Below are 230,686 nucleotides of genomic sequence, written 5' to 3'. Positions count from 1 at the left end.
AGTTTCGACCCGGCGCTCAACAATCTCAGGATGAACATCGCGTTGGACGACGATGGCAAATCCTTCTGGGTGCTGCGGTTAAAAGTACGCGAGCGCATTGTTGCTGATGGCATCACCGATGAAACATTTGATGCCAGTAATGTCGGCGGCTACCTGAAAGCGGGAGAGGTCAACACGCTGCTGGACGATCCGGATGCGCTGTTTGTAGATATGCGCAATCACTATGAGTATGAAGTCGGCCATTTTGATAACGCGCTGGAGATCCCGGCGGATACCTTCCGCGATCAGCTGCCCATGGCAGTAGAGATGCTTCAGGACAATAAAGACAAAAAAATAGTGATGTATTGCACCGGCGGTATTCGTTGTGAAAAAGCCAGCGCCTGGATGCGTCACAACGGTTTTGAAAACGTCTATCACATTGAAGGGGGCATTATTGAATATGCCCGGCGTGCGCGGGAACAGGGTTTGCCGGTGCGTTTTAAGGGCAAAAACTTTGTTTTCGATGAAAGAATGGGAGAGCGTATCTCCGAAGATGTGATTGCCCACTGCCATCAGTGTGGTGCTCCCTGTGACACGCACGTTAACTGTAAAAATGATGGCTGCCATCTGCTGTTTATTCAGTGCGCGACCTGTGCAGAAAAATACCATCACTGCTGTAGCCCAATCTGTATGGAGGAACTGGCGCTCTCTCCGGAAGAACAGCGGGCAAGACGTGCCGGGCGTGAGAATGGCAATAAAATCTTTAATAAGTCGCGCGGTCTGCTGAATATGACGCTGAATATCCCGTCAGAGAAGTAGCCTTTGCGGCCTGATGAAGCAGAACAAGCCCGCCAGCCACTCGCTGGCGGGCTGTTTATTACTGGCGGAGTCCTTCAACAGAAATCATCAGCTGAACCTGTTGTGATGCCGGACCCAGATCGGTGGTGATATTAAAATCCTTCAGTTTCAGAGTGGTGTCTGCGGTGAAACCGGCACGATAACCCCCCCATGGATCCTTACCTTCACCCATCTTTTTAGCTGCCAGCGTCACCGGTTTTGTGACGCCATTCAGCGTCAGGTTGCCGGTAATTGCCAGCCCGTCACCCTCTTTTTTCACTGACGTTGACACAAAGGTCGCCTGCGGGAATTTTGATACGTTCAGAAATTCCGCGCTGCGCAGATGTTTGTCACGTTCAGCATGGTTGGTATCCACACTGGCGGTTTTGATAGTGACATTGACTTTATCTTTCGCCGGATCGGCTTCATCGAAAGTGAAGCTACCGTCGAAGTCTTTAAACGTCCCGTACAGCCAGCTGTAGCCCAGGTGCTGAATGCGGAACTGCACAAAAGCATGTTGCCCCTGCTTGTCAATCTTATAGTCGGCGGCATGTGCGGCACCCATGCTCAGCATCAGCGTGGTGGTCAGGGCTAACAGGTTTTTTTTGATCATCTTTCCTTCCTTTTGCAGAGGTTAGTCGGGTGATTTACCCAGCATCCGTTTCAGCGTGCTGTCCCGGTCGATAAAGTGGTGCTTGAGCGCAGCCAGCGCATGCAGCACGGAGAGGATCACCACGCTCCAGGCCAGCCACAGGTGGATTTCTCCCGCCAGATCGGCCTGCTCACCGAGCCCTTCAAGCGTCGCAGGCACGGAAAACAGACCAAAGACTTCAACGGGTTGACCATCGGCAGTGGAGATGAGATAGCCGCTAATGAAGATGGCAAACAGGATGCCGTAAAGCAGCAGGTGAACCGCAACGGCACTGATGCGGGTTGCAGTAGAATAGCTGGCAAGGGGTTTCGGCGGCGGGGAAATAAAGCGCCAGATAACCCTTGCCACCATCACCGTAAACAGGGTAGGGCCGATACTTTTATGCAGCTCGGGAGCCGGGTGATACCAGCTGTCATAATAGCCGAGAGTGACCATCCACAGGCCGAGGGCAAACATGCCGTAAACAGCGAGTGCCACCAGCCAGTGCAGCAGCACACTAATATGACCAAAACGGGTTGGGGTATTTTTCCACTGCATCAGGGGGATCCTGTTAGCAATTTTTGCCCAGACTGAACGCGCTGAAACATAAAATCAACAAATAAATACCATCACTAAATAAATTTGTTATTTTTTTCAAAAAAACTGAAATAAACACGGCTTGCTGTGCATTTAATTCGTTGTAGGGTGACTTTAGCCTACAAATCCTTTCATCATATCATTGCGACGGAACGATCCTGACGGGATTGATTCCTTCGGTTTATTTGACCTTCTTTTATCTGTGTTAAGCAGGTGGTCGTGTTTTACTCATCATAATCAATGCTAACAAAGCAGGAATGCTTGACAGTTGACAGCCGGTAATGCCAGAAAACTGGTGCTCAAAACTCGCCTGCACCGGGGTGACGTCAGAAGCTTTGGCTGCTGAAGATTGCAGCGAAGGTCTTTCAGTTTCTGCTGGCTCAAAACCAGCACAGTGATGCATCAGCATTAAACTTTACCTGCGTGGAAGAGGGGAAGCGCTGCCCGGCAACCGGTCATTTCTGCTAATTGATGGCTGCTCAGCCAACGCTGTCGAACAGCATTACCGCAAAGGCAGAAGGACATCAGAGATTCGCCATTATCCGGGCCCGGATTAATCGGTAATAACAAAAAGGCGGGCTAATTCATCCGGGAAAACGGCGCAAATTACGCCGTCTTTATTCTTTTAAAACCGTGCAAGTGAAAAGGGAGATAAATCAAATTCCGTCGGTTTACCCTGCGCGAAATTAGCAGCAATTTCGCCGAGTACCGTGGCAAATTTAAAACCGTGACCGCTGAGCCCACTTATTAACAGCCGGTCAGAAGAATCGGAAAATGTATCAATAATAAAGTCTTCATCAGGCGAATTATCATAGGTGCAGGATTCGCCATGCAGGCAAACGCCGCATCCGGGCAGGAACTGGCGCAAAAATGAAAACAGTTCACTGCCATCTTCCGCCCGGCTACCGAAAGAGGTGCGCTGCTGTGGTGTGCTGATCGGTTGACCGCCGTCGTGCTTACCAATTTTAATCGCGTTATTTTCCGCCGGGAAGCCATAGTAATGGCCGTCTGCTGTTTCAACGGTAAACGCCGGAAAACGGTTATTTTCACTGTAGCGTCCGTCAGCCTGATGCCATGCAAACACTTTTCTCACCGGCGTGATCGGTAACTGTGGCAGCAAGGTTTTTACCCAGGTACCGGCGCTCAGCAGCAATTTGCGACCGTGAAATGTTCCCTCAGCGGTATGCACCAGCTGAAGCCCGTCACGTTCTTCAAATCCATCGACCGCGCAGTTAAACAGCTGAGCACAGCCTGCTTCTCTTGCAAGGCGGATTAAATGGCGCACGGCCGCTTCCGATTTAAGGTAGCCAGAACTCGCCTCAAAAACCCCAATATAGTCCTCAGGCACAGCAAGTTGCGGCCAGCGGCGGCGAATATCTTCACCACGCAGGGTTTCAACCGGCAGGGAAAAAGCCGCCGCGCTTTGCAGGACACCGGCAATAAAATCAGACGATTCGGGCGCGAGGTTAATCACGCCGCAGCGCTGCATAATACGTTCCCCGCAGGCCGCCTCCAGCTCATCCCACAGTTGCTGAGCCCGCAACAGCATGGGGACATAGCGAACACCTTCGCCATAAGCATGGCGGATCAGGCGTGATTCCCCGTGGTGGCTGCCCTCGCGATGGGGAGGATGCGCCCGGTCAATCATCAGCACTTTCAGGCCTGCCCGGCGAGCGTACCAGCCCGCAGCTGCACCGACCGAACCACTGCCTGCCACGATTAAGTCATACACCATCTGGAGCAGATTCCTTTATTCAATGCTTAAAGCAGGGAGGATAGCAAAATGCGGCCATAATGAAAAAGGCACTCCGGAGAGTGCCTTGCGGAAAACAATCTGAAAATCAGTGCTTACGGTAATCGCGGTCCTAGTAACCGGTCGCTTCAATCTTGGCAATACCAGCTTCAAGAATGGAGATAAACTGCCGGGCGACATCAGTGGTCAGCCAGTAGGTCTGACCGACCTCGGCCTCATCAGTCTGCTGCTCGTCACTGGAGAGCGAATGAAGACGGATCATCATGGCATCATAGCTGTCGACGGTACTGATATCCCATCCGATGAGGGGATGTGTCTGGATAACATCTTTGTTTCTGTCCATTGTAACCCCCTTTATAACTCGTATTAGTAATGACGACGTCAATGAGGTTCGATGCGGCCTTTTTTTACAGAGCAAAGTAATTATAACAGGATTTTAAATTCGCGCAGCTGCGAAATTTTTATCGCCGGGAGTGAACTTTTAATTACTGTTTATTTAATTCTCAGCCGATAATAATCGTCCGTACAAAAACAGAAAATACGCCTTCAGTATAGTCTGAATATTATTTCTGAGGTGACAATTTATCCGCTTATCATCCCTGCACGATGTACGGGAGTGATGCCAGGGATAATGGCTGAAAGAAAGACCAGGGAATCTGCGCGGGAATAAAATAAATGGCGGTAAAGAGTCGCCTCACAGAGCATCATTTTTAATTGCATTTGAAAGGTTACCGAAGAGTAGAATCTGGCGGGTGGTAGTGGAAAGCATGGTGATATGGCAAAGAGAGAATGTGCCTGAAACCTTTTTGCAAGAGAGATTTTAATGAAAGGGCTGTAAAAAAGCCGGATGGCGAAATCCGGCAAACAACGGAAAAAAATGGGCAGTGCCGATTAATCGTGAGTAAACCAGTCGTCTGCGCTTTCCCAGGTTTCCTGCAAAATTTCCGTCACGCGACCTTTCACCTCATGACTGCCACCCATTACCGTCAGGTTGTTGGCTCCCGCATAGCGCACCGAGACGCTGTGAACAGATTCAGGAAACTGCTGGTTAATTCGTTTACCCAGCTCGGCGCTGAGTGCCTCGATGGCACCCGCTGGCAGCGGGGTGGTTTTTGCTACAGTGACTTCAACACGCATAAAAGCCTCCGGATAAGATACTGTAAATATATACAGTTAAATCATCCGAAGCAATCTCTCTGGCAAAAAAATCAGCGCGCCACACGCCAGTTCAGTGTCTCTCCTGCCAGAAACGGCACCAGCGTATCGTCACCCAGCTGGACGCTCTCCGGTACGGTCCAGGGTTCGCGCACTAACCGAACCGTGCCCTCATTGAGCGGCAGGCCGTAAAAACGCGGACCGTTTTCGGAACAGAAGGCTTCAAAAAAGCGCAGGGCATCCATCTCTTCAAACACCGTGGCGTAGGCTGGCAGCGAAGACGGCGCATTGAACACCCCGGCACAACCACAGCTGGCTTCCTTGCGATGGCGCAGATGGGGGGCGGTGTCAGTGCCAAGAAAGAAGCGATCGTTACCGCTGGCGACCACTTCGCGCAGCGCCTGCTGATGGGTGTTGCGTTTCAGGACCGGTAAACAGTAAAGATGCGGACGTACGCCGCCAACCAGCATATGGTTGCGGTTAAACATCAGATGTTGTGGCGTGATGGTCGCAGCAATAAAGCGATTACCTTCCCGCACATAGTCGGCGGCCTCTTTGGTGGTGATGTGTTCGAACACCACTTTCAGCTCCGGATACTGCCTGCGCAGTGGCTCCATGACCGTGTCGATAAAGCGGGCTTCCCGGTCAAAAATATCAATATGTGCCTCGGTCACTTCGCCGTGAATTAACAGCGGCATACCGATTTTCTGCATGCGATCCAGCACCGTGGCGATACTGCTAATGTCAGTCACCCCGTGACTGGAATTGGTGGTGGCATGGGCCGGGTAGAGTTTGGCGGCGGTGAATACGCCGCGGCTGAAACCGTCTTCTATTTCATCTGCATTCAGCGAGTCGGTCAGATAACAGGCCATCAGCGGCGTGAAATTATGTCCGGCGGGTACGGCGGCAAGGATACGCTCACGATAGGCTTCCGCCGCCGCCACGCTGGTAACGGGCGGAACCAGGTTAGGCATCACGATCGCCCGGCCGGAAACCTCGCTGGTAAAAGGCAGCACGGTTTGTAACATTTCATCGTCACGCAGATGAATGTGCCAGTCGTCAGGGCGACGGATCAGAAGTTCCTGGGGTTTTGCAGTCATAACAGGCTCCGGCAGAAGTGAGATCGGTATGGCGAATTTGGCCGGGGTCCAAGCATAAGCAGAAAGGCGTCGGTTTGCACCTGCTTTGTTGATATGCAGACTAAAAATGCCGGGGAGCGTTCTCTGTCCGCCAGCGAACAGAGAACGAAAGATTAATCAGTGAAAGGGATAATCAGCTTGCCCGGCTGCACTTCCAGACCTTTGGCGAAGCGTTTTGCCAGCGATTCGGTTTTGCTGCGGTCGGCGCTGAGCACATAAGCCGGTTTCTGATTGAAGTAATCTTTCAGCGACTGGTTGAGATAAGGCGTCAGGGTTTTCAGCATCCCCTGCATTTTTTCAGGTTGCACCTGCACATCCACCAGTTGCAGATCCTGCAAATAAATCGCCCCCTGTTCCTTGTTAAACACCGGCTGCGCCTTCATGGTCAGCGTCATCGTCGCTTCCTGCGGCCCAAACAGCGAACTGATATTCACTTTTGCATGACCGGTCAGCGTCACTTTGTTGGGCTCCTCGCGGCCAATCTGACTGCTCAGGTCACTCAGCACGATGTGCGCATCCACCAGTCCGGCGACACCAAGCTGTTTTTCATAATTATTGTGCTTTTGCAGCGCCTGATTGATTTCCTGTTCACTGATGGTGTACTGCGTCAGTTGGTTGCAGCCGCTGAGTAGTCCCACCAACAGCAGGGCGCTCAGCCCGGCAAAAAATTTTTTCATCATAATCCTCATCATGTTATGCGGTCAGTAACCCTCCTGACCGGAGATGACAGCTTGCCCGACATTGCGGTCAGAGTCACCAGGATTACTGCTCAGAGTCAGGCCGTATACCCGTTATCGGGCACCAGGGCGTCGCGCAGTATCCGGAGGGAAAGCCAGCTGCGGTCACGCCACAGGATTATTTTACGGGTAACAGCGGGGATGTTTATAATCATTAAGGGAAATCAGACGTGGTGGCTGGATAAGGTCAGGTCTGCGCGACACTGCGCATGGGGATTTCTGCCGTTTTCAATGATTACCTAAAGGATTGAGGAGAGAAGATGTTTGGCTATCGTTCTGCTGTCCCGAAAGTCCGCCTGACAACTGACCGGCTGGTGGTTCGTCTGGTTCATGAGCGCGATGCGTGGCGTCTGGCTGATTACTATGCCGGTAATCGTGCCTTTCTCAAACCCTGGGAGCCCATTCGCGACGACAGCCACAGTTATCCTTCCGGCTGGCAGGCGCGTCTGGGATTAATCTCCGAAATGCACAAACAGGGCAATGCTTACTATTTTGCGGTGATGGATCCTGATGAAACGGAGATCCGTGGCGTGGCGAATTTCAGCAACGTGGTCAGAGGCTCATTTCACGCCTGCTACCTTGGCTACTCTCTGGCGGAGAAGTGGCAGGGGCAGGGGATGATGTTTGAGGCGTTGCAGTCGGCTATTCGTTATATGCAGCGCCAGCAGCGCATCCACCGCATCATGGCTAACTACATGCCACACAACCATCGCAGCGGTAACCTGCTGGCCCGGCTTGGCTTTGAAAAAGAGGGCTATGCCCGGGATTATTTACTGATTGATGGTCAGTGGCAGGATCACGTGCTGACCGCACTGACCACCAAAGAGTGGCAACCCGACCGACGTGGACAATCATCCTGATGAAAATCGTACTTTCCGCCCTGGAGGCGAGGGTGGTGGGCTGCCTGCTGGAAAAGCAGGTTATCACCCCGGAGCAGTATCCGATGTCGCTGAATGCGGTCGTCACCGCCTGCAACCAGAAATCCAACCGTGAACCGGTAATGAGCCTGAGCGACGCAACGGTGCAGGACACGCTGGATATGCTGATAAAAAAACATCTGGTCACCGCCCTGAGCGGCTCAGGCAGCCGGGTGGTGAAATATGAACACCGTTTCTGTAACACGGCTTTTGGCCAGTTAACGCTGAGTCCGGGGGAATCCGCGCTGGTGACCACGCTGCTTTTACGTGGTGCGCAGACGCCGGGCGAGCTGCGGATTCGCAGCGGCAGACTGCATGAGTTTGCTGATGTAAGCCAGGTGGAACAGCTACTGGCGACGCTGGCCTCGCGCGATGACGGTCCATTTGTGGTGCAACTGGCGCGCGAGCCGGGTAAACGCGAAAGCCGCTATATGCATCTGTTCAGCGGCGCAGTGGAACAAACGGTGGACGAAAGCCCTGCCGATACCGATGAAACGCTTGCCGATCGGGTCAGCGCGCTGGAGCACGAGGTGGCGCAACTAAAACAACAGCTGGCAGATTTGTCAGCAAAAATCTGACTGCTGGTTTACCGCGTAAAGGAGAATGAGATGGGCAGGTTGAGAACGGGAGTCGTCGGGCTGGGTGCCATCGCACAGAAGGCCTGGCTGCCGGTGGTGACCCGGACAGAGGGCTGGCAGATGTCGGGGGCGTTTTCGCCGGACCAGCAAAAAGCCGCCAGAATTTGCGACAGCTATCGCATCCCGCTTTTTTCCTCGCTGGAACAACTGGCCGCCGCCAGTGATGCGGTATTTGTCCACACCTCCACCGCCAGCCATTTTGCCGTGGTAAAACAGCTGCTGCTGGCGGGCGTCGATGTCTGCGTCGATAAACCGCTGGCGGAAAGCCTCGAGCAGGCGGAACAGTTGGTGGAACTGGCGCGGCGCAAGGGGCGCAAACTGATGGTGGCGTTCAACCGCCGTTTCGCGCCACGCTACCTGCAACTGAAGGCGGAGCTGCATGAGCTGGCCTCACTGCGCATGGAGAAACATCGCTGTGACAGCGTGGGCCCACAGGATCTCTTTTTTACCTTACTGGATGACTATCTGCACGTCGTGGACACCGCGCTGTGGCTCGGTGGCGGCGCGTCTGACTTGCAAAGTGGCAGCCTGCTAACCACCGATGCAGGTGAAATGCTCTACGCCGAGCACCATTTCCGTCACGGCGACAGCCTGATAACCACCAGTATGCACCGCCGGGCAGGCAGCCAGGGAGAAACCGTGCGGGCGGTGGCCGATGGCAGCCTGTGGCAGGTCGATGAAATGCGTGATTTTCAGCAGGAGACGGCAGGGCAGTTGATTATCGACCCGCCGCCCGCCTGGCAAACTACCCTGCAACAACGTGGATTTGCCGGTGTGGTGCGGCATTTTATCGACTGCGCTGCCAATCAGACCGAGCCGCAAACGTCCGGCGAACAGGCGCTGATGGCACAGCGCGTGGTGGAAAAACTCTGGCGCGACAGCCGGGGTGAATAACGCTGTAACAATCGGCTGTGGTTATTTCCTTGCATATCAGTAGACTGTGCCCCTTGCGCCTTTGTGAGAAGGGGCAACGAACCCTAAAACTGCACCTATGTTGTCGTAACAATCAGGAAACGCATGAACCTGTTGAAATCACTGGCAGCGGTCAGCTCAATGACCCTGTTTTCTCGCGTGCTGGGATTTGCCCGCGACGCCATTGTGGCGAGAGTTTTTGGCGCAGGGATGGCAACGGATGCCTTCTTTGTGGCGTTCAAACTGCCTAACCTGCTGCGTCGCATCTTTGCTGAAGGGGCATTTTCTCAGGCGTTTGTCCCCATCCTCGCGGAATACAAAAGCAAGCAGGGAGAGGAGGCCACGCGAATATTTGTCTCCTATGTCGCCGGATTACTGACGCTGGCCCTGGCGGTGATCACCCTCGCCGGGATGTTTGCTGCGCCCTGGGTGATTCTGGTTACCGCGCCAGGATTTGCCGACACGGCGGACAAATTTGCGCTGACCTCCTCGTTGCTGCGGGTGACCTTTCCTTATATTCTGCTGATCTCGCTGGCGTCTCTGGCCGGCGCGATCCTCAATACCTGGAACCGTTTCTCGGTGCCCGCTTTTGCGCCGACGCTGCTTAACGTCAGCATGATCGGTTTTGCCCTGTTTGCCGCACCGCACTTTCATCCCCCGGTGATGGCGCTGGCGTGGGCGGTGGTGGCTGGTGGCGTATTGCAACTGGGTTATCAGTTACCGCATCTGAAAAAAATTGGCATGTTAGTGCTGCCGCGCATCAATCTGAAGGATGCAGGCGTATGGCGGGTGATGCGGCAGATGGGACCGGCGATTCTTGGCGTGTCGGTTAGCCAGATCTCACTGATTATCAATACGATTTTTGCCTCCTTTCTGGTTTCCGGCTCGGTGTCCTGGATGTATTACGCCGACCGTCTGATGGAGTTTCCTTCCGGCGTACTGGGCGTGGCGCTGGGCACCATCCTGTTGCCGTCACTGGCGAAAAGCTTCGCCAGCGGCAATCATGCGGAGTACAACCGCCTGATGGACTGGGGGTTGCGCCTCAGTTTCCTGCTGGCGCTGCCCAGTGCCGTGGCGCTGGGTATTCTGGCGAAACCGCTGACCGTCTCCCTGTTTCAGTACGGCAAATTTACCGCCTTTGATGCATCGATGACGCAACGTGCGCTGGTGGCTTACTCGGTTGGGCTGATGGGACTGATTGTGGTAAAAATTCTCGCGCCTGGCTTCTATTCCCGTCAGAACATTAAAACACCGGTCAAAATCGCCCTTTTTACGCTGCTGATGACGCAGCTGATGAACCTGAGCTTTATCGGGCCGCTGAAACATGCCGGGCTGTCGCTGTCGATTGGTCTGGCGGCCTGTCTTAACGCCCTGATGCTGTACTGGCAGCTGCGCAGGCAAAAGATCTACCAGCCAGAGCCTGGCTGGTTCAGTTTCCTGTCACGCCTGATTATTGCCGTGTTGGTGATGGCGGCGGTGCTGGTGGGATTGATGTGGATAATGCCTGACTGGGCAGAGGGCAATATGCTGTGGCGGTTGACTCGCCTGGCGGCGGTCTGTGCAGCGGGTGGGGCTGCCTATTTTGCTGTGCTGGCGCTGCTGGGATTCCGCCTGCGCGATTTCGCCCGCACCACGGTGCTGTAATGGCAATCAGCCCGGCAATCTTGTATTGCAGGGCAAGCTCAGCGGCCGGTAACAGCGTACCGGTCGGGGGAATAAAAGGGCGGCGTCAGACCTTACGGCTGATAAAGGCGCTTGAGGTAGCCTGACCGTCCGGGCCATAAAATTTCTGCGTCTGATGCGGACGCAATACCTGCAACGCCTGGTCAGTAAAGCTGATTTGGTGATTCAGTAACAGCCCATTGTGCAGATTGGTGTCACGCAGCTTCATGGTCTGCTCCTGAATGGCAGCCCAGCGACGCGACAGTTCGCTGTGTCGGCTGTAAGGCGCATGGAAGCCAGCGTCTTTTTCAGCGTCGCGGCGCATCTGCTCAAGAAAGTTGAGCGTTGCCAGCAGGGAGTTTTTATCTTCGGTAATGCGTTGCAGTAAGCTGCTGTTGATCTGGCCGCCTGAGAGCTGTTGCTGCTCTGATGTCATTACGTCGGCCAGACTTGCCAGCACTTCCAGCATCTTATCAAGGGCGGTCAGCAGCTTATTCATTTACTCAGTTACCTTCCAGAGAATCTTTCGCCTGCTGAATCAGGGCATCAGCGATTTTGCCGGTGTCCATTTTCAGTTCGCCATTACGAATAGCGGTTTTCAGCTGTTCCACGCGCGCGGTGTTAATATCCTGCGAACTGGATTTAGTCAGCTGTGACTGGGCACCACTCAGCACAACCTGAGAAGCGGTGGTGGTGGCAGTCGCTTTGCTCTCAACCTGACGTGTTTTCGGTGCAGAGGTGTCGGCGGTATCACGGCTCTGAACGGTACTGGCTGGATTCAATGGTTGAGTTCTGTCAATGCTCATATCTGACTCCTGTAAGCTCAGGCAAATTGTCACCTGGAAAATAAGTATATTGCGTCTGTTATTTATTCTATCGGCAGAACTAAGGCTATCTTTAGCCCTTTATAGCGTTATAAGAATATTCCCATCCGCAGCCACTTTTCCGCTGACAATCTGCCCTGAATTCATGCGCACCCGTACCGGCTGTGTCGAGGTCGCATTATTCATCGCCCGACCCTCGCTGGAGATATTAAACCCTTCCCCGCTGGCGATGACCGTCACGTTTTGTCCCGCCTTCACCCGCCACGGCTGGCGAACCATCATCAGGGTTACCGGCTGGCCCGGTACGATATCCCGCAGCGTCACCGCATCGGTCACTTCAGCGGCCGTCATCACCGTGCGGGCGGGCAGGGTATCCAGACGACCGCGCTGGACCTTCAGATCGGCAGCGGCGATCGCTGAACCGCGTGCAACCTGACGGGCTGCGACGATGTAGTTGCCGGTCACCTGCACTTCAATCTGCAAATAGCGGCGGTTCTGCCCACAGTTGGCGGCGACGCTCATGTTGCCCCACATGCGGCTGTTGCCGGGCAGGGAAAATTGCGGCGTGTCGCAGGCAGGCCACTGCGTCTGAGGGGTTTTCACCACCACCACCAGGGTATCGGCATTCTGGCCGCTTTCTCCATACCGCATTTTAAAAAACTGATTCAACTGATCCGTCAGTGAAGTGGCACTGGCCGACAGCGTGACCAGGCTCAGCAGCCCGGAAATCAGCAAAGTAAACCCACGCATCGTCTTCTTCCCCCCTTTATCAGATGGCATCGATTCTACTCGTGAGTCTGCCTGGTCAAGGCGCAAATTAGCGACGCTTTTTAGCGCTATTCCGTCGATAGCAGTTTGCCTCCCGCGATTATGCTGTCAGCTCTGAATGCTCACTATGCGGAGGAAGCATGCTCGACAAACTCGACGCCGCACTGCGGTTTAATACCGAAGCGTTGAACCTGCGCGCCCAACGGCAGGAGGTTCTTGCGTCCAACATCGCCAACGCGGACACCCCCGGCTATCAGGCACGCGATATCGATTTCGCCAGCCAGCTGAACAAGGTGATGGAGCAGGGGCGCGCGCAGGGTTCGGGCCTGCAACTGGCGGTGACATCCGATCGCCACATTCCGGCGGAGTCCAGCCAGGCAGCGTCGATGGACCTGATGTACCGGGTTCCTGACCAGCCGTCTGCTGACGGCAACACCGTCGATATGGACCGCGAACGTACCCAGTTTGCGGATAACAGCCTGAAATACCAGACCGATCTGACCGTCATCAGCGGCCAGATCAAGAGCATGATGTCCGTGCTACAGGGGCAATAATTTATGGCACTGATGAGTATTTTTGATATTGCCGGTTCAGCAATGAACGCCCAGTCACAGCGTCTGAACGTGGCGGCCAGTAACCTGGCCAACGCCGACAGCGTGACCGGACCTGACGGACAGCCTTACGTGGCAAAGCAGGTGGTTTTCCAGACCGCTGCTGAGTCAGGTTCTGCTACCGGCGGTGTCCGTGTGGCGCAGGTGGTGGACGATCCGACCCCGGCAAAACTGGTCTACGAACCAGGCAACCCGATGGCCGATGCCAAAGGTTACGTGAAGATGCCTAACGTCGATGTGGTCAGTGAAACGGTGAACACCATGTCCGCTTCACGCAGCTACCAGGCCAACGTCGAGGTGTTGAACACCGTTAAACAAATGATGATGAAAACCCTGACGATGGGTCAATAAGGAGCTGCCTGATGAGTATTGCAGTAGGCGTTAATGAATCCACAGACAACACGGCGATTACCACCACGTCGTCGACCACCGACACCACGGCGGCCGACCTGCAAAGTAACTTCCTGACCCTGCTGGTCACGCAGTTAAAGAACCAGGACCCGACGAATCCGATGGATAACAGCCAGTTAACCACCCAGCTGGCGCAGATCAATACCCTCAGCGGTATTGAAAAACTGAACACCACGCTGGGATCGATCTCCGGTCAGATCAACAGCAGCCAGACGCTACAGGCATCCACGCTGGTGGGGCACGGGGTGATGGTTGATGGCTCGCAGGTGCTGGTTGGCACCAGCAGCGGCAGCACCTCCACCACGCCGTTTGGCGTCAGCCTGGAGCAGGCGTCCACCAGCACCACGGCCACTATCAGTGACTCGTCCGGCAAGGTGGTGCAGACCATCAATCTGGGCGCGCTCAGTGCGGGTGTTCACACGTTCTCCTGGGATGGTTCTGAGGCTGACGGCACCACGGCCACCGATGGAAAATACAGCGTAGCGATCAGCGCCAGCAACGCCAGCGGACAGCTGGTGGCGCAGCCACTGAACTATGCACTGGTTAACGGGGTAACTAACGACACCAGCGGTGCCGTTCTGGACCTCGGCACGATGGGAACCACCACCGTCGCGAATGTTCGTCAGATTATATAAATAACCCCTTTTCAGGAGACTACACATGGCATTTTCCCAGGCAGTGAGTGGCTTAAACGCCGCCGCCAGCAACCTTGACGTTATCGGCAACAACATCGCCAACTCGGCGACCGTTGGTTTTAAATCTGCCAGCGTCTCTTTCGCCGATATGTTCGCCGACTCGAAAGTGGGTCTGGGAACCAAAGTGGCGGCGGTGACGCAGGATTTCAGTGACGGAACCACCACCTCTACCAGCCGTGGCCTTGACGTGGCGATCAGCCAGTCCGGCTTTTTCCGCCTGGCTGACACCAGCGGTGCGGTTTACTACAGCCGTAACGGCCAGTTCACGCTGGATTCAGACCGTAATATCGTTAACTCCGATGGTCTGAAACTGACCGGCTACCCGGCAACCGGTACGCCGCCAACCGTGCAGACCGGTGCGAACCCGGTGGCGCTGAGCATCCCAACCACCGCGATGCCGGCAAAAGCCACCACCACTGCGGCGATCACCGCTAACCTGAACTCAACGGATACCGTGCCAACCACCACGCCGTTTGATTCAACCAATACCGCGACCTACAACAGCAAAGCGTCCATGACCACCTATGACTCGCTGGGTAACGCGCACACGATCAACCTGTACTTTGTCAAAGGTGCCACCGACAGCACCACCGACCCGACTAACCCGACCACTACCTGGAACGTGCAGGCTGTGGACTCGAGCACCGGTGCCAGTGCGGGCAGCTGGGATATGACCTTTAACAGCAGCGGTCAGCTGACCTCCACCGCTACCCAGACGATCAGCATGGCCACGCTGAACGGTTCTTCTCCGAGCACCTTCGCGCTGGATCTGACCGGCAGTCAGCAGCAGAACACCGGCACCGATACCTTCGGCAACCCAACGCAGAACGGTTACAAGCCAGGCGACCTGACCAGCTACCAGATCAATGACGACGGCACCGTGGTCGGCAACTACTCCAACGAACAGACCCAGACGCTGGGACAGATTGCGCTGGCTAACTTTGCCAACCCGGAAGGGCTGAAATCTGAAGGTAACAACGTCTGGTCAGCCACCGCCTCTTCCGGACAGGCGCTGGTCGGTCTGGCGGGCACCGGTAACCTCGGCACCCTGACGGCAGGCGCGGTGGAGTCTTCCAACGTTGACCTGAGTAAAGAGCTGGTGAACATGATCGTGGCGCAGCGTAACTATCAGTCTAACGCCCAGACCATCAAAACCCAGGACCAGATCCTCAACACCCTGGTCAACCTGCGTTAACCTGGCTAACAGGGGAGTCAAATGGATCACGCGATATATACCGCAATGGGGGCTGCCAGTCAGACCCTCGATCAGCAGGCAGTGACGGCAAGCAACCTTGCCAACGCCTCCACGCCGGGTTTCCGTGCGCAGCTTAATGCGCTGCGTGCGGTGCCGGTGGAAGGGCTGTCGCTGCCCACCCGCACGCTGGTGACGGCGTCCACCCCTGGTGCCGATATGACGCCCGGGGCAATGGACTATACCGAGCGCCCACTGGATGTCGCCGTTCGTCAGGATGGCTGGCTGGCAGTGCAGGCGGCAGATGGCACAGAGGCCTATACCCGCAACGGTAACATGGAACTCAACCCGGCCGGACAGCTCACCATCCAGGGCAACCTGGTGATGGGCGACGGCGGGCCGATTGCCGTGCCGCAAGGGGCGCAGGTGACCATCGCGGCTGACGGTTCGATTACCGCGTTGAATGCAGGCGACGCCCCTAATGCCACAGTTCAGTTGGGTCGTCTGAAACTGGTGAAAGCCACCGGTTCAGAAGTGACGCGCGGTGATGACGGCTTGTTCCGTCTCACCGCCAGCGCCCAGGCGCAGCGTGGTGCCGTGTTGCAAAACGATCCCACCGTTCAGGTTATGCCTGGCGTGCTGGAGGGAAGCAACGTCAATTCAACGCAAACCATGGTTGACATGATTGCAAACTCACGCCGCTTTGAGATGCAGATGAAAGTGATCTCCAGCGTCGATGACAATGAACAACGCGCTAACCAGCTGCTGTCAATGAGCTGAGGACAGAGGAAAACCCAATGATTCGCTCTTTATGGATTGCCAAAACCGGTCTTGACGCCCAGCAAACTAATATGGACGTCATCTCCAACAACCTGGCTAACGTCAGCACCAACGGCTTTAAACGCCAGCGTGCCGTATTTGAAGATTTGATGTACCAGACCATTCGTCAGCCCGGCGCGCAGTCGTCCGAGCAGACCACTTTACCCTCCGGGATGCAGTTAGGTACGGGTACGCGTCCGGTAGCTACGGAACGTCTGCACACCCAGGGCAACCTGAACAAAACCGACTCCTCAAAAGACGTGGCGATCAGCGGCCAGGGTTATTTTCAGGTGCAGATGCCTGATGGCACCACCGCTTACACCCGTGACGGTTCATTTCAGACTGACCAGAACGGTCAGCTGGTCACTAATGCTGGCTTCCCGGTGCAGCCGGCCATCACTATCCCGGCTAACGCCCTGAGCATGACCATCGGTCGTGACGGTGTGGTCAGCGTTACCCAGCAGGGCCAGACCGCTGCGGTTCAGGTTGGTCAGCTGACGCTAAGCACCTTTATTAACGATGCCGGTCTGGAAAGCATGGGTGAAAACCTTTACCAGGAAACCCAGGCCTCCGGTGCACCGACCGACAGCACGCCGGGTAACAACGGCGCGGGGCTGCTCTATCAGGGCTATGTTGAAACCTCTAACGTTAACGTGGCGGAAGAGCTGGTCAGTATGATCCAGACCCAGCGTGCCTACGAGATCAACAGTAAGGCAATCAGCACCTCCGATCAGATGCTGGCGAAATTAACTCAGCTGTAACAGTAAAAGCCGGGTTCGCCCGGCGCTAATGACAAGAACTTTTTTATTAAGGTCGTGATTCCATGGCGCAGCAAATCTCAATGCCTGGACGTTTGTTGGTAGCCACGTTGCTCCTGACGCTTAACGGTTGTGCTTTAGTTCCCCGTAAACCGTTGGTCGAAGGATCGACAACGGCCGAACCGCTGCCTGCGTCACCGCAGGTGGTTAACGGTTCCATTTTTCAGGGCATCATGCCGATGAACTAAGGCTATCAGCCGCTGTTTGAAGACAGACGCCCACGCAATATTGGCGATACGCTGACCATTACCCTCCAGGAAAACGTCAGCGCCAGTAAAAGTTCTACCGCGTCGGCCGGACGCGATGGCAGCGCCACGGCGGGCCTGACGGCGGTCCCCAGCGCGATGGCTGGTCTGCTGGGTGGCGACAAAGCCACCGTTGACGGCAGCGGCAAGAATACTTTTGCAGGTAAGGGTGGCGCGACGGCGAATAACACCTTTACCGGCACCATCACCGTTACCGTGAATCAGGTTCTGCCCAACGGCAACCTGAAAGTGGTCGGTGAAAAACAGATTGAGATTAACCAGGGCACCGAATTCATCCGCTTTTCGGGCGTGGTCAACCCACGCACTATCAGCGGCAGCAACAGCGTGATTTCGACCCAGGTGGCGGATGCCCGCATTGAATACATCGGCAACGGTTATATCAATGAGGCACAGACGATGGGCTGGCTGCAACGGTTCTTCCTGAACCTGTCACCATTCTGAGAGGCGATAATGCGTAGACTTCTTCAACTCACCCTGCTGCTGCTGGCGACCGTCAGCTCACTGGCCTGGGCCGATCGCATCCGCGATTTGACCACCGTGGGTGGCGTGCGGGATAACTCCCTGATCGGTTACGGGCTGGTGGTGGGACTGGACGGCTCCGGTGACCAGACCACCCAGACGCCGTTTACCACCCAGAGTCTGAACAACATGCTGTCACAACTGGGGATCACCGTCCCCAGCGGCACCAATATGCAGCTGAAAAACGTTGCGGCAGTGATGGTCACCGCCAAACTGCCGGCGTTTGGCCGTCAGGGCCAGGTGATTGACGTGGTGGTCTCCTCCATGGGTAATGCCAAAAGCCTGCGCGGCGGAACGCTGCTGATGACGCCTTTAAAAGGGGTTGATAATCAGGTCTACGCGCTGGCGCAGGGCAACATTCTGGTGGGGGGCGCGGGTGCGTCAGCCGGTGGCAGCAGCGTGACCGTTAATCAGGTAAACGGCGGACGGATCACCGGTGGTGCCACCATCGAGCGTGAACTGGCCAGTAATTTTGGTACTTCCAACGTCATCAACCTGTTCCTTAATGAAGAAGACTTCAGCATGGCGCAGCGCATTGCTGATGCGATCAACGCCCGCTATGGCTCGGCGCAGGCGCTGGATGGCCGTACCGTACAGGTGCGGGTTTCTGCCAACGGCACCTCTCAGGTGCGGTTACTGGCGGAGATTCAGGACATTGACGTCTCGGTTCCGCTTCAGGATGCCAAAGTCATTATCAACTCGCGTACCGGCTCGGTGGTGATGAATCGCGAAGTGATGCTCAGCAGCTGTGCCATCGCGCAGGGTAACCTGTCGGTCACCGTTAATCAGTCACAGAACGTCAGTCAGCCCAATACGCCGTTTGGCGGCGGGCAGACGGTGGTAACCCCGCAAACCCAGATCGATATGCGTCAGAGCGGCGGCTCGCTGCAAAGCGTTAATGCCAGCGCCAACCTGAACAGCGTGGTGCGTGCCCTGAATGCGCTGGGGGCATCGCCTATCGACCTGATGTCCATTTTACAGGCGATGCAGAGTGCAGGCTGTCTGCACGCCAAACTGGAAATAATCTGATGGGTGATTCTCAATCTCTGATGAGTGCGGCTTACGACAGCCGCTCACTGAACAACCTGAAACGTCAGGCCAGCAGCGACCCGAAAGCACACGCAAGGGAAGTAGCAAAGCAGGTGGAAGGGATGTTTGTACAGATGATGTTAAAAAGCATGCGTGACGCGCTGCCGCAGGATGGCCTGCTCAGCACCGAGCAAACGCGCCTGTATACCTCAATGTACGATCAGCAGATTGGGCAGCAGATTGCCGCGAAAGGACTCGGACTGGCCGACATGATGGTCAAACAGATGGAACAGGCCACCACGCCCGATGAAAAAGCGGGCACCGTGCCGATGCTGCTGGATAAGAACTTTATTAATACTCTGCCGCCGCTGGCGATGGAGCAGCTGGTACGCAAAGCGGTGCCACGCCTGCCGGCTGCTGATACCCCGCTCAGCGGTGACAGCAGCGATTTTATTGCGCAGCTGTCGCAACCTGCGCAGCAGGCCAGTGCGGAAAGCGGTATCCCGCACCACCTGATCCTCGCCCAGGCGGCGCTGGAATCAGGCTGGGGACAGCGGCAGATCCGCACCGCAGATGGCAAGCCAAGCTACAACATTTTTGGTATCAAAGCCTCCGGCAACTGGCAGGGGAAAACCACCGAAATCACCACCACCGAATATGAAAACGGCGTGGCGAAAAAAGTGAAGGCCACCTTCCGCGTTTACGACTCTTATTTCGACGCGCTGAACGACTACGTCAGACTGATTGGTAACAACCCTCGTTACGCGGCGGTCACCACGGCGTCAACGCCGGAGCAGGGCGCAAAAGCCTTACAGGCGGCCGGTTATGCCACCGATCCTAACTACGCGCACAAACTGGTGGGGATGATCCAACAGTTCAAATCCATGGGCGAGAAAGTGGTGAAAGCCTATAGCCAGGATATTGGCGATTTGTTCTGATTAAACGATGTGCTGAGACGCCCATTTTTTCGGTTTTTTCGCTCAAGTTTATCGCGTCTGAACCGATAACGATAAGAGGCCGGATTTGTGTTAAAGCAGACCGGCACCGATTTTAATGCCGGCCCGTGCTGTCAGGGTAAAAAAGGAACCGACATGTCTAACTTAATCAATACCGCGTTAAGCGGGATAAACGCCGCCTCGGCAGCGTTGAATACCACCAGTAACAACATCAGTAACTACAGCGTTGCCGGCTATTCACGTCAGACCACGGTCCTTGCCCAGGCCAACAGCACGCTGAGCGGAACCAATTACTACGGTAACGGGGTGTCGGTAGCCAGCGTCAACCGTGAATATGATGCGTTTATTACCAACCAGCTGCGCGCGGCGAGCACCAGTTCCAGCGCACTGACCACGCAGTATTCACAGCTGTCAAACATCGACGATATGTTCTCCAGCTCCACCAACACCCTGTCGACCAACATGCAGGACTTCTTCGCCTCGCTGCAAACGCTGGTCAGTAATGCCGATGACTCCTCATCGCGTCAGGCGGTACTGGGCAAAGCGGATGGGCTGGTCAACCAGTTCCAGGTGACAGATACCTATCTGAAAAATCTCGACAGCAGCCTGAACACCTCAATCAGTTCGACGGTGGACCAGGTTAACGGCTATGCCAAACAGATTGCCAACATCAACCAACAGATCACCAAGCTGAAGGGCGCGGGTGACGGCAGTGCGCCTAATGCACTGCTCGATCAGCGCGATCAGCTGGTCAGTAAACTTAACGATCTGGTCGGCGTTACCGTCAGTCAGCAGGATGGTGGCAGCTACAACGTCAGCATTGGTAACGGTATCAGCCTGGTGCAGGGCGACAGCTATAACCAGCTGGCGGCGGTGGCCTCCAGCGCCGATCCGACCCGCACCACCATCGCGACGGTGGATGCTTCTACCGGTGCTAAAACTGAAATTCCGGAAAAACTGATCACCACCGGTTCTCTTGGGGGGCTGCTGGCCTTCCGGACCGATCTGGACAACACCCGCAACCAACTGGGGCAACTGGCATTAGGCCTGGCCAGCAGCTTTAACACCCAGCACGAGGCAGGTTACGACAGCAACGGTGATGCCGGTGAGGCCTTCTTCAATTATGGCAGCCCGTCGGTTACCACCAACACCAGCAACAAAGGCACCGCGTCGATGACGGCGACGGTTACCGATGCCAGTGCGGTGCAGGCTTCCAACTACAAAGTGAGTTATGACGGCACCAACTGGAACGTCACCCGCCTGTCGGATAACGCGTCCGTAACGGCCACCTCTGGCACCGACAGCTCCGGCAATGCCACCCTGAGTTTTGATGGATTACAGCTGACGCTGGGTGGTACGCCAGCCAGCAAAGACAGCTTCCTGGTGAAGCCGGTTGCTGATGTGATCAGCAATATGAGCGTAAATATTACCGATGAAGCTAAACTTGCTGCCGCCGGTGCCGATGATGGTGTCAGTGACAACACCAACGCCCAGTCACTGCTGAATCTACAGACCAAAAAAGTGATTACCGGTAACAGCACCCTGACGCAGGCTTATGCCAGCATGGTGGCGGATATTGGTAACAAAACCAGCACGCTGGAAACCACCAGCACCACGCAGACCAACGTGGTGACGCAGCTGACCAATCAGCAGCAATCTGTTTCCGGCGTAAACCTGGATGAAGAATACGGTAACCTGACCCGCTATCAGCAGTACTACACTGCCAATGCCCAGGTGATCCAGACCGCCAGCACGATCTTTAACGCACTGATCACTGCGGTCAGCTAAGGATAAGGAGTTAACTATGCGTCTCAGTACTTCGATGATCTACGATCAGCAGATGCGGGGTATCTCAACCTCCCAGGCCAGCTGGCTGAAAGTGGGTGAGCAGCTGTCATCTGGCAAGCGTGTGGTCAACCCGTCTGACGATCCGGTTGCTGCCGCGCAGGCGGTGGTGTTGTCACAGGCTCAGGCCCAGACCAGCCAGTACAAAACTGCCCGTGGCTTTGCCACCACCAGCATTTCGGAAGAAGAGAACAACCTGCAACATGTCACCAGTACCATCCAGGATGCGCAGACCATCGTGGTTGCCGCCGCTAACGGCACGCTTTCTGATGATGACCGCGCCTCTTACGCGTCGCAGCTGACCGGTCTGCGTGACCAGTTGCTCAACCTTGCCAACTCGACCGATGGCAACGGACGCTATCTGTTTGCCGGTTACAAGACCAATACCGCGCCTTTTACCCAGGATTCCAGCGGCAATGTCACCTACACCGGCGGCACCACCGCCATCACCCAGCAGGTGGATTCCAGCCGCACCATGGTGACCAGCCACACCGGCGATCAGGTGTTTATGGCCCTGACCAGCAATGCCAAAGCCGAACCCGATGGCAGCGCCAGTGAAGCGAATATCTTCACCACGCTGAATACGGCAATTAACGCGCTGAACACGCCGATTGCCAGCGCTGACGATGCTGCGGTGCAGGCTTCGTCCGATGCGCTGGACAAGACTAACCGTGGCCTGAGCAACTCGCTGAACAACGTGCTGAAAGTGCGTTCAGAACTGGGAACGCAGCTGAATGAGCTGAGCAATCTGGATGCAAAAGGGGACTCCACGCTGGTCAATCAGACCACGCAGATGAGTAACCTGGTGGATGTCGATTACACCAGCGCTATCTCCTCTTACACCATGCAGCAGACGGCGCTTCAGGCGTCGTACAAGGTGTTCACTGACATGTCATCCATGTCACTGTTTAAACTGAACGCCTGATCATTTTTGTTTTTGAACGTGCTTAAACCGGGTACGTTTAGTTTCCCCGTCACCAGCCTAACCTGCTGTTGACGGGTTTTTTTTGGGCTGTTTTCAGCCGGTGTCGACGCTTGCGAGAAAAACGGGGGCGAGGCGGTAAGAGTCCGTGAAAGGAATATCTTTGACAGAGGTGACTATTTACCAATGCTGATAAATTTCTGGTTTTTAAATCCGTTTTATTTTATGAAAAAAAGGCGGTGAATGCATATTGGTTGTAATTGATGTGTTATTAACATGCCAAAGTAAAATATAAATAACTTTGTTTTTTTCAACGTAATTGTTATCGAAATGATTGGTTTTTTATTTTCAGTCATTGCCAGTCTGACGTTAAATGTTTCATGAGAATCATTTTTCATCCGGTTTATTGATTAAAAAAATGGACCTGTCAGGAATGTTTTTTATTTTTCATCTTTTGTGTTGTTTTATTAATATCTGGTATTACGATTGTTAAAATTATCAGTATTATTATTTAAAGGATTAGCCCGGAGTCAGTTTTTATTACCTGATAGCATCAGCGTCACTGTTTTCTTGTTCTTTTAGAAGACTTCCCATCACCATCCGAAGATTCTTTTCACACTCCTTCAGGCAGTAAACATAGGTTTTCAGTTCCGGGAAAGAGCGGTCAATACTGTAGTTAAAATCGGTGTTAAGACAGTGTTTATTTTTATAAAACGACACCATTGATTCGCTGATCAGACCGACTGCATCGCCGCTACTAATCAGAAAAAGATAGTTATCAATATCATCAACGATAATCACCTGGGCTGCGGGGCAGGCGGTGAGGATCTTCATGTGGGCCGTTTTAATGTAGTGTTCATGGAAGCCGTTACGGGGAATGATAATCGGGATTTTTTTCATATCGCTGATTTGGTAACGTTCAATCCCCTTTGCCAGCAAATAACATACCGGCTCACTGTAGAACTCCATCGAACTTAGCCCATTTTCGGTTATCTCCCGGTGAGAAATAACCGCCTGAATTTCACCTGAGAGCAGGGATTCCAGCGAGTTTGTCGCATCACTGGAACAGTAAGAAACCGACTCTGTTTTCTTCCTTTTTTTTATTAATATGTTGAACAAAAAATGATTCAGATTCTCGACTCCAATCATCAGACTCCTTTTAAGGTTCAGGCTGTTGGTTTTCTGGGAAAAGCTGGGTTCGATTTCAGATATTTTCATGTAGTGAGGCATTATCTTTTCATACAGCTCGAGACCCTTTTTCGTCAGGGTAAAATCATGGTCGGTGCGTGAAAATAGTTTATATCCCAGTTCGTCTTCGAAGAGCTTTATTCTTCTTGATATTGGTGATGAGGTGACAAAAAGAATTTCGGACGCTTTTTTGAGCGATTTTTCTTTCGCCAGAACAATAAAGCATTTCAGATTAGATGAAACAAACATACTGCCTCCTGGTGGGGGTATTTAGCGTCAACTTAAATCAGTTGAAATATAACACACTACAGAATTGTCTGAACGGGATTAATCCTAAGATTTTCTGATATTTATCAGTGTTTTCATCATGATACTATTTTTTAAATGACATTTTTAATTTTTAAACTTGTGCGTTTTTTATCATCTGCATAAGCTGCGCGAAGATTCCAGTGGTGACAACATGAGTTAACAGTACCAGAGATTAAAATAGTATGAAACAGGAGATGAAATCTGAGGCGGTATATTTTATTTTTCATTGAGGTATGTTCTCTTATTTATTTTTTTATGGTGGGTAAAAATAAATATTTTTATCTGTAACCCTGGGATATGGAATAATTCTGAGCAGCCTCGCACTGTGATTAACCCTTTTCATCTTAACACGATGGTCAGTAACATTTCGGCCCAGATGAAATGGCTAATTTCCCCCCGACTGAAAGCAGGGTGAACAATCATCTTAAGATGAACGGCGCAGTTGCACAGTGAAAGAAAAAGAATAAAAAAGAACCAATGCAAAATACAGATAAGGTTTTTTCAGGTGTTATAACTTCATCAGTCCATGATTGTCTTCTCCTCATTGCAGATAAAAAGATCGTCTGATTTTAAGGCCTGCCAGGCACCAGAGATAAATGGGCCGGGGTTATTTACTCTTCTTTTAACCGGCCTGCGCCAGTCATATTTTGATTTGCCATTTAAATATTTTTCACGCATGTAATTTGTCTGTTAAAACTCACAGCCTTCTTCTTAACAACAGCCCTGAGCTGTTTTTTATCCACAAATAAAAATCTCTTTATGCTTATTTTAATGAGCTTAATTTGATTGTCTCATTTTGAATTGATATTCATGACGATACCCTCATGTCTCCTGTTTATATTAAATCCCGATAATGATCATCTGTTTCAGTCAGTTACCAAAAAATCATTTCATTACGGCAATTATTGAAATTGAATGTGTCCTTTGTATGGTTAGTATTAATTGCATAAGAGTTTTCAGGAAGAAATTATTTTTCTGAGAAAAGTAAACAACATCGTGAAATTCACGATGTTTCTGGTTAATTCAATACTACAAGCGGAGTGGTTATGTCTGAGAGAGGAAATTCACTACAGAGTGGTGATAATAAAATTGTATTGGGTTTCTGGCACAACTGGCCATCAACAGGTGGTCAGGAATACAGAATGGGCAGCTTTACCGAAATGACCCTGTCTGAAATTCCCGTGCAGTACAATGTGATTGCCGTGTCTTTTATGAAAGTGCTGGATGTTGGCGATCGTATTCCGGACTTCAAACCCTATAAAGGGTCTGAGGCTGAATTCCGTCATCAGATTGATCTGGTCCATGCCCAGGGGCGTAAAGTGCTTATTTCTCTGGGGGGCGCAGATGCGCATATTGAACTGAGTCATGATGATGAAGACGCACTGGTAGAGCGTATTATTGCGCTTACTAATCAGTATGATTTCGACGGGCTGGATATTGACCTCGAACAGGCGGCGATCACTGCAGCTGATAACCAGACGGTTATTCCTGCTGCGTTAAGAAAAGTAAAAGATCATTTTTGGCAGCAGGGAAAATACTTCACCATCAGCATGGCTCCGGAGTTTCCCTATCTGACTCAGGGGGGGCATTACAGTCCCTATATTAAAAACCTGGAAGGTTATTACGATTATGTCGCGCCACAATATTATAATCAGGGCGGCGATGGACTATGGATCGATGGTGTCGGCTGGCTGGCACAAAATAATGATGCGCAGAAAGCGGATTTCCTGTTTTACCTGACTGAAAGCCTGGTCACCGGCACCCGCAATTTTATTAAAATCCCGCACGATAAATTTATTATCGGTCTGCCGACCAATAATGATGCGGCGGCGACAGGCTATGTGGTCGATCCGCAGGATGTGTACAGTGCGCTCGACCGTCTGGACGCGGCCGGTTTGCCGATTCGTGGCCTGATGACCTGGTCCGTCAACTGGGATGCGGGCGTGACTGCGCAGGGACAACCTTACAACTGGGAGTTTATCAACCGTTACGGTTATCTTGCTGGTGACGGCACTGTACCGCAACCCTCTCCACAGCCGGATCCGGCACCACAGCCAGAACCTTCGCCACAGCCGGATCCGGCACCAGAGCCAGAACCGTCGCCACAGCCGGACGAACTGCCGCAATGGCGAGCCGGTGTCCGCTACAATGATAACGATCGGGTCAGCTGGCAATCACAGAATTACCTCTGTGTCATGCAGCACGATTCCAATCTGTTCTGGTCGCCTGACGTGGCGCATTCACTCTGGCAGCCTGCATTGCGAACCGCTCTGCGTCCAGGCGCTGTAGCGGATGCCTTCACCCAAAGCGGCACGCCCGCATTGCGTCATGGTCATATCGCCACACCGGCATCCCGCGCCTGGTTTGCATGGCGCAAAGGCCAGCTGAATGCCGGACAGCTTAATCAGCGTGAAGCAGGTAAATTCTTCCCGCAAACTGCCCGTGGCCTGGCCGATGTGGTTGCGCCAACCGATTCCACCAATGCACTGCCGCCGCCTGATGGCAGAATTGCCAGTGCCAATCAGGGCGATGGCCTGTTCCTTGATGAACCAGGCACACACTGGGAAAAACATACCGTGTCCTCCGCCTCGCTGTTGCAGTTTACCTGGACCTATACCGCTCCGCACTCCACCCGACGCTGGAACTATTTCATCACCCGGGAAGACTGGGATCCGCAACTGCCGCTGAGTCGTGCCCAGTTTGAAGAGACGCCATTCTTCAAAGTGGAGTTTACTGAACAGCCATTCTGGAGCTATGGTTCCCTGCTGCGTCCATCCGGTCCAAGTGTACACGAGGTTCCTCTGCCGGTGCGCAGTGGCTACCACGTTCTGCTGGCAGTCTGGGAAGTGGCGGACACCGGTAATGCCTTCTATCAGGTTATCGACCTCGATTTTGTCGGCGGTGAAAATCCGGGTGATACAGGCCCTGTTTCCCCGGCGGGTCTGCATGCCAGCCATGTCACCAGTGATTCGGTATCCCTGGCCTGGAATGCGTCAGTCACGGCGGGAGCCTCTTACCGCCTTTATCGCAATAACACCCTGATCTACAGTGGTTCATCGCTGTCGTTCACCGACAGCGGGCTGGAGGAAAATACCGCTTACACCTATGCGGTCAGCGCGGTCAATCGGGCCGGGGTGGAATCAGCTCGGAGTCAGGAAATGATTATCAGCACCCTTGCTGCGGCTGTGCCGGGCACCACGCCGCCAACGGCACCTTCTCACCTGCACAGTATGGCGGAGACCGTCACCAGCATTTCGCTGATGTGGGGCGCGTCCGATGCCAGCAATCCGTTACAGCACTATCTGATTTACCGTGAAGGTTATGAAATCGCTCGTGTACCTGCATCGCAACTGCGTTATACCGATGTCGGCCTGTCAGCGGAAACCACGTACCGTTACTTTGTCGCCGCGCTGGATTCACGGGATCTGCTCTCTGTACCCAGTAATGTTCTGTCGGTCACCACCAGCAGTGCTGGCGGCAGTGACAGCGGGGGAGACAGCGGCGGTGGTGACAGTGGTCTCTATCCGCAGTGGACGCTGGGCACATTCTATGCCACGGGGGCGAATGTCAGCCACGCAGGTAAAAACTGGCGTTGTCTGCAAGCGCATACCGCCTGGGTACAGGACTGGGCACCTGGTGAAGCACCCGCACTCTGGGCAGAAATTCGCTAAGCCTGAATGGAGATAGTGAAACTGGCCAGAGGGAGCTGGTCAGTTTCAGAGCCTGGCCCATCAGGATTGTTTTACCTGCCATTCTCAATCCGGGCAGTGCCCGAAATCCTCACGTACGAGCTGTACGCTCCGGTTTCTGCGCGCTGCCCTTGTCCGGACTGGCTGCGACAATAACGCCTGGTGGGACCTCTTAATATCTTTTATTTCGCCATAACAGCAAGAAGCTGTCCCGGCAGAGGTAACTGTTGCGGATTATTCAGAATGTCATTCATTTCCCGCTACCGGAGGCGAATGCCAGACTCTGTCTGACCGGATATTCAGATACGCTGACGGCACAGTTTTTTATTATTTCTGACCAGAAATTGGGTTGAATTAATCAGAGGTGCCAATGGTTTCCCTCTATGACACTATTTTGCAGCATTGCTCAATATGGGCGGTGGCTTATTTACCGACGCTGTTCTCGGCATTATCTGCGCTTTGTATCGCCTTTTTTATGGGGGTATATGACCGCAGAAAACCCTAGGAAATTATGGCCGGTCCTTTTGTCTGCGCCATATTTACCCTGGCTATTTCGGGGTCGCTGGAATATCTCGGTCTGCCTGATAACGCGGTAAATCTGGTCGGCGGCATTATCGGTTTTATTGGTGTGGATAAATTACGTTACCTCGTCGAAGGGAAATTATTTAATCGCTTTGGAGTGACAAAAAATGAAAATCAGTGATAACGGTATTGCCTTTATTAAAAAGGAAGAGGGAGAGAAACTGCACGCCTATCTTGATGTGGCGGGTATTCCGACCATTGGCGTCGGTCATACCGGTGAGGTAAATGGCATGCCGATTGCCCGAAATACCCATATCACCGCAGAAAAATCGACCGAGCTGCTGAAAAAAGATTTAGCGACGGCGGAAAGAGCGATTGAAAAGAATATCACCGCGCTACTGTCTCAGAATCAATATGATGCACTGTGCAGCCTTATTTTTAATATCGGTGCAGGTGCCTTTGCCGGTTCATCAGTGAAAAGAAAACTTAACGCCTGGGATTATCAGGGAGCGGCAGACGCTTTTCTGTTGTGGAAGCGAGCAGGTAAAGCGCTGGATATCTTGCTGCCGCGCCGCGAAAGAGAGCGCCAGCTGTTTCTCTCCTGAAAAGGCGTGTCAGATAAGCAGAAGAAAAAAGAATAATAAGAAGATAATCCGGAGGCCGTAGCGCTTCCGTTACCAGTCCCGTCGCCGACGGGTTTTTTTTTATCTGGCAATACGCGGTACTCCCGGAAATTCATCACGCTGTCATGCGCCATTAACCTGGCTGTCATCTTTTCCCTTGATACTGTTAGTTGCAATCACCACGCGATTACCGCGTTGTCACATTGTTCAGACCACGAAGGGGTAAGCGATGCTGAACAAATCTGCACATCCACACCCGGTTTACCGGGAGGCCACTCCGCAATCATGGCGTTGCCCACTGTCTGCGCCGGTGCGTCTCAGCCAGCATCTGCCTGAGCAGGGCAGTCATCCCGACGGTGAGAAGCTGCTGGCGGTACTGCGTCCCTGTAACCCGGAAGTGGCCACCGCCCTGGGGCTGGTCGAGGGTGCCACCGTGATCCACCTGCGTATGCTGCGCCGGATCGAGGGCGTACCGGTGTCGGTAATAAACCACTATCTGACCGATGCCAGCGGCTGGCCGCTTTTGCAGCAGTTCAGCGGCGGATCGCTGCATCAGTTTATGCAGCAGGAAATGGGGATGGTGTTGAATCATGACCAGACCCGAATTGCAGTGCGCCGTGCGCAGGCCAAAGAAAGCAGGTTGCTGGAGGTGTCGCTCCATTCGCCGCTGCTGTGCGTGCGGACCGTGAATCGCTGCGCCAGCGGTGCAACGCTGGCGGAATATTCGGTCAGCCTGACGCGCGCCGATATGATTGAACTGACGGTAGAAAACTGAATGGTGCGACTGAAAGCAGGAACCCACAAATGACCTTACTTGCCTGTTTTAACCATCTGGCGGTGGATCGGGAGGATGCCCGCCGACGTATCCGTAAAGCTGTCAATGAACCTGGCGTGGTGGTTTCTTTGCCTGCGCAATCGGGGTGGGGCGATGCCTCTGCGGCGGCAACCACGCTGCTGATGACGTTGCCGCAGCGCGAAACGCCGATCTGGCTGGACAGCAGCCTGCACAGCGAGGCACTGCTTAACAATCTGCATTTACACACCGAGGCTTCGGTGTCCGCTGATAAAAGGGTGCCGTATGCGCTGCTACATACCGAATCAGACATCGCTCCCGACGGCTTTTGCCATCAGCTATCGGCAGAAAAACGCACCACCCTGATTATCGAAGTCGCGGCGCTGAGTGGCGGTCTGACCCTGCGGCTCAGAGGGCCGTCGCTGAGGGAAACGCGTGCGGTGGCTCCCCGGCTGTCGGAAACGGTGCTGCATTATCTGCGTCAGCGTCCACAGGGTATGGCTCAGCGAGTGGATCTGATCTTCACCTGCAAAGAGAAAATGATGGCCCTGCCATCCACCACCGATGTGCAGGTTTGCTGAAGCTGCGCCTACAGGGCCTGCTTTCAGCCAGCGTCCCCCGCTGGCGGTGTTGAGCGGGGGAAGGGCATCAACAGACAGTTACCCGTGCGGCGGGATGCTTATCCCAGCGCCGTTTCCCACCACAATCTGTTCAGCGCATAGTCGCGATTATCGGGATTGGGCGCTTTCTCCCACGGCTTATCAATGATGTAGTGAATATTCTTCACCTTCGCCATATCCCAGATGGCCGCATGCTGGAACGGCAGAGTTTTCAGCGCATTGTAAATCCAGGGCAGCGGTTGCCAGCGCTGATGATAGAAATCGTTGAGGAAATCCTGCTCGGCAAACAGATAGCGCGATAAATCATCCAGCGAGCGAAGATGCTGCATCATATCCTCAAACACCTGCTGGTCTGGTTTCACCACCAGCAGGCCGCCGTTAAGGTAGTTTTCCACTTCGTCGGGTTGCTCGGTGTGTTCCACGCCCCGACAGTAGCTGTAAAAACAGTTCTCGGGCCGCCAGCTTTTGGGATAGCTGGCAATTTTGCCAGGGTTGCAACGGCAGGCGTGGCAGGCGGCGATCCAGCCCTCCGGCAGCGTCAGTTCAAACAGCTCATCCATGTTACGGGTGACCAGCATATCCGCATCAAGAAAAACAATGCGTTCAAACTCGGTCATCCGCCAGATGTTCAGTTTGGTCCACACCTCAGAGAAGCGTTCGCTGGCGTAGTGAGTGTGCTGGCTATCATCCGCCGCCAGCGTGGTCACTTCACGCAGCAGGCAGCCGGCACGGACCAGCATCTGACGGCTGGCGGCATCGATATTGCGGGTGACCAGCACTACCAGCGGCCAGGCCGTGTTGGCCTTTTGTAGCGATTTATGCAGCGCCTTCACCCCGTTAAGGTAATCAGGCTCGGTAAGCAGGGTAGCCCATGCTTTCATTCATTTTCTCCTTATTATCAGTCGAGCAGTCTGGCGGTAAATGTGTTGGCAAATTTATGCTGTGGGTCCAGCGCTTCGCGTATTTCGCAAAACGCCTGCCATTGTGGATAGAGCGCAGGCCAGTCGTACAGCGTATCATCGAAATATTTTCCCCAGTGAGGCCTGCCGCCGACCGCTGCCAGCACTTTTTCCACCGCCTTCAGAAACGCCACGCCTTCTTCTGAAAGCGAGCCGTCCTCGGCGTAATAGACCACAAAACCAAAAAAACAGGTCTCCTGCTGATACGCCGGGCTGAGCCAGCTGGCCGACGGGCCGGTACAGCGCAGGATAATCGGATAGTGCATATGCGGCTGCGTTTCGCTGTGCCACTGTTTGATCTCTGCAATCACCTGCGGGACGTGCGCCAGCGGGATACCTATCTCCACGTTGATTTGCGGCGTGGCAATGCCCCGACAGAACACCTGATAAATATCCCCGGTCACGTCTGAGAAATCTTTAAAACGGGTGACGGTGCGAAACGGTTTTCCCTGATCATCAACGATCTGCGTGTCGTTGCGCATATTATCCAGCGTCTGATCCACCGTGTCATTCATCGCGTCGCTGGTCTGCTGCTGTTTTACCAGATCGTCGTTATTATCGTGATACTCTTCGGTTTCCTCGCGATCTGCCCGGCGGGCATTCCAGACATGCACCTGATTTTCATCAGGAAACCACCAGACTTTACTCAGGGCATAATCCTGGTTCCACGCCAGCAGATCCTGGCCCAGGGTGTCAGCGTGGGCGGCACTTTTAAAGCAGGTATAGACCGCTAACGGCTGGATGCGTAGGGTCACCTGGGTGATCACGCCAAGACACCCCAGACCCAGCTGCACCGCCGCGAAGGCCGGGTGCTGACGATCAAACTCCTGAATGCTGCCATCAGCCATCACCATCCGCAGGCTGAGAAGCTCATCGGCCAGCGAGCTCTGCTTTAACCCCTGGCCGTGCGTGCCGGTGGACAGGGCCCCCGCCAGCGTCTGGACGGCGATCACCCCCGGTGAGGCGGATAACATTCTGTCCATTTCCGTCAGCGTCTGGTACACCTCCTCCAGCGGGGTGCCTGCGGCAAAGGTGGCGCTGGTATCGGTGGATGACAACAGGCCGCGCAGCTGGCAGAGATCGATCAGCATATCCTCCTCCGCCGCCAGCTTCAGCATTCTGCCTGAAGACATCCGGCTGCCCATCACGCGGATCTTTCCTTTGCTGCTGCGAACCAGCTCCTGTAATTCCTGCTCGGTGGCGGGGGTGCGCACCGTGCTCTTGTCGGCCAGCAGGGTATTCTGCGCCCAGTTCCACAGCCCGGCTTCGCTGCCGTCCAGTTGAGGCTCGCGAAGGGGATAACCGTTCTTTTCGGATGACATGAGTAGCTCCAGATTCAGGGCGAAACAGCAGGATGGTATTGGATGGCAGAACAGCATTCTCCGGCTCTGACCGTTCAAGCGTAGCTGAATTACCCCGGAATGACAGAGCTCAGGCCTGCGGCGGGATGTTGACGGATTTCAGAGCGGACGCAGGTAGCGCAGGGTGGCTTCCACCACCAGTAGGCGGTTGCGGGTAATGCTTTGCTGCTCTGTTTCATCATTGCCGAACAGCGTGTGGAACGTATAGCGGTTAGCCACGTTGTGGGTGCAGATGCTGCTGATCAGGCGATGGACGTCCACCGTGGCCACCTCCGGATTGAACACGCCCGCCGCTTTCCCGCGTGACAGAATGCTGTCCAGCACGTCAAGCGCGCTCTGATTCAGCGTCTTTATGCGCGTTGACTGGCTGATAAAACGGCCCCGCATCAGGTTTTCGCTGCACACCAGCCGCAGGAAATCAGGATGGGAAATATGGTAATCGAAGCTGGCTTCCGCCAGCCGCACCATCGCCTCTTCCGGGGGAAACTGTTGCAGATTCAGCCCCGTTTCATGCTGGCGTATCGCCAGATAAACCTGCTCCAGCACCTCGACGTAGAGATTCTCTTTGTTGTTGAAATGGTAAACCACCATGCGTTTGGTGGTACCGGCCTGCTGCGCAATCTGCTCCATGCGTGCGCCCTCCAAGCCGAACCCGGCAAAGGCGCTCAGTGCCGAGGCGAGGATGCGTTTTTTCAGTCCTTGCGGATCATTTTTTCTTTTTTCAGTAGCAGACATAGCAGGTCAGTCAGTCCGTGGTGGTGAAAATGTTCAGCGGGATAAACAGCGCCAAGACTACCACAGATACAGGCGGGTGATGTGCAGGTCAGCGGTCAAAAAAAGCGTGGGTGCCGTCGATCACGCTGCGATGATGCTGTTTGATTTGCTCATCCAGTTGCGTCCTGTCCGGCAACGGCTGGCCGCGCACCACCGCTTCACAGGTGAAGCAAAACAGCAGAATAGCCCGACTACACAGATGTGCCGCATCACTGTAGCTCTCCAGTGAGATAAAATAAGCGGCGTCACTGGCACCACGCTGCTGACAGCTGTCCCAAACGGCCATCAGCGCCCGCCAGACCTCCGTTGCCTCACCCAGCAGGGCGGTTCTGCTGAGGGAAAAAGCCACGATTTCCGCCATGCGCACAAACAGCGGCTGACGGCTGGCGGAGGTGAACAAAATTTCCAGGGTCTTCTGCCACTGCGTCAGGGTGGTGGAAAACAGGGCGTTTTGCAACTGTTCCGGGCTGGCGTGTTGCCAGGGAAATGCGGCAATCAGCCCGCTGAACTGCTGTTGCCAGGCATTACAGGCCGCCTCATCCTCGCAGGGCACCGGCGGCAGCTGCTGCGCCAGCTGTTCAAACCGTTGCAGTTCACGCTGACGCTTCTGCACCGGCCCTTTAATCAGCCGGGCCTTACGCTGTTGCAGACTGTGTAGCGCATCGAGATCGTGGCAGGTCGCCATGGCGATTTCACCGGCCAGCAGCGCTTTATTGATGATCTGGATGCGCTCTGTCGAGGTGACAACTGAACGCTCGGCCAGCAATTCATTTCGGCGGTTAAGGTAAGCCGCAGCAGGACACAGAAAGTGGCTCATCAGCATTCTCATGGTCAGAAAGGCAACGGCGGCGGTTGCCTGTGTAGAGCAGGGAGTATGACACAAGATCGGCCGGTACAACCGGGCCGCGTTGCTTTTCAGCCGAATGCCAGATGGCTTTAGCCGCCAGGCAGATAAAGTTTGCACAAGTTGATATTTCCCTCTGTGCGCGGCACGCGGTTAAATTCTTTTCAGACCCGCTAACCGCAAGGAAAATACCATGCGAACCTTTGCCCTTCTGGCCGCCGCGAGAAAATGGCTGACCGCGCTGCGTCCAACATTTTCTCTTACCCTGCCTGCCGATCAACCGGCTGACAGCGCCCGGTTGAGTGAATCGCTGTTACCAACTGGCCTGTATGGCTTTGAAACCGGCTACCTGCTGGCGAGAGCGCGGTATGAGAAATAGCCGTCACCCTCACCGCATCCGTTATTGTTACTGGAATGAGTTATGCGCTCTAAAGCCCGTTCGCGTTCTGACTGAACGGGCCACGGCGCTCAGGCCTCGTTCAGCGGCCATGCGTCACACTCTGTGCCGTTGACCCACAGACGGCGGTGTTCCTGATGCGGCAGGGTGATATGCAGTTTTTTCCAGCCGGGCTGAAAGTGGCCTTCAGTCGTGATGGTCAGTCGGATAGCGCGGTCGTCACACGTCATCCGCCAGTTCAGCCACAGGGCATTGCCCTGTTGATAGCCCCAGGATTCACCGTCATCCTCAAACAACAGGCCCTCAGCGCTGCCCACGCCTTTTAACGGGAACAGCTTCAGCTCCCGCTGATTATCTTCCGCCACATTCACCGCCCGCAGATGCTGACTGAGCGGCAGGCCCGCGCCTGCGCGCACCAGCAGCGGCAGTTTTTCCAGCGGGGCGGCCAGCGTGACCCACTGCCCGCCGCTGTACCACTCGCCGCTGTAAAAATCGTACCAGCCGGTGAGATTATCCGGCAGCCACAGCGACCGCTGACGCTGGCCCGATTCCACCACGCTTGCCACCAGCAGGTCGCGCCCCAGCATAAACTCATCGCCTTCCACAAAGGTCTGCGCATCATTTTCATGGTCGAGAAAGGTGGGGCGCAGCATCGGCTCATCATCGGCATGGGCCTGCCACAGCAGGGTATAAAGGTAAGGCAGCAGGCGATAGCGCAGTTCGATGGCGTCACGAATGGCGGGGGTCACCGCCGGATACATCCAGGGTTCGTTCACCGTCTGGTCATCATTCCAGGAGTGAATGGTAAAGCGGGGATGCATCACGCCATTCTGTACCCAGCGCACAAAGAGTTCGGCGTCCGGCTTGTCCCCGGCAAAGCCGCCAACATCGTGACCAAGGTTATACAGACCGGAAAGGCTCATACCCAGCCCCATGCGGATGTTATACCGCAGGGTCTGCCAGCTGGTGCGGTTATCCCCGCTCCAGGTCTGCACATAGCGCTGCATCCCGGCGCAGCCGGAGCGTGATATCAGAAAAGGGCGTTTCTCCGGCGCGAAACGCTGCTGCGCTTCCATTGAGGCGCGCATCATCAGCAACGGCATCACCGGGCGGATATCCTTTATCGCCAGGCTGCAGCCAAAGCCGTGACAGCGCGCCTCGCCATCCCACACTTCATATTCGTTGTTGTCGTTCCAGGTTGAATCTATGCCCATCTCCAGCAGCTGGCGGGTTACCCCCTGTTGCCACCAGGTAATGGTGGCGGGGTTGGTAAAGTCGAGGTGTGAGCCTTCATCGTCCCAGAATGCGGAGCGCTCAGGCTGGTCGCTTTCAGAGTCGCGGATAAACAGACCCTGCGCGGCAACGGCCTGGTACTGGGGGTGATCCTGCAACAGACAGGGCTTGATGTTGGCGGCCAGATGCAGCCCGGCGGCATGGAAGGCGGCGCTCATCTGCTGCGGCTGCGGCACTTTTTCCCGGTTCCAGTTAAATACGTAACGCTTGTTATTGATTGAGGTGTAGCCGGAGGAGAGCTGGAACGAATCACAGGGGATCGCCTGTTCGCGACAAAGCCGGATAAAGTTCATCAGCTGCTGCTGCGCGTCGGGCGCGTCGGTGTAGTGCATGGTTGAGCCGCTGTAACCAAGGCTCCATTTCGGGCCGAACAGCGTTTTACCGGTGAGACGAACAAAGGCTTTGGTGACATCCAGCACCCGGCTGCCGGTGAACAGGTAGTAATCGATATCGCCACTCTCCGCCTGCCAGCGGCGATAGGGTTGATGATAGTTATCAAGCTCGTTGCCCAGGTCCAGCTGGGTGTTGCTCAGATTATCGTAATAGAGGCCGAAGCTGATGTTGTCGCGCCGCGTCAGGGTAAAAGGAATATGTTTATACAGCGGGTCGGTGGTGGCGGCGTTGTAGCCCATTGCATCCAGATTACGCATCTCATACCGCCTGCCATTACGTTGCAAATCACCGGCTTTCTCCCCCAGCCCGTAGTAGCGTTCGTCGGGCTGGCGGCGCAGATAGTGGGCGACCCCATCCCCGTGGGCATTCAGCAGATAGGCGCTTGTGGTCCGGCCGCCGGTGAGAAACTGCCATTCGCCGTGCGGATCAAGGTAGTGCCACTCCAGCCACAGCGGCTGATGCACCGTCACCCGTAACTGACGGGTGGTCAGCACCAGGCTGTCAGCCTGTTCGCTGACGGTAAAAGCGGGCAGGCTGAATCCCGCCAGGCTCTCGCGTGAACGTCCCTCCCAGGGCACTTCGCCCTGCGGGGCAATGCTCCAGCTGCGGTCGGGATTAAATTCGCCCTGACGTTTTACCGCCACCCGGATCAGGTTTTCTTCCAGCACATACAGGCAGAGATGATGCCTGCCATCAACGATTAACTGAAGGTGGTGCGCATCCGACTGCGCCAGGGTCCAGTGTTTAAGGGTTTTCATGGTCAGTCTCACTCTCAGGCGCGCGTGGCGCGGCGTTCAGCAATAAAGGCGATCAGGAACAGGGCACCGATCAGATCGAAAAATCCCATCGCCACAAACAGCGGATTGAATCCAATCCGGTCGGCGGTGACCCCGATAATCAGCGAGAAGATAAAGCTGGAGATCCACGCAAACGAACCGCGCATTCCGTTGACCGTTGCCATCTGCCCTTTTTCAAACGACTCCACCACCAGCGCGCTGAGCATGCAGGAGATAATCTGGTGCCCAAAGCCGCCAATGGAGATCAGCACAATCGCTATATAGGGATTACGGGTGGTGGCGACCAGCGCCAGCGACAGCATCAGAAAAGCGCCGGTAACAGAGCTGGCAACAATGGAGTTAACCCGGGTGCAGCCAAAAAAACGCAGGTAGATGCGCGTCAGATAGCCGCTGACCACGCTGCCCAAATCGGCAGCCAGAAAGGGCAGCCAGGCAAACATGGCGATCTGCTTCAGATCCATTCCCATCTCTTTCGCCAGGTAGAGCGGCACCCAGAAGCTGAGCACGCCCCACGCCGGTTCGGCCATAAAGGCTGGCAGGGCGATGCCGTAGAAACGTTTGTTTTTACACACGGTTTTCAGCGCGGTGAAAAAGGGCAGTTTCACCGCAGGCGGTTCATTATCCTGCCGGATATAGGCCAGCTCTTCTCCGCTGAGGTTGGGATGCTTTTCAGGCGAGTGGTAGAACAGCGCCCAGGCCACCACCCAGCATAGCCCCAGGATGCCGGTGAACAGAAAGGCGCCCTGCCAGCCAAACGAGCCGTGGGCAAAATAGATGATTGGCGGTGCCAGCATCGCCCCCATAGAGAAGCCAACCCCGGCCCAACCGGCAGAGACCGGTCGCTCCTTTTTCGGAAACCACTCTCCCAGCGTTTTGGCATTCGCCGGGGTGGCGGCCGCCTCCGCGCCGCCCATAAAAAAGCGCAGCAGCAGATGCAGCCAGTTACTGGCTCCGGCATGAAACAGGCAGGCCAGCGCCCAGACCGTAGCGCAGATTAAAAAGCCTGCCTTCAGGCCGATGACATCAATCAGCCATCCACACAGCGGCTGAAACAGGGTATAGGCCAGCTGGAAAGCGCCGACGATCCAGGAATATTGTTCAGTGGTGATACCGAGGCTGGTTTTCAGCTCCGGCGCGAGGATGCCCAGCGAATTGCGAGTAATGTAGTTGACGGTGACGCCGGTCAGAAACAGCACCAGCACCCACCAGCGCAGATTGCGGATAATGCGCTTACTTTTTATTGCGGTCCCTGTCAGTACAGTGCGGTTCATATTGTTCTCCACGTTGAGTCGGCTGTGGTGCGAAAAAACAATAAGAAGGCGGCGGCATACTGCGCGGCTGCATTGATAACGGCTGTTTTTGTTTCGCGAAACCGAGTGAAACACAGCCGGCATCACCGGTCGCCATACAGAGGGCTTAATTGTGATTTGGTTAACCAATTTTATCTTTATGGGGCGATCGCGGTCACAAAACGGGCAGGTCCAGGCAGCATCAGGCGCTAAAATGCCGATTATGCTTAGTGTGATGCAAACTGGTTGACCTGTGTTCAGGCCGCCTGGCCGATGCAGCAAACGCTTAAATCATCCCGGAGGAGAGAAAATGGAACAAACATGGCGCTGGTATGGCCCGAACGATCCCGTCTCGCTGGCCGATGCCAGACAGGCGGGCGCGACCGGCATTGTCACTGCTCTGCACCATATCCCGAATGGCGAAGTGTGGAGCGTGGCAGAGATCCGCAAAAGGCAGGCCATCATTGAACAGGCGGGGCTGGTCTGGTCGGTAGTGGAGAGTGTCCCGGTTCATGAGGAGATCAAAACCCGCAGCGGACAGGTTGACCAGTGGATCGCCAGTTACTGCCAGACGCTGCGCAATCTGGCCGCGTGTGGCATCCGCACCGTCTGCTATAACTTTATGCCGGTGTTGGACTGGACGCGCACCGATCTCGCCTGGCCGCTGCCGAACGGGGCGAAAGCGCTGCGTTTTGATCAGATTGAATTTGCCGCCTTCGACCTGCATATTCTCCGGCGTCCCGGTGCCGCCGCTGATTATCAGCCGCACGAGGTGGAGCAGGCCGCCGCCTGTTTTGCCGCCATGAGCGAGGATGCCAGGGCGCGCCTGACACGCAACATTATCGCCGGCTTGCCTGGATCGGAAGAGGGCTACACCCTGGCGAAGTTCCGCGCCCAGCTGGCGCGTTATCAGCACATCGACAAGGCCCGCCTGCGGGAGAATTTTGCCCATTTCCTGCGGGAGATAATCCCGGTGGCCGAACAGGTCGGCGTGCGTATGGCGGTGCATCCGGACGATCCACCCCGACCTGTACTGGGCCTGCCGCGCATTGTCTCTGACGTCGATGACATGCAGTGGATGGTGGAGACGGTCAGCAGCCCGGCCAATGGGTTCACCTTCTGTACCGGTTCTTACGGGGTGCGCGCCGATAACGACCTGCCTGCAATGCTCCGACGTTTTGCCGAACGCGTCTGGTTTATTCATCTGCGCGCCACCCGACGGGAAGAAAACCCCAACAGCTTTCATGAGGCGGAGCACCTGGGCGGCGATGTGGATATGGTGGCGGTGATTAAGGCGATTGCGACAGAGGAACAGCGCCGTAAAAGTCTCGGCGAGCCGGATGCCATCCCGATGCGTCCCGATCACGGTCATCAGATGCTGGACGACCTGCACAAACAGACCAATCCGGGTTATTCTGCGATTGGCCGCCTGAAAGGGCTGGCTGAAATTCGCGGCGTCGAACTGGCCGTTCGCCGTACGTTGTCCACTAACGGAGCCTGAGATGATCCCCGACACGTCTGCATCACGTCCTTATCAGCAGGTGGCTACCCGACTGCGCGAAATGATCCTCCGGGGGGCGACCGCCGTTGGCGATCGCCTGCCCGCCGAGCGGGAGATTGCCGGGCAGCTTCAGGTGACGCGCACGCTGGTGCGTGAAGCGTTGATCATGCTGGAAATTGAGGGGCTGATTGAGGTGCGACGCGGGGCCGGAATTTATGTTGTCGCCATGCCCGCGCCCGGCCAGCGCCAGGCGGCAGGCGGTCAGGCACCACAGCAGGAGAGCGCCGGTCCGTTTGAACTGTTGCAGGCGCGACAGCTGCTGGAGAGCAACATTGCCGAATTTGCTGCCCAGCAGGTGACGCCTGCTGATATCAGCAAAATGCGCCAGGCGCTGCTGCTGGAGGAGCAGGAGCTGGCGACCGACAGCCTGGACGACACGGAAAAGGGCGACCGGCTGTTTCATCTGGCCATTGCCGAAGCCACTCACAACAGCCTGCTGGTGGAGCTGTTCAGGCAGTCATGGCAGTGGCGGGTGAATAACCCGATGTGGGCGCAGCTGCATCGCCATCTCGACAGTTCCCACTACCGGCAGGCGTGGCTGGAGGATCACCGGCGCATCCTCGCGGCGCTGATAAAAAAAGATCCCCGCGCCGCGAAATGCGCCATGTGGCAGCATCTTGAAAACGTCAAACAGCGACTGCTGGAGTTTTCCGATGTCGATGACCTTAACTTTGATGGCTATCTGTTTGCCTCATGGCCACTGGGCGAAGGCAGTGAATGAGCGGGCCAGCCGCTCAGGGCGATGCTGCTCTGCCGTCGTGCACACCGGCGGGCCGTTTTTACTCTCCCGCCGTGCAGTCAGGCCGCCTGTTCCTGTGGGATGTGGATATCGACGCTGATCCTCTCCCCGTTGTGGTCAAACACCATGCAGTGATGCGGCCAGAAAGAGGGGCGTAATTTCTGATAAGGACGGAAATGCACATCACCCGGCAGCAGCATTTTAAAACCGTCATGGCCGTGGCTCTGACCAAACAGACAGGTGTTGTTGCCCAGACGCTCCACCACTTCGCAGTGGAAATCAAGCTGTAACGGCGCGTCGCCGCCCATCTGCAACTGCTCCGGCCGGATGCCCAGCGTCACCTTGTCTCCGGGCTGCAATGGCCGCTGCGGCACCGGCAATGTCAGCAACCGTTCCCCTTCGTTAATGCTGACCACCAGTCCGTCGTTCCCGTACTGGACGACGCTCGCGGGCAAAAAATTCATCTTCGGCGAGCCGATAAACCCGGCCACAAAGCGGTTCACCGGGTTGTAATAGAGCGCCATCGGTGCGCCGACCTGTTCCACCCGGCCGTCATTCATTACCACAATTTTATCCGCCAGCGTCATCGCTTCGACCTGATCGTGGGTGACATATACCATGGTGGTTTTCAGTTCCTGATGCAGCCTGGCGATATGCAGGCGCATCTCCACGCGCAGTTCCGCATCAAGGTTCGACAGCGGCTCATCAAACATGAACACCCGTGGATTGCGCACGATAGCCCGGCCAATCGCCACACGCTGTCGCTGACCGCCGGAGAGCTCTATAGGTTTACGCTCCAGCAGATGGGAGTGTTGCAGCGTTTTCGCCACCCTCTCCACCAGACGGGCAATTTCCGCTCTGGCCATGCCGTTGACCTTCAGCCCGTAGCCGATGTTTTCCGCCACGCTCATATGCGGGTAGAGCGCATAAGACTGGAACACCATCGCCACGCCACGATGTGCCGGGGCGACATCATTGACGGGCCGATCGTCAATCAGGATCTGGCCGTCACTGACTTCCTCCAGTCCGGCAATCAAACGGAGCAGGGTGGATTTGCCGCAGCCCGACGGGCCTACAAACACGGTGAATTCGCCTGCCTCAATATCCAGAACAATATTTTTCAGCGTTTCTGTTTTGCCAAAGCGCTTGATGACATTTCTCAGTCTGATGCTGGACATGTAAATCCTCATCGCAAATCGGGTGGATGAACAATAAATGTATTACGTATAACAAATGAATGTTTTTGCCGGCAACCCTTATCCGGCCTGAGCTGACTATAGCGCTGCGATGAAACCTGCCCTAACGGCGATTTTGATTTATGTAACAGCGATCACACATTGATGAGAACGGGCTGGAGATAACTCGGGCTGGCGCGTAGCGTATGACATTAACAGGGTTGACTGTCTCCTCCTTTACAGGCCGCTTAATAAGCAAGTTGTGATGTTAAAAGCCGGGAAGGATATCGGATGCCGAAAGAAAAATGTAATACGCTCACATGAGGCCGATAATGAAAAGTAAAACAAGCATCACGCTGCTGCTGTCAGCACTGCTCCTGAATCAGACGGTTTACGCGGCTCAGCAGCTGACCGTCTGGGAGGATATTAAGAAGTCGGACGGCATTAAGACGGCGGTAGCGGATTTCAGCCGGCAGTTTAATGTCGAGGTGAAAGTGCAGGAGATGCCTTTCACCCAGCAGATTGAGAAGCTGCGGCTGGATGGCCCGGCCGGGATTGGTCCCGATGTGCTGGTTATCCCTAATGACCAGTTGGGGAGCGCGGTGGTGCAGGGACTGCTGGCCCCTTTAAAAGTCGATGCGGCAGCGCAGGCGGCGTATACGCCTGCGGCGATGGCGGCGTTCACCGAGGGAAAGGTGGTATACGGCATTCCGAAAGCGGTGGAAACCCTGGTGCTGATATACAACAAAGATCTGCTACCTGCTCCGCTCAGCACGCTGGAGGAGTATCGCGTCTTCTCAAAAAAACAGCGCGAAGCGAAGCAGTACGGCCTGCTGGCCAAGTTTGACCAGCTCTATTACAGCTGGGGAGTGATGGCACCGATGGGGGGCTATCTGTTTGCTAAACAGAGTTCCGGGGCGCTGAACACCAAAGATATCGGCCTGAACACGCCGGGCAGCGTCGCCGCCGTGACCCTGCTGAAAAGCTTCTTCAGTGAGGGGCTGCTCCCGGGGGGCATTCTGGGTGACAGCGGGTTGAATGCGATTGACTCGCTGTTTACCGAAAAGAAAGCGGCGGCGGTGATCAATGGCCCGTGGGCATTTCAGCCTTATCAGGCTGCCGGTATTAACTATGGCGTTGCGCCATTGCCGATGCTGCCGGATGGCAAGCCGATGAGCTCGTTTCTCGGCGTGAAAGGTTATGTGGTGTCGACCTGGAGCAAAGACCAGGCGCTGGCCCAGCAGTTTATCCAGTTTATTAACCAGCCGCAGTACGTCAAAACGCGCTATCAGCAGACCCAGGAGATCCCGCCGGTAGTGGCGCTGATGAACGATCCTGTGATTAAAAATGATGAAAAAGCCAATGCCGTGGCGGTGCAGGCTGCGCGGGCGGTGGCGATGCCTGGCGTGCCGGAAATGCAGGAAGTGTGGGGACCGGCCAACGCGGCGCTGGAACTGAGCGTCTCCGGCAAGCAGCCGCCAAAAGCGGCGCTGGATGCCGCCGTTAAGCAGATTTCCATGCAGATCGACGCAATGCAGGCCAGCAATCAGTAACCGGGCCGCAACCTGAGCCGCCAGAATAAGGATAATGATGTGATTATTTCTCCCAGTGAAAAGCTGACGCTGACCCCGCGTTCACGTCGCCATGCCATAACCGGCGCGCTGCTGGCACTATTGCCGGGATGTGGTCAGTTTTATCATCGGCAGTGGCTGAAAGGCGGCTGTTTTCTGCTGCTGCTCAGCAGTTTTGCCGGGGTGTTCCGCCAGGTGCTGCCACAGGGATTATGGGGGCTGTACACCCTGGGGGAGCAGCTACCACGGGATAACTCCATCTTTCTGCTGGCGGAAGGGATTCTCAGCCTGTTGATTGTGGCTTTTGGCCTGGCGCTCTGGCTGCTGTCGCTGCGCGATGCCTGGCTGAACGGCGCAAAGCGGGATGCGGGACAGCCGCTCAACAGCGTCCGTAAGCAGTATCAGCTGTTGTTGCGCGATGGCTTTCCGTATCTGATGATTACGCCGGGATTTATCCTGCTGGTGTTTGTGGTGGTGTTTCCCATTCTGTTCGGCTTCGCCATTGCCTTTACCAACTACAACCTTTATCACTCGCCACCGGCCAGGCTGGTGGACTGGGTGGGTGCTAAAAACTTTATCAATATTTTCAGCCTCTCTGTCTGGCGCTCCACCTTTGTTGACGTGTTGCAGTGGACGGTGGTGTGGACGCTGCTGGCTACCACCCTGCAATGTACGGTTGGCGTGCTGCTGGCGATTCTGGTCAATCAGAAGGACCTGCGCTTTAAACCCCTTATCCGCACCATTTTTATTCTGCCGTGGGCGGTGCCGGGATTTGTCACCATCCTGGTGTTTACCGGCATGTTTAACGACACCTTCGGGGTGATTAACAACACCATTCTCGACTTCTTTGGCATTGCGCCAAAAGCGTGGCTGACGGACCCTTTCTGGACCAAAACCGCGCTGATTATGATGCAGACCTGGCTGGGCTTTCCGTTTGTGTTTGCCATGACCACCGGGGTGTTGCAGGCCATTCCGGACGATCTCTATGAGGCGGCGATCATGGACGGCGCAAGCGCCTGGACCCGGCTGAAAACCATCACCCTGCCGCTGGTACTGTATGCCATCGCGCCGATCATCATCACCCAGTACACCTTCAACTTTAATAATTTCAATATCATATATCTGTTTAACAACGGCGGCCCGGCGGTGGCAGGCTCCAGCGCGGGCGGCACGGATATCCTGGTTTCGTGGATCTACAAGCTGACCATGTCATCGTCGCAGTATGCCATCGCCGCCAGCATCACCATTCTGCTGTCGATCTTCGTGGTGGGCCTGGCGCTGTGGCAGTTCCGCGCCACCCGCGCATTTAAACAAGATGAGATGGCGTAAGGAGCACTCATGGCAAAGTCGGTCAGTATTAAACGCGAAAAATGGTTGCGCCTGTCGCTCAGTTGGCTGCTGGTGGGGCTGGTTTCGCTGATTATCATCTATCCGCTGGTGTGGACGGTGGGCGCGTCACTGAATGCGGGAAACAGCCTGCTCAGCAGTTCCGTGATCCCGGAAAACCCCTCGCTGCAACACTATCGCGACCTGTTCAACGGCAGCGTGCCTTACATGACCTGGTACTGGAATTCACTGAAAATCAGCGTGCTGACCATGCTGCTGACCCTCGCCAGCGTCAGTTGCACCGCTTATGCCTTTTCGCGTTTTCGTTTTAAGGGGCGGCAGAATGGTCTGATGCTGTTTCTGCTGTTGCAGATGATCCCGCAATTTTCAGCGCTGATCGCCATCTTCGTGCTGTCGCAACTGCTTGGACTGATTAACAGCCATCTGGCGCTGGTGCTGATTTATGTTGGCGGGATGATCCCGATGAACACCTATCTGATGAAAGGCTATCTTGATGCCATTCCGAAAGATCTGGATGAATCGGCGCGTATGGATGGCGCGGGCAATTTTCGCATCTTTATTGAAATCATTATGCCGCTGTCAAAGCCGATCCTCGCGGTGGTGGCGCTGTTTTCTTTTACCGGCCCGCTGGGGGATTTCATTCTCTCCAGCACCATTCTGCGCACGCCGGAGCAGTTCACCCTGCCGATTGGCCTGTATAACCTGGTGGCGCAGAAAATGGGTGCCAGCTACACCACCTATGCGGCGGGCGCGGTGCTGATTGCGCTGCCGGTGGCGCTGCTCTATCTGGCATTGCAAAAATACTTCGTCTCCGGCCTGACCTCAGGCAGTACTAAGGGATAAACATGTTACCAAAATCGTTACTACTCGCCCTGGCGCTGGCCTGGGCGGCACCGCTGCCTGCGGCAAATTCACCGGTTATTGCCTCTGCTGCACCCTGGCCAGCGGGCTTTATCAGAGGGGCGGATATCTCCACGCTGGCGGAACTGGAGAAGCAGGGGGCGAAATTCTATAACGCCGACAACCAGTTACAGGATCCCATCGCCATTATGAAAGCCAACGGGATTAACACCATCCGGCTGCGGCTGTGGGTCGATCCTTATGATGACAGCGGCTAGGCTTACGGCGGCGGGACGGACGATCTGCCCACCGTGCTGGCGCTGGCTAAGCGGGTGAAGGCCGCCCGGATGAAGCTGTTGCTGGATCTGCATTACAGCGATTTCTGGACCGATCCCGGCAAGCAGTACAAACCCAAAGCCTGGGAAAAACTGAGTTTTGTCCAGCTACAGCAGCAGGTCCACGATTACACCCGCGACACTATCGCCCGTTTTAAGGCTGATGGGGTGATGCCGGATATTGTGCAGATCGGCAATGAACTGAACGGCGGCATGCTGTGGCCCGACGGCAAAAGCTGGGGGCAGAACGGCGGCGAGTTCGACCGGCTGGCGCTGCTGCTGAAAGCGGCCATCAGCGGCCTGCGTGAAAACCTCAGCGATCCACATCAGGTAGCCGTGATGCTACATCTGGCGGAAGGCACCAAAAATGAGACCTTCCGCTGGTGGTTCGATGAAATAACCCGACGTCAGGTGCCGTTCGATGTCATCGGCCTGTCGATGTACACCTACAGGAACGGTCCGATTAGCGCCTTGCAGGCCAATATGAACGACATCAGCCAGCGCTACGGCAAAGATGTGATGGTGGTGGAGGCGGCTTACGCATACACCCTGGAAAACTGTGACGCAGCCGAGAACAGCTTCCAGGCCAAAGAGGAGAAAGCGGGCGGTTATCCGGCCAGCGTGGCCGGGCAGGCGGCGTATCTGCACGATCTGATTAAAGCGGTGCAGGCGGTGCCAAATCAGCGTGGTAAGGGGGTGGTGTACTGGGAGCCTGCGTGGATCCCGGCGACCGGCAACAGCTGGGCAACGCCTGCCGGAATGAAATACATCCATGACCAATGGAAACAGGGCAATGCCCGTGAAAACCAAGCGCTGTTTGACTGCCAGGGCAAAGCCTTGCCTTCACTGAAAGTATTCAATTAACCGGCTGGCACAGAGCCAGATGCTGCTGATTTTAAAGAGGAAGTGTGATGACTAAATTTCCACCGCTGATACCGGGGGTCAATACCCTGCTGCATGGTGCGGACTATAACCCTGAACAATGGGCGCACCTGCCGGGTATTGTCGATGATGACATGGCGATGATGAAACAGGCCCACTGTAATGTGATGTCGGTTGGCATCTTCAGCTGGTCAACGCTGGAGCCGGAAGAGGGACGTTACGATTTTGCCTGGCTGGACGTGCTGCTGGACAACCTGCATGAAAATGGTATTGCGGTGTTTCTCGCCACCCCCAGCGGCGCTCGCCCCGCCTGGATGTCACAGAAATATCCGCAGGTTCTTCGTGTCGGGCGGGATCGTGTGGCGGCACTGCATGGTGGGCGTCACAATCATTGCCTGACCTCGCCGGTTTATCGTCAGAAAGTGCAGGCAATCAACCGCCAGCTGGCGGCGCGTTACAGCCATCATCCGGCGGTGATTGGCTGGCATATTTCTAATGAATACGGCGGTGAATGTCATTGTGATGGCTGTCAGCAGGCATTTCGGGTCTGGTTGCAACGTCGCTATCAGACCCTGGATAACCTTAATCAGGCCTGGTGGAGTACCTTCTGGAGCCACACCTACAGCGACTGGTCACAGATTGTTTCGCCTGCGCCGCAGGGTGAAGTCTCCATTCACGGCCTGAATCTGGACTGGCGGCGCTTTACCACCGACCAGGTGACGGACTTCTGCCGTGAGGAGATAGCGCCGCTGAAGGCCGTCAATCCCCAGCTGCCCGCCACCACCAATTTTATGGAGTATTTCTACGATTACGACTACTGGAAGCTGGCGCAGCCGCTCGATTTTATCTCCTGGGACAGCTACCCGATGTGGCACAACCAGCAGGATGAAACCACGCTGGCCTGCTACACCGCCATGTATCACGACCTGATGCGCACCCTGAAACAGGGCAGGCCTTTTGTGCTGATGGAGTCAACGCCGGGTGCCACCAACTGGCAGCCAACCAGCAAGCTGAAAAAACCGGGGATGCATATTCTCTCTTCGTTGCAGGCCGTCGCCCACGGCGCGGACGCGGTGCAGTATTTTCAGTGGCGAAAAAGTCGTGGTTCGGTAGAGAAGTTTCACGGCGCGGTGGTGGACCACGTCGGACACCTGGATACGCGCACCGGGCGTGAAGTGACTGAGCTGGGCCGGATGCTGGCGGCGATGACGCCGGTGACCGGCAGCCGCATTGAGGCGAAGGTGGCGATTATTTTTGACTGGGAAAGCCGCTGGGCGATGGATAATGCGCAGGGCCCCCGCAACATCGGCCTGCACTATGAGCGCACGGTTAATGAACATTATCGTGCCTTCTGGGAGCACGGCGTGGCGGTGGATATCATTAATGCCGACGTTGACTTTAGCGGTTACAGTCTGGTGATCGCGCCGATGCTGTATATGGTTCGCGAGGGGTTTGCCGCGCGGGTGGCCGCGCATCTGCATCAGGGCGGCCATTTTGTTGCCACCTACTGGAGCGGCATCGTTAATGAGAGCGACCTCTGCCACCTTGGTGGTTTTCCCGGTCCACTGCGTCCACTGCTGGGCATCTGGGCGGAGGAGATAGACAGCCTGACCGATGAGCAGTTTAACCGCGTCAGCGCAGTTGACGGCAACAGTCTGGGGCTGAAGGGGACGTACCAGGCACGCGAACTCTGTGAGCATATTCATCTGGAAGGGGCAACCGCACTGGCGCTGTATCAGGATGATTTTTATACCGGAATGCCGGCGGTGTCGGTTAATCAGGTGGGGCAGGGACGCGCCTGGTATATCGCCTCCCGCAACTGCCTGGCGTTTCATCGTGATTTTTACGCTGCGCTGATTGAACAGCTGGCGCTTCCGCGTGCGCTGGCCGCCGATTTGCCGTCTGGCGTCACCGCCCAGCGGCGAAGTGATGGCGAGCAGGCATTTATTTTCCTGCAAAATTTCAGCGGCCAGCCTTGCAGTGTGACGCTGCCTGAGGGGCACAGCGACCTGATTACCGGCGAAGTGCTCAGCGGCGAGCTGCCGCTTTCCCCCTGGGGCTGCCGGGTACTCTCCACGCCACTGTCCTTTACCTGAAGCATACGGCTGCCCCGCAGATGACAGCCTGCGGGTACGGCGATGGCAGCGGATGCTCCCGAACGCCGGGGGCCTCTGGCTCATATCCACTCTGGCAGGCATATGCCTGCTTTTTTTATCCGTTGGAGGAGAGAAGTATGGTGAGTCTGAAGTCGTTCAGGCATTACATCGACCAACCGGCAGCGACAGTGTCCTCTGCTGACGAAGAGTTACTGGACCAGCTGCTGTGCTGTTTTGGCGGACGCGATAACATTCAGCGGGTGGATGCCTGTCTGACTCGTCTGAGGGTGACGGTAAAATCTCTGGCGCTGGTGGACTCAGACGGTCTGCAACAGGCCGGCGCCATTGGGGTGGTGATTCTGGGTCAGGAGGTACATGCAATTTTTGGTCTGGCGTCGGATAGCCTGCGGCAGTTACTGGAGGCGCGGTTCTTTCAGGGCAACAAAAAAGGATAACCGGTAACGGTTATCCTTAAGCGTGTGGCGACAACAGGGTCAGACCTGCAGTGGAGGCCTGCTGCTTACCACCAGGCCTCCACCTGCACCCCGAAGTTCCAGGTATCGTTGCTGGTGTTGTCCTGGAAACTGTGGCCGTTTTCAGAATCGTTAAGATAAGAGGCGAAAACTCTCAGCTCCGGGCGGGACATAAATTCCGGACCGGCTGCCAGACCCAGCGCCAGGGTATATTTCTGCCCCGCCTGCTTGTAGTCGCTGCCATCCCTGTTTTCATCCTTCTGCCAGAAACTGCCCACCTCGCCAATCCCCCTGACATAGTTGGTGAACTGATACTGCGCGCGTCCCACCAGAGAGAGTAAGGTACTCTTTGCCGTCTCTGCGGTGACATCATCTGCTGAACCCCAGGTAAAGACCTGATTAAATGACAGCTTGTCAGTGACCGGCAACAGGCCGGTATTGATTACGCGGTAACCGGTGGCGCTGGTGGTGTCATGCCACATGTCATACCAGCCGCCACCCTGCGAGATCATATTCTGTGCCAGCCCTTTATCGGCATACTGCAACACCAGTTTCTGGTAACCTCCCCACATATCCTGACTGATTTCACCGGTGAGCATCACGCCATTGTCGGCATCATACAGCCCGCCATACTCTTTCTGCTGCCGGGTGGGATTCGGCATGGCATAGTCAATGCCAAACTCGGTCCAGGCACCGTTCCAGGGTTTCCATCCGGCATAGCGCAGATCGAGGTAGTTGATATTGACGTCGTTATCGCCATTCACCCGATAATCCAGATCGTTGGCATCACCGCGAATCCACGCCAGCGAGACGGCACCAGGACCCAGGGTATAGTTTTCAATACCGGCACCCGAACCAGAAATATTCCAGTATTTGGTATCGATAATGTGCAGGTCATGGCGCTGGTAATAACGTTTACCCCCCCAGATCACTGCGTTTTTATCACCGGGCACCAGCCCTTTAATCTGGAGATTCAGCTGACGCAGACCGAACTGCGCATCATCGCCGAAGGTGGTTTCATTATCGTTAGAGCCATCGGAGAACATGCTGACCATGGTATCCACGTAGAAGCTGACATCATCTTTTTTGTAAACTTCGCTGCCCAGCTCCACTTCGCCATAGGTGTCAGCTTCATTGCCGAGACGACCCAGTTTATTTTTTTGCCACTCTTCCATGCCACCATCACGCGATACCCCAACCCCGCCGCGCAGATAGCCGTGGAAGTCGATGTTATCAATGGCAGCATACAGGGCGGGTGAGGTCAGTGCTGTGGCAAGCGCCACAGCGGCAGTGCGTAGCCTGGTGTTCATACTCTCTCCTGAAATTTGTAATACGTTCACATAACGGAAGTAGTAAACGGCTTGCTGTTGTGGGCTGGCAATCGAATTGTCAAAGCTTTGTGATTTAGTGCAAATAAATCAGCCATAATTGTAACGATTGGTGATAGCGATCACCGTTCATGAAATGTGAACGTCTTACTTTTTTCCATGTTATAGTGCGATTTTATCTGCCTGAGCGGGTTTGCTTCAGCGCTGTGATACAATTTTGCCAACTGATAACAGGGACACGAGTGATGAAATCAAAAAGTGCCACCCTGGAAGATGTCGCCCGCCATGCGGGGGTGTCATACCAGACGGTTTCCAGAGTGTTAAACAAGTCGGCGAAAGTTTCGCAGGCGACGCGGCACAAGGTGGAAGAGGCGATTGAAGCCTTACGCTATGTGCCAAACCGACTGGCTCAGCAACTGGTGGGCAAGCAGAGCACCACGCTGGGACTGGTCACCACCTCGCTGGCATTACATGCGCCTTCACAGGTGGCTGCGGCGATTAAGCATTACGCCAATGCAGCCAGCTATCAGGTGCTGATTGCGATGATTGGTGAGAACGTCAAACAAAGTTTGCAGGATTCACTTAATGAACTGAAATCGCAACTGGTGGACAAGGTGATCATTAACGTGCCGCTGGAGAGTGAGGATGCTGAGCGCATCGTGGAAGAAAACCAGGACATTTTGTGTCTGTTCCTTGATGTGGACCCTTACAGCTCGGTGTTTAACGTTTCGTTTAATCCCGCTGATGGCACCCGTGCCAGCGTGAAATATCTCTGGGAGCAGGGGCACCGTGAGTTTGTTCTGTTGGCCGGACCAGAAGGCTCAGTTTCTGCCCGTCTGCGTCTGAAAAGCTGGCTGGAGACGCTGGAGAGTTACCGCCTGCAGCCGGTCAATATTTGTCATGGCAACTGGGATGCTCAGAGTGGTTACAGTGGCGCATTGCAGCTGCTGCGTGAAACGCCCAACTTCACGGCACTGTTGGTGGGTAACGATCAGATGGCATTAGGGGTATTGAGCGCGTTTCATCAGCAGGGGGTGGCCGTACCGGGGCAAATCTCGGTAATCGGTTACGATGATACTTATGAGAGCGCGTTTTTTTATCCTGCACTGACCACCGTCTCGCTCGATCTTAATTTGCAGGGCAAAGAGGCGGTTGAGCGTATTCTGCGCGCAGATGAGCAGGAGACGGGACACTCATCATCAATCCTGCCCGCCCGGCTGGTGGTAAGGAATTCCACGGCAGCACTGGGGGAGCAACGTCTGGATTTAAGCCAGATTGCCGAACAGCTACGTTTGCTTGCCGGACGGCTGGGGTGACGTAACGTCATCTCTTTAATGTCGCTGGCTGTAAATTTCGTCAGATGAAAAGTCAGCAGCACTTAACAGGAGAGGGGAGCCAGCACAGGAATATCGTGGCTTGCTGCCTGAATAATTCATCCACCAGATTGATTCTGCGCAGTTTTTGCGGCTCAGGCCGCATGACGGTGAACCAGTTTCACGTCGTTCTTTTAACTCTATGATGCTCATCCATTTTCCCGGCAAAGGGACATGCCCCTCGCGATTTCTCACGTCATAATCCTGATTATAGCTTTACACCTGTATAGCTTGTGATCTATATTATTAAGGAGAATTTGGGTGGGCGATTAAAACAACGGATACCTTTGATAACTGGTTCTCGTCACTGAATGACAGCGATCGGGCCTGTGTACTGGCTACCCTGATTGTTTTAAGTGAGAAGGGAGCCGGCTTATCAAGACCTTACGCTGACACGCTACATGGTTCGCGGTTCAGCAACATGAAAGAGTTGCGTATTCAAAGCCGTGGCGACCCGATACGCGCGTTTTTCTCTTTTGACCCAAACCGCCGGGGCATCCTGCAGTGTGCCGGTAATAAGGTGGGTAATGAAAAACGTTTCTACCGTGAGATGATTCCGCTTGCTGAGAGAGAATTTACTCACTGGCTTAACATGTTAAACAACAAGGAGTAGCGCGATGGGCAGAACCCTGGAACAGCTTATTGCCGATGAAAAACCGGAAGTCGTCGCTGACGCTCAGACGACAGCCACGGAGATTCTGCTTAATATTCACCTCGCCGAGCTGCGCGAGAAAGTGCAAAAAACGCAGGTTGAAATGGCGCAGTCGCTGGGGATCAGGCAGCCCACCGTTGCTGCGATGGAAAAACCCGGTCGCGACCTGAAACTTTCCACCCTGAAACGTTACGTTGAGGCGGCGGGAGGACGATTGCGTGTGGATGTTGAACTGCCTGATGGTTCTCATTTCGGCTTTGCGCTGTGAGTGTTGCCAGCATCAGGTGAGATATTACCCTTCCCTGATTACAGGGAATATTGCTGTCGCAAAAAGCAAAAAACCAGATGTCTGAGGACATCTGGTTTCTCTAAATCTGGCTCCTCTGACTGGACTCGAACCAGTGACATACGGATTAACAGTCCGCCGTTCTACCGACTGAACTACAGAGGAATTGTTTCAACGGAGCGCATGTTATCTGCCACTCCTGACATTGTCAAAGGCGTTATGCAGCTTTCAGCAGCGTTTGCTGGCAAAAACAGCAATTTGCTGATTTTCTCCGCCCTTCGAATAAAATAACGGCGCTGGAGTGGGTTAACGGGTGGCAGCATCTGCATCATTTCCCAAACCCAAACCCAAACCCAAACCCAAACCCAAACCCAAACCCAAACCCAAATCTGAACCTGAACCTGAACTCAAATCCGCCTGGCAGGTGTGTTTCGCTTTACCTGCGCCTCCATACCAGCCAGATTTTTCTGCCACTCTCCAGCTGTTATTACTCGAAGGCGCTCGCTAAGGAGCGGGTCCATCCCTCAGCGGCATTGCCATTTTTCCACCACTGTAACAACTTTTAACCTCTACATGCAGTCCGGATACCCGCTGGTAACGGTTACACGCACATCCTGACAACATTTTTTGCACCATCATGGTGCGTAACCGGGCAGTGACCATTACGCGAAGAGATGAATAATTATGATTAATCTGCATCAGGTAATCAGATTCTCTTATTTAACCGCCTGTTAGCCATAAGTACGGCCTTATCAGAACTTATTGAGAAAAATCTGGCACAGGCTTTGCAATTCTCATCCGGCACCAGAATCAAAACTTAATTTTTACCGCCAGTGACAATGGCATTCAGGGATCCGTGACGGAGGCAAAATGAATTTAAGACGGCTCAAATATTTCGTGAAAACCGTCGATATCGGCAGCCTGACGCAGGCAGCAGAAGTGCTGCACATTGCGCAACCTGCACTCAGTCAACAGGTGGCGACGCTTGAAAATGAGCTGGACCAGCAGTTGCTGATCCGCACCAAGCGCGGCGTCACGCCGACCGAAGCGGGCAAAATCCTCTATTCACATGCCCGCACCATTTTACGTCAGTGTGAACAGGCACATGCAGCTGTAGCCCACGCGGGTCAGTCACTGAACGGTCAGGTTTCCATCGGACTGGCTCCGGGCACGGCGGCATCTTCCCTGACCATGCCGTTACTGCAAACCGTGCGTGAGCAGTTTCCTGATATCCTCGTCTATCTGCATGAAAACAGCGGCGCTTCATTAAACGAAAAAGTGATGAATGGCCAGCTTGATATGGCGGTGTTATACGATCGCGCGCCGACTGCCGGTATCACCAGTCTGCCGCTGATGAAAGAGGAACTTTATCTGGTTGGTGCCAGTGACTGCCCCGGACAGAGTATCGATCTGGCGGAGGTGGCGCAGATGAATCTGTTCCTGCCGCGTGATTACAGCGCGGTGCGCAAACGGGTCGACGAAGCGTTCTCACTGCGCCGTCTGAGCGCGCGCATTATTGGCGAAATTGAATCCATCGCCACGCTGACCGCGGCCGTCGGCAGTGGCATGGGGGTAACGGTACTGCCGGAATCTGCCGCCCGTGCGCTTGTCAATTCCACGCATGCCTGGATGGCGCGTATCAACAGTCCGACGTTAAATCTGCCGCTGTCACTGAACGTTTCTGCTCGTCTGCCGTTGTCACCCTCGGCGCAGGCGGTAAAAAATATTCTGCTGTCGTTGCTGAATCGACCGGCTGTCGAAGATCGTGAGCTGATGCTGGTCAGTTAACCTCTGCTGGCGGGCGCGCAGGGCGCGCCGGTTTTCATATCACTAAAAAGCATATAAAACCTCTTTTTATTATTTGTTGCTATGGTTTCCCATCCTTAACATGATGAGAACAGACATTTAACAGAGAGAGGGATAAGCGTGAATTTTCAACAGCTTAAAATCATTCGTGAAGCCGCACGCTGTGATTTTAACCTCACCGATGTGGCTAATACCCTGTTTACCTCTCAGTCAGGCGTCAGCCGCCATATCCGCGATCTGGAAGATGAGCTGGGCGTGGAAATTTTCATTCGTCGGGGCAAAAGACTGCTGGGCATGACCGAGCCGGGTAAAGCCCTGCTGACCATTGCCGAACGTATCCTTGATGAGGCGGGTAAGGTACGCCGCCTGGCAGATGTCTTTACCAATGAATCCAGCGGCGTGCTGACTATCGCCACCACCCACACTCAGGCCCGATACAGTCTGCCAAAAGTGATTAAGGCTTTTCGTGCCCTTTACCCCAATGTGCGGCTGGAGCTGAATCAGGGCTCCCCGCAGGAGATCGTTTCCATGCTGCTGGCAGGGGAAGCGGATATCGGCATTGCCAGTGAACAGGTGGTAAATGTGCCCTCGCTGGCGGCGTTTCCCTGGTTCAGCTGGCATCATGCCCTGCTGGTGCCGAAGGGCCACCCGCTGGAGGCAGAACAACCGGTTACCCTGACGGCGCTCAGCCGCTATCCGCTCATCACCTACCGCCAGGGGATCACCGGGCGTTCGCGGGTGGACCGCGCTTTCCATGCGGCAGGCCTGACGCCGGATGTGGTGCTGAGTGCACAGGACAGCGACGTGGTAAAAACCTACGTGGCACTGGATCTGGGAGTGGGGATCCTCGCCGATCAGGCCTGCCAGCTGAATGAACACGATGAGCTGACCCGGCTGGAAGCCAGACACCTGTTTGAATCCAATACCGTGTGGCTGGGACTGAAACGCGGGCAGTTGCAGCGCAACTATGTCTGGCAGTTTCTGGAGTTGTGTAATGCCAATCTGTCGCTGGAGGAGATCAAGCGTCAGGCGCTGTCGCTGGAAACAGAGGCAGAACGACCGGTGATCGACTTCCAGATTTAGCGAGGGCAGCACGACTCTTTTCCGCCAGGCTCGCCACAGCATAAAATTTTGCTCAGCGGCAAAAAGCCGCAAGGGCATGTTGCTGTGTTCCGCCATAACGCAGCATCCACCGTGACGCTCAGGTTACAGTGAACATCACCACCGCAAGGAGATGTTATGTTCACCCAACCTTTAAACGATCCGCAGTTACTGCGTCAGCAGGCCTGCTTTGGCGGACGCTGGCAGGCCGCTATCAGCGGCGAAACGCTGCCGGTGACCAATCCCTCCACGGGCGAAACGCTGGCGACTATTCCGGCGCTGGGCGAGGAAGAAACCCTTGCAGCCATCGCCTGTGCTGACGCGGTGCGTCCGGCCTGGGGCAAAACCCCGGAAGCGGAACGTGCCAGGCTGCTGGAGAAGTGGCATCAGCTGATTCTGGATAACGCTGACGATCTGGCGACCATCATGACCGCCGAGCAGGGCAAGCCGCTGGCTGAGGCCAGAGGCGAAGTGCTCTACGGTGCCAGTTTTGTAAAATGGTTTGCCGAAGAGGCCCGGCGTATCTACGGCGAAATCATTCCTGCGCCCACCCGCGACCGGCGTATTCTGGTGTTGAAACAGCCGGTTGGCGTGGCGGCCGCCATTACTCCGTGGAATTTCCCGATTGCAATGATCACCCGTAAAGTGGCACCTGCGCTGGCGGCGGGCTGCCCGATTATCGTCAAACCTTCCGAACTGACGCCACTCAGCGCGCTGGCCCTGATGGTGCTGGCAGAAAGGGCAGGCTTTCCGGCCGGTGTCATCCAGGTGCTGACCGGTCTGCCGCAGGCGATTGGCGAAACGCTGACCGCCAGCCGCACGGTGCGAAAAATCTCTTTTACCGGCTCCACGCGGGTCGGGCAACTGCTGATGCAGCAGAGCGCTGAGAGCATCAAACGTCTCAGCCTGGAACTGGGCGGCAATGCGCCGTTGATCGTCTTTGATGATGCGGACATTGAAATTGCCATCAGCGGGGTGATGGTCAGTAAATTCCGCAATGCCGGGCAGACCTGTGTCTGCGCCAACCGCATTCTGGTGCAGCGCAATATCTATCCTCGCTTCGTCGAAAAGCTGCTGGCAGAGGTGGCGAAGCTGAAAGTGGGCGATGGATTTGTCGCAGGCAACACCCTGGGACCGCTAATCAATCAGGCGGCGGTCAGGAAAGTGAATGCCCATATTGATGATGCCCTGAGTCAGGGGGCAGAACTGCTGGCCGGTGGCGTTCACCAGGGCGAAGGCACCTTTGTGCGACCGACGGTGTTAGGCGGGGTGACGTCCGCCATGCGTATCGCCGGTGAAGAAACCTTTGGCCCGGTGGCCCCGCTGTTCATTTTTGACAGCGAAGAGGAAGCCATCGCCCTGGCTAACGACACGGTATACGGTCTGGGTGCCTACTTCTTTACCGAAGATGGACGTCGGGCGTGGCGGGTGGCCGAGGCGCTGGAGTTTGGTATGGTTGGTCATAATACCGGGGCCATCTCGCTGGAGGTGGCCCCCTTTGGGGGCATAAAAATGTCCGGCGTGGGACGGGAAGGGTCACACCACGGTATTGATGAATACCTCGAAATTAAAGCCTTTCATTCAGGCAGTCTCAGTTAAGGCTATGGTCAGATAACGCCGGTTTTCTCCGTGCTAACCGGCGTTTTTTTACTGCCTGTTTTACCCCCTCTCCGTCAGACGTTTATTTCTGGTTGCACATCCTCCTTTCTCGCCAGGCTTTCTGCTTTAGTGTTTTTCTCCCCGTCATGCCAAAGATAATTAACGCTTTCTTTTCACTTGCAACGTAGCGTGCTGCATTCATCCGGCGTTATCAATTATTTACTGGCACAGCTTAATAACGACATTAAAACTTCATCGCCACGTGATGGGGTTTATTTTTTCGCGGACAGGAAACAATTAAAACCGCCTGTTCAGGAAAAATTAATTTAATTCCATAGCTGAAATAAATACCCGGACATTCTCTGCAATGGTGCAGGTTAATACGCCGACGCCCTGTGCTGGTGCGTTTATAAATTCATTTAAATCATTAATTTAGCTTTACGGTTTATCCGTTAAATTTGTTGTGAAATTACGGCATAAAATTTTTTTCGCGCCGGTTTTATGCATTTTAATTTTTTTACTCTCTGGCATGCTTTCTGCATCTGATTAATAAACGCCGCAGATGAAACAGGAAAAAATGATTAACCGTCAGCCTGATTAACTGACAGAAGACATTATTTTTCCGGCACGAACCAGACAAGGGGAAGCCATGTTAAGTTTCGATCCCGATAGCGTCATTCTGCCAGAGGGCCACTTTATTGCCGGGCAGCTACGTAACTCCCACAGCCAGGGTTTTGCCGTCAGGCGACCGTCCGATGGCCGGGTTGCGGGGGAACTTCCCGAAGCCGGTGCCAGTGAGGTGGACGAGGCCGTGTCTGTTGCTGACCGGGCGGCAAAAGAGAGTGGCTGGGCCAGTTGTCCTCCGCGCCAGCGTGGCGCGATCCTTCAGCGCTGGGCCGACCTTGTCGAAAGCGACAGCCAGCTGCCGCAGCTGGAAGCGCTGGCTTCCACCCGGCCAATCTATGACGTGGTCAATCATGAAATTCCCTTTACGGCACAGGCGATTCGCTTTTACGCCGAATGCGCGGACAAATACAGCGGCGATCTTTTTCCCACCCGGGATGCCAGCCTGGGGATGCTGGTTCCGGAACCTTACGGTGTGGTGGGTGCCATTACACCGTGGAATTTTCCGCTGTCGATGGCGTCGTGGAAATGTGGCCCGGCGCTGGCCGCAGGCAATGCCGTGGTGTTGAAACCGTCCGAGCTGACGCCTTATTCCACCGTCCGTCTTGCGGAACTCGCGGTGCAGGCCGGGCTGCCCGCCGGGGTACTGAATATTGTTCAGGGTAGCGGTGCAGTGACCGGGAGCGCACTGGTGGCGCACCCGCTGGTGCGCAAAGTCTCCTTTACCGGCTCGACGGCAACCGGCGCACGCATCATGAGCGATGCGGCACATCACGGTATGAAGCCGGTTACCCTGGAGCTGGGTGGTAAAAGCCCGCAGCTGGTGTTTGACGATGCGGGCGATATCAGCGAGGTCGCCGGACGAATTCTGCGCGGCTTTACCGCTAACGGCGGCCAGGCCTGCGTTGCCGGAACCCGCCTGCTGGTGCAGCGGGGTATCGCAGACGCGCTGATTAACGAACTTATCCGGCTTTGTCAGGGTTTTCGACCTGGCCTCACCTGGGATGAGCACAGCCGCTATGCACCGGTGATCGACAGCCGTCAGGCGGACAAAATCCGCCAGCTGGTGGTGGCGACGCGGCAGCAGGGTGCAACCGTGCTGGTGGGGGGGGACCCTTTGCCGATACCGGAGAGGGCTGGTTCTGGCAGCCGACGCTGATCGCCGATGTATCGCCAGAGAGTCCGGCGGTGCAGGAGGAGATTTTTGGGCCGGTGCTGACCGTGCAGATTTTTGATGAAGAAGAGGAGGCTCTGGCACTGGCGGCGCATTCCACCTACGGATTATGTGCCGGAGTGCATACCCAAAGTCTCGATCGAGCTTTGCGCGCCATGCGCGGCATTGCCGCCGGAACGGTATGGATCAACCGCTATGGCCGCTCCGGCGATTTTATTATTCCCACCGGTGGCTTTCACGGCTCCGGCATTGGCAAAGATCTTGGCCGCCAGGCTTTCGAAGCCTGCCGCCGCTACAAAAGCGTACTGATCGACTTCTGAAACTTCACCCACTCCTGAAACTGAAGAGGATGCGTCATGGCTGTGTTTAAACCGAAATTTATTACCTTCGACTGTTACGGCACGCTGATTAACTTTGATATGTCGGGTGCGGCCGCCAGCCGCTTTGCAGACCGTATTTCGCCGCAACAGATGCCTGCCTTTACCGAGGACTTCTCACGTTTTCGTATGGATGAAGTACTGGGCGCATTCAAACTTTATCCACTGGTGGTGGCGGGTGCGCTGTACCGCATCTGCAACAAATGGCGGGTGGAGTGCACCGACGAGGATTGCGCCGCGATTATGACCGCCTGCGCCAGCTGGGGACCGCATCCGGACGTTCCGGCCGGTCTGGCTAAAGTGGCGAAGGAATTTCCGCTGGTGCTGCTGACCAACTCCACCGATGAGCTGATTAAAAATCACATCCCCCGGCTGGGTGCGCCGATCCACATGACCATCACCGCAGAAGAGGTGGGGGCCTACAAGCCGCAGATGAAAGGCTTTGAGGTGATGCTCAACAAACTTAACTGCGCGCCCGACGAGATCCTGCACGTCTCCAGCAGCATGCGCTATGACCTGATGACGGCGCACGATCTGGGGATCACCCACAAAGTGTTTGTTAACCGGGGACATGGTCCGGGGAATCCTTACTACGGCTACAGCGAAGTGCAGGATATCGGCGGTCTTCCGGCGGTGGTGGGGCTGTAATCCGGCACAGGAGCAGGGTGATGAAACTGGAATCTTTCTGGCAGGCAACCGCGCCTGAATTTGACGGTGCACAGCAGGGCGAACTGCCCGCCACCGCCGATGTGGTGGTGATCGGCGCGGGGTTTACCGGCATCTCTGCCGCCCTGTCGCTGGCCCGCAGCGGACTGAGCGTGGTGGTGCTGGAGGCGGAAGGCGTGATGAGTCAGGCTTCTGCACGCAATGGCGGTCACTGCAATACCGGCGTGTCGCAGAACTTTGCCTCACTGGTGGCGTCAGCAGGCGCTGAGCAGGCCAGCCGCTATTACCGCGCCTTTGCCGACGCGGTGGATTATGTAGAGCGTCTGATCGGTGAGGAGCAGATCGACTGCGACTTCCTGCGTTGCGGCAAAATCAAACTGGCCAGTAAGGCGTCACATTTTGCCGGATTACAGGCGACCCATGATGCTTTGCGCCGTTATGTCGATCAGGATGTCACCCTGCTGAGTGCCGATGAGGTCAGGCAGGAGGTGGATTCCGATGCCTTTCACGGTGGTCTGATCCAGCATCGTGGCGGCCAGATGCATATGGGTAAATTCGGCATCGGCCTGGCCCGGGCGGCGGCCCGCAGCGGCGCGGCGATTTTTGAGCACACGCCGGTCACCCGCCTGCAACGGGTGAAAGGCTGGCAGCATCGGGTGGGCACAGCAAAAGGGGAGATCCTCGCTGAAAAAGTGCTGATGGCGACCGGTTGCTCGAACATCGGCCCGTTTGAGTGGTTTCAGCGGCGCATCATTCCGGTGGGCAGCTTTATTGTGGTCACTGAGCCTTTGCCCGCGCAACAGCTGAAAGCGCTGCTGCCCAATAACCGCACCTGCGTCACCTCAATGAATATCGGCAACTATTTTCGCACCACCGCTGACCACCGGCTGGTGTTCGGCGGCCGTGCGCGCTTTGCCATCAGCAATCCCACTTCTGACGCCCGCAGCGGCAAAATTCTGCAAGCCAGCCTGCGACGCATCTTCCCGACGCTGGCCGGCACGAAGATGGATTACTGCTGGGGCGGTCTGGTGGACATGAGTGCCGACCGTCTGCCCCATGCCGGTGAGCATGACGGGGTTTTTTACTCGCTGGGTTACAGCGGGCACGGCACCCAGATGTCGGTGTGGATGGGGCAGGTGATGGCAAATCTGGTGGCAGAAAAAAGCTGCGAGAATCCGTGGCAGCGCGACAGCTGGCCTGCTGTTCCCGGTTATTTTGGTAAACCGTGGTTTTTGCCCGTTGCGGGACTGTATTACAAGGCCAGGGACTGGCTCTCCTGAGTCGTTAACGTTCCATTTTGAGGGTGTGCAGATGAGTAAATTTCGTAAAGAATTCAGCCATGTTACCCCGTCTTTAAGCCAGGCGATTAATGATGTCTCCCTTTCCCGGCGTGGGATGATCAAACTGCTGTCGGCAGGAGCGGTGATGAGCACGGGCCTGGTGGGCTTTCCGTCGCTGGGCTTCGCGGCAGAGACGCCGGTGAAGGGCGGTAAAATGCGGGCTGCGGTAGCCAATGCCTCCGCTACCGATACCCTCGATCCGGCGAAAGGCAGCAACAGCGCCGATTACTGCCGCCAGTTTATGTTTTACAGCGGCCTGACCGAGCTGGATAAAGATCTGAGCGTCCAACCCGCGCTGGCGGAATCCATATCCAGCAGTGACGGCATCAACTGGCAGATCAAGCTGCGCCCGGGAGTGAGCTTTCATAACGGTAAGCCGCTGACCGCAGACGATGTGGTCTGGTCACTCAGCCGCCATAAAGATCCGGCAGTGGCGTCCACCGCCATCACCCAGGCGAAACAGTTCAGCAGCATTACCGCCGTCAGTCCGACCGAAGTGAAACTGGTGCTGTCGCTGGCGAACTTCGATATTCCCGCCGTGCTGGCGACCAGCCCGTTTTTGATCGTTGCGCAGGGCACCAAAGATTTCAGTAAGGCAATCGGCACCGGTCCCTTTGTCTGCCAGAGCTTTATCCCCGGCGTCAGCACCGTCGGCACCAAAAATCCGCATTACTGGAAACCGGGGCTGCCGCATCTTGATCAGGTGGAGCTGCTTGGCGTCACCGACCAGGCCGCGAGGGTCAATGCGCTGATGTCGGGCGATTTACATATGGTCGCCACCCTCAGCGCCAGCGACGTTAAACGTCTGCGCCAGTCCGGCCAGTTTGGCGTGCTGGAGAGTAAATCCGGTATGTACAGCAATCTGATTGTGCGCACCGACATCAAACCCGGCAGCAACGAAGATTTTGTGCTGGGCATGAAGTACCTGCAACCGCGTGAAATTATCGTTAAAACGGTGATGCAGGGCTTTGGCGAGGTCGCCAATGATATCCCGGTGCCGCCGTGGCATCCGATGTACAACAAAGATATCCCGCAGCGGCCCCTCGACGTGGAAAAAGCGAAATACCACTTCAAAAAGGCCGGCATGACCGGCGCGACGGCGGAAATTATCACCACCCAGAATATTGAGGGTTCGGTGGAAGGCGGCCAGTTGATCCAGCAGCTGGGGCGCTCGGCGGGCATCAATTTCAAGGTGCGCCGCGTGCCGTATGATGGCTACTGGTCAACCCACTGGACCAAAGATCCGATTGGCTATGGTTCCATCAATCCGCGTCCGACGGTCGATCTGCTGCTGTCACAGTTTTATCTCTCCGATGCGCCCAACAATGAGTCAGGCTGGAAGAATGCGCAGTTCGACCAGCTGGTGGTCGCCGCGCGCGGTGAGCGCGACCAGGCAAAACGTAAACAGATGTACGGGGACATGCAACAGTTGTTCTACGACCACTGCGGCACGCTGATTCCGACCTTTATCAGCTCACTGGACGGCTACAGCAGCAAAGTCAAAGGCGTGGAAGCCTGGCCATCGGGGATGATGATGGGCTTCCGCTTTCATGAGTTTGCCTGGCTTACGTCCTGAGTAGGAGACGCACGATGAACCGGTTCATGCTGTTACTGATTCTCCGGCGCTGTGGGGCCGGTATCCTGACGCTGCTGATTGTGTCGGCGGTGGTGTTCTTTATCACCAGTATGTTGCCGGGCGATGCGGCGCAGATGGTGCTGGGACAGAGCGCCACGCCGGAAACGGTGGCCGCGCTGCGCCAGCAGCTGGGGCTGGGTCAACCGCTGATCGTGCGCTATCTCAGCTGGCTCGCTGGCATCCTGCGCGGCGACTTTGGCACCTCGTTTGCCAGCCATTTGCCGGTGGCGCAACTGGTGGCACAGCGGATGCCTGCCACCTTTGAACTGGCGGCGATTACCACGCTGGTTTCGGTGCCGCTGGCTTTGGTGATTGGTCTGAGTGCGGCAATGAAGCGCGGTTCGCTGTTTGACCGGGCGCTGATGATGACCACCATGGCGGTGGTGGCAGTACCGGAATTTCTGGTGGCAACCATCGCGGTGATTGTCTTCGCGGTCAAATTACACTGGGTGCCGGCCATGTCACTGGGCACCCCGGCCCCCGATGTGCTCAGCTATCTGAAAACCTACGCGCTGCCGGTGCTGACCCTGTGCTGTGTGCTGGTGGCCCAGATGGCGCGCATGACCCGATCGGCGCTGATTAACCAGATGGACAGCCCGTATCTGGAAATGACCCTGCTGAAGGGGGTACCGCCGCTGCGGGCGGTACTGCGCCACGCGCTGCCTAATGCGGTCGGACCCATCGCCAATGCCATTTCACTGAGCCTCGCTTACCTTTTTGGCGGGGTGATCATTATCGAAAGTATCTTCAGCTATCCCGGACTGGCAAGCCAGCTGGTGGACGCGGTCAGCAACCGCGACCTGCCGGTGGTGCAGCTCTGCGTGATGCTGTTTGCCGGGTGCTATCTGCTGCTGTTGCTGGCGGCAGACATCCTCACCATTGCATTTAATCCTCGGTGGAGGGGCTGATGAATCTGATGACCTTACCCTGGCGTTTTTTTCTGTCGCTGAGCGTCAGCGGCAGAGCGGGCCTTGTTATTACCCTGCTGTGGATAGTGCTGGCGGTAACGGGACAGTGGCTGGCTCCGCATAACCTGGATGATATCGGCGGCGGTCCGTTACTGAGCGGCTTCAGCCGCGAATTCTGGTTCGGCACTGACTATCTGGGGCGTGATATGTTCAGCCGCATTCTGTATGGCGCACGTTACTCCATTGGTCTGGCGCTGGGCGCGGCGCTGCTGGCAAGCTGTACCGGTATCGTGCTGGCGCTGCTGGCTGCGGTAACCGGGCGCTGGCTGGAGGAGATCCTGGGCCGTATCAATGACGCGATGCTGGTGCTGCCGGGAAAAATCCTCGCGCTGATGATCGTGGCGGTATTCGGATCGTCGCTGCCGATGCTGGTGGTAACGGCGGTCTTCACCTACTGGCCGGGAGCGTATCGTATCGCCTGGGCTATGGCCTCCAGCCTGCGCTCGATGGATTATGTGCGCGCCTCGCGGCTGCGCGGAGAAAGCCGTCTTTATATTGCCCTGCATGACATTCTGCCCAATATGCTGCACCCGATGCTGACCGATTTTGGCCTGCGCTTTGTCTATATCGTCCTGTTGTTAAGCGGGCTGAGCTTCCTTGGCCTGGGCGTACAGCCGCCCTATGCCGACTGGGGGACGCTGGTACGGGAAAATCTACAGGGGCTGTTCGATGGGGCGCCCGCCGTGCTGATGCCCGCGCTGGCGATTGCCAGTCTGACCATCGGGGCCAATCTGTTTATCGACAGCCTGCAATCCATGCGACCGCTCAGCCCGGTGAAGGAGGGAGTATGAACGTGATGCCACACAGCGCCCGCCCGTTAGTGGCGGTGGAGAATCTGCGGGTGATTGCCCATGCCGACGATGGCCGTGAGATCCCGCTGGTCAGCGATATCCGTTTTACCGTGCAGAAAGGGGAAGTGCTGGCGCTGATTGGGGAATCCGGCTCGGGCAAGACCACCATCGCGCTGGCGCTGATGGGTTATGCACGTCACGGCTGCCGGATTGCCGCCGGACAGATTCACGTGGCCGGCACGGATGTCACCTCGCTCAGCGCAAAACAGCTGTGCCAGTTTCGCGGCAACAAGGTGGCCTATATCGCCCAGAGTGCCGCCGCCTCGTTTAATCCGGCGATCAGGCTGATGAAACAGGTCACTGAACCGGTGCTCATCCACGGCGTGATGACGCGGGCTGCTGCCGAGAAAAAAGCCGTACAGCTGTTTCGCGAGCTGGCTCTGCCGGACCCGGAGAACATTGGTCAACGCTTTCCGCATCAGGTTTCGGGCGGGCAGTTGCAGCGGCTGATGACCGCGATGGCGCTGATGAGCGATCCTGACGTGGTGATCCTCGATGAACCGACCACCGCGCTGGATGTCACCACCCAGGTGGAAGTGCTGAAGACCTTTCGCCGGGTAGTGCGCCAGCGCGGGATGACCGCAATTTATGTCAGCCACGATCTGGCGGTGGTAGCGCAAATGGCCGACCGCATTCTGGTGTTGCTGAAAGGGGCGATTGCCGAGTACGGCACCACTGAACAGCTGCTGCGCGCGCCTCAGGCGCAGTACAGTCATCTGCTGCTGGAAGCGGCAAAGCAACAGGTTCGACCCACGCCCTGGCAGATGCCGGACAGCCGGGAACAACCGTTGCTGGAGGTGCGGGATGTTTTTGCCGGTTATGGCGCGGTCAACCGTCAGGGGCAGCCCGCCATTCCCATCCTGCACGATATCAACTTCCGCCTGTTTCGCGGCCAGGCGTTGGGTATTATTGGCGAGTCCGGCTCGGGGAAAACCACGCTGGCGCATGCTATCGCTGGCATGAACGTGCCGTCTTCCGGCCATATTCTGTTCAACGGCCACTATATTGCCGGGGATATGCAGCAGCGCTCAGCGGATGAGCTGCGCCGCATTCAGTACGTTTTTCAGATGGCCGATACCGCGCTCAATCCGGCGCACAGCGTTGCCGCTATCCTCAGTCGGCCACTGAAACTGTTTCACGGGCTGCGGGGGGCGGCGCTGGAGAAACGGCTGGCCGGGTTACTGGATCTGGTGCGGCTGCCGCACAGCGTGCTGCGACGGCGTCCGTGGTCGCTGTCGGGTGGACAGAAACAGCGTGTTAATCTGGCGCGCGCGCTGGCGGCCGAACCGGATTTAATCCTGTGCGATGAGGTGACCTCAGCGCTGGATACGGTGGTGGCAGCTGCGGTACTGGATTTGATCACCGAACTGCGTCGTGAGCTGGGGCTGTCGGTGATTTTTATCAGCCATGACCTCCATGCGGTGCGCTCGGTATGTGATGAAATTCTGGTGGTGAAGAATGGCCGCAGAGTGACACAGGTGGCGCGCGCCGATTACGATAAACCCTCTGGTGAGCTTTACTACGAACGGCTGAAGCGGGCCGTACCAGAGTTACGCCAGGGCTGGCTGGATGAACATGAAGCCAGCGATATTGCGCTGTAATGCACAGTTTTTTTCTCTGCTGACTGGCAGGGACAGGAGTTAACAATACGATGCCGTCATTGATTCGATACGTTCAGGACAGCCACTATTTCCCGCCGGAAGTGGATGTGGTGGTAATTGGTGCGGGGATTGTCGGGGCCGCCACGGCTTATGAGCTGGCCCGCCAGGGCGTCAGCGTGGTGCTGATTGAAAAGGGGCTGGTGGGCGCGGAACAGTCCAGCCGCAACTGGGGCTGGTGTCGTCAACAGAACCGTGACGAGCGCGAGCTGCCGCTGGTGATCCATGCCCTGCAACGCTGGGGAGAGCTGAATCAGGAAACAGGTGAAGAGCTGGGATTTCGCCGCAGCGGGCTGGTGTATGCCACCGGCAATCAGAGCGAAATCGATGCCTGGGATAACTGGGGAAAGATGGCAAAAAGCTACGGCGTGCGCAGCGATATTCTTACTGCTGAGCAGGCGAAAGCCATGACGCCCGGCAGCACCAGCAGATGGCTGGGGGGCGTCTCTTCACCGAGCGATGGTCATGCGGAACCTTCGCTGGCGGCACCCGGGCTGGCGATAGCGGCACAGCGGCTGGATGCGCTGGTCTTTCAACAGTGTGCGGTGCGCGGGCTGGATATCTCGGCCGGTCGGGTGAGCGGTGTGATAACCGAACGCGGGACGATCAAAACCCGCCAGGTTGTCTGCGCTGCCGGGGCCTGGACGTCGCTGTTCTGCCGTCGTCACGGTGTGGATTTGCCGCTCGGCAACGTCACCGGCACCGCGTTTCGCACCACCGTAGTGGAACAGGCGATTGCCATGCCGCTGTATACGCCAACTTTTGCCTGTCGTCCGCAGATGGATGGCAGCTATACGGTTTCCATCTCCGGGCGAGGCCGCCTGACGCCGGGCGCACAAAGTTTGCGCTATGCCCGCCAGTTCTGGCCCACCTTTAAAGCACGCCGTAAATACCTGACGCTGTCGCCGGGCATCGCCCCCTTCCTGCGCGGGCCGGAATCCTTCTGCCGCTGGCAGTTTGACCGCCGCTCGCCGTTCGAAGAGGTGCGCATTCTTGACCCGGACGCGGATATGGCAATGGTACAGGAAGCCATTGAGGCGATGTGTAAAGAGTATCCGGCGCTGCGGGGCATTCGCGCTGAACAGGCGTGGGGCGGCGTGATTGACAGTACGCCGGATGCGATACCGGTGATTTCCCCCGTTGCCCGGCTGCCCGGCCTGATTATCTCCGCAGGCTACAGTGGACACGGCTTCGGTATTGGTCCGGCTGCGGGGCGTCTCGCGGCTGACCTGGTGACCGGCGCGACCCCGATTGTTGATCCCGCGCCATACCGTTATTCGCGGCTGGTTGACGGCTCTGGCCTTGATGTGCCGGGTATGATGTAAGGAGAAAAAATGAAGGTCCCGATGCAGAAAATGAACGAGCAACATCTGGCGCAGGCGGCAGAGCTGACCCGCAGGCTGCAGTGGCCCCACCGTCCTGAAGACTGGCAACAGGCGCTGTCGCTGGGCGAGGGGCGGGTGGCCGAAGTGGATGGCCGCGTGGCGGGCACCATCCTCTGGTGGCGCTGGGGAGAGGCGTATGCCTCGCTGGGACTGGTGATTGTGGCGGACGACATGCAGGGAAAAGGCATTGGCCGCCAGCTGATGCAGACGGCACTGGAGGCGCTGGAAGGCTGCAACGTGCGGCTCCATGCCACGGAAATGGGCAAGGGGCTGTACGAAAAGCTGGGATTTGTCGCCACCGGCTGGGTTGAACAGCATCAGTGTCGTGAACTGCCACCGGTTACGGCCATCGCTCCCGCTGAGGGTGAAGTGCTGCGTACGGCGAGCTGTGACGATATCGCAACGCTGACTGCCCTTGAGCGGCAGGCACACGGTCAGCATCGCCCTGCGCTGATTGCCAGCCTGTTTGACACTGCGCAACGTTTTCTGTTGCTGGAAAAAGCCGGGCGTGTCGTTGGCTTTGCCTGCCTGCGGCGTTTCGGACATGGTCAGGCGATTGGTCCGGTGATTGCGCAGAATGCGCAGCAGGCGAAAGTGCTGGTCATTCAGCTGCTGAGCGGGCATGGCGGTCAGTTTGTGCGCATCGATACCGACAGTCACAGCGGTCTCGGCGACTGGCTGAACAGCGTGGGAATCCCGGAAGTGGACCGTCCCACCACCATGATCTGCGGCGTACCCTGGCAGCCTGATGGCGCACTCTCATTTGGCTTAATGACGCAGGCGATGGCCTGATGACGCTGCTGTATAAATCCAGCGCCGAACGCGGCCAACGCTGGGCTGCCTTACTGGCCGAATGGGCACCGGAGATCGCTTTCCGTCAGTGGCCGGATATCGGCGATCCCCTGCTGGTGGAATATCTGGTGGCCTGGCAACCGCCGGACAATCTGATGCAACAGTTTCCCAATTTGCGGGTGCTTTTCTCAGTAGGTGCCGGAGCCGATCAGTTCGATTACCACCGTCTGCCGCCTGAACTCCCGGTAGTCAGAATGATCGAACCGGGACTGACTCAGGGAATGGTGGAATATATCACCTGGAGCGTGCTGGGGCTGCACCGGGGAATGCCGCGCTATCTGCAACAGCAGCGCCAGCAATGCTGGCTGGAGCAGCCCACTAAACCGGCCTCGCGGTGTCGGGTTGGGGTGATGGGCGTGGGTGAACTGGGGGAAGCCGTGCTGCAACCCCTGGTGCAGTTTGGCTATGACTGCGCGGGCTGGAGCCGTACGCCTAAGCAACTGCCAGGCGTGCGCAGCTTCGCCGGAGAGGAGCAGCTGGCTTCTTTTCTGGCGCGGAGCGATATCCTGATCTGTCTGCTGCCGCTGACCCGTGCCACCGAAAATATCCTTAACGCCAGCCTGTTCAGCCAGCTACCGCAGGGCGCCGCGCTGGTTCACGCCGGTCGGGGTGGTCACCTCAATTCGGCCGATCTGCTGGCGGCACTGGAGAGTCAGCAGCTGAGTGCGGCGGTGATCGATGTTACCGATCCTGAACCCCTGCCGGAGGGGCACCCGTTCTGGCTCCATCCGGCCATCTGGCTGACGCCGCACATTGCCAGCCAGACCCGGCCTGAAACTGCGGTGCGCGCACTGCTGGACAATATTCGCCGTTTCGAACGTGGCGAAGCGATGCATGGCGTGGTGGATCGTTCACGCGGCTACTGAATCGTCGGTCGGGCCTGATCTTCGGCCCTGTCAGCGCCGCCTGAGCGCGGCGAAAATTTAACCCCTGGATTCCGTCCGATTTCAACACTTAATGCTGCTGCCGGAGCCATTACGGCAGCGTGGTATTCCGGCTTATTGCGATACTTGACCCATAAATGTCATACCGATGAGGAACAGAGATGCACAATTTACTGGCTGAGCAGCAGACCTTTTCTGATAACGCGCTGTGGCTGGATGCCCGCGAGGAGCAGGTGCCGCGCGGGGTGGTCACCGCTCATCCCGTGGTGATTGCCCGGGGCAAAGGCGCTGAAGTGTGGGATGTGGAAGGTAATCGTTATCTCGACTTTGTCGCCGGTATCGGCGTGCTGAATGTCGGGCACAATCACCCGCAGGTGGTGGCCGCAGTCAGTCAACAGTTGCAGCAGGTTTCGCACGCCTGCTTTCAGGTAGCGGCCTATCCTGGCTATATTGAGCTGGCAAAACGGCTTAATGCGCTGGTGGGGGCAGGAGAGAAATTTAAAAGCGTATTTTTCACCAGCGGTGCAGAAGCAGTGGAGAATGCGGTGAAGATCGCCCGCTCTTTTACCGGTCGTTCCGGCATTATTGCTTTTGATGGCGCATTTCATGGTCGAACCCTGCTGGGCTGTACCCTGACCGGAATGAGTCAGCCTTATAAACAAAATTTTGGTCCCTTTCCCGGCGATATTTATCGCGTGCCGTTTCCTAATCCCTACCGTCAGCTTAGCGAAGCGGATTGTCTGAAGGCGCTGGACACGCTGTTCGCCGTGCAGATTGCCCCGGAGCGCGTGGCGGCCATCATTATTGAACCGGTACAGGGCGACGGCGGTTTCCTGCCTGCGTCAGCAAACTTTATGCAGGCCCTGCGTGAGGTGACCCGCCGCCACGGCATTCTGCTGATTTGCGATGAGGTTCAGACCGGCTTTGGCCGTACCGGCAAGATGTTTGCTTTCCAGCATACCGGCATCGTGCCGGATCTGGTGACGGTGGCAAAAAGCCTGGGAGGGGGGCTCCCGATCTCCGGTGTGGTGGGGAAAGCAGACATTATGGATGCGCCGACGCCGGGCGGGCTGGGCGGCACTTACGGCGGCAATGCGCTGGCCTGTGCGGCATCGCTGGCGGTACTGGATCTGCTTGAATACGGTAACCTGCTGCAACGCGCTGTCGAACTGGGAGAACAACTCCATGCCCGTCTGATTCAGCTGGCTGAAAAATACGCCTGCATTGGTGAAGTGCGCGGTGTGGGGCTAATGCTGGCTGTGGAGATTATCGACTTTGAAAGCGGTGAACCGGATGCTGAGCTGACGCAAAAAATTCTCGACTGTGCCTGTCAGGAAGGGTTGCTGCTGATTAAGTGCGGCGTGCAACGCAATACGGTGCGATTCCTGACGCCGCTGGTGACCAGTGATTCACAGTTGGAAGAAGCGTTGCATATTTTTGATATCGCGCTGGCGAATGCCAGCGGACGGCTGGGCTGATAATTGCTTTCTCATTGATATTACTGCGTTTAAAGATATTTTTTTGCCATAACGCTGACCGGTAAAACGCTGGCGTCGCTGGCAAAAAGCGTGTTATACCACTGGTATCCGGTGACACTTTGATAACAATGAGGGGCGCTATGAACGGCTTAATGAAACTGGACCGCATCGATATCAACATTCTGGTTCAGCTGCAAAAAGATGGCCGCATCAGTAATGTTAATCTGGCTGATGCGGTTGGACTGTCCCCCAGCCCCTGCCTGCAACGGGTAAAGCGTCTTGAAGCCGCCGGTTTTATTACCGGCTATGAGGCGCATATTAATCTGACCAGAATCACCGACTCGGTTACCGTCTTCACTGAGGTCACCCTTGCCGGTCACCGGCGGGAAGATTTTATGCGCTTCGAAAGTGCTATCCGTGAGGTGGATGAACTGATGGAGTGCCACCTGATTACCGGTGGTTATGACTATCTGCTGCGCTTTATCACCCGCAGTATTGAGCATTATCAGGAAGTGATTGAAGGCCTGCTGGATTCCAGCGTGGGGATCGACAAGTACTTCAGCTATATCGTGATCAAGTCACCGATTTTAAAAAGCAGCGTACCGCTGCGTTCTCTGATTTCACGTCATACCCAGGTTGAAATCTGACGGGCCAGCCGTTCCGCCCCGGTCGTTACCCTGGGTTTTCACAGGCATTAAAAAAGCCCCGACATTCATGTCGGGGCTTTTGCTTTACTGCGGATTACTCCGGGCGGGTTGCTGGCGCAGTCGCCTGATGGGTTGCAGAGTGCCCCCCGGCAGAGCCTTTGCCTGCAAAGTTAAACACTGGCCGCACCCAGTCACTGTGACGGGGCGGCTCCGGCTGCCAGGCGGGAGCCGGTGCTTTGGTCATCGGTGCCGAGGCATGATATTTAAACGCCGGAGCGGCAGCGCTGGCCTGAACCGGTGCTGCGGGGTGGGCTGGCGGAGCGAGTTCAACAGCCGCGTTCACCGCCTCAGAAACAGACTCTTCAGCAGCCGGTTGTGCCGCATCGCTCTGTTCATTCACTGCCTGCTCAACCTCAGCTTGTGCTGATGAAGCAGGAGCCGTTGGTTCAGCAATCGTCTCAGACGGTGCACTGGCGACTGGGGCGTGTTGAGCTTCAGCTACCGCTACCGCTTCATCACGGGCCGGAACCGGCGCATGGGGTTCATCAGCCTCCACAGATGCTGTCGGCTGTACCGGGTCAGCGTTGGCAATGGTTGCTTCCGTGGCCTCCAGCACATTTTCCGCAGCCAGCTGGCTGGCGACGGCGATTTGCTGTGCGGGCTCTTCTGCTGCAACAGCGGGGGCAATGGCGGTCGGTGCCTCCGCTACCGGCTGCGCGTCGGCCATTACCTCAGTGGCAACGGCCTCGTCGGCAGCAGAAATAACCGCAGGCTGCTCATTGACCGGCACTGAAATTGCTTCACTCGCACTGTCGTCAACCGGGGTTATTACCGGCTGATTTTCCGTCAGTGGAGCAGCCTGATGAACCGGCTGAGCTTCACCCTCAGACTGCTGGGTTGTCTCTGCGGATGCGGCAACCGCCACGGCCTCGGCCGTCTCCTGATGGCCATAATCCGGCACAATCGACTGCTCGATTTCACTCTCATCTGCTACCTGGGCGACGGGATACGAGATCCACACTTTACCGGAAGCCATTTCTGGCGACGCAGCAGCAAAGGTCAATGGCATTGGTGATTGCGTTGGGTAACGCTCATCACGGTAACGGCGACGACGCTGTCCACTGACGCGCAAGTGGCGCGGTGAACGACGGGAACGACGCGGCATACTGTTGCTGTCGCCTTCCTCCGTCTCAGCCGCGTTTTCAGAGACTGCGGGCTGGGTGACCGGATTTTCAGGTGCAAAGGACCGTGCTGCGGTTTGCTCGGCAGTTTCGATACGCACTTTCTGGTTCAGCTGGCGTGGTTTACGACGCGGCATCACCTGAACCTGTTCTTCACTGGCTTCAGCGGCCTCGTCAGTCTGGCTGACCTCGGTGACTTTTTCTTCCTGCGGCAGCGGACGCTCGTTGCGGCGTCTGCGATCGCCACGACGGGTGGTCTGTTGCTCATCACTCTGCTGCCCGCGAGTGTCTTCAGGCAGCTGTTGATCGTCACGAATGTCACTTTGCGCACTGTTATTGCGTTTATTGCGACGGTTATCTTCCGTTGCGGTATCGCGGTCACGTACCATACGTTCGTTACGATTGCCGTTGCGTTCGTTACGCGAGCTGCGATCGTTACTGTTGCGCTCCGCATTGCGTTCTCCACGGTCGCTGTTACGTGAGTTGCGGTTATTCTGACGGCGGTTGCTGCGTTGCTCCTGACGCGGTGCGCTGGTTTCCGCAGCTTTCTCTTCCCCGCTGGTAACAGGTTCTGGCTGCGCGTCAGCTTGTTTTTCACCACTGAAGAAGTTCTTCATGCCTTGCAGTACACGGCTCAACAGACCGGGCTTCCCGGGCACCGTATTTTTAACGGTGGTCTCTGTTTGCACCGGTTGCGAGGCCTTGCTGGTTTCCTGCGGAACAGGTGGTGCATCCGGCATAACAAAGGCAGCCAGCGCAGGCTGTTCAGGGCGTTTGCGCTCGGCGTGTTCTTCCTCAGAAGGGAGGGCCATTTCTGCTTCGTGCAACTTCGGCAGGTGGTAGCTCAGCGTCTGGGTTTCTTCGCCGCTGCGTACGCGCAACACTGAGTAGTGCGGTGTTTCCATCTGATCGTTTGGCACGATGATGGCCCGCACGCCACCCTGACGTTTTTCAATGGCGCTGACGGCTTCACGCTTCTCGTTGAGCAGGTAAGAGGCAATCTGCACCGGGACAATCGCGTGGACCTCTTTGGTGTTCTCTTTCAGCGCTTCTTCTTCAATCAGGCGCAGAATCGACAGCGACAGAGACTCGTTATCACGGATAGTGCCCGTGCCGCTACAGCGCGGACAGACGTGATGGCTCGATTCACCCAGTGACGGACTGAGGCGCTGGCGGGACATCTCCAGCAGCCCGAAACGGGAGATATGACTGATTTGAATACGCGCACGGTCCTGACGAACCGCCTCACGCAGACGGTTTTCAACTGCCCGCTGATGGCGCACCGGCGTCATATCGATAAAGTCGATGACGATCAGGCCGCCGAGGTCGCGAAGGCGTAGCTGACGAGCTATTTCATCGGCGGCTTCAAGGTTGGTATTAAACGCCGTCTCTTCGATATCGCCACCGCGCGTTGCCCGTGCGGAGTTAATGTCGATCGCGGTCAGTGCCTCGGTGCTGTCGATAACAATCGATCCGCCGGATGGCAGGCGCACTTCGCGCTGGAAGGCAGACTCAATTTGCGATTCGATCTGGTAATGGCTGAACAGCGGAATTTCACCGGTGTAAAGCTTAATTTTGCTGCTGAAGTCGGGACGGCCCAGCGCCGCAATATGCTGACGGGCAAGCTCCAGCACTTTCGGATTATCAATCAGGATCTCACCGATGTCCTGACGCAGATAATCGCGGAAGGCGCGCACAATGACGTTGCTTTCCTGATGGATCAGGAAGGGCGCTGGGCGGCTCTCAGCGGCTTTTTTAATTGCTTCCCAGTGCTTGATGCGGAAGGATAAATCCCATTGCAGCGCGTCGGCTGACTTGCCCACGCCCGCCGTCCGCACGATAAGCCCCATACCTTCAGGCAGTTCAAGTGAAGACAGGGCTTCTTTCAGCTCGGTGCGATCGTCACCTTCAATCCGCCGCGAAATGCCGCCCGCACGCGGATTATTAGGCATCAGCACCAGGTAGCTGCCGGCAAGGCTGATAAAGGTGGTTAAGGCTGCGCCTTTGTTGCCCCGTTCTTCTTTATCGATCTGAACAATCACTTCCTGACCTTCACGCAGCGCATCCTTAATATTGGGACGACCGTGGGAGGCATAGTTAGCGGGAAAGTATTCGCGGGAAATTTCTTTCAGAGGGAGAAAACCATATCTTTCAGCACCATAATCAACAAACGCTGCTTCAAGACTGGGTTCAATACGGGTGATCTTGCCTTTATAGATGTTGGCTTTTTTCTGTTCGTGTCCGGGGCTTTCAATATCCAGATCGTACAAACGTTGTCCGTCAACCAGAGCAACACGCAACTCCTCCTGCTGAGTTGCGTTTATCAACATTCTTTTCATCGTAACTTACTCATTATTCTTGCATTAGTGACAAAGCTACGGGCAATAGTAACGCTGGACGTGGTTGACCGATGGCCCCGAGTCTCATCGCAAAGCCGTCACCCTCACGGGTATCGGCAGCTACAGGGGCGCAAATTCTCGGCAGCCTGTTTTTCAACCGGAAAAACAGTGCTTTTAAAAGGAGGGTACCGCCAGTGTAAACCTGAGTGAACCAATCCCGTCTTTCGTCCAGGCTGCAACCCGCAGCCCGCTAAATGCCTGATTACACATTACGTCTTATGCCATTGCTGCGTGTATGGGCTATCAGGCAAAATTTCTTATTACGCAATTTTCTTGTTCACCAGGGTTTAACATGGGAAACAGAAACATTATTCCATTGCTAAGCTTGTGATAGCAAGGTGACTTTTCTCGCTCCGCGAAGTTTATTCCAGCTTTTGGCGCAATTCAGTGTGTTGATTACCTGAATTGGCTGAAAAATGGGCATCAGACTTCAGTAGAGAAGTGCCACGCTTCAGTTAAGCACAGAAAAAGAGGTGGCGCTATTCAGGCGCTCTATTTAGAATCGCGGACCATGAAAACGAATACTCCGGCAGTACAACTGGTGACAATTTCTGCCGATGAGGCAGGGCAGCGTATTGATAACTTTCTGCGTACGCAGCTGAAAGGCGTGCCAAAAAGCATGATTTATCGCATTTTGCGTAAGGGCGAAGTGCGGGTTAATAAAGGCCGAATTAAACCAGAATATAAGCTGGAAGCGGGGGATGAGGTGCGTATTCCGCCGGTGAGAGTGGCCGAACGTGAAGATGAGACGGTTTCTCCGAAGCTTGCGAAAGTGGCGGCGCTGGCACAAGCGATCATCTTCGAAGATGACCATATTCTGGTGATGAACAAACCTTCGGGCACCGCAGTGCATGGGGGAAGTGGGTTGAGTTTTGGCGTTATTGAAGGATTGCGCGCGCTGCGTCCTGATGCCCGCTTCCTTGAACTGGTACATCGTCTGGACCGTGACACATCAGGGATACTCCTGGTCGCTAAAAAACGTTCTGCACTGCGTTCACTGCATGAGCAGTTACGTGATAAAGGGATGCAGAAGGATTACCTGGCGTTGGTGCGCGGTCGGTGGCCTTCGCACATCAAAGCCGTTCAGGCACCGTTACTGAAAAATATTCTGCAAAGCGGTGAGCGGGTAGTCAGGGTCAGTCAGGAGGGTAAACCTTCCGAAACCCGCTTCAGGGTTGAAGAACGCTATGCCCAGGCCACCCTGGTGAAGGCCAGTCCGGTGACCGGACGGACTCATCAGATCCGTGTGCATACTCTTCATGCCGGACATCCTATTGCCTTTGACGATCGCTACGGTGAGAAAAGTTTTGATGCCCAGCTGGCGAATACCGGGCTGAAGCGTCTTTTCCTGCATGCACAGGCTCTGCGTTTTACTCATCCCAACACCGGTGAAATCATGCGGGTGGAAGCGCCCCTTGATGACGAGTTGCAGCACTGTCTGACCGTGTTGCGCAAAGACAGGGATGGCTGAGCCGTTTTGACCTCACCTGATGTGTCAGTTTTCACTGTGAGAGTCATCCTGGTACTGCCTGGGAGGGTTTGCCAGGATAGCAATATCACTTCCTGCCACTCAGGCACTGCATTACGGCTCAGTCGCTAACGTTGTCCAGATGAGCCGATGCATATTTAATCTGCAAAACGGCACGAGAAATAACGCTTCACTTACCTTTATTGTGCGGACAGAGGATCAATTCCTGCTGCCCGTAACATTTCACACAGCGCAATTAATGGCAGGCCTACCAGCGTATTGGGATCGCGCCCGGTCAGTCGATCAAACAGGGTGATACCCAGACCTTCACTTTTGAAGCTACCGGCACAATTCAACGGCTGTTCTTTGCGGACATAATGAATAATTTCCGCATCAGTCAGCTGGCGAAAGTTCACGCTGAAAGGTTCGCAAACGATGCTCAGACGGTTATGACGGCTGTCGAGCAGAGCAAGGCCGGTATAAAAAGTCACGCTGCGACCGCTGGCAAGGCGTAACTGTTGGCAGGCTCGCTCTTCGGTATAGGGTTTGCCGGTTATTTTACCGTCGATGACGCAAACCTGGTCCGAACCGATAATGCAGTGTTGCGGATAAGCATCTGCCAGCGCTCTGGCTTTTTTTTCTGCCAGGCGCATGACCAGATCCGTGGCTGATTCATCCGGTTGCGCAGTTTCATCTACCTCAGGCGCTGCGGTAATAAAAGGAATGCCCAGTTTTGCCAGTAGCAATTTTCTGAAGGGAGACGTGGAGGCCAGAACCAGTTGTGTCATCTTTTTTTCCGGAACAGATAGCGATTATGTGTCGGACATTTTAAACTGTGCGCCGCAGCGGATGCGAATTATTCGGTGAAAGATGCTGTTAAACAGCCTTTTTCTTTGACTCTGCCTCGTGACAAAGTTAATATTCGCGCCCTATGCAAAAAGTAAAATTACCTCTGACACTCGATCCAGTCCGCACCGCGCAGAAGCGCCTTGATTATCAAGGCGTTTACACACCTGACCAAGTGGAGCGTCTTGCTGAATCGGTAGTCAGTGTGGACACTGATGTGGATTGCTCCATGTCGTTTGCGATTGATAGCCAGCGTTTAGCCGTGCTGAAAGGTACTGCTCAGGTTTCTGTAACGCTCTCATGTCAACGTTGCGGCCAGCCATTTCCACATCATGTTCACGTAACCTATTGTTTCAGCCCGGTCGTCACTGACGAGCAGGCCGAGGCACTACCGGAGGCGTACGAGCCGGTCGAGGTCAATGAATTTGGCGAAATCGACCTGCTGGCAGTAGTTGAAGATGAACTCATCCTCGCTCTGCCTGTCGTTCCGGTTCATGATTCTGAACACTGTGAAGTGTCCGAGGCGGACATGGTTTTTGGAAAATTGCCTGAAGAGGCAGAAAAACCAAATCCATTTGCCGTATTAGCCAGTTTAAAGCGTAAGTAACAGGAGTAAGGTCCATGGCCGTACAACAGAATAAACCAACTCGTTCCAAACGTGGTATGCGTCGTTCTCATGATGCATTAACTACCACTACTCTTTCCGTAGATAAAGTTTCTGGCGAAACCCATCTGCGTCACCACATCACTGCGGATGGTTATTACCGCGGTCGCAAGGTCATCGTTAAATAATTTCTGGCTTAGCCGGCGATACTTTGACACGACTGACCCTGGCGATAGATGCCATGGGCGGGGACTTCGGTCCCTGCGTAACAGTGCCTGCGGCAATGCAGGCACTGGCTTCTTATTCGCAACTGTATCTTCTTCTGGTCGGAGATCCCGACGCCATCTCGACATCACTTGCCACAGCGGATCCAGCCTTAAGGGCGCGTTTGCAGATTATTCCTGCCGGATCGGTTATTGCCAGTGATGCCAGAGCCTCTCAGGCCATTCGCCATAGCAAAGGCTCTTCAATGCGCGTAGCGCTTGAACTGGTTAAAGAGGGACGAGCAGAAGCCTGTATCAGCGCAGGTAATACCGGGGCGCTGATGGGGCTGGCGAAATTATTACTCAGGCCGCTTGAGGGTATCGGGCGGCCGGCACTGATGACGGTGTTGCCAAACCAGCAACAGGGGAAAACCCTGGTGCTGGATTTGGGTGCGAATGTATCGTCAGACAGTGCCATGCTGGTGCAGTTCGCGGTGATGGGCGCAGTGGTTGCAGAAGAGGTCCTTGCCATCCCTTGCCCCCGAGTGGCGCTGCTTAACATCGGTGAGGAAGAGAGCAAAGGGCTGGAAAGTATCCGCGAGGCGGCCGCCGTCCTTCGTGACTTACCAGCAATCAACTATATTGGCTACCTTGAAGGCAACGATCTCCTGACCGGAAAAACGGATGTGCTGGTCTGCGATGGTTTTGTTGGTAACGTTACGCTGAAAACTATGGAAGGCGTGGTCCGGATGTTTCTTTCTCTGCTGAAATCACAGGGAGAAGGTAAAAAAAGAGCCTGGTGGCTGACGCTGGCTGGACGTTTGTTAAAAAAACGTCTCGCCAGACGTTTTGGTCATCTTAACCCGGACCAGTACAATGGTGCCTGTCTGTTAGGCTTGCGCGGGACAGTGATTAAGAGTCACGGTGGTGCGAATCAGCGTGCGTTTCTCGCGGCGATTGAACAGGCAGAGCAGGCGGTGCGGCGGCAGGTTCCTGAGCGAATTGCTGCGCGTCTTCAAGCTGTATTACCTAAGAGTGACTGAGCGGACATGTATACGAAGATTATCGGTACGGGCAGCTATCTGCCTGAACAGGTGCGGACTAACGCCGATCTGGAAAAAATGGTGGATACGTCGGACGAGTGGATTGTCACCCGCACGGGGATCCGTGAACGTCGTATCGCTGGTGCGGATGAAAACGTTGCGTCGATGGGTTTTCATGCTGCGCAACGCGCCCTGGAAATGGTAGGTATTGATCCCAATGATATTGGATTAATCGTGGTCGCAACCACGTCGTCCAGCCATGCTTTCCCCAGCTCAGCCTGTATGATCCAGCAACAGCTGGGCATTAATGATGCCGCAGCTTTCGACCTGGCGGCAGCCTGTGCCGGGTTCACCTATGCGCTGAGCATTGCCGATCAATACATTAAAAATGGCGCGGTCAGACACGCACTGGTGATTGGTGCTGATGTGCTGGCCCGCACCCTTGATCCTGAGGATCGGGGCACCCTGATTCTGTTTGGCGACGGTGCAGGTGCGGTGGTGCTTGGAGCCAGTGAAGAGCCGGGCATCATTTCGACACATCTGCATGCCGATGGTCGCTACGGGCAGTTACTGACTCTGCCAAATCAGGATCGTCAGCATCCTGAACAGTCTGCCTGGTTAACCATGGCAGGTAACGAAGTCTTTAAGGTTGCGGTTACCGAACTGGCACACATTGTTGATGAAACTTTGCAGGCAAACCAGCTTGATAAAGAGGCAATTGACTGGCTGGTTCCTCATCAGGCAAACCTGAGAATTATCAGTGCCACCGCTCGTAAACTGGGTATGGGTATGGAAAAAGTGGTGGTGACGCTGGACAGGCATGGCAATACGTCTGCCGCTTCCGTCCCCGCTGCGCTGGATGAAGCTGTGCGTGACGGGCGTATTCAACCCGGGCAGTTAATTCTGCTGGAAGCATTTGGTGGCGGTTTCACCTGGGGTTCTGCGCTGGTCCGCTTTTGATTATCAGGATAGAAAAATGACGCAATTTGCAATGGTTTTTCCGGGGCAGGGCTCACAGGCCACCGGTATGCTGGCTGAGCTTGCAGCAGATAATCCGCTGATTGAACAGACATTTAGTGAAGCGTCGCAGGCGCTGGGTTACGACCTGTGGGCACTGGTGCAAAAGGGGCCCGCAGAAGAACTGAACAAAACCTGGCAAACCCAGCCCGCGCTACTGGCCGCATCTGTTGCTATTTTCCGCGTCTGGCAGCAAAAGGGCGGAAAAGCTCCGGCGATACTGGCAGGTCACAGCCTCGGCGAGTATAGTGCGCTGGTTTGTGCCGGGGTGATCAATTTCAGTGACGCTATCAGGCTGGTTGAGTTGCGTGGCAGGCTGATGCAGGAAGCCGTTCCTGCTGGTACTGGTGCGATGCAGGCTATTATTGGCCTTGACGATGCTGCGATTGCTAAAGCCTGTGCAGAGTCTGCACAGGGCCAGGTGGTCTCGCCGGTTAATTTCAATTCGCCAGGTCAGGTGGTCATAGCCGGGAATAAAGAGGCGGTTGAGCGGGCCGGGGCGGCCTGTAAAGCAGCCGGAGCAAAACGTGCTTTGCCATTACCGGTCAGCGTGCCTTCACACTGTGCATTAATGAAGCCCGCCGCTGACCAGCTGGCCACAGCGCTGGAACAGTTGACGTTTAACACGCCGACAATTCCGGTGGTCAACAACGTTGATGTAAAATGTGAAACGTCTCCGGGCGCCATTCGTAGTGCGCTGGTGCGCCAGCTTTACAGCCCGGTACGCTGGACGGAGTGTGTGCAATTTATGGCAGATCAGGGTGTTACTTCTCTGTTAGAAGTCGGTCCTGGTAAGGTACTGACCGGCCTGACTAAACGTATTGTTGACACCCTTACTGCCGCTGCGATTAACGATCCCGCCAGCCTGAATGCTGCGCTATGACAGACAGACGAGGATAATGATGAGTTTTGAAGGAAAAATTGCGCTGGTAACCGGCGCCAGCCGCGGCATTGGTCGCGCTATTGCTGAGACGCTGGTGGCGCGTGGTGCGAAAGTGGTGGGAACGGCCACCAGCCAGAGCGGTGCCGATGCGATAAGTGATTATCTTGGTGGGCACGGCAAAGGTCTGCTGCTGAACGTGAATGACAGCGCGTCCATCGACAGCGTGTTGGAAAATATTCGCGCTGAGTTTGGTGAAGTGGACATTTTGGTTAATAATGCGGGCATTACGCGTGATAATCTCCTGATGCGTATGAAGGATGATGAGTGGCAGGATATTCTGGACACTAATCTTACTTCTGTATTTCGTCTGTCAAAGGCAGTATTACGCGCTATGATGAAAAAGCGTGCCGGTCGGATTATTACTATCGGCTCTGTTGTAGGCACGATGGGTAATGCGGGGCAGGCGAATTACGCGGCAGCAAAAGCGGGTTTGATTGGTTTCAGCAAATCGCTGGCGCGTGAAATTGCCTCACGCGGTATCACCGTTAATGTTGTTGCTCCAGGTTTCATTGAGACAGATATGACTCGTGCGTTGACTGAAGATCAACGTGCGGGCATTCTGGCGGAAGTACCCGCAGGCCGTCTTGGCGGCGCGCAGGAAATCGCCAGTGCAGTTGCATTTTTAGCCTCTGACGAAGCGGCGTACATCACTGGTGAGACGCTGCACGTTAACGGCGGAATGTATATGGTCTGATAATCACGAAAATTATTTGCGTTATTTGCGGTTATTCCCGCAAAATAGCGTTAAATCGTGGTTGGACCAGCCGGGATTTAGTTGCATCTTTTTCAACATTTTATACACTACGAAAACCATCGCGAAAGCGAGTTTTGATAGGAAATTTAATAGTATGAGCACTATCGAAGAACGCGTTAAGAAAATCATTGGCGAGCAGCTTGGCGTTAAGCAGGAAGAAGTTGTTAACACTGCCTCTTTTGTTGAAGATCTGGGCGCTGATTCTCTTGATACCGTTGAGCTGGTCATGGCTCTGGAAGAAGAGTTCGACACCGAGATTCCGGATGAAGAAGCTGAGAAAATCACTACCGTGCAGGCTGCTATTGATTACATCAATGGTCACCAGGCTTAAGTGAGCATCTCCAGGCGGTCTTCTGACCGCCTGAGTTTTATCTGCACTAAATCTCTTTTACCCTCCCTGGAGGATGAACGTGTCTAAGCGTCGTGTAGTTGTGACTGGTCTTGGCATGTTGTCTCCTGTCGGCAATACCGTAGAGTCTACCTGGAATGCTCTTGTTGCCGGACAGAGTGGCATCAGCCTGATCGACCATTTTGATACTAGTGCCTACGCAACGCGATTTGCTGGCTTAGTGAAGGATTTTAATTGTGAAGAGTTCATTTCGCGTAAAGATCAACGCAAAATGGATGCCTTCATTCAATATGGAATTGTGGCTGGCATTCAGGCCATGCAGGATTCCGGTCTGGTTGTTACTGAAGAGAACGCTTCCCGTATTGGTGCCGCTATCGGATCGGGTATCGGTGGCCTTGGTCTGATCGAAGACAATCACTCTGCATTACTCAATGGCGGCCCACGGAAGATGAGCCCGTTCTTTGTGCCCTCTACCATTGTGAATATGATTGCAGGCCATCTGACCATCATGTTTGGTATGCGCGGTCCAAGCATTGCGATATCAACGGCCTGTACAACAGGTGTGCATAACATTGGCCAGGCGGCCCGCATGATTGCCTATAACGATGCCGACGTGATGCTGGCGGGTGGGGCGGAGAAGGGCAGTACACCGCTGGGCATAGGTGGCTTCGGTGCTGCGCGTGCCCTGTCAACCCGCAATGACGATCCGCAGGCGGCCAGCCGTCCGTGGGACAAAGATCGTGATGGTTTTGTGTTGGGTGACGGTGCCGGGATTGTCGTTCTTGAAGAGTATGAACACGCCAAAAAACGCGGTGCGAAAATCTACGCTGAGCTGGTGGGTTTTGGCATGAGCAGCGATGCATGGCATATGACATCACCGCCGGAAAACGGCGCGGGTGCCGCGCTGGCAATGGAAAACGCACTGAAAGATGCGCAACTGTCGCCAGAGCAGATTGGTTATGTCAACGCACACGGTACTTCGACTCCTGCCGGAGATAAAGCAGAGGCTCAGGCGGTAAAATCTGTTTTTGGAGCCAGTGCTGACAGAATTATGGTCAGTTCGACCAAATCGATGATCGGTCACCTTTTAGGGGCGGCTGGTGCCGTTGAGTCAATTTTTTCGATTCTTTCCCTGCGTGATCAGGTTATTCCACCAACCATTAATCTGGACAACCCGGATGAAGGTTGTGATCTGGATTTTGTACCGCACACAGCACGACAGGTTAAAGGTCTGGAGTACACGCTGTGTAACTCCTTCGGTTTCGGTGGAACTAACGGTTCATTGATTTTCCGTAAAATCTGACAACCGCTGTTCACCTTGTCTGCTATGCCCGTCATCTCTCTGACGGGCATTTTTTTTAGCGCGGGTATGCTGTTTCGCAGTCAGGCGATGGCACACTTTCCCTGCCACCGTGCGATAGTGATAAAACCTCCGTTGCTGCCGTTTCATCTCCATACACTTCTCAATGGCGCAACGGGATGAATCATGGCGCTATTGCAGGTAATCTCAGGCGTGAGAAAAAGTTTATCTGGGAGAGATGACGGTGTGGATAAATGGTCAACCACAGGAGTATGTGGCGGCAGGCGATCGTGCGGTGCAGTTTGGTGACGGATGCTTTACCACGGCACGGGTTATCAGCGGGAAAATCATGGCGTTGGAGGCACATCTCCAGCGGCTGGCGATGGGCTGTGAACGATTGCAAATCCGCTCACCAGACTGGGTAGCGCTGCGTCATGAAATGCTTGTCGCCGCCAGCACCCGCAGCGACGCGGTATTGAAAGTGATTATTTCGCGTGGACAGGGAGGTCGCGGTTACAGCGCGCTGGGGTGTGGTCAGCCCGGCCGCATTCTGATGCTCTCTGATTATCCTGCTCATTATCACCGGCTGAGGCAAACGGGTGTAAAGCTGACGCTCAGTAGCATCCGACTCGGACGTAATCCGTTGCTGGCGGGCATTAAGCATCTCAACCGGCTGGAACAGGTATTGATCCGCGCAGAGCTTGACCAGACTGATGCTGACGAGGCGCTGGTGCTTGACACTGACGGTATGCTGGTGGAATGCTGTGCGGCGAATTTATTCTGGCGCACGGGAGAGCAGGTTTTCACGCCTGTCCTGACTGATTCGGGTGTCAATGGTATCCAGCGACAGCAGGTCATCTCCTTACTGTCCGAACAGGGCATCAGCGTGCGTGAAGTCAGACGGCCGCCGGAGGTGCTGGCAGAGGCTGATGAACTTTTCATTACCAATGCGTTGATGCCGGTTTTACCGGTCGCGCAGATTGACCAGAAAACGTATTGTGCCAGGCAACTTTTCAACCTGATCCAGGCCCGGAGCTCACAAGGATTTTTATGATCGCCAAAAAAAAGATTTTCGCCGGGATAATCGTTGTCGTGGTGCTGGCAGTTGCTTACAGCTACTGGCAGATCAAACAGTTTGCTCAGTCACCTTTGTCAATTAATCATGAAACCATTTTTACCCTGCCAGCCGGATCGGGACGGGTGGTGCTGGAAGCAGAACTCAACCGGCAAAAAATCGTGCCTCAGTCGCTCTGGTTTGGCTGGCTGCTGAAGCTGGAGCCTGCGCTGGCGAAATTCAAGGCGGGAACCTATCGCTTTGCACCCGGCATGAATGTCCGCCAGATGTTGGAGCTGCTGGCCAGCGGTAAAGAGGCGCAGTTTCCGCTACGTTTTGTGGAAGGCACAAAGATGAAAGAATGGCTGGCGGAACTGCGTGCGGCACCCTATATAAAACACACGCTCGCCGATGACAAACTGACGACAGTGGCAAAGGCGCTGGATTTACAGGAGCAGGACGTTGAAGGCTGGTTCTGGCCTGATACCTATTCGTATACCGCCAATACCACGGATGTGGTGATCCTCAACCGTGCGCACCAGCGAATGATCAAACTGGTGGAGAAACTGTGGGCCGAAAGGGCGGAAGGTTTACCCTATAAAGATCAAAACGATTTGGTGACGATGGCATCTATCGTTGAAAAAGAAACCGCGCTCAGTGATGAACGCAGTAAAGTTGCATCGGTATTTATTAATCGTCTGCGGCTGGGGATGCGCCTGCAAACCGATCCCACCGTCATTTACGGGCTGGGCGACAGCTACACCGGTACGCTGACCCGCAAAGATCTTGAAACACCCGGCGCATATAACACCTATATGATTGCCGGTATGCCACCGGGTCCGATTGCCATGCCCGGTAAAGCCTCGCTGGAAGCAGCAGCGCATCCGCTAAAAACTGACTTTCTCTATTTTGTGGCGGATGGCAAAGGCGGACATACCTTTACCACTAATCTTGCCAGTCATAATCAGGCAGTGCAGGCCTGGCGTCGGGGTCTGAAGGAAAAAAATGCACGGTAAATTTATTGTTATTGAAGGCCTTGAAGGGGCAGGTAAAACCACGGCGCGTGATGTGGTCGTCACCACACTTCAGCAGCAGGGTATCAGCGATATCGTCTTTACCCGCGAGCCTGGCGGCACGCCGCTGGCAGAAAAACTGCGTGAGCTGATCAAGCAGGGCATGGCGGACGAGCCGGTCACCGACAAAGCGGAGCTGCTGATGCTCTATGCGGCGCGGGTGCAACTGGTAGAGAACGTTATCAAACCTGCTCTGGCAAAAGGAAGCTGGGTAGTCGGTGACCGGCACGATCTCTCTTCTCAGGCCTATCAGGGCGGCGGTCGTGGTATGGACACCGGCCTGATGCAGCAACTCAAACAGAGCGTGCTGGGCGACTTTGCGCCTGACATGACGCTTTATCTGGATGTGACGCCGGAAATCGGATTGCAGCGCGCCAGAGCGCGCGGTGAGCTGGATCGTATTGAGCGTGAATCGCTTAATTTCTTCAGCCGCACCCGTGAACGCTATCTGGCGCTGGCGGCCAGCGATGCCCGTATTAAGACCATTGACGCTACCCGGCCCGTCGACCAGGTTTCTGCGGCTGTCATCCGGACCGTACAGCAGTGGCTTCGGGAACAGCAGTGAACTGGTATCCGTGGCTGAATCAACCCTACAGGCAGATTATCGCCTGGCACCAGCAGGGGCGGGCTCATCATGCTTTGCTACTTCATGGTTTGCCCGGCATGGGAGATGCCTCGCTGGTATGGGGGATCAGCCGCTGGCTGATGTGCCAACAGCGCGACGGGCTGAAAAGCTGCGGTCAGTGCCATGCCTGCCAGCTGATGCAGGCCCATACCCATCCTGACTGGTATCAACTCAGTGCGGAAAAAGGGAAAAGCGCGCTGGGAATTGATGCTGTTCGCAGCGTGACAGAAAAACTCTACCATCATGCGCAGCAGGGTGGGGCTAAAATCATCTGGCTGACCGATGCCGCACAGTTGACAGAAGCGGCGGCCAATGCCCTGCTTAAAACGCTGGAAGAACCGCCAAAGAACTGCTGGTTTATACTTTGTTGCCAGCGTCCTGCAAAGCTTCCGGCGACCCTTCGCAGCCGCTGTTTCAGCTTTCACCTGGCGGTCCCTGACGAGAAACAGAGTCTCGGCTGGTTGCAAAAACAGACGGCGGAAACTGAGCAGAACCTGGTCAGTGCACTGCGCCTGAGTGGCGGTGCGCCTGCAGCGGCGCAACAACTGCTGGAAGAAAAAACCTGGTCAGCCCGCCAGACGCTGTGCGATACACTGCCGGTGGCACTCCGTGGCGATATGCTGACATTACTGAGCGTACTTAACCACGACGATGTGCTGCAACGCACCGGCTGGCTTTGCGCCATACTGGTCGATGCCCTGAAATGGCAGCAGGGGGGCGGCAGGTTTATTACCAGTGTGGACCAGCAATCGCTGATTGCTGAGATGGCGGTGCGACTGCCCGCCAGTTTGCTGGATGAAAGCGTCCGGTTATGGATGGCCTGCCGTGAACGGCTCGGCGTGCCGGCCATTAACCGGGAACTGATACTGACTGACCAGTTGTTAAGTTGGGAGGCGATGCTGCTTTCCCGGCGGGATGGTTCACCTGATTAGAGAATGATTATGTTTTTAGTAGATTCCCATTGTCATCTTGATGGTCTGAATTATGACAGCCTGCATCAGGATGTGAGTGATGTGCTGGCAAAAGCGGCGGCGCGTGACGTCAAATTTTTACTGGCGGTGGCCACCACGCTGCCGGGCTATCAGGCGATGACCGAGCTGATTGGGGAGCGGTCTGAAGTGGTTTTTTCCTGCGGTGTTCATCCACTGAATCAGGAACAACCCTGGGACTTTGCTGAATTGCGCCGACTGGCTGACCACCCTCGCGTGGTGGCGCTGGGCGAAACGGGGCTGGATTATTACTATCAGCAGGAAACTAAAGCGCAGCAGCAGGCTTCTTTTCGTGAACATATTCGTACCGGGCGTAAGCTGAACAAGCCGGTGATTGTTCACACGCGTGATGCGCGTGAAGATACGCTGGCCATCCTCAGAGAGGAACAGGTTGAGGAGTGTGGCGGCGTGTTGCACTGTTTTACCGAAGATCGTGCAACCGCCGAAAAACTGCTGGATATGGTTTTTTATATCTCCTTCTCCGGTATTGTAACCTTCCGTAATGCTGAAACCATTCGGGAAGCCGCGCGATATGTCCCTCTGGATCGCATCCTGCTGGAAACCGATTCTCCTTACCTGGCTCCGGTCCCGCACCGTGGTAAAGAAAATCAGCCTGCTTTTACCCGTGACGTGGCCGATTTTGTGGCCGGGCTGAAGGGGGTAAGTACCGAAATTCTGGCAACCGCCACAACGGAAAATTTTTCCCGCCTGTTTCATGTGCCCATGGCACGACTGAGTGATTAAAAGTTTATTTCTTAGCTCGTAATTAATCGCTTTTCTTCGTAAAGTGCATCGCCCTTATTGCGGGCGGATGCGCTTATTATTGCGTGATATCTGGCGCTTTCAGACTCAATAAAAAGCAGCCCGGTGCAATATTGGATGAAACGTGATAGCCATCAAACAAATGTTGAGTGATTTATTTTACAGTTCGTAATAAATACCGAGAGCACAAAACTGCTCCACCATAACGGGACCTCCCCCCATTATGCTGCGCACAGCGCGTAATAAAGCACCTTTACTCAGGAGTTTCATATTATGTTCAAAAATGCTTTTGCAAACCTGCAAAAGGTTGGCAAATCGTTAATGCTACCGGTTTCGGTCCTGCCGATTGCCGGTATTTTACTGGGCGTGGGGTCGGCAAATTTTAGCTGGCTGCCTGCGGTGGTTTCCCACGTTATGGCTGAAGCGGGAGGTTCCGTTTTTGCCAATATGCCGCTGATTTTCGCCATTGGCGTGGCGCTGGGCTTTACCAACAATGACGGCGTTTCGGCGCTGGCCGCCGTGGTGGCTTACGGCATTATGGTGAAAACTATGGCGGTGGTGGCCCCGCTGGTTTTGCATCTGCCTGCCGGAGAAATTGAGACGAAACACCTTGCTGATACCGGGGTACTGGGCGGCATTATAGCGGGTTCGATCGCGGCCTGGATGTTCAACCGTTTCTATCGTATCAAACTGCCGGAGTATCTGGGTTTCTTTGCCGGGAAACGCTTCGTGCCGATCATTTCCGGTTTTACCGCCATTTTTATTGGCGTGGTTCTCTCTTTCATCTGGCCTCCGGTCGGCACGGCTATTCAGGACTTTTCACAGTGGGCTGCCTATCAGAACCCTGTGGTCGCCTTCGGCCTGTACGGCATTGTTGAACGCTCGCTGGTGCCTTTTGGTCTGCATCATATCTGGAATGTGCCTTTCCAGATGCAGATTGGCGAGTTTACCAATGCCGCCGGTCAGGTGTTCCACGGTGACATCCCACGTTACATGGCGGGCGATCCTACCGCAGGCAAACTTTCCGGCGGCTTCCTGTTTAATATGTACGGATTGCCAGCGGCGGCCATTGCTATCTGGCACTCTGCGAAACCAGAAAACCGGGCGAAAGTGGGCGGTATAATGATTTCTGCCGCGCTGACTTCATTCCTTACCGGCATCACCGAGCCAATTGAATTCTCCTTTATGTTTGTGGCTCCCGTTCTGTACGGCATTCACATTCTGCTGGCCGGTCTGGCTTTCCCCATCTGTATCCTGTTGGGTATGCGCGATGGCACCAGCTTCTCCCACGGTCTGATCGACTTTGTGGTGCTGAGCGGTAACAGCAGCAAAATCTGGCTGTTCCCGATTGTGGGAATTATTTACGGCCTCGTCTACTACAGCCTGTTCCGTTTGTTGATTGCCAAACTGAATCTGAAAACCCCGGGTCGTGAAGATGCCACGGCGGAGCAGTCAGCCGGGTCGTCAAACGAAATGGCAGCCAGCCTGGTCGCCGCTTTTGGCGGTAAAGAAAACATCACTAACCTCGATGCCTGTATCACCCGTCTGCGTGTCAGCGTGGCGGATGTATCTAAAGTGGATCAGGCCGGGCTGAAGAAACTTGGCGCGGCAGGTGTGGTAGTAGCCGGGTCTGGTGTTCAGGCTATCTTTGGCACCAAATCAGACAACCTGAAAACCGATATGGACGATTACATCCGCAAGATGTAAATGTTCGCGTTTAGGGTGTAATGCAGTCACTTTTTCAGTAGCTAATCCCGTCCCGGTCACTGGGGCGGGATTTTTTTATCGACATGCGGTGCAGTCAGACGGTGACAGGTTTTATGATTAAACGTCCGATCTGACATCCACCCACAGCGTGCCGGCAAAAAGAAAAATCACCGGAAGGTTGAAAGAAAACAAATATCTCGCTCATACTGCGATAACTTAATTTGCCTCTCAAGGAGTGTGCTGCATGGCTGAGGAAACGATTTTCAGTAAGATTATCCGTCGTGAAATTCCCGCAGATATTGTCTATCAGGATGAACTGGTGACGGCTTTTCGGGACATCTCTCCGCAGGCACCTGTCCATATTCTGGTCGTGCCAAACATTCTTATCCCAACCATCAACGATGCGGTGCCCGGTCATGAAGCGGCGCTGGGTCGAATGATGGTGGTTGCGGCAAAAATTGCCAAAGAAGAAGGGATCGCGCAGGACGGCTATCGCCTGATTATGAACTGCAACCAGCATGGGGGGCAGGAGGTTTATCATATCCACCTCCATCTGGTGGGTGGACGTCCTCTGGGGCCGATGCTGGCTCGCTGAAGGCAAGGTAAATGCGGACAACGATGATGATGCGAAGAGTAACCGGTCTTGCCCTGTTGGCCCTGCTGGCTGGATGCAGTAGCGATCGCACAACCATTAATACCTCTCAGTCATTGGTGATGGAATCGCCGGTACTGTCAGCCGGGATTACCACCGATGGGCCAACGCTTTCAGAGCGTGATGGTCAGCAGCGGGCGTCAGCTTTGCTGGTAAATCAGCAGGATCATGCGGCTACCGTGCACTACCGCTTCTACTGGTACGATGACAAGGGGCTGGAGATCCTGCCGTTTGAGCAGCCACGCACGGTCAGCGTTCCATCACAGGGTAAAGTTGAAATATCATCGCAAACGGGTAACCTGACGGCCAGTAAAGTCCGCTTGCATCTGTATCTTTAGGAGATTATTGCGTGGAAAGGAAGGTTAAGCTTTCTGGCGTCATGTTACTGGCGCTGGTACTGAGTGGCTGTATCAGCCAGCAACAACAGCCTGCAACAACCACACCGGTTCAACCGGCCCAGCCAGCCCAGCCGCAGCCAGTGCCGCCTGCACAGCCACAGCCGGGTGAAACGGTGCCGCAGCCACCGAAAATGCAGTCCATTAACTGGGATGCCAGCGTGGCACCCCTGGTGGCTCAGATGTTGAAGGCGGACGGCGTTACGCCGGGAAGTGTGCTGTTGGTTGACGGATTAAAAAACAATACCAACGGCAGCCTGCAAAGTGCCAAAGCCACGGCGGCCCTCAACAATGCCCTGCAAAATAACAGTCAGTTCACCCTCGTGAAACCGGAGCAGCTGGCGAGTGCGAAGCAGACCCTGGGACTTTCTGCCGGTGACAGCCTGGGATCGCGCAGTAAAGCGATAGGGCTTGCCCGTTATGTCGGCGCGCAGTATGTGCTCTACAGCAATGCACAGGGAGATGTAAAATCGCCGACCTTACAAATGCAACTCATGCTGGTACAAACCGGCGAGCTCATCTGGTCGGGCAACGGTGTCGTACAGCATTGATCCCTCCCTTAAACGGCTGATTGCACAACAGTTCCCGGCGGCAAATACCGCCGGTTCTTTTTTTCCGCTTGCTGGTCTGAGTGGACGCAGCATAAAAATTGTGCTGGACGACATCACGCTGCTGGCGCGCTGTTGCCGCCCTGAGCAGCCGATCCCTGGCGTGGATCGTCGGCGGGAATATCAGATTCTGCGTAAGCTTGCGGGTAGTAAGCTTGCTCCTGCGGTATTTGGCGTGACAAAAGGCTGGCTGCTACTGGGCTGGCAGCCAGGCGACGTGCTGTCAGATGAGGAGTTCCGGCAACAGCTACTACCGGTGGCAACGTGCATGGCCGCTCTGCACCGTCAGCCGCTCAGCGGCTGGCGTCTGCATCTGCCCGCTTTGCTGGAGCAGTACTGGCAAATGATTCAGCCACAAAGACGACATTGTGGCTGGCTCAAAGCGCTGCGACGTTTGCAAAAGCAGGGGGAGCCAGCGCCTTTGCGCCACGGGCTGCTGCATATGGATATTCATGCCGGTAATCTGGTGCAGTGTGGTGCAGAGGTCAAACTGATTGATTGGGAGTATGCCTGCGACGGTGATGTGGCGCTGGAGCTGGCGTCAGTGGTGATGAGTAATACGCTTTCAGACGAACAGCAGCAGCGGCTGATAGCGCACTACGCCGCGTTGCAGAACCTTGATCCTGATGCTCTGCGGCGGCAGATGCGGCGCTGGCAGCCCTGGCTGAATTTACTGGTTGCCAGCTGGTATGAACTTCGCTGGCAGCAAAGCGGCGATGAGATGTTTAATCAGCTGGCGGCAGAGAGCTGGCAGCAGGTGTTATCACAATAAGAGGTAGTTTGTGGGACCGGTAATGTTGGATGTGCTCGGTTACGAGCTGGACGCAGAAGAGCGTGAGATTTTACAGCACCCGCTGGTGGGGGGACTGATTCTGTTTAGCCGCAATTATCATGAGCCGCAGCAGCTTGCGGAGCTGGTCAGGCAGATCCGCGAAGCTTCGCGCAACCGGCTGGTGGTGGCTGTGGATCAGGAAGGGGGGCGCGTACAACGCTTCCGCGAGGGGTTTACCCGCCTGCCTGCGATGCAGTCATTTGCTGCGCTGAACGATGAAACGACGGCGGCAAGGTTGGCGCAACAGGCCGGATGGCTGATGGCGGCAGAAATGCTGGCGATGGACATCGATATCAGCTTTGCGCCCGTGCTGGATATTGGTCATGGCAGTGCTGCAATTGGAGAGCGCAGTTTTCATCAGGACCCGGAGGTGGCCTTACGGCTGGCCCGCCACTTTATCGACGGTATGCATCAGGCGGGAATGAAAAGCACCGGCAAGCATTTTCCGGGACATGGTGCGGTCAGCGCTGATTCGCATAAAGAGACACCGCGCGACGATCGCAGTGAGGCGGAAATCCGCCAGCACGATATGGCGATTTTCAGGCAACTGATCGCGGAAAAAGCGCTGGATGCCGTGATGCCTGCGCATGTTATCTATACTCAGGTGGATGCCAGACCCGCCAGTGGTTCTTCCCACTGGCTGAAAAAGGTGCTGCGAGACGAGCTGAGTTTTGATGGGGTGATTTTCTCAGACGATCTGTCAATGGAAGGGGCCGCCGTCATGGGGAGTTATGCCGACCGTGGTCAGGCTTCGCTCGATGCGGGTTGCGATATGATCCTGGTATGTAATAACCGTCAGGGCGCTGTTAGCGTGCTGGATAATCTGTCACCGATCAATGCTGAGCGGGTGAGCAGCTTGTATCATCGCTGCTCATTCACTCGCCAGCAGCTACTGGCGTCGTCACGCTGGCAGGAGGCTAACCTTGCGCTGACGACGTTGCAGACGCGCTGGCAGGAGCATCAGGGTAACTGACCGGCGACAGCCAGAGAGGACGCAATGATCATCTATCTGCATGGTTTTGATTCAACCAGTCCGGGTAATCATGAAAAGGTGCTGCAACTGCAGTTTATCGATGCGGATGTGCGGCTGCTTAGTTACAGCACCCTGCACCCGAAACACGATATGCAACATCTGTTAAAAGAGACGGATAAACTCCTGCGCAGTGCGGACGGTGATACCCCGCTGATTTGCGGTGTCGGTCTGGGGGGATACTGGGCTGAACGTATTGGTTTTCTCAACCGTATCCCTCAGGTCATTTTTAATCCCAATCTCTGGCCTGAAGAGAGAACATGCCGGGAAAAATCGATCGTCCGGAAGAGTATGCTGACATTACCACCAAGTGCGTCAGTAACTTTCGGGATAAAAACCGTGACAGCTGCCTGGTGATCCTCTCCCGCCACGATGAGGCGCTGGATAACCAGCGCACCGTGGCAGCGTTGCAACCTTACTATCCCGTTATCTGGGACGAGGTTGAAAGCCATAAATTCAAAAATCTCTCCCCTCATCTGCAACGAATCAAAGCCTTCCGGTGCCGGTGACTTACCGGGGCCAGCTGTCAATCCGAATGCCACGCTGACCAGCCGTCGTCTGAAAATCAGCCAGCGTGGTGCGGATATCCGCATCGATATATTCTGCATTTTCATATTCTGCAATGACCACGCTGTTATCAGGGATGGTTTGCAGCAATTTTTGTAGCCGGGGATTGTGCAGGAAGGTCAGGTTCTGGTTGAAGCGCACAACAAAATAGTCATGATAGCGCGTCAGCTGAATGGCGCTCTGATGGCTGGCCCAGCTACTCAACAACAGCTGTACCACCAGCCCTGCGGCCAGGCCGCTCAGCATCCCCGCACTGATAATGACGCAGACGGTGGTTGCAAAGGGAATAAACTGTGACCAACCTTTGCGCCACTGGACAAGCCACTGTGCGGGTGAGGCGAGTTTCCCGCCAGTAAAAATCAGCACGGCGGCAAGCGTGGCAAGCGGGATGGTGTTCAGCAGGGTTTCGAAAAAAACACCACACAGCAGCAGCAGGATGCCATGCCAGATTACAGACAATCTGGAGGTTGCTCCGGCACTGACATTAACCGAGCTGCGCACAATAACAGCGGTGATCGGCAGTCCGCCCAACAGGCCGCTCAGCGTATTGCCCAGTCCCTGCGCACGAAGTTCCGCATCGGGCGAGGGCTGGGGATACTGCGGCCTGATTTTTTGTAAAGCCTGCTGGCTGAGCAACGTCTCCAGGCTGGCGACCAGCGCCAGCGTTAGCGCAATCGTATACACTGCGGGGTTGTTCCAGCCTTGCAGAAGATCGGGGTGAACGAATTGCGCTGCCAGCTCCGTTGTTGAGTCCAGCTCAGGGAGTCGGATACGTTCCACCGTGTCAGACAGATGAGGATAAAACAGATCGCCCGCTATCATCATCAGGCTTCCCCAGAGCACCGCCGCCAGGGAGCCGGGGATCAGGCTGAGTATCCGCGTGCGACGAATCAGCGGCTGCTGCCACAATAGCAAAATCAGCATTGCGCCCGCTGCCACCGACAGGCAGGCAGGGGAGAATAATTCGCCAGCGGCAGCGGTTTCAGCACCGGTAAAAACCGGGATCTGTTGCAGGACCAGCTGTAAGCCGATTGCCACCATCATCCCCTGGATCACTGAATCAGGAATCAGCCCAATCCAGCGACCCGCACGTAACAGGCCAAAGGCTGCCTGTAGCAATCCCGCGATCGCTATCGCCAGCAGAATCAGCGAATATGATCCCAGCGTCGCCACCGCACCCGTGACGATGGTCACCAGCCCCGCCGCCGGTCCACTGACGGCAAAGCGCGACGGACTGAAAAGCGTGACCACCACGCCCCCAATCACCCCGCTAAGCAGTCCGGCAAAAGCAGGCAAATCGCAGGCCTGAGCGATGCCAAGGCTGAGCGGCAGCGCAACCAGAAAAACCACCACCCCCGCGAGAAAATCCTTTCGTAATACGGTGAGATTCATCCTTCTGCTCCCTGATGCTGATGAACGAGTTGTTTCAGATGGCCGCTGCGTAAATCGTAAACACAACCATAAATATCCAGTGCTTTTCCCTGTGTTGCCGCCTGTCTGACAGGGCGACAATTCAGCAGATTTGTCATCTGAATACGCACATGGGTTTCGATAAGTCGATCCGAATCGCATTCAACGTCGGCAGGTTGATGAAGGGAATCCCTGAGAATGGATAAACGGCGAGGTAAAGCGGAACAGGCGCTGTGGTTTTCGGGCGGTATTGCCAGTGCTGCCCTGACGCCACCACAGCCGTAATGCCCGCACAGGACAATTGTGGAGATGTGTAAATCACCCAGCGCGTACTCAAGCACACTCATCAGGCTGTCATCTTCTGCCAGCACCATATTCGCAATGTTACGATGAACAAAAAGTTCCCCCGGCTGTGCGCAGGTCAGCACCTCCGCCGGTACGCGGCTGTCAGAGCAGCCAATCCACAGGGCTACCGGCTGCTGTCCGCGAATGTGATTCAAAAAATAGTCTGCATTGCGTCTTTTCTGCTGTTTTGCCCAACTCCGGTTTCGTACCATTAAAGTATCAACGATTTTCATGCCATCCCTCTGCTGATAAAACCCGGCAGTGCCGTGCTTTCGTACTGCCTGTCTCTGATGCCCCTGAACACGCGAGGTTATTCAGCCATCGATGCCAGTGCGGGCCCGGTGGATAATTTATCCGTTAAATCTTAAGGAATTCTTAATAAAGGGAAGGGCGTGTTTTCACTGTTATTGACTGGCGGTGAAATAAGAGACGGCAGGATTTCGAATATGATGAATTTTACTGTTTAAAACAGCCTGATATTTCAGTTATTTCAAAAAGGTTTTGGCGGGTTATTTGCTCACCGACAGGATTAATTATTCATGTTGCTCAGTGAATAATTAATTCTTACAGAGATTTTTATTAAAAATAATTAATTAATATTATTTTTAAGCATTATTTCCTGCGGGTGCTGAGCGGCAAAATAACATTAAAAATTATCGGGAAAACAGCGCTGTTTTTTCAGGAACAGGCTGAAAAACTTGACTTGCATCAATTTTAACAGGACTCATCTATTGCCTCATGCTATTCTGCCGGCAGACAGGAAATTAACACGCCAACCCTATGTTAATTAAGGATATTAGCTTAACTTTTAATTAACGATTGGTTCACATTTTGAGGGGGTCGTTTGACTACAGCCATGAAGAAGATTGTTATTATTGGTGGAGGTGCCGGTGGACTTGAACTGGCTACACAGCTGGGACATAAACTGGGGCGGAAAAAAAAGGCAGAAATCATTCTGGTTGACCGTAACCACAGCCACTTATGGAAGCCACTGCTGCACGAAGTTGCCACCGGCTCACTGGATGAGGGGATTGACGCGTTAAGCTATCTGGCACATGCCCGCAACCACCACTTTACCTTTCAGCTTGGCACGCTGACGGATATTGATCGTGAAAATAAAAAGCTGCAACTGGCTGAAATTCATGATGCCCAGGGGGAATTACTGGTTCCCGCTCGTGAGCTGGGCTACGACACGCTGGTGATGGCACTCGGCAGCACCTCAAACGACTTTGGCACGCCAGGCGTAAAAGACCATTGCATCTTCCTTGATAACCCTCACCAGGCGCGACGTTTCCACAATGAAATGCTCAACCTGTTCCTGAAATTCTCTTCCAGTGCCGGTATGCAGGAAAAAGTAAATATCGCTATTGTCGGCGGGGGCGCGACGGGCGTGGAGCTTTCGGCTGAACTGCATAATGCGGTGAAACAGCTGCACAGCTATGGCTATAAGGGTCTGGACAACCAGGCGCTCAACGTCACGCTGGTGGAAGCCGGTGAGCGTATCCTGCCTGCATTGCCGCCGCGCATCTCTGCTGCGGCTCATCAGGAGCTGACAAAACTGGGCGTGCGCGTACTGACCCAGACGATGGTGACCAGCGCCGACGCAAATGGCCTGAACACCAAATCCGGCGAATTTATTGACGCTGACCTGATGGTATGGGCTGCCGGGATTAAAGCCCCAGATTTTATGAAAGAGATAGGTGGACTGGAAACCAACCGCATCAACCAGCTGGTGGTGGAGCCGACGCTGCAAACCACCCGCGATGCGGATATTTATGCCATTGGTGACTGCGCCTCCTGTGCGCTGCCTTCCGGCGGGTTTGTGCCGCCCCGTGCCCAGTCTGCGCATCAGATGGCGAGTCTGGTGCTAAATAATATTCTGGCCGAGAAGAAAGGACATAAACAGAAACCCTACGTCTATAAAGACCATGGTTCGCTGGTGTCACTCTCCCGGTTCAGTACCGTTGGCAGTCTGATGGGTAACCTGATGCGCGGCTCAATGATGGTGGAAGGGCGTATTGCCCGCATGGTGTATATATCGCTGTACCGTATGCACCAGGTTGCTCTGCACGGTTATTTTAAAACCGGGCTGATGATGCTGGTGGGTAGTATTAACCGGGTGATCCGTCCCCGTCTGAAACTGCACTGAATCGATTAAGTTTCAGTAAAGCCAGGAAAATCACCGCTACAGGGGCTTATGTTGTCGCTGGCAACATAAGCCCTGCCTGCCAGCCATATCCGACGCAGCTGCTAAGAAGACTCTTAAAAACAGCCTGTTATCCCTGGTAATATTCATTTCTTCCTGTTTTCTTATTGTCACATTTGAGCCTGCTGCGCAAAATTTATCTCAACCAGATACGGCGCTTCACGCACGCCGGGTAACCGTCTCAGCAAAGTCATCTGGCCGGGACGTTGATGCGTGGTAACATTTTCGGAGGACATCCTGTGAATAAATCAATGTTGGCAGGTGTGGGTATTGGCGTTGCGGCAGCACTCGGTGTGGCTGGCGTGGCAAGTATGAATGTGTTTGACCGCAGTCCGCAATATGCGCAGGTGCTGTCAGCCACCCCGATAAAAGAAATCTCTAAAAATCCCCGTCAGGACTGCCGGAATGTCACGCTGACGCACCGCCGTCCGGTGCAGGATGAAAACCGCATCGCCGGTTCTGTTCTTGGTGCGGTGGCCGGTGGCGTGCTGGGTCATCAGTTCGGCGGCGGCCGAGGTCGTAGCGTGGCAACGGTGGCCGGTGCGCTGGCAGGTGGCTACGGTGGCAACCAGGTGCAGGGCGCTTTGCAGGAGCGTGATACCTATACCACCACCGAACAGCGCTGCAAAACGGTCTATGACAAGCAGGAAAAAATGATGGGTTACGACGTGACCTACAAGATTGGTAATCAGCAGGGAAAAATCCGCATGGATAATGACCCTGGAACCCGCATTCCGCTGGACAGTAACGGACAGCTGGTGCTGAACAACCAGGCATAATCCCTGCTCTGAGGGTTAAATAAAGCGGCTGAGGCCGCTTTTTTTCGTTGATGTTTCCAGCCAGTTCATCCGCTCAGGCGGCGTTCGCCAGAAGCCGGTCCATGAATTCCCTTATCCACTGCATACGTGTTTTACGCTCGCTGAGATCGCGAATAAATTTCAGCCGGGTTGGGCCATCTAACCGCCACTGCTGCGGTTCTTTCTGCAACAGTGAAATCAACCAGCCAGGGTCGACTTTGTTTTTCGCGGCAAATTCAATAAAGCCGCCTTTTTCACTGGCTTCTACCCGACGAATACCAATTTTTTGCGCGATCAGACGCAGGGCGGCGATATCCAGCAGGTTTCGCGCCGCATCAGGCAGCTGACCAAAGCGATCAATCAGCTCTACTTTCAGATCTTCCAGCTCGCTGTCATCTGTCGCGCTGGCAATGCGCTTGTAGAATGACAGACGGGTGTTCACATCCGGAATAAAGTCATCCGGTAGCAAAGAAGGCATCCGCAACTCAATCTCCGTCTGGTTGCTGGTCAGATCTTCCAGCGATGGCTCGCGCCCTTCTTTCAGCGCATCCACCGCATTTTCCAGCAGCTCCATATATAAAGAGAAACCAATCGACTCCATCTGACCGCTCTGATCTTCCCCAAGCAACTCACCGGCACCACGTATTTCCAGATCGTGCGTGGCCAGCGCAAACCCGGCACCCAGGTCTTCCAGTGAGGCGATGGCTTCCAGACGCTTGTGTGCATCGGTGGTCATCGCTTTGGGATGTGGCGTCAGCAGCCACGCGTAGGCCTGATGATGTGAGCGGCCTACTCGACCGCGAAGCTGGTGCAGCTGCGCCAGACCAAAATGGTCGGCACGTTCGATGATAATGGTATTGGCGGTGGGGATATCGATACCGGTTTCAATGATGGTGGTACAGACCAGCACGTTGAAACGCTGATGATGAAAATCGTTCATCACCCGCTCCAGCTCACGCTCACGCATCTGACCGTGGCCGATAGCAATGCGTGCTTCAGGCACCAGTTCCGCCAGGCGGCTGGCGGCCTTCTCAATATTTTCCACATCGTTATACAGGTAGTACACCTGGCCGCCACGCAGCACCTCACGCAGGATCGCCTCGCGTACCACCAGGTTGTCAAATTCACGCACGAAGGTTTTTACCGCCAGACGACGGGCCGGCGGGGTGGCGATAATCGACAGGTCGCGCATACCGCTCATCGCCATGTTCAGCGTACGGGGGATTGGCGTGGCGGTTAAAGTCAGGATATCAACGTCGGCCCGCATCGCTTTAATTCGTTCTTTGTGGCGGACGCCGAAGCGGTGCTCCTCATCAACGATCAGCAGCCCCAGGTCGCGCCATTTAATCTCACTCTGTAACAGCTTGTGCGTGCCGATGAGAATATCGACTTTACCTTCCTGCGCATCCTTCAGCACCTGCGTCTGTTCTTTGCTGGTGCGGAAGCGGGAGAGCATCTCGATACGCACCGGCCAGTTAGCAAAACGGTCACGGAAGTTGTCGTAATGCTGCTGAGCCAGCAGGGTGGTGGGCACCAGCACGGCAACCTGCTTGTGGTTCTCAACAGCCAGAAAAGCGGCGCGCATGGCCACTTCCGTTTTACCAAAGCCGACATCGCCGCAGACCAGCCGATCCATTGCCAGCGGTTTACACATATCGCTGAGCACCGCATTGATCGCCTGAGCCTGATCCGGGGTGGTTTCAAACGGGAAGCTTTGACAGAACTGCTGATACTGTTCACGGTCGTGTTTAAAGGCAAAACCTGTTTTTGCTGCCCGTTGTGCATAGATGTCCAGCAGCTCGGCCGCCACATCCCTGACTTTTTCAGCGGCTTTTTGCCGGGCACGACTCCAGGCATCGCTGCCCAGTTTATGCAGGGGCGCATTCTCATCTGCGCCACCGGCATAGCGACTGATCAGATGCAAAGAAGAAACCGGCACGTACAGTTTTGCATCGCCTGCATAGGCCAGCATCAGATATTCTGCGGTGATGCCGCCGGTTTCGAGGGTGGTAAGACCAATATAACGGCCCACGCCATGTTCCAGATGTACCACCGGCTGACCGGGATGCAGCTCTGCCAGATTGCGGATCAACACGTCCGGATTGATGGTCTGGCGGCTGTCCTGACGGCGACGGCTGACCCGCTCACCCAGCAAATCACTCTCGCAAATCAATGCGCGGTGACGCAGGTCATCAATAAAACCATGCTCACTGGCACCGATCATCAGATACTGCGCAGGCTGTTGCGCCTGGTGCAGCGCCTGAATGGTTTTGGGCGCAATTTTGATACGGGCCAGCAGTTCCTGAAGTGCCTCACGGCGGCCTTCGCTTTCCACGGAAAACACCACCGGGCCGGAAAAGGTTTCCAGGAAGTGGCGAAGCGGGTCCAGCGGGGCTTTGGCCTGCGCCTGCACCGCCAGGTCAGGCAGGGGCTGGTAGCCCAGATTGGTACTGCCCGCTTTATCCGCCAGCAGGTCGTTTCTCAGCCCGATGCGCGGCCACTTTTTCAGCTCACTGAACAGTTGATCGGTGCGCAGCCATAACGATTCGGGCGGCAGCAGCGGACGCATTGGATCAACGCGACGGCTTTCGAAACGTGACGTCACGTCCTGCCAGAAGCGGTCGGCACTGTTTTCGATGTCGCCGCAGCTCAGCAGCAGGGTGTTGGCAGGCAGATAGCTGAACAGTGGCAGCAGAGGTTGGTCAAAAAACAGCGGTTGCCAGTATTCGATACCGGCGGGCAGGGTGCCTTTACTGACCTGTTGATAAATGTGTTCTGGCTCACGGCGCACGTCGAAGTGTTCCCGCCACTGGCTGCGAAACAGTTCGATGGCCGCTTTATCGGTGGGAAATTCATGCGCCGGAAGCAAATTTATCGCCGCGACTTCTTCCAGCGTACGCTGGCTGTCAACATCAAACAGACGCAGGCTGTCTATTTCTTCATCAAAAAAATCAATGCGGTAAGGCTGCTCGCTGCCCATTGGGAAGATATCCAGCAGCGCACCGCGTGTGGCGTATTCGCCGTGTTCCATCACCTGGTCGACATGACGGTAGCCAGCCTGTTCAAGCTGGGCACGCAGTGTATCGCGGGAAAGATGCTGGCCCTTGTTCATCACCAGCGCATGACCATGCAGAAAACGGTGTGGACAGACGCGTTGCATCAGCGTGTTCACCGGCAGGATCAGCACGCCACGCTCCAGCGAGGGGAGATGATAAAGCGTGGATAAACGTGACGAGATAATTTCCTGATGAGGCGAAAAACTGTCAAAGGGCAGTGTTTCCCAGTCCGCCAGGCTGAGCACCGGCGCATCGGTAAATTGTTTAATCTCGTCCTGTAAGCGCAGGGCATTTTGCATATCTGCGGCGATTAACAGCACCGGTCCCTGATGACGGGTAATGATTTCTGCGGATTCTACCGCGCAGGCGGCACCGTTCAGTTGCCCCAGCTGGCGCAGGTCGCCTGCTTTGGTGGGCAGGGTATATCGGGATTGTTCAGGCATAATCAGTCAGGCGGTCTCTTCACTTTAAGGAGAGCAGGAAACCTCAGGTTCCCGTTCGGCTAACCGGAGTATACCTCTATTTTGGCGATTGTTGCGTGTAGTGCATTCTGGGGCGGTCAATGTTTGCCCATCTCAGCTCTTTTTCTCCGTGATAGCTGTGATTTCCGTCATCCCACCTCACGTAATAGCCGGTCGGCGCGTGGTCCTGAGCGAAAACGTTAGTCACCATCCCTTTGATATCGCCCGTTTTATGTTTCACGATGCTGCCTTCAGAATATCTGGTCATGTTAACGACTCCCGGATTCAGCCCCGGTCTGGGCGGTTATGGGGACGGAAAACACCGCAGGGTGCTGATCCTTTGCCCGGCGTGGGGGCGGCCGGTCAAAGAGAGTGTATGCCGGGACGGCGGAAACAATGGCGCAAATAGCGGGCGTTTTTTAAACGATATTGCGCTATTTATCGCCATGACGCCTTTAGTGACAAAACAATCGTGCAGACTCAGTGGTCTGGAGGTTCCATAACGCCGGACTGTCCTTTATCATCTTCGATCACTTTTTTACTTTATCCATCGCCAGAAGACGGATTACATGTATCAACCTGTCGCGTTATTTATCGGTCTGCGTTATATGCGTGGACGAGCATCAGACCGTTTCGGACGGTTTGTTTCCTGGCTTTCAGCCATTGGCATTACGCTGGGGGTGCTGGCCCTGGTCACCGTGTTGTCGGTGATGAATGGTTTTGAGCATGAACTGGAAAAAAGTACGCTCAATCTGATGCCTCAGGCGCTGGTGACCAGCGAAAAAGGCTCTCTCGATCCGCAACAGATCCCGGCCAGTTCACTGCAACTGCATGGCGTAAGCCGCATCACTGCGCTGACCACGGCGGATGTGGTGCTGCAAAGCGCCCATGGCGTCGGCGTCGGGGTGATGCTGGGGATCAATCCTGATGAGCCTGACCCACTGACGCCGTATCTGAACAACGTGACTCAGGATGCGCTAACGTCAGGCCAGTACAACGTGATTCTGGGAGAACAGCTGGCGCAGCAGCTTGGCGTCAAGCGGGGTGATGAGCTTCGTCTGATGGTGCCTTCCGCCAGCCAGTTCACGCCGATGGGGCGTCTGCCCAGCCAGCGTCTGTTTACCGTGGCAGGCACCTTTGCCGCCAACAGCGAAGTCGATGGCTATCAGATGCTGGTTAATCAGCAGGACGCTTCTCGTCTGATGCGCTATCCGGCGGGTAGCATTACCGGCTGGCGTTTATGGCTGGACAAGCCGCTACAGGTTGATGCGCTGAGCCAGCAGACCCTGCCGCAGGGGCTGGTGTGGAAAGACTGGCGTGAGCGCAAAGGCGAGCTGTTCCAGGCGGTAAGGATGGAAAAAAATATGATGGGGCTGCTGCTGAGCCTGATTGTTGCCGTTGCCGCCTTCAACATCATCACGTCGCTGGGGTTGTTGATCATGGAAAAACAGGGCGAAGTGGCTATCCTGCAAACGCAGGGACTGACGCGACGCCAGATAGTGCTGGTCTTTATGGTGCAGGGGGCGACGGCAGGGATAGTGGGTTCGATACTTGGCGCATTGCTGGGAGTCCTGTTGGCCAGCCAGTTGAATAATCTGATGCCGCTCATCGGCACGCTGCTTGATGGCGCGGCGCTGCCGGTCGAGATTTCTCTGCCGCAGGTGGCGACCATAGTGGTCAGCGCGATGGTGCTGTCGTTGCTCTCCACCCTCTATCCTTCCTGGCGCGCCGCCGCCGTTCAACCCGCTGAGGCTTTACGTTATGAGTAATACAATCCTGTTGCAGTGTGGCCAGCTGTGCAAAGGCTACCAGGAAGGCAGCGTACAGACTGACGTTCTGCGCAACGTCACTTTCAGCGTGGCAGCCGGTGAGATGATGGCCATTGTTGGCAGTTCCGGCTCCGGTAAAAGTACCCTGATGCATCTGCTGGGCGGGCTGGATACGCCGACATCCGGGGAGGTGATTTTCAATGGTCAGTCGCTCAGCCGCCTTTCCGGTGCCGCCAGAGCCGGATTACGTAATCGGGAACTGGGCTTTATTTATCAGTTTCATCATCTGCTGCCTGATTTCAGCGCGCTGGAAAACGTCGCCATGCCGCTACTGATTGGTAAAGTCGTGAAGGATGAGGCGCAGGCCAAAGCCACGGAGATGCTCAGGGCCGTCGGGCTGGAAAAACGCGCGCACCATCGTCCCTCTGAGCTGTCCGGCGGCGAGCGGCAGCGCGTGGCGATTGCGAGGGCGCTGGTGAATAATCCACGTCTGGTGCTGGCCGATGAGCCGACCGGCAATCTTGACGCACGCAATGCCGATGCCATCTTCGATCTGCTCGGCGAGCTGAATGTGCGGCAGGGCACGGCCTTCCTGGTGGTTACCCACGATTTGCACCTGGCAAAACGTCTTAACCGTCAGATGGAAATGCGTGATGGTCAGTTGAGCGACACCTTAACCCTGACGGGGCTGGCGTGATGACCGGCTCTCTCTCTCTTCTGCTTGGCCTGCGCTTCAGCCGCGGGCGTCGTCGTGGCGGCATGGTTTCGCTGATTTCGGTCATTTCTACCGCCGGCATTGCGCTGGGCGTGGCGGTGCTGATTATTGGTCTCAGTGCGATGAACGGCTTTGAACGTGAGCTGAACAACCGCATCCTGGCGGTGGTGCCTCACGGTGAAATCGAGCCGGTGAAACAGCCTTTTACCGGCTGGCAGACATTGTTGCCGCAGGTAGCGCAGGTTAAGGGGATTGCTGCGGCCGCACCCTATATCAACTTCACCGGACTTATTGAGAGCGGGGTGAAGTTGCAGGCGGTCCAGGTAAAAGGCGTCGATCCGCAACAGGAAACGCGACTCAGCGCGCTGCCGGCTTATGCGCAGAATAATGCCTGGCAGAGTTTCAGCGCGGGTAAGCAACAAATCATTCTGGGCCAGGGGCTGGCAAAAAGTCTCAATCTGAAACAGGGCGACTGGCTGACTATCCTGATCCCCAACAGCAGCCAGGGACAAAAACTGTTGCAGCCAAAGCGTGTACGTCTCCAGGTGAGCGGTATTCCTGCCCTCAGCGGCATGTTGGATCACAGCCTGGCGCTGGTGCCCCTGGCCGATGCGCAGCAGTATCTGAATATGGGTGACAACGTCACCGGTATTGCGTTGAAAATGAACGATCCCTTTGCCGCGCAAAAACTGGTGCGCGATGCCGGTGAAGTCACCCATGCTTACGTCTATATCCGCAGCTGGATTGGCACCTATGGCTATATGTACCGTGACATCCAGATGATCCGCGCCATTATGTATCTGGCAATGGTGCTGGTGATTGGCGTGGCCTGTTTCAATATCGTCTCGACGTTAGTGATGGCGGTGAAGGACAAGAGCAGCGACATTGCGGTGTTGCGTACCCTTGGCGCGAAGGATGGTTTGATCCGCGCAATCTTTGTCTGGTACGGGCTGATGGCAGGGCTGCTGGGTAGCGTCAGCGGCGTGGTGATTGGGGTGCTGGCCGCTTACAACCTGACGCCACTGATTCGGGGTATTGAATCCCTGACCGGCTATCATTTTCTGTCCGGTGATATTTACTTTATTGACTTTTTACCGTCAGAAGTCCACTGGCTGGATGTCACCATTGTGCTGTTGACCTCACTGGTGCTCAGCCTGATTGCCAGCTGGTATCCGGCGAGAAGAGCCAGTCGAATCGACCCCGCCCGCGTACTCAGCGGTCACTAAAGGCCGCATTCCGGCACGTTAAGGAGCAGAAAAGTTATGATGCGTACCCCCCGACGCCGTCTGAGACTGGCACGTTACAAAAAAAACCGACGTCAGGTGCATCAGCGCTTTCGTCAGCGCATTTTCGAGCGCGATCGTAATATTGAGATTGCCCGTAATCCTCTGCCACGCGTGGTGGTGCTGACCGGTGCAGGTATCTCCGCCGAGTCAGGTATTCGTACCTTCCGCGCTGCGGATGGTTTGTGGGAAGATCACAAAGTGGAAGAGGTGGCGACGCCGGAAGGGTTTGCTCAGGACCCGCAAAAGGTTCAGGCCTTTTACAATGCGCGTCGACGCCAGTTGCAGCAGCCTGAGATTGCGCCTAATGCCGCGCATCTGGCTCTGGCAGAGCTGGAAGCGGCGCTCGGGGACCACTTTTTGCTGGTGACGCAAAATATCGACAATCTGCATGAGCGGGCGGGCAACCGCAATATCATCCATATGCACGGTGAACTGCTGAAGCTGCGCTGTGTTACCAGTGGTCAAGTGGTGAACTGGCAGGACGATGTCAATCCCGATGAGCGCTGCCACTGTTGCCAGTTTCCATCGGTGCTGCGACCGCATATCGTCTGGTTTGGTGAGATGCCGCTTCAGATGGATGAGATCTACACCGCGCTGGCGGAGGCCGACTACTTTGTTGCCATTGGTACCTCAGGCCACGTTTATCCGGCGGCAGGATTTGTTCATGAGGCGAAGTTGCAGGGGGCGCATACGCTGGAGCTGAATCTGCAACCCAGCCAGGTGGGCAGTGAGTTTGACGAGAAAGAGTACGGGCCGGCCAGTGAGGTGGTGCCGAAATTTGTGCAAAACCTGCTGCGAAAAGCAGGCCGCTGAGCGGCGAAGACAGTGGCTGAGGGCTGAAAAGTGACAAAAGCTGTTGTTATTCGCGGCGATGTTGTCCCTTATCTGCGTCAGCCCGTCAGCCCGTCAGCCCGTCAGCCCGTCAGCCCGTCAGCCCGTCAGCCCGTCAGCCCGTCAGCCCGTCAGCCCGGCTGATAGCGATGGCGACGTCTGTCTCTTATGCTGACCAGCGTGAACACCACGATAAAAACCAGTGAGAAAAGCACCACAATGGTCGGTGCTGGCGCGCTGTCGATAAAAAAAGACAGGTAAACGCCGCTGAAGGTCACCGTCACCGCCAGCAGCACGGCAACCAGCATCATGCTGACAAAACGTCGGGTCAGCAGCAGCGCAATGGCACCGGGAGCGATAAGTAGCGACAGGGTCAGAATAATTCCCACGGCTTTCAGCGCCGCGACAATGGTCAGCGAGGTCATACACAGCAGTCCGTAATGCAGCAGCCGGGCATTGAGGCCGCTGGCGCTGGCCTGGATGGGATCAAAAGCATGCAGCAGAAAATCGCGCCATTTCGCCGCCAGAATCAGGCTAATCAGCAGGGCAATAAGCCCGGTCTGCATTAAATCGCTGAAGTTAATCCCCAGCATATCCCCGAACAGAATATGATCGAGATGAATCTCAGCCTTTACCGCCACCGACATGATTAACCCGATGGCAAACATGGCGGAGAAGACAATTCCCATCAGGGCATCCTGTTTTATTCTGGTGTGCTCCTTAAGAAAACCCGTTGCCAGCGCACAAAACAGCCCGGCGAAAAAGGCACCCACGGCAAAAGGTAAGCCCACAAGCCAGGCCAGTACTACGCCAGGAAACACCGCGTGGCTCATGGCATCACCCAGTAACGCCCAGCCTTTCAGCACCAGCAGGCAGGAAATGAGTGCCGAGGGAACGGCCAGCAACACCGCAATCAGCAGGGCGTTGTGCATAAAATCAAACTGAAAGGGTTGCAGCAAAAATGTGAGGCTCATCGCATCTGCCCCTCACGCTGTGATAACGCGCGTCTGTGCCGGTTCAGCCAGCCATATTTGGGCGAAAACAAAAACGCCAGCAGAAAGATAATCGCCTGTGCCACCACGATAATCCCACCCGTCGCACCATCAAGAAAATAACTGATCCAGGCACCAAAAAAGCTGGTGACTGCACCCATGATCACCGCCAGCACCAGCATTCGGGGGAAGCGGTCGGTCAGTAAATATGCCGTTGCCCCTGGCGCTACTACCATGCAAATCACCAGAAAAGCCCCGACGGTTTGCAACGCGGCGACCGTGGTCACCGATAACAAAACAAAGAACAACGCTTTCAGACGCAGCGGATCCAGACCCACGCTACGGGCGTGATTCTCATCAAAGAAGGTCACCATCAAATCTTTCCATTTCAGCAGCAGGATGGTCAGGCAGACCACGCCACTCAGGGCCAGTTGCAGGATATCAGCGGGTGTCACCGCCAGGATGTTGCCTGACACGATGGTCTGGATATTCACCGAGGTTGGATTAAGCGACATCATAAACAGCCCGAAACCAAAGAAGGAGGAGAAGATAAGGCCGATGATCACGTCTTCGCGCAGTCGGGTGCGCTGATGGAGAAACAGCATGGCTGCCGCGGCCAGCCCGCCGGAAAAAAAAGCCCCCAGCGAGAAGGGCAATCCCAGCATCCAGGCCCCGGCGACGCCCGGTACGACAGCATGGGACAGCGCATCGCCAATCAGCGACCAGCCTTTCAGGATCAGAAAGCAGGAGAGAAAAGCGCATACGCCGCCCACCAGCGCAGATACCCACATAGCGTTGAGCATGTATTGATAGCTAAACGGTTCCAGTAATGTGCTTATCATCGGTGCTCCTTCTGCGGTAGTGTGCCATCTTCAGTTGCCGTAAGCGCCGACATCACTGGATGCAGAATGCCATCGAAAGTTTTGCTGAGATTCGCTGCGGTAAAGGTTTCGGCGGTCGGGCCACAGGCCAGCACCGTGCCTTTAATCAGTACGCTGTAGTCGCAAAAACGCTCCACGGCAGCAAGGTTATGTGTTGAAACCAGCAGGGTGCATCCCTCATCCCGCATCTGTTGCAGTAATAAGACAAGTTGCTGTTCACTGTTGATATCAATGCCGGTAAACGGCTCATCAAGCAGCACAATTTTCCCACCCTGGGCGATAGCACGGGCGAGAAAGATGCGTTTTTTTTGCCCACCCGATAGCTCGCCAATCTGCCTGTGACGAAAATCTCCCATTCCCACCCGATCCAGCGCGGCCGTTACCGCATCCCGGTCTGCTTTACGGGGTATTCTTAACCTGCCCATGTGTCCATAACGCCCCATCATCACCACATCTTCAGCCAGTACCGGAAAATGCCAGTCAACATCCTCCGACTGAGGAACATAGGCCACCAGATTCTGCTTCAATGCCTGACGGGTCGCCATGCCAGCCAGGCTGACGTTGCCACTGGCCAGCGGAACAAAGCCCATCAGCGCTTTAAACAGCGTTGATTTTCCGGAGCCATTGACACCCACCAGGGCGGCGAGCGTTCCCTGGGGAACGCAAAAACTGGCATCTCTGAGCGCGGTATGGCCATTGCGCCAGGTGACGGTCAGGTTTGCGGCCTCAATGCCGGCCGGATGCAGCACAGTGCTGTCAGAAGGAGAGTGACTCATCGTTTCAGCCCGTCAGTAATGCCTGTCACCACTGTTTTCGTGGTGACACGCAGCAGATCAAGATAGGTGGGAACCGGACCATTAGCGGTGCTGAGAGAATCCACATAGAGTACGCCGCCGTAGTGTGCGCCGGTCTCCCTTGCAACCTGGCGAGCAGGTTTGTCAGAGACGGTGCTTTCGCTGAAGATCGCCGGAATGGCGTTTTTCTTGACGGCATCAATCACCTGGCGAACCTGCTGCGGGGTTCCCTGCTGATCGGCATTAATTGGCCACAGGTAAAGCTCTTTCAGCCCGAGATCGCGTGCAAGGTAGGAAAAAGCACCTTCACTGCTCACCAGCCAGCGTTTGTCTGCCGGTATGCTGTCAATCTCTTCGCGCAGGGGGTGCAGGGTGGCGGCAATTTTTTGCTGATAAATTTCTGCATTCTTACGATAAATCGCGGCGTTTGACGGGTCGTACTTCACCAGCGCATCGCGAATGTTATTAACATAAATACGCGCATTTTCGGGTGACATCCAGGCGTGAGGATTGGGTTTGCCGTTGTAAGGCCCGGCTGTTATCCCCAGCGGTATAATCCCTGTAGAAACCTCGACTTCCGGCACGCCGGATAAGTGTTGATAAAACTTTCTGAACCACAGTTCCAGATTCAGGCCATTTGACAGGATCAGCTGTGCGCCCTGTGCACGCCGGATATCCCCCGGCGTTGGCTGATACTCATGAATTTCCGCTCCCGCTCGGGTAATCGACTCGACCACCGCCGCGTCACCGGCCACGTTCCTCGCCATATCAGCAATGATGGTAAAGGTGGTGACCACCTTAAATTTTTCCTGCGCCTGCGCCGGGGGAGCCGCAAGCAGCAGAACGATAATGAGTGCGCCAGAAAAGCCTGACGCCAGAGCCCACCATTTTTTCATTCACCTTCTCCTGAAATTACGTTACATAGACAATGCTATAAAATATAGCACTTGCTATAATTTGTTAGCGATAATTATCATTTATGTGACAGAGATACCCTTGCTGATATACGAGGAGAGGAGCAACCCGTTGGTGCAATGACGGGACGGGTTGCCTGAAAAGCGGTGTTTATGCGTTGGCGCGTTGCCCGAATGACAGGATCAGATGTGCGATAACGCCCCCCACCAGGCCCCAGAATGCAGCACCCACACCCAGCAGCGTCAGGCCTGAGGCGGTTATCAGAAAGGTAATCACGGCGGCTTCACGCTGTTTTTCCTCTGACAAAGCCCGTTGCAGACTGGATGCGATGGTGCCCAGCAGTGCCAGACCGGCAATGGTGTGGATTAAGGCCGCCGGAAGGGCACTGAACAATTGTCCAATCACCCCGCCAAATAATCCGGCCAGCAGATAGAAAAAACCGGCGCAGACGGCTCCCCAGTAACGGCGATGAGGGTCGGGATGGACGTCGGGCCCCATACAGATAGCGGCAGTAATGGCGGCGATGCAGACAGAAAATCCACCAAAGGGCGCGAGCAGCAGGGAGGCGAGGCCGGTCCAGCTCATCAGCGGGGAAACAGGGATCTGCCAGCCTGCGGCCTTTAATATGGCGATGCCGGGCGCATTTTGTGAAGCCATGGTCACCACAAAAAACGGGATGCCGATGCCCAGCAGGGTGGACAGCGTAAAGTGGGGCGCGACAAATTCCGGCAGAACAAAAGAAAACGGCTGCTGCGAAGCAGAAAACGTCCCCTGAGCGCAGGCAACCGCCAGACCCGCCAGCAGGGTCAGCACAATAGCGTAGCGGGGAAGATAACGCCGTGCGACAAGGTAGCTCAGGCACATCGTCCCCGTCAGGGTGAAATCAATGCGGAATGAGCCAAAAGCATCAATGCCAAAACGCAGTAAGATGCCGGCCAGCATGGCAGACGAGATTGCCAGCGGAATATGGTCCATCAGACGGGCAAACAGTCCCGTTACTCCACACAGGAAAATCAGCCCAGAGGCAAAAATAAAGACGCCGATGGCTTCTGGCAGCGGAGTGCCGGGCAGGCTGGTGACCAGCAGCGCGGCACCTGGCGTCGACCACGCGGTGAGGATGGGGGTGCGATACCAGAGCGAAAGACCAATCGACGTTACGCCCATCGCCAGCCCCAACATGGTCAGCCAGCCGCCGGTCTGCATGGCAGAGGCACCAGCTGCGCTTGCCGCCTGGAAGATAATCGCCGCTGAGCTGGTATAGCCAACCAGCACGGCAACAAAACCAGCCACTACGGCAGGAAATGTCAGATGAGAGAGGGAGAGAGGTGGACGCATAAAAATCTCCGTTTGTACGTTATAACGCACAAGCTAGCACTGTGCGTTATAACGTACAAGTGCTAAAATGGCGGTCCTGACCAGGAGGTGGTATGAGCGATCCCTTTCTTCAACCCGGCGTCACCCTGAAGTCTTTGCGAACGTCACGAGGGTGGAGTCTGACCCAGGCTGCCGGGAAAACCGGCGTGAGTAAAGCCATGCTGGGCCAGATTGAACGGGGTGAATCCAGCCCGACCGTGGCAACGCTGTGGAAAATTGCCACCGGTTTTAATGTTCCCTTTTCGGTATTTATCCTGCCAGCAGAGGCCCCATCCGCAGCCTCAGTACTGTCTGAGGGCCTGAAACAGGGTATCGACGTGATGAAAGTTACCCCGCTGTTCCCTTACGATCCGGTATTGCGCTTCGATATGCTGGCGGTTGAACTGGTTGCCGGCGGCATCAGTGAGTCTTCGGCTCATGACAGCGGCGTCATTGAGCATGTGGTGGTTAATCAGGGGGAATTGCAGCTGGCGGTTGATGGAATCTGGCATACCCTTAAAAAAGATGAGGTTTTGCGTTTTCAGGCAGATTGCACACACAGCTACTATAACCCTGGTGAACAGACGGTAAAATTTCACAGCCTTATCCATTACCCGCAGCGTCAGGCTGGGTGACCCGGTGCCTTCACTCACCGGTGACCTGACTTGACGCAATATTCAGCAGCCAGAATGACTGATAATGAGGTCTGCCATTCAGAGGGAAGAAAGATGAATAATTTACTCGACCGCTTTCTGGAATATGTTTCTTATGATACGCAATCAAAAAGTCATGTCCGCCAGATCCCCAGCACGGAAGGGCAACTGCGGCTGGCAAAAGTCCTGCACAACGAGCTTGAAACGCTGGGTTTAAGTGATGTTACGCTGAGCAAACACGGCATTGTGATGGCCACACTGCCTGCGAATGTTGACTGGCCGGTGCCGACGATTGGTTTCATCTCCCATATGGACACCTCGCCCGATTTCACGGCTAAAAATGTCAATCCGCAGATTGTGGAAAACTATCGGGGCGGCGATATTGCGCTGGGTATTGGTGATGAGATCCTCTCACCGGTCATGTTTCCGGTGCTGCACAGCCTGACTGGTCATACGCTGATTACCACCGACGGTAAAACCCTGTTAGGTGCCGACAATAAAGCGGGGATTGCAGAAATCGTTACCGCAATTTCCAGACTGAAAAGTGAAAATATTCCACACGGTAAAATCCGTATTGCCTTTACGCCCGATGAGGAGACAGGGAGAGGCACCCGCTGTTTCGATGTGGCGGCGTTTGGCGCAGAGTGGGGCTACACGGTGGATGGCGGTGGCATCGGCGAATTCGAATATGAGAACTTCAATGCCGCCTCAGTCACGATCAGGATCACCGGTAATAATGTGCATCCGGGGACGGCCAAAGGGGTAATGGTCAATGCCCTCGATCTGGCGATGCGTTTTCACGCGGCGATGCCGGAAAATGAGGTGCCGGAACAGACCGCCGGGTATGAGGGATTTTATCATCTGCATGGTATCAAGGGCTGTGTCGACAAGGCCGAACTGCACTACATCATTCGCGATTTTGACAGCCAGCGCTTTGCCGAACGTAAAAAACTGATGAGAGAAATTGCTACCCGGCTGGGGGAAAGGCTGCCAGCCTGCGCAGCAATCGACGTGGAAATTGAGGATCAGTATCTTAATATGCGCGAAAAAGTTGAGGCGCATCCCCATATTATTGAGCTTGCGCTTCAGGCGATGCGTGACTGCGATATCGAGCCGGAAGTAAAACCCATTCGTGGCGGCACCGATGGGGCGGCCCTCTCGTTTAAGGGCCTGCCATGTCCTAACCTGTTTACCGGAGGGTACAATTACCACGGCAGGCATGAGTTTGCTTCACTGAATAATATGGAAAAGGCGGTGGCGGTGATTATGCGGATTGCGGCACTGACGGCCGCAAGGACAAAGCCATAAACCTGTGTTTTATTACGTCCTGAAAGATATCGTACTTCAGCCTGTCATTTCAGCATGATGTCGCGCCCTCCGTGGCGCGGCAGAGTTCGCTTGTTGCAGGCAACATAGCAGAACGTTCGCCATCCAGGCTGTTACTCTTCTTCGCTGAAGTACCAGTAGCCGCTGTTCACCAGCGCTGACAGCTGAGCAAGGAATGCCGGATCGTCCAGCACCGCCCCCAGTTCTTCCACACCCAGCGAATGCTGATTAGCCAGCAGCGTCAGGGCATCACGGTGTGGCGAGGCGATCTGTTCACCATTGATAAACACCGTATGTCCAATAGAGAGCACCCGCAGGCCACCCAGACGTTTCAGGCGATCTCCTTGTTGCAGGGCATCATAAATCTCATCAGGCTGGTAAGGCGGCTCCGGCGGGGCAATATCCAGTTCATGACGGGACTGGGAGATAAATTCGCCAAACCACTGACTGAAATCTTCCGGCTGGTTAACTAAATCGAGGATCATCTTCCGCATGCTCTCCAGCTCCTGCGGCAGGATCTCTGCGCTGTGTTCACGCGCCGCCACATCCGGATCGCTGAAGCGATAGCTGCCCAGCTCGCGGGAAAGCACATAATCAGCAAAACCACTGAGCAGTTCACGCCCGTTGGGAGCACGGAAGCCGACGGAATAACTGAGGGCATTTTCCAGTGAATAGCCTTCATGAGGGAATCCCGGCGGGATGTAGAGGATATCGCCAGGCTCGACTTCTTCATCGATAATCGCCTCGAAGGGTTCTACCTGAAGCAGGTCCGGGTGAGGGCAGTGCTGTTTCATTGCCACCTTCTCACCGACACGCCAGCGGCGGCGGCCGGTGCCCTGGATGATAAACACATCGTACTGATCGAGGTGAGGGCCGACCCCGCCACCGGGCACGGAGAAAGAGATCATCAGGTCGTCTGTGCGCCAGTCTGGCAGAAAACGAAATGGACGCATCAGCGCGGCAGAGGGTTCGTGCCAGTGATCTACCGCCTGAACCAACAGTGACCAGTTGTTTTCGCCCAGATGATCGAAGCTGGTGAACGGGCCGTGGCTGACCTGCCATTTGCCCTCATGATGGCTGACCAGGCGACTGTCAACTTCGTTTTCCATTGCCAGACCGGCCAGCTCGTCCGGGGAAATGGGGTCAACAAAGTTTTTAAAACCGCGCTTGAGCAGCACCGGTCTTTTCTGCCAGTAACGTTGCACAAAATCGGGCCAGTTGAGGTCGAGATGATAATTCATTGAGCATTCCTGAGCTGCTGATTTTTATCGATTATAACAACGTTGAAAAAAACCGTACTCACCCTTTTTACCTGCGGGCTGGCAGTAAGCCGATTTATTCGTCGCCGTGCTGCACTTCCTGACGCTTGAAAATCACTTCCATCCTTGCGCCACCCAGTTCGCTGGTGCTGGCAATAATGTCGCCTGTGTATTGCTCCAGAATGTCTCTGGCGACCGCCAGCCCAAGCCCCTGGCCTGGCCGCAGCGTGTCGGCACGCTGTCCGCGGATAAAGATCAAATCGCGTTTGCTTTCCGGAATACCCGGTCCGTCATCATCCACAATCAGATGCAGTTCGTTGTCGGTCTGGCGGGCGGTGATTTCAACAAATTCCAGACAGTATTTACAGGCATTATCCAGCACGTTGCCCATCACTTCCATAAAGTCATTTTGCTCGCCGATAAAGGTCAGTTCCGGCGAGATATCCAGCGTCAGCGAGACACCTTTACGCTGATAGACTTTATTCAGCGCTGAGCACAGGCTGTCCAGCAGGCCCGGCACGGAATGTAATTCACGTTTAAGTACGTTATGGTCAGCCTGCATGCTGGCGCGATGCAGATAGTAGCCGATTTGCTGTGAAATGCGGCTGATCTGCTCCAGCATTATCGGTTCGGCCTGCTCAATCGACAGATTGCGTCCGCCGCGTAGTGAGCGTAGCGTGGTCTGCAATACGGCCAGCGGCGTTTTAAGGCTGTGCGTCAAATCGCTTAAGGTAGTGCGATAGCGGGTGTAGCGCTGCCGTTCATTGTCCAGCAATAAATTAAGGTTGCGCACCAGACTTTTGAGTTCCTGCGGCGGCTGGGGTTCGAGCGTCTCGCGGGTGCCGTTTTCCAGCTCCCGCAACTGACTGGCAAGCTTTCCAATCGGGCGAAGGCTCCAGTGTGCCGCCAGCCACAGCAGCGGGATCACCAGCAGCAGGTTGACCAGTAACACATAGCTGAACCATGACCACACCACGTCAGAGTGTTGTAATTCCTGAGGAATAGAATCAACCACCACAATCGTCAGCGCGGGAAGAGTGGGAGTGGCATCATAGCGGTTTACCGCCACCGAGTGGGTAAAGGTATCGTTATTGTCATCATCGTAGGCGGTCATTTTGTTCTGCGCCTCCGGGTCGTTCCCCAGCGCCTGACGACTGGTGCTGTTGTCGGTATTAATCTCATAAAAACCGGAGCGCTTCAGCCAGTCATGGTTGATCTTCCCCCGGATCTCTGGCACATCGCGTAACTGCCACAGCAGTTTGCCTTTTTCGTTGTAGATAAACACTAACGTTGGGAAGTTAAGGGAAATCGATCCTGGCTGAACGATGCTCAATTTGTCGTCCTGCCACTGTGCCAGGGTAAAAAACAGGTTGCTTTCGCCTCGCATCACGCGATAGGTATTTTTGTCGAAGCTCACCACGTAGCCAACTACGGCAACCATGCCATAGGAGAGCGAGAGAATGAGAACCACCACCGCCGTGGCGAGTAAAAAACGGGCCCGGAGAGAAAAGGGTGTTTTAAGGGTGAATGTTGGCATCTGATCAGATATCAAACCTGTAACCCTGACCACGTACGGTGGTGATCACTTCCTGCGGGTACAGTGCCTGGATTTTTTTACGTAAGCGTCCCATCAGCACGTCGATGGTATGGCTTTCACGCAGTTCGGCATCGGGATAAAGCTGAAGCATCAGCGAATCCTTGCTAACCACTTTTCCGGCATTACGAATCAATGTTTCGATAATGGTGTATTCAAAGGCGGTCAGTTTGATTTGTTGCTCATCGATGGTCAGTTCACGGCGGGAGAGATCGACCTGAAAAGGCGTCAGGGTGATAATCTGCGAAGCCAGACCGCTGTTGCGTCGCATCAGTGCCTGCATCCGTGCCACCACCTCTTCGATATGAAAAGGTTTGGTGACATAGTCATCTGCGCCAGCCTCCAGCGCTTCAACTTTTGCCTGCCAGCCTTCGCGCGCGGTCAGAACCAGAATCGGTTGTTTTACCTCCTGGGTTCGCCAGCGACGGATCAGCGACATACCGTCTTCATCGGGCAAACCCAAATCGACCAGCGTAATATCGGGCGTATGCTCGTTAAGAAAATAATCTGCCTCTTTGGCATCTTCCGCTGCGTCAACCTGATGACCCATTTCACGCAGTTGCACGGAGAGATGATGACGTAGCAGGGGGTTATCTTCCACAATCAGTACACGCATAATATTATCCTTTATCTGTGATTCGGGGGGGCCACGGGCCTTATGTTAATCTTAAGGAAAGTATAGGCGAAAGCGGATAAACAGCAGGTTAACACAGGCTGACTAACGCCAGCCCGTGCAGGCAGGTTACTTAAGTTCGTCAACCATTTGAACCGCACGACCAAGATAGTTGGCCGGGGTCATTAACTTCAATCGCGACTTCTCTTCTTCCGGTAGATCCAGTCCATCAATAAAGGCTTTCATCCCTGCGGCATCCACACGCTTGCCCCGCGTCAGCTCTTTCAGCTTCTCGTAAGGTTTCTCAATGCCGTAACGACGCATAACCGTCTGGATCGGTTCTGCCAGCACTTCCCAGTTATGGTCCAGCTCATCCAGCAGGCGATCGCGGTTAACTTCCAGCTTGGCAATTCCTTTCAATGTTGCCTGATAGGCAATGACTGCATAGCCCACGCCCACGCCAAGATTACGCAGCACGGTAGAGTCAGTCAGGTCACGCTGCCAGCGTGAAACCGGAAGTTTGCTGGCCAGATGCTGCATAACGGCATTTGCCAGGCCAAGATTACCTTCGGAGTTTTCAAAATCAATCGGGTTAACTTTGTGAGGCATGGTGGAGGAGCCGATTTCGCCGGCGACGGTTTTCTGCTTAAAGTGGTTCAGCGCAATGTAACCCCATACATCGCGATCGAAGTCGATCAGAATGGTGTTGAAACGTGCCATGCAGTCAAACAGCTCGGCAATATAATCATGCGGCTCAATCTGCGTGGTGTAAGGATTCCAGGTGATGCCCAGCGAGGTGACAAAGCTTTCGCTCAGCTGGTGCCAGTCAACTTCCGGATAAGCAGCAATGTGGGCATTGTAGTTACCTACCGCACCATTAATTTTGCCCAGCACCTCAATCTTTTCTAACTGACGCAGCTGACGTTCAAAGCGATAAGCCACGTTAGCCATCTCTTTGCCGAGCGTTGACGGGGTGGCAGGCTGACCGTGGGTCCGCGACAATAACGGAATATCCCGATACTGCACCGCCAGATCTTTCACCGCCGCGATGATTTTGTTCCAGTAAGGCACAATTACCTCACGGCGGGCCGTATCCAGCATCAGAGCATGAGACAGATTGTTGATATCTTCAGAGGTGCAGGCGAAGTGAATAAATTCAGAGACGTCATGCAGCGCAGTTACAGGTGCCACTTTCTCTTTCAGAAAATACTCAACGGCTTTGACGTCATGGTTAGTGGTGCGCTCAATCGTTTTAATACGCGCGGCGTCATCTTCATTGAAATTGCTGACAATCGCATCAAGGAAAGCGTTTGCGTCGGCATCAAATGCAGGAACTTCCCTGATCTCTGCAGAGGCAGCCAGTTTTTGTAGCCAGCGAACTTCCACTTCAACGCGAAACTTCAGCAGGCCGTATTCGCTGAAAATAGCGCGCAGAGGGCTGACTTTGTCGCCGTAACGGCCATCAACGGGAGAGACGGCGGTCAGAGAGGATAATTCCATTGGTGCAACTCCTGGAAAGGTTAGTATGAGGATGACCCGGTAATGCGGGATAAAATTTGCTTCGCCTCGCTGGCAAGACGATTGCGGGAAAACATCAGTTGCAGGCGGCCGCCGCCAACCTGCTGCCACAACACGGCGGCGCGAATACCGGCAAGCAGTGTGGCGCGAACTTTACTTTGAATCTGCATATTTTGCAGCACCGCCGGAGAGCCGGTCACCTGGATGCGTGGGCCGAGTGGGCTTATCACATCAACATAAATGGTTGCCATTGCGCTGAGCAATGTATCAGAGTCGGCGTCGAAGTGAGCCAGTTGCCTGTCCAGTTGCCGGATACGGTTTGCCAGCTCGTCGAGAGCATTGCGTCTGGCGCTCAGCTTCCGTTCCAGCACCATCAGACTCAGCGTGTAGCGGGTCAGTTCGGCACCTGCACCGTGGCGATTATTGTTGAGCACCGCCAGCAGCGTCTCCAGTCCGAAGCGCAAATGTGCTTCATCGTTGCCAAATACCGCCAGAGTAGAGGTGGGGTTCAGGTCCACCACGCTGTTCAGTGATATCTTCAGGGCATCCGCAGGGCAGTGGCCCTGATGGGCCAGTTGCTGCACCAGATGCGCCGACTGACAGATACCTGCCAGTGCCAGCGTGATGTCATAAAAATTCTTCGCCACGGTAACTCCTGTATACGCCTGTGTGCAGAGATAAATGCGCGATGAACTGCCGGTATAGGATCAGAGCAGCGGCAGCCGCTGTTCAATAATGCCGCCCCCCAGGCAGACCTCACCCAGATAGAAAACGGCGGACTGACCCGGAGTCACCGCAGCGACCGGCTCATCAAAACGAACGTCCAGACGATCTTCGCTCAGTGGGACGAGGGTGCAGGGAATATCGCTCTGACGATAGCGGGTTTTCACCGAGCAACGCAGTTCAGCGGTCAGAGGAGCACGATCCACCCAGTGCAGTTGTTGTGCAATCAAGCCGGATGACATCAGGCGCGGATGGTCGTGTCCCTGCGCCACTACCAGCAGGTTGTTTGCCACGTCTTTGTCCACCACATACCAGGGATCTTCACTTCCCTCACGGGTACCACCGATACCGAGGCCCTTACGTTGGCCCAGCGTGTGGTACATCAGCCCCTGATGTTCACCAACAACATCGCCGTCGACGCTGACGATGATGCCAGGCTGGGCTGGCAGATAGCGCCCAAGGAAATCGCGAAATTTACGCTCGCCAATAAAACAGATACCGGTGGAGTCTTTTTTCTTTGCGGTGACCAGTTCCAGCTGCTCCGCAAGACGACGAACTTCAGGTTTTGCCAGTTCGCCCACCGGAAACAGGCTGCGGGCAATCTGCTGATGACCGAGAGTGTAAAGGAAATAGCTTTGATCTTTATTGTCATCCAGGCCGCGTAACAGACGACTTTTGCCGTCGACATCCTGACGACGAACATAGTGGCCGGTAGCAATAAAGTCGGCGTTCAGATCCTCGGCGGCAAATTCCAGAAAGGCTTTGAATTTGATCTCTTTATTGCACAGGATATCGGGATTGGGGGTGCGGCCCGCTTTGTATTCTGCCAGGAAATGTTCAAACACGTTATCCCAGTATTCTGCCGCAAAATTGAACGTGTGCAGCTCGATTCCCAGCTTGTCGCAGACGGCCTGCGCATCGGCCAGATCTTCCGCTGCCGTACAGTATTCCTCACCGTCATCCTCTTCCCAGTTTTTCATAAACAGGCCTTCCACCTGATAGCCCTGCTGTTGCAGTAACCAGGCGGAAACGGAAGAGTCGACGCCGCCGGACATGCCGACGATCACTTTTTTCTGACTTGATGACATGAGAAACACCTGACTTTGAATGGCTGGCCGCCCTTTAAAATTGCGGCGTAGTCTACCATGCGTCTGGCGCGGGCGCATCCTCGCTAAAAGGCCACTGAAAAGCGCTCAGCACCTCCAGAGGATAGCGCTGACCCTGCTGGTAAATCCGCAGGCTTTCCGCCACCAGCGGCGAACGGAGTTTTCTGGCACTGAAGATCTCATCCGCCGGCAGCCACCAGCAGCGGTCAATATCACGGTCCTGCGGCCAGGTTGGCAGCATTTTTGGTAAATCCAGCGCGAACAGAAAACGCAGAAACGGCGTGTTATCCGGCGCGATCCATTGATGAAGACGTAAAAAAGCCTGAGGTACGGCTTCCAGACCCGTTTCTTCATAAAGCTCACGTGCAGCGGCCTGCAACAGGGTTTCGTTGGCTTCCAGATGACCGGCAGGCTGGTTCCAGGTGGCGCGGCCACGAACCATCTCCTCCACCACCAGAAAATGCCCCTCAGCCTGTACCACGGTTGCTACGGTGACGTGCGGTTTAAACATGTCTCTGACTCCTTGTTGCCAGTAATGGCTTAACGGGGAAATTCGGCGGTAATATCTCGCCACTCTCCCGGCGATAAATCCTGCAACATGACGTTGCCTACCGCAAAGCGGATAAGGCGCAGGGTAGGAAAACCGATATGAGCGGTCATCCGCCTGACCTGACGATTGCGGCCTTCACAGAGCGTGATTTCCAGCCAGCTGACCGGAATCGCTTTGCGCTCGCGTATGGGAGGATTGCGCGGCCACAGCCAGTGTGGCTGGTCTACCCGTTCGACATCAGCAGGAAGGGTAGGGCCATCTTTAAGAATAACGCCCTGACGCAATGGCTGGATGTCTTCTTCGGAGGGTTCGCCTTCCACCTGAACGTAATAGATTTTACCGGTCTTTTTGCCGGGCTGAGTCAGGGTCGCCTGCAAAGCCCCGTCGTTAGTCAGCACCATCAACCCTTCGCTGTCACGGTCAAGGCGTCCGGCAGCATAAACGCCCGGCAGCGGAATAAAATCCTTTAGCGTGCGTCGCCCGGCTTCATCGCTGAACTGGGGCAACACGTCAAAAGGTTTGTTAAAAGCAATAACCCGACGTGGCCCGCTTTTCGCAGCCTGAGGGGAAGCTGATGAGCTGAATCGTTTAACGCGGTGATTCTTAAAGGAAGATTTAAGCATGTTATTTGCACTTGTTAACAATAAGCGCATTATAACGCAAACCGGTGATGATTGGCGCGGGCTGAATATTGCAGTAGTATTGTCCCGCATCTTACAAATCATTAACAAATAAAGCGCTCGAAGGAGAGGTTAATGGAAAGCAAAGTAGTTGTTCCGGCGGAAGGTCAGAAAATCACCCTGGAAAAGGGCAAGCTCAACGTACCCAACAACCCGATCATTCCATTTATTGAAGGTGACGGGATTGGTGTGGACGTTTCTCCAGTGATGATTAAAGTCGTCGATGCCGCTGTGAAGAAAGCTTATAACGGTGAGCGTAAAATTTCCTGGATGGAAATTTACACCGGTGAGAAATCGGTAGAGCTTTACGGCCAGGACGTCTGGCTGCCACAAGAAACCCTCGATCTGATTAAAGAATATCGCGTGGCCATTAAAGGCCCGCTGACCACGCCGGTTGGTGGCGGTATTCGTTCGCTGAACGTGGCGCTGCGTCAGCAGCTTGATCTCTATATTTGTCTGCGCCCGGTTCGTTACTACACTGGCACACCAAGCCCGGTAAAACGTCCGGAAGAGACCGACATGGTTATCTTCCGTGAAAACTCCGAAGATATTTATGCGGGTATTGAATGGAAAGCCGGTTCTGCTGAGGCAGACAAGGTAATCAAATTCCTGCGTGATGAAATGGGTGTGAAGAAAATTCGCTTCCCTGAGCAGTGTGGTATTGGCGTCAAGCCCTGCTCTGAGGCGGGTACTAAGCGTCTGGTCCGCGCGGCGATTGAATACGCGATCACCAACGATCGTGACTCCGTCACCCTGGTCCACAAAGGCAACATTATGAAGTTCACCGAAGGCGCTTTCAAAGACTGGGGTTACCAGCTGGCGAAAGAAGAGTTTGGTGGTGAGCTGATTGATGGCGGCCCCTGGATGAAGATTAAGAATCCAAACAGCGGCAAAGAGATTGTCATCAAAGATGTTATCGCTGATGCATTCCTGCAACAGATCCTGCTGCGTCCTGCCGAGTATGATGTGATTGCCTGTATGAACCTGAACGGTGACTACATTTCTGATGCGCTGGCTGCACAGGTTGGCGGTATCGGTATTGCGCCTGGCGCAAATATTGGTGATGAGTGTGCGCTGTTTGAAGCAACGCATGGTACAGCACCAAAATATGCAGGCCAGGATAAGGTGAATCCAGGTTCGGTCATTCTTTCTGCTGAGATGATGCTGCGTCACATGGAGTGGTTCGAAGCCGCCGACCTGATTGTAAAAGGTATGGAAGGCGCGATTGCCGCGAAAACCGTAACCTATGACTTTGAGCGCCTGATGGATGGCGCTAAGCTGCTGAAATCTTCAGAGTTTGGCGACGCTATGATTAAGCATATGTAAGCGGGTTTAAGTCATACAAAGCCAACATAATTGTTCAGATTATGTTGGCTTTATTTTGTGGTTTTCCCAGAACAGTTGTAAATAAGTCAGCCGCAGATCAACTTCATCAGATAACTTATAAGAGCAATATTTTCGCTGCCAATTTACCTGTTAATAAAGGGCGCGATAAAATATTAGTCATGATATTAAGTATAAAGATGATAAATTTCCATTATCAACAGATAATGTTTTGCAAAAAATAAGGCTTTATGTGTTAATTATTTGGCTTTTATGGTCTGCATTACACTGTTACTATCATCAGACAGAGCTGATTTATATCGTACAATCATAGTTGTTACTGAAAAAATTGGAGCTGAAATGTATAATTTTTTTCCCGGTAATTAAAAAAATCTCCTTAATTTATTGATTGTTTTTCTGATTAAAGGATGCTTGATGACTTTATAATCTGTCTTAAGTACGATAAGGGGTAGTACCGGGAAAAGTTTACATAAAATGGAAAGTTTGATTTTGTAAGTTACAGGGGCGTATTTTTTTCCATATAATATCCTTGTACTCATTAAATATTTCATTAACTTCTTTTCTATATTCATAATTACTTTTGGATATCTTAATCATATCATGCACAAATGACGGGCCAAATCGTGGGATCATTAAGTCGCGTAAATAAAACCTACCCCGTATGTAATCATCTTCAAATGTTGAACACAGTTTCTTAAAGTACCTGAATCTGCTTCTGCTCATTTTTATCGAATATGAAGTGCTGTTATAGTTTATACACCATACATAAACTGGGGTATCAACAAAATAATTATTGTAGCCGGCCCTAAATAAACGTATGAAAAGATCGTCATCTTCATAACCTGTGAACTCCTCATCAAATCCACCAATATCTATGAAGACTTTTTTACAAATTAATGTAGCTGAAGGTAACACAAACATATCATTACCAATCAGGTTAAAAATATCAGATTTAGGATGGCTGGAATAGCGTTTTACGGTTGAGGTATAAAGTATGTTCCCATCGCCATCAGCTTCCATACAATCGCCATAGGCATAACCGAAGCGGGAGTCATCAGGGGGCATAGCATTAACTAAAATTTCAATATGCTTATCAATATAAAAATCATCCTGATCAAGAAAACAGATAAAATCTGAAGTTGAAGAGCGGACACCTGAATTTCTGGCTGAACCCTGGCCACCATTTTCTTTGTCTATGATAGTGAAGTTATACGTTTGCTGAAGGGCATAGAGGGCATCTCTTTCTTCCTCTTTAGAGCCATCGTTAACTACAATTATTTCCTTTGCCGGAAAAGATTGTTTCACAGCACTCACAATTGCCCTTTCGATCCACCGGGAGCCATTATAGTAAGCAATGACAACGGCTACCGTAACTTCTTTATTCTTCATTTTTAATCTGACCTTACTCTTATTGATACAGGGATGTCAGGCCTGTCAATTTATAAATCCTTATTGATACTATAAAACATTTTATATTTATCATTTTCAATGAACGCTAAACGGTTTTAGTGTAATTAATAAATATTCTAAAGTCTATTTTGATTTATTTTTGGCCTTTTAAAAATAAAGCCACTGGTTATTAATAAAGTATAAATATGGCTGTTTCTTTTCATCAAATAAGTCTCGGCCGTAAAATTTTTTATCTGAATATTGGCATGAATGAATTGATGTTATGGTGAGATGCCAGATAGAGCCCTGTAAGTGAAAAATGAGTAAAGATGCAATTGCGATTTTAAAAAGCACGCACTGGGGAGTGACAGTGAGAGGAGGAATCTGCCAGCAGGGAATGAGAATAAAGTCGTCTTAACCTGCTCTGTTGATACCTCACTTCTGAGGCATCAAAAACAATGAAAAACTCAGCAGAACCTTTGCCCTGACATCTCTGATTGAGACAGCGACTTTAAGTATGACTATATGGGTAAACAGCACCATTCATTGCCACTGATAATAATCTTCTTTCCCTGTACCGGACAGCCGAGATTCAAGTGAGCTATTCGGAGCAGTACGACCCGGTTATCCATATGCATAATTCTTAATCATGTTGACATTCCCGTCAGTCGGGGCATTAAGCGGATTCATGTTATACGCCGGGAAGTCGCAGGCTTGCAGGGGGGTATCAGCCTGATCAAAGCCCCCGATGTTGCAGAATAAACAACGCGACGCGGTAGATAAAATTCTCTATTTCGATTAACAGTGGGACTGAAGTCACCGCCATGACAAAGATGCCAGCCAGAAATATAAAAATTAATGAGTAGACTATCTTTCGACGCATTAACGTCCCTCTTAAGTAAGTATGTCAGGACCAGGCTTTAGTGGTGTCACAAGCTTAAACATCGACCGTGACAGCAAAAAATTAAATTGCTGCCGGTCACCATATTAAAATTTCCCGCAAAATTGCATTCTGCCATCAGGTGTCTGGCTGGAAAATGTCACTTCTCTATTAGCCGTGGCGGCGAAACTGTTGGGACTGGCTGAGCATCACTCTGCCAGCGACGTGTAGCATGGTCATCTCATCCCCGGAGATAGACCACTCCTTGTAGCGGGGATTATCTGAGATGACCAGCAGTTCCGATTTCACTTTTTGCAGTCTTTTTACAAACATATCGCCGTTGAAATCAAAAACATAAATGCCATCGCCGTCGAAAAACGACACGCTGACGTCAACAAAAATCAAATCTCCCGGTTCGATAGTGCCTTCCATGCTGTCGCCGCGAACGTTAATTAATTTAACGCTGCCTTCAGGTTTATTGCCAAAGATAAGACTGGCTTCTTTACGCACGTATTCAATGGAGCGGATGACCTGAACCATTTCACGGGCTTGAGAACCCTGGCCCGCACTCGCTGAAACATCAAGAAAGTCAACTCGATACACATCATCTCTCCCCATTCCGATTGATGAATCAGTACTGTATAAATAACCAGTACTGTATAAATAACCAGTACTGTTAAGCTCTCCTGATGAGAATAGCTCAGAAATGGGGACGGCGAGAGCGTCAGCAATTTTTTGCAACAGGTTATCGCTGTAACCCTGTCGGCCACGTTCAAGTCGGGAAAGGTTACCGACATCACTCTCTACCAGCAATGCAAGATCATGCAAGGTCAGGTGCTTCGCTTTACGAAGCTCCCTGATACGTTCTCCAGGTTTCATCGGATTAATTCACCTTTTTTATGCGTAAAACGCAAAGTAACTTGCAGGAATCCAATTCGGTTACTAATATGCGTATTACGCATTAAATGTTGCTCCTGTTCCTGTCCCTGGTGTTGTGCTGCTATTCAGGCCTCTCAGCACAATGGGACAGCTGTCTGAGTATACGCATTTTTTGCTGTTACGTGCTGTTGATTCTCATCACATGACCGCCATGGGCTGCCATGTTCCTGGCATCAGGTAGCTTCTGCTGATGCTTTAACCGTGGGTGAGTGGAGAAATAGCTATGAGTCAGATCGTTGCATTATTGAAATATGAAGAAGGTTATCGCGATGTCCCTTTTATCGACACTCAGGGATATCCCACCGTGGGATGCGGCATCAAAATCGGCCCGAAAGGTGCGCCGCTGACCAGTTACATTTTCAGAGTCCCCACCGTAGTGGGGGAGCTGTGGATGCAGAATCTGGTCATGAGCAGAATTTATGACATGAAGCAGCAACCGCAGCTGGCTCAGGCGTTAAGCCAGTGTAATCAGCCCCGCACCGACATTCTTTACAGCATGGCATACCAGCTTGGGGTGACAGGTCTTTGCGCATTTCGTCAAATGCTGGCAGCGGTGACGAGGGGGGACTTTTCATCGGCGGCAGACAATATGCTTAACAGCCTGTGGGCAAAGCAGACGCCAGCCAGAGCAGCACGCCATGCTGCGGTAATGCGTAACGGAAACTGGGACAGCTACCGGGGGTTATTATGAAATTTGCCATCTATCTCTGCTCGATCCTGCTGGCGATTGTGCTACTGATGCTGATCAGCCGCCACAGTAGAATTGAATTTGTGCATCACGCAAATTTACTGTTCAGAACCTGGTCCGTCTGGCTGGCTTCGCTGGGATCGGCACTCAGTGCCTGGGTGCAGTCATTTCCCGATGCAGCGATGCGGGCATGGCAGCAACTGCCTCCGGAAGTGAAGGCGATAATTCCACAAAATTACCTCGGCATGATTGGCGCATTTATGGTCGCAATGGCTGTGATAGCACAGTTTGTCCGACAAAACTCGCTGGCGGAACAGCGACAAAAGCTCGACCAAAATACCTGAACAGATCTTCTACCCGATCGTCTGCCGCGCTGAAAAAAGGTCTTTCCCGTGTGGAAAACTGATGAAAACGGATGGCCGGAATCCTTCAACATGTTTCATCTTCACCACGTCGCGCTGACGCGTGGTGATAAACGCCCGTCCGGGCAACTGCTTCACCTGCTATTTATCCGGAGGTTGTTATGATTGAAGTAAATTGCTTTGCCGATCTGAGAACCACAGCACCAGCCAAAGCGGGGGATATCGCCGCCCTCAAACGTTATTACGACAAAGATTCCAGCTTTCATGGAGGAGGCGATTTTGTTGGTTTTACCGGCACCACCACCTTAAGTGATGATGGAGGTTCGTTGGCGAAGGGCAGTAACTTCTACTGGAAACGAATCATCAATGATACGGAGCAGGTTAATCTTTATCACTTTGGTGCCAGAGGTGATGGTGTCACCGATGATACTGATGCCTTCAAACGGATGCTGAGCTGGTCACAGAGCTATGACAGTAATGTTAAAAATATCGGCGTCCGTTTTCCTGCTGGGAAATTCCTCATTTCACCGATAGACCTCAGCGCCAGTGAAATTCCCTGTTTTGCCATTTATGGTGATGACTGTCCTTATGGTGTGTCGCCCCGTACCACCATTATTTCTGATAAGTCAGCGAATACGGTGTTTAAAGTCAACGCCCGGCGCAGCATGATCCGGGGGATTGCCTGGAACGGGCAGGCTACTGCAGATACCACCAGTAATTCAGGAGCCATTACCGCCGACATGTTGTCCAATGTTCAGCCTTTTTTTGAAAACATCACCACTGAAGGCGAGTTTGTCAGAATATGTTGTTTCCGTGCGCAGTATAACGGCGGCACGGTAATTAAATTGCTGGACACGCTGGATACGCATTTCGACCAGATCTACACCCAAAACACCTATGCGCGGGTGATTGATGTCAGCTGGTCCAACTCGCCAAATGGTGTCTGGGACCACTGCACGGCAATAGAGTTGTCAAATGCCAACTTCCAGTACGGTTATGGTGATGCCACGCTGATGATGCCGCGCCTCACCCAGGGCGTTATCCGTAATGTCTGGATAGAGCACACCCGCTTTCCTGGCGACCTGAGTAATGGGCAGTGGGTGGTTGACGCACTCAGCGTTGAGGATTGTGATAATGCCCTGTGTATGAACGACAGCCGGGCATTGATCCGTCAGCTTAATCTTCAGTCCGGATCTTCAGTGACGAATGACTCCACTACCGGGTGCTGGCTCTCAGCTTATGAACGAGGCTGGCGGCGTGATGAAAATTTCGGCACGGTGATGACGGGATCGTTGAAAGCAGGCTGGTACAGCGGTTTCAAAATGAGCAACACATCCGCAGTCGATAAATGGTATCGCCTTGGTAAATTTACCTTTCCCAAAGCAAATCAGCAGTGGACGGTGGAGATGGTCAGCAAGTTGTCGACGGCTGCGCCATCAGGCATCGCCTCCAACCCGTTACAGGCGGTATCTTCCGGTGTAACCTGGCTTAACCTGCAACGGTGCGCCAGCAGTGTCGCCGCAGATATGTTTCACCGTGGCCTGACAGCAATTCTCGATGTGAAATATAAACCGAGTTATTCGGATATCGTTGAGGTGTGGGTCAGACTGAAAGCCGGAAGCGGGGACACGATGTTTAACCTGAGGTCAACCGGACCAACTCGCTTTGAGTCGGGAAACTGCTCTTTGTTTACCCCGGATCTGACCGAAGTGACGGATGAAACCACCGTGGGAACGGTAAGTCCGAACGCCCGGTTAAGTTTTCATAATGGTCTTGCCGGGCTGGGAGCCAATGAAAAGGGTGTGGTGACGCTGGCAACCTCAGAGGCTACGCCCCCAGCGGGTAGTGCTCCTTCGGGATATATCACCCTTAACGTTAACGGTTCCGATCGCAAATTCCCTTATTACAATTGATTAACATTGTGCATCTTATACCGCCCCTCGAGGGCGGTTTTTTCTGGCGTGATGTGAATAAAATTCCAACGATTACTGACGGAAATAGTCACGCAGATTTATTCTGTTACAGGAAAATCAGTGATTTTTTAACGAATTAAGTACAGCTGCACAGGGTAAAAAGGTAAGGTAACGCCTTGTCTTATGGTATTAATCTGTACTGCGCGAAAATCTGGCTGATTATGTTGTATAAGTGGCGGTTATTGAGTCAAACAGGATTAAAACATCAAAATTTAATGAGCAGTGGCGATCGGGGTTGAGATGCCGGTCGGTTGGTCCGTAGAATAGGTCCATAACACAAATCAGGAGAATTCCGTGTCAGAAGTCGTGCCCGCACATCAACAGCCCGGTCGTCTGGAAGAAGCAAAAAATATTGCTTTAGGGTGGCGCATCATCGGTCAGATAACCCCACATAGCCTGGAAGAGGCGATCCAACTGTTACGAGACAGTTCTGCCCACGCAACCACAGTTTATGAACTGCTGTCAGCTGAGATCAGCGAAAAATCACACAGACAGGTTAAGGACTGAAACGCATTGGCTATCGGTTGCACAGCATCTGTTAATCGTTGGGCATAACCTTTAGCGCAAAACCGGCGCAGTGTTTTCAGGAAGCGAGCGGTTCAGACAGCGTTGCAATTATTAAGCTGACCGCAGAAGGGGTGAGTGAAGATTGCGCAAACAATCCGACATCGCCAACAATATACCCGTATAGTTTGTGATGATTTCCGTGAAAAAAAATGCCCGCACAGATATATCACGGGCCAACACCAGGGAAAATAGTTCGATAAGCCTGGCATGCTGGTGCTGAAATGCAATGTACAGGGTGCATTTTCTGAAAAAGCAGCTGTAAAAAGAAAAATACAGTTCAGAACGGTTCTGCCACCAGCCACTGGTCAGCTTCTTCAAACATCTCTTCAATCAGACGCAGCATTACCGACTTGTCACTTTTACTGGCATCGGTTTTAACATTGTTTGCCTGCATTGGTTTTACTTTCACCTCGGCATCCGGAAACACCCGCCTGATGCGCTTCTCCAGTTCATTGTGGATCATCTGCTCTGCGCCCGGTAAACCGGCAACGTTGCGTTTATCGTAAATCAGCTCAACAAACATATCTTAGTCCTGTAGAAAATACTGGATGAAAATACAGTTATTTATAATGATCTTCAATCATTTTTTGTTGAGCTACACTGCATAGTGAACTGATAACTAAGAGAAGCTTTATGAAACGCAAATTGATTATTTTATTGGTAACAGCATCAGGCGCTTTACTGGCGGGTTGTTCCGATAACCATATGATGCATATGAAAGACGGCAGTAGTGTTGTCGTTCAGGGGAAACCACATAAGGATAAAGCGACCGGCATGGTGATTTATACCTATGAAAATGGCAAACAGCAGGCGGTCAGTCAGGGCGACATTAAAGAGATGACTGACCTGGAAAACTGACATTCCAGGTGAAGTCTGATTGTATCAACCGGGTGACAGGGGCAGGATCTGTCCGAAATGAATTATCAATCTTATCAAAGAGAAAGTCTGGAGAGACCTGTTCATGTTGCCCACCGTAGTTGCCGGAGCCCTGCTGGCCGGTATTGCTTTTTCCGCCTGCGGATCATCAGCCACACCCCCTGTCATCAATACTGAGTATCAGATTACCTGCCCCGGCCGTGCTGGCATGACTATCACCAACGCCCAGTTTGGTCTTACCACTATGATGTGGGCCGGAGACAATTTTCAGATTGCAGAGGGTAATCAACAGTCGCAAACCAGTAACGGGATGAAAGTGGCGATCACACTGTTTCGTAATGGCGATCAGATGATGGTGAATGAGTCGAATCAACAAACCTGGTTTTCATACAGCGGTGGTCAGAAACTGGTGCGGTGTAACCGCAGTGCCGGACATGAAAACAGTACGGTCACGCTGCCACATACCGATGCCTCGGGCAGGGTGACCTCGTAAGGCAGCCATCGCCATAGCGCACCGGTTGTCGGGCAAACGGAGTAAAAATCTTATTGCAGCGTTGGATGCCCGGTCAACGTCAGGGTGTTGATGCCATCTCTGACCTGCAAATGTCCCTGTGCGCCAAGTGGTAGGGTGACGGTGCGCCAGTGATGGCCAAATTCCAGGTCGGTAATCACCGGCAGACCGGTTATCTGCTGGATCAATGACCAGACACTGGCAAAATCGTAACCGTCGTCATAATCATTCAGCGTGCTGCCGGTAAAACTTCCGGTGATAATGGCCTGCTGCCGTGCCAGGATCCCGTTTTGAGCCAGCTGTAACAGCATTCGTTCAACGCGAAACGGATGTTCATTGACGTCTTCAATTACCAGAATTCCGCCATTAATTTCGGGCAGCCAGGGCGTACCTGACAGCGAAGACAGCATTGCCAGATTTCCGCCCCAGACCGTCCCGGTACAATTGAGCGTCTGCTGTGATGTCGTGGGCCACGACAGGACTAACTCTGGCATGGTCATCGCCCGCCAGAAGTGCTCCATAGTGAAGTCAGACAAACTTTCCGCACCAAAATTACCGGCCAACATTGGCCCGCTGAAGGTAATGGCCTGATGTTGGAGCAAGGCCATTTGCAGTACGGTGAAGTCGCTGTGACCACAAATCGCCATCGGGTGTTTTGCCAGACGGGCGGCGAGGGCGGCCGCGTTGAAATTCGGTAGCAGACGGGTTGCACCATAGCCTCCGCGTACAGCCAGCACAATATCCGGCTGACAGTCAGGATCAATCAACTGATGCATATCCGCCAGCCGTTGGCGATCGCTGCCGGCAAAGCGTTGTTCCCGGCGGCCTGTCACCCCGGTGTTGACAACGTGATGGCCCTGAGCCCTGAGCCTTTGCACGGCAAGAGAGGCAGCCTGCTGATTCTGGCAATAACCAGAAGGTGCAATCAGATGAAAAGTGCGGGGAATAACGGACATAATGGATGTTTTTACCTTTTTTTCCGCGCGGGATGACGGTTTTTTTAACAATTTTGATGACGTAGTGGCAAAAAGCGAGCGCTTTTTTCTATCATTTGCCTGATTTTTTATCCAGTGGCGATAAATTGTCTTATCATTCTGGCAAACCGAACAGGGTGATAATGACGAAAAGTCGCAATGAAGTCATCTGCATCACCCTTAAAATTAAGAGTGGAGGTAATTTTCTTCAGTCATACAGTCGTTAAGATGAAGTGCGAGGCAAAATCTCAGAGGAAGAATATAGCGTGAGAAGCGTGAAGAGCGTTGCGGTGCTGGCAGTTCTGATACTGGCGGGATGTGCCAGTGAGCCACATAAGCAGATAATTACTCAACAACAGCAGACACCCTTAACCAAAGCGCCACCCGAAAAAGTTGCCCAGGCCTGGTCATTATTTACCGGTGACGCAGCCCACAACTATGGTGTTGACCAGAAACTGATTGACGCCATCATTTCGGTGGAATCGGGCGGCAATCCAACGGTAGTCAGTAAGTCGAATGCCATTGGATTGATGCAGATTAAAGCTGCCACGGCAGGACGCGAAGTCTACCGGGCGCAGGGGCGGCGTGGTCAGCCGAGCAGTTCTGAACTTCGCGATCCGGTTAAAAATATCGATATAGGTACGGCATATCTGAAAATCTTGCAGGATCGTTCTCTCGCCGGTATCCGCAATCAGGAAACCCTGCGTTATGCCACCATTGTCTCCTACGCCAACGGTGCCGGCGCTTTGCTGAGAACCTTCTCCTCTGACCGGGATCGCGCCATCGCGATGATCAATGCGATGAGCCCTGAGGAGTTTTACCGACATGTGCAAAATAAGCATCCGGCGGCCCAGGCCCCACGCTATCTGTGGAAAGTGACCACCGCGTACCGCACTATCTGAAGGTTGCCAGGGGCAGGGTGAATCTGCCGCCAGCCCTGAATGAATTTCTCCAGTACAGACCCGGGCTGCTGTTATATTCCGCTATCAGGGACAGACAGCGGCTGTGACTTACAAAAAACGGGTCGCTTTATCACGTGCCAGCCGCTCCAGAAGGAAAATCACCTGTTGTAAATCACGCTCCTGCGCGACGTTCAGGTGAATAAAGCGAAAACTGAGTCGCGGCGTGACCACGGTTTCATTTTTAGCGCTCACCACACTGTGTTTGCCGCAATGGATAAGTTGCGCATCCACTTCAAAGCGGCCATATTCTCCCAGCTCCACGCGTAACTTTCTGAACTCCTGCCCCTCTTTCAGCTCAGGCGGCAGGGGGGAATCACCCAGTGCGGCAATGCCGCCAAGTGAGAGATCCTGGAGACGCATTCTTCCTTCGCCTGAGCCATCCGGCCACTGCACGTAACAATAGAAAGTGGGATCGAGAGGCGCGTTAACGCGGAAAAATTCCCGGCGCTGAATCAACCACAGCTTGTCTGGCAGGGAGGAGAAAAAAGCGGGCAGTCCGTCATGATTGCCTGCCTCAGGCGTGCTGAGCGAAAACTCCACCCTGGCACCCTGTGTTTCCGCCCACAGTTGCAGGCAATCTGCTTCCTGCACCAGCTGGTTATCGTAATCGTTACTGCCATAATCAATCACCACCCGCTCACGATCGGCTGACAGCAGCTTTGAGATAAATTGCCCCCTGTCATGCGCAACCAGAACTGGCGTCTGATTTTTCAGCAGGCTTTTCAGCACGGCCAGTACGGCCAGCGGACCGTGTTTCAGATACTGATCTTTGTCTTCCTCTTTCACATTCCACTCCGGATGAATGTCAAAACACGCTGTCTGCGGGGATATGTCAGATTATCGGCACAACAAAAGCAGCCTTTAGCACGCTTTGAAAAAAGTTTGGATTTAAATCACAGAGTTAGAATCCTCGCATATACTTAAGGCGTGTTAACAATCAAAGCAAAGGAGTAGTTAATGGGAATTTTGTCATGGATCATCTTCGGTTTGATTGCCGGGATTATCGCTAAGTGGATCATGCCGGGTCGTGATGGCGGTGGTTTTATTATCACGGTCGTGCTGGGTATTGTCGGTGCGGTGGTTGGCGGCTGGATCAGTACTTTCTTTGGCTTTGGCCGGGTAGACGGCTTTAACTTCGGAAGCTTTGTGGTCGCGGTAATTGGTGCCATCGTAGTGTTGTGGATTTATCGCAAAGTACGAAGCTGATGAGCCAGCAATCGGCTTGTTAAAACAAGCAGCATCTCTTTAAAACTACTGCTGAGGGGGGTAAGAATTTGGATCCGCGCAATGTTCATGCCTCCCTCGCGTTTATCCGCTGTCTGGAGCGGGTAGGGTGTAATAATGTTTAAACGTCTGGACTGGCATGGAAAAATGTCCTGCAACAGCCATCAGATTACACCCGGATGGTCATCACGAGTCCCCTTGCTCAGAGAAAACCTGCCTTAATAATTGTTAATATCGCTGCATTTCCGCTTCTTTTTTTCATAATTTAACTTTATTTAAAAAGCATAATGCCTGTTAAATAATAGTGCTTTATATTATTTCATTCATTATATTCTTTATTATTAAATGGATTATGAATGCGGCCAGATTAATCACTTAAAGAATGACCTGAATGTTAGTTTTGTGAGGGTGATTTAATGCGTTATTTTCATTTTTACTCTGGCCTGTGGTGATATGGTATTGGAGTTTTTATTTTTATGTGGGTTAATTGTTAAATTATTAATACTGGTCGGTCGGAATTTTATATATTATAGTTGTTTTACTCCTGTTTATATTGCATCTGTTTTGCCATGAAATTATTTTGTAGACTGTTCTCTGTTGCGTAGAAAATATTCAATCAATATTAATATGGATGCAAATATGCTTAACAAGAAGATATTAAGTTCCCTTATTCTGTTTGCCGGAACAGGGTTTAGTTGTTTATCAAGTGCTAATGATGACGGTACTATTAATTTTACCGGTACTATTTCAGCCGCAGCCTGTTCGGTTGATTCAGTGGCCGGAACTTCAGGGCGTCACGGTACCGTTAGTTTTGGTGTGGTAAGCAGCAAAACGCTTTCCGCTGTAAATAATGCGACCAGCCCGGTTCCTTTCAGTATTGCATTAACAGACTGTGCCGTTTCATCTGCGCCGACCATTACATTTAACGGGGAATCTGTTACGGCCACGGAAGGTAATCTTTTTGCCACCCCAGTTGCCGGAGTGGGTATTCGTATTGAAGATGCAGCGGCACCCACGACAGTTTATCGTCCGGGCATTGCCACCACAAACTCAGGCCTGAATGCCCTCAACGTGGCGGAAGGTAGCGATCCGATCCCTTCCGCTACGGCGGCTTTCAGAGCTTATCTGGTCAGAGCCAGTGGAACGGCCCCGGTCACCGGTTCCATTGATAGTGATGTGACTTTTACTATTAATTACACTGAATCCTGATCCAATGCCTCATGGCCTGGTCATGGGGCAGTTAACTGGTGATCAAATTATGAAATTTTTCAACCCTGAACCAGCAATTTGCACAGTACTGTTACTGAGTTCATTTTGTTGCCATGCTTCCGGACTGACGCTGGGAGCAACGCGTCTAATCTATTCAGAGGGTGCCAAAGAAGCTACCGTTCCATTAACTAATGGCTCAGAAAAAGTTCCTTATCTGATTCAGTCCTGGGTATCCGATCTGGATGGAAAGTCAGAAAATATTCCCTTTATCACCACGCCCCCTGTTTTTAAACTTTTGCAAAATAAAGTAACCGCCGTGCGCGTGGTCAATGTATCCGACGTGGCCCAGCCGTTACCTCAGGACAGAGAAAGTGTCTGGTTGCTTAATGTACGTGCCATACCTGCCGTAGAGAAACAGGCTAATCCTGCCCGCATGACAGTCTCGACGCAAAATATCATTAAGCTGATCTATCGTCCAAAAGGACTGACCGCAAAGGCTGCCGGAAATGCGTGGAGTCAACAGCAAGTTTCCAAAGGGTCCGGTTATATTACCGTTACTAATCCCACACCCTATGTGGTGACGCTGACCAGAATGAATATTAATGGTGAAAACATCGATAAGCCAGGTCTGGTAATGCCATTTTCGACAAAAAGAATTGATACGTCTGTAAAAAATCCGAACGCGATCAGTTTCAGTATTATTGATGATTATGGTGGTATTACACCGAAAAAAAATATTAACCTCTGACGGTAAATAACTTTGTTTAACATAAAGAGATTGCATAAATGGCAGTCGGTGTATTACATCGCCATACCGACTTGCATTTTTATATTGAATTACTCGCAACCTGCCAGGGGCGAGTTATATTTTAATACGCAATCACTGAGGCTTGATAAACAACAACGTGCAGAGATAGATCTGTCAAGACTGGCAAAAGTGGATGTCCAGTTAGCCGGAGAATACAATGTTGATGTGATGGTAAATGAAAAAAATGTTGGCCGGCAGAAGCTCAATTTTTTTGCCTGTGAGAATCACCTTTGTGTCGTCATTACGCCCGCGTTGCTGAAACAGTGGGGGGTAAAAATGGCAGGCATTCCGGCGCTGTCCACTTTTTCTGAAGATATGTCCATTAAAAATATTCATGATTACATCCCGGATTTTAGAGAATCATTCGATTTCGAGCAGCAGCGATTAACCATCACCGTACCGCAGGCACTAATGAATAACAGCTATCGGGGCTATATTCCGTCATCACGATGGGAAAATGGTTTGCCGATGCTGTTTTCGTCCTGGAGTTTGACTGGCTCGGAAACTAAATATCGTCAGGCAGGGACTGGGCCCACCAGTACGCAGTATCTGAACCTGCGTAATGGCATTAACCTTGGCGCCTGGCGCGTGCGTAATTACGGCTATCTGGCGCGAAGTAATATCAGCGGGACATCCTGGAACAGCATCCAAACCTGGATCGAGCGCGACATACCCGGGCTGCAATCCCGCCTGACAGCGGGGGAGGCCACCACCCCCGGGCTGGTTTTCGATAGTCTGAATTTTCGCGGAATTTCTTTGTCCTCTCAGGATGAAATGCGACCCGACAGTATGCGGGGATATGCACCTGAGATCAGAGGTATCGCGCTGACCAATGCAAGGGTTGAAGTACGGCAGAATGGTAACCTGCTTTATCAAACCTGGGTCTCTCCTGGCAGCTTTGTGATCAACGATTTATACGCCACCTCAAGCTCTGGCGACCTGCAAATACAGGTCCATGAACAGGACGGCACCACCAGAGAATACACTCAGGCATTCGCTTCCCCGCCGGTTTCGGTGCGTAGAGGCGTCACGCGATTTTCCACCACCCTGGGAGAATATGGCTTCAAATCAGCCTATTTCGCTGCCAAAAGCCAGCCTTTTTGGCAGGGTGAAATTCTGCATGGCTTGCTCAGCGACACCTCCATTTATGGCGGGACTATCCTGGCCGGGCAGTATCACAGTGGAATGTTGGGCGTAGGGCAAGGCTTCGGCCAGATGGGGGGGGTATCTCTGGATGTCACCCATGCGGTGACCCGCTTTGCTGACCATCACCAGACACAAGGACAATCATTTCGTCTGCGCTAAAGTAAAAATTTTGATACTACCGGCACCGACCTCACCGTTGCCGGCTACCGGTGCTCCACCAGTGGGTATTACAGTTTTGATGAGGCCAGCCGGAATTATTTTTCTCAGAACGTCAGCAATAATCCTGTCAAAAACAGAGTCCAGATATCCATGAGCCAGACTATCGGGCAACTGGGTTCGTTCTCTTTATCCGCATACCAGCAGCAGTACCGTGGAAACCATAAACCACTTTCACGATCTGTCAGCGGAAACTGGAGTAAATCTTTCAATGGTATTTCGGTTGGGTTGAGCCAGAGTCAGAATCGATCATGGCGCAGCAACCGAATGGACAATATGACCTCGTTCAGTGTCAGCCTGCCGCTGGGTAAATGGCTGGGTGCAAACAATACGTCATTGCGTCAGCAGAATCGCATGACCCACTCGACAAATGGCCTGACCAGCATGACGACGATGCTCACCGGCACCGCGTTGGAAAAAAACAATCTGGCTTACTCACTGGCGCAAAGCCGCTCACGTCAGACAGGGAGGCGGACCAGCGATAGTTCGGCGTTATCGCTGAGTTGGCAGGGCGATCAGGCCACGCTGAACGCGGGCTATAGCAACTACTACGGTCAGAGTGAGCGGTTGACATGGGGGGCAAGTGGCTCGCTGGTAGTGCATCCCTATGGTGTGACCCTTGCACAGCAACTGCCGGAAGGAAGTGGCTATGCGTTGATTCGTGCGCCGGGAGCGGAGAACGTTCGGGTACGCAACCGGTCTGGCGTGGCTACTGACCGTCGTGGCTATGCCATCGTGCCTTCTCTGACGCCTTATAAAGAGAATGAGATTAGCCTCGATACCGCCTCGTTAGCCGACAATATTGATTTAATTACGCCTTCACGCAGTGCCATCCCGGTGCGGGAAGCGCTGATCCTTTCTGACTATGAGACGCTGGTGGGCTATCGTGTCTTCCTGACATTAAAACAGCATGGTCGCCCGTTGCCATTCGGCACGCTGGTTCGCGCCGGTGACAGCTCTGGCATTACAGATGAAAAAGGTCAGGTGTTCATCTCTGGCATGGCCGATAAAACCACGCTGGAAGCGGCGTTATCTGATGGGAAATCCTGCCATGTCACATTTGATAGCAACAATCCTGAAATCAAAAAATCCAGTGGTCTGTTACTTGCCACACTGGAGTGTCAGTCATGAATAAAATCTTAACTTTTATGTTTTGTGCGCTGTCACTGTTTTTTGTGCCGTGTTTGCCGGCGCTTGCCAGCTACTGCACATCTGATGTCAATATGTACAATGTTGAGCTTGGAACGGTCTATGTACCAGCACAAAGCACTGCGGGTGATGTGATTAGCATGACGCAAAAGGATATTCAGGTAAGTTGTACTTCCAGCGTAGCCACCTATCTGCAACCGGGCGACTCAGGTGCCTTGTGGGGCTCGACGGGTGAGACATTCACCACCCCGGAAGGATTGACCTGCCCAATTCTTGATGAGGGATTTGCGTTGGAAGGTGTGGGGCTTGGGTTGGTCTGGGTACAGCGAAATTCCGCAACCTCTGGATGGACATGTCTTTCCAGTGCGCTGATGGGGGGGGAAGGGTAAGAAGAGGACTGGTCAGAAATGGTTCCACAACGTTGACCGAGCGATTTTATGTTGTCAGAACATCATTGCCTTTGAAATATGGAAGGACCGGTGCAATCACCCAATCAATTGATGTTGATGAAGCCGATGAGGCCCGGCAGCCAATTGGCAGGCTGTACACCATTCAGATCGGCGGGGATGTCATTATTGAAAACGGTGGCTGTACCATTGACGCGAATCCGGTTGTCTCGATGGGGACCGTTTCCACGACAAATTTTCATGGTATTGGTAGCCTTAGCGCGGATGTGCCCTTTAACATCAGTCTCAGGGAGTGTTACGGAACAGAAAAGCAGGTTGACATCTCTTTTCATCCGGTATCAGGATTTGCCGATGCGGCCAGGTCGGTGATTGCGCTTGATGAAAGCAGCAGCACTGCCAGTGGTGTTGGCATCCAGCTGTTGTTCAATGGAGAGTATCTTCACCCGGATGGACAATCGCATTATTACCCACTGCAACAGGGGGTTACCAGGTTGCCCTTTATCGCCCGTTATTACCAGACAGGGACAACGGTCAGACCGGGCACGGTCGAATCATCGGTGATTTTTTATATTTATTATCAGTAAATTTTCTCTGTAAGGAGAAATTGCCCCCGAAGTGAATAAAAAAACGCCCGCGTTTAGTCTGCGGGCGTGATGTTTTATGCGGCTACAGAGGCTGAATCAGAAATCGTAGCCGACGGTGGCAATAATCGTGCGCTCCGCGCCCCAGTAACAGTAGCCGGTGCCATAACAGGCGGATACATAATCACGATCGGTCAGATTATTGGCATTAACCTGCACAAAGGCACCTTTCAGGCTGCTGTTCCATGCGCCCAGATCGGCACGTACCGAGGCGTCGAACAGGGTGGCAGAAGGCAGTCGGGTGGTGTTTTCATTATCGGCCCACTGTTTACCGATATAACGCACCCCGGCACCGACGCTGATACCATAATCAAACTGATATTTTGCCCAGGCTGAAGCCATTGAATTTGGCGTGACATAAGGTGTGTGACCGTCATTACCGTCGACAGAATCTTTGTAACGCACGTGGTTAAGCGTAAAGTTAGCCAGGGTGCTCAGCCGTGGCGTCAGCTGGTTATGCGCCTCCAGCTCGATGCCCTGCGAATGCACTTTACCCGCCGGTTCGTAGTAGGAACCGACAATCACCCGATTACCCACATCTTTCTGCGTCAGGTCATACAGCGCCACGGAATAGAGATCGGAGGTGCCCACCGGCTGATATTTCACCCCTGTCTCATACTGCTCTGAGGTGGTGGGTTTCAGCAGATTGCCATCAGCGCCGGAGAGAGATTGCGGCGTAATGGCCTGGCTGTAGCTGACATAAGGCGAAATGCCGTTATCGAAGGCATACAGTAGCGCGGCGCGCCCACTGACATGATCATCCTGACGACGGTATTTACTGTCGAAATCATAATAATCGGTCTCCGAGACAATACGGTCATAACGGCCCGATACATCCAGATGCCACTTCTGCCAGCGCATCTCATCCTGGAGATAAACACCTGTCTGGGAATAACGACGTTGTGAATCGGTAAAGGTGTAGCTGCTGCGCGTTCCCAGGGCTTCGCCGGTCAGGGCGTTAAGCTGAGTCGCATAGCCGCTGGCATCACTCAGATCGTTTTTGTACTGATGATATTCAGCCCCCAGCACCACTTTATGTTGCAGTTCACCGGTGGCGAAATCGGCTTCCAGCTGGTTATCCAGCGCAAAGGCATCCAGCGACGAACGCGAACCGGAATAGTAGCGATTCAGCAGGTCGGAATTATTGCTGTCCCAGCCAATCTGATAAACCTGATCGAGATCAACATTGGAGTGCGAATAGCTCGCCGTGGAGCGGAAGGTCCAGGTGTCATTAAAGCGATGAGCAAACTGGTAACTGTAAATCTGCTCGCGACGTTTAAACTGATCCAGCGAACTGTCTCCGTCGTAAAAACCGTTGCTTAATTTACGGCCGTTATGTTCAGTAATGCTGCCGTCACCGGGTACGGCGCTGTGATAACCGCCGGACGGATCTTTTTGCAGGTAGGCACGTAACAGCAGCGACGTATCCTCATCCGGTTGCCACAACAGTGAAGGCGAGATGGCATATTTTTCTTCACGGGTGTGATCGTATTGCGTATTGCTGTTACGTGTAATCCCGGTCAGACGAAACGCCCATTGATCGTTAATCGCGTTGGTATAATCAAACGCCGCACTGTTAGTGCTGTTGGTGCCGGTGGACGCGCGGAAGTGGCCTTCCGGAGTAAACTGGGGCCGTTTGGAGCTTTCCATTACCAGTCCGCCTGGCACGGTCTGACCGTAGAGAGCCGAGGACGGGCCTTTAATCACGTCGATGCGCTCCAGAAACCACGGATCCACCTGCAACACGTTGTAACTGCCCGGATCGCTCATCAGCCGTAAGCCGTCGAGGAAAATATTGTCCACATCACCGCCGTGGAAGCCACGCAGCGAAACGGTGTCGTAGCGGCTGGCGGCACCGGCAAAATTGGTGAATGCGCCAGCGGTGTAATTGAGCGCCTGATTGACATCCAGCGCCCCCTGATCTTCCATCTGCTGGCGGGTCACGACCGAGACGGACTGGGCGGTGGTCACCAGGGGCCGGTCGGTTTTCATCGCGCCGGTGCTGGTTTTGGCAGTATAACCGGTGGTCGGTGTGGTGGCTGTTTCAGCAGGTTGCGCGGTCACCACCAGCGTATCAGCTGCAAAAGAAACAGCAGGCGCAGTCAGCGCGACAGAGCAGAGCAGGGCAGAACGCTTCAGAATAAAAGGCATTCTCATTGTCAGTTACCTTACAAAATGTGCGGCCAGGTGTAATCCGCCTGCGGCAAAGAAGAGTAAAAGGTGCGCAGTAACGGTAATGTAAAGATTTATAATAATCTCAATGAGAATTATTATCTTTTCGTAAATGGGATTCAAGTAATGATTTTGAATATCAATTACCTGCAAATGATGGGGGTTTAACTGGCGGCACCGCAGTGCCGCCGCAGGTTACTGTTTTTTGGTAATATCACTGACATTATTACACACGACATTTTTCGGGCAGTAGAGGTCCATCAGTTTCAGCGTTACGCCATTGGTCCAGCCGAAGCCATCCTGCAACGGATACTCTCCGCCACCCCCTCCGCCGCCAGGCACTTTCCCGTCCACCACATATTTTTCCACCAGCCTATGCTGCTTATCGTAAGTGCTTTGTACATTGTTTAAAAAGCGCATCCCGACCTCTTTAGCCAGGGCCTGTCTGCCGTAGTTGTTCAGCCCCTCCACGGCGGCCCACTGAAGGGGTGCCCAGCCATTAGGTGCATCCCACTGCTGACCATTGTTAACGGTCGTGGTCACCAGACCGCCTTCTTTGACCAGCTGTTTTTCCACGGCATCGGCGGTTTTCGCCGCCTGCTGTTGCGTTGCGACCTTCAGCCAGAGAGGAAACAGCGTGGCCGCAGTCAGCGATGAACGGATGCGATCTTCACGCCAGTTGTAATCGGCGTACCACCCCTGGCGGCTGTCCCACATATAGCGGTTGACAGCCTGTTGCCGCCGTTCTGCCAGCTGGCTGAAGCGTCGGCTGGCGGATTGGTTTCCGGCCAGCTGACTTGCATGAGCCAGCGTCTGTTCAAGGTGAAATAACAGTGAATTAAGATCTACAGGAAGAATGCGGGTGGTCTGGATGCTGGCAAGGTCATGCGGATTGACAAACCAGCGGGAGCTGAAGTCCCAGCCAGAGGCGGCCCCGGCGCGCAGATCCCGATACAGTTCTGCCTTGTTACGATCCCCCGCTTTCTGTGCGGTGGCTATATCCTCCATCCAGGATTCGGTTCGCGGCACATCCCGGTCATCCCAGTAGCGGTTAAGCAGGCTGCCATCTTTTAGTTTCACCACGCGCTGAAAGGCGTTTCCGGGCTGCAGGCGATCGGCCCCGGCCATCCAGTAGTCATATTCTTTTTGCAGTTCCGGCAGGTATTTGCGGTAAGCCTCGTCCCCCTGATGCTGCGCCAGAAGATCGACCATCATACTGAAAAATGGCGGCTGAGAGCGGCTGAGATAATAGCTGCGATTACCGTTAGGGATATGACCATATCTGTCCAGCAGGTAAGCGAAGTTATTCACCATATCCTGCACGCGATCCCAGTGATTGCTTTCAGCCAGACCGAGCATGGTAAAATAACTGTCCCAGTAATAGACCTCGCGGAAGCGACCACCCGGCACGACATACGGAGAGGGCAGCGACAGCAGTGAATCCCAGGAATTAGCCTGATGGGCTGTGCGGGTCAGTACCGGCCAGAGCCCGTCAATATGTTGTCGCAGACTTTGTCCTGCGGGCGGCACATATTTCCCACTCTCCTCAGGCAAAATAAAGTTGGCTGCCACAAAGCGCTTCAAATCGAAATTTCGCTGGTTTTTCTGCATTTGCCAGTCAGCAAGGATGGATGAAGGATCACTTTTAGCAACGGCATCGGCAAACGTTTTCTGATCAGGGAAGATTCTGGCGGCCTGCACCACCTCAAACAACGGCCCAAAACGACTGTCAGGCGGCTGTGGTGCATCGCTCAACATACGCTGCGAATTGTCAGCGGCACTGGCACAGGCTGGCTGAACCAGAGCTGCGATTACTAAAGGCAGCAGCAGCGTGGTTTTCCACTGACGTTTTTCGACTCTCAGCATTGGTTATTCTCCATGTCCGGATCCGGCGACCCATAAGCTATTGACCGTAAAACAACTTTAGACGGTTTTCTGTCGGGTGTGCACAGAACTCCAGGAAGTGTGAAGCCGCCGGAATTTTTCTTAAAGGGTGCAGTTTCCCGTCAGGCTGAAAAGTCAGTTCGTGTCCTGAGTTATTCGCCTGTACCTTCACCCTTCAGGATTGATACGCAAACCTGACATTAAAGCGCACGTATTATTCAGCATAAGCAAGGTATTATTGCTATTTAAAACGGCAGGAAAATAATGACTGATGATGGCAACAGAAAGAAATTTGGATGCTCTTTTTATTACGAATATTTTTTTGGCAACATAAGAATTTTTTTGTGATTTTTACTCTTAATATCTATAATAAATTTTTTTGCTGCATCAAAAGCGCGGAAATAAAGAAAATAATTAAAAAAATTAATAATGCCTGAGTTTTTTGCAGGCAGGGGATAGTATCAATAACAGAAATACAATGGACTCAGCACGCTTAAGGGACTTGATTAATGAGTACACCAACACAGAATATCCTGCATACCGGGGGCGATCCTCGCGCCTTGCCTGAATTTATCGAACTTCGCCATGAAACAGCTAAAACCAGCCATAACTCACGCAAAGAAATCGACTGGCAGCGTGTAGAGGAACTCTCAATCGCGCTGTTTCGACGTAACGGCATGGATCTGCAAAGTGTTGCCTGGTACACCATGGCCAGGGCATGGCGAACCGGGCTGGCAGGACTGTGTGAAGGGCTGGAGATCGTCACGGCGATGATGAAGCATCAGTGGTCCACCTTATGGCCCCACCCTTTGCCGGCACGGCTGGCGATCATCACCTGGCTCAGCGCGGGGATTCAACAGGTGATCCGCGCTCAGAGCCCCGGGCAGGAAGATCTCCCTTTACTGCACAGGCTGGAAACCCAACTGGATGAGAACGTCGATACGCTGGAGAAACTGGCGCAGAAACATCTGTCGCAACTTGACTGGCTGAAAGTGCAGGTCAGTGAGGTCATCGGGCAAATCGCACCCGTGGGCCATGAGCTACAACAGGCTGAGCGCAGCGCTTCGCAGCCGGAAAGCGATGAGTCAGATCCGGATTATGTCCCGCCTCATCGTTATGCGGACGGTCACACGCCGCTGATTTACGTGCCACGGGATTTAACCTCTTCAACTGCACTGAACGTCTCGTTCAGCTTCTGGGAACGCAGCCGTGGATTTTTTGCCGGAATGATGGTGATGCTCATCCTTGGCTCAATGGCCATCTGGGGATACCAGCTGATGGAGCCCATTCCCGGCAGGGCGCAGCGTATGGCAATACTGGCGCAGCAAATCACACCGCAGCAGGTCAGGCGCAATGAAAGCTGGCAGCAGACGGTTTCGGCGATGGCACTGCCGAGTGCGCAGATGCAGCTGTGGCAAACCGCACAGTTTCGGCTGCAACGCCTGGGAGAAGATCTGGATGCGATGGAAACCACGGAGCCAGGGTGGCCCGGGCTGCCGGAAGTGAAGGCGAGGGTGGTGACTATTCAGCAGCCATTGCAGGAGCTGATGCCCGTGGAAGAGCTGCTGCGCAGGCTGGAAAAAAACAAAACCTCCCCGGTGTTGCGCGGCAAAATTGAACACCGGCTGAAACAGCTCCTGGCCCGTTATGCCCTTATCCTCAGTCAGGACCCAAAGCATGACGAACTTTACTGAGTCCGGCATCCCCGCATGCTGCGGGGATGCGCCCGGCCAGCATCAGAACATCATCACCATCCATGGATAGGCGATCAACATCATACTGCCAAGAAAAATCGCGCCAAAAATGGTCCCCAGCCGCCAGTAATCTTTGGTGGGAAGATAGCCGCTACCATAATAGATAGGACTGGGGCCGGTGCCGTAAGGGGTAATAATCCCCATAACCCCGAGGGAGGTGACCATCATCAGACAGAATACCGGCATATTGATACCCGGAATGGATGCGGCGATGGTCAGCGTGGCGGGTAACAGGGCGGTGGTGTGCGCGGTGGTGCTGGCAAACAGGTAGTGCAACAGGAAAAAGGCCACCAGCAGTACCACGGCGGAAATCTGGGGATCATAACCCTGTAACAGCTGACTACCCTGTTTCCCCAGCCAGGCAATGAAGCCAACGCGTGCAAGGCCATCAGCCAGTGCCACCAGAGTGGCAAACCAGGCAAAGGTATTCCATGCGGGTTTATTACTGGTGATATCGTTCCAGTTCAGCACGCCGGTCCACAGCATCAGCACCACGATCAGCAGCGCCGCCATCGCCGGTTCAATAATGCTGGCGGCAAAAATCCACATCAACAGCGCCGAGCAGACAAACAGCAGCAACAGCATCTCATTGCGCGACAGTTTGCCCAGTTTTTCCAGTTCGCTGCTGGCCCAGCGCGGCACTTCATCATTTACTTTTACCTCTGGCGGGTAGAACCAGTAAGCCAGCAACGGCATGGTAAAAATCAGCAGCACCCCCAGCGGCAGAAAGGCAAGAAACCAGGTCCCCCAGGAAATATCGAAGCCGGTAATGCTTTTTACCAGCGCCAGCGCCAGCAGATTGGGCGCAAGCGCCGATAAAAACATCGAACTGGTGATACAGGCGGCAGTAATCGCCACCCACATAAGATAGGAGCCAATTTTACGTGCGCTGGGATCGTTGGGTTTCGAACCGTATAACGGCGGCAGATTGGCGATAATCGGATAAATGGTGCCGCCGCTGCGTGCGGTGTTAGATGGCGTGAAAGGGGCCAGTAGCAAATCAGCAAAGGTAATGGCATAGCCCAGCGTCAGGCTGCGGCGGCCAAGATATTTAACCAGAATCAACGCCAGCCGCCGCCCAAAGCGGGTTTTGTCATAACCGGCCGCGAACATAAAGGCGCCAAAAATCAGCCATACCGTTGAGTTACCGAACCCGCTGACCGCCCATTTAAAGGCCTCCGCAGGCATCCGGAAATGCGGATCCGCCACCTCCGCCGGGGTGAACAGCAGCCACTGGCTGAACAGGGCGATCACCACCACGCCGGTCAGACCGATTACCGCGCCTGGCAGCGGTTCAAAAATCAGACCAATAATGACCCCGACAAAAACCGCAAAAAAGTGCCAGGCATAAGGTTGCAACCCCGCCGGAACGGGGATGAGTAACAGCAGCAGGGTCACTACCACAGGAAGTAACAGCATGAACAGCTGCTTTTTTTGCCCGGCACTGGCGGGGGTAACGCTGTTGGTTTCACTCATAGCAGACAGAGATTCCATCGTTGTGACAAGGTAATGCGGCGGCTCAGAACCTGTTAAAGCAGGCATCCGCTCGCACGGGTCAGAGAACATATTTTTATTAATAAAATAAATGGTAGCAAAACAGATTAACTGACCTGGTTTTTTACCGGAAATATGCGTTTATGCTGCGAAGGAAATTAATTTTTAACATTTTATTCAGGGCCAGAACATGCCGTTCTCTGGTCGATAATGCATAAAGCTGAATCAGATAAATAGTTAACATAAGCCATTGCTGTTCGCAACAAAGTGCATTCCGGATGCAGTATGTTAAATTCAGTAAGTACCAGATAATAGCTTTATTTGACTGATTTTAAACATTTTAATTTGTGGTAATTGTGGGTTGATTTTTGGAAATCAATAGTTAACAATTTACCAATGTCTTTCAGATATTGTTAATCATTTGCCATTTCCGGGCAATGAAAATGATATTGCTGACCTGTTTTCTCTCTCTGCAAAGCGATGATGGATAAATTCAAATGATGCCGGAATGTTATTTCAGGCCATGCTAAGCCGTCTGGCAGAGAACTCAGCACATCTTAATTTTGGAGCTGCCCTGATATGAATACGCTGACCCCGGTTCTTAACCCTCTCACGTTGCCTGGTGGGGCGGTGCTGAAAAATCGTCTGCTGATGGCTCCGATGACCACCTGTACCGGCTTTCATGATGGCTCGGTCACCAGCGATCTGGTGGAATACTATCGTGCCCGCGCCGGCAGCATTGGCACGGTGATTGTGGAATGAGGTTTTATCGATGCCAAAGGCCCGGCATTTCCCGGTGCCATCGGCATCGACAGTGACAACAAAATCGCCGGGCTTAGCCGAATTGCGGATGCCATTAAGTCCCAGGGGTCGACGGCAATTTTGCAGATTTACCACGGCGGCCGAATGGTGGAGCCAGAACTGATTGGCGGCAGAACTCCGGTGGCACCCAGCGCCATTGCTGCACCGCGTGAGGGAGCCACCACGCCGCAGGCGCTGACCGGCGAGGAAGTGGACGTGATGATCACCAAATTTGGTGATGCGGTTAACCGGGCGATTAAAGCCGGGTTTGATGGTGTGGAAATCCACGGCGCTAACACCTATCTGATCCAGCAATTTTTTTCACCCAACTCCAATCAGCGTGAAGACAAATGGGGCGGCAGCCGTGAAAAACGCGCCGCCTTTCCGCTGGCCGTGCTGGACATTACCCAGAAAATGGTGAAACGCTTCGGACATGAAGGTTTTATTATCGGCTACCGCTTTTCTCCGGAGGAGCTGGAAGTGCCCGGCATTCGTTTTGACGATACCCTCTATCTGCTGGAGAAACTCGCCGCCCAGGGGCTGGACTATGTGCATTTCTCCGTGGGGCAGCTGCTACGACCCTCTATCGTCGACAGAGACGACCCGACGCCGCTGATTAGCAAATTTATTGCCATGCGCTCGCCGCAGCTGGCAAAAATCCCGGTGATTGGCGTGGGCGGTGTGGTCAACAAATCCGATGCGGAAAAGGCGCTGGAGCACGGTTTTGACCTGGTGGCGGTCGGCAAGGCGTACATTGCGTATCCGGACTGGGCTGACCGCATCATTAACAACGACGGCCATCTTGAGCTGTTTATCGACAGCAATCAGCGCGAAGCCCTGAAAATACCGGAGCCGCTGTGGCGCTTCTCGCTGGTGGACGCGATGATCCGTGATACCAGCGTCAGCGGCAGAAAATATAAGGCGGGGGTCTGGCAGGAAAAAGTGGAATCTGAGGCGCTGAAGCTGAAGATCAATGTCACGCTGGATACCGACCGCATCACCGATATCAGTCTGGTGCCGGACGACAGCCTTGACGTGGATTTCACCACCACCTTCGAAAGCCTGCGTTCACGCATTCTGGTGGCAAACAGCCCACACGTTGATGCCATCACCGGGGCCACCACCCAGAGTGAGGCGCTGAAAAAAGCCGTTTCGCGGGCGATGACCACCTCCAGCAAAGAGCAGGTTATTGAGGAGGGCGGCAATCCGCAGGCACCTCAGAACGTTGACGTGGTGATCGTCGGCAGTGGCGGTGCAGGGCTGGCGGCGGCGATTCAGGCCCATGACGATGGCGCACGGGTGATGATTATCGAAAAAATGCCGACCATCGGTGGCAACACCATCAAGGCATCGGTGGGGATGAATGCGGCAGAAACCCGCTTCCAGCAGTTGAAAGGGGTGCGCGACAGCAAAGCGCTGTTTTATGAAGAAACCCTGAAGGGCGGCAAATTCAAAAACAATCCCCTGCTGTTGCAGGAGTTTGTTGACCTCGGCCCGGAAGCCCTTGAGTGGCTGGCGGCGAAGGGTATCGCATTGAACGATCTCACCATCACCGGCGGTATGAGCATTGAGCGAACCCACCGTCCGGCGGACCATTCCGCAGTGGGCGGTTTTCTGATCAGTGGTCTGGTGAAAAACATCAATAAACGCGAAATCGAGGTACTGCTGGAAACCTCGGTGGACGAAATTCTGATTGAAAACGGCGCGGTGAGCGGTGTCCGGGTGGTGGATGAGTACAACGACAGTCGGGTGCTCAACGCGAAAAACGTCATTGTCGCTACCGGCGGCTTCAGTGCCAACCGTGAGATGGTGGTGAAGTACCGGCCGGAACTGGAAGGCTTTGTCACCACCAACCACAAAGGCGCTACCGGCAGTGGTATCGCCATGCTGCAAAAGATCGGGGCGGATACGGTGGATATGGCTGAAATTCAGATCCATCCGACGGTGGAGCAGACCACCTCTTACCTGATTTCTGAAGCCATCCGGGGCGGCGGCGCGATACTGATTAGCCAGGCAGGCCAGCGCTTTTACAATGAGATGGAGACCCGCGACAAAGTCTCGGCGGCGATTATCGCCCTGCCGGAGAAAAATGCCTGGGTTATTTTTGACGATGAGGTGCGGCGTAACAACAAAGCGGCTGATGAATATATCGCCAAAGGCTTTGTGGTCAGCGCGCCGTCGCCGCAGGAGCTGGCGGTGAAACTGAATATGGATTTTCATGCGCTGCTGGCCACGCTTGAACGTTACAACCTGTTTGTTGAAAAACAGGATGATGAGGATTTTGGCCGCAAAACGGCGATGCGTCATCCGCTGAAACAGGCACCGTTCTACGCGATTCGTATTGCGCCGGGTGTCCATCACACCATGGGTGGTGTGACCATCAACACCGATACGGCCGTGCTGGATGCGCAAAAGCAGGTGATCCCTGGCGCCTGGGCGGCGGGGGAAGTGGTGGGGGGCATTCACGGTGCCAACCGTATCGGCGGCAACGCCGTGGCCGATATTATTATCTTTGGCATTCTCGCCGGACGACATGCCGCCGCCTTCTGCCGTTAATGCCTGCCTGCCCACGCTGCGGCGTGGGTGGGCACTCAACGCGTCATCATCTCACCTGATCACAAAAATATTTTTCTCCCCCCGCAACTTTTCCCCTTCCCACAGCGAACTGTCTGTCAGCACTTTCACTGATACCTACCGGAGCAAAAGATGAAAAAAACGATCGGCAGACTGGCCCTGGCCGCCACCCTTGGCGCATCGGCGCTGGCTTTTAACGCCGGGGCAGCACTGCCCGTTGGCGCGAAAGCCCCTGACTTCGAGTTGCAGGGTGCGCTGGCGGGCAAAGCCATCACTTTCTCGCTGCAACAGGCGTTACAGAAAGGGCCGGTGGTGCTCTATTTCTTCCCGGCCGCCTTCAGCAAGGGCTGCACCCTGGAGGCGCATGACTTTGCTGAGGCCACGGACAGCTTCAGTAAACTGGGCGCAACCGTGGTCGGGGTGACCGCAGGAAACACTGACCAGGTGAGTGATTTCTCGAAGCTGGAATGCCGCGATAAATTCGCCGTTGCCGCCGATCCAGGGGCGAAAGTGGCCGCGCAGTACCAGACCACCATGCAGATGAAAGGCAAAACCCTCTCTGAGCGGACTTCATTTGTGATTGCACCCGACCACAGCATTCTGCTGAGCTACACCGACCGTAACCCTGACAGCCATATCCAGAAAGCCATGGAGACGGTCAAAGCCTGGGACCAGTCACATCCGTCAGCCCACTAATTTCCCTCGCGAGGTCAGTTATGTTGACAGCCATTTTTGCCGCCTTTCTGGGCGGCATCATCCTTAACCTGATGCCCTGTGTCTTTCCGATCGTCTCCCTGAAGGCATTTGGTTTACTGCGTCATCAGGGGCAACAGGCTGAGGCACGCCGCGAAGGGCTGGGTTTTTTGCTGGGCGTGCTGCTGGCGATGATGGTGCTGGCCGCCATACTGTTGGCGGCCAGAGCCGGAGGTGCCGCCGTCGGCTGGGGGTTTCAACTTCAGTCACCGCTGGTAATTGCCATTCTGGCGCTGGTGATGCTGGCCGCAGCACTTAATCTGCTGGGGGTGTTTGAGGTCGGGATGTCGCTCCAGCGTGTCGGTGAAATCAACGGCGGCGGTGGCGCTTTCAGCCGTTCAGCCCTGACCGGCGCGCTGGCCATTGTGATAGCCACGCCGTGCTCTGCGCCCTTTATGGCCGGGGCCATCGGTTACGCCTTGCTGCAACCTCCGACGGTGGCGATGACGGTATTCTTTTTCCTCGCGCTGGGGTTTGCCGCGCCCTTTACCCTGCTGTCGCTGTTTCCGCTACTGGCAAACGTTCTGCCGCGTCCGGGCGCGTGGATGGCGGTGCTCAAGCGTGCACTGGCTTTCCCGATGCTTGGTGCCTGGGCCTGGCTGGTATGGGTGCTGGCTCAGCAGGCGGGCACCGCCGCGCTTGGCGTGCTGCTGGCCGGTTCGGTGGTGACAGGCTTTGCGGCCTGGCTGTACGGTATCGCCCAGCAGCGGCGCATCAACGGTAAAAGCTATCGCCTCAGCGGCGTGGCCGCCGCCGCCCTGATCGTCGCGGTGCTGGTGCCGCTGCCGAAGGTGATGCATGTCGCCCCATCGGCACCCGAGCTGGCTAAGCTGCAATGGACGCCGCAGGCGGTGCAACAGCAGCGCGGGCACGGCAGGGCGATTTTTGTCGATTTCACCGCGTCATGGTGTATCACCTGTCAGGTCAATGAGCGTACCTCCCTCTCTACGCAGGCGGTAAAGCAGGCGCTGGCTGAAACCGGAGCCTGGTATATGGTGGCGGACTCCACTAAATTTAATCCCGATGTCGATGATGCGCTCAGTCAGTTCGGGCAGGGGGGACTGCCGCTGTATGTGGTTTATCCCGCCAATGGCGGCCCACCTGAGGTGCTGCCGCAGGTATTGACGCCGGACATTGTGGTGAAGGCGCTGAACCGCGCGGCGGGCAGGAAAATCTGATTTCTCCTGCCTCAGCAAAAAATGAGGTGGCGATAACAGGATGCAATATGGATAAGTGCGATGCGGTGATGCGGGAGAGGTGGCCGGAACTGATGGTCCGGGCTCAGGCTGGTGACGGGCAGGCATACAACCGGCTGCTGACCGCGCTGGTGCCGGTCATACGCACCCTGGCAGCAAAAAAAATTGCTGACCAGACGCTGGTGGAGGATGTGATTCAGGATGTGTTACTCAGCATCCACCGGGTGCGGCACACCTGGGACCCCGACTATCCTTTTCTTCCCTGGCTGATGGCGATTGTCTCTGCCCGTGCCACCGATGCATTGCGGCGACGCGGCCGCCGCCAGCACTGGGAGGTGGAAGAGGCTGCCGTGCCGGAAGGTGAGCAGCCCGCCACGCCTGTCGGAGGGGATGCGTCTGCGGAGCTGGCGGGTTTTCTGCTACAGCTGCCTGCCCGTCAGCGGGAAATGGTCGAACAGGTGCATTTACGTGAAATGAGCCTGGCAGAGGCCAGAGGCCGCCGCGCACAGCAATCTCAGCGTCTCTGCTGTTAAGTCACTGCTGCATCGCGCATTAAAAAATCTACGACGGTTCGGAGCCGGTGATGAAAGATCATAATCTGTTAATTGCACAACTGAGCCGGTCAGTCCCCCCCGTCAGACGCGCCCCCGGTATCAACCAGCGGCTGGCAGGCTGGCTGGCGATCGCCTTACCGGTGGGAACCGGCACCGGCCTGTTGCTTAACCGGGCGCTGACCGACTGGACAGCAACGGGGGCAGGCTGGACCGCCTTGCAATCACTGCTCTCCTTTCTGCTGGGGATACTGGCTGTCCGCGCGGCCTTTGGCCTGAGCATCGCCGGTCGCCGGGTAACAGGCTGGAAGCTGTTTCTGCCGCTGAGCACGCTGTGGCTGGTCAGCTCCCTGCTGCAAATGCCTGCCAGTCCCTTGCCGGTCAACCTTGCTGAGGGCACCGGCTGCTATCTGTTTCTGCTGGGGGTCGCTACCCCGATGAGTCTGGTGATGATTGCCAGCCTGCGCCGTACACCGCTGCTCTGTCCGCTGCGCAGTCTGGCGATGGCGGGATTTGGGGTGGCATGGATAGCCGTCACCCTGCTGGCATTCTGTCACCCGGTTCACTTCCATCTGCACGATCTGCTGATGCATCTGGCGGCCTGTGTGACCATCGTGCTGCTGACCATGGTGCTGGGAAAGCGCTTCGTCGCGCTGAACATCGGACGTTAAAATTGACGGCTGTGACATCAACGCGGATGCTTCTTATCGTTTTCTTTACCTGACGATAACTGACCCCTGTCATAAAGTGCGGCTAGACTGATAATGAGAATGAACGTTCATTAAAGGAATGCCGACAGATGGTCTTCAATAAAATTGCACTGGTAGGGCTGACGCTGCTGATGGTGGGCTGCGATCAGAAGGCTGACAACAATGCCACTGAAAGGGTGACAGAAGTCGGGGTGGTGACCCTGAAATCTGCGCCTGTGGAGCTGTTCAGTAACCTTAATGGTCGGGTAACCGGGACGATGGTGTCTGACGTCCGGCCGCAGGTGGATGGCATTATCAAGCAGCGTCTGTTTACCGAAGGCAGCGAGGTAAAGCAGGGCCAGGTGCTGTATCAGATCGATCCGGCCAGCTATCAGGCCAGCTACGATCAGGCCGTGGCGCAGCTGAATAATGCCATTGCCGTGGTGAAGAGCAGCAAATTAAAAGCCCAGCGTTATAAGGCGCTGCTAAGTGAAGAGGGGGTATCCCGCCAGGATGCGGATGATGCTGAGGCGACCTGGCAGCAGAATCTGGCCTCCGTTGCCCAGTACCGCGCTGCGGTGGAAAGCGCCCGCATCAATCTGGACTGGACAAAAATCAAAGCGCCGATCTCAGGTCGCATCGGCATCTCGTCCGTTACCCCCGGTGCACTGGTCAGCTCCGGCCAGTCCGATGCGCTGGCGACCATTCGCGCCCTCGACCCGATTTATGTCGATCTCACCCAGTCCAGCAGCCAGCTGTTAAAACTGAAAAAACAGCAGGCCGGACTACCGGACAGCGACAGCGTGCCGGTCACCGTCACGCTGGACGATGGCACCCGCTATCCGCAAACCGGCAAACTGGAGCTGACGGAAGTGGCCGTTGATGAATCCACCGGCATGGTTACCCTGCGGGCCATTTTCCCCAATCCGGATCGCGACCTGTTACCGGGCATGTACGTGCGGGCGGCGGTCAGCAATGGCGTGAAACAGGACGCAATCCTCGCGCCTCAACAGGGTATCAGCCGTGATGCCAAAGGCAACGCCACCGCGCTGGTGGTGGACAAAGAGAATAAAGTGGTGAGCCGCGAAGTGGTGACCAGTCAGGTGCTTGGCAACCAGTGGCTGGTCAGCAGCGGGCTGGCGGCGGGCGACCGGCTGATTACCGAAGGAACCGGTAAAGTCCAGGCGGGGATGACGGTGAAAGCCACTGAAGTCAGCGACAGTAAAACCGCTGCCGACGCTCAGCCAGCCAGCGGAGGCCAGTAAGCATGTTTGCACAGTTTTTTATCCGGCGGCCGGTGTTCGCCTGGGTTATTGCTATCGTGATCATGATGGCGGGTATTCTCAGCATCAACAGCCTGCCGGTGGCGCAGTACCCCGACGTGGCACCGCCACAGGTGAGCATTCAGGCCACCTACACCGGTGCGTCAGCGGAAACGCTGGAAAGCAGCGTCACCCAGGTGATTGAGCAGCAGCTCACCGGGCTGAATGGCCTGCTCTATTTCTCCTCATCCAGCACCGCCTCTACCGGCCAGGTGAAAATCACCGTGACCTTCGAACAGGGAACCGATCCCGACATCGCCCAGGTGCAGGTGCAGAACAAAGTCCAGCAGGCGGAGAGTCGCCTGCCTGAAGCGGTGACCTCACAGGGTGTGACGGTGGAGAAAGCGCAGAGCGACTTCCTGCTGATTATGTCGCTGTATGACAAAACCAACAAAAGCAGCTCTTCTGACGTTGCCGATTACCTGGTCAGTAATATGCAGGATACGCTGGCGCGCCTGCCTGGCGTGGGTGGCGTAAAGGTGTTTGGCGCGGAATATGCCATGCGTATCTGGCTGGATCCGGTCAAACTGGCCGCCTTTTCGCTGATGCCTTCTGATGTGGAAACGGCGCTGGAAAACCAGAATACCCAGGTCTCTTCCGGCCAGCTTGGCGCTTTGCCGTCGGGGAAAGAGCAACAGCTGGTTGCCACGGTGCAGTCACGCTCGCGCTTGCAGACGCCGGAGCAGTTTCGCAACATCATCCTGAAAAGCAAAACTGACGGTTCGGCGGTGCGGCTCAGTGACGTCGCCAGGGTTGAAATGGGCGACGATGACTACAGCTCCAGCGTGCTGGCTAATGGTCATCCCGCCTCAGGTATTGCCATCCAGCTGTCGCCCGGGGCCAATGCCCTCTCCACCGCAGAGAACGTCAAAAAGGCGGTGGAGGAGTTTAAAAGCAGCATGCCTGCCGGTTACAGCGTGGCTTATCCGCTCGACAGCACCGACTTTGTAAAAATCTCCATTGAAGAGGTGGTGAAAACGCTGGTCGAGGCGATCCTGCTGGTGATCGTGGTGATGTTTGTCTTTTTGCAAAACATTCGCACCACGCTGATCCCGGCCATTGCCGTGCCGGTGGTGCTGCTCGGCACCTTTGGCGTGCTTGCGGCATTCGGGTACTCCATTAACACCCTGACCATGTTTGGGATGGTGCTGGCGATAGGGTTGCTGGTGGATGATGCCATCGTGGTGGTGGAAAACGTCGAGCGGGTAATGCGTGAGGAGAACCTGCCGCCACGCCAGGCAACGGAAAAATCGATGCGGGAAATCACCGGGGCGCTGGTCGGCATCGCGCTGGTGCTGTCGGCGGTATTTTTGCCGATGGTGTTTTTCAGTGGCTCGACCGGCGTGATTTACCGGCAGTTTTCTATCACCATCGTCTCTTCCATGCTGCTGTCGGTGGTGGTGGCGCTGACGCTGACACCGGCGCTCTGTGCCACCATGCTGAAACCCCACCGGCCGCAGAAAAAAGAAAAAGGGTTTTTCCCTTGGTTTAACCGCAGCTACGAGCGAGTGCAGACGCGTTATCAACACGGCGTCGCACGGGTAATCCACAGTCCGCTGCGTTATTTCCTGCTCTACGCGCTGATCCTTGTCGGCTGCGCGCTGCTCTATCTGCGCCTGCCCACCGGTTTTCTGCCCACCGAAGACCAGGGCTACATTATGGTGCAGTACCAGCTTGCCCCTGGCGCGACGGAAAACCGCACCAGCGAAGTACGCAAAGCGGTGCAGGACTATTTTCAGACCAGTGAAAAAGAGAATGTTGAAGTCAGTATGCTGGTCAATGGCTTCAGCTTTGCCGGTAGCGGACAGAATGCCGGGGTGGGATTTATCGCGCTGAAAAACTGGGATCAACGCAAGGGTGAAGAGAACAGCGCGGCGGGAATCGCAGCCCGCGCCATGCAACATCTCTCAGCCATCCGCGACGCACAAATTATCGTCATGACGCCGCCTGCGGTTTCCGGTCTTGGACAGTCTGATGGCTTCACCATGGAGTTGCAGGCGTGGGCCGGAACCGACCGCAGCCAGCTGATGAAGCTGCGTGATCAGCTGATCGCCGCAGCGGCCAGCGATCCCACCCTCACCAGCGTACGTGCCAACTCTCTGCCGGATTTGCCACAGTTGCAGGTCAATATCGACGATGAAAAGGCGCAATCGCTGGGCCTGTCGATTGCCGATATCAACAGCACCTTAAGCGCGGCCATTGGCGGCTCTTATGTTAATGATTTCACCGACCGGGGCCGGGTGAAAAAAGTCTATATGCAGGGTGATGCCGACTTCCGCAGTAAACCGGAAGATATCAACGGCTGGTTTGTGCGCGGCAGCGACAGCAGCGGCAACGACACCATGGTGCCTTTCTCCTCGTTTTCTTCCTCGCAGTGGGCCTACGGCGCTGACGCGCTGTCACGCTATAACGGTCTGTCATCCTATGAAATCCAGGGCACGGCGGCATCCGGCAGCAGCTCGGGTGATGCCATGACCGCGATGGAAAAACTGGCGGCGAAACTGCCGGCAGGCAGCACCTATGCCTGGACCGGGCTGTCGTATCAGGAACGGCTGGCCGGGAGTCAGGCCATGTCGCTGTATGCCATCTCGCTGATTGTGGTGTTCCTCTGTCTGGCGGCGCTGTATGAAAGCTGGTCGGTGCCATTCTCGGTGATGATGGTGGTGCCGCTGGGCATTATAGGCGCGCTGCTGGCCACCGAGCTGCGCGGGCTGGAAAACGACGTCTATTTCCAGGTGGCGATGCTGACTATCATCGGGCTGTCGGCCAAAAACGCCATTCTGATTGTGGAGTTTGCCGAAGAGAATTACCGCAAAGGGCAGAGCCTGCTTGAGGCGGCGATCCACGCGGCGGCGATGCGTCTGCGTCCGATTATTATGACCTCGCTGGCCTTTATTGCGGGTGTGCTGCCGCTGGCGGTGTCAACCGGCGCGGGTGCTAACAGCCGTATTGCCATCGGCACCGGGATTATTGGCGGAACCCTCTCCGCCACGCTGCTGGCAATTTTCTTTGTCCCGCTGTTTTTTGTGCTGGTGAGACGGGTATTCCCGGCGAAGCCGCAGTATGACGAGCAACTGCCCGTTGAAGAGAAAGGAGAATAAGATGTCAGCAAAATTAATGGCGTTATGCCTGCCGTGGTTGCTGGCTGGTTGTATCTCGCTGGACCCCCACTACCAGCGCCCGACCGTCCCGCTGCAACAACCCAAAGGCGAGGCGTATGGCGCGCAGAGTCAGGCGACGATGGGCAACTACCGGGAAACCGCGGTGGAGAGCTATATCCTCGATGCCAGGCTGCGTCAGGTGGTGGGTCTGGCGCTGGATAACAGCCGTGACCTGCGTGAAGCCGTGGCCAGCGTGAAGGCGGCGAGGGCGCAGTATGGCGAGGAGCGTTCGGCGCTGTTCCCGACCATCAATGCCGAACTGAGCGGCAGCCGCTCGCGGTCGCTGACTGGAGAGGGTAACCAGACCGCGCTCAGTTCCAGTTACACCGCACAGGGCGCAACCAGCTCATTTGAGCTGGACTTGTTTGGTAAGAATCAGAGCCTGAGCCGTGAACAGTATGAAACCTGGCTCAGTACGCTGGAGGGAGCGCGCAGCACCCGTCTTACCGTGCTGTACAACACCGTTAACTACTGGCTGACGCTGGCGGCGGACCAGAGCAATCTGACCATTGCCCGGGAGACCGCAGAGAGCGCCCGCCGCTCGCTGGAGATTACCCGTGCCCAGCTGCGTCATGGCACGGTATCGATGGTGGATGTCTCCTCAGCGGAAACCACCTTACAGTCGGCGCTGTCGGATGTTGCCAGCTATCAGACCAGCGTGGCGCAGGACAAAAACGCGCTGGATCTGGTGGTGGGCAAAACGGTGCCGGATAATCTGTTGCCGCAGGGGATAGATTCGCTGGGCAACGCCTTTCAGGCGATCCCGGCCGGTATTTCGTCAGAGGTGCTGCTGAATCGTCCGGATGTGCTCTCAGCCGAGCACGATCTGAAATCGGCCAATGCCAGTATCGGCGCGGCGCGGGCCAACTTCTTCCCCACCATTTCGCTCACCGCCAGCGGGGGAACCGGCAGTGCCGATCTCTCTTCTCTGTTCAGACATGGCGCAGGGGTATGGAGTTTTGCGCCCTCGGTGTCACTGCCGCTGTTCAGCGGAGGCTATAACCTCTCGCAACTGAAATACACCCAGGCGCAGAAAGAGTACTACGTGGCGGCCTATGAGAAGGCGGTGCAGACCGCGTTCCAGGAGGTGGCTGACGCGCTGGCCCGGCGGGGCACCATCCACGATCAGCTGCTCAGTCAGCAGAACGCGGTGGCCTCAGCGCAGCGCTATTACCACCTGGCGGATCTGCGTTACCGCAATGGCATCGATACCTATATCAATGCGCTGGATGCGCAGCGAACGCTCTATACCGCCCGATCCTCTCTGGTCAGCACGCAGCAGGCGTACTATCAGAATCTGATCACCTTCTACAAGGTGATGGGTGGCGGCACGGCGCTGAAGAGGTCGGACAGCAAAATCTGACTGTTTTCCGGCCAGCATTGCTGGCCGGTTATTTTTTAAGGGTGACCAGAGGAAAACGGTGAGCAGAAAAGCCAGCACACAGCTGATGTCTAAACAACAGGAGCAAATCCTCAGCGCCGCAAAAAGCTGCTTCAGTGAGAGCGGTTTTCACGGGGCCAGCATGGCGCAACTGATCCGGTCATCCGGCCTGGCGGCGGCGCAGATTTATCGCGCTTTCCCCGGCAAGGCCTCGCTGATTGTGGCCGTCACCGCCGTGGTGGCAAAAGAATGGCGTGAATTCCTGTTGCTGAAGCTTTCTGGCAGCATCCGTCTCGGCGAGATGTTTGACCGGGCGTCGCTGTTCTGGTCGGGCTGGAGCCGATGCCAGCAGCAGCTGTTGATTGAAATCTACGCGGAAGCGTCCCGCAACGAGCAGGTCAGGGTGATTCTGCTGGCGGAAGAGCAACGGCTGATCGATGCGCTGCTGGAACATCGTCTTCCTGCACTGAGCCGGACCGGCATCGAAATGATCCTGCTCATCCTCGATGGCCTGGTCTGGCGCTGTTTCAGCAGTCCGCAGCCAGACCAGAATGAACTGAACCGCATTGAAGGGATGCTGTTTGCTGGAGAGTGACATCTTTTTTGCGGGTAGACGGATCTGGAGATGACTGGTCGGGTCACGGCTCAGCCTGTTGCCGTCTGCCCAGTGCAACGTCCCGCCTGCTCGGAATATCAGGCGCGGTAACGGCCCTGAGAGCGTGGCTCTCCGGCGGCCGGTCAGAAAATCAGTGGGTGTCCACCCGTTGTAAAATACTCTGCACGGCATCGGTCAGCACTTTACCGGCAGGGTTTCCCTTTAAACGACGGCGGATAATTAAGCCGTCAATCATCACCGCAGCAAAGGTCAGTCGCGTGGCAAGAACAGACTCGTTGTCATCGGGATAACTCTGCTGCTTTCTGCTTAACACATGGTTGAGCAGCTGGCTGAAAGCATCACCGATCATCGTCTCATAATGGGGGTTTCTGGCGGCTTCGGCGGAAATGTTCATCAGCAGCACAATATTCTGTTCAAATTGCTGCACCGCCTGATTGTGGTTTTCTGCCGCCAGATGAAACGGCATGGTGGCTTTTTCAACGCTGTCCTGACGCATGGAAACGCTGATCAGCTCGTGGGTGATGCTGCTGACCAGCGCCTCAATCACCGCGTCTTTATTTTTGAAATAGCGGTAAATCAGCCCGGTGCTGATACCCGCCTGCTCTGCAATGCTGTGAACCGAGGTATTGTGAAATCCTTTTTCGTGCACGCACTTTCGGGCGGCAGCGAGGATTTTCGCGGGTTGATCTGTCACGGCCATGCTCCATCATCGCTCAGTTTCTGGCTTATTCGCGTCGGTAAAAGGGAAGTATACGTATCCTCTCCGGGGGGGGCAAATGCCATCGCCGGATGACAGCGGCAGACGCTAAACGGGGCGAGAACGGCGGTTCACCCGGCAAAACGCAGCCCTTCAGCCGCGTTGATAACGCCGTTCAGACACTGGCTTTCGCCTGGGCAGTGCTTAACGCCATCATCGCGCTCGCCACGGTAAACAGGGCGATGATCCAGGCCATCGTCCAGGGGGTGCCGTCACTGAACAACGCCAGCAGCAGCGAAGAAATAATCCCACTGCCATACTGCAAGGCACCAATCAGCGCGGATGCCGCACCGGCACCACCCGGCTGTGCATCCAGGGCAGCGGCGGTGGCGGTGGCAGCGATAATGCCGTTCATGGCAAAGAAGATAAACACCGGCACGGCGATCGGCAGCACGCCGCCTGTATTCAGCCTGCTGAACAGCGCCAGGGCGAGTGCCGCAAGGGTGGCGATAATCACGGCGATCTTAAGCAGTTTTTCCAGCGGATAGCGATAAACCAGCCGCCGGTTCAGCGTACTGACCACCATCAGCCCGACGATATTTACTGCAAACAGCCAGCCGTAATGCTGCGGTGCCACGCCAAACCAGGTGATATAGACAAAGGGCGAACCGGTGATAAACGCATAGGCGGCAACATAATAAAAGGTCAGGCACAGGGTAAAACGCATAAAGCCGCGATTTTTCAGCAGGCGATAATACAGGTTGAAAGCGCTGCTCAGGGATGCCGGGGTGCGTTTCTCCTGCGGCAGGGTTTCCGGCAGCCAGTACAGAGCGGGCAGCATCAGTACCCCCAGCGCGGCCAGCAGCCAGAAAATGGCATGCCATGAGGTGACCTTAATCATCTGCCCACCCAACAGCGGCCCGGCGATGGGGGCAATCGCCATTACGATAATCAGGGTGGAGAGCATCTGGGCGCTGCGACTGCGGCTGAACAGATCGCGGATCATGGCGCGTGCCAGCATCGGTCCGGTACAGGCACCCAGCGCCTGAAACACCCGCCAGAAAACGATCTGCGCGATATTTTCCGACAGTGCACAGCCCACCGAGCCGATAATAAACAGCACCATACCCACAAACAGCGGTAACCGGCGACCAAAATGGTCGCTCAGCGGCCCCCAGATTAACTGCGCCAGACAAAAACCCGCCAGGAAACCGGTAATGGTTAACTCCGCGTCACCGTGCAGTTGCTGTGCCATCACCGGCATGGCAGGCAGATAAATATCGGTGGAGAGCGAAGTGAAAGCCATTAAGGCGCTGAGGATCACAATAAAGGTTGCGCCACGGGTTTTATGGCCTGCGGGATGCGCGTGAGTGAAGGAGTCGGTCATGGTGGCCCTTGTAAACAGGATAGCCGGACAGCATAACGGCAGATCATGCGGAAATAATCAGGGCAAATCAGATAACCACTATGAGCAGAATTCATAGATAGTGACGCCGTACCGGGCTGCATGGTGCTGTTACTGGCCGTTGCAACCGTTAAGATGACCGTCAGCATTGACCCGGCAGGGGTATATGTAATCACAACGTTATAAAAATGTCTTAAAAAGAGATGGGCATTAACATAACCTTGTGATTTGTAGTGGAATGCTCTGTATTTGCCTTTGTAAGCGAATTAATCCTGCATTAAAGTCGATTATTCAGGCGTTATCTTTTTTTAATTATTTGCTGAACTCTCTGATTGATTAGCTGATATTATACGACCCTCGCTTTACATAATCCTTACAATAAAAAATAGTTAACTTTTATCTTATGATGGCAAAAACAGGGAAGTCTCTGGCGCTGTGCGTCAGCTTATTTATATGCAATACCGTTGCCGCACCATTAACCCCCGCGGACCGTGACTTTATTCAGCAGCAGCAGCAGCAACTGCAACAGGCGCAGCAGCAACGCGATGCGTTATGGCAGGCGGTAACGCCGCAGCCCGCGCCGGTAGCGGGTTCTGCTGCGGGCGGCCCCTGTTTTACCATTGATCAGATTATCCTGCGAAATACCACGCTGATTTCTGAGCGTCAGCAACAACGACTGACGGCGGGATATATTCATCGCTGCCTTAATCTGGCGGCAATTAATACGCTGGTTAATAACGTTTCCAACTGGTATATGCAACGCGGCTATATTACCAGCCGGGCATTTTTAACCGCGCAGGATTTATCTTCCGGCAAACTGTTTATTCAGGTCCTGGAAGGAAAAGTCGAATCCATTCGTCTGGAAGGCAAACAGCCGCTGATGTTGCGCACGGTATTTCCCGGCGTCGAGGGGCATATTCTCAACCTGCGCGATATTGAGCAGGGGATGGAACAGATTAACCGGGTGCGTAACACGCCGGTGCAGATTGAAATTCAACCCGCCGCTCAACCTGGCTATTCAGTGATTAATCTCAGCGGAAAAGCGGAATCTCCTCTGGCTGTGACGTTGGGCTTTGATAACAGCGGGCAGCGCAGCACCGGCACCGGTCAGCTGAGCGCTTCTGCCAACGGCAATAATCTGCTGGGCGTGGCGGACCGCTGGACGCTCAGCGGTGGGCGCAGCAGCGCCTTCAGCCAGTGGCGTGATGCACAGAACATGCAGGCGGGCGTCAGCGTGCCCTATGGCTATGGCCTGCTGGATTACAGCTACAGCTGGAGCAACTATCACAGCAGTTTTGTCAGCGACGATTTTACCTGGCTGAGTAACGGCGACAATGTTGCCCATCGCCTTAACGGCTCGTGGGTGTTGTTTCGCAATGGCGAGATTAAAACCGGGATGCAGCTGGGCCTGAACCACTATGTCAGCCACAACTACCTCAACAGCGCACTGTTACAGAGCAGCAGCCGCAAATTAACCAGCCTGCAATTCGGCCTCGATCACAGCCAGAAAATCGCCGGTGGCGTTGCCACGCTGAATCCGGCCTTCAGCCGGGGGATGCCGTGGTTTGATGCTGAAAGCGACCAGGGTAAAAACGACAACGCCCCCAAAGCCAGCTTCCGTAAATGGAGTCTCACCGGCAGTTTTCAGCGCCCGCTGACAGACCGCCTGTGGTGGCTGAGCAGCTTCTACGCCCAGTGGTCGCCGGACCGTCTTTATGGCAGCGAACGGCTGACGCTGGGGGGCGAAAGCTCGGTGCGCGGCTTCAAAGAGCAATATCTTTCCGGTGATGCCGGTGGCTGGCTGCGCAACGAACTTAATTACAGTTTGTTTACGCTGCCGGTGATGGGCGACGTCAGTGCCGTTGTGGCGGCGGATGGCGGCTGGCTGAAAAGCGATCCGCAAAATCCTGAGTTCACCGGCACTCTGTGGGGCAGCGCGGTGGGACTGACCACCCGCAACCGGCATTTTTACACGCAGTACACCCTGGCGGTGCCGCTCAGCTATCCCGCTTATCTGAACGCGGATCGTGCCAGCATTTATGCCCGCGTCGGGCTGATCTTTTAAGAGAAAATGATTATGGACAATCGTCAGCCCGTTTCTGCCGCCCGTCGGCTGTTAAGTTACCTGGTCTGTTATCTGCTGGCGGTCCAGCCGATGCTTCCTGTGGTGGCGGCCGAGATTACCCCGGTCACCCCCGGCACTAAAGTCGATGCGGCAGGCAACGGCGTGCCGGTAATCAACATCGCCACGCCGAATCAGGCGGGGATCTCGCATAACCAGTACCAGCAGTACAACGTCGGCAGTGAGGGGCTGATCCTCAACAATGCCACCGGGCAGCTGACGCAGACCCGCCTGGGTGGCCTGGTGCAGAACAACACCAATCTGAAAGCCGGGCAGGAAGCCCGCGCAATCATCAATGAAGTGGTCGGCGCGAATCGTTCACAGTTACAGGGTTATACCGAAGTAGCGGGCAGCGCGGCGAAGGTGATAGTGGCGAACCCCTATGGCATTACCTGTAACGGCTGCGGCTTTATCAACACCCCCGGCGTGACCCTGACCACCGGGAAACCCCAGCTGGATGCCAGCGGGAATCTCACCGCGCTGGAGGTCAGCACAGGCACCATCGTGGTGGAAGGACAGGGGCTGGACGGCAGCGACGCCGATGCGGTAGCGATTGTCGCCCGCGCGACCGAGATCAACGCCGGTATCCATGCCCGCGATCTGTCGGTAACGGTGGGGGCCAACCGGGTCAGGCAGGATGGCTCGGTCACCCCCATTGCTGGTGATGGGGCAGCGCCGACGGTGGCGGTGGATACCGGCGCACTGGGCGGCATGTATGCCAACCGTATCCATCTGGTGTCCAGCGAAAATGGCGTGGGGGTAAATCTGGGCAATCTGCTGGCGCGCCAGGGCGATATTGCGCTGGATGCCAACGGCAGGCTGGCGGTGCGTGACAGTATGAGCAGCGGCGCGCTGACCGCCCGTGCGCAAAGCATCGAGCTGAGTGGCGAACACAAATCCGCCGGCCCGCTGACCCTGACCGCTGCCAATGCCATCGACCTGAACCACGCCATCGCAGGCAGCGACAAAGGCATCGCCATGCAGAGCGGGCAACGTCTGCAGCTGGTTGGCAGCCAGCTGACTGCTGGCGAGGGGCTGAGCCTGAACGCGGGCGATCTGAACGCCGATGGCGCAAGCACCGCCCGCGCCGTAGGCAATATCACCATGCAGGCAGCCAGTCAGCTGGATAATGCCGGGCAGTTTGTGGCAGACGGCAATCTGAAGATCAATGCGGCCGTGACCCGCAACAGCGGGACGCTGCTGGCAAAGGAGCAGTTGGATGGGGTCAGCAGCAGTCTGGCAAACCAGGGCACCCTTCAGGGCAACAGCGTTACGCTTAGCAGCGGCACATTGAGCAACAGCGGGACGCTGCTGGCGCAGGAAAACCTCAAGGCGGTCAGCGACAGCCTGACTAATCAGGGCACCCTTCAGGGTAACAGCGTGTCGCTCAATGGTGGCGCATTCACGAACGCCGGGACGCTGCTGGCAACCGGCCAGCTGAATCTTACCAGCGCCAGCCTGGATAACCAGGGCTCCCTGCAGGGCAGTGGCGTCACGCTGAACAGCGGTACGTTACATAACGGCGGTACGCTGCAGAGCACCGCCGGGATGATACTGGCAGGCAACACGCTGGATCAGAGCGGCACCCTGGCGGCGTCCGGGGATATGGCGTTGACTTACCGCGATCGCCTCACTAATGCGGCAGGCGCAACCACCCGAACCGATGGAGCGCTTGGCGTAAAAACCGCTGAGCTGAACCAGCAGGGCACCTTTTCTGCCGGTAAAGGCATAACGCTGGTCAGCGACAGCCTGAACAGCGGTCAGGATGCCCATACCCTCAGCAACGGTGACCTGTCATTGCAGGTGAAAGATCAGGCCGATCTGAGCGGCGAACTGCGGGCTGACGGCCTGCTGAGCAGCAACAGCGGTAGCCTGCTGACCCGCGCCGCTGCACATCTACAGGGTGAAAATATCAACCTCAACGCTGTTCAGGCGGATCTTGCGGGCACCCAGGCCGCCAGCGGTCAGCTGTCCGTCGTCGCCGGTCAACTCAGCCACTCGGGCAAAAGCAGCGCCGCGACTGTGCTGCTCACTGCCAGCGGTGCGCTGGACAACGCCGGTTCGCTGCTGGCGGAAAACCAGCTGCGGGCCAACGCGGCAACGTTAAGCAACAGCGGTAGCGTCAGTGGTGACAACGTCATGTTAACCACTGTTGGTCTGAGCAACAGCGGGGTACTGAGTGCCGGGACGCAGATGCAGCTGGCTGCGGGCGCGCTGGATAACAGCGGGCGGCTCTCTGCGCCCCGGCTCGACCTGAGCAGCACAGCCCTGGATAACCGTGGGCTGGTGCAGGGCGACAGGCAGCTGACGCTGTCAGCTCAGAAGCTGATTAACCAGCAATCGGGCACTATTGCCACTGCGGGCGACCTTGCGCTGGATCTGCCTGATTTCAGCAACGGCGGTCTGTTGACCACGGACGGCGCGCTGAGTCTTTCCGGTGAGCGCCTGTCGAACAGCGGCGAAATCAATGCGGCCTCAGTCCGTGCTGACAATACCCTGTTCAGCAATCTTTCTGACGGCAAACTCCTGGCGACAGGATCTGCGCAGCTGGACAATACGCAACTGAGCAACGACGGCCTGATCGCCGCAGAGCAACTGGCGGTCAACGCCGCATTGCTTGATAACGCGGGCCGGATGCAGGGCAGTGACAGTCTGACCCTGTGGGCAACAACGCTGAACAACGCAACCGCCGGGGAGCTGATTAGCGCGGGCCAGCTGGCGGTTAACGCATCAACGCTGGATAACGCGGGACTGCTACAGGGTAATCAGCTGACGGTCAGCGCCGACAGCTGGCGTAACGCCGGAAACGCGCTGAGCGCCAGGGATGCCACGCTGAGCGCAAAAAACCTCAACAACAGCGGCAAGGTTCTCGGCCAGCAGGCGTTAGTGCTGCGGACAGAGGCGGCGACAAATAACGGCTGGCTGCTGGCAAAGGTGCTGGCATTCCAGGGCGACCTGCACAACAGCGGGGTGATTCAGGGTAATGATGCACTGACGGTGAGCGGCAATCAGCTGGTTAACCAGGCAGACGGACAGCTGCAAACGGCGGGTGCACTGGCGGTCAGTGCCACAAGCCTCGACAACCAGGGCTCTGTTCAGGCACAACGGGCTGATATCCTTGCCGACGACTGGCAGAACAGCGGCAACACACGCACCAGCGGCGATCTTGCTGCCACCGTCAGCGGAGCGCTGACCAACGGCGGCGCGTTAATCGCTCAGCAACAGATGGCACTGAAGGCGGCGGCGTTGAATAACAGCGGCACGCTGGCGGCAGACGGGCTGGCCCTTAGCGCGCCACAGCTGACCAACGGCGGTTTGTTGCAGGGTAACAGCAGCCTGATCCTCGACAGTGCGCAGATCGCCAATCAGGCTGGCGGCAGGCTGATTAGCGGTGGCGCACTCAGTCTGCACCCGGCGCAGCTGAGCAACGATGGCCTGCTTCAGGTGGCTGACCTGCTGGATATCCGCGCAGCTGATTTCAGTAACAGCGGCGAGGTATCTGCCGACGCGCTGAGTGCCAATCTGAGCGGCACTCTCAGCAACAGCGGCAAACTGCTGGTGCGTCAGCAGGCAGAGCTTCAGGCGCAAACGCTGAACAACGCCGGGATCCTCGCTGCGCAACAACTGCGCACCAGCGGTGACCGGCTGCAAAATCAGGGGCTGATGCAGGGTGATGCGGCGTTCAGCGCTGATTTTCGTCAGCTGGATACCCTGGCGGGCGGTCAGTTTCTCAGCGGCGGTGAGCTGGCCTTGCAGGCGGATAATGCCAGTAATGCAGGCAGCTGGCAGGGCGCTCAGCTGAGCGGGCAGTTCGCCTCGTTGAGCAACACGGGCACCGTCAATGGCACCGCCGGTCTGGAAGGCCACGTCAGCGGCGTGCTGGATAACGCAGGCAGCCTGCTGAGCGGGGCAAACGCCAGCCTCAGCGTTGGCAGCCTGCTTAACCGTGGGAAAATCATCGCGGGCGATCTGAGCCTGAACGGCACTACCCTCAATAACAGCGGGCTGTGGCAGGGCAGCAACGCCCTGACCGTGCAGGCCGATGGCGATGTTGTACAGGACAGCAGCGGTAAATCCCTCAGCGGCGGCAGCCTGTTGCTCAGCGCCGCCGGTCTGAATACGGCGGGTATCGTGCAGGGCAGCGATGTCAGCATCACCGCTGACGACTGGCAGAATTCCGCATCGCTCCTCGGCAGCGGTTCACTGACCGCCGGAGTCGGCGGAACGCTGAGTAACAGCGGTGCGCTACTCACCCAGGGCGCGCTGCAAATCAGCGCCGACAGCCTGATAAACAATGGCTCGCTACTGGCAGAAAAAGCCACGCTGCTCAATGGCAGCAGCCTGAATAACAGCGGGGCCATCCAGGGGGAAACTCTGACCATTCGCCCCGCCAGTGTAACCAACCAGGGCAGCCTGACTGGCCTGAAGGCGCTGACGCTGGCGGCTGCGCCACAGCTCAGCCGTTTCCGGGTGCTGCTGGCGCAGGTAACCCCGACGCGGGTGCTGGTGAACAACGCCGGGGGGCAGTTGCTGACCCAGGGCACCCTGACTGTCAGCGGTGATACGCTGACCAACAATGGCAGCTGGCAGGGCCAGCAGATCCTGCTGACGGCCCGACAACTGACCAATAACGGCAGCATTCAGAGCGCCGACGCACTGCAACTCAACCTGAGCGAAAGGCTGGACGCGGCGACAGGCAGCAAAATTTCAGCCAACGGCGCGGCGGCGCTGCATGCTCTGGCGCTCAGCAATCAGGGGCAGTGGATCGCCAGGAATCTGACCGTAACCGGCGACACGCTGAACAACAATGGCGATATCACCGGAGTGGATGGCCTGACCGTGCAACTGAACGGCGCGCTGACCCAGCAGCAGGACAAAACCCTGCTCAGTGCCGGAAAGCTGAGCGTGCAGGCGGCGACGGTGAATAACGCCGGCCGGATGCAGGGCGGCGAACTGGAGCTGACCAGCGGCACCCTGGATAACAACGGGCGGTTGCAGGGCGATAATAATCTGTTGCTGACCACCAGCGGACGGCTGACCAACAACGCTAATGGCACGGTGGTGGGTGGCAACACGCTGACGCTGACCACGCCGGAACTCTACAACTATGGCCTGATTCAGGGCGTGACCGGCCGCATCACCGCCAGTGGACTTGCCAGCAATGCTGGTCGGGTACTCACCGCTGGCGAACTGATTTTCACCACGCCGCAGTTGGTCAACAACGGCTGGCTTCAGGCCGGGCAGCTGACGCTGAATGCGGCGAACACCACCAACAACGGCACGCTGCTGGCCGACCAGCAGGGGACGCTGACCGGTTCTCTGCTTCAGAACCAGGGAATGACCCAGGGCGGGAACCTGGCGGTGAATTATCAGCAGCTGAACAATAACGGCACTCTGCTGGGCACCGGCCTGCTGAACGTCAACGCCGCGCAGATTAACCAGCAGGCGAGCGGGCGGTTATTCAGCGCGGGCAATCTGACGCTGACCAGCAACGGCCTGGATCTGCTGGGCCAGCTGGTGGCGCTGAGCGATGCGTCGTTGAACGTGGCAAATGGCTTTGTCGCCCGCACCGCGCTGGCGGCGGGCAACCGCCTGAGCATCAGCACCAACGGCGTGCTGGAGAATCAGGGCACCCTTCAGGGTCAGGCGCTGACGCTCAGCGCGGGCGGTGCGCTGGTCAATAATGGTCTGCTGACCACCGGTTCTGCCGACAGCAGCCTGTCGGGCAGCCGTATCGCCATGAATGGCGCGGGCAGTTTGCAGGGCGGCGGCAACGTGACCCTGAACAGCGGCAGCGACGTCACCGTGGATGGCTTTACCGGTACGCGCGGCAGCCTGACCATCAGTGCGCCGGGCGCGATTGTTAACACCGCGCTGCTCTATGCCGGGCAGAATCTCTCGTTGCTGGCCAACAGCATCCGTAACCAGCGCGGCGATATCCTCGCCGGTAACAGCCTGTGGATGCAGCGCGATGCGGCGGGCAATGCCAACGGCGAAGTGATTAACACCTCCGGCACCATTGAGTCGCAGGCGGGGGATATTGTGATTAATACCGGGCATTTACTGAACACCCGGGATGGGTTGCAGGTGACACAGACGTCAACACAAAACACCGCCATCAGCGGTCTGGGTGATGCGAACCTGAGCCTGCCTTATACCCAGATGGCGGAGGGTACATGGGGTTACTACGATACGGTAACGGAAAGAACCGTGGGCTCATGTGGCCCTAATGGTTCCTGCACAACATCCAGAACCACCACGTATCACTATGCCCCCTTTGAAGATTACGCCACCCAGAAGTTCGAACAATCACAAACGCAGACCACGGTCGTAACCAGCGGTGGATCAGCGCGGATCGCTTCAGCCAGAGATCTGATTTTGCATGCCGCCAGCCTGGAGAATCAGGCCAGCAATCTGCTCGCTGGCCGGAATGCTTTTTTATCCGGTAACCAGTTGAATAATCAAAGCTGGCAGGCGGGCACCAGCACCGACTATCTGATTTACCAGTACGGCAGCAAAAACGGCGGGGCGGCACCGTTTGCCACCATCGATGGCGACAGCTATGTTTCCCAAAAACCAACCATCAAGACGATAAATTTCAACCTGGTCGGACATGAGCAGCAGGCCGCGCAGGGAGAACTTTACCGCGCCGTCATCCAGGCCGGAGGCAACGTCAGTGCCAGCTTCAGCGGCGATATCAGCAATACCACCACCACCGCCAATGCGGGCTGGTCCGGCAATACGCTGGCCACACCGGGCATCAGCGGCCTGGCTGCCGTCAGTCAGGTGGGGGCGCAGCAGCGGCAGCAGATGGTCAGTGCTGACCGGGTGGCCGTCAGCTCCCCGCAGTGGTTCGATCAATTACAGGCGGCATTGCAACAGGTCAACGCCGGAAGTGCGGTTGAAAACATCACCACCGTCACCACGTCGTTGTTCAGCAATACCGCTAACAGCGCAGGGCGGGCCGACCTGGGCAAAGCCGCCAGCCTGAGCGGTGCGCCGGTGATCAGCACCGCGACGCTGCGTAACGACAAAGCGGCCAGCGTCGATACCAGTGCTTATCCGCTGCCCTCCGGCAGTAATGGTTATTTTGTGGCGGCAGACAGCAAAAGTCCTTATCTGATCACCCTCAATCCAAAACTCAACGCGCTGGGGCAGCTTAACGACAGCCTGTTTGACGGCCTCAACGCGCTGCTGGGCAAACAGCCCGGCACGGCACCGCAGGAAAGCCGTCAGCAGTACACCGATGTCAATACCTTCCTCGGATCGTCTTATCTGCTTGACAGGCTTAACCTGAAGCCGGAGCAGGACTATCGCTTTCTGGGGGATGCGGCCTTTGATACCCGCTATGTCAGCAATGTGGTGCTGAATCAGACCGGCAGCCGCTATCTGAACGGCATCGGTTCTGAACTGGATCAGATGCGCTACCTGATGGACAACGCGGCTGCACAGCAGCAGTCGCTGGGGCTGCAGTTTGGCGTGTCGCTGAGCGCCGCGCAGATCGCCGCGCTCGACGGCAGCATTATCTGGTGGGAAGCCACCACGGTAAATGGTGAAACGGTGATGGTGCCGAAAGTCTACCTGTCACCCAAAGACGTGGCGATGCGTGATGGCAGTGTGATTGCCGGCAACAACGTCAGCCTTGCTGCCGGTAACCTCACCAACAGCGGCAGCACCATCACTGCCAGAGACGATCTGAGCATCAACAGCGATAACAGCATCAGCAATCTCAATGCCGGACTGCTTAATGCCGGTGGCGACCTGCAACTGAGTGCGCTGAATAACATCAACAACGTCAGCGCCACCATCAGCGGGGCAAAAGTCGCGCTGGAGAGCCTGAACGGCGATATCAACAACATCACGGCCACCAGCCAGTGGCAGCTCAGTAGCGGTTCCGCTAAAGGCGGCACCGTTTCGGCGACGCAGACGCTGGTCGGTCAGACCGCCTCGATTGCCGCGCTGGACAGTCTCAGCCTGAAAGCAGGCAATGACATCAGCGTCAAAGGAGCCAGCCTCAGCGCCGGGGGGAATTTGCTGATGGATGCCTGGCACGATATCGCGGTGAGCAGCAATCAGCTGACCTCAGGCGAAGCGCGGTCGGGTATCCGTGGCGTGCAGAACGCTAGCGACAGCACGGTGAGCAACAGCGCCAGCCAGATCGCCGCCGGTAAAAACCTGGTGGTCAGCGCCGGTCACGATCTCAGCGTCACCGCCAGTAACCTCAATGCGGGCGGGAATGCGGCGCTGGCGGCGGGCAACGATCTGAACCTGAACAGCGCCGGTAATGCGCAGAACAGTGCGCAGGGCAACAAAGAGAGCCATGCAAGCGGGCTGGACCGCACCTCGGTCAGCAGCGGCGGCAACCTGACGCTGGCCGCCGGACAGGATATCAGCAGCCAGGCGGCGGCACTGGCCGCAGGCGGCGACGCCGGGCTGAGCGCGGGGCGGGATATTAACCTGGAGGCCGCCGCCACCGGCTCCGGCTACAGCGAAAAGGGCAGTAAAAAAACCGTTATCAGTGAAACCGTGCGTCAGCAGGGTACGGAGATAGCCAGCGGCGGCAACACCTCCCTCGTTGCGGGACGTGATATCACCGCGCATGCCGCCGACGTCACGGCGAAGCAGGATATTGCGTTGCAGGCCGGCCGCGACGTCAATCTGAACACGGCGACGGAAAGCGACTACCTCTACCGGGAAGAAACGAAAACCAAAAAAGGGCTGCTGAGCAAAAAGACCACCCACACCATTCAGGAAGACAGCGCCACCCAGGAGAAAGGCACGCTGCTGAGCGGCGATAACGTTTCGGTCAGGGCGGGCAGTGACCTGCTGGTCAGCGGCTCACAGGTGGTGGGCGACGGGCAGGTGGCGCTTGCCGCCGGGAATAACCTGGCGATCGCGGCGGCGACCAACACCGACTCCAGCTGGCGTTTTTCGGAAACGCGGAAGAGCGGGCTGATGGGGACCGGCGGTATCGGCATCAGCATCGGCAGCAGTAAATCGCTGTCTGAGATGCGCGACAAAGGCAGCACGCAGAGCCAGAGCGCCAGCACGGTGGGCAGCACCGGCGGCAACCTGTCGATCAGCGCCGGTAAGCAGTTGCAGGTAAGCGGATCCGACCTGGTGGCGGGGGGCAGCATGGCGTTGCAGGGCGACAGCGTGGCGATCACGCCGGGTCACGACCTGCGCAGCCATGAACAGCGCACGGAACAGCGCACCAGCGGGCTGACCCTGGCGCTGTCCGGCGCGGTGGGCGAGGCGGTGAACCAGGCGGTGGCGGCGGCGCAGTCGGCGAAGCAGGAGAGCGACGGCCGGCTGGCGGCGTTGCAGGCGACGAAGGCGGTGCTCTCCGGGGTGCAGGCAGAGCAGGCGGGCCAGATAGCACAGATTAAGGCCGATCCGAACAACGGCATTGGCGTGAGCATCTCGCTGACGACGCAGCAGTCCAAATCCCAGCAGCAGCAGCGCAGCGATACCGTCAGCGGCTCAACGCTGAACGCGGGCAAAGACCTGAGCATCACCGCCACCGGCAAAGGGAACGGGCCGGAGAGCGGTAACCTGCTGATAGCGGGCGGTCGTCTGAAGGCGGCGGGGGACACCTCGCTTCAGGCGGCGAACGACATCACGCTGAGCGGGGCGGCCAACACGCAGCAGACCACCGGCAGCAACAGCAGCAGCGGCGGCGGCGTGGGCCTGAGCTTTGGCGTCGGCTCCGGCAGTGCGGGGCTGAGCATTTTTGCCAGCGTCAACGGGGCGTCGGGCCACGAGACGGGCAACGGTACGGCGTGGAGCGAAACGACGGTGGACAGCGGCGGGACGGTGTCGCTGAGCAGCGGTCGCGACACCACGCTGAGCGAGGCGCAGGTCAGCGGCAACCGGGTGGTGGCGGAGGTGGGTCGTGACCTGAGCATCAGCAGTCAGCAGGACAGCGATAAATACGACTCAACGCAGAGCAGCTTCGGGGCGGGTGGCAGCTTCACCTTTGGCACCATGACCGGTTCGGGCTACGTCAACGCCAGCCGGGACAAGATGCACAGCAGCTATGACAGCGTGCAGGAGCAGAGCGGGCTGTATGCCGGAAACGGCGGGTTTGACGTGACGGTGGGCAACCACACGCAGCTGAACGGTGGGGTGATCGCCTCGACGGCGGGCGCGGAGAAGAATACACTCGACACCGGCACACTGGGCTTCAGCGACATCAGCAACGAAGCGGATTACAAAACGGCGCACCAGGGGATCGGGGTCAGCACCGGCGCGTCGATGGGCGGCCAGTTTGCGGGTAACATGGCGAACACGCTGCTGGCGGGCGCGGGCGGCAGCGGACATGCCGGGGGCACGACGCAGTCGGCGGTATCGGCCGGAACGATAGTGGTGCGCGACGGTGCCAGTCAGCAGCAGGACGTGGCGACGCTGAGTCGCGACGCGGCGGGTGCGAACGACAGCATCAGCCCGATCTTTAACAAAGAGAAAGAGCAGCAGCGGCTGCAAACGGCCCAGCTGATAGGGGAGATTGGGGCGCAGGCGGGTGATATCGCGCGGACGCAGGGCGATATCAACGGGCTTGAGAAGGCCAGGGCTGATAACAAAAATATTAAAGTCCCGGACGCGAACGCATCAGAAAAGGAGCGTGAAGCCTATCTGGCTGAGCTGCGCGCCACCCCGACATACAAAAATGAAATGCTGAGCTGGGGAACCGGCAGCGCCGTTCAGCAGGGTATCCAGGCGGCGACGGCGGCGGTACAGGGGCTGGCGGGTGGAAATATCGGCCAGGCCATCAGTGGCGCAGCGGCACCGTATCTGGCAGAACAAATCCACACGCTGACGGAAGGCAATCCGGAAGCACAGGCAATGGCTCACGCGGTGGTTGGTGCTGTCGTCGCTCAGGCATCCGGAAACAGCGCACTGGCAGGAGCCGCCGGAGCGGTCAGTGGCGAACTGATGGCGAAGCTGGTAATGGAACAGCTGTATCCGGGCAAAAAGGTCAGCGAGCTGACGGAAACGGAGAAACAGACCATCAGCGCACTGGGCACGCTGGCGGCGGGTCTGGCGGGTGGTGTGGCAGGTGACAGCACGGCGGGCGCGGTTGCGGGCGCGCAGGCCGGTAAGAATGCTGTGGAGAATAACTCGCTGTCGGGTGACCAGGCCCGTGAAACGGTGAAACAGGCCGCTGAATCCCTGAAAAATCAGGGCAGGGACAAGCTGGGTGAAGGTACAACCTCGTCTATCGCCAACGCCATCATTAACGGCCTTGCGGATACCGGCGATGCGGCATTAGGTAGCGTGGATTACGCAGCAGATGCGGCAATGGCGCTGGCGTCATGTGCAACCGGGGACAGCTACTGTGGCACGGCGCTGAACGACCTGGCCGGAAAAAACTAGGCGGTTGCGGACAGCGTGAAAGCGCTTATGCAAAGCGATACCTGGTCAGCAGTCGCTGACACAATCAAACAGGCATCTGAGGGCAATCAGGCGGCACTGGAAGCCACGGGCGGTATGCTGGCCGGGATTATATTACCGGGCAAGAAAGTACCTGGTGCCCTGAAGGCAGTTGACCCGACGATTAAGATAGCCACAGGGCAAGCAGTCGGAGCCTTTGAAAAAAGCCTGGCTAACCTTCCTCCCGGAGAGCGTGTAGCCATCGTAAAACAGGCCGCTCCGCAGGTGGCAGCAGAGAATGGCATGGTTAAAGATAATCTGCTGACTAAAAAGAATGGTGGCCGTGATGTGTACCGTGGGCAGGATGGCAATTTATATGCCCTTGATACTCAACATGGGCGATTTGAAGTTGTCAGCCCGAAAGGTAAGCATCTTGGTGAAGTCGATTTCTCTATGCAAAAAATTCCTAACAGTATAGATAAGTCAGGTGGTCACGATTTGAAGGTAAAATGATGAAACTTATTGATTATAAAAATAAATCTATTAAACGAGGAGCAATTTTTAGATTGCCTGCTGTTTGGCCGTATGAAGAATGGGTTGATTTTATGGTCATAGATTTATTTGAAACGCATGGTTTAGTAGTATCTTCTGGGCATAAAGCTGGTCTGATTTTAATATCTTTACCAATTGAAAGTGCTTCAACCGAAGGTAGGGCACTAAGCACTGAATGGGTTATTACTAATTGGGCCAAATGGATTTATCCGGAATGTAATGTTGAAGATGTTCATATCCTAGATGAATATGTAGCAACACCCATTGCATAAACAGCGATCCCGGCCATACAGCGCCGGGATCTTTTTACCTGCCGATCACTCCTCAGCCAGCCGGATGATCAGTTCACCTCGTTCACACAGCACCTCAACGTTCTTCCCGGTCTCAAACCCCAAATCCCCCATCCAGTGGCCCCGCAGCGTGATCGACGGTGACGGCTGATGCTCAATATTCCGGATATCACCCAGGGTATAACGCCGGGCTTTGGTTAAACCTGTTTTGACTCATGATAGTGCGCAGCCATAATTAACTGCCTCCGGCAGCCAGGCCAAATTTTCACCGCCAGTATCGTCCAGGTATCATCAGCTGACCTCAGGCGAAGCGCGGTCGGGTATCCGTGGCGTGCAGAACGTCAGCGACAGCACGGTGACCCACAGTGCCAGCCAGATTGCCGCAGGTAAAAACCTGGTGGTCAGTGCCGGTCACGATCTCAGCGTCACCGCCACCGCCCTCAATGTGGGCGGGAATGCGGCGCTGGCGGTGAGCAACCACACGCAGCTGATAGGTGAGGTTGGGGGCACAGGTAGGGGATATTGCGCGGACGCAGGGCGATATTGACGGGTTTGAGAAGGCCAGGGCTGATAACAAAAATATTAAAGTCCCGGACGCGAACGCATCAGAAAAGGAGCGTGAAGCCTATCTGGCTGAGCTGCGCGCCCTCCCGACATACAAAAATGAAATGCTGAGCTGGGGAACCGGCAGCGCCGTTCAGCAGGGTATCCAGGCGGCGGTGACGGCGGTACAGGGACTGGCGGGCGGAAATCTGGCGGGCGCCATCGCGGGCGGGTCAGCGCCGTATCTGGCGGAATTGATCCACAGGCAGACGACGAATGCTGATGGCACGATGAACACGAAAGCGAACCTGATGGCGCATGCGGTGCTGGGCGCGGTGGTAGCGCAGGCGCAGGGTAACAGTGCGCTGTCGGGAGCCACCGGCGCGGCGCAATCTGCTGCGGCATACGATGGCAACGCAGATGCTGGAGTAGGGCGCGGAGCTGCGCCGGAGACAGGTCATGCGGACATCAGCACCGCACAGATATAAACGCGGATGAGTATCCGTGCGCTGTGGGAGATACACAAAGCGACGCATCCGGCAGAGTGTGAGGCTGACAGTGGTCACAAAGATGAGCATGATTAAATCCTACTTGTCGGAAGGAATGGAGTTACCAATGAGAACAACACAGCAGATGAGTATCACGCTGCCGAATGAAATGGCGGCACTGGTGAAGGCACGTGTTGCCAGTGGCGAATATGCATCGGAAAGTGAAGTTATCCGTGAAGGACTGCGGGCGCTGATGGCGCGTGATAATGCAGTGGAACAATGGCTGCGTGAGAAGGTGGTTCCTGCCTGGGAAGCACTGCAAAGCGGAGAAACAGAAAGCCTCAGCGCTAACGATGTCAGGAACAGACTGAAAGCCGAACACAGGAAGGCTACCGGTGAAGAATAATGGGTTACAAGGTGGTGTTCGCACCAGAAGCGGAAGAACAACTGGCAGGGCTGTACCGTTATATTGCGCAATCAGCGACACCATATACGGCTCTGAATTACACGGAAAACGTTATCGGCTACTGTGAATCCCTGTTGCAGTTCCCACACAAAGGGAAACGCCGTGATGATATTCTGCCGGGGCTGAGAGTAACGAACTACCGAAGCGGATGGTTATCGCCTTCATGCTGCATGAGGAAACAGTGACCGTTGTTGGCATATGGCACGGTGGACAGGACTATGAAAGCGATCTGTCCACAGATGATGAAACAGACTGAAGCGTCAAACCAACCAGGTTCGCGAGCTCCTTGTCAGTTGGGTTGTTCCGTGCAAGGGTGAGCACGGCGTCCCTCCGCGATCTGCCTTCATCACGTTCGGTGCAGCGTGGGCTTAATGGCAGCACACGGTGGAGGGTGTTGTGCTCTCTGGCCGTTCAGCGTCGCCGCGCCGCCGCCATCAAATATAATGTGCGGGTATTATGTGAAGCGCGCCGCCCGCCTGCACAGCTCTCCTTCGCCGTGTCCTGCGGCTTGTATCGCATAAAATACGCATTATGTTCTTGCGCCCCCGCGTTTAGCGCCTGGAGTGGCCGCCATCCCTGCGGCAACCTGTCGATCAGCGCCAGCAAGCAGCTACAGGTGAGCGCAGCCGACCTGGTGGCGGGGGCTGACAAGAATAAACCCGACAAAAAGTTTTCTGATAATGCACCGGTCCTCAAGGTGAACTAGACTGACGTATTCAGTCTGTGAATTTCTGGATGCAGTGATAACTGATAGTGTGATTATCCTGCATGCTCTGTTAACTCAGACATCCGGTCATTAAGTGACGGGTATATCAGTCCCGAATCTTTGCTCTGTCCGGTGTCAAAAGAGTTAACCTGAACTTTGCAGCAATGACGTCGATTCGTTCGACGAAATCCATCACCGGTATCATGTCACGGCCTTGTGAGGCCTGAACAAAGAGAGGGTTTATCTATGGATACACAGCAGATAACGGCACTGTCATCAGCGATGAGTCAGTGGCAGGTACGTAATGAGGTTAACAATACTATGTTGCGTAAGACGCTTGATCAGCAGGCTGACAATGTCAGCTCACTGATGCAATCAGTCTCTGCCACATCGCTGCCAGCTAATCCGGCAATTGGTCGTAATATTAATACCACTGCGTAACAGTCAGGGTGGTATCCGGGCAGTATGCAAATGCTGCCCGTCTTTTCCCCTCCCAGGTCGATATTCCTGAAATCACAAAATAAAAGATAAGCCTTCTGAAGCGTCTTTCGACTTGACGACCATTTTACTCTGGTGACGATTATCTGTAGCTGATTGATTGTGCAAAGATTCTGAGCACCCATGCGAACGCATGACCTGAAATTCATCCCTGATAATGGTTTTTTAATGCTTATTTGGTTAAAGTGTGAACATCACCGTTATCACCAATATCACCAGGTCTGGAGGGGCTGTGTCAAAAGATAAAACCACTGACTTACTCGCGAAAAAAAAGCCTCAGCCACGAGCAAGGCGGCAACTCGCTGCTGCGGCCTCCACGCGGGGAGAGCGAACAGCAGCCAAAGAACCGGTGAGAGAATTTCAGTCGGTTAATCACATTCTTGCAAGGCGAGGCGGCCAGAATGGGCTACGCTGGCAGACATTACCTGCTCTCAACAGAGGAAAGCATTATCTTACGATTGAAGTTGAAGAGGAATTCAGTGAGCAGGATCTGTTATTAGCCGTTGAAACCGCGCTTAATACTTTGTCTGCGAGACGTGGTGGCAGCGATATTGACGCAGCAGGGGAAAAATCTGTTATCCCACGTAATCGCAGTCGGGAAGCAAGCAACCAACAGATTAAATCCTCAGTACTGGAAAACAGTCACTGGTTGAAGTCCGAACAATTGGCCGACATTGTGGGATCAACGGCGAAAAACCGGAATGCGCTACCTAACCGCTGGAAAAAAGCCGGTAAAATCTTTGCGGTGAGTCACGAGGGCCATGATCTCTATCCTGAATATGCTGTCGATCATACAGGGACCTTACTGCCGGTGATCCAGCAGGTTCTGGACATTTTTGGTAGCAAAAAAACCGCCTGGGCAACAGCGGTATGGTTTGATGAGCGTAACAGCTGGCTGGATAATCATGCTCCACGAGAACTGGTAGCCACTAAACCTGAAAATATCATTCTGGCGGCAAGGAAGGAGTCGGAAGGAGCGACACATGGCTGACCGGGAAGGGAATCCCTTTTTTAACAATCCTGATAATGAGCCGTTGAAGTTCAGTGACGCTTCTGTCAGAACATGGCCGAGGGGGAAGGCTGTCTACCGTGTTCATCAGCGCAGGTTTGGTTCTAATCAGTTCAATCCACTGGGAGGCGATTCCCGTTTCAGTCCCTGCCATGATAAAAATGGTGATGTCGTGCCTGCATTGTATGGCGCAATTAATATTGCTGTAGCGATGATGGAAACTATTTTTCATGATATTGCCAGCCCATCAAAAGGTATCCGTTTTGACCTGAGTAAAATTGATACGCAGGTGCACAGTATTCTCAACCCAGCTCGCGATCTGAAATTACTGTTTCTTTCTGAACCGATGCTTAAAGCAAAAGGAATTAAACGTGAAGATCTGCTGTTATGCACAGCGGCGCATTATTGTTTTACTCAGCAACTTTCTGGCTGGTTTTATCAGGATAACCCGAATATTGATGGACTGATGTGGTCTTCAAAACAGCACTCGGAGCAGGCCATAATGCTTTTTGGCACCAGAGTTTCAGAGGCTGATATTCCTTCTGTGCATGCCACGCAATCATTACTCGCTACGGACAGCCTTTTCAGACAGGTGGAAAACCTTGCCGATGAAATGGGGCTGAGGTTGTTTGATGGACGGAATTTATAATCGTCTGCCATTAAAGAGCTGACAGGCTTATCATTATTGAAAAAAGTGCAATGGATGAATAATTAATTAAGATAAGTAAGTGATGTATGTGCTCTTATTGTGGATATGCAGAGCTGATATTTAAGCCGATGTGCAATTTTAATGAATGTCGATTGCAGTAAAACTCTATTTTAAAATCAGAGATAATAAAAAACCCACGCAATTGCGTAGGTTTTTGCGGGTTGCTCTGGTTTATTTAAGAGAGCAAAGTTATCAGACGTTAAAAAGAAAATTCATCACATCGCCATCTTTCACGACATAATCTTTCCCTTCAGAACGCATCTTACCGGCTTCTTTTGCCCCCTGTTCACCTTTGAAGGTGATGTAATCCTCATAACCGATGGTCTGGGCGCGAATGAAGCCTTTTTCAAAATCAGTATGAATCTTACCGGCAGCCTGAGGTGCGGTTGCCCCTACCGGAATCGTCCAGGCGCGGACTTCTTTCACCCCGGCGGTAAAATAGGTTTGCAGATTCAGCAGGGCATAACCTGCACGGATAACCCGGTTCAGGCCCGGCTCTTCCAGACCCAGTTCAGCCATAAATTCTTCGCGATCTTCATCTTCCAGCTCGGCAATGTCAGATTCTACCGCAGCACAGACCGGCACGACCACTGAGCCTTCTTTCTCGGCAATCGCGCGTACCTGATCAAGATAAGGGTTATTTTCAAAACCGTCTTCATTGACGTTGGCGATATACATGGTGGGTTTTAAGGTCAGAAAGCTCAGATAGCGAATCGCGGCTTTGTCTTCATCGCTTAAATTCAGTGAACGCAACATGCCGGCATTTTCCAGATGCGGCAGGCATTTTTCCAGCGCAGCCTGTTCAGCCTTTGCATCTTTATCCCCGCCCTTGGCACGCTTTTGTACACGTTGCAACGCACGTTCACAGGTCTCCAGATCCGCCAGTGCCAGCTCGGTGTTTATCACCTCAATGTCGTCAGCCGGGTCCACTTTATTGTTAACGTGGATAATATTGTCATTTTCAAAACAGCGAACTACATGGCCGATAGCGTCGGTTTCCCGGATGTTGGTCAGAAACTGATTGCCCAGACCTTCGCCTTTCGACGCGCCTTTTACCAGGCCCGCAATATCAACGAACTCCATTGTGGTAGGCAGAATACGCTGTGGCTTGACGATTTCCGCCAGCTTATCCAGACGAGGATCAGGCATGGGAACCACGCCGGTATTCGGCTCAATGGTGCAGAACGGGAAGTTAGCTGCTTCAATGCCTGCTTTGGTCAACGCATTGAACAGGGTTGATTTACCCACGTTAGGCAGGCCCACAATACCGCATTTAAATCCCATGTTTGAATCACCTTAATCGCTTGATAATCAGCCTGATACTTAGTGTGGCTGATATGATCTGAATGTTATCACTGCAAGTTTTCGGCGCATTATACACGTTATTGCTTTCTGTATGGCGCGGAATTCTGTTCGGCTCGCCGGATTGAGGTTGAGATCTGGCTCACATTCCCGGATACTGTTACTCCCTGACAACTGACGGAGTTCCCGCAGATGCATCGCCTGTTGCTTACGCCACCCTGAGTTTTTCCTCTCTGCTTATCCTGTCTTTCTGTCCGGTCTGACTACGCCCATTTACTGGCGCAGCAGAAGCCCTCTGTATAATGATAAATATTGGAATTAAGTATGTTCAATCTGAGCAACCTCAGTGCTGCCCGCGTCAAAAATGACGTGCTGGCCGGCGCGGTCGTCTCCGTGGCGCTGATCCCTGAAGCCACCGCCTTTTCTTTGCTGGCCGGTCTGTCACCGACCATTGGCCTGCACACCGCCTTTATTCTGGGTGTGGTGACGGCACTGTTTGGCGGCAAGCCGGGCATGATTTCCGGTGCGGCCGGTTCCATTGTGGTGGTGTTGGTCAGCCTGATTCAGACCCACGGTTATCAGTATGTGCTGCTGGCGACTATCTTTGCCGGATTGATCCAGCTGGCAATTGGCCTGTTTCGATTGGGTAAGTTTATTCGTCTGGTGCCTCAACCAGCCATTTATGGTTTTGTTAACGGGCTGGCTATCGTCATTGCGCTGGCACAGATCCCGATGATTAAGCATCAGGGACCGGTGATGTATGCCCTGGTCGCGCTGGCGATGTTGATTGTCTGGCTGTTTCCAAAATTTACCAAAGTGATTCCCGGCTCGCTCGCCGCTCTGATAGCCATCAGCGCCATCGCCATTGGCTTTGGCCTGGATACCAAACGGGTAGGGGATCTTGCCGATATCTCTGGCTCGCTTCCCGTTTTTCACCTGCCGGATGCGCCACTAAGCTGGCAGACGCTGAAAATCGTACTGCCGTATTCACTGATTATCGCACTGGTGGGATTAATCGAGTCTTTGCTGACGCTGGCGGTGCTGGATGAAATGGGCAGCGCGAAAGGCAATGGTAATAAAGAGTGTGTGGCGCAGGGGATCGGCAATACGCTGTGCGGTTTTTTTGGCAGCTTTGCCGGCTGCGCGATGATTGGTCAGTCGATTATCAATTTTACGTCGGGCGGACGGGGGCGTGTATCCAACCTGGTGGGCGCGATTTTGCTGATCCTTTTTATGGTCAGCCTGTCAAAATATATTGCCCTGCTACCGGTCGCGGCGCTGGCCGGGATCATGTTTGTGGTCTGTATTAACACCTTCGAATGGAGCTCTCTGCGCCGTCTGAAGCGCATGCCAAAACCCGATGCCGTGATCATGATTGCCGTCACTGTGGTGACCATCTACACCGATCTGGCCATGGCGGTGATTTTCGGGGTGATTATCTCGGCGCTGGTCTTCGCCTGGCAACATGCGCGTATCACCATTATTGCTGAAGAAGAGAGCGCAGGGGAGAAGACGTGTCGACTCGAAGGACCGCTTTTTTTTGGTTCCGTTGCCAGTTTTCATGAGCTGTTTCATCCGGAAAATGATCCGCAAAACATGGTGATTGATTTTGCCCGTACCCGAGTCATGGACTCCAGCGGCGTGGAAGCGATTGATAAACTGACTGCACGCTATGTGGCGGCCGGAAAAAACGTACGTTTGCGCCATCTCAGCCGGGACTGCGTCAGCCTTTTAAAACAGGCGGGGCCGTTCTGTAGCTTTGACCTGGACGATCCCGATTATAAAGTTGCCGCTGATAAGGGTTAATGCTTAAAGCCGTGCACTGCTCTGCCGATATATAAAATAAAAAATCGTCGTACTGATGGGTATGTTACAGAATGAACGGCTGAAGTTTATCTGTACGACGATTTTTAACACTGGCAGGAAGCTATGAACACTGGCTCTGTAGCATGATGAAAAATACGATTTGCGTACCAATCCATAACCTGACGGGCGAGTTGATTGCTCTCGATTTTAGTCAGATGATTTTTCCTCCCGGGCAAAGCCTGTCGGGGAGCAGGCAGATTGCCGAAAGCCAGCTACTGCATCAGTTGCTGACCATTGAGCACTATGCGGATATTTCCGGCTGCATAATCTGTTGTGCTGTGTGACGATTAATTTTCAGCTGGCGAAGGCAGTGATTGAGTCGGTTTTCATTCAGCGGATTCTTCGCCATCTGCCGTTTGTACGACTCAAATTGTCAGAGGATTCTCCCAATCTGCACGACGGGCCCAAAAACCCCATCCTGCGTACGCTGGTGGAGCAGTTAAATATTCTGTGGCTGGACGATCTTGGGGCCGGTGCGGCGAATCTGAATGCGCTTCAGTCAAACATGTTTGAAGCCGTGAAGCTGGACCGGCAGTTTTACCTGAACAACGTTGGAAAGCCTTTTTTTAATGTGCTGATTGCCCATATTCGTCAGTATACCAACCGGGTGATTGTCGAAGGGGTTGATAACCCCCCGGTGCTGAATAAGCTGGCTGACAGCAAAATCTGGGGCGTTCAGGGCTATTATTTGCCGGTGATGCCGCTTTCCGATTTGCATAATAACCCGCGATAACCCCTGTCGGCAGGCTGACACTGACGGAGACTTTCCTTCGGGGTCAGCCTGTGAGAGGGCATAACCGCCCGCTACGCCTTAAAACTGTGCAGGCGGTTCATTGCCTTGAGACGGTCTTCCTTCAGCCACAGCTCTGTGCAGCGCACGGCTTCGTCGATGGCTTCATCAATCAGCTTTTGTTCGCTGGCCGGAGGTTTTCCCAGCACAAAGCCGACCACTTTGTTTCTGTCGCCGGGATGGCCGATACCGATGCGCATACGGTGAAAGTTCTGGTTATTGCCCAACTTGCTGATGATGTCCTTCAGGCCGTTGTGGCCCCCGTGGCCGCCGCCCTGTTTGAGTTTCGCCACCCCCGGTGGCAAATCCAGTTCATCGTGGGCCACCAGTATCTCTTCCGGTGTTATGCGATAGAAGGTAGCCATTGCTGCCACCGCTTTGCCACTCAGATTCATAAAGGTGGTGGGCACCAGCAGCCGGACATCTTCACCGCTGATATTCAGCCGGGCAGTGTAGCCATAAAATTTGCTTTCTTCTTTCAAGGACTGATTGTGACGTTCAGCCAGTAAATCAACGTACCAGGCACCCGCATTGTGACGGGTGGCTGCATATTCGGCGCTAGGATTGGCAAGGCCGACAATCAGTTTGATGCTGCTCACTTATCTCTGTTCCTGAGGAGTGCGGAAATGGTCGAACAGTTTACTAAGAGTAAGGCGAGAACTCAAAACTGCGCGTCAGCAGGCAATAGTTAACTCCAGTGATAATGCAGTTTCTATAAATAAACCTGTGCAGTTTATGTAAATTTTTGTCAAATTTAACGCAGTAAATGTGATCTGTCGCGCAACGAATTTGCTAACTATTGCATACACTTATTTCCAGTAAGCCGTTTTTACACGCAGTATGGAGGTAAGCGATGAAACGTAAACATATCTGTTTAACCGGTAACTCTCTGATGGTACTGGGACTGGCGGTGATGGTGGTTGGCGTGGGATATGCGGTACTGAATCAGTTGCCGCAGTTACAGTTACCCGAATTTATGGTTCACGGCGCAATATTCAGCATTTTTGTTGGCGCGCTGATGTGGTTGGTTGGGGCGCGTATCAGCGGGCGGGAAAAAATTACCGATCGCTATTACTGGGTACGCCATTACGGCGATAAACGCTGCCGCAGAACGCCACACCATTAGCAACCCGTGAGATAACAGACCGGGTTGCCGGGACAAAAAAATGAATGCAATAAAAAAGGGACGGTCTAAACCGTCCCTTTCTCATTCAATCCGGCAACGTCACTGATTAATGCTCGAACATCGCCGAAATGGACTCTTCGTTGCTGATACGGCGGATGGCTTCAGCCAGCATCCCGGAAAGCGTTAACGTACGGACGTTGGGCAGGGCTTTAATCTCTTCCGGCAGTGGGATAGTGTCACAAACCACCACTTCATCAATCACCGAATGACGCAGGTTTTCAACGGCGTTGCCAGAGAAAATCGGGTGTGTGGCGTAGGCAAATACCCGCTTAGCACCGCGCTCTTTCAATGCTTCTGCTGCTTTGCACAGCGTACCGCCAGTATCGATCATGTCATCAACCAGCACACAGTCACGACCGGCAACATCACCAATAATGTGCATCACCTGTGAAACGTTGGCACGGGGACGACGCTTGTCGATAATCGCCATATCGGTATCATTCAGCAGCTTGGCGATGGCTCTGGCGCGAACCACACCACCAATGTCCGGGGACACCACGATTGGGTTTTCCAGACCGATTTGCAACATATCTTCCAGCAGGATAGGACTGCCGAAAACGTTATCAACCGGGACGTCGAAGAACCCCTGAATCTGCTCAGCATGCAGGTCAACGGTCAGGACACGGTCAACGCCGACGCTGGAGAGGAAATCTGCAACCACTTTAGCGGTAATCGGAACGCGGGCAGAACGCACACGACGGTCCTGACGGGCGTAACCAAAGTAAGGAATAACCGCAGTGATACGGCCTGCCGAGGCGCGGCGCAAGGCATCCACCATGACCACCAGTTCCATCAGGTTGTCATTGGTCGGCGCACAGGTTGACTGGATGATGAAAATATCACCACCACGAACATTTTCGTTGATTTGTACGCTTACTTCACCATCGCTGAAACGGCCAACGGCGGCATCGCCCAGGCTGGTATAGAGGCGGTTGGCAATACGTTGTGCTAGTTCCGGGGTGGCGTTACCAGCAAAAAGCTTCATATCAGGCACGAGAAGAACCTCAGGCTTTGCGTCCAGAGAATGAACATCATGGTCAGCAGCACTGGGCGGTATACCGCTGACTGGTTCATACGGATGTGTCTGTGAGTGCTGTGCAACCTCAGGATCAGGTTGAGAGTGTCACAGCAACTCTTTATTGCATTGGACCGAAAGGCACTGGTGGAGCGGCGAAACGTTAACGCCCCGCGCAACAAATCCCTGCCACTTTTTCGGTACAAGCTCAGACACCTGACGGGCAGCAGACTCGGTGTCAAATTCGGCAAACACACAAGCGCCAGTTCCTGTCAGGCGTGACGGCGCGTATTCTAGCAGCCAGGAAACAAGCTGTTCAACCTCGCGAAAACGTTTTCTTACCACTGACTGGCAATCGTTGCGGTAATCCGCCAGTAACAGTTCATTAATTCCGCGTGGCGGGGTATCGCGCGTCAGGTCCGGATCGCTGAAGATCAACGGCGTCGGGATCTGCACGCCAGGATGTACCACCAGAAACCATTTCTCCGCCGGTTGTACCGGCGTCAGCTTTTCACCCACGCCTTCCGCTACCGCAGCAAAGCCATGGACAAATACCGGCACATCGGCACCCAGTTTCAGGCCCAGCGCGGCCAGTTCGTTAAGGGTAAAACCGGTTTGCCAGTAATGATTCAGTGCCAGCAGCACCGTGGCGGCATCGGATGAACCGCCGCCCAGCCCGCCACCCATCGGCAGCTTCTTGCTGATGGCAAGGGTGGCTCCCGCCTGTGCGGGCAGGGTGCCTTGCAGCGCCGCCTGCTGTCGCAGCAACTTTGCTGCACGCACCATCAGATTCTGCTCATCGGCAACGCCCTCGACAGGGGTAGTGAGCTTTATTTCGCCGCTCTGGTCCGGAATAATGGTCAGTTCATCACCAAAATCCAGAAACTGAAAGAGGGTTTGCAGGTTATGGTATCCGTCGGGCCGCCTGCCGGTGACATAAAGAAACAGATTCAGCTTGGCCGGAGCCGGCCAACGAACGACCGGTGTTTCCTCGTGCAACACGTCCTTTCTCATTTAACAGTCCAGCTGTCCATTTTCAGTTTGATGCGCTGATTGCCTTCGCGCAGCTCCAGGCTGGCTGGCAGAGTGGGATCCTGTTTGCTGTCATAGCCCAGATAGTTCACCGTCCACTGTTGGCCATCGCGGCTGTAACGTGCTTCACGCAGGCGATACTGGTCATCCAGAGCGTAATCGGTGGCATCACCCGGCAGGCCCATCATCCACTGGCGCAGGTTGTTAAGGGGAATAGCCATCCCGGTCAGTTGGGTAATCATTTTTTCCGCGTCATTGCTGACGTAACGTTTACCTTTGTTGTCGACAATCTGCACCACGCTGCCCTGAGCATCCAGTTGCAGTTCGGTGCTGCCCAGCGGGTTGGTCAGCAGTAAACGGTAGCGATCCGGCGCGGTTTGCTGCCAGTTAAATCGCGCGTAAACTTTTTGGCTATCAGAAAGATAGGCAAAAGCTCCACGGGTCTGATATGCGGTGATTTTTTGCACGGCCTGCTGATGTTGCTGCCACTGGGGCGCATTAATACTTTGCCCCGGCCCCTGGGGTTTATTGATGCTACAGGCGGCAAGTAACAGGCTGGCAAGGGGTAGAAGCCGCATCAGACGGCGTTTCTGCATTAACATAGGGGGTCAGCTCCTCAGACTCCGGCGGGCAATAATACCCAAATCAACCGTTCACGCTAGCGACCCGACAACCCGACGTCAATGCTCAATTTGTCCTGTTTGATGTCGAAGGTAGATATCTTGTTAACAGCAACGGCAAAGGACGACTTTTATTGATCCTGCTCATCTTGTAGAATGCGGCTCACAAAACCCTATCAACAGTGGGATAACCCCAATCAATTCCTTATGACGTTGCTGGCTCTCGGAATTAATCACAAAACGGCACCTGTTGCTCTGCGTGAACGTGTGGCGTTCTCGCCGGAGTCTCTGGACCAGGCGCTAGACAGCCTCCTCTCCCAGCCGCTGGTGCAGGGCGGGGTGGTACTGTCTACCTGTAACCGCACCGAATTGTACCTGAGCGTCGGGCAGCAGGAAAATTTGCAGCAGCAGCTGGTGCAATGGTTGTGTGATTATCACCAGTTAAACGTTGATGAGGTGAAAAACAGTCTCTACTGGCATCACGGTAATGAAGCGGTAAGCCATCTTATGCGCGTCGCCAGTGGGCTGGACTCGCTGGTTCTGGGAGAACCGCAAATTCTGGGGCAGGTTAAAAAAGCCTATGCCGATTCGCATCGTGGTCTTCCGCTGGCCAGCGAACTGGAGAGAATGTTTCAGAAGTCATTTTCGGTGGCGAAACGGGTACGTACGGAAACCGAGATCGGTGCCAGTGCGGTATCAGTGGCGTTTGCAGCCTGTTCACTGGCCAGAAAAATCTTTGAATCTCTTTCTGCCGTCAACGTGCTGCTGGTGGGTGCCGGTGAAACCATTGAGCTGGTTGCCCGTCATCTGCGCGAACACCATGTTCAGAAGTTGTTGATCGCCAACCGAACCCGTAGCCGTGCTCAACTGCTGGCCGATGAGGTGGGCGCGGAAGTGATCGAATTTGCAGATATTGACCAGCGTCTGGCGGAAGCGGACATCATCATCAGTTCAACCGCCAGTCCGCTACCCATTATCGGCAAAGGTATGGTTGAGCGGGCGTTAAAAAAGCGTCGCAATCAGCCAATGTTGTTGGTGGATATTGCCGTGCCGCGTGATGTGGAACCGGAAGTAAGTAAATTGCCCAACGCGTATCTCTACAGCGTGGATGATTTGCAGGCGATTATTGAAAGTAACATGGCGCAGCGGCAGGCCGCTGCCGTGCAGGCAGAAAGCATCGTTGAGCAGGAAAGCGGCGAGTTTATGTCATGGCTGCGCGCTCAGAGTGCGGTTGAAACTATTCGCGATTACCGCTCGCAGGCCGATCAGGTACGTGCGGAGCTTGAAGCCCGTGCGCTTACCGCGCTGCAACAGGGGGAGGATCCCCAGGCGGTGCTGCGTGACATGGCCCACCGCCTGACTAACCGCTTAATACATGCCCCAACAAAATCTCTTCAGCAGGCTGCCCGCGACGGCGATACTGAACGCCTGCAAATTTTACGCAACGGTCTTGGACTGGATTAGCGTTTTCTCTTAAGAATAAAGGTAAAAAACCACTAATGAAGCCTTCTATTGTTGCCAAACTGGAAGCCTTGCAGGAACGCCATGAAGAAGTCGAGGCGATGCTGGGCGATGCCGGTGTGATTGCCGATCAGGAGCGTTTTCGCGCGCTGTCGCGTGAATATGCGCAACTGACCGATGTCAGCCAGTGTTTCCAGCGATGGCAGCAGACTCAGGATGATATTGCCACGGCGGAAGAGATGCTGGCTGACAGTGAAATGCGTGACATGGCGCAGGAAGAACTGAAAGATGCCCGTGAAGCCAGTGAGAGGCTGGAGCAGGAGCTCCAGATCCTGCTGTTGCCGAAAGATCCCGACGATGAGCGCAACTGCTTTCTCGAAGTCCGTGCCGGGACCGGCGGCGATGAGGCTGCCATTTTTGCCGGCGATCTGTTCCGCATGTACAGCCGCTATGCAGAATCACGTCGCTGGAAAGTTGAGGTGATGAGCGCTAACGAGGGCGAACACGGTGGTTACAAAGAGGTGATCGCCAAAGTGGTGGGAGAGGGTGCCTATGGTCGCCTCAAGTTTGAATCGGGTGGGCATCGCGTCCAGCGCGTGCCGGAAACCGAATCACAGGGACGTATTCACACCTCTGCCTGCACGGTGGCGGTGATGCCTGAAGTGCCGGAAGCTGAGCTGCCGGATATCAATCCGGGCGACCTTAAAATTGATACCTTCCGCTCGTCCGGCGCAGGTGGTCAGCACGTTAACACCACCGACTCGGCAATTCGTATTACCCACCTGCCCACCGGCATCGTGGTGGAGTGTCAGGACGAGCGTTCACAGCATAAAAACAAAGCGAAAGCCCTCTCCGTGCTGGGTTCGCGCATCCGTGCCGTCGAGATGTCGCGTCGTCAGCAGGAAGAGGCCTCCACGCGTCGTAATCTGTTGGGCAGTGGCGATCGTTCTGACCGCAATCGCACCTACAACTATCCTCAGGGACGTATTACCGATCACCGCATTAATCTGACGGTCTATCGTCTGGAAGAGGTGATGCAGGGCAAGCTGGATATGTTGATTGAGCCGGTGGTTCAGGAACACCAGGCGGATCAACTGGCAGCGCTGTCTGGTCAGGAGTAATGCAGATACGTCAGTGGCTGCGGGCCGCGATCCTGCAACTGGCCGACAGTGACAGCCCGAAGCGCGATGCCGAAATTTTGTTGGGTTTTGTCACCGGCAAATCCCGCAGCTGGTTAATGGCCTTTGACGACAGTCTCGTCGGTGACGAACATCTGGCAAGGCTGGCAACACTACTGGCACGTCGTGCCGGGGGCGAACCCATTGCTTATCTCACAGGGGAGCGCGAGTTCTGGTCACTCTCTCTGGTCGTTTCGCCTGATACTTTGATCCCCCGTCCTGATACGGAACTGCTGGTGGAAAAGGCGCTGCAACACCTGCCTGTTGCCGCCAGGGTGCTTGATCTGGGAACCGGCACCGGGGCAGTCGCCCTGGCGCTGGCCAGTGAACGTCCGGACTGTCAGGTTACGGGTGTGGACCGCATTGCCGGAGCCGTGGCCCTCGCCCGGCAAAATGCTCAACGTCTGGCGATAACCAATGCAGACTTTCGTCTGAGCAACTGGTTCAGCGCACTGGCGGGTGAGCAGTACCATATCATCGTCAGCAATCCCCCTTACATTGATGCTGCTGATGGGCATCTTTGCCAGGGCGATGTGCGTTTTGAACCTAAAAGTGCGTTAATTTCAGCTGATAATGGCCTGGCGGATATCCGGCAGATTGCCGCAACGGCCGGTGAATTTTTGCTGCCGGGCGGATGGCTGTTGCTGGAGCATGGCTGGCAGCAGGCGCGAGAAGTGCGCACAATTTTGAGCGAGAACAGGTTTTCTGCTGTCGCAACCTGCCAGGATTATGGCGGTAATGAGCGGGTAACTTATGCTCAAAAACCTTAACCAGGATGACGCAATACGTTGACTGGTACAGCCTGGCTGAGCGATTTACTCTTGCTTTATCCCTTCCCGCCGAAAGACCTGGCTGACTGAAAAACCGTTTGGCGTTATTATCTGTGTCGCTCTGAGGTCTGGTGCCTCAGCGTGCTGGTCAGTGAACTGAAAAGCGGGATGCTTTTCCACCAGTGCCTGCCGGAAGGGCGCTTTATTTTCATCTGGCCATCACGAAATTGCCATTGTTGGGGAATGTATGACGTCGAGAATAACCACAGATTTCACAGAGACATCGCTGTGCGAGGCCGTGATGGCAGCCACGCAGGCTATCCGCACGGATTTTTCTGCTGAAGAAGTAAGTGGGCAACTGGCCGCACTGGTCTCTGAAGCCCGTGCCGTCATCCCGCCGCAGCTGGATCAGGATTTGCAGCTGGAAAAGCTTATTGAGCTGTTCTGGAAGAAATGGGGGTTTGGCGGTGCCAGCGGCGTATACCGTCTTTCTGACACACTCTGGCTGGACAAAGTACTTGACTCACGGCAGGGTACTGCCGTCTCCCTCGGGGTGATTTTCCTGCACATTGCTGAACAGCTTTCACTGCCGCTGATGCCGGTTATTTTTCCGACACAGCTGATCTTACGTGCCGACTGGCTGGATGAGGAGATGTGGCTTATTAATCCTTTCAACGGCGACACGCTGGATGAGCACACGCTGGAAGTGTGGCTGAAAGGCAATATTGGTCCGGTGGCGGAGCTGTACGAGGATGATTTGCAGGAGGCTGCGCCGGGCAAGGTCCTGAGCAAAATGCTCGATACGTTAAAAGCGGCGCTGATGGATGAAAATCAGATGGAGCTGGCGCTTCAGGTCAGCCAGCTGCTGGTCATCATGGACCCGGAAGATCCCTATGAAATTCGTGACCGCGGGCTGATTTTTGCCCAGCTCGATTGTGAGCATGTGGCGCTCAGCGATTTAACCTATTTCGTTGAGCACTGCCCGGAAGATCCAATAAGTGAAATGATTAAAATCCAGATCCATTCTATTGAACAAAAGCTGATTACGCTGCACTGAATATAAGGCGATGACATGAAACAAAAAGTGGTAAACATTGGTGAGATCAGAGTGGCAAACGATCTGCCGTTCGTGCTGTTCGGTGGGATGAACGTGCTGGAATCACGCGATTTGGCGATGCGTATCTGTGAACACTATGTCACCGTTACCGGCAAACTCGGCATTCCTTACGTGTTTAAGGCCTCATTTGATAAGGCTAATCGCTCCTCGATTCATTCTTATCGCGGTCCTGGCCTGGAAGAAGGAATGAAAATTTTTCAGGAGCTGAAACAAACCTTCGGCGTGAAAGTGATCACCGATGTGCATGAGGCCAGCCAGGCGCAGCCCGTTTCTGAAGTGGTGGATGTTATCCAGCTACCGGCGTTTCTGGCCCGACAAACCGATCTGGTTGATGCGATGGCGAAAACCGGCGCGGTGATCAATGTAAAAAAACCGCAGTTTGTCAGCCCCGGTCAGATGGGTAACATCGTTGATAAATTTGCTGAAGGCGGCAATGACAAAGTGATCCTCTGCGATCGTGGCGCTAACTTTGGTTACGACAACCTGGTCGTTGATATGCTTGGCTTTAATGTGATGAAGCAGGTTTCCAACGGCAGTCCGGTCATTTTTGACGTGACGCATGCCTTGCAGTGTCGCGATCCCTTTGGCGCTGCATCCGGTGGCCGCCGTGCCCAGGTGACTGAACTGGCCCGTGCCGGTATGGCCGTTGGTCTGGCCGGTCTGTTTATCGAAGCGCATCCGGACCCGGCCCACGCCATGTGTGACGGCCCGTCAGCGTTGCCGCTGGATAAACTTGAGCCTTTCCTTGCCCAGATGAAAGCCATTGATGAACTGGTGAAAAACTTCCCGGAGCTCGATACCAGTAACTGATAACGCTTAAGGCTGGCCCGTGATGCCAGCCTTTTTTTTACAAGTAGGCGACATGAAAATAAAAAGTGCCCTGCTGGTGGCAACCCTGCTGCTGTCAGGTTGTGGTGCCGGGCCGGATAAAACAGCGCATTCCTCCCTGAGCGGTCATAATTTTATTCTGACCCGTGTTGATGGTCAGCCAGTGACACCCCCTGCGGGGATGAAACCGGGCATCAGTTTTGCGCAGGATATGCACATCAGCGGCGTAATGTGTAATCGTTTCTTTGGTCAGGGTAAGCTGGAGCACGGTGTGCTCACCGTGGCACAACTGGCCTCGACGAGGATGATGTGTAGCGATACCGTGCTGAATCAGTGGGAAGCCACCATCAGCAAAATGCTGACTGCGGGGGCCAGATTGCAGCTCAACCAGCAGACCCTGACGTTGCAGGGTTCAGGCCACACCCTGGTGTATGTCAGCGAGAATTAAGTCTGGCGTAACGGTATCAATAACCCCGCTGCAATAAAGTCAGCGGGTTTTTTTGACTACAGCATGATGGTGATCAGATAGCCGGCAAACAGCGCCAGATGCGCCGCGCCGTTAAGAACGTTAGTGCGGCCGGTAGAAAAAGAAACCTGGCACAGCAGCAGGGCGGCAAGCATCAGCACCATATGGGGTGGTTCCAGACCAAAAATTAACTGTTGTCCGGTGAGGGTGGCGATCAGCGTTACCGCCGGTACCGTCAGTGAGATGGTGGCAAGCACTGAGCCAAAAAACAGATTCATGGCGCGCTGTACCTGATTAGCCAGCACGGCTTTAATCGCGCCAAGCCCCTCAGGCGAGAGGATCAGTAGCGCCACCAGGAAACCGACAAACCCCTCCGGCGCATTCAGTCGGTCAAGCAGCGCTTCCAGTGGGGTGGCATCGGTTTTTGTTACCGCAATTACCGCGATCAGATGCACCACCAGCCACAGGCTGTGCCAGAGGCTGGAATGCGCAGAGGGCTTGCCGTGATGCGGATCACCATCGTCCCCCTCATCTTCATGCTCATAGACAAACAGGCTCTGGTGTGTTCTGGTCTGGATCAGCAGAAAAACGCCATACATTGCGGCAGAAATGGCGGAAATGAGTAGCGCCTGAGTGACGGTAAAATTGCCGCCTGGCAGCGCATTCGGAAACACCAGTACCAGAATACCCAGCGGAAACAGTGCAATAAGATACTGTTTTACGCCCGCGAGATTGACAAACTGCGTGGCGAATTTACGGCCGCCCAGCAACAGGGCAAATCCCACCAGACCACAGGTTACTATCATCACGATGGAATAGAGCGTATCGCGCATCAGCGCCGGGGCCGCGTCACCGGTGGCCATCAGTGCCGAAATCAGGCTGACCTCCAGGATCACCACCGATAAGCTGAGGATAAGTGAGCCATAGGGTTCACCGAGACGATGTGCCAGCACGTCGGCATGACGCACCACACTGAACGCGCTGCTGAGGATAGCCACCAGCGCCAGCAGATTGATGGTGACGATCACCGGCATGGACGGGCTGTGTCCCCAGAAACCTAAAATGATCAGTGCGGCAATCGGCAGCAGCAGCGACGTCTCTTTATGGCGGGTTTTAATACTCTCTTGTGCAGTCACGGATAAATTCCTCCTTACTTCGGTCGGTTGCCGCCTGATGCCGCCTGTAAAGGGTTCAGCCAGCAGAGAGGGTTAAAGCGGTACAAACAGGCACAATTACAGGCGGCTGTAGTGTAATAACTCATTAATCAGATAACCGGATGTTTTACGTTTATTTACCTCGGGGTGAGGTTTTTATTTTTTCTGGCCTTTAAAACCAATATTTACATTTATTATTATGATTTATAGAAATAAATTATAGTTTTTTCCCATGCGTATCAGATAAATTAAAGCATATATCCGGCAACAGGCGGGGTAAAAATATGCATTTTACCACCACAGGTTGTTCAGCAGCACAAAAGCGCGATGACGATGGCGGCGATGTTTTTTTCTCCCCCCGTTAAGTTTCATGCCCCGGTGCCGATAATCAACATATAAGAGTTTTTTTCTTTTGTGACGTGCTTCAAACTTGATTGCCCGGTCAGAAATGACTTATCGTCTGACAGGAAAAAGTAAGTTTCTTAATCATCACGATCCAGGGACTATCGGGCAGGTTGTGGCAGGAAGCGTGCAGTGGCAGAGGAGGTTTTATGTTAACCAGAGATTTCCTGAAAAAAGCTGATTGCAGCACCGCGTTTGGTGCTGTTGAGGAATCCCTGCTATGGACCTGTGAGCAGCGAGCGGCTTCCCTTGCCGCCACGCTGGCCTGTCGACCTGACCGCAGCCCGGTATGGATATTCGGTTACGGCTCACTGATGTGGAACCCGGTTTTTGAATCTGACGATGTGGCCGAAGGAACCCTGGAGGGATGGCACCGGGCTTTTTGCCTGCGGCTCACTTCCGGCAGAGGTAGCGCAACGCAACCTGGCAGAATGCTGGCGCTGAAAGAAGGAGGCTGCACCACCGGTCTGGCGTTCAGACTGCCTGAAGCACATTTGCAGGAAGAGCTGGAACTGCTGTGGAAGCGTGAGATGCTTACCGGATGCTATCTTCCCAGCTGGTGTGAGCTGGCTCTGGCCGATGGGCGTCGTGTTACCGCTATCGCCTTCATCATGGACCCGCGCCACGCGCTCTATGAAACCGACTCCTGCCCTCAGACCATTGCGCCGCTGATTGCTCAGGCCAGCGGGCCACTGGGGACCAACGCGCAGTACCTCTTTTCACTGGAGCAGGAACTGCAAAAACGCGGCCTGTACGATGACTGCCTGACCGATCTTGTTGAGCGCGTCCGGGCGCTACAGCAGTGTGACAATCAGAGCATTGCGGGTTGAGCACTGCTTAGTGCGGATCAATCAACCAGGTTCCAACGTGGTTGATCTCGAGCTGCTGATTACGCAACGTCGTGCCATTCTGCACCGAAATTTTATAGCGCCCGGCGGGCAGATTCAGTGAGGCATATCCGCTGGTATCTGGCTTTACGTCAACAGGTTTATCATCCAGCATCAGCCGATCGGTGTTACTCAGTTTCAGATAGACTTTAGCCATTGGTGCCGTAGCGGTGGATGCGGGTGGGTTTGTCCCGGAAGAGGGTGTCAGCTGCTGAGAAGTGTCTGTCGTCGCAGTGGTGGTTGCGGTGTCATCATAATTCAGCACCACCACCAGTGCCACTAATGCCATCAGCACAGCGCCAGACAGTATCGCCAGCGGTGTTGAGATCCTGCGCCCTGCCTTTATCGCCACGGGTTCCGCCGCACCCGCCGCAGCATTGACCGCTATCACTACCGGTTCCGGCACGCTCTCCGGGTCAGGTGTTGCACGACTTTCCCTGATGACGGTAACGGCGGCGACCAGTTCCTCAACGGTGCTGACCGGCAGCTCGATCAGCGCCGCCAGTTCATCGATTGACTGTGGACGGTCCTGAGGTTTCATCGCCAGTGAACAGTCAATGGCGTTCAGCAGCGGTAATGAATAGCCAGGGGGCCGCAAGGTGGTCAGCGGCTTATAGTGATCTTCAATGCAGCGCACCACGCTGACAGGCGGTGGGGAGCCGGTCACCAGCGTGTGAAGTACCGCGCCAAGCGCATAGATGTCCGTCCACGGTCCCTGGTCGGCGTCACTCTCTTCACTGTACTGCTCAATGGGAGCATAGCCCGGTTTGAGCATGATCTCAGTTTCATCGGACAGGTTGCCTATTTCTCTGCGCGCAGAGCCAAAATCAAGCAGCACCGGCAGGTGATTGTCTTGGATCTGGATATTGTCCAGCGAGATATCACGGTGCAGATAACCTGCCTGGTGAATGGTATCGATTGCCCCGAACAGCGGCGGCAGCAGCTGGCGGATCCAGGCATCGTTCAGCATGTCTGCTTTGCTCTGTTGCCACTCTTTCAGAGTGATAGCGCTGTAATAGAGGGTTCCCATGTAGGCGGTGCCGTTCTCTTCCCAGAAACGCAGCACATGCAGCAGGCCGGGATGATTAAAACGCGCCAGCAGTCGCGCTTCCTGAATAAAGCTGTGCAGTCCGGCATTAAACAGTCGCTGGTAGCGTTCTCCGCGCAGGATAATATTCAGATGCTCATCGCGCGTTGCCAGCGAGACAGGCAGATATTCTTTGATGGCGATGTGACGTTCAAGAAGGTGGTCCCAGGCGCGATAAACAATGCCAAAGCCGCCCCCGCCAATCACTTCTTTTATCTCAAATTCATTAAAGCGGTGGCCTGCCGGAAGGGCGTTGGCGACATCTTTTGTTTTATCGTTTGCCGACATAATTAACACTCTCTAAGAGCTGAATCCTGGATTAACCGGTGATGACCGGATTAGTTAACGGTGCGCCAGGCACCAATAGCCGGATCGGCCAAATCGGCATGCAGTTCATCAACCAACAGCACATTAATTTTGATTTGATTTCCGATTACGGTCGCCCAGCTCTGACGTAACGATGCGATCCGTTCTTTCAGTAAGGCAGAATCGGCTGCCTGTGCCTTGTTCATTTTCACCAGTAACGATCCCTCAAATGACCAGACATGCAGCGCCGGATCGAACATCAGTAATAACCAGCTGTCCGGTGCCGACTTTTTGCTGACCACCAGACGCTGATTATTGGCCGAGACAATGTTCAGCTCTCCGCTGGCAGGATGGACATGACGCAAGGGGAATCCCTGATAGAACTGCACCGCCACCTGCTGATTTTTGCCGCTGTCGGAGAGCGTCAGCACGCTTTGTCCTTCCAGCCAGCCTCCGGAAGGGCAGGTGAGGTTTTTGTCATCGGGGATAAACAGCGCATGTTGGGTCTCTCCCCACCAGGTACGAAAATGGCAGCCGCCCGGCAGAGCGAAGCGAGGTAACGGAATGGTATTGGCAGGCTGCGACAAATCAAGAGGTTCGGCATTGCTGTTGGTCGCCGCCTCTGTGGCATCGGCAATCACTATGGGGCGCCAGTTTTGCTCTTTAGCCGCCGTGCCGGTGGCAAGCACAGAACCGTTATTACTGGTCATCTGCCAGGGCAATTCTTCGAGCTTACCGCACTGATTTTGTAGTAACGTACCCACGCGCGGCAGAAAACTGTTCAGCACGCTGGATTCCTTACTTTTGCCCGAAACAATGCGTAAATGAATATCTTCCTGGCACCAGTCGCGAGGAGTATTACTCTGAACGTTATCAATAAAGACCTCCAGCGCCAGGCTGGGGGAGTAAACCACGCGATAATCCTCCGCTTGTGCGGCAGTCGCTATCAACAGTACGGCAGTGACAGGCAACCAAAATTTCATAGTGTTCCTTGGTGTTATTTCCGCGTCGGCAGAAAGCGGGCAGAATCTGACATCTGCTGTAAAAGCGTGGTTTCCTGAGGCGAGCCAATCCAGACTGCCACCGCGCTTAAGTTGTCTTCTTTTTTTTCACTACGGTTGATTGCGGTATTCATCAGCGCCAGCCACTCATCCGGAGAGTTGACCATGCGCAACGCCTGCTCCATTTCCTGTGGGGCAAGGCTGGACCAGAAGCCATCGGTACAAACCAGAAACGCATCGCCATCTTCCAACGGCATCACGTCGCTACAGGTGGCTGACAGCGGGCCATCCGCACCGAGCGCATTATAAAGTAAATTACTGTTTATGCCGGTATTATCAACACCCGCATCTTTCAGCTGCTGAGCCAGGCTGTGATCGCGGGTCACTGCATCAATAAAGCCCCGGCGGAAATGATAAATACGGCTGTCGCCTGCATGTGCCCACCAACACTGTTGTGCATCGCGATCGATGAACAGGGCGGCCAGCGTGGTGCTCATCTGACTGAAATTGAGCATCTGGCGTTGTGCCTGCCTTATTGCCCGATCAACGTTTTCCAGCCAACGCGCTGTATCAGCGGAATCGATTGATGCGTCGTTTGCCAGTTGAGAAAGTAAAACGTCTCTGGCGATGCGAGCGGCAATCTGCCCGCCTGCGGTGCCAGCCACGCCGTCACAGACCAGAAAACAGGCGCAGTGCTTGCCAAGGACTGCGCCTGTTTCGTCCTGATTACTTTCGCGCACGCCCTGTTGTGACGTTGCAGCATAATTAATGTTCATTCTTCTTCCGGTCGTATCTGAGAGTCTTTGTACTGATTGACTTCCATATCGTAGGCTTGCAAAAACGCGTTACCAAAAAGAGTGTGAAAGTCGTCTTCGATTTCACCTGACATGTTTTGATAATGGCGCAGAAAATAGTCCCAAAGTGCGGCTTTTTTGACGATGCCCGGAGCAATACGCGGCAGATTGCCATCGCGGCGGGCATGGTCATCCAGGCGCTGGGGATTAAACGACTGCAACATGGCTGCAATGATGGCGCGGATCCCGGCAATCATGCCCAACTGATGTGCCTGTAAATCCACCAGGGCATCACGAACCGCCTGCTCTGGCGGCATAAAACCAGGCATCTCACTCTGATAAATTTGCATCAGTACCGTTTTACCGGAAGGCAGAATCTTAAAGGGATTATTAGCCTCGTTAAGAATCATGGTCATCTCAGCCTTAACGCCACGTTTAAGGATTGAACGCGAAGAGAGCAGGGCGACGGTTCCCTGAGAAAAAAGGCTCAGCATCCGGCCAGTGGTGTACATCTGTTCTTCAGTGAGTTGCGGTTTTTCGGCATGATAATCCAGCCCCATCCCTTCCATCAGCGCGGCCAGAAGGCGTTGTTCATTTCCTGAACTGGCGGGCCGTTCCGGGGAGCTCGCCGCGTGATTAACCGGGTCGATACCCAGCCGGGCACCCGTCTGGCGGGCATTTCTGGCTGAGAGCGGTTCTGAACTGTGCAGCGCCGCGCCCGGCACCAGTACAGGCTCCTGCTGGTGCAAAATGCCCAGCGGGTCTGGCGTTGCGGGGTCATAATTTTCAAAAAACGTCAGCGGATCCATCTCCCCGGAAGCCTGTCCTTCCTGGCGCGCCGGGTCACTGACTTTAATCTGATAATGACCAATTCCCAATACGTCGGCATGTTGCAGCAGAACCTGAGCGCCACGCGCCAGCGGTTGGTGATTATGCACCACGGCGGTAACGCTGCCGTGAGTGGTCAGACGACAGTCACCATTGGCGGCCACATGCACCACCGCCTGTAAACGTGAAATGGCGCGCTCTTCATCCGGTAGCACCAGATCGTTATCAATGCTGCGCCCGATGGTTCCGCCGGGCGGCAGAAATTCACAGCTGGTGACGGGTGCAGCGGTGTTGCTTTCAACAATGGTAAATCGCATGCGTTTTTCCTGAGGCCAGGGCCAGAAGGCAAAAAAACTCTATTCAAACATGGGGGGATAGAGTCCATGTCGGCCCGGCTGTGCCACAGCGGCCGGATTGAATAATTGTGAAAACAGCTGAGCAGTTAGGTTACCGCTATGTTTGTGACTGGCAAGCGGATAGCCATCGCTCTGGTTGGTCCACCAGTAACTGGTATACCGCATTGGATCAAAATGCATGGCGACTTCCCGCCAGGCAAGGGTACAAGGCATATCCTGATAGCCCAGAACATCCATGATAGCCGAACGGCCGGTGTCGGGTGGTGACAGCGGCGGCAGGTCATTCAGCAAGGCTTCAAGCTGAACAACAGCAAAAGGAACCGTAACGGCCTGGTGGAGGGTCGTTCCTAACTGCCGGAACCAGTCACCACACACGCTAAGTTGGGCCGGATGCCAGTGGGTAAGTGGCACGGTCTGAAGGGCCAGTAAAGGCCATGCCCGCCCCACGCGGTCGCGGGAGGGGACCAGACAGCCGATTTGAACCTGCTGTGAGCCCAGGGTGGCAGGCAGGGCAAAATTCCACACCGGAGCACGGCAGAACTCTGCGCTGACGCCATTGCTGTGCTGGTGCCAGTGTGACAGCCCCTGTTGAAACCAGTTAGTCCAGTTAGCAACGATGGTTTCAGGCAAATGACGCTGTAAAAAGTCGCCTGCGCCGGGTAATTTGCCGTACCATCCCAACGGTTTTTTTGCTGACATTGCTATTCCTCTCCGGACGGGTAATCGTCAGATGCGGCCGGAACCGGGGCAGGCGTGTCCAGCGGTTGTGGCACAGCATTATCCAGATTATTCACCATTTTGCGCATCAGCACGTTGTCCCGGGCATAAGGCGAGGTCTGGATCTGCCGGTCAAGTAATTGACTGAGGTGCCAGTCCAGCTGCTGAAGCTGCCGGGTAGTGACGCTGCCTGGCAGTGTGCGTTGCAGATTCTGCATCACCCAGCCCCGCAAAAACTCCCCGTCATAGCTGCGCGGTTGATACAACATTTGATAAGCCCGCAGAGCATTTCGGCTGAACTCACTGTCGTCCCCTTTATCATTGCGCAGGATTAGCGTGATTGCCTGAGCGACACGGGGCAACAGCAGGCTTTTCAGCGCGTTCTGATACAACCCCCAGCTGGCGTTACTTACCTGTACACCCCGATACAACCCTCCCCGCATACTCAGGGGCGGGGAAGTGAGTGAAAAATGCTCACTTTGGGGCAGTGCCACCAGACTGTTTAAGAAAGGTAGCAGATCCAGAATCTCTCCGCGATTGCTGGCCTGTAATCGTGTGGCCTGTTGCTGGATGGGAGCCAGACGTGCTGCTACCTGATGCAGATAGCGCTGGTTGTTGGCATAACTGGTGGCCCATAAAAATGTTGTCATGCTCAGTGCCAGCAGCAGAAAAGTATACCCGGCCCGGTGTAACTGATGGTTGCGACGTTCCCAAAGGCGATCGCTACCGGCGAGGTTGCTTTCTCTGAAGACCAGATCGCTGAGCAGAGAGCGAATAAAATAGCTCTGGCCTTTACTGGCCGGAATAGGCGCGTTGCGATTGACGCTGTCCCAGTTGGCAATGGAGTGGTCAGATGCCTCAGGTAGCTGAAGCTTGCGGGTCAGTTCCCCCATGATACGGTCAAAGGGCAAACCTTCCTGCGTTCCGCTGGTGAAAAACAACCCACGCGGTGCCCAGGGCATCCTGCCATTTTCTGCTGCGAAAACGATGTCAAGATAGTCCGCCAGTAGTGGACGCAGTGAGGCAAACTCCTGTGGAAAAAGAAAACAGTCCGAGCGGTGAAGCAGATCTTTTTCCCTTGCCATGTTGCGGGCAAGATCGTTTTCCAGTCGGCGGGTGAGCAGACGGAACTGGCGCTCAAACATCTCCAGGTGAGTGGAATCATCTGACTGGTCGATTTTCCATGGAAAGGTAAAGCCCCAGATGGCATCACGCTGCGTCTTGTCCAGCCCGCCATAATAGCTCATGAATCCTTTCAGCAGGTCTGTTTTTGTTACCATCACATAGACCGGGAAGTGAATACCCGTTTGTTGATGCAGTTCTGCCATGCGTTGCCGCAGGGCGCTGGCCTGACGGGTACGGGCTTCTGCCGTATCACTTAGCAGATCTGCCACGCTGATGGTCATAATCACACCGTTGACAGCTTGCCGGGTGCGGTAACGTTTCAACAGGGTGATAAAAGTCTGCCATTCACTGGCATCTCTTACGCGCTGGCTCTCCTGCAAGGTATACCGTCCTGCGGTATCCAGTAAAACGGCCTGCTGGGTAAACCACCAGTCGCAGTGCCGCGTGCCACCCACGCCGCGTAAAGCCGTTTTACCCAGGCTGTCACTGAGTGGGAATTCCAGCCCGGAATTAATCAACGCGGTAGTCTTACCTGCGCCTGGCGCGCCGACGATCATGTACCAGGGCAACTGGTAAAGATACTGGGCGTTAAACCGTTGCAGCCAGCCGTACGTTTTTTTTTGCTGATGAGCAGAGAACTGGATTTTTTTTAACAACATAGCCGCTTCACTGAAGCGGGTGTTAAGCAGCTCACCGGTTGCCGCCTGTTCGGCATGGTCTGTGTTCTGCTCCTGCAAATTGCGCAGCAGTTTGCTGTTGAACCATGCGCGATAAAGTTGCGGAATCAACTGCAATAAAATCCACAGGAAATAGCACAGACCGATGGCAATTTGTCTGTTGAGGCTGGTTTCCAGCCAGTGGCTGTCACCAAAAGGAATTTTTGGACCGGTTATCCAGATTAAAGCAGACAGCGCGGTGATGCCGAGAAAACTCCACAGCAGGCGATTGAAAATCAGAGAAGTCAACATTGACGACATCAGGATTTCTCCTTCTGACTGTCAGGTGTATCAGGGGAAGGGAAGAGAATAATTTCCACCCGGCGGTTTTGCGCACGATTTTCGTCACTGTCATTAGGTAACAGCGGGTTGCTGTCGCCGCGGCCCTCACTGCGAATTACGTGACCGGGTTTTTGTATCTGCAACATCAGTTTGCTGATGCTGCGGGCCTGAGCCAGCGAATAATCATAATTCGAGGAAAAATGCGAACCGTGCACAGGCCGATCGTCAGTAAACACCCTCACCATTATCATACCCTGAATGGTGTCCATGGCCGCTGATACGCGGGTGATGATTGCCCGGCCATGTGGCGTCAGATCAGTGCCTGATTCGTTGAACAGTTTATCGGCGGCAATAATAATTTTACTGCCACTGTTGCCATCGGTAACGTCCAGCTGACGAGAGGTAATCAAATCGTCAAGTCTCTGACGAATATCCAGCAGCGCCTGAGAAGAATGGCTGAGTTTACCAGGCTCCGTTTTGGGAAGGGGAGTTTGCCAGATGGCGCGAAGTAAAGGTGCCGTGGTGCTACTCAGTCGCCAGTTTAGTCCGGAGTAAATCAGACTGGCGATAAAGGCGGTCAGGGTGATGCAAACCCAGAGCGGGACGGGGGGACGCCACAGTTTGTCCTGACTGACGATAACCAGCGGCTGCGGGGCTGGCTCGCCTTCCGGAATGGCACGGGTATCGCTGATTAACTGTGCCAGTCGACCGCGCATCGCATCAAGCTGAGCACGACCCTGTTCCATCGCCCGATAACGTCCTTCATAACCCAGCAGCAGGCAGTAATGGATAACTTCCAGCAGCCAGAGATGTTGCGTCGGGGTTTGCGAGATACGCGAAAGCAGTTGGAAGACTTTTTCTCCTCCCCAGCTTTCATTGTGGAAAGTGACCAGCAGGCCATTGCCTGACCATACTCCGCGGTTTCCCCAGGGGGTTTGCGCTGCGGCCTCATCCAGAGTACTGCACAGGCAGTAACGTGCACCGATAATCATATCGAAAGGTAAACCCGCCTGCTTACTGTGAATTTCAAACTGGCGGATCTCATCCACCAGTTGCTGACGCAACGTGGCAGGATCGTCATGGGTAGCCGCCATGCGGATCTGCACGATGGCATTCAGTAACGGGGAAGCCGCGGTCAGTAGCAGATTTTCCTGACTGACGGCAGCCGTAATGTCAGCGGTGTTTTCCTGGCTCATCAACATGACTGTCTCTGCGGTATGGCACCTGTCTGGCAGGTGCTTTTAGTCTGTTCAGACGGTAAATCCTGGCCTTACGTGGCACAGTGAGCCTACTCCAGAATCCAGGTTGCGGTGTCGCTGTCGCGGCAGGCTTTGCTCTTACCGCCAACATCCACGCAGACTTTCCTGTTGTTTTTACGCACGCGTGGACGATCATTCTTTAGCGTGGCGTCATAAAGATCGCTTTTTACTCCAGCTTTAAATGGCACATAGCCGATAAGCTGTTGCTGATCCTCGTCTGCGATAGCCAGCCAGTGGTTTTCCACCTCACCCAGCACGCGGAAGGGTTTGCCATTTTCCAGATAGCGAATAATTTTGCCGCCGTAGTCCGGGCGGTTCATCACCGTCGCGTTGTACAGTGCCCGATAAGTTTCATCGATCGGTGTGAAAGATTGCGGTGCCTCTACGGCACGGCGGTGGTTCAGTTGCACGCCATCAACGACCGTGTTAACAAGCGTGTCATCAGTAATCTGAGGCGCTGTTTTACAGCCCGTCAGGGTGATGACGGCCAGCAAGGTGAGTACGATGCTAATTTTCACATTATTCCTGGTGAATACCATCAGTGAGCCTTATATTCCATAAGCTAAACCCCACACGCGTGTAGCCGGTACGGAAGATGCAAAGTCCGGCTGCACATCAAAAACATGCTGATTTACAGAAAGATAAATTTCCTGCCAGTTTACCTTACGCTTTTAGGAATGGGAACCATTGAGGCATACCACCCTACATGTTAATGGCAGCTCAACGTACGGCAGAAATTTGCGGCCATTTAAATTAAGAGTGAATGGTTAATATTTCTGATGAAATTTCGGGGGCGGCCTGTTGCTGTGGCCGGGAAATCAATCAGGTTGAGGGAGATGATCGGCACAGCCGGTGATGTGATCTCACAACACCGGACTGATGCATCAGTAGCAGCCTGTCAGTCATTACCAAAACGACCAATTAAACCGCTGGCACCCAGCGCATGCCCTTTCAACTGGCCCAGTAGCTGCTCACGACTCAGTCCCGGCTGGAAGGTATCCACTGCCAGGTCAGTAGCGATAAGTGTAAAGTTGTAATGATGCAGCCCGCTGCCAGCCGGAGGACAGGGACCTTGATAGCGGCCCGTACCGGACGCATTTTTGCCACCGGTATAATCTTTCCCATCAGTCAGCTCGCCTGCGGCGAAGTGGTTACGTTGAGGCGGTATGTTATAAGCCACCAGATGATCCACGCCAAGCCCCTTTGCCCCAACCGGATCGGTAATAAGCAGCGCAAAGCTCTGTGTTCCGGCTGGCGGATTTTGCCAGCTCAGCGCGGGAGACCGATTTTGTCCCGTGCAGGCAGGATTGCCTTTTGTTGCGCCAGCAAATTTTTTTGCCAGCATGCCATTGTCGTTAAAGTCAGGTGAACTGAGGGTAAACACCGGGGCAGCGAAAGCACTGGCTGCGCTCAACAGCAGTGCAGAGCACAACAGGTTTTTTTTCATCAGATTATTCCTGTTTCAGAAAGGGGCAGCGGGCAGTCTGGCGGATAATCAGGCGATTTACCAGTGGGTTATCTTTGCGGCATGGCTCTGAAAAAGCCCTGGCCTGTGCCAGTCTTCGCACAAAAGTGTTAAGCTGATCATGTTTTAAGGCCATAAGGCAGCGATGTGTTTAGCGCTGCAAGGGCCTGTCAGCTGGCAATAAATTGAGGTTATGAAAAGAGTAAACGGCCTGCCATCCTTACATCTCAGTCAGCTTGTGCTGGCTTTTGCGGCATCGGTCCCGCATGTCGCGCATGCCATTAATGTGGACACCCGCGTTGCCGCTGCTCCCTTCTCCGATCCCGGGCGCTTCAGCCAGCAGCTTCCCGATCTTGGCAGTCAATCTTCCTCCGATACTGCGCTGGAAAAACGGCTGGCTCAGGCGATGAAAAGCATCGGAGAAGCCAGCATGAACAGCGATGATGATCAATCCCTGGGTAGCTCTGCGGGGCAGTGGGCTTTTGATCACTTTCGTGATGAAGCCGCCCGTCGGGCAGAGAATGAGGGTAAAGCGCTGCTCTCACCCTATGGGCGGGCCACTCTTTCGCTGGAAGTTGACAGCCACGGCAATTTTGATGGCACCTCAGCACAACTGGTTACCCCGTGGCAGGATAATTATCAGTATCTGACGTTCAGTCAGATAGGTGTACAGCAAACCCGCTATGGTCTGGTGGGCAATGCCGGTCTGGGACAGCGATGGCTGGCAGGAAGCTGGCGGCTGGGTTATAACGCCTTTGTTGACAGTCTGCTGGAGTCAGATCAGCAGCGTGGCTCGCTGGGTGCCGAGGCATGGAGTCATTTTCTACGCTTCTCGGCCAACTATTATCAGCCTCTTTCCGGCTGGCGTGACAGCACCGATACCAGCGCGATGCGCATGGCACGCGGTTATGACATCAGTACTCAAGGTTACCTGCCGTTTTATCAGCAGCTTGGCGTTTCACTCAGCTATGAGCAGTATCTCGGTGACAAGGTTGATCTGTTTAACAGCGGCACCTGTGGCAGTAACCCCGCCGCTATCGAATTGGGCGTCAGCTACACTCCTGTGCCGTTATTCACGCTGAGCGCTTCACGTAAAACGGCAGATACTGGCGAAACACAGGACCAGTTCGGCCTGAAGATGAATTATCAGATTGGTGTGGCGCTCAGTAAGCAGTTGTCTGCCGATAACGTTGCGGCCTCACGCTCCCTCAGCGGCAGTCGTTATGATGCTGTCAGTCGTAACAATACGCCGGTGATGGCGTTCCGCCAGCGTAAAACGCTGTCGGTATTCCTTGCCACGCCACCCTGGCAGGTGCAGCCGGGTGAGGTGTTGCCACTGAAATTGCAAATACGCCACACCGCACCGATAAAAGCGATTAGCTGGCAGGGGGATACCCAGGCGCTGAGTCTGACATCGCCTGCTGACAGTACCAGTCCACAGGGCTGGAGCATCATTATTCCGCAGTGGGATAATTCAGCGGATGCCACTAATGAGTATCATCTTTCCGTGACGCTGGAAGACAGCCGACAGCAGCGTGTCACTTCCAACTGGATCACCCTCAAGCTGGTACAACCGGTAACGTTGCAAAACAGCAATGATAATGCTTTTGACCTGATGGCTCCCTGACGGAGCCGGCTGCCATCGGGCAGGGAACAGCAAGCCCCTGCCAGCACTAAGTCCCCGGGACATTTCCATGCCGTTGCCCGTTTGCCGCCAGTATCGTGGTCAGGCGGCGTGACCAACGCGCTGCGCCGTATTGGTGCGTGTTGCACTCTGATGAAGCGTGAAACGGCCACTTCTGAAAGCAAATCTCCCCGACGATCACAAAAGCGATATTTTATTTTTTCATTGCATAACTCTTCTGTTTTTATGCCGCGAGTCAGCCCGCATCATCACTGTATGCACTTTTTATGCATTTAAAGTGAATAGGTGGCTGTCTTAAGCTATTGATATTCTTATGTCTGACCTGATTTATGCATTTTTTTACTGGCTGGCATGAACCATGCAAATTACAGTACAGCCGTTATGAATCTTTTAATTAACATTACTTAAACTAATTATTTACCTGCCCTGTGCAGGACAATGAGGCTGAGATGCAATCAGAAGTGACTCGCGACGATTTTGATCGGTGGATCGTGCCGACCTATGCCCCCGCCAGCTTTGTACCTGTGCGGGCAGAAGGATCGACACTGTGGGATCAACAGGGCAACAGCTATATCGATTTTGCGGGTGGTATTGCGGTTAATGCCCTCGGGCATGCCCATCCTGCGCTTTGCCAGGCATTGCAGCAACAGGCGGCGAAGCTCTGGCACACGGGTAACGGTTATACCAATGAGCCAATCCTGCGGCTCGCCAGACAGCTGATTGATGCCACTTTCGCTGAACGGGTATTTTTCTGTAACTCCGGAGCGGAAGCGAATGAAGCCGCGCTGAAACTGGCCCGTAAAGTGGCACATGACAGCGGCGGTGAACAGAAAAGCGGGATTGTGGCGTTTAAAAATGCTTTTCACGGTCGCACGCTTTTTACCGTTTCGGCGGGGGGGCAACCCGCCTATGCAAAAGACTTCGCCCCTCTGCCGGCTGGCATCAGCCACGCCATCTTTAATGATTTAGCCTCGGCGGCGGCGCTGATTAATGACCAGACCTGTGCGGTAATTGTCGAACCCATACAGGGCGAGGGCGGCGTGATCCCGGCCGATCCTGATTTTCTGCGCGGCCTGCGGCAGCTGTGCGACCAGCACCAGGCGCTACTGATTTTTGATGAGGTACAGAGCGGCGTCGGGCGCACCGGCTCACTGTATGCTTACATGCACTATGGCGTCACACCGGATGTGCTCACTACGGCCAAGGCGCTGGGTGGCGGTTTCCCCATTGGCGCGATGCTGACCACGGAAAAAAATGCCCGCGCGTTGGGGGTTGGTACGCATGGCACCACCTATGGCGGCAATCCACTGGCGGGTGCGGTTGGTGGCGAGGTGATGGCATTAGTCAATCGGCCGGAGGTGCTGGACGGGGTGAAATTACGCCATCAGTGGTTTGTCGAGGGGCTGACGGCTGTCAATCAACGTTTGCACCTGTTCAGCGACATTCGCGGGCTGGGCCTGCTGTTAGGTTGTGTACTGAACGAAGACTACAGCGGTAAGGCAAAATTATTCAGCCAGGCCGCGGTGAAAGAAGGCCTGATGGTGCTGATTGCCGGTGCTGATGTGGTGCGTTTTGCCCCCTCGCTGATCATTACTGATCAGGAAGTCAGAGAGGGGCTGGCCCGCTTTGAAAGGGCCTGCCGCACGGTGATTGCCGGAGCCGCGCTATGATGGTGATCCGCCCCGTCGAGCGTGACGATCTGGCGCAGCTGCTCAGGCTTGCCGAAAAAACTGGCGGTGGGCTGACGTCGCTTCCTGCCGACAGCGCGACGCTGGCGGCACGCATTGAACGCTCCATCCTGACCTGGCAGGAAGCGTTGCCCAGGGCAGAGCAGGGCTACGTGTTTGTTCTCGAAGAGAGTGAGACGCAACAGGCGGTGGGCATCTGCGCCATTGAGGTCGCGGTCGGGTTGCAGGAACCCTGGTATAACTTTCGGGTGGGCACGCAGGTTCATGCCTCGAAGGAGCTGAATGTCTACAACGCCCTGCCCACGCTCTCACTGAGCAACGATCACACCGGCAGCAGTGAGCTGTGTACGCTGTTTCTCGACCCGGATTATCGCAACGGCAGGAACGGCTACCTTTTATCAAAATCCCGTTTTCTGTTTATGGCTGCGTTTCGCCAGCGCTTTATGCAAAAAGTGGTGGCCGAAATGCGAGGCGTCAGCGATCAGCACGGCCATTCGCCGTTCTGGGAAAGCGTCGGCAGCCGCTTTTTCTCGATGTCGTTCAGCGCGGCTGACTATCTCAGCGGTACCGGTCAGAAGTCGTTTATCGCCGAACTGATGCCTAAACATCCTTTGTATATCAATTATCTTTCGCCGGAGGCACAGGCGGTGATCGGTCAGACGCATCCTGATACCGCACCGGCCCGAGCTGTGCTGGAAGCGGAGGGATTCCGCTATCTCAACTATATCGACATCTTTGACGGTGGCCCTACGCTGGAATGCGACATTGACCGCATCCGTGCCGTTCGTAAAAGCCGCCTGCTGTCAGCGAGGCTGGTTACCCGCCTCGCTGACAACCAACAGCCTGTTTGCCTGGTTGGCAACGAACGCTATCACGATTTTCGTGTGATGTTGCTGCAAGCCGATCCTCACGGGGACGACGTTGCCCTGACTGCGGAACAGGCTGACATTTTACGCTGCGAGCCGGGCGATCCCCTGCGCGTGGTGACCTTATCAGGCCCGGAGAAAAAAGCATGACACACTGCATTAATGGACAATGGCTGATCGGCGGCGGGGAACATTTCACCAAATCCGATCCGGTGCGGGGTACCGTGTTGTGGCAGGGGAGAAGTGCCAGCCAGAGCCAGGTCTCCGCCGCCTGTGAAGCCGCTCGCGCTGCCTTTTCCGGGTGGGCCAGACGGCCTTTTAACGAACGTCAGGCGATTGTGGAAAAGTTTGCCGTCCTGCTGGAAAAAAACCGTGAAGTGCTGACCGCCATTATTGCGGAAGAAACCGGCAAACCGCGCTGGGAGGCGACGACCGAAGTTCAGGCGATGATTAATAAAGTTGCCCTCTCGGTAAAAGCCTGGCATGAACGCACCGGGGAAACGCAAAGCGCAGACGGCTCACTGCGCCACCGACCGCATGGCGTGATGGCGGTGTTCGGTCCCTACAATTTTCCTGGCCATCTGCCCAACGGCCATATTGTCCCGGCGCTGCTGGCGGGTAATACGGTGGTGTTCAAACCCAGTGAGCAGACCCCTGCCAGCGCCGAAAAAGTGGTCCGGCTGTGGCTGAATGCCGGGTTGCCGGGTGGTGTGCTGAATATGGTGCAGGGGGGGCGCGATACCGGTCAGGCCCTGGCGCAGGAACCTGACATTGACGGGCTTTTATTCACCGGCAGTGCCGCCACCGGCTATCAGCTACACCGGCAGTTTGCCGGACGTCCGGATAAAATGCTGGCGCTGGAAATGGGGGGCAACAATGCCCTGATTGTTGAGGATATCCCTGATGCGGATGCTGCGGTGAATATTGCTATCCAGTCTGCTTTTATCAGTGCAGGTCAGCGTTGTACCTGCGCGCGTCGCATGTTGGTGAAAAGAGGCGCAGCAGGAGATGCATTTCTTGCCCGGCTGGTGGCGGTGGCGGGGAAAATTCGCACCGGCAGCTGGGACGATGAACCTCAGCCGTTTATGGGCAGTGTCATTTCCCGGCAGGCCGCTGAGCATGTCTTCAGCGAATGGCGGGCGCGGGTTGATGCTGGTGGAAAAGTACTGTTGCCAATGCGCTGGCCTGCGCGCGACAGTGCGATTCTGACACCGGGCATTATCGATGTCACCACGCTGAAGAATCTGCCGGACGAAGAGGTGTTCGGGCCCTTGCTGTCGGTCGTCCGCTACGATGATTTTGACCAGGCACTCCGGCTGGCAAATGCCACGCGCTATGGCCTTTCTCTGGGACTTATCTCTGCGCAGCGCGCGCTGTTTGACCGGCTGTTGATTGAAGGGCGGGCCGGTATCGTTAACTGGAACAAACCGCTGACCGGTGCCGCGAGCAGCGCACCCTTTGGTGGTATTGGTGCTTCCGGTAATCACCGGGCCAGCGCGTTTTATGCCGCTGATTATTGTGCATGGCCGATGGCATCGCTGGAATCTGCGGATTTAACACTACCTGTGACGTTGTCACCTGGGCTCGATTTCAGCCCGCAGGAGGATAATAAATGAACGCGCGCGAAGCCAACTTTGATGGCCTGCCGGGCCTGACCCACCATTACGCCGGGCTTTCATTCGGCAATGAGGCTTCCACCCGCCATCAGCATCAGATATCCAATCCCAGGCTGGCAGCGCAACAGGGGCTGCTGAAAATGAAGGCGCTGGCAGACGCGGGGTTTCTTCAGGGGGTGATCCCTCCTCATGAACGCCCGAATGTGGCTGCCCTGCGCCAGCTCGGTTTCTGCGGTACGGATGCACAGGTGGTGGAAAAAGCGTTTCGCCAGGCTCCTCAGCTGTTGTCGGCAGCCAGTTCAGCATCTGCAATGTGGGTGGCGAATGCGGCCACCGTGTCTCCGTCTGCTGATAGCGCTGATGGTCGGGTCCATCTGACCGTGGCAAACCTCAACAACAAATTTCACCGGGCTATCGAGGCGCCTACCACCGCCGCATTACTGCGCGCCATTTTTCATAACGATGACCACTTCTGCGTGCATGATGCTTTGCCACAGGTTGCCCTGTTTGGCGACGAGGGGGCGGCTAATCATAACCGTTTCAGCCATCAGTATGGCGATCCGGGCGTACAACTGTTTGTCTATGGCCGGGAAGAGGGGAATGGCGACGTTTCTCCCCGGCGTTATCCGGCCAGGCAGACCCGGGAAGCGAGTGAAGCAGTGGCGCGTCTGCATCAGCTTGATGCCGGGAGAACGGTATTTGCTCAGCAGAATCCTGACGTTATCGATCAGGGGGTGTTCCATAACGATGTGATTGCCGTCAGTAACCAGCAACTGCTGTTCTGTCATCAGCGGGCGTTTCTGCATCAGCCTGCGTTGCTGGCGACACTGCGGGAAAAAATGCCCGGCTTTACGGTGGTAGAAGTGCCTGAGGAGCGTGTCAGCGTGTCAGATGCTGTTTCGACTTATCTGTTCAACAGCCAGCTGTTGAGCAAGCCTGATGGCAGGATGTTACTGGTGTTGCCGGAAGAGGCCCGACAGCATGTCGGCGTCTGGCGTTACCTCTGCGAACTGGCTGAAGGTGGTGGTTTAATTGATGAGCTGAAGGTATTCGATCTGCGTGAAAGCATGTGTAATGGCGGTGGGCCGGCCTGCCTGCGTCTGCGTGTGGTGCTTAATGAAGCGCAGCAGTCGGCAGTCAATCCTGCGGTGATGATGAACGACCGGCTGTTTGTTGCGCCGAATCGCTGGGTGGAAAAATATTATCGCGACCGCCTGCGTCATGAGGATCTGGCCGACCCACAATTGTTGATTGAGGGCAGGGAAGCGCTGGACGAACTCACCCGGCTGCTAAACTTAGGCAACGTTTACCGCTTTCAGCAGTAAATACAGGACTACAGCGCGTCAGATCGTTGCCGACGCGCTTTTTTTAAGGAGCATCCGACACTGATAATAAGGAATATGTATGCAGGATTTTCTGAAACAAACTCTGGCAGGCAGACCGCCTGCGCCGCTGACTGGCCGCAATCAGTATTTAAAATGGCAGTGGCTTGATGAAGGGATACTCGAACTGACGCCAGAGCATCCCTCGCCTATGGCGTTGGTTATTTCCGCCGGGATCCACGGTAACGAGACGGCACCGGTAGAAATACTTAATTCGCTGGTCAGCGAGCTGCTGGCCGGAACCCGCGTCCTGTTGCCCCGGCTGCAGGTGATCCTTGGCAATCCCCCTGCTCTGCGTGAAAACCGGCGCTACCTGCGAACGGATATCAACCGCCTGTTTGGCGGCCGCTGGCAGCATTATGAAGATATGCCGGAGGTTCGTCGGGCATGGCGGCTGGAGCAGGCGATGGAAACCTTCTGGCAGGCCGGACGTGGCGATGAACGTCGCTGGCATCTGGATATGCATACGGCTATACGGGGGTCATGGCACAGTCGCTTTGGCGTGCTGCCTCAGCGTGAAACGCCCTGGCCAGAGGATTTTCTGCACTGGCTGTCGGCGGCCGGACAGGAAGCGCTGGTATTTCATCGTGCACCCGGTGGGACTTTCACCCACTACAGCTGTCAGCACTTTGCGGCGCTCAGTTGTACGCTGGAACTGGGCAAAGCACTGCCGTTTGGCAGTAACGATCTGGCGCAGTTTGCCGCGGCGCAGGCGGCGCTGGCAGCAGTATTATCCGCCGAGCCACTTGCTGTTTCTGCAACCGTGCCGCGCCGCTACTGTGTTTCACAACAAATTACCCGTCATTCTCCGGCATTCCACCTGCATATGAGCCCGCAGACGCTCAATTTCACCGCTTTTCCTCAGGGCACGCTGCTGGCAGAGGATGGCGAACAGCGTTTTTATGTTCAGCAGGCGCGGGAATATGTCATCTTTCCTAATCCGGACGTGGCACAGGGGCAGCGCGCAGGACTGATGCTGGTAGAGGAAGGGCCCCACAATCAGGCTACAGGCGTGACTTAACCGACTTTTCACCGGCGGCACTGGCAATCCGTGCCGCCGGGTCTGAGCTCATAACCACGGCGCTTTTATGCTGTTTTAAACGCTTTTTTTCACAGCTACGGTGCCTCTTTTTAAATTTACTTTATCCTTTCCCTATCCTTGCAGCTGTATTACACTTCGCCATTATTTCTGCATAAAGCGCTTTAAATTCATATCTTTTTGCAATTCCTCACGATAATCTTCGCAATCTCTCCATGATCGCCGCCTTTTTGTCTTTTATGCTTTCAGGGTTTTACTCAGTTGGTGAGTACTTGACATTAAGAACACTAAACTGATTTCCGACAACCCGACACCTTGTCGGCTCAGACCCAAAAGTAAGGAAAATGGTATGCGTAAATTAACCTCTCTGGTTGTAGCTATGACTCTGGCGATGGGTGCTGCCAATATCGTTCATGCGGCGGCAGATAATATGACTCCTCCTCCTGCCGGTGCAGACAAACCCATGATGCACAAGCCGCCGCGTCATGGTGGTCCGCATGAGATGTTTATGTTCAAAGATCTGAAACTGACGGATGCGCAGAAACAACAGATGCATGCGATCATGAAAGACGCGCACAAAGAGATGAAACGGCCTTCGATTGAAGAACGCCGTGCAATGCACAGCATCATTGCTTCTGATACGTTCGACCAGGCTAAAGCCGATGCGCAGGCAACTCAGATGGCAGCCAACGGTAAGGAACTTGCGGTGAAAATGCTGGAAGTGCAGAACAAAATGTACAATGTTCTGACCCCAGAGCAGAAAAAACAGTTCAATGAGAACTTTGAGAAACGTCTGACGGAAAAACCTCAGCACGAAGATAAAATGCCTCCGGCAGAGGATTAATACGCCACTGCAAGACTGAATGGAGACCGCCGCCGTTGTTCACCTGCTTCAGGGCCGTGGACAACGTCGGCGGTTTTGTTTTCAGCTTTCAGCACAGCGGAATAATCGGGTATTTGCCACTGATTACCGGTTTACAAAGAATTTTATAGCCATCACTGTCAAAGCCCTGCGGCGTGGGGGTCAGCTCGCCGGCTGCGGCGATATCCTCTACCGATCCCAGATAATACCAGTTGTTAATCACGTGAATTTGCTTGTGCGCGACGCCTTCTTCCACCACGCCCACTGCTCCCTGCCAGGGCCAGCACTGTACGCGAACTCTCTCAAGCGCCGCCAGCAGGCGCTGATGGTGTTCAGCCATCGACTCCTTACCACAACAGGCAGCGGCACAACGCCCCAGACTGGCGCGGAAGCAGGCCCGCTGTGGACGAAGATTTTCCAGTCCCAATATTCCGGTACAGAGGCGTTGCTCATCAGCAATGTTATGTAGTGTCTCCAGTGCCGCCCGGCGGCTGGCATACAGACCAAACAGATTTGGCGTATGAGAAAAATCTACCTCCCGGGCATACACCACGGTGGGTTGAGTTCCACTGATATGCAGTGAGCAAAGCTGGCGATTTTTACGTAGCCGTTTGTTGAATAAGGGCTGCCGGATTTTGATCATTTGCGCTTCCAGTAGCAATGCACCCAGCTCTCCGGCGGTGGTGATAAAAGTAATGTGCCGTGCCTGGCGCAGCATCCGCGCTTCATCGGTATTACGCAGATGGGACATTACCCGGCTGCGGATGTTGACGCTCTTACCAATGTAGAGCGGCAGGGTATCGCTTTCTCCGTGAAAAACATACACGCCGGGCAGGGAGGGAAGGTCGGCCAGCGAAGAACGCAAATGCTCAGGATACTGATAGAACGCGGCGGGTTCACTCTCCAGCCGGGGGCTTGCTGCACGTCTCACCACATCTCACTCCATTTACTGGTTACATGTACAGTGTAGCAGACGTGCAATGCAGAAAAAAGCGTCACCGGGAATGGCGATACACCACGATCCTGACTCTTTGTGTGGCACGGATATCACCTTCCGCGCCGGTGAAAGACCCTGCCTGTGATTGTACAGACCGACAGTCACCTTGCCCTGACCTCTGGCTGAACCCAGGTTAAGTCATCCCGACGGCACCTGCCTTTTACTTTTTCTTCCAGAACTCATCGAATACGGTGATGGGCGGACGGCGTTTGTGTTCGGTTTTCAGATACCATCCCTCGACGATCCTGCTGGCGTCCTGACCGATATCCTTACCTTCCAGATACTGGTCGATCTGCTGATAAGTGATACCCAGTGCGACTTCATCCTGAAGCCCCGGACGATCATCTTCCAGGTCTGCCGTCGGATGCTTGAGGTAGAGATGTTCCGGACACCCCAGCGCTTTCAACAGTTGTTTTCCCTGGCCTTTGTGCAGGCGAAATATTGGGTTAATGTCGGTGCCGCCATCGCCGTATTTGGTGAAAAATCCGGTTACCGCTTCGGCAGCGTGATCCGTACCCACCACCACACCGGCAGTCATTCCGGCAATACTGTACTGTGCCTTCATACGTTCACGCGCTTTTTCATTTCCGCGAATATAGTCAGACAGCGTGATACCTGCGTCACGCAGCGCTTTTTCACTGGCCAGCACCGCTTCTTTAATATTTACCGTCAGCACGCGGTCGGGCTGGATAAAATTGATGGCATCCTGACAATCCTGTTCGTCAGCCTGGACACCATAGGGCAGGCGGACAGCAATAAATTGCAGGCTCTGGTCGCCCGTTTCGTCGCGCAGTTCGCTGATGGCGGTCTGGCTGAGCTTGCCGGTTAAGGTTGAATCCTGTCCACCACTCAGGCCGAGAACCAGCGTTTTAATAAACGGATTGGCTTTCAGGTACGATTTCAGAAAATCCACGCTGGTGCGAATTTCCTGCTCCACGTCGATGGTGGGCTTGACACCCAACGCTTCAATAATTTCCTGTTGCAGAGCCATTCACCTCTCCTCAAATTCAGTACATGCCGGTCTGGCGGTTGCGATAAGGTCTGTTGTAAAACTAACCTGCCTGCGACGAAACAACAAGATTCAATCCTGTTAACGGCCGATCTTTTGCTGATAAATCAGTCATTTTAGTGATTTATTCATGCAGATAATATCGTAACCGTTTTCTGTCGCCTGCCGGCAATGGTCGAAGTGCATCAAATCCTAGCGGCGCTGTTTTTACCTGCCTCTGGGCCAGGCTACGGCCGATGGACGGAGTGTTATTTCAGCGCAGGCTTCAGCCTGACAATTGCAGTGATCCCAGGTCACCGCCAGTGAAGATGTGCGCTATGGGGTGGTTTACAGTGCCAGCGGGTGAAAAAAACCAGTGTGAAGCGCGCTTTTTTTGCTTTTCAGGCGGAAAGCCCGTGCTCATCGTCGAAAACTCCTGCTGACGCATCCAGGTCACTCTTTTCCCGGTTTTTTCTTTATCACAAAGTTGATTAAACAGGCTTTATGTTCCAGGCTTATGCGGGTATGGATAATCTCAGAGGAATAAAAAACATGAATAAGGTTACAGGATTAATTGGTGCTGCTGTGGCTCTGGCTGTTTTATCTGGCTGTACAGCCTATGACCGTGCGGAAAGCTATGTTACCAAACCGGTAGTGCAGGATGTGAAAAAGGGTATGACCCGCCAGCAGGTGCGTGATATTGCAGGTCCACCTTCTACTGAAATTACCATGGTTCATGCCCGTGGCACCTGCCAGACTTATGTTCTCGGCCAGCGTGATGGTAAATTGCAGACCTACTTTGTCAGCTACAGCGATAATGGTCGCGTAATGAATTATGGTTTCCAGAGCTGTAAAGACTACGATACTGACCCACAAACCGGGCAGTAATTTGCCGCAGTAAAAAAACGGTCACCCAGGGGTGACCGTTTTTTTTACTGCTACAGGCCCGGCGGGCGGGGCACTTCCAGGTAGCGGCCATCAATATCACGACGATAGTAGTGTCCGTCCTGCACGTAGAAACGCTCACCATTATAATCAACGGCATTCATGCTACCGCTCAGGCGCTCTGCCGGTGGCTGAACCACGACGTAAGTGTTGTCGTTCTGACGCTGATAATACATGCCATTCAGGGCATAGTAAGTCAGACCACCGATAATGACCGCAGCGGCGGCATCTGGCAAAATTGACAGCCGTCCGGGACCATGCCCCCAGCCGCGTCCCCATCCCGGACCGGGGCCAGGACCAGGCCCCCAGCCACCCGGGTGAGCGGAAACCAGCGCGGGCGATAATAACGTTAAGGCAAGAAGAGTACTTATTACCTTTTTCATACAGTTTCTCCTGCTTCAGACTGAGGCTAACATTACTCCGGGCCAGCCAAAACACAAGAAGGAAAGCCCCGCTGTTGTCCGTTTCTTACACTGCTTAACGTATTCTTAACCCTTACTGCATGATCCCTCTTACTTTGCCTCTGAGGGCTTGCCGCGCAGTCAGCGCTGCCGGTTTTTTGCATCAGTCACGGTGGGTGCCAAAACCCTTCTGGCACCAGACGGATGCAAGCTTAAGCCGGTACGCTGAGTGCTTTCTGGCTTCGTGACCAGACGCGATGCGCGGCCATTGCGGCCAGAAATTCACTCATCAATACACCTTCGGCCTTATTTTCCACAATCATCCCTTCCTCCTGCTCATCATCGTTAAGACCAAACTGCGACATAAAGCGCCGGGCCGCACCGCTTAATGCAATGACTTTAAGATGTTTATAGGCTTCCAGCAGAAAATAGCGGGCATCACCACTGAGGAGCAGTGCATCAATATTACCGTCAGGGACAATCACAGCGTCAAAGGTCAGTGATGGCAATCCGCTGAAGGTGGCATCAACGGGCAGGTGCGAACCATCATCGGCGCGCACCTGTCCCATATGACGGGCGAGCAGCTTACTGTGTATACCCTGAGCCTTCAGTTCCTGAAGGATAGCCAGTACGTCGGCGGCAATGACGCCATCGCTGAGCAACAGCGCCACCTGGCGGCCTTTAACTGAGCCGCTCGGCACGGCATAAAGGCTCAGGCTGGCATCCTTTTTCAGGCCGTTAACATCTTTTGGCGGCGCGGTATGCATTTTTTCGTCGGAAAGGGCGATACCCAGATTTTCCGCGACGCTGTTTGCCAGTGACACATCAATATGCACCAGATGATCCACCACCCGTTCACGAATCCAGCTTCTGGCGACTTTACTCAGTTCAAATGAGAACGCATCGATAATGTGCTGTTGCTCTACCGGCGTCTGACTGTTCCAGAACAGTCGCGGCTGCGAATAATATTCCCCGAATGACGGACTGCGTTCCCGGACTTTGTGCCCCTCAATACGCTCCTGATAACTTTCAAAGCCGCCGCGTTGCGGGGAGGGAGGTGTTTCGCGTGGCCAGTTGTCATTGATGGAGTTGGGCTGGTAGTTCGCGGGATTGGTATCTATATCCATCCGGTGCATTCCCTGCCGTTGAAAGTTGTGATACGGGCAGGTAGGACGGTTAATCGGGATTTCATGGAAGTTTGGTCCACCGAGTCGGCTGATCTGCGTGTCGGTGTAGGAGAACAGACGGCCCTGCAACAGGGGATCATTGGTAAAGTCCAGGCCGGGCACGATATGGCCTGGGTGAAAGGCCACCTGTTCGGTTTCTGCAAAAAAGTTATCCGGGTTGCGGTTAAGCACCATTTTGCCAATCAACTCGACCGGCACCAGCTCTTCGGGGATCAGCTTGGTGGCATCGAGCAGGTCAAAATCAAATTTAAACTCGTCCTCTTCGGCGATCAGCTGCACACCCAGTTCATATTCAGGATAGTCTCCGGCTTCAATGGCTTCCCACAGATCGCGGCGATGGAAATCTGGATCGCGTCCGGTCAGTTTCTGTGATTCATCCCACAGCAAAGAAGCCTTGCCCGCGACAGGTTTCCAGTGAAAACGCACGAAAGTCGCTTTACCTTCAGCATTAATAAATCGAAAGGTGTGGATGCCAAATCCTTCCATCGTGCGGTAGCTACGAGGAATACCGCGATCGGACATCGCCCAGATGACGTTGTGCAGCGTTTCCGGTTGCAGAGAGACATAATCCCAGAAGGTGTCATGTGCACTCTGACCCTGTGGGATTTCGTTATGTGGCTCAGGTTTTACTGCATGAACAAAATCCGGAAATTTATGCGCATCCTGAATAAAGAAAACCGGCGTGTTATTGCCAACCAGGTCAAAAACTCCCTCTTCAGTGTAAAACTTGGTGGCCCAGCCACGGATATCGCGCACGGTGTCGGCGGAGCCTGCGCCACCCTGAACGGTGGAGAAACGCACAAAAACTGGCGTCAGGCGCTCCGGATCGCGCAGGAAGTCAGCTTTGGTGACGTCACTCATATTGCGGTAAGGCTGGAAATAACCGTGAGCCGCCGAGCCTCGGGCATGTACGATCCGCTCCGGAATACGTTCGTGGTCAAAATGGGTGATTTTTTCCCGCAGGATAAAATCTTCCAGTAGTGTGGGGCCGCGCGTGCCCGCCCGCAGGGAGTTCTGATCGTCAGCAATGCGCGTTCCCTGGTTGGTGGTCAGGGGGAAATTTTCGCTGCCCTTACGAAAGGTTTCCAGCGCGTCGATTTTTGCATTACGGGTATCAGGGGCTTTCAGACTGCCCGGCGCAGTAGGCTGTTTGCCGGGGGGCGTCGGTTCCGCCAGCGGTTTATAAGAACGCCCTTCGGGTGCCAGAGAATCCATGCCGGGTCTGGCTGAATCAGGCCCGGTTGCAGGGGCATTGTGGCTTATTTCCTTATTATCAGTTTCTTTCGACATGTGCTTTGCTCCGGTAGTGGTCACTTCAGACTTCAGTAACTATAGAACAGTGGTACAGGTACGCCTGTTCAGCGCAGGGTTAAGCCGCCTGGCAGAATGCTTACCGGTGGGAAATGGTAGGAGTGGGGCAGGTTAGCGTGATGACGGTGGCATCTCATCTCTGCCCCGGAGGATTTCGTTATGGCGAACAAGGTCGGGGCGGAGGTCATTCACCGCGAAAAATGAAAGAGGCCGGATGACCGGCCTCAGCTGAGAAATATTTAAGCGTGCAGAGGGTTAGCGCTGGGCTAATGCCACATCGTTTTCGGCATCACTGTTCATCCGTGATTTATCTGTCTGCTTCAGCCACTGGCTGGTCAGCGTCCCGGCGGTTACCGAGCCGTTAACATTCAGGGCAGTTCGGCCCATATCAATCAGCGGTTCAATTGAGATCAGTAATGCCACCAGCGTCACCGGCAGTCCAAGCGTTGGCAGTACGATCAGCGCGGCGAATGTTGCGCCGCCCCCGACGCCTGCCACACCGGCAGAGCTGAGCGTCACAACACCGACCAGCGTGGCGATCCACATCGGGTCAAAGGGGTTAATACCCACCGTGGGCGCGACCATTACTGCCAGCATCGTGGGATAAAGCCCGGCACAGCCGTTCTGCCCAATGGTGGCGCCAAATGAGGCTGCAAAGCTGGCAATGGATTCAGGAATGCCCAGACGGCGGGTTTGTGCTTCAACGCTCAGTGGAATAGTGGCGGCACTGGAACGGCTGGTGAAGGCAAATGTCAGCACCGGCCACATTTTCCGGAAAAAACGTCCGGGATTAACGCCGTTAACTGACAGTAACAGCGCATGGACCGCAAACATAATCGCCAGTCCCAGATAAGAAGCCAGCACGAATCCACCCAGTTTGATGATGTCATTCATGTTTGAGCTGGCCACGACTTTAGTCATCAGCGCCATCACACCGTAAGGGGTCAGTTTCATAATCAGCCTGACCAGCTTCATCACCCAGGCCTGTAAGACGTCGATGGCTGCCAGCACACGTTCGCCCTTCGGTTTATCATCTCTTAACAGGTGCAGAGCGGCGACGCCGAGGAACGCAGCAAAGATAACCACGCTGATAATGGATGTCGGATTCGCGCCGGTCAAATCGGCAAACGGATTTTTTGGGATAAAGGAAAGCAGCAGTTGAGGCGGCGACAGATCGGCGACTTTACCAACGTAATTAGATTGCAGGGCAGCAAGGCGCGCCGTTTCCTGCGCACCCTGGACCAGACCACTGGCGTTCAGGCCAAACAGCCAGGTGACGAATACGCCCACCAGTGCGGAAATCGCAGTCGTAAACAGCAGAACGCTGATAGTCAGCGTGCTGATTTTGCCCAGAGAAGAAGCGTTGTGCAGTCGTGCCACCGCGCTGAGGATCGAAGCAAAAACCAGCGGCATCACAATCATTTGCAGCAGCTGAACATAGCCGTTGCCTGCGAGATTAAACCACGTGATTGAGGTTTTTAGCGTCGGATTATCTGCGCCATAAATAGTTTGTAAAGACAGCCCAAACAGTACGCCAATCACCAGGCCCGTCAGCACCCGTCTGGACAGGCTCCAGCTACTGTTGCCGCATCTGGCCAGAATGACCAGCAGAATGATAAATGCCGCCAGGTTAGCCAGTAATGGAAAGTTCATCCCCGTATCTCCAATGGTTTCGGGGTTGACTTCGCCCCGTCAATAACTGTTATTTTTTGTTGCGCAACAGGTGCGTCTTTGCGCGCATGTTAACAGTGAGGGCAGAAACAGCGATATATCCAAAAGACATGTCTTATAGCTAATGGGCATTAAAAACCGCTACCAGGCTGGTTGCTGTTTAATTAAGCGGCCGATGCTGTTCTGAACGGAATTAATCATTTGCGCCGGCCAGCCGTTTGCGCCTGAGGGCGGCATACCTGGAGGAAACCACATGGCGTACCCCACCAGCGCCAGACACAAGGCTCTCTCCAGTTGATTGCCTTTCTGGCTGTTCAGTAATGGCAGACGAAAACGCCAGCGGCACGGCCACAGCAATGGCACCCCGGCAGGGGTAAGCATGTCGGCGGCGATATGACTCAGATAGCCCAGTACCAGGCCCTGAAAGGCATCGGCGGGAATAATTCCCTGTGAAGGAATTTTCAGTTGTAACAACGCCACCGCAGCAATCACCGCCAGCAGGGAGTGGGTAAACCCCCGGTGACCGAACAGCCGGGCGACCGGATGAGAGATCCATTTCAGGCGCTGGCCCAGAAACGATTTAGGATGGTCAATATCCGGTAGCAGGCAGGTCAGCAGTGCGGCGGGAATGATGTGCCACCAGTCACCGCTTGCCAGTTCTGGCGTCAGCTCAGCCCGTTTGGCAAATATGGCGCTGGCGATAGCAAAAATTAGATGGCCTTCGGCCGTCATGATCACACCCGGTTATATTACTGTCATTTCATCCAGTATAGGGGATATATACAGTGTAATAAACAGGTTACGTTGTAACGAAAGATAAATAATTTTCCTGCTTAAATCTCAGACTCTCCACAGCCAGACCAATGCCGGTCCGGGGATCAATTTCCCAGCAGTGCTTTTTTAGTCAGTTCAGTGAGCGATCTGAGCTGCACATCCGCCAGCTTCCATCGGGCATCACTGGCGAACTGAGGTGCAGGGACCACCACAGAACGCATTCGGGCCGCTTTTGTCGCAATCATACCGTTGAAGGAGTCTTCCAGCGTCACGCAGCAAAGAGGGTCAACATCAAGCGCTGCGGCGGCATCAAGATAAACCTGCGGATGTGGTTTGCTGTAAGGAAGCGATTCCGCAGAGATCAGCACGCTGAAGTCATCGCGCAGCTCAAACATTTCCAGGACCCGCTCCAGCATAGTTAAAGGCGAAGCGGAAGCCAGACCGATTTTCAGTCCCTCAGCCTGACATAGCTGTAATGCCTGCTTAACGCCGGGTAACAGTGGACGGCTTTCTTCAATCAACTCCAGGGTACGGGCTATGATACGGCGGGTGATCACCTGCTGATCGGGGCCTCTCCAGGGCTGTGCCTCGAACCACATTCTCACCACCTGATCGATACGCAGACCCACGGTGTCAGGCATTTCGCTGCGTCTGGTGAGATCCACGCCTAACTGAGCGAATATTTCCAGCTCAGCTCTCTCCCACAGGGGTTCAGAATCGATTATCAGTCCATCCATATCAAAGATTGCTGCCACAACCGGGTGGGAACGGGACATATTCAGCCTCCATCAGAAATTTACAGATACCTTAGCAGAACGACCATGCTGCAACATCTTTCCATCCATCACGCTTTCTGACCCACAGGAGGTGAGAACCACTTTTTACAGGCAGATTTTATTTTCAAAGGGTAAACTTAGAGCCACATTTCAGGATGACAGGAAGAAAGCATGACTTATCAACAGGCTGGCCGGATCGCAATACTTAAAAGAAGTGCTGGCTGGGTTATTTTTATTCCGGCGTTAATCTCAACATTAATCTCACTGATGGGATTTCTTGAGAAAAGCCGTGAAAAACGGGAAGGCATTAATGCGGTAATGCAGGACTTCTCTCACGTCATGATCGATATGATCCGCTTCAATACCGGCTTTCTGAACAGCTTCTGGAATAATTCGCCAGTGCCGGATTTCAATCATGGTAGCAATATTACTTTCTGGATTATCTACGTGATGATTTTCATCGGCCTGGCTTTACAGGCATCGGGTGCCAGAATGTGGCGTCAGTCGCGTCGTCTGAAAGAAGGCGTTGAGGATCAGTTAATCCTGGAAAATGCCAGAGGGGCGGAAGGGCGAAGCCGCCAGCAGCTGGAAGAGAAAATTGTGGTGCCCGGACATAGCATTTTTCTGCAATTTTTCCCGCTGTATATTCTGCCGGTGGCCGTCGCCGTCGCGGGCTATTTTATCCTGAAGTTGTTGGGTTTTATCGGCTGAATCCCCGGGCTTCTCAATATCAATCCGGTTTGACGTGCTGCACTTTTGGCCCATCCGGGTCCAGCAGCGCACCCACCGCCCGCTGAGCCTCTGTTATCCAGTCGCCGCCAAACACGTTAGCCCGGTTGAGCAGATAATAGAGCCGATATACGGGCTGACGCGACAGGTAGCCAGTCGGCAATGGCCATACTGACTGATAACCGTGCAGAATGTGTTGTGGCAACGTTGGGAAGTCTGGCAGCAACGCCAGATCGCACTCTCTGTCTCCCCAGTAACAGGCGGGGTCAAAGATCCACGGCCCGCAGTGACTGTTGCCGTAGTTTGCAGGCCACAGGTCGCCGTGCAGCAGTGAAGGCTGGGGATGGTGCGAGGCCAGTAATCTCTCAGCGCAATCGATGATCAATTCGCTGTTGCCATATTGAATGCCTTTTTCCGCCGCCAGCAGCAACTGCCAGCCAATGCGTTGCTCGGAAAAAAAGTGTGACCAACGGCGCAACCAGTTGTTGGGCTGAGGGGAGGTGGTGAAATTGTTATCAAAATCCAGCCCAAATTGCGGTTGCTCACTCCATTGATGCAGCCGCGCCAGCTGTTCACCCAGTTGTCTGGCACTTTCACCGTCCATCGGCCGCAGTGGGATATACTCCAGCAGAAGAAAGCTGACATCACGATCGCTACCCACCCCATAGACTGTCGGCACTTTCACCGTTCCCGTGCGTGCCAGCAATTCAAGTTGTTCTGCTTCCCTGATAAACAGGTCGAGCATGTCGCGTGAATTGCATTTTACAAAGACATCACGCTCACCATAGCGGGCTCTCCACGTCGAGTGTATTTCTCCATCAGATAACCGGATACGCTGGGTAATTTCAGCAATTGCAAACTGCTCACTTAACAGACGACCAATGGCTGACCACATAGGGTACTCCTTTTTACGCTGTTCACTGTGGGAGGATGATTATTTCCGTCAGAAAACACCTCACGCACCTGGCAATTTAATATTCAATATGTTGAGACGAGCGGTTGCACGCTGTTGTCTCTGTCAGATGTTTCCTGTTTACAATGTGGTGAAAAATTTGCAACTAACCGTTATAATTCGCCATGTTAATGAGATGATTCTCATTTGGTGGGCTTGGCGGGCCTGTTAGCTGAAAAAATATATATTTAATAAAATGTTACGATTCTTACCGTAAATTACATTGATCGTCCTCTGAAACTCTTCAGACTCACCCTTTTAACCTGTCGTACGGATCAAATTTAATGAAAGCGCTTAACAAGCTGTCTGCACTACTTTTACTCTCCGGGGCCTCGATATGCCATCAGGCACTGGCGGATAACAACGTTTTTACCGTCATGGATGATCCTTCAACGGCAAAAAAAACCTTCGAAGGTAATGCTGCCGCGGGCTATCTTGCTCAGACGGGAAACACCACCAGTTCATCACTGACGGCTAACACCAATATGACCTGGTATCAGCCCTCAACGGCATACAGCTTGTGGGGTAACGCCAGTAATACTTCATCTAATGACGTACGTGCTTCTGAAACTTACCAGATTGGTGGACGTACCCGTTACAACCTGAACTCGGCTGATTACCTGTTTGGTCAGGCCAGCTGGTTAAACGATCGTTTTAACGGTTATGATGGACGCTCTATCCTTGCTGCCGGTTACGGTCGTCAGATACTTAATGGTCCGGTGCATTCGTTACGTGTGGAAGCCGGTCCTGGCGTGCGTTACGATGACTACCACGACGGTGGGCATGAAACCCAGGCACTGGCCTATGGGGCATTGAGCTACCAGTGGCAACTGACCGACACCACGAAGTTTATTCAGGGTGTTTCCGTACTGGGAAGCGATGATACCACCGTAAACTCAGAAACCGGTCTTCAGGTAGCGATCAACAGCCATTTTGCACTTAAGCTGGCTTATAATGTGACCTGGAACCAGAATCCGCCGTCTTCAGCACCGGACAAAACGGATACCAAAACCACTATACAGCTTTCTTACGCGATGTAAGTATCCGGGTCCGGAAGCGAACTTAGTACACCCTCCTGTGAATTAAGTTATGCTTCCGGATCCCAATTATCCTGCTGCATGTTTTATTTTCCTCCTCTCAGTTCTTTTGTTCCCGTGTTCCCGTATTTTGTTAGTTATAATCGCCGTTTTTTTTAAAACCATCGATTCACACGCTTAACTTAAGATAATTTTTCTCTTACCCCCCTTATTTTCGTTTTTTTTTGACGCTATTTACCTATAGTAAATAAGCTTTACACGGAAAATAACGTTTAAAACTATAGGAGAAATACTATGAATACAAAAACGCAAATGACCCTTGAACAATGCCAGGAGATTCGCGGTGGTGCGAGTGGTTGGAGTGGTTGGACTGGTGGAGCCATTGGCACTGTTGCTGGTGGTGTAGTTGGTGCTGTTATTGGCGGAGTTCCTGGCGCTTTAGTTGGTGCAATTGTTGGTAGCTGTACCGGGGTGGCTATTGAGAACAGCAACAAATCATAATAAGCTTTGAGTTACATTTAGATGAGTTCGTTTTTACACCATAAAATAATGTGTAGTCATTAACGATCCCAGACAGCGGGTACTGATTTTAGTGCCTGCTGTTTTCACATATCCCATTGTTACTTCAATGATGTAATGATGATAATATTTTCTGTAATTTAAATTACAGATATCTGATTGCATATACGATGACTTATTTTTTTCACGACGTTACAGGAATAAAAAATTGTTAAATTATGAATGACAAGTTTAATCAGTGCCTGAGAAAATCTCCATTGGCGATGAGTGTTTATACATCTGCGGTAGCGATAATTATGGTTGCATTTATTGCAATTCTGATGCAAGGGACATATGGAAAAAAGGAAACGGCAAGAGGTTTAATAAGAAATGAATCTTTTTATCGTGTTGCCGCCAGTAAAGTCGGAAATGTTTCAGAAATTTATGTCCGTGAAGGTGAGTACGTTAATAAAGGAGTACCTTTATTCCGTGTTGCACTTCCGTGGCAGGATGTGAGAGATCAGCAAAATGGTAACAGTATGCTGACTGAGTCCGTTTCACGGCTCACTCAGGCCAAAAAAGAGGTTGAATCAGAAAGTGAATTCTATGAACGCGAATGGGATATGCTAAAAAAACAGGAGGGAATTCTGTTTCATCGTTTTGAGGAAAAAGATAAGAAACTTCAAGAAATAGAAAAGGACTATCAGCGTAAAAATATTTTATACAAAAAACAACTGAAAGAATTAAATGCTTTATTGAAGTTAAAATCAGTTAATAAGTCAGATGTAGAGAGTCTGAAGCAACTAATTATCGATAATGAGCTTGCCATAAAAAAAACAGAAGTAGAGAAGAGTACTTTGTTGCAAAATCGGGCAGAGCAGGAAGTAAACTATCTCAGAATGGAGCGGGAGCTGCTCAGAAATAAAAATGAAATTGAGGCCAGAAAGCGCGAACTGGCTAATGAAATGAACAAAATCCAGATGGACCAGGAGTATGTGGTGACCTCTCCTGTTGCCGGGAAAGTTCATGATATAGGTATTCTAAAAGGGGATTTCGTCGATGGAAAAACACCTTCGATGATAATCAAAGAAGATGCCGATAAAAAGCCAATAGTCATACTTTATCTCACTAGCAGCCAGATAGGGTTGATTAACCAACAGGAAAAGATTTTTTTGCGTGTGGACACCTTTCCTTATGAAGCTTATGGCATGTTGAGCGCAGGCATTACAAATATCTCACAGACTCCTACACAAGTCAGTTTGGATGAGAAAGAGTCGCTGTTTCGCGTGAAGCTTAAAATTATTGATGATGACAAATACAATAAGATTCCTGTCGATTTTTTAAATGATGGTATGTCTGTTACTACCTCCTTACGTCAGCCAGGACAAAGTTTACTGGCCTGGCTGTTTATGCCTGTGAA

The 230,686-nt window shown here is 54.5% G+C and carries 203 protein-coding genes, 1 tRNA gene and 9 pseudogenes (2 of these 213 only partly in view); 138 read left to right on the top strand and 75 right to left on the bottom strand.

Annotated elements, in window-relative coordinates; genetic code table 11:
* Positions 1–798: the 3' portion of an oxygen-dependent tRNA uridine(34) hydroxylase TrhO gene (gene trhO, locus AC3RPL_RS11835; RefSeq protein ID WP_490740160.1), read on the top strand. The gene continues 252 nt to the left of window position 1, outside the view; only the last 798 of its 1,050 coding nucleotides appear in the window; its start codon lies off the left edge, out of view; it ends in the stop codon at positions 796–798.
* A 58-nt stretch (positions 799–856) separates the two neighbouring features.
* On the opposite strand, the gene AC3RPL_RS11830 is transcribed toward trhO, so the two are convergent.
* The 7 genes from AC3RPL_RS11830 to AC3RPL_RS11800 form a co-directional block, all read right to left on the bottom strand.
* Positions 857–1,426 (bottom strand): YceI family protein, encoded by a 570-nt coding sequence (locus AC3RPL_RS11830; protein WP_261640858.1) that lies wholly within the window; start codon positions 1,424–1,426, stop codon positions 857–859.
* A gap of 24 nt (positions 1,427–1,450) precedes the next feature.
* Positions 1,451–2,005, bottom strand: coding sequence for a cytochrome b (locus AC3RPL_RS11825; protein ID WP_490740159.1), 555 nt, complete (start codon positions 2,003–2,005; stop codon positions 1,451–1,453).
* A gap of 664 nt (positions 2,006–2,669) precedes the next feature.
* Positions 2,670–3,779: an N-methyl-L-tryptophan oxidase gene (gene solA / locus AC3RPL_RS11820; protein ID WP_490740158.1), complete on the bottom strand. Its 1,110-nt coding sequence runs from the start codon at positions 3,777–3,779 to the stop codon at positions 2,670–2,672.
* Positions 3,780–3,909: 130 nt separating this feature from the next.
* Entirely contained in the window at positions 3,910–4,140 is a 231-nt protein-coding gene (gene bssS / locus AC3RPL_RS11815) for a biofilm formation regulator BssS (protein ID WP_490740157.1), read from the bottom strand.
* A gap of 548 nt (positions 4,141–4,688) precedes the next feature.
* A complete protein-coding gene (gene dinI / locus AC3RPL_RS11810; protein ID WP_261640814.1) occupies positions 4,689–4,934 on the bottom strand; it encodes a DNA damage-inducible protein I in 246 nt (81 codons plus the stop codon).
* Positions 4,935–5,005: 71 nt separating this feature from the next.
* Positions 5,006–6,052 (bottom strand): dihydroorotase, encoded by a 1,047-nt coding sequence (pyrC, locus tag AC3RPL_RS11805; RefSeq protein ID WP_490740156.1) that lies wholly within the window; start codon positions 6,050–6,052, stop codon positions 5,006–5,008.
* Between the two features lie 152 nt (positions 6,053–6,204).
* Positions 6,205–6,768 carry a lipoprotein gene (locus tag AC3RPL_RS11800; RefSeq protein ID WP_490740684.1) on the bottom strand — a complete coding sequence of 188 codons (564 nt, stop codon included), beginning with the start codon at positions 6,766–6,768 and terminating at the stop codon, positions 6,205–6,207.
* A 320-nt stretch (positions 6,769–7,088) separates the two neighbouring features.
* Here AC3RPL_RS11800 and rimJ point away from each other — a divergent pair, with 320 nt between their 5' ends.
* The 4 genes from rimJ to murJ all read left to right on the top strand — a co-directional run bounded on the left by rimJ (position 7,089) and on the right by murJ (position 10,939).
* A complete protein-coding gene (rimJ, locus tag AC3RPL_RS11795) occupies positions 7,089–7,688 on the top strand; it encodes a ribosomal protein S5-alanine N-acetyltransferase (protein ID WP_034939091.1) in 600 nt (199 codons plus the stop codon).
* Positions 7,688–8,323 (top strand): DUF480 domain-containing protein, encoded by a 636-nt coding sequence (locus AC3RPL_RS11790; protein ID WP_490740155.1) that lies wholly within the window; start codon positions 7,688–7,690, stop codon positions 8,321–8,323. Before rimJ ends, AC3RPL_RS11790 begins: the two co-directional genes overlap by 1 nt.
* A gap of 30 nt (positions 8,324–8,353) precedes the next feature.
* On the top strand, positions 8,354–9,277 hold the full coding sequence (locus AC3RPL_RS11785; RefSeq protein ID WP_490740154.1) for a Gfo/Idh/MocA family protein: 924 nt from the start codon (positions 8,354–8,356) through the stop codon (positions 9,275–9,277).
* Between the two features lie 123 nt (positions 9,278–9,400).
* Positions 9,401–10,939, top strand: coding sequence for a murein biosynthesis integral membrane protein MurJ (gene murJ, locus AC3RPL_RS11780; RefSeq protein ID WP_490740153.1), 1,539 nt, complete (start codon positions 9,401–9,403; stop codon positions 10,937–10,939).
* Between the two features lie 85 nt (positions 10,940–11,024).
* Here the strand turns inward: murJ and flgN are convergent, their stop codons facing one another.
* From flgN to flgA, 3 genes are all read right to left on the bottom strand, one after another.
* Positions 11,025–11,456 carry a flagellar export chaperone FlgN gene (gene flgN / locus AC3RPL_RS11775; RefSeq protein WP_034939102.1) on the bottom strand — a complete coding sequence of 144 codons (432 nt, stop codon included), beginning with the start codon at positions 11,454–11,456 and terminating at the stop codon, positions 11,025–11,027.
* A gap of 4 nt (positions 11,457–11,460) precedes the next feature.
* A complete protein-coding gene (flgM, locus tag AC3RPL_RS11770) occupies positions 11,461–11,763 on the bottom strand; it encodes a flagellar biosynthesis anti-sigma factor FlgM (RefSeq protein WP_490740152.1) in 303 nt (100 codons plus the stop codon).
* 99 nt (positions 11,764–11,862) lie between these two features.
* Positions 11,863–12,531, bottom strand: coding sequence for a flagellar basal body P-ring formation chaperone FlgA (gene flgA, locus AC3RPL_RS11765; RefSeq protein WP_490740151.1), 669 nt, complete (start codon positions 12,529–12,531; stop codon positions 11,863–11,865).
* 158 nt (positions 12,532–12,689) lie between these two features.
* Between flgA and flgB the strand changes: the two genes are divergently transcribed.
* The 11 genes and pseudogenes from flgB to flgL all read left to right on the top strand — a co-directional run bounded on the left by flgB (position 12,690) and on the right by flgL (position 22,635).
* Complete coding sequence (flgB, locus tag AC3RPL_RS11760) at positions 12,690–13,103, top strand: flagellar basal body rod protein FlgB (RefSeq protein WP_034939108.1); 414 nt, start codon at positions 12,690–12,692, stop codon at positions 13,101–13,103.
* Between the two features lie 3 nt (positions 13,104–13,106).
* Complete coding sequence (gene flgC, locus AC3RPL_RS11755) at positions 13,107–13,511, top strand: flagellar basal body rod protein FlgC (RefSeq protein WP_016189529.1); 405 nt, start codon at positions 13,107–13,109, stop codon at positions 13,509–13,511.
* A gap of 11 nt (positions 13,512–13,522) precedes the next feature.
* Positions 13,523–14,206, top strand: coding sequence for a flagellar hook assembly protein FlgD (gene flgD / locus AC3RPL_RS11750; protein WP_261640807.1), 684 nt, complete (start codon positions 13,523–13,525; stop codon positions 14,204–14,206).
* A gap of 25 nt (positions 14,207–14,231) precedes the next feature.
* Complete coding sequence (gene flgE, locus AC3RPL_RS11745; protein ID WP_034939116.1) at positions 14,232–15,461, top strand: flagellar hook protein FlgE; 1,230 nt, start codon at positions 14,232–14,234, stop codon at positions 15,459–15,461.
* Positions 15,462–15,482: 21 nt separating this feature from the next.
* Positions 15,483–16,238 (top strand): flagellar basal body rod protein FlgF, encoded by a 756-nt coding sequence (locus tag AC3RPL_RS11740; RefSeq protein ID WP_490740150.1) that lies wholly within the window; start codon positions 15,483–15,485, stop codon positions 16,236–16,238.
* Positions 16,239–16,255: 17 nt separating this feature from the next.
* Positions 16,256–17,038 (top strand): flagellar basal-body rod protein FlgG, encoded by a 783-nt coding sequence (gene flgG / locus AC3RPL_RS11735; protein WP_034939121.1) that lies wholly within the window; start codon positions 16,256–16,258, stop codon positions 17,036–17,038.
* Between the two features lie 62 nt (positions 17,039–17,100).
* Positions 17,101–17,802 (top strand): annotated as a pseudogene (locus AC3RPL_RS11730) (flagellar basal body L-ring protein FlgH).
* A 9-nt stretch (positions 17,803–17,811) separates the two neighbouring features.
* Positions 17,812–18,909, top strand: a complete 1,098-nt coding sequence (locus tag AC3RPL_RS11725; protein WP_261640804.1) for a flagellar basal body P-ring protein FlgI — start codon at positions 17,812–17,814, stop codon at positions 18,907–18,909.
* Positions 18,909–19,847, top strand: a complete 939-nt coding sequence (gene flgJ / locus AC3RPL_RS11720) for a flagellar assembly peptidoglycan hydrolase FlgJ (RefSeq protein ID WP_034939129.1) — start codon at positions 18,909–18,911, stop codon at positions 19,845–19,847. Before AC3RPL_RS11725 ends, flgJ begins: the two co-directional genes overlap by 1 nt.
* A gap of 153 nt (positions 19,848–20,000) precedes the next feature.
* On the top strand, positions 20,001–21,653 hold the full coding sequence (gene flgK, locus AC3RPL_RS11715; RefSeq protein ID WP_034939211.1) for a flagellar hook-associated protein FlgK: 1,653 nt from the start codon (positions 20,001–20,003) through the stop codon (positions 21,651–21,653).
* Between the two features lie 16 nt (positions 21,654–21,669).
* Positions 21,670–22,635, top strand: a complete 966-nt coding sequence (gene flgL, locus AC3RPL_RS11710) for a flagellar hook-associated protein FlgL (protein WP_261640803.1) — start codon at positions 21,670–21,672, stop codon at positions 22,633–22,635.
* A 537-nt stretch (positions 22,636–23,172) separates the two neighbouring features.
* Here the strand turns inward: flgL and AC3RPL_RS11705 are convergent.
* Both AC3RPL_RS11705 and AC3RPL_RS11700 read right to left on the bottom strand, forming a co-directional pair.
* Positions 23,173–24,069, bottom strand: a complete 897-nt coding sequence (locus tag AC3RPL_RS11705) for a LysR family transcriptional regulator (protein ID WP_490740149.1) — start codon at positions 24,067–24,069, stop codon at positions 23,173–23,175.
* Positions 24,070–24,648: 579 nt separating this feature from the next.
* A complete protein-coding gene (locus tag AC3RPL_RS11700; protein WP_490740148.1) occupies positions 24,649–24,807 on the bottom strand; it encodes a hypothetical protein in 159 nt (52 codons plus the stop codon).
* Positions 24,808–25,175: 368 nt separating this feature from the next.
* Between AC3RPL_RS11700 and AC3RPL_RS11695 the strand changes: the two genes are divergently transcribed.
* The 5 genes and pseudogenes from AC3RPL_RS11695 (at position 25,176) to AC3RPL_RS11675 (ending at position 30,337) form a co-directional block, all read left to right on the top strand.
* A complete protein-coding gene (locus tag AC3RPL_RS11695; protein ID WP_490740147.1) occupies positions 25,176–27,800 on the top strand; it encodes a lytic polysaccharide monooxygenase in 2,625 nt (874 codons plus the stop codon).
* Between the two features lie 529 nt (positions 27,801–28,329).
* Entirely contained in the window at positions 28,330–28,521 is a 192-nt protein-coding gene (locus AC3RPL_RS11690; RefSeq protein ID WP_490740146.1) for a phage holin family protein, read from the top strand.
* Positions 28,508–28,945 carry a lysozyme gene (locus AC3RPL_RS11685; RefSeq protein ID WP_490740145.1) on the top strand — a complete coding sequence of 146 codons (438 nt, stop codon included), beginning with the start codon at positions 28,508–28,510 and terminating at the stop codon, positions 28,943–28,945. Before AC3RPL_RS11690 ends, AC3RPL_RS11685 begins: the two co-directional genes overlap by 14 nt.
* A gap of 313 nt (positions 28,946–29,258) precedes the next feature.
* Positions 29,259–29,738 (top strand): annotated as a pseudogene (locus AC3RPL_RS11680) (UTRA domain-containing protein); the annotation flags it as partial.
* A gap of 29 nt (positions 29,739–29,767) precedes the next feature.
* The gene (locus AC3RPL_RS11675) at positions 29,768–30,337 is read left to right on the top strand and encodes a phosphonate C-P lyase system protein PhnH (protein WP_490740144.1); all 570 of its coding nucleotides are present in this window, start codon (positions 29,768–29,770) and stop codon (positions 30,335–30,337) included.
* Between the two features lie 98 nt (positions 30,338–30,435).
* Here the strand turns inward: AC3RPL_RS11675 and AC3RPL_RS11670 are convergent, their stop codons facing one another.
* The 4 genes from AC3RPL_RS11670 to AC3RPL_RS11655 form a co-directional block, all read right to left on the bottom strand.
* Positions 30,436–31,257: a glycosyltransferase family 8 protein gene (locus AC3RPL_RS11670; RefSeq protein WP_490740143.1), complete on the bottom strand. Its 822-nt coding sequence runs from the start codon at positions 31,255–31,257 to the stop codon at positions 30,436–30,438.
* A gap of 17 nt (positions 31,258–31,274) precedes the next feature.
* Positions 31,275–32,657, bottom strand: coding sequence for a D-arabinono-1,4-lactone oxidase (locus AC3RPL_RS11665; RefSeq protein WP_490740142.1), 1,383 nt, complete (start codon positions 32,655–32,657; stop codon positions 31,275–31,277).
* 138 nt (positions 32,658–32,795) lie between these two features.
* Entirely contained in the window at positions 32,796–33,431 is a 636-nt protein-coding gene (locus tag AC3RPL_RS11660) for a TetR/AcrR family transcriptional regulator (protein ID WP_490740141.1), read from the bottom strand.
* A gap of 88 nt (positions 33,432–33,519) precedes the next feature.
* A complete protein-coding gene (locus AC3RPL_RS11655) occupies positions 33,520–34,287 on the bottom strand; it encodes a hypothetical protein (RefSeq protein WP_490740140.1) in 768 nt (255 codons plus the stop codon).
* A gap of 220 nt (positions 34,288–34,507) precedes the next feature.
* Here AC3RPL_RS11655 and AC3RPL_RS11650 point away from each other — a divergent pair, with 220 nt between their 5' ends.
* Positions 34,508–34,693: a hypothetical protein gene (locus AC3RPL_RS11650; protein ID WP_379889255.1), complete on the top strand. Its 186-nt coding sequence runs from the start codon at positions 34,508–34,510 to the stop codon at positions 34,691–34,693.
* A gap of 89 nt (positions 34,694–34,782) precedes the next feature.
* On the opposite strand, the gene AC3RPL_RS11645 is transcribed toward AC3RPL_RS11650, so the two are convergent.
* Together AC3RPL_RS11645 and AC3RPL_RS11640 are read right to left on the bottom strand one after the other, a co-directional pair.
* On the bottom strand, positions 34,783–37,155 hold the full coding sequence (locus AC3RPL_RS11645) for a glycoside hydrolase family 31 protein (protein WP_490740139.1): 2,373 nt from the start codon (positions 37,153–37,155) through the stop codon (positions 34,783–34,785).
* 14 nt (positions 37,156–37,169) lie between these two features.
* Entirely contained in the window at positions 37,170–38,465 is a 1,296-nt protein-coding gene (locus AC3RPL_RS11640) for an MFS transporter (protein WP_490740138.1), read from the bottom strand.
* Between the two features lie 328 nt (positions 38,466–38,793).
* On the opposite strand from AC3RPL_RS11640, the gene uxuA reads away from it, so the two are divergent.
* Together uxuA and AC3RPL_RS11630 are read left to right on the top strand one after the other, a co-directional pair.
* Positions 38,794–39,984 (top strand): mannonate dehydratase, encoded by a 1,191-nt coding sequence (gene uxuA / locus AC3RPL_RS11635; protein WP_490740137.1) that lies wholly within the window; start codon positions 38,794–38,796, stop codon positions 39,982–39,984.
* A gap of 1 nt (position 39,985) precedes the next feature.
* Entirely contained in the window at positions 39,986–40,765 is a 780-nt protein-coding gene (locus tag AC3RPL_RS11630) for an FCD domain-containing protein (protein WP_490740136.1), read from the top strand.
* A 77-nt stretch (positions 40,766–40,842) separates the two neighbouring features.
* Here the strand turns inward: AC3RPL_RS11630 and AC3RPL_RS11625 are convergent, their stop codons facing one another.
* Complete coding sequence (locus AC3RPL_RS11625) at positions 40,843–41,961, bottom strand: ABC transporter ATP-binding protein (RefSeq protein WP_490740135.1); 1,119 nt, start codon at positions 41,959–41,961, stop codon at positions 40,843–40,845.
* A 329-nt stretch (positions 41,962–42,290) separates the two neighbouring features.
* Here AC3RPL_RS11625 and AC3RPL_RS11620 point away from each other — a divergent pair, with 329 nt between their 5' ends.
* The 6 genes and pseudogenes from AC3RPL_RS11620 (at position 42,291) to AC3RPL_RS11595 (ending at position 49,484) form a co-directional block, all read left to right on the top strand.
* Entirely contained in the window at positions 42,291–43,511 is a 1,221-nt protein-coding gene (locus tag AC3RPL_RS11620) for an extracellular solute-binding protein (RefSeq protein WP_490740134.1), read from the top strand.
* A 39-nt stretch (positions 43,512–43,550) separates the two neighbouring features.
* Positions 43,551–44,858: a carbohydrate ABC transporter permease gene (locus AC3RPL_RS11615; RefSeq protein WP_034939224.1), complete on the top strand. Its 1,308-nt coding sequence runs from the start codon at positions 43,551–43,553 to the stop codon at positions 44,856–44,858.
* 9 nt (positions 44,859–44,867) lie between these two features.
* Complete coding sequence (locus AC3RPL_RS11610) at positions 44,868–45,719, top strand: sugar ABC transporter permease (RefSeq protein ID WP_034939170.1); 852 nt, start codon at positions 44,868–44,870, stop codon at positions 45,717–45,719.
* 2 nt (positions 45,720–45,721) lie between these two features.
* Positions 45,722–46,915: pseudogene (locus AC3RPL_RS11605) on the top strand (glycoside hydrolase family 53 protein).
* A 47-nt stretch (positions 46,916–46,962) separates the two neighbouring features.
* Positions 46,963–49,029: a beta-galactosidase gene (locus AC3RPL_RS11600; protein ID WP_490740133.1), complete on the top strand. Its 2,067-nt coding sequence runs from the start codon at positions 46,963–46,965 to the stop codon at positions 49,027–49,029.
* A gap of 137 nt (positions 49,030–49,166) precedes the next feature.
* Positions 49,167–49,484: a PTS sugar transporter subunit IIB gene (locus AC3RPL_RS11595; RefSeq protein WP_034939178.1), complete on the top strand. Its 318-nt coding sequence runs from the start codon at positions 49,167–49,169 to the stop codon at positions 49,482–49,484.
* A 65-nt stretch (positions 49,485–49,549) separates the two neighbouring features.
* Here AC3RPL_RS11595 and AC3RPL_RS11590 read toward each other — a convergent pair whose 3' ends face one another.
* Positions 49,550–50,812: a maltoporin gene (locus AC3RPL_RS11590; RefSeq protein ID WP_490740132.1), complete on the bottom strand. Its 1,263-nt coding sequence runs from the start codon at positions 50,810–50,812 to the stop codon at positions 49,550–49,552.
* 263 nt (positions 50,813–51,075) lie between these two features.
* On the opposite strand from AC3RPL_RS11590, the gene AC3RPL_RS11585 reads away from it, so the two are divergent.
* From AC3RPL_RS11585 to proR, 3 genes are all read left to right on the top strand, one after another.
* Positions 51,076–52,146, top strand: coding sequence for a LacI family DNA-binding transcriptional regulator (locus AC3RPL_RS11585; protein ID WP_490740131.1), 1,071 nt, complete (start codon positions 51,076–51,078; stop codon positions 52,144–52,146).
* Positions 52,147–52,471: 325 nt separating this feature from the next.
* A complete protein-coding gene (locus tag AC3RPL_RS11580; protein ID WP_490740683.1) occupies positions 52,472–52,816 on the top strand; it encodes a type II toxin-antitoxin system RelE/ParE family toxin in 345 nt (114 codons plus the stop codon).
* Positions 52,817–52,820: 4 nt separating this feature from the next.
* Positions 52,821–53,123, top strand: a complete 303-nt coding sequence (gene proR, locus AC3RPL_RS11575) for a transcriptional regulator ProR (protein ID WP_034939189.1) — start codon at positions 52,821–52,823, stop codon at positions 53,121–53,123.
* A 107-nt stretch (positions 53,124–53,230) separates the two neighbouring features.
* Here proR and AC3RPL_RS11570 read toward each other — a convergent pair.
* A tRNA-Asn gene (locus tag AC3RPL_RS11570) sits at positions 53,231–53,306 on the bottom strand.
* Positions 53,307–54,011: 705 nt separating this feature from the next.
* On the opposite strand from AC3RPL_RS11570, the gene nac reads away from it, so the two are divergent.
* The 15 genes and pseudogenes from nac (at position 54,012) to AC3RPL_RS11495 (ending at position 72,187) form a co-directional block, all read left to right on the top strand.
* Entirely contained in the window at positions 54,012–54,929 is a 918-nt protein-coding gene (nac, locus tag AC3RPL_RS11565) for a nitrogen assimilation transcriptional regulator NAC (RefSeq protein WP_490740130.1), read from the top strand.
* Between the two features lie 138 nt (positions 54,930–55,067).
* A complete protein-coding gene (cbl, locus tag AC3RPL_RS11560; RefSeq protein WP_490740129.1) occupies positions 55,068–56,030 on the top strand; it encodes an HTH-type transcriptional regulator Cbl in 963 nt (320 codons plus the stop codon).
* Between the two features lie 156 nt (positions 56,031–56,186).
* Complete coding sequence (locus AC3RPL_RS11555; RefSeq protein ID WP_490740128.1) at positions 56,187–57,647, top strand: NAD-dependent succinate-semialdehyde dehydrogenase; 1,461 nt, start codon at positions 56,187–56,189, stop codon at positions 57,645–57,647.
* 649 nt (positions 57,648–58,296) lie between these two features.
* Positions 58,297–59,765: pseudogene (locus AC3RPL_RS11550) on the top strand (aldehyde dehydrogenase family protein).
* A 36-nt stretch (positions 59,766–59,801) separates the two neighbouring features.
* Entirely contained in the window at positions 59,802–60,470 is a 669-nt protein-coding gene (locus tag AC3RPL_RS11545) for a haloacid dehalogenase type II (protein ID WP_490740127.1), read from the top strand.
* Between the two features lie 20 nt (positions 60,471–60,490).
* Positions 60,491–61,768 (top strand): NAD(P)/FAD-dependent oxidoreductase, encoded by a 1,278-nt coding sequence (locus AC3RPL_RS11540; RefSeq protein WP_490740126.1) that lies wholly within the window; start codon positions 60,491–60,493, stop codon positions 61,766–61,768.
* A gap of 31 nt (positions 61,769–61,799) precedes the next feature.
* A complete protein-coding gene (locus AC3RPL_RS11535; protein ID WP_490740125.1) occupies positions 61,800–63,404 on the top strand; it encodes an ABC transporter substrate-binding protein in 1,605 nt (534 codons plus the stop codon).
* Between the two features lie 14 nt (positions 63,405–63,418).
* The gene (locus tag AC3RPL_RS11530) at positions 63,419–64,372 is read left to right on the top strand and encodes an ABC transporter permease (protein WP_490740124.1); all 954 of its coding nucleotides are present in this window, start codon (positions 63,419–63,421) and stop codon (positions 64,370–64,372) included.
* Positions 64,372–65,223 carry an ABC transporter permease gene (locus AC3RPL_RS11525; protein ID WP_261640781.1) on the top strand — a complete coding sequence of 284 codons (852 nt, stop codon included), beginning with the start codon at positions 64,372–64,374 and terminating at the stop codon, positions 65,221–65,223. The genes AC3RPL_RS11530 and AC3RPL_RS11525 overlap by 1 nt, the downstream gene beginning before the upstream one ends.
* Positions 65,220–66,884 carry an ABC transporter ATP-binding protein gene (locus AC3RPL_RS11520; protein ID WP_034939262.1) on the top strand — a complete coding sequence of 555 codons (1,665 nt, stop codon included), beginning with the start codon at positions 65,220–65,222 and terminating at the stop codon, positions 66,882–66,884. The genes AC3RPL_RS11525 and AC3RPL_RS11520 overlap by 4 nt, the downstream gene beginning before the upstream one ends.
* A 50-nt stretch (positions 66,885–66,934) precedes the next feature.
* Positions 66,935–68,266, top strand: coding sequence for an NAD(P)/FAD-dependent oxidoreductase (locus AC3RPL_RS11515; RefSeq protein ID WP_490740123.1), 1,332 nt, complete (start codon positions 66,935–66,937; stop codon positions 68,264–68,266).
* A 9-nt stretch (positions 68,267–68,275) separates the two neighbouring features.
* Positions 68,276–69,118, top strand: a complete 843-nt coding sequence (locus tag AC3RPL_RS11510) for a GNAT family N-acetyltransferase (RefSeq protein ID WP_490740122.1) — start codon at positions 68,276–68,278, stop codon at positions 69,116–69,118.
* Entirely contained in the window at positions 69,118–70,044 is a 927-nt protein-coding gene (locus AC3RPL_RS11505; RefSeq protein WP_490740121.1) for a 2-hydroxyacid dehydrogenase, read from the top strand. Before AC3RPL_RS11510 ends, AC3RPL_RS11505 begins: the two co-directional genes overlap by 1 nt.
* Before the next feature lie 179 nt (positions 70,045–70,223).
* Positions 70,224–71,540: a 4-aminobutyrate--2-oxoglutarate transaminase gene (gene gabT, locus AC3RPL_RS11500; RefSeq protein WP_034939270.1), complete on the top strand. Its 1,317-nt coding sequence runs from the start codon at positions 70,224–70,226 to the stop codon at positions 71,538–71,540.
* A 140-nt stretch (positions 71,541–71,680) separates the two neighbouring features.
* Positions 71,681–72,187, top strand: coding sequence for an Lrp/AsnC family transcriptional regulator (locus AC3RPL_RS11495; RefSeq protein WP_034939272.1), 507 nt, complete (start codon positions 71,681–71,683; stop codon positions 72,185–72,187).
* Positions 72,188–72,281: 94 nt separating this feature from the next.
* Here AC3RPL_RS11495 and rne read toward each other — a convergent pair whose 3' ends face one another.
* A complete protein-coding gene (rne, locus tag AC3RPL_RS11490; protein ID WP_490740120.1) occupies positions 72,282–75,707 on the bottom strand; it encodes a ribonuclease E in 3,426 nt (1,141 codons plus the stop codon).
* A gap of 571 nt (positions 75,708–76,278) precedes the next feature.
* Between rne and rluC the strand changes: the two genes are divergently transcribed.
* Positions 76,279–77,238 carry a 23S rRNA pseudouridine(955/2504/2580) synthase RluC gene (rluC, locus tag AC3RPL_RS11485; protein ID WP_490740119.1) on the top strand — a complete coding sequence of 320 codons (960 nt, stop codon included), beginning with the start codon at positions 76,279–76,281 and terminating at the stop codon, positions 77,236–77,238.
* 197 nt (positions 77,239–77,435) lie between these two features.
* Here rluC and AC3RPL_RS11480 read toward each other — a convergent pair whose 3' ends face one another.
* Entirely contained in the window at positions 77,436–78,023 is a 588-nt protein-coding gene (locus AC3RPL_RS11480) for a Maf family protein (protein WP_490740118.1), read from the bottom strand.
* Positions 78,024–78,166: 143 nt separating this feature from the next.
* On the opposite strand from AC3RPL_RS11480, the gene yceD reads away from it, so the two are divergent.
* From yceD to ycfP, 20 genes and pseudogenes are all read left to right on the top strand, one after another.
* Positions 78,167–78,688 (top strand): 23S rRNA accumulation protein YceD, encoded by a 522-nt coding sequence (gene yceD / locus AC3RPL_RS11475; protein ID WP_490740117.1) that lies wholly within the window; start codon positions 78,167–78,169, stop codon positions 78,686–78,688.
* Positions 78,689–78,702: 14 nt separating this feature from the next.
* The gene (rpmF, locus tag AC3RPL_RS11470) at positions 78,703–78,873 is read left to right on the top strand and encodes a 50S ribosomal protein L32 (RefSeq protein WP_034939285.1); all 171 of its coding nucleotides are present in this window, start codon (positions 78,703–78,705) and stop codon (positions 78,871–78,873) included.
* A 23-nt stretch (positions 78,874–78,896) separates the two neighbouring features.
* Positions 78,897–79,931, top strand: a complete 1,035-nt coding sequence (plsX, locus tag AC3RPL_RS11465) for a phosphate acyltransferase PlsX (protein ID WP_490740116.1) — start codon at positions 78,897–78,899, stop codon at positions 79,929–79,931.
* Between the two features lie 6 nt (positions 79,932–79,937).
* Entirely contained in the window at positions 79,938–80,891 is a 954-nt protein-coding gene (locus tag AC3RPL_RS11460) for a beta-ketoacyl-ACP synthase III (protein WP_490740115.1), read from the top strand.
* A 16-nt stretch (positions 80,892–80,907) separates the two neighbouring features.
* The gene (gene fabD / locus AC3RPL_RS11455; protein WP_490740114.1) at positions 80,908–81,831 is read left to right on the top strand and encodes an ACP S-malonyltransferase; all 924 of its coding nucleotides are present in this window, start codon (positions 80,908–80,910) and stop codon (positions 81,829–81,831) included.
* Positions 81,832–81,850: 19 nt separating this feature from the next.
* Positions 81,851–82,585, top strand: a complete 735-nt coding sequence (gene fabG, locus AC3RPL_RS11450) for a 3-oxoacyl-ACP reductase FabG (protein ID WP_034939327.1) — start codon at positions 81,851–81,853, stop codon at positions 82,583–82,585.
* Positions 82,586–82,739: 154 nt separating this feature from the next.
* Complete coding sequence (gene acpP, locus AC3RPL_RS11445; protein WP_004157115.1) at positions 82,740–82,976, top strand: acyl carrier protein; 237 nt, start codon at positions 82,740–82,742, stop codon at positions 82,974–82,976.
* Positions 82,977–83,055: 79 nt separating this feature from the next.
* Positions 83,056–84,297, top strand: coding sequence for a beta-ketoacyl-ACP synthase II (gene fabF, locus AC3RPL_RS11440; RefSeq protein WP_490740113.1), 1,242 nt, complete (start codon positions 83,056–83,058; stop codon positions 84,295–84,297).
* A 235-nt stretch (positions 84,298–84,532) separates the two neighbouring features.
* Complete coding sequence (gene pabC, locus AC3RPL_RS11435; RefSeq protein ID WP_490740112.1) at positions 84,533–85,348, top strand: aminodeoxychorismate lyase; 816 nt, start codon at positions 84,533–84,535, stop codon at positions 85,346–85,348.
* Complete coding sequence (yceG, locus tag AC3RPL_RS11430; protein WP_490740111.1) at positions 85,345–86,364, top strand: cell division protein YceG; 1,020 nt, start codon at positions 85,345–85,347, stop codon at positions 86,362–86,364. Before pabC ends, yceG begins: the two co-directional genes overlap by 4 nt.
* A complete protein-coding gene (gene tmk / locus AC3RPL_RS11425) occupies positions 86,354–86,986 on the top strand; it encodes a dTMP kinase (RefSeq protein ID WP_490740110.1) in 633 nt (210 codons plus the stop codon). Before yceG ends, tmk begins: the two co-directional genes overlap by 11 nt.
* Positions 86,983–87,978 (top strand): DNA polymerase III subunit delta', encoded by a 996-nt coding sequence (holB, locus tag AC3RPL_RS11420; RefSeq protein ID WP_490740109.1) that lies wholly within the window; start codon positions 86,983–86,985, stop codon positions 87,976–87,978. The genes tmk and holB overlap by 4 nt, the downstream gene beginning before the upstream one ends.
* Positions 87,979–87,987: 9 nt before the next feature.
* Positions 87,988–88,779: a metal-dependent hydrolase gene (locus AC3RPL_RS11415; RefSeq protein ID WP_490740108.1), complete on the top strand. Its 792-nt coding sequence runs from the start codon at positions 87,988–87,990 to the stop codon at positions 88,777–88,779.
* 291 nt (positions 88,780–89,070) lie between these two features.
* Positions 89,071–90,504, top strand: a complete 1,434-nt coding sequence (ptsG, locus tag AC3RPL_RS11410; RefSeq protein WP_490740107.1) for a PTS glucose transporter subunit IIBC — start codon at positions 89,071–89,073, stop codon at positions 90,502–90,504.
* Positions 90,505–90,748: 244 nt separating this feature from the next.
* Positions 90,749–91,099 carry a purine nucleoside phosphoramidase gene (gene hinT, locus AC3RPL_RS11405; protein WP_490740106.1) on the top strand — a complete coding sequence of 117 codons (351 nt, stop codon included), beginning with the start codon at positions 90,749–90,751 and terminating at the stop codon, positions 91,097–91,099.
* A 26-nt stretch (positions 91,100–91,125) separates the two neighbouring features.
* Complete coding sequence (locus AC3RPL_RS11400) at positions 91,126–91,494, top strand: YcfL family putative periplasmic lipoprotein (protein ID WP_034939335.1); 369 nt, start codon at positions 91,126–91,128, stop codon at positions 91,492–91,494.
* Positions 91,495–91,535: 41 nt separating this feature from the next.
* Positions 91,536–92,102, top strand: coding sequence for a penicillin-binding protein activator LpoB (gene lpoB / locus AC3RPL_RS11395; RefSeq protein WP_490740682.1), 567 nt, complete (start codon positions 91,536–91,538; stop codon positions 92,100–92,102).
* On the top strand, positions 92,086–92,931 hold the full coding sequence (gene thiK, locus AC3RPL_RS11390) for a thiamine kinase (RefSeq protein ID WP_490740105.1): 846 nt from the start codon (positions 92,086–92,088) through the stop codon (positions 92,929–92,931). The genes lpoB and thiK overlap by 17 nt, the downstream gene beginning before the upstream one ends.
* A 10-nt stretch (positions 92,932–92,941) precedes the next feature.
* The gene (gene nagZ, locus AC3RPL_RS11385; protein ID WP_490740104.1) at positions 92,942–93,964 is read left to right on the top strand and encodes a beta-N-acetylhexosaminidase; all 1,023 of its coding nucleotides are present in this window, start codon (positions 92,942–92,944) and stop codon (positions 93,962–93,964) included.
* Between the two features lie 24 nt (positions 93,965–93,988).
* Positions 93,989–94,530: pseudogene (ycfP, locus tag AC3RPL_RS11380) on the top strand (alpha/beta hydrolase YcfP).
* Between the two features lies 1 nt (position 94,531).
* Here ycfP and AC3RPL_RS11375 read toward each other — a convergent pair.
* Positions 94,532–95,980 (bottom strand): SulP family inorganic anion transporter, encoded by a 1,449-nt coding sequence (locus AC3RPL_RS11375; RefSeq protein WP_490740103.1) that lies wholly within the window; start codon positions 95,978–95,980, stop codon positions 94,532–94,534.
* The gene (locus AC3RPL_RS11370) at positions 95,977–96,576 is read right to left on the bottom strand and encodes a carbonic anhydrase (RefSeq protein ID WP_490740102.1); all 600 of its coding nucleotides are present in this window, start codon (positions 96,574–96,576) and stop codon (positions 95,977–95,979) included. The genes AC3RPL_RS11375 and AC3RPL_RS11370 overlap by 4 nt, the downstream gene beginning before the upstream one ends.
* Before the next feature lie 623 nt (positions 96,577–97,199).
* Between AC3RPL_RS11370 and AC3RPL_RS11365 the strand changes: the two genes are divergently transcribed.
* Both AC3RPL_RS11365 and AC3RPL_RS11360 read left to right on the top strand, forming a co-directional pair.
* Positions 97,200–98,492, top strand: coding sequence for an NAD(P)/FAD-dependent oxidoreductase (locus tag AC3RPL_RS11365; protein ID WP_490740681.1), 1,293 nt, complete (start codon positions 97,200–97,202; stop codon positions 98,490–98,492).
* A gap of 296 nt (positions 98,493–98,788) precedes the next feature.
* On the top strand, positions 98,789–99,328 hold the full coding sequence (locus AC3RPL_RS11360) for a glycine zipper 2TM domain-containing protein (protein ID WP_034939423.1): 540 nt from the start codon (positions 98,789–98,791) through the stop codon (positions 99,326–99,328).
* A 73-nt stretch (positions 99,329–99,401) separates the two neighbouring features.
* On the opposite strand, the gene mfd is transcribed toward AC3RPL_RS11360, so the two are convergent.
* Entirely contained in the window at positions 99,402–102,845 is a 3,444-nt protein-coding gene (gene mfd, locus AC3RPL_RS11355) for a transcription-repair coupling factor (protein ID WP_490740101.1), read from the bottom strand.
* Positions 102,846–102,921: 76 nt separating this feature from the next.
* A complete protein-coding gene (locus AC3RPL_RS11350) occupies positions 102,922–103,131 on the bottom strand; it encodes a hypothetical protein (RefSeq protein WP_034939351.1) in 210 nt (69 codons plus the stop codon).
* Positions 103,132–103,432: 301 nt separating this feature from the next.
* Between AC3RPL_RS11350 and lolC the strand changes: the two genes are divergently transcribed.
* Genes lolC through AC3RPL_RS11325 form a run of 5 tightly spaced genes read left to right on the top strand, consistent with a single transcriptional unit; the run spans position 103,433 to position 107,608 of the window.
* Positions 103,433–104,632, top strand: a complete 1,200-nt coding sequence (lolC, locus tag AC3RPL_RS11345) for a lipoprotein-releasing ABC transporter permease subunit LolC (protein ID WP_379888060.1) — start codon at positions 103,433–103,435, stop codon at positions 104,630–104,632.
* A complete protein-coding gene (gene lolD / locus AC3RPL_RS11340; RefSeq protein WP_490740100.1) occupies positions 104,625–105,329 on the top strand; it encodes a lipoprotein-releasing ABC transporter ATP-binding protein LolD in 705 nt (234 codons plus the stop codon). The genes lolC and lolD overlap by 8 nt, the downstream gene beginning before the upstream one ends.
* Positions 105,329–106,573 carry a lipoprotein-releasing ABC transporter permease subunit LolE gene (gene lolE, locus AC3RPL_RS11335; protein ID WP_490740099.1) on the top strand — a complete coding sequence of 415 codons (1,245 nt, stop codon included), beginning with the start codon at positions 105,329–105,331 and terminating at the stop codon, positions 106,571–106,573. The genes lolD and lolE overlap by 1 nt, the downstream gene beginning before the upstream one ends.
* Positions 106,574–106,609: 36 nt before the next feature.
* Positions 106,610–107,446 carry a Sir2 family NAD+-dependent deacetylase gene (gene cobB / locus AC3RPL_RS11330; RefSeq protein WP_261640759.1) on the top strand — a complete coding sequence of 279 codons (837 nt, stop codon included), beginning with the start codon at positions 106,610–106,612 and terminating at the stop codon, positions 107,444–107,446.
* 30 nt (positions 107,447–107,476) lie between these two features.
* Entirely contained in the window at positions 107,477–107,608 is a 132-nt protein-coding gene (locus AC3RPL_RS11325; RefSeq protein WP_490740098.1) for a hypothetical protein, read from the top strand.
* On the opposite strand, the gene AC3RPL_RS11320 is transcribed toward AC3RPL_RS11325, so the two are convergent.
* The 5 genes from AC3RPL_RS11320 to AC3RPL_RS11300 all read right to left on the bottom strand — a co-directional run bounded on the left by AC3RPL_RS11320 (position 107,596) and on the right by AC3RPL_RS11300 (position 112,381).
* Positions 107,596–108,438, bottom strand: a complete 843-nt coding sequence (locus AC3RPL_RS11320) for a metal ABC transporter permease (RefSeq protein WP_490740097.1) — start codon at positions 108,436–108,438, stop codon at positions 107,596–107,598. The two genes, AC3RPL_RS11325 and AC3RPL_RS11320, sit on opposite strands and share 13 nt — an antisense overlap.
* Entirely contained in the window at positions 108,435–109,295 is an 861-nt protein-coding gene (locus AC3RPL_RS11315) for a metal ABC transporter permease (RefSeq protein WP_490740680.1), read from the bottom strand. The genes AC3RPL_RS11320 and AC3RPL_RS11315 overlap by 4 nt, the downstream gene beginning before the upstream one ends.
* Positions 109,295–110,086 (bottom strand): manganese/iron ABC transporter ATP-binding protein, encoded by a 792-nt coding sequence (locus AC3RPL_RS11310; protein ID WP_490740678.1) that lies wholly within the window; start codon positions 110,084–110,086, stop codon positions 109,295–109,297. Before AC3RPL_RS11310 ends, AC3RPL_RS11315 begins: the two co-directional genes overlap by 1 nt.
* 23 nt (positions 110,087–110,109) lie before the next feature.
* Positions 110,110–111,027 carry a metal ABC transporter substrate-binding protein gene (locus AC3RPL_RS11305; RefSeq protein ID WP_490740096.1) on the bottom strand — a complete coding sequence of 306 codons (918 nt, stop codon included), beginning with the start codon at positions 111,025–111,027 and terminating at the stop codon, positions 110,110–110,112.
* 169 nt (positions 111,028–111,196) lie between these two features.
* Positions 111,197–112,381, bottom strand: a complete 1,185-nt coding sequence (locus tag AC3RPL_RS11300) for a benzoate/H(+) symporter BenE family transporter (protein ID WP_490740095.1) — start codon at positions 112,379–112,381, stop codon at positions 111,197–111,199.
* 92 nt (positions 112,382–112,473) lie between these two features.
* Here AC3RPL_RS11300 and AC3RPL_RS11295 point away from each other — a divergent pair, with 92 nt between their 5' ends.
* Positions 112,474–113,034 (top strand): helix-turn-helix domain-containing protein, encoded by a 561-nt coding sequence (locus AC3RPL_RS11295; protein ID WP_490740094.1) that lies wholly within the window; start codon positions 112,474–112,476, stop codon positions 113,032–113,034.
* A 93-nt stretch (positions 113,035–113,127) separates the two neighbouring features.
* Positions 113,128–114,360 (top strand): peptidase T, encoded by a 1,233-nt coding sequence (gene pepT / locus AC3RPL_RS11290; protein WP_490740093.1) that lies wholly within the window; start codon positions 113,128–113,130, stop codon positions 114,358–114,360.
* Between the two features lie 131 nt (positions 114,361–114,491).
* On the opposite strand, the gene AC3RPL_RS11285 is transcribed toward pepT, so the two are convergent.
* From AC3RPL_RS11285 to rluE, 8 genes are all read right to left on the bottom strand, one after another.
* On the bottom strand, positions 114,492–115,619 hold the full coding sequence (locus AC3RPL_RS11285; RefSeq protein WP_490740092.1) for a ribosomal protein uL16 3-hydroxylase: 1,128 nt from the start codon (positions 115,617–115,619) through the stop codon (positions 114,492–114,494).
* Positions 115,620–115,713: 94 nt separating this feature from the next.
* Positions 115,714–117,174: a two-component system sensor histidine kinase PhoQ gene (gene phoQ, locus AC3RPL_RS11280; protein ID WP_490740091.1), complete on the bottom strand. Its 1,461-nt coding sequence runs from the start codon at positions 117,172–117,174 to the stop codon at positions 115,714–115,716.
* A 4-nt stretch (positions 117,175–117,178) separates the two neighbouring features.
* A complete protein-coding gene (phoP, locus tag AC3RPL_RS11275; protein WP_034939373.1) occupies positions 117,179–117,847 on the bottom strand; it encodes a two-component system response regulator PhoP in 669 nt (222 codons plus the stop codon).
* 126 nt (positions 117,848–117,973) lie between these two features.
* Entirely contained in the window at positions 117,974–119,344 is a 1,371-nt protein-coding gene (purB, locus tag AC3RPL_RS11270; RefSeq protein ID WP_490740090.1) for an adenylosuccinate lyase, read from the bottom strand.
* Between the two features lie 20 nt (positions 119,345–119,364).
* Positions 119,365–120,009, bottom strand: a complete 645-nt coding sequence (gene hflD / locus AC3RPL_RS11265) for a high frequency lysogenization protein HflD (RefSeq protein WP_261640750.1) — start codon at positions 120,007–120,009, stop codon at positions 119,365–119,367.
* A 60-nt stretch (positions 120,010–120,069) separates the two neighbouring features.
* Complete coding sequence (gene mnmA / locus AC3RPL_RS11260; protein WP_490740089.1) at positions 120,070–121,173, bottom strand: tRNA 2-thiouridine(34) synthase MnmA; 1,104 nt, start codon at positions 121,171–121,173, stop codon at positions 120,070–120,072.
* Between the two features lie 52 nt (positions 121,174–121,225).
* Positions 121,226–121,702 (bottom strand): NUDIX domain-containing protein, encoded by a 477-nt coding sequence (locus tag AC3RPL_RS11255; protein WP_034939382.1) that lies wholly within the window; start codon positions 121,700–121,702, stop codon positions 121,226–121,228.
* Positions 121,703–121,731: 29 nt separating this feature from the next.
* Positions 121,732–122,394, bottom strand: coding sequence for a 23S rRNA pseudouridine(2457) synthase RluE (gene rluE, locus AC3RPL_RS11250; RefSeq protein ID WP_490740088.1), 663 nt, complete (start codon positions 122,392–122,394; stop codon positions 121,732–121,734).
* A 102-nt stretch (positions 122,395–122,496) separates the two neighbouring features.
* Between rluE and icd the strand changes: the two genes are divergently transcribed.
* Complete coding sequence (gene icd, locus AC3RPL_RS11245) at positions 122,497–123,747, top strand: NADP-dependent isocitrate dehydrogenase (protein ID WP_490740087.1); 1,251 nt, start codon at positions 122,497–122,499, stop codon at positions 123,745–123,747.
* Between the two features lie 483 nt (positions 123,748–124,230).
* On the opposite strand, the gene AC3RPL_RS11240 is transcribed toward icd, so the two are convergent.
* From AC3RPL_RS11240 to AC3RPL_RS11230, 3 genes are all read right to left on the bottom strand, one after another.
* Positions 124,231–125,154, bottom strand: a complete 924-nt coding sequence (locus tag AC3RPL_RS11240; RefSeq protein ID WP_490740086.1) for a glycosyltransferase family 2 protein — start codon at positions 125,152–125,154, stop codon at positions 124,231–124,233.
* Between the two features lie 736 nt (positions 125,155–125,890).
* Complete coding sequence (locus AC3RPL_RS11235) at positions 125,891–126,037, bottom strand: hypothetical protein (protein ID WP_490740085.1); 147 nt, start codon at positions 126,035–126,037, stop codon at positions 125,891–125,893.
* A gap of 168 nt (positions 126,038–126,205) precedes the next feature.
* Positions 126,206–126,913 (bottom strand): XRE family transcriptional regulator, encoded by a 708-nt coding sequence (locus AC3RPL_RS11230; protein ID WP_490740084.1) that lies wholly within the window; start codon positions 126,911–126,913, stop codon positions 126,206–126,208.
* Positions 126,914–127,196: 283 nt separating this feature from the next.
* On the opposite strand from AC3RPL_RS11230, the gene AC3RPL_RS11225 reads away from it, so the two are divergent.
* The 4 genes from AC3RPL_RS11225 (at position 127,197) to AC3RPL_RS11210 (ending at position 130,503) form a co-directional block, all read left to right on the top strand.
* Positions 127,197–127,664, top strand: coding sequence for a glycoside hydrolase family protein (locus AC3RPL_RS11225; RefSeq protein WP_490740083.1), 468 nt, complete (start codon positions 127,197–127,199; stop codon positions 127,662–127,664).
* On the top strand, positions 127,661–128,005 hold the full coding sequence (locus AC3RPL_RS11220) for a DUF7940 domain-containing protein (protein WP_490740082.1): 345 nt from the start codon (positions 127,661–127,663) through the stop codon (positions 128,003–128,005). The genes AC3RPL_RS11225 and AC3RPL_RS11220 overlap by 4 nt, the downstream gene beginning before the upstream one ends.
* 179 nt (positions 128,006–128,184) lie before the next feature.
* A complete protein-coding gene (locus AC3RPL_RS11215; protein ID WP_490740081.1) occupies positions 128,185–129,936 on the top strand; it encodes a putative phage tail protein in 1,752 nt (583 codons plus the stop codon).
* A 354-nt stretch (positions 129,937–130,290) separates the two neighbouring features.
* Positions 130,291–130,503, top strand: coding sequence for a hypothetical protein (locus tag AC3RPL_RS11210; protein ID WP_490740080.1), 213 nt, complete (start codon positions 130,291–130,293; stop codon positions 130,501–130,503).
* A 337-nt stretch (positions 130,504–130,840) separates the two neighbouring features.
* On the opposite strand, the gene AC3RPL_RS11205 is transcribed toward AC3RPL_RS11210, so the two are convergent.
* Positions 130,841–131,086 (bottom strand): DinI-like family protein, encoded by a 246-nt coding sequence (locus AC3RPL_RS11205; protein ID WP_490740079.1) that lies wholly within the window; start codon positions 131,084–131,086, stop codon positions 130,841–130,843.
* Positions 131,087–131,196: 110 nt separating this feature from the next.
* Here AC3RPL_RS11205 and AC3RPL_RS11200 point away from each other — a divergent pair, with 110 nt between their 5' ends.
* Both AC3RPL_RS11200 and AC3RPL_RS11195 read left to right on the top strand, forming a co-directional pair.
* Positions 131,197–131,421 (top strand): YgdI/YgdR family lipoprotein, encoded by a 225-nt coding sequence (locus AC3RPL_RS11200; protein WP_490740078.1) that lies wholly within the window; start codon positions 131,197–131,199, stop codon positions 131,419–131,421.
* Positions 131,422–131,524: 103 nt separating this feature from the next.
* On the top strand, positions 131,525–131,932 hold the full coding sequence (locus AC3RPL_RS11195) for a hypothetical protein (RefSeq protein ID WP_490740077.1): 408 nt from the start codon (positions 131,525–131,527) through the stop codon (positions 131,930–131,932).
* A 50-nt stretch (positions 131,933–131,982) separates the two neighbouring features.
* On the opposite strand, the gene ldcA is transcribed toward AC3RPL_RS11195, so the two are convergent.
* Complete coding sequence (gene ldcA, locus AC3RPL_RS11190) at positions 131,983–132,906, bottom strand: muramoyltetrapeptide carboxypeptidase (protein ID WP_490740076.1); 924 nt, start codon at positions 132,904–132,906, stop codon at positions 131,983–131,985.
* 284 nt (positions 132,907–133,190) lie between these two features.
* Between ldcA and emtA the strand changes: the two genes are divergently transcribed.
* A complete protein-coding gene (gene emtA, locus AC3RPL_RS11185) occupies positions 133,191–133,826 on the top strand; it encodes a membrane-bound lytic murein transglycosylase EmtA (RefSeq protein ID WP_261640740.1) in 636 nt (211 codons plus the stop codon).
* A gap of 108 nt (positions 133,827–133,934) precedes the next feature.
* Here the strand turns inward: emtA and AC3RPL_RS11180 are convergent, their stop codons facing one another.
* Positions 133,935–134,672 carry a flagellar brake protein gene (locus AC3RPL_RS11180; protein ID WP_490740075.1) on the bottom strand — a complete coding sequence of 246 codons (738 nt, stop codon included), beginning with the start codon at positions 134,670–134,672 and terminating at the stop codon, positions 133,935–133,937.
* 171 nt (positions 134,673–134,843) lie between these two features.
* Between AC3RPL_RS11180 and AC3RPL_RS11175 the strand changes: the two genes are divergently transcribed.
* From AC3RPL_RS11175 to AC3RPL_RS11145, 7 genes and pseudogenes are all read left to right on the top strand, one after another.
* On the top strand, positions 134,844–135,092 hold the full coding sequence (locus AC3RPL_RS11175) for a GlsB/YeaQ/YmgE family stress response membrane protein (protein WP_034939396.1): 249 nt from the start codon (positions 134,844–134,846) through the stop codon (positions 135,090–135,092).
* Positions 135,093–135,749: 657 nt separating this feature from the next.
* Positions 135,750–136,319 carry a fimbrial protein gene (locus AC3RPL_RS11170; RefSeq protein WP_490740074.1) on the top strand — a complete coding sequence of 190 codons (570 nt, stop codon included), beginning with the start codon at positions 135,750–135,752 and terminating at the stop codon, positions 136,317–136,319.
* 4 nt (positions 136,320–136,323) lie between these two features.
* Positions 136,324–137,067: a fimbrial biogenesis chaperone gene (locus tag AC3RPL_RS11165; RefSeq protein WP_490740073.1), complete on the top strand. Its 744-nt coding sequence runs from the start codon at positions 136,324–136,326 to the stop codon at positions 137,065–137,067.
* 48 nt (positions 137,068–137,115) lie between these two features.
* Positions 137,116–139,335 (top strand): annotated as a pseudogene (locus AC3RPL_RS11160) (fimbria/pilus outer membrane usher protein); the annotation flags it as partial.
* Positions 139,327–139,620, top strand: a complete 294-nt coding sequence (locus tag AC3RPL_RS11155) for a FimD/PapC C-terminal domain-containing protein (protein WP_490740677.1) — start codon at positions 139,327–139,329, stop codon at positions 139,618–139,620. The pseudogene AC3RPL_RS11160 and the gene AC3RPL_RS11155, both read left to right, overlap by 9 nt.
* A complete protein-coding gene (locus tag AC3RPL_RS11150) occupies positions 139,617–140,027 on the top strand; it encodes a hypothetical protein (protein WP_490740072.1) in 411 nt (136 codons plus the stop codon). Before AC3RPL_RS11155 ends, AC3RPL_RS11150 begins: the two co-directional genes overlap by 4 nt.
* Before the next feature lie 71 nt (positions 140,028–140,098).
* On the top strand, positions 140,099–140,629 hold the full coding sequence (locus AC3RPL_RS11145; protein ID WP_490740071.1) for a fimbrial protein: 531 nt from the start codon (positions 140,099–140,101) through the stop codon (positions 140,627–140,629).
* Between the two features lie 96 nt (positions 140,630–140,725).
* Here AC3RPL_RS11145 and AC3RPL_RS11140 read toward each other — a convergent pair whose 3' ends face one another.
* Both AC3RPL_RS11140 and treA read right to left on the bottom strand, forming a co-directional pair.
* Positions 140,726–142,843: a TonB-dependent siderophore receptor gene (locus AC3RPL_RS11140; RefSeq protein ID WP_490740070.1), complete on the bottom strand. Its 2,118-nt coding sequence runs from the start codon at positions 142,841–142,843 to the stop codon at positions 140,726–140,728.
* 210 nt (positions 142,844–143,053) lie between these two features.
* Positions 143,054–144,724, bottom strand: a complete 1,671-nt coding sequence (gene treA / locus AC3RPL_RS11135) for an alpha,alpha-trehalase TreA (protein ID WP_490740069.1) — start codon at positions 144,722–144,724, stop codon at positions 143,054–143,056.
* A gap of 527 nt (positions 144,725–145,251) precedes the next feature.
* On the opposite strand from treA, the gene AC3RPL_RS11130 reads away from it, so the two are divergent.
* On the top strand, positions 145,252–146,436 hold the full coding sequence (locus tag AC3RPL_RS11130) for a type VI secretion system ImpA family N-terminal domain-containing protein (RefSeq protein WP_490740068.1): 1,185 nt from the start codon (positions 145,252–145,254) through the stop codon (positions 146,434–146,436).
* Positions 146,437–146,478: 42 nt separating this feature from the next.
* Here the strand turns inward: AC3RPL_RS11130 and AC3RPL_RS11125 are convergent, their stop codons facing one another.
* Positions 146,479–147,990, bottom strand: a complete 1,512-nt coding sequence (locus AC3RPL_RS11125; protein WP_261640732.1) for an anion permease — start codon at positions 147,988–147,990, stop codon at positions 146,479–146,481.
* A gap of 579 nt (positions 147,991–148,569) precedes the next feature.
* Here AC3RPL_RS11125 and AC3RPL_RS11120 point away from each other — a divergent pair.
* From AC3RPL_RS11120 to AC3RPL_RS11080, 9 genes and pseudogenes are all read left to right on the top strand, one after another.
* Positions 148,570–151,347 (top strand): annotated as a pseudogene (locus AC3RPL_RS11120) (flavocytochrome c).
* A gap of 150 nt (positions 151,348–151,497) precedes the next feature.
* Positions 151,498–152,061, top strand: coding sequence for a peroxiredoxin (locus tag AC3RPL_RS11115; protein WP_490740067.1), 564 nt, complete (start codon positions 151,498–151,500; stop codon positions 152,059–152,061).
* A 20-nt stretch (positions 152,062–152,081) separates the two neighbouring features.
* Entirely contained in the window at positions 152,082–153,296 is a 1,215-nt protein-coding gene (locus AC3RPL_RS11110) for a protein-disulfide reductase DsbD family protein (protein ID WP_490740066.1), read from the top strand.
* Between the two features lie 47 nt (positions 153,297–153,343).
* A pseudogene (locus tag AC3RPL_RS11105) lies at positions 153,344–153,911 on the top strand (sigma-70 family RNA polymerase sigma factor).
* Positions 153,898–154,536 (top strand): DUF1109 domain-containing protein, encoded by a 639-nt coding sequence (locus tag AC3RPL_RS11100; RefSeq protein ID WP_490740065.1) that lies wholly within the window; start codon positions 153,898–153,900, stop codon positions 154,534–154,536. The pseudogene AC3RPL_RS11105 and the gene AC3RPL_RS11100 overlap by 14 nt, the downstream one beginning before the upstream one ends.
* Positions 154,537–154,664: 128 nt before the next feature.
* Positions 154,665–155,819, top strand: coding sequence for an efflux RND transporter periplasmic adaptor subunit (locus tag AC3RPL_RS11095; protein ID WP_490740064.1), 1,155 nt, complete (start codon positions 154,665–154,667; stop codon positions 155,817–155,819).
* A 2-nt stretch (positions 155,820–155,821) separates the two neighbouring features.
* Complete coding sequence (locus AC3RPL_RS11090; RefSeq protein WP_490740062.1) at positions 155,822–158,977, top strand: efflux RND transporter permease subunit; 3,156 nt, start codon at positions 155,822–155,824, stop codon at positions 158,975–158,977.
* Between the two features lies 1 nt (position 158,978).
* Positions 158,979–160,400, top strand: a complete 1,422-nt coding sequence (locus AC3RPL_RS11085) for an efflux transporter outer membrane subunit (RefSeq protein WP_490740061.1) — start codon at positions 158,979–158,981, stop codon at positions 160,398–160,400.
* A 58-nt stretch (positions 160,401–160,458) separates the two neighbouring features.
* Positions 160,459–161,013 carry a TetR/AcrR family transcriptional regulator gene (locus AC3RPL_RS11080; protein ID WP_490740060.1) on the top strand — a complete coding sequence of 185 codons (555 nt, stop codon included), beginning with the start codon at positions 160,459–160,461 and terminating at the stop codon, positions 161,011–161,013.
* A gap of 151 nt (positions 161,014–161,164) precedes the next feature.
* Here AC3RPL_RS11080 and AC3RPL_RS11075 read toward each other — a convergent pair whose 3' ends face one another.
* Both AC3RPL_RS11075 and AC3RPL_RS11070 read right to left on the bottom strand, forming a co-directional pair.
* Positions 161,165–161,728 (bottom strand): TetR/AcrR family transcriptional regulator, encoded by a 564-nt coding sequence (locus AC3RPL_RS11075; RefSeq protein WP_490740059.1) that lies wholly within the window; start codon positions 161,726–161,728, stop codon positions 161,165–161,167.
* Between the two features lie 178 nt (positions 161,729–161,906).
* Positions 161,907–163,118, bottom strand: coding sequence for a multidrug effflux MFS transporter (locus tag AC3RPL_RS11070; RefSeq protein ID WP_490740058.1), 1,212 nt, complete (start codon positions 163,116–163,118; stop codon positions 161,907–161,909).
* A gap of 421 nt (positions 163,119–163,539) precedes the next feature.
* Between AC3RPL_RS11070 and AC3RPL_RS11065 the strand changes: the two genes are divergently transcribed.
* The 4 genes from AC3RPL_RS11065 to imm45 are packed head-to-tail and all read left to right on the top strand — an operon-like array spanning position 163,540 to position 177,455.
* Positions 163,540–165,201 (top strand): ShlB/FhaC/HecB family hemolysin secretion/activation protein, encoded by a 1,662-nt coding sequence (locus tag AC3RPL_RS11065; protein WP_490740057.1) that lies wholly within the window; start codon positions 163,540–163,542, stop codon positions 165,199–165,201.
* Positions 165,202–165,213: 12 nt separating this feature from the next.
* Positions 165,214–176,634 carry a hemagglutinin repeat-containing protein gene (locus AC3RPL_RS11060; RefSeq protein ID WP_490740056.1) on the top strand — a complete coding sequence of 3,807 codons (11,421 nt, stop codon included), beginning with the start codon at positions 165,214–165,216 and terminating at the stop codon, positions 176,632–176,634.
* A 27-nt stretch (positions 176,635–176,661) separates the two neighbouring features.
* Positions 176,662–177,144 carry a colicin E3/pyocin S6 family cytotoxin gene (locus AC3RPL_RS11055; protein WP_490740055.1) on the top strand — a complete coding sequence of 161 codons (483 nt, stop codon included), beginning with the start codon at positions 176,662–176,664 and terminating at the stop codon, positions 177,142–177,144.
* The gene (gene imm45 / locus AC3RPL_RS11050; RefSeq protein WP_490740054.1) at positions 177,144–177,455 is read left to right on the top strand and encodes an Imm45 family immunity protein; all 312 of its coding nucleotides are present in this window, start codon (positions 177,144–177,146) and stop codon (positions 177,453–177,455) included. The genes AC3RPL_RS11055 and imm45 overlap by 1 nt, the downstream gene beginning before the upstream one ends.
* 45 nt (positions 177,456–177,500) lie before the next feature.
* Here the strand turns inward: imm45 and AC3RPL_RS11045 are convergent, their stop codons facing one another.
* Complete coding sequence (locus AC3RPL_RS11045) at positions 177,501–177,602, bottom strand: SymE family type I addiction module toxin (protein ID WP_490740676.1); 102 nt, start codon at positions 177,600–177,602, stop codon at positions 177,501–177,503.
* Between the two features lie 202 nt (positions 177,603–177,804).
* Between AC3RPL_RS11045 and AC3RPL_RS11040 the strand changes: the two genes are divergently transcribed.
* The 8 genes and pseudogenes from AC3RPL_RS11040 to AC3RPL_RS11005 all read left to right on the top strand — a co-directional run bounded on the left by AC3RPL_RS11040 (position 177,805) and on the right by AC3RPL_RS11005 (position 181,832).
* Positions 177,805–178,020, top strand: a complete 216-nt coding sequence (locus AC3RPL_RS11040; RefSeq protein WP_490740053.1) for a hypothetical protein — start codon at positions 177,805–177,807, stop codon at positions 178,018–178,020.
* A complete protein-coding gene (locus AC3RPL_RS11035) occupies positions 177,968–178,504 on the top strand; it encodes a hypothetical protein (RefSeq protein WP_490740052.1) in 537 nt (178 codons plus the stop codon). Before AC3RPL_RS11040 ends, AC3RPL_RS11035 begins: the two co-directional genes overlap by 53 nt.
* A 127-nt stretch (positions 178,505–178,631) precedes the next feature.
* Positions 178,632–178,910, top strand: coding sequence for a type II toxin-antitoxin system ParD family antitoxin (locus AC3RPL_RS11030; RefSeq protein ID WP_490740051.1), 279 nt, complete (start codon positions 178,632–178,634; stop codon positions 178,908–178,910).
* A pseudogene (locus tag AC3RPL_RS11025) lies at positions 178,910–179,226 on the top strand (type II toxin-antitoxin system RelE/ParE family toxin). Before AC3RPL_RS11030 ends, AC3RPL_RS11025 begins: the two are co-directional and overlap by 1 nt.
* Before the next feature lie 30 nt (positions 179,227–179,256).
* The gene (locus tag AC3RPL_RS11020; protein WP_490740050.1) at positions 179,257–179,676 is read left to right on the top strand and encodes a hypothetical protein; all 420 of its coding nucleotides are present in this window, start codon (positions 179,257–179,259) and stop codon (positions 179,674–179,676) included.
* Between the two features lie 246 nt (positions 179,677–179,922).
* On the top strand, positions 179,923–180,117 hold the full coding sequence (locus AC3RPL_RS11015; RefSeq protein ID WP_034940379.1) for a YjfB family protein: 195 nt from the start codon (positions 179,923–179,925) through the stop codon (positions 180,115–180,117).
* Between the two features lie 289 nt (positions 180,118–180,406).
* Positions 180,407–181,165, top strand: a complete 759-nt coding sequence (locus AC3RPL_RS11010) for a hypothetical protein (RefSeq protein ID WP_490740049.1) — start codon at positions 180,407–180,409, stop codon at positions 181,163–181,165.
* On the top strand, positions 181,158–181,832 hold the full coding sequence (locus AC3RPL_RS11005) for an RES family NAD+ phosphorylase (protein WP_490740048.1): 675 nt from the start codon (positions 181,158–181,160) through the stop codon (positions 181,830–181,832). The genes AC3RPL_RS11010 and AC3RPL_RS11005 overlap by 8 nt, the downstream gene beginning before the upstream one ends.
* Positions 181,833–182,084: 252 nt before the next feature.
* Here the strand turns inward: AC3RPL_RS11005 and ychF are convergent, their stop codons facing one another.
* Positions 182,085–183,176, bottom strand: coding sequence for a redox-regulated ATPase YchF (gene ychF / locus AC3RPL_RS11000; protein ID WP_034940385.1), 1,092 nt, complete (start codon positions 183,174–183,176; stop codon positions 182,085–182,087).
* Between the two features lie 342 nt (positions 183,177–183,518).
* Between ychF and AC3RPL_RS10995 the strand changes: the two genes are divergently transcribed.
* The 3 genes from AC3RPL_RS10995 (at position 183,519) to AC3RPL_RS10985 (ending at position 185,793) form a co-directional block, all read left to right on the top strand.
* Entirely contained in the window at positions 183,519–185,000 is a 1,482-nt protein-coding gene (locus AC3RPL_RS10995) for a SulP family inorganic anion transporter (RefSeq protein WP_490740047.1), read from the top strand.
* Positions 185,001–185,143: 143 nt separating this feature from the next.
* A complete protein-coding gene (locus tag AC3RPL_RS10990; RefSeq protein ID WP_490740046.1) occupies positions 185,144–185,344 on the top strand; it encodes a hypothetical protein in 201 nt (66 codons plus the stop codon).
* Positions 185,341–185,793 (top strand): EAL domain-containing protein, encoded by a 453-nt coding sequence (locus AC3RPL_RS10985; RefSeq protein WP_490740045.1) that lies wholly within the window; start codon positions 185,341–185,343, stop codon positions 185,791–185,793. The genes AC3RPL_RS10990 and AC3RPL_RS10985 overlap by 4 nt, the downstream gene beginning before the upstream one ends.
* A gap of 71 nt (positions 185,794–185,864) precedes the next feature.
* On the opposite strand, the gene pth is transcribed toward AC3RPL_RS10985, so the two are convergent.
* Positions 185,865–186,449: an aminoacyl-tRNA hydrolase gene (gene pth, locus AC3RPL_RS10980; RefSeq protein ID WP_490740044.1), complete on the bottom strand. Its 585-nt coding sequence runs from the start codon at positions 186,447–186,449 to the stop codon at positions 185,865–185,867.
* A gap of 254 nt (positions 186,450–186,703) precedes the next feature.
* Here pth and ychH point away from each other — a divergent pair, with 254 nt between their 5' ends.
* Positions 186,704–186,976: a stress-induced protein YchH gene (ychH, locus tag AC3RPL_RS10975; protein WP_034940393.1), complete on the top strand. Its 273-nt coding sequence runs from the start codon at positions 186,704–186,706 to the stop codon at positions 186,974–186,976.
* 106 nt (positions 186,977–187,082) lie between these two features.
* On the opposite strand, the gene prs is transcribed toward ychH, so the two are convergent.
* The 3 genes from prs to lolB all read right to left on the bottom strand — a co-directional run bounded on the left by prs (position 187,083) and on the right by lolB (position 189,685).
* Complete coding sequence (gene prs, locus AC3RPL_RS10970; RefSeq protein ID WP_124232585.1) at positions 187,083–188,030, bottom strand: ribose-phosphate diphosphokinase; 948 nt, start codon at positions 188,028–188,030, stop codon at positions 187,083–187,085.
* Between the two features lie 129 nt (positions 188,031–188,159).
* Positions 188,160–189,065 (bottom strand): 4-(cytidine 5'-diphospho)-2-C-methyl-D-erythritol kinase, encoded by a 906-nt coding sequence (gene ispE, locus AC3RPL_RS10965; RefSeq protein ID WP_490740043.1) that lies wholly within the window; start codon positions 189,063–189,065, stop codon positions 188,160–188,162.
* On the bottom strand, positions 189,062–189,685 hold the full coding sequence (gene lolB / locus AC3RPL_RS10960; protein ID WP_490740042.1) for a lipoprotein insertase outer membrane protein LolB: 624 nt from the start codon (positions 189,683–189,685) through the stop codon (positions 189,062–189,064). Before lolB ends, ispE begins: the two co-directional genes overlap by 4 nt.
* A 225-nt stretch (positions 189,686–189,910) precedes the next feature.
* Here lolB and hemA point away from each other — a divergent pair, with 225 nt between their 5' ends.
* The 6 genes from hemA to AC3RPL_RS10930 all read left to right on the top strand — a co-directional run bounded on the left by hemA (position 189,911) and on the right by AC3RPL_RS10930 (position 195,505).
* Positions 189,911–191,167: a glutamyl-tRNA reductase gene (gene hemA, locus AC3RPL_RS10955; RefSeq protein WP_034940484.1), complete on the top strand. Its 1,257-nt coding sequence runs from the start codon at positions 189,911–189,913 to the stop codon at positions 191,165–191,167.
* A gap of 35 nt (positions 191,168–191,202) precedes the next feature.
* The gene (gene prfA, locus AC3RPL_RS10950; protein WP_490740041.1) at positions 191,203–192,285 is read left to right on the top strand and encodes a peptide chain release factor 1; all 1,083 of its coding nucleotides are present in this window, start codon (positions 191,203–191,205) and stop codon (positions 192,283–192,285) included.
* Entirely contained in the window at positions 192,285–193,112 is an 828-nt protein-coding gene (gene prmC, locus AC3RPL_RS10945; protein ID WP_490740040.1) for a peptide chain release factor N(5)-glutamine methyltransferase, read from the top strand. The genes prfA and prmC overlap by 1 nt, the downstream gene beginning before the upstream one ends.
* Before the next feature lie 247 nt (positions 193,113–193,359).
* Positions 193,360–194,169, top strand: coding sequence for an invasion regulator SirB1 (gene sirB1, locus AC3RPL_RS10940; RefSeq protein WP_490740039.1), 810 nt, complete (start codon positions 193,360–193,362; stop codon positions 194,167–194,169).
* Positions 194,170–194,184: 15 nt separating this feature from the next.
* Entirely contained in the window at positions 194,185–195,039 is an 855-nt protein-coding gene (gene kdsA / locus AC3RPL_RS10935) for a 3-deoxy-8-phosphooctulonate synthase (RefSeq protein ID WP_034940404.1), read from the top strand.
* 52 nt (positions 195,040–195,091) lie between these two features.
* Positions 195,092–195,505 (top strand): META domain-containing protein, encoded by a 414-nt coding sequence (locus tag AC3RPL_RS10930; protein ID WP_490740038.1) that lies wholly within the window; start codon positions 195,092–195,094, stop codon positions 195,503–195,505.
* Between the two features lie 56 nt (positions 195,506–195,561).
* Here AC3RPL_RS10930 and chaA read toward each other — a convergent pair whose 3' ends face one another.
* The gene (gene chaA, locus AC3RPL_RS10925) at positions 195,562–196,659 is read right to left on the bottom strand and encodes a sodium-potassium/proton antiporter ChaA (protein WP_034940409.1); all 1,098 of its coding nucleotides are present in this window, start codon (positions 196,657–196,659) and stop codon (positions 195,562–195,564) included.
* A 569-nt stretch (positions 196,660–197,228) separates the two neighbouring features.
* Between chaA and AC3RPL_RS10920 the strand changes: the two genes are divergently transcribed.
* Positions 197,229–197,909: a gamma-glutamylcyclotransferase gene (locus AC3RPL_RS10920; protein WP_034940412.1), complete on the top strand. Its 681-nt coding sequence runs from the start codon at positions 197,229–197,231 to the stop codon at positions 197,907–197,909.
* A gap of 7 nt (positions 197,910–197,916) precedes the next feature.
* Here AC3RPL_RS10920 and AC3RPL_RS10915 read toward each other — a convergent pair whose 3' ends face one another.
* The 9 genes from AC3RPL_RS10915 to AC3RPL_RS10875 form a co-directional block, all read right to left on the bottom strand.
* A complete protein-coding gene (locus tag AC3RPL_RS10915; RefSeq protein WP_490740037.1) occupies positions 197,917–199,341 on the bottom strand; it encodes a serine/threonine protein kinase in 1,425 nt (474 codons plus the stop codon).
* Positions 199,342–199,391: 50 nt separating this feature from the next.
* The gene (locus AC3RPL_RS10910; protein ID WP_490740036.1) at positions 199,392–200,342 is read right to left on the bottom strand and encodes a hypothetical protein; all 951 of its coding nucleotides are present in this window, start codon (positions 200,340–200,342) and stop codon (positions 199,392–199,394) included.
* A gap of 14 nt (positions 200,343–200,356) precedes the next feature.
* A complete protein-coding gene (locus tag AC3RPL_RS10905) occupies positions 200,357–201,136 on the bottom strand; it encodes a PP2C family protein-serine/threonine phosphatase (protein WP_490740035.1) in 780 nt (259 codons plus the stop codon).
* Positions 201,133–202,299 (bottom strand): type VI secretion system-associated FHA domain protein TagH, encoded by a 1,167-nt coding sequence (gene tagH / locus AC3RPL_RS10900; RefSeq protein WP_490740034.1) that lies wholly within the window; start codon positions 202,297–202,299, stop codon positions 201,133–201,135. Before tagH ends, AC3RPL_RS10905 begins: the two co-directional genes overlap by 4 nt.
* 39 nt (positions 202,300–202,338) lie before the next feature.
* Complete coding sequence (tagF, locus tag AC3RPL_RS10895; RefSeq protein WP_490740033.1) at positions 202,339–203,037, bottom strand: type VI secretion system-associated protein TagF; 699 nt, start codon at positions 203,035–203,037, stop codon at positions 202,339–202,341.
* 2 nt (positions 203,038–203,039) lie between these two features.
* Positions 203,040–205,157: a type VI secretion system membrane subunit TssM gene (gene tssM / locus AC3RPL_RS10890; RefSeq protein ID WP_490740032.1), complete on the bottom strand. Its 2,118-nt coding sequence runs from the start codon at positions 205,155–205,157 to the stop codon at positions 203,040–203,042.
* Positions 205,157–206,413, bottom strand: a complete 1,257-nt coding sequence (gene icmH / locus AC3RPL_RS10885; protein WP_490740674.1) for a type IVB secretion system protein IcmH/DotU — start codon at positions 206,411–206,413, stop codon at positions 205,157–205,159. The genes tssM and icmH overlap by 1 nt, the downstream gene beginning before the upstream one ends.
* Positions 206,414–206,466: 53 nt before the next feature.
* Entirely contained in the window at positions 206,467–206,976 is a 510-nt protein-coding gene (locus AC3RPL_RS10880) for an SH3 domain-containing protein (RefSeq protein ID WP_490740031.1), read from the bottom strand.
* Positions 206,977–207,335: 359 nt separating this feature from the next.
* Positions 207,336–207,884 (bottom strand): YbhB/YbcL family Raf kinase inhibitor-like protein, encoded by a 549-nt coding sequence (locus AC3RPL_RS10875; protein WP_490740030.1) that lies wholly within the window; start codon positions 207,882–207,884, stop codon positions 207,336–207,338.
* A gap of 211 nt (positions 207,885–208,095) precedes the next feature.
* Here AC3RPL_RS10875 and AC3RPL_RS10870 point away from each other — a divergent pair, with 211 nt between their 5' ends.
* The 7 genes from AC3RPL_RS10870 (at position 208,096) to spy (ending at position 216,982) form a co-directional block, all read left to right on the top strand.
* The gene (locus tag AC3RPL_RS10870; protein WP_490740029.1) at positions 208,096–209,529 is read left to right on the top strand and encodes a YchO/YchP family invasin; all 1,434 of its coding nucleotides are present in this window, start codon (positions 208,096–208,098) and stop codon (positions 209,527–209,529) included.
* A 467-nt stretch (positions 209,530–209,996) separates the two neighbouring features.
* On the top strand, positions 209,997–211,217 hold the full coding sequence (locus AC3RPL_RS10865; RefSeq protein ID WP_490740028.1) for a bifunctional succinylornithine transaminase/acetylornithine transaminase: 1,221 nt from the start codon (positions 209,997–209,999) through the stop codon (positions 211,215–211,217).
* Positions 211,214–212,251 carry an arginine N-succinyltransferase gene (gene astA, locus AC3RPL_RS10860; protein ID WP_490740027.1) on the top strand — a complete coding sequence of 346 codons (1,038 nt, stop codon included), beginning with the start codon at positions 211,214–211,216 and terminating at the stop codon, positions 212,249–212,251. Before AC3RPL_RS10865 ends, astA begins: the two co-directional genes overlap by 4 nt.
* Positions 212,248–213,717: a succinylglutamate-semialdehyde dehydrogenase gene (gene astD, locus AC3RPL_RS10855; protein ID WP_490740026.1), complete on the top strand. Its 1,470-nt coding sequence runs from the start codon at positions 212,248–212,250 to the stop codon at positions 213,715–213,717. Before astA ends, astD begins: the two co-directional genes overlap by 4 nt.
* The gene (gene astB, locus AC3RPL_RS10850) at positions 213,714–215,042 is read left to right on the top strand and encodes an N-succinylarginine dihydrolase (protein ID WP_490740025.1); all 1,329 of its coding nucleotides are present in this window, start codon (positions 213,714–213,716) and stop codon (positions 215,040–215,042) included. Before astD ends, astB begins: the two co-directional genes overlap by 4 nt.
* A 79-nt stretch (positions 215,043–215,121) precedes the next feature.
* Complete coding sequence (gene astE, locus AC3RPL_RS10845) at positions 215,122–216,120, top strand: succinylglutamate desuccinylase (protein ID WP_490740024.1); 999 nt, start codon at positions 215,122–215,124, stop codon at positions 216,118–216,120.
* Between the two features lie 367 nt (positions 216,121–216,487).
* Entirely contained in the window at positions 216,488–216,982 is a 495-nt protein-coding gene (gene spy, locus AC3RPL_RS10840) for an ATP-independent periplasmic protein-refolding chaperone Spy (RefSeq protein ID WP_490740023.1), read from the top strand.
* Positions 216,983–217,070: 88 nt separating this feature from the next.
* Here the strand turns inward: spy and cho are convergent, their stop codons facing one another.
* Together cho and nadE are read right to left on the bottom strand one after the other, a co-directional pair.
* Positions 217,071–217,934: an excinuclease Cho gene (gene cho / locus AC3RPL_RS10835; protein ID WP_490740022.1), complete on the bottom strand. Its 864-nt coding sequence runs from the start codon at positions 217,932–217,934 to the stop codon at positions 217,071–217,073.
* 223 nt (positions 217,935–218,157) lie between these two features.
* A complete protein-coding gene (nadE, locus tag AC3RPL_RS10830; protein ID WP_261640695.1) occupies positions 218,158–218,988 on the bottom strand; it encodes an NAD(+) synthase in 831 nt (276 codons plus the stop codon).
* Between the two features lie 549 nt (positions 218,989–219,537).
* On the opposite strand from nadE, the gene osmE reads away from it, so the two are divergent.
* Positions 219,538–219,873, top strand: coding sequence for an osmotically-inducible lipoprotein OsmE (osmE, locus tag AC3RPL_RS10825; protein WP_034940459.1), 336 nt, complete (start codon positions 219,538–219,540; stop codon positions 219,871–219,873).
* Positions 219,874–219,923: 50 nt separating this feature from the next.
* On the opposite strand, the gene AC3RPL_RS10820 is transcribed toward osmE, so the two are convergent.
* The 5 genes from AC3RPL_RS10820 to hxpB form a co-directional block, all read right to left on the bottom strand.
* Positions 219,924–220,313: a DUF6515 family protein gene (locus tag AC3RPL_RS10820; RefSeq protein ID WP_034940461.1), complete on the bottom strand. Its 390-nt coding sequence runs from the start codon at positions 220,311–220,313 to the stop codon at positions 219,924–219,926.
* A gap of 230 nt (positions 220,314–220,543) precedes the next feature.
* Positions 220,544–222,808: a catalase HPII gene (gene katE / locus AC3RPL_RS10815; protein WP_490740021.1), complete on the bottom strand. Its 2,265-nt coding sequence runs from the start codon at positions 222,806–222,808 to the stop codon at positions 220,544–220,546.
* Between the two features lie 276 nt (positions 222,809–223,084).
* On the bottom strand, positions 223,085–224,482 hold the full coding sequence (locus AC3RPL_RS10810; RefSeq protein WP_490740020.1) for an L-cystine transporter: 1,398 nt from the start codon (positions 224,480–224,482) through the stop codon (positions 223,085–223,087).
* A 159-nt stretch (positions 224,483–224,641) separates the two neighbouring features.
* Positions 224,642–225,232, bottom strand: a complete 591-nt coding sequence (locus tag AC3RPL_RS10805) for a metal-dependent hydrolase (RefSeq protein WP_490740019.1) — start codon at positions 225,230–225,232, stop codon at positions 224,642–224,644.
* A gap of 146 nt (positions 225,233–225,378) precedes the next feature.
* The gene (gene hxpB, locus AC3RPL_RS10800) at positions 225,379–226,050 is read right to left on the bottom strand and encodes a hexitol phosphatase HxpB (RefSeq protein ID WP_490740018.1); all 672 of its coding nucleotides are present in this window, start codon (positions 226,048–226,050) and stop codon (positions 225,379–225,381) included.
* 171 nt (positions 226,051–226,221) lie between these two features.
* Here hxpB and AC3RPL_RS10795 point away from each other — a divergent pair, with 171 nt between their 5' ends.
* Entirely contained in the window at positions 226,222–226,761 is a 540-nt protein-coding gene (locus AC3RPL_RS10795; protein ID WP_490740017.1) for a YniB family protein, read from the top strand.
* A gap of 19 nt (positions 226,762–226,780) precedes the next feature.
* Here AC3RPL_RS10795 and AC3RPL_RS10790 read toward each other — a convergent pair whose 3' ends face one another.
* Positions 226,781–227,674: a fructosamine kinase family protein gene (locus AC3RPL_RS10790; protein ID WP_490740016.1), complete on the bottom strand. Its 894-nt coding sequence runs from the start codon at positions 227,672–227,674 to the stop codon at positions 226,781–226,783.
* Between the two features lie 341 nt (positions 227,675–228,015).
* Here AC3RPL_RS10790 and AC3RPL_RS10785 point away from each other — a divergent pair, with 341 nt between their 5' ends.
* The 3 genes from AC3RPL_RS10785 to AC3RPL_RS10775 all read left to right on the top strand — a co-directional run.
* The gene (locus tag AC3RPL_RS10785; RefSeq protein WP_490740015.1) at positions 228,016–228,771 is read left to right on the top strand and encodes a DUF481 domain-containing protein; all 756 of its coding nucleotides are present in this window, start codon (positions 228,016–228,018) and stop codon (positions 228,769–228,771) included.
* Positions 228,772–229,062: 291 nt separating this feature from the next.
* The gene (locus tag AC3RPL_RS10780; protein ID WP_490740014.1) at positions 229,063–229,269 is read left to right on the top strand and encodes a glycine zipper domain-containing protein; all 207 of its coding nucleotides are present in this window, start codon (positions 229,063–229,065) and stop codon (positions 229,267–229,269) included.
* A gap of 275 nt (positions 229,270–229,544) precedes the next feature.
* Positions 229,545–230,686: the 5' portion of an HlyD family secretion protein gene (locus AC3RPL_RS10775; protein ID WP_490740013.1), read on the top strand. It continues 37 nt past the right edge of the window; the window shows 1,142 of its 1,179 coding nt (coding positions 1–1,142); the start codon lies at positions 229,545–229,547; the stop codon falls past the right edge of the window.

This window comes from Erwinia papayae (assembly GCF_058241465.1).
This window is presented reverse-complemented; position numbering and strand designations above follow the sequence as displayed.

What these genes read in the sequence shown, in the direction of transcription:
- AC3RPL_RS11825 (WP_490740159.1), bottom strand. Translation starts at nt 2,005, where the DNA reads ATGCAGTGGAAAAATACCCCAACCCGTTTTGGTCATATTAGTGTGCTG.
- solA (WP_490740158.1), bottom strand. Translation starts at nt 3,779, where the DNA reads ATGGTGTATGACTTAATCGTGGCAGGCAGTGGTTCGGTCGGTGCAGCT.
- bssS (WP_490740157.1), bottom strand. Translation starts at nt 4,140, where the DNA reads ATGGACAGAAACAAAGATGTTATCCAGACACATCCCCTCATCGGATGG.
- dinI (WP_261640814.1), bottom strand. Translation starts at nt 4,934, where the DNA reads ATGCGTGTTGAAGTCACTGTAGCAAAAACCACCCCGCTGCCAGCGGGT.
- pyrC (WP_490740156.1), bottom strand. Translation starts at nt 6,052, where the DNA reads ATGACTGCAAAACCCCAGGAACTTCTGATCCGTCGCCCTGACGACTGG.
- AC3RPL_RS11800 (WP_490740684.1), bottom strand. Translation starts at nt 6,768, where the DNA reads ATGAAAAAATTTTTTGCCGGGCTGAGCGCCCTGCTGTTGGTGGGACTA.
- rimJ (WP_034939091.1), top strand. Translation starts at nt 7,089, where the DNA reads ATGTTTGGCTATCGTTCTGCTGTCCCGAAAGTCCGCCTGACAACTGAC.
- AC3RPL_RS11790 (WP_490740155.1), top strand. Translation starts at nt 7,688, where the DNA reads ATGAAAATCGTACTTTCCGCCCTGGAGGCGAGGGTGGTGGGCTGCCTG.
- AC3RPL_RS11785 (WP_490740154.1), top strand. Translation starts at nt 8,354, where the DNA reads ATGGGCAGGTTGAGAACGGGAGTCGTCGGGCTGGGTGCCATCGCACAG.
- murJ (WP_490740153.1), top strand. Translation starts at nt 9,401, where the DNA reads ATGAACCTGTTGAAATCACTGGCAGCGGTCAGCTCAATGACCCTGTTT.
- flgN (WP_034939102.1), bottom strand. Translation starts at nt 11,456, where the DNA reads ATGAATAAGCTGCTGACCGCCCTTGATAAGATGCTGGAAGTGCTGGCA.
- flgM (WP_490740152.1), bottom strand. Translation starts at nt 11,763, where the DNA reads ATGAGCATTGACAGAACTCAACCATTGAATCCAGCCAGTACCGTTCAG.
- flgA (WP_490740151.1), bottom strand. Translation starts at nt 12,531, where the DNA reads ATGCGTGGGTTTACTTTGCTGATTTCCGGGCTGCTGAGCCTGGTCACG.
- flgB (WP_034939108.1), top strand. Translation starts at nt 12,690, where the DNA reads ATGCTCGACAAACTCGACGCCGCACTGCGGTTTAATACCGAAGCGTTG.
- flgC (WP_016189529.1), top strand. Translation starts at nt 13,107, where the DNA reads ATGGCACTGATGAGTATTTTTGATATTGCCGGTTCAGCAATGAACGCC.
- flgD (WP_261640807.1), top strand. Translation starts at nt 13,523, where the DNA reads ATGAGTATTGCAGTAGGCGTTAATGAATCCACAGACAACACGGCGATT.
- flgE (WP_034939116.1), top strand. Translation starts at nt 14,232, where the DNA reads ATGGCATTTTCCCAGGCAGTGAGTGGCTTAAACGCCGCCGCCAGCAAC.
- AC3RPL_RS11740 (WP_490740150.1), top strand. Translation starts at nt 15,483, where the DNA reads ATGGATCACGCGATATATACCGCAATGGGGGCTGCCAGTCAGACCCTC.
- flgG (WP_034939121.1), top strand. Translation starts at nt 16,256, where the DNA reads ATGATTCGCTCTTTATGGATTGCCAAAACCGGTCTTGACGCCCAGCAA.
- AC3RPL_RS11725 (WP_261640804.1), top strand. Translation starts at nt 17,812, where the DNA reads ATGCGTAGACTTCTTCAACTCACCCTGCTGCTGCTGGCGACCGTCAGC.
- flgJ (WP_034939129.1), top strand. Translation starts at nt 18,909, where the DNA reads ATGGGTGATTCTCAATCTCTGATGAGTGCGGCTTACGACAGCCGCTCA.
- flgK (WP_034939211.1), top strand. Translation starts at nt 20,001, where the DNA reads ATGTCTAACTTAATCAATACCGCGTTAAGCGGGATAAACGCCGCCTCG.
- flgL (WP_261640803.1), top strand. Translation starts at nt 21,670, where the DNA reads ATGCGTCTCAGTACTTCGATGATCTACGATCAGCAGATGCGGGGTATC.
- AC3RPL_RS11705 (WP_490740149.1), bottom strand. Translation starts at nt 24,069, where the DNA reads ATGTTTGTTTCATCTAATCTGAAATGCTTTATTGTTCTGGCGAAAGAA.
- AC3RPL_RS11700 (WP_490740148.1), bottom strand. Translation starts at nt 24,807, where the DNA reads ATGCGTGAAAAATATTTAAATGGCAAATCAAAATATGACTGGCGCAGG.
- AC3RPL_RS11695 (WP_490740147.1), top strand. Translation starts at nt 25,176, where the DNA reads ATGTCTGAGAGAGGAAATTCACTACAGAGTGGTGATAATAAAATTGTA.
- AC3RPL_RS11690 (WP_490740146.1), top strand. Translation starts at nt 28,330, where the DNA reads ATGGCCGGTCCTTTTGTCTGCGCCATATTTACCCTGGCTATTTCGGGG.
- AC3RPL_RS11685 (WP_490740145.1), top strand. Translation starts at nt 28,508, where the DNA reads ATGAAAATCAGTGATAACGGTATTGCCTTTATTAAAAAGGAAGAGGGA.
- AC3RPL_RS11675 (WP_490740144.1), top strand. Translation starts at nt 29,768, where the DNA reads ATGACCTTACTTGCCTGTTTTAACCATCTGGCGGTGGATCGGGAGGAT.
- AC3RPL_RS11670 (WP_490740143.1), bottom strand. Translation starts at nt 31,257, where the DNA reads ATGAAAGCATGGGCTACCCTGCTTACCGAGCCTGATTACCTTAACGGG.
- AC3RPL_RS11665 (WP_490740142.1), bottom strand. Translation starts at nt 32,657, where the DNA reads ATGTCATCCGAAAAGAACGGTTATCCCCTTCGCGAGCCTCAACTGGAC.
- AC3RPL_RS11660 (WP_490740141.1), bottom strand. Translation starts at nt 33,431, where the DNA reads ATGTCTGCTACTGAAAAAAGAAAAAATGATCCGCAAGGACTGAAAAAA.
- AC3RPL_RS11655 (WP_490740140.1), bottom strand. Translation starts at nt 34,287, where the DNA reads ATGAGCCACTTTCTGTGTCCTGCTGCGGCTTACCTTAACCGCCGAAAT.
- AC3RPL_RS11650 (WP_379889255.1), top strand. Translation starts at nt 34,508, where the DNA reads ATGCGAACCTTTGCCCTTCTGGCCGCCGCGAGAAAATGGCTGACCGCG.
- AC3RPL_RS11645 (WP_490740139.1), bottom strand. Translation starts at nt 37,155, where the DNA reads ATGAAAACCCTTAAACACTGGACCCTGGCGCAGTCGGATGCGCACCAC.
- AC3RPL_RS11640 (WP_490740138.1), bottom strand. Translation starts at nt 38,465, where the DNA reads ATGAACCGCACTGTACTGACAGGGACCGCAATAAAAAGTAAGCGCATT.
- uxuA (WP_490740137.1), top strand. Translation starts at nt 38,794, where the DNA reads ATGGAACAAACATGGCGCTGGTATGGCCCGAACGATCCCGTCTCGCTG.
- AC3RPL_RS11630 (WP_490740136.1), top strand. Translation starts at nt 39,986, where the DNA reads ATGATCCCCGACACGTCTGCATCACGTCCTTATCAGCAGGTGGCTACC.
- AC3RPL_RS11625 (WP_490740135.1), bottom strand. Translation starts at nt 41,961, where the DNA reads ATGTCCAGCATCAGACTGAGAAATGTCATCAAGCGCTTTGGCAAAACA.
- AC3RPL_RS11620 (WP_490740134.1), top strand. Translation starts at nt 42,291, where the DNA reads ATGAAAAGTAAAACAAGCATCACGCTGCTGCTGTCAGCACTGCTCCTG.
- AC3RPL_RS11610 (WP_034939170.1), top strand. Translation starts at nt 44,868, where the DNA reads ATGGCAAAGTCGGTCAGTATTAAACGCGAAAAATGGTTGCGCCTGTCG.
- AC3RPL_RS11600 (WP_490740133.1), top strand. Translation starts at nt 46,963, where the DNA reads ATGACTAAATTTCCACCGCTGATACCGGGGGTCAATACCCTGCTGCAT.
- AC3RPL_RS11595 (WP_034939178.1), top strand. Translation starts at nt 49,167, where the DNA reads ATGGTGAGTCTGAAGTCGTTCAGGCATTACATCGACCAACCGGCAGCG.
- AC3RPL_RS11590 (WP_490740132.1), bottom strand. Translation starts at nt 50,812, where the DNA reads ATGAACACCAGGCTACGCACTGCCGCTGTGGCGCTTGCCACAGCACTG.
- AC3RPL_RS11585 (WP_490740131.1), top strand. Translation starts at nt 51,076, where the DNA reads ATGAAATCAAAAAGTGCCACCCTGGAAGATGTCGCCCGCCATGCGGGG.
- proR (WP_034939189.1), top strand. Translation starts at nt 52,821, where the DNA reads ATGGGCAGAACCCTGGAACAGCTTATTGCCGATGAAAAACCGGAAGTC.
- nac (WP_490740130.1), top strand. Translation starts at nt 54,012, where the DNA reads ATGAATTTAAGACGGCTCAAATATTTCGTGAAAACCGTCGATATCGGC.
- AC3RPL_RS11555 (WP_490740128.1), top strand. Translation starts at nt 56,187, where the DNA reads ATGTTCACCCAACCTTTAAACGATCCGCAGTTACTGCGTCAGCAGGCC.
- AC3RPL_RS11545 (WP_490740127.1), top strand. Translation starts at nt 59,802, where the DNA reads ATGGCTGTGTTTAAACCGAAATTTATTACCTTCGACTGTTACGGCACG.
- AC3RPL_RS11540 (WP_490740126.1), top strand. Translation starts at nt 60,491, where the DNA reads ATGAAACTGGAATCTTTCTGGCAGGCAACCGCGCCTGAATTTGACGGT.
- AC3RPL_RS11535 (WP_490740125.1), top strand. Translation starts at nt 61,800, where the DNA reads ATGAGTAAATTTCGTAAAGAATTCAGCCATGTTACCCCGTCTTTAAGC.
- AC3RPL_RS11530 (WP_490740124.1), top strand. Translation starts at nt 63,419, where the DNA reads ATGAACCGGTTCATGCTGTTACTGATTCTCCGGCGCTGTGGGGCCGGT.
- AC3RPL_RS11525 (WP_261640781.1), top strand. Translation starts at nt 64,372, where the DNA reads ATGAATCTGATGACCTTACCCTGGCGTTTTTTTCTGTCGCTGAGCGTC.
- AC3RPL_RS11520 (WP_034939262.1), top strand. Translation starts at nt 65,220, where the DNA reads ATGAACGTGATGCCACACAGCGCCCGCCCGTTAGTGGCGGTGGAGAAT.
- AC3RPL_RS11515 (WP_490740123.1), top strand. Translation starts at nt 66,935, where the DNA reads ATGCCGTCATTGATTCGATACGTTCAGGACAGCCACTATTTCCCGCCG.
- AC3RPL_RS11510 (WP_490740122.1), top strand. Translation starts at nt 68,276, where the DNA reads ATGAAGGTCCCGATGCAGAAAATGAACGAGCAACATCTGGCGCAGGCG.
- AC3RPL_RS11505 (WP_490740121.1), top strand. Translation starts at nt 69,118, where the DNA reads ATGACGCTGCTGTATAAATCCAGCGCCGAACGCGGCCAACGCTGGGCT.
- gabT (WP_034939270.1), top strand. Translation starts at nt 70,224, where the DNA reads ATGCACAATTTACTGGCTGAGCAGCAGACCTTTTCTGATAACGCGCTG.
- AC3RPL_RS11495 (WP_034939272.1), top strand. Translation starts at nt 71,681, where the DNA reads ATGAACGGCTTAATGAAACTGGACCGCATCGATATCAACATTCTGGTT.
- rne (WP_490740120.1), bottom strand. Translation starts at nt 75,707, where the DNA reads ATGAAAAGAATGTTGATAAACGCAACTCAGCAGGAGGAGTTGCGTGTT.
- rluC (WP_490740119.1), top strand. Translation starts at nt 76,279, where the DNA reads ATGAAAACGAATACTCCGGCAGTACAACTGGTGACAATTTCTGCCGAT.
- AC3RPL_RS11480 (WP_490740118.1), bottom strand. Translation starts at nt 78,023, where the DNA reads ATGACACAACTGGTTCTGGCCTCCACGTCTCCCTTCAGAAAATTGCTA.
- yceD (WP_490740117.1), top strand. Translation starts at nt 78,167, where the DNA reads ATGCAAAAAGTAAAATTACCTCTGACACTCGATCCAGTCCGCACCGCG.
- rpmF (WP_034939285.1), top strand. Translation starts at nt 78,703, where the DNA reads ATGGCCGTACAACAGAATAAACCAACTCGTTCCAAACGTGGTATGCGT.
- AC3RPL_RS11460 (WP_490740115.1), top strand. Translation starts at nt 79,938, where the DNA reads ATGTATACGAAGATTATCGGTACGGGCAGCTATCTGCCTGAACAGGTG.
- fabD (WP_490740114.1), top strand. Translation starts at nt 80,908, where the DNA reads ATGACGCAATTTGCAATGGTTTTTCCGGGGCAGGGCTCACAGGCCACC.
- fabG (WP_034939327.1), top strand. Translation starts at nt 81,851, where the DNA reads ATGAGTTTTGAAGGAAAAATTGCGCTGGTAACCGGCGCCAGCCGCGGC.
- acpP (WP_004157115.1), top strand. Translation starts at nt 82,740, where the DNA reads ATGAGCACTATCGAAGAACGCGTTAAGAAAATCATTGGCGAGCAGCTT.
- pabC (WP_490740112.1), top strand. Translation starts at nt 84,533, where the DNA reads ATGACGGTGTGGATAAATGGTCAACCACAGGAGTATGTGGCGGCAGGC.
- yceG (WP_490740111.1), top strand. Translation starts at nt 85,345, where the DNA reads ATGATCGCCAAAAAAAAGATTTTCGCCGGGATAATCGTTGTCGTGGTG.
- tmk (WP_490740110.1), top strand. Translation starts at nt 86,354, where the DNA reads ATGCACGGTAAATTTATTGTTATTGAAGGCCTTGAAGGGGCAGGTAAA.
- AC3RPL_RS11415 (WP_490740108.1), top strand. Translation starts at nt 87,988, where the DNA reads ATGTTTTTAGTAGATTCCCATTGTCATCTTGATGGTCTGAATTATGAC.
- ptsG (WP_490740107.1), top strand. Translation starts at nt 89,071, where the DNA reads ATGTTCAAAAATGCTTTTGCAAACCTGCAAAAGGTTGGCAAATCGTTA.
- hinT (WP_490740106.1), top strand. Translation starts at nt 90,749, where the DNA reads ATGGCTGAGGAAACGATTTTCAGTAAGATTATCCGTCGTGAAATTCCC.
- AC3RPL_RS11400 (WP_034939335.1), top strand. Translation starts at nt 91,126, where the DNA reads ATGATGCGAAGAGTAACCGGTCTTGCCCTGTTGGCCCTGCTGGCTGGA.
- lpoB (WP_490740682.1), top strand. Translation starts at nt 91,536, where the DNA reads ATGTTACTGGCGCTGGTACTGAGTGGCTGTATCAGCCAGCAACAACAG.
- AC3RPL_RS11375 (WP_490740103.1), bottom strand. Translation starts at nt 95,980, where the DNA reads ATGAATCTCACCGTATTACGAAAGGATTTTCTCGCGGGGGTGGTGGTT.
- AC3RPL_RS11370 (WP_490740102.1), bottom strand. Translation starts at nt 96,576, where the DNA reads ATGAAAATCGTTGATACTTTAATGGTACGAAACCGGAGTTGGGCAAAA.
- AC3RPL_RS11365 (WP_490740681.1), top strand. Translation starts at nt 97,200, where the DNA reads ATGAAGAAGATTGTTATTATTGGTGGAGGTGCCGGTGGACTTGAACTG.
- mfd (WP_490740101.1), bottom strand. Translation starts at nt 102,845, where the DNA reads ATGCCTGAACAATCCCGATATACCCTGCCCACCAAAGCAGGCGACCTG.
- AC3RPL_RS11350 (WP_034939351.1), bottom strand. Translation starts at nt 103,131, where the DNA reads ATGACCAGATATTCTGAAGGCAGCATCGTGAAACATAAAACGGGCGAT.
- lolC (WP_379888060.1), top strand. Translation starts at nt 103,433, where the DNA reads ATGTATCAACCTGTCGCGTTATTTATCGGTCTGCGTTATATGCGTGGA.
- lolD (WP_490740100.1), top strand. Translation starts at nt 104,625, where the DNA reads ATGAGTAATACAATCCTGTTGCAGTGTGGCCAGCTGTGCAAAGGCTAC.
- lolE (WP_490740099.1), top strand. Translation starts at nt 105,329, where the DNA reads ATGACCGGCTCTCTCTCTCTTCTGCTTGGCCTGCGCTTCAGCCGCGGG.
- cobB (WP_261640759.1), top strand. Translation starts at nt 106,610, where the DNA reads ATGATGCGTACCCCCCGACGCCGTCTGAGACTGGCACGTTACAAAAAA.
- AC3RPL_RS11320 (WP_490740097.1), bottom strand. Translation starts at nt 108,438, where the DNA reads ATGAGCCTCACATTTTTGCTGCAACCCTTTCAGTTTGATTTTATGCAC.
- AC3RPL_RS11305 (WP_490740096.1), bottom strand. Translation starts at nt 111,027, where the DNA reads ATGAAAAAATGGTGGGCTCTGGCGTCAGGCTTTTCTGGCGCACTCATT.
- AC3RPL_RS11300 (WP_490740095.1), bottom strand. Translation starts at nt 112,381, where the DNA reads ATGCGTCCACCTCTCTCCCTCTCTCATCTGACATTTCCTGCCGTAGTG.
- AC3RPL_RS11295 (WP_490740094.1), top strand. Translation starts at nt 112,474, where the DNA reads ATGAGCGATCCCTTTCTTCAACCCGGCGTCACCCTGAAGTCTTTGCGA.
- pepT (WP_490740093.1), top strand. Translation starts at nt 113,128, where the DNA reads ATGAATAATTTACTCGACCGCTTTCTGGAATATGTTTCTTATGATACG.
- AC3RPL_RS11285 (WP_490740092.1), bottom strand. Translation starts at nt 115,619, where the DNA reads ATGAATTATCATCTCGACCTCAACTGGCCCGATTTTGTGCAACGTTAC.
- phoQ (WP_490740091.1), bottom strand. Translation starts at nt 117,174, where the DNA reads ATGCCAACATTCACCCTTAAAACACCCTTTTCTCTCCGGGCCCGTTTT.
- phoP (WP_034939373.1), bottom strand. Translation starts at nt 117,847, where the DNA reads ATGCGTGTACTGATTGTGGAAGATAACCCCCTGCTACGTCATCATCTC.
- purB (WP_490740090.1), bottom strand. Translation starts at nt 119,344, where the DNA reads ATGGAATTATCCTCTCTGACCGCCGTCTCTCCCGTTGATGGCCGTTAC.
- mnmA (WP_490740089.1), bottom strand. Translation starts at nt 121,173, where the DNA reads ATGTCATCAAGTCAGAAAAAAGTGATCGTCGGCATGTCCGGCGGCGTC.
- AC3RPL_RS11255 (WP_034939382.1), bottom strand. Translation starts at nt 121,702, where the DNA reads ATGTTTAAACCGCACGTCACCGTAGCAACCGTGGTACAGGCTGAGGGG.
- rluE (WP_490740088.1), bottom strand. Translation starts at nt 122,394, where the DNA reads ATGCGCTTATTGTTAACAAGTGCAAATAACATGCTTAAATCTTCCTTT.
- icd (WP_490740087.1), top strand. Translation starts at nt 122,497, where the DNA reads ATGGAAAGCAAAGTAGTTGTTCCGGCGGAAGGTCAGAAAATCACCCTG.
- AC3RPL_RS11240 (WP_490740086.1), bottom strand. Translation starts at nt 125,154, where the DNA reads ATGAAGAATAAAGAAGTTACGGTAGCCGTTGTCATTGCTTACTATAAT.
- AC3RPL_RS11235 (WP_490740085.1), bottom strand. Translation starts at nt 126,037, where the DNA reads ATGCGTCGAAAGATAGTCTACTCATTAATTTTTATATTTCTGGCTGGC.
- AC3RPL_RS11230 (WP_490740084.1), bottom strand. Translation starts at nt 126,913, where the DNA reads ATGAAACCTGGAGAACGTATCAGGGAGCTTCGTAAAGCGAAGCACCTG.
- AC3RPL_RS11225 (WP_490740083.1), top strand. Translation starts at nt 127,197, where the DNA reads ATGAGTCAGATCGTTGCATTATTGAAATATGAAGAAGGTTATCGCGAT.
- AC3RPL_RS11220 (WP_490740082.1), top strand. Translation starts at nt 127,661, where the DNA reads ATGAAATTTGCCATCTATCTCTGCTCGATCCTGCTGGCGATTGTGCTA.
- AC3RPL_RS11215 (WP_490740081.1), top strand. Translation starts at nt 128,185, where the DNA reads ATGATTGAAGTAAATTGCTTTGCCGATCTGAGAACCACAGCACCAGCC.
- AC3RPL_RS11205 (WP_490740079.1), bottom strand. Translation starts at nt 131,086, where the DNA reads ATGTTTGTTGAGCTGATTTACGATAAACGCAACGTTGCCGGTTTACCG.
- AC3RPL_RS11200 (WP_490740078.1), top strand. Translation starts at nt 131,197, where the DNA reads ATGAAACGCAAATTGATTATTTTATTGGTAACAGCATCAGGCGCTTTA.
- AC3RPL_RS11195 (WP_490740077.1), top strand. Translation starts at nt 131,525, where the DNA reads ATGTTGCCCACCGTAGTTGCCGGAGCCCTGCTGGCCGGTATTGCTTTT.
- ldcA (WP_490740076.1), bottom strand. Translation starts at nt 132,906, where the DNA reads ATGTCCGTTATTCCCCGCACTTTTCATCTGATTGCACCTTCTGGTTAT.
- AC3RPL_RS11175 (WP_034939396.1), top strand. Translation starts at nt 134,844, where the DNA reads ATGGGAATTTTGTCATGGATCATCTTCGGTTTGATTGCCGGGATTATC.
- AC3RPL_RS11170 (WP_490740074.1), top strand. Translation starts at nt 135,750, where the DNA reads ATGCTTAACAAGAAGATATTAAGTTCCCTTATTCTGTTTGCCGGAACA.
- AC3RPL_RS11165 (WP_490740073.1), top strand. Translation starts at nt 136,324, where the DNA reads ATGCCTCATGGCCTGGTCATGGGGCAGTTAACTGGTGATCAAATTATG.
- AC3RPL_RS11150 (WP_490740072.1), top strand. Translation starts at nt 139,617, where the DNA reads ATGAATAAAATCTTAACTTTTATGTTTTGTGCGCTGTCACTGTTTTTT.
- AC3RPL_RS11140 (WP_490740070.1), bottom strand. Translation starts at nt 142,843, where the DNA reads ATGAGAATGCCTTTTATTCTGAAGCGTTCTGCCCTGCTCTGCTCTGTC.
- treA (WP_490740069.1), bottom strand. Translation starts at nt 144,724, where the DNA reads ATGCTGAGAGTCGAAAAACGTCAGTGGAAAACCACGCTGCTGCTGCCT.
- AC3RPL_RS11130 (WP_490740068.1), top strand. Translation starts at nt 145,252, where the DNA reads ATGAGTACACCAACACAGAATATCCTGCATACCGGGGGCGATCCTCGC.
- AC3RPL_RS11125 (WP_261640732.1), bottom strand. Translation starts at nt 147,990, where the DNA reads ATGGAATCTCTGTCTGCTATGAGTGAAACCAACAGCGTTACCCCCGCC.
- AC3RPL_RS11115 (WP_490740067.1), top strand. Translation starts at nt 151,498, where the DNA reads ATGAAAAAAACGATCGGCAGACTGGCCCTGGCCGCCACCCTTGGCGCA.
- AC3RPL_RS11110 (WP_490740066.1), top strand. Translation starts at nt 152,082, where the DNA reads ATGTTGACAGCCATTTTTGCCGCCTTTCTGGGCGGCATCATCCTTAAC.
- AC3RPL_RS11100 (WP_490740065.1), top strand. Translation starts at nt 153,898, where the DNA reads ATGAAAGATCATAATCTGTTAATTGCACAACTGAGCCGGTCAGTCCCC.
- AC3RPL_RS11095 (WP_490740064.1), top strand. Translation starts at nt 154,665, where the DNA reads ATGGTCTTCAATAAAATTGCACTGGTAGGGCTGACGCTGCTGATGGTG.
- AC3RPL_RS11090 (WP_490740062.1), top strand. Translation starts at nt 155,822, where the DNA reads ATGTTTGCACAGTTTTTTATCCGGCGGCCGGTGTTCGCCTGGGTTATT.
- AC3RPL_RS11085 (WP_490740061.1), top strand. Translation starts at nt 158,979, where the DNA reads ATGTCAGCAAAATTAATGGCGTTATGCCTGCCGTGGTTGCTGGCTGGT.
- AC3RPL_RS11070 (WP_490740058.1), bottom strand. Translation starts at nt 163,118, where the DNA reads ATGACCGACTCCTTCACTCACGCGCATCCCGCAGGCCATAAAACCCGT.
- AC3RPL_RS11065 (WP_490740057.1), top strand. Translation starts at nt 163,540, where the DNA reads ATGATGGCAAAAACAGGGAAGTCTCTGGCGCTGTGCGTCAGCTTATTT.
- AC3RPL_RS11060 (WP_490740056.1), top strand. Translation starts at nt 165,214, where the DNA reads ATGGACAATCGTCAGCCCGTTTCTGCCGCCCGTCGGCTGTTAAGTTAC.
- AC3RPL_RS11055 (WP_490740055.1), top strand. Translation starts at nt 176,662, where the DNA reads ATGCAAAGCGATACCTGGTCAGCAGTCGCTGACACAATCAAACAGGCA.
- imm45 (WP_490740054.1), top strand. Translation starts at nt 177,144, where the DNA reads ATGAAACTTATTGATTATAAAAATAAATCTATTAAACGAGGAGCAATT.
- AC3RPL_RS11030 (WP_490740051.1), top strand. Translation starts at nt 178,632, where the DNA reads ATGAGAACAACACAGCAGATGAGTATCACGCTGCCGAATGAAATGGCG.
- AC3RPL_RS11015 (WP_034940379.1), top strand. Translation starts at nt 179,923, where the DNA reads ATGGATACACAGCAGATAACGGCACTGTCATCAGCGATGAGTCAGTGG.
- AC3RPL_RS11005 (WP_490740048.1), top strand. Translation starts at nt 181,158, where the DNA reads ATGGCTGACCGGGAAGGGAATCCCTTTTTTAACAATCCTGATAATGAG.
- ychF (WP_034940385.1), bottom strand. Translation starts at nt 183,176, where the DNA reads ATGGGATTTAAATGCGGTATTGTGGGCCTGCCTAACGTGGGTAAATCA.
- AC3RPL_RS10995 (WP_490740047.1), top strand. Translation starts at nt 183,519, where the DNA reads ATGTTCAATCTGAGCAACCTCAGTGCTGCCCGCGTCAAAAATGACGTG.
- AC3RPL_RS10990 (WP_490740046.1), top strand. Translation starts at nt 185,144, where the DNA reads ATGATGAAAAATACGATTTGCGTACCAATCCATAACCTGACGGGCGAG.
- ychH (WP_034940393.1), top strand. Translation starts at nt 186,704, where the DNA reads ATGAAACGTAAACATATCTGTTTAACCGGTAACTCTCTGATGGTACTG.
- ispE (WP_490740043.1), bottom strand. Translation starts at nt 189,065, where the DNA reads ATGAGAAAGGACGTGTTGCACGAGGAAACACCGGTCGTTCGTTGGCCG.
- lolB (WP_490740042.1), bottom strand. Translation starts at nt 189,685, where the DNA reads ATGTTAATGCAGAAACGCCGTCTGATGCGGCTTCTACCCCTTGCCAGC.
- hemA (WP_034940484.1), top strand. Translation starts at nt 189,911, where the DNA reads ATGACGTTGCTGGCTCTCGGAATTAATCACAAAACGGCACCTGTTGCT.
- prfA (WP_490740041.1), top strand. Translation starts at nt 191,203, where the DNA reads ATGAAGCCTTCTATTGTTGCCAAACTGGAAGCCTTGCAGGAACGCCAT.
- prmC (WP_490740040.1), top strand. Translation starts at nt 192,285, where the DNA reads ATGCAGATACGTCAGTGGCTGCGGGCCGCGATCCTGCAACTGGCCGAC.
- sirB1 (WP_490740039.1), top strand. Translation starts at nt 193,360, where the DNA reads ATGACGTCGAGAATAACCACAGATTTCACAGAGACATCGCTGTGCGAG.
- kdsA (WP_034940404.1), top strand. Translation starts at nt 194,185, where the DNA reads ATGAAACAAAAAGTGGTAAACATTGGTGAGATCAGAGTGGCAAACGAT.
- AC3RPL_RS10930 (WP_490740038.1), top strand. Translation starts at nt 195,092, where the DNA reads ATGAAAATAAAAAGTGCCCTGCTGGTGGCAACCCTGCTGCTGTCAGGT.
- AC3RPL_RS10920 (WP_034940412.1), top strand. Translation starts at nt 197,229, where the DNA reads ATGTTAACCAGAGATTTCCTGAAAAAAGCTGATTGCAGCACCGCGTTT.
- AC3RPL_RS10915 (WP_490740037.1), bottom strand. Translation starts at nt 199,341, where the DNA reads ATGTCGGCAAACGATAAAACAAAAGATGTCGCCAACGCCCTTCCGGCA.
- AC3RPL_RS10910 (WP_490740036.1), bottom strand. Translation starts at nt 200,342, where the DNA reads ATGAAATTTTGGTTGCCTGTCACTGCCGTACTGTTGATAGCGACTGCC.
- AC3RPL_RS10905 (WP_490740035.1), bottom strand. Translation starts at nt 201,136, where the DNA reads ATGAACATTAATTATGCTGCAACGTCACAACAGGGCGTGCGCGAAAGT.
- tagH (WP_490740034.1), bottom strand. Translation starts at nt 202,299, where the DNA reads ATGCGATTTACCATTGTTGAAAGCAACACCGCTGCACCCGTCACCAGC.
- tagF (WP_490740033.1), bottom strand. Translation starts at nt 203,037, where the DNA reads ATGTCAGCAAAAAAACCGTTGGGATGGTACGGCAAATTACCCGGCGCA.
- tssM (WP_490740032.1), bottom strand. Translation starts at nt 205,157, where the DNA reads ATGTCGTCAATGTTGACTTCTCTGATTTTCAATCGCCTGCTGTGGAGT.
- AC3RPL_RS10880 (WP_490740031.1), bottom strand. Translation starts at nt 206,976, where the DNA reads ATGGTATTCACCAGGAATAATGTGAAAATTAGCATCGTACTCACCTTG.
- AC3RPL_RS10875 (WP_490740030.1), bottom strand. Translation starts at nt 207,884, where the DNA reads ATGAAAAAAAACCTGTTGTGCTCTGCACTGCTGTTGAGCGCAGCCAGT.
- AC3RPL_RS10870 (WP_490740029.1), top strand. Translation starts at nt 208,096, where the DNA reads ATGAAAAGAGTAAACGGCCTGCCATCCTTACATCTCAGTCAGCTTGTG.
- AC3RPL_RS10865 (WP_490740028.1), top strand. Translation starts at nt 209,997, where the DNA reads ATGCAATCAGAAGTGACTCGCGACGATTTTGATCGGTGGATCGTGCCG.
- astA (WP_490740027.1), top strand. Translation starts at nt 211,214, where the DNA reads ATGATGGTGATCCGCCCCGTCGAGCGTGACGATCTGGCGCAGCTGCTC.
- astD (WP_490740026.1), top strand. Translation starts at nt 212,248, where the DNA reads ATGACACACTGCATTAATGGACAATGGCTGATCGGCGGCGGGGAACAT.
- astB (WP_490740025.1), top strand. Translation starts at nt 213,714, where the DNA reads ATGAACGCGCGCGAAGCCAACTTTGATGGCCTGCCGGGCCTGACCCAC.
- astE (WP_490740024.1), top strand. Translation starts at nt 215,122, where the DNA reads ATGCAGGATTTTCTGAAACAAACTCTGGCAGGCAGACCGCCTGCGCCG.
- spy (WP_490740023.1), top strand. Translation starts at nt 216,488, where the DNA reads ATGCGTAAATTAACCTCTCTGGTTGTAGCTATGACTCTGGCGATGGGT.
- nadE (WP_261640695.1), bottom strand. Translation starts at nt 218,988, where the DNA reads ATGGCTCTGCAACAGGAAATTATTGAAGCGTTGGGTGTCAAGCCCACC.
- osmE (WP_034940459.1), top strand. Translation starts at nt 219,538, where the DNA reads ATGAATAAGGTTACAGGATTAATTGGTGCTGCTGTGGCTCTGGCTGTT.
- AC3RPL_RS10820 (WP_034940461.1), bottom strand. Translation starts at nt 220,313, where the DNA reads ATGAAAAAGGTAATAAGTACTCTTCTTGCCTTAACGTTATTATCGCCC.
- katE (WP_490740021.1), bottom strand. Translation starts at nt 222,808, where the DNA reads ATGTCGAAAGAAACTGATAATAAGGAAATAAGCCACAATGCCCCTGCA.
- AC3RPL_RS10810 (WP_490740020.1), bottom strand. Translation starts at nt 224,482, where the DNA reads ATGAACTTTCCATTACTGGCTAACCTGGCGGCATTTATCATTCTGCTG.
- AC3RPL_RS10805 (WP_490740019.1), bottom strand. Translation starts at nt 225,232, where the DNA reads ATGACGGCCGAAGGCCATCTAATTTTTGCTATCGCCAGCGCCATATTT.
- hxpB (WP_490740018.1), bottom strand. Translation starts at nt 226,050, where the DNA reads ATGTCCCGTTCCCACCCGGTTGTGGCAGCAATCTTTGATATGGATGGA.
- AC3RPL_RS10795 (WP_490740017.1), top strand. Translation starts at nt 226,222, where the DNA reads ATGACTTATCAACAGGCTGGCCGGATCGCAATACTTAAAAGAAGTGCT.
- AC3RPL_RS10790 (WP_490740016.1), bottom strand. Translation starts at nt 227,674, where the DNA reads ATGTGGTCAGCCATTGGTCGTCTGTTAAGTGAGCAGTTTGCAATTGCT.
- AC3RPL_RS10785 (WP_490740015.1), top strand. Translation starts at nt 228,016, where the DNA reads ATGAAAGCGCTTAACAAGCTGTCTGCACTACTTTTACTCTCCGGGGCC.
- AC3RPL_RS10780 (WP_490740014.1), top strand. Translation starts at nt 229,063, where the DNA reads ATGAATACAAAAACGCAAATGACCCTTGAACAATGCCAGGAGATTCGC.